The sequence below is a fragment of the Pseudomonas paracarnis genome, from assembly GCF_904063055.1.
Taxonomy (GTDB): domain Bacteria; phylum Pseudomonadota; class Gammaproteobacteria; order Pseudomonadales; family Pseudomonadaceae; genus Aquipseudomonas; species Aquipseudomonas paracarnis.
On the sequence record NZ_CAJFCN010000003.1, the window covers coordinates 342,066 to 572,751 of the forward strand.

Below are 230,686 nucleotides of genomic sequence, written 5' to 3' on the forward strand. Positions count from 1 at the left end.
GCGCGCCGAGGTCGGTGGCGGTGGTCTTGAGCACGGTGGAGATCTGGTCGCCGCTCATGTATTGGAAGCGCTCCATCAGCACCGCTGCGGCGCCTGCCACGTGAGGTGCGGCCATGGAGGTGCCATTTTTGTTGGCCCAGTCGGTGGTGAGGTTGCTCAGGTCGGTACCGTTGATGATCGAACTGTAGATCTTGGTGCCGGGTGCCGACACGCAAAAGCTCGCCGCATAGCCACAACGCGAGGAGAAAGTACTGATCACATACGGATCGGGGCTTGCGGTATTCGGGTTCTGCTGGAGGGCCGCGACGGACAGCCAGTTAGGCGCGATCTCTGGCACAAAATACGCAAGGCCGGAAATCGCATCCGGGTTGTTGAGGTTGTAGTCATTGCCTGCAGCAAAGATGGTCAGCACACCGCTGCGGGCCGCGTCGATGGCGCCTTGGTACGCGCCACCTGCTAGGGTGCCAAGGATCGGCCTGATGGTATTGAACTGCGCCTGGGCTTCGTTGACGGTGAAATTGGGGAACGCCGGATCGCGGCCGCCCTTGGCGTACTGATCACCGATGCCGATGCCCCAGCTGTTGTTGATGATACGCGCGCCACTGGCGACCAGCCCATCCCAGCCGGCCTTGTACACGGCGCCGTCGTTGCCGAGGATGATCCCGTCTTCCGGGCCCGGGTCACCGTTTTCGGCGGTGAGGATTTGTGCGTTGAATGCCACGCCGTGCATCGGCCCGCCATCGCGGTTACCGGCCGCAATGCCGCCGACATGGGTGCCGTGGTTACCCAGCTTGCCGTTGGAGTCCTTGGACGGCGTGCCGTCGTAGCGGAACGCGTCGCCGGCCTTCACTGGGATATACGGGTCGGTGTATTGGCGAATGCCCTCGGTGACAATCGTCACCACCTTGTCGGGGCTGGCAAACTCCGGGTGCTGGGCGTACACCGGCTGGTCGAAGATCCCCAGCTTGACGCCCTTGCCGGTATAGCCAGCCGCATAGGCGGTGTCGGCGTGCACGGCGCCCAGGCCCCAGTCGGCCTTGAACTCATTGCTGCGCCAGCTGGCGGCGTCGCCCAGTTTGCCGGTTTCCACATAGGGTGCAGCCTGGGCGGTCCCCAGGCTTGCCAGGCAACACAGCAACGCGCCGTATGGCACGCAGCTCAGCGCCTTGAGCGGATAGCCCGGGCCTGTGTGGATGGCGGTAGTTAACCCTGACTTGCGTTTTTTCACGGTGACCTTCCTTAGTTTTCTTATTGCACGTGTGTAAATCACTTTCTCCAGAACGCCGCCGCTGATCGTTCCCACGCTCCGCGTGGGAATGCGGCCCCGGACGCTCTGCGTCCCAAAGCGTGACGCGGAGCGTCACAGGAGGCGTTACCACGCGGAGCGTGGGAACGATCAGCGGAGCGTGGGAACGATCAGGTTCGCGGTGTCTTCAGAACTGCCAGTTCAGGCTCAAGCCAACGCCCTGGGTTTTCGCGCGCCCACCCAGCTGGCCGTTGTAATCCAGGTTGACCCGCGTCGACGCATTCAACGCCAGGCTGGCCTGCACGCCCACCAGGGCAGCATCGCGCAGCAATGGCGCACTGCGCACCGCAAATGAAGGCCCGCCGGCGACAAACGCCAGGTGTTCCTCTGACTCCACCGCCGTCAGGCTGTGTTGCCAGCCCAACGAACCGGACAGGTCCAGTTGCTGGTGGTCATTGAGTGCCAGAGTTTTCAGGGCGCGCACACCGAGGGTGCTGAGCACCGCATCACGCCGGTCGCTGCCGCGTTCCAGGGCAGCGGCATCACCTTTTTCGTGGAAGGACTCGCTGTTCAGATGCACATAGGCCAGGTTGGCGAACGGCTCCAGGGCCACCGCTTGCAGGCGGATGCGGTACGCGGCTTCGGTGAAGACCTGCGCCGTGGTCGCGTCCAGCTTGGTTTTTTGCTTGCCGCTGACATCCCCCCATTGCAGGTCGCGCTTCACGTCGCCGCGATGCCAGCTGTAGGCACCGCCGACGCTCAGGCGCCAATCACCCAGCTCGCGCCCGGCGTACGCGCCAAAGTGGTAGCTGTCGATGGACGCCGATGAATGGGTACCGCTGCCCATGTTCAAGGAGCTGTCGCTGTAGCCGGCAACCACACCCACGCGGGTCTGCTCATCCAGCGCGCCGTCCACACCCGCCAACAGGCCGCCGATGGAGGTGGTGGACCCCGCCGTTTCAGTGCGGCTATCAGTCTTGCCCCAGGCGCCCAGTGCTTTGAACCACAGGTTGCTTTCACCGGCCACTGGCACATGGCGCAGGCGCTCGCCCACGGCGTTACGCAGTTGCAGGCTGTCGTTGATCAGCATCGCACCCACAGCCGGGTAGATTTCCCCGGACAGTTGCTGCAAGCCCTGCTGGGCCACGGCAACCGATTGCGACTGCAGCAGGCTTTCATACACCGGGTTGCCGGCGCCCAATTGCTCGGCGGCCACCGCGACGTTGCGCTGGTTGCGGGTCGCGCCGACGCTGGCGAAGCTGGCGTCGTTGCGACCCACGTTCAGTTGCACGGCATTGGCGGCGTAGTCGAGGGTGCCACCGAGGAACAGGTAGTTGGGCAGCACTTGCCCGAACTGGCCCTGAATGCCGCCCGCCGCCTCGAGAATCGAGTACTGCCGGCCGATCAGGCTTTGGGCCTCGCTCTGGCTGAGCAAGGTCGGGCTGTTTTCCAGCGCCAGTGTGACGGTGCCGCCGCCAAGAATCGCCTGGCCACCGGCGACAATGCGGTCACTGCTGGTGGGCGTCAGCTCCACGGCATAGGTCGAGCCGGCGCCGAGGTTTACGTCCCCTGCCACTTGCAAGGTGCCCACGGAATTGCCCGGCGCCACACGGCCGCCGTTGTTTACCGACAACGCGGCGATACGCCCGGAACCGCCGAGGGTGCCGCTGTCATTGACCGTCACTGCCGAAGTCAGCGAGCCATTGACGGCCAACAGTCCGCCGTTGACCAGGGTCGCACCGCGATAGGTGCTGTCGCCGCTGAGCACCAGACTGCCGGCACCGGCCTTGATCAGGCTGCCCTCGTACACACGCTGGGCCGCCGCTTGGTCGCGGGCACTGCCGATGGCGTAATCAGTCTGGTCCTGCTGGCTGGCAGAGGCACCCACGCCGTTTTGCCAACCCTTGTCGATCAGGGTTTGCTGCCAGGCCGTGTGCTCGGCGCGGTCCTCGGCCTGGCGCTGGATGAGCGCCTGGTCGGAGATGCCGTTGCTCCACACATCGCCCTGCCCGGCGGCCAGGTTGACCTCCATGGGCCCGAGCAGTTGCCCAGGACCGTGCATCGCCCGGCCCAGGTCAGGCACGCCCCAGCCGACAATGGCGTTGGGCGCCTGGGTGATCGAGCCGTCGAGCTGCGTGGCGGTGGTCAGCAGCACCTGCAAGGCTTGCTCGTTGGTCATGTAGGGATAACGTTCCATCACCAGCGCCAACGCGCCGGTGGCATGGGGCGCTGACATCGAGGTGCCGGACTTCACCCCATACCCCCCGTCAGGAATGGTGCTGTTGATCAGCGCGCCGGGGGTAGAAATACACCAGTACTTGGCGACGCCGCATTTGTTGTATTTCTGGTTATTGGCCTTATCCAACCCGGACACGGCCAGCCAGTGGCCTTCCAGTTCCGGCTGGAAATACGGCAAGGCCGAGCGCACGCTGGCGTTGGCATAGCCGCTGTTGCCGGCGCTGAACACGTTGATCACACCGGCCTTGGCCACGTCCGCGGCCGCGTCCAGCCAGGTGCCACGGTTGTAATGCTGGGCGTACGCCGCGTGCATATTGTCCAAGGTCTGGTAGCTGACGTCCTTGGGCTGGCTGCCCCAGCTGTTGTTGATGGCGCGCACGCCGGAATCCACCAGTGCGGTGTACACGGTCTTGAAGTATTTGGGGTCTGGCGTGGGGCCGAACAGGAAGCTGTCGTTGGCGTTGGTGTTGCCCACATAGACCTGCGCGTTGTAAGCAACGCCATGCATACCCACGCCGTCGCGGGCGGCGCCCATGGTGCCGGTGACGTGGGTGCCGTGGGAATCATTGTTCGGGTTGAGCGCGCCCGTGGTGCTGAAGGCGCTGCCATCGACATAGGTGCCCGTGGCGGTGACCGGGTGGAAACGGTCTTTGGAAGCTTCCGGGTGATTGGTATCGAACCCTGAGTCCAGCGCACCGATTTTCACGCCTTGGCCGCTGATCCCGGCGGCGTAGGCTTCATCGGCCTTCATGCGGCCCAGTCCCCAGTCGCTCTGGTACTCGGCGGAGCGCCAACTGGCGGGGTTACCCGGTTGGCCGGTCTCGGTGTATTGCGCCTGTGCCGCAACGGACAGCAAGAGCAAGGAACCTGCGGTGAAGGGTTTGAAACGTGGTGAATCGGTGATCATGTGCACACTCCCTTTTATTGTTATTCCCCCTGTAGGAGCGAGCTTGCTCGCGAAGAACTCACTGGCACCGCGTGTAGCCAGGATGTCCACGTCATCGTTGACGTTTTTCGCGAGCAAGCTCGCTCCTACAGTTTTCCATCCGGGCCGAAGGCTTCGTCCACTTTGGCCAAGTCGGTGTCACGCAAGTTGCCCGCGTAGTAGTGCAATTTGGTCCAGGCCATCAAGTAGTCATAACGCGCCTGGGCCAGGTCGCGGCGGGTGCTGTACAGCTGCTGTTCGGCGTTCAAGGCATCGAGGTTGACGCGCTCGCCGCCGAGAATGCTCTGCTTGGTCGACACCACCAGCGCCTCGGCGGATGCCAGCGCTTTCTGATAGGCGCGCAACTTACTCACGCCCGACAGGCACGCACTGAACTGGCGACGCAATTCGATCAGGGTTTCCCGGGTCTTGCCTTCCAACTCGTACTCCGCCTGCTCCATCGCGCGGCTGGCCTGGCGGGTGGAGGCCGAGATACCGCCACCGGCATACAGCGGCATGCTCACTTCGACGCCGATGGTGTTGGTGTCGTAGCGCTGGTTATAGGTGTTGCCGCTGTCGGACTCCTGCTTGCGCGAGGTGGCATACGCGGTGATTCTGGGCAAATGCCCGGCACGGTTGCGTTCCACTTCATAGCGCGCCACTTCCAGGGACTGGCGCTGCGAAGCCAGCACAGGGTTGTTGGTCAGCGCCAACTCATGCCAGGTGTCGTAGTTGGCCGGGGTCAGGGTGAACGCGGCAAAGCTCTGGTTCAGCGGTGCCAGGTCGTTGATGTTGACGCTTTGCACACCGATCAATGCGCCCAACTCCCGGAGCGAGGCGTCCTGCTCATCCAGGGCCTGGATCTCTTCGGCGGTGGCCAACTCGTAGCGCGACTCAGCTTCAAGGATATCGGTGCGGGTGCCCTCGCCTTGCTGGAACAAATGCCGGTTCTGCTGGAACTGTTGTTCGAACGCCTTCTTCTTGGCCCTGGCGATGTCGATCTGGTCCTGGGCAAACAGCGCCTGGGTGTAATAGCTCAACACCCGCACCAGCAACGCCTGGCTCTTGTCGCGAAAGCTTTCATCGGCGAACAGCGCCTGGGCCACGCCCTTGCGGTAGTTGGCATAGGCTTCGTAGTCGAACAACGGCTGTTGCAGGCTGAAGGTCGAGCCATAGCTGTTGTAGTTACGGTCGTCGCGGTAACTACCGCCGCGCCCGTCGGGCAGGTGCGCTTCGGAATTGTTGCGGCCCTTGTTGTAGTTGTAGGACAGCCGCGGCAGCAAGCCGGCACGGCCAATGGTGCGGTTTTCCAGGCCGGCGTCGCGCTCCTTGATGGCGCCGAGGAACACCGGGTCGTTGCGCAGCGCCTGCTCGTACACATCGAAGGGCCCCATCGCGGCCTGGGCACTGCCACACACCAGCAACAGCGAAATGAACACTGGCTTCATGCTCATTCCTCAGTCAACGCAGAGCCGGCGCGGTCCAGCAGCGGCTTGAACAGATAGTTGAGCAGTGAACGCTCGCCGGTGCGCACGAACATCTCGGCGGGCATGCCGGGCTTGATCACCAGGCCGTTGAGTTTTTCCATCGCCGCCTCGCTGACGCTGGTGCGCAGCACGTAGTACGGCGCACCGGTCTTTTCATCGAGCATCTGGTCGGCGGAGATCAGGCTGACTTCGCCCGGCACCCGTGGCGTGCGGCTTTGGTTGAAGGCGGTGAAGAGGATGTCGACAGGCAAGTGTGTGCCGACCTTGTCCACCAAATGCACCGGCAGGTGCCCTTCCACTTCCAGGCGTGTGCCCTGGGGCACGATCTCCAACAGGGTTTCACCGGCACGCACCACGGCGCCTTCGGTGTGCACGCTGAGGTTGACCGCGATGCCATCGGCCGGCGCGTTGATCTCGCTGTGTTGCAGGTTGAAGCCGGCGGAGGTCAGTTGCTGTTCAAGGGTCAGGCTGCGCAGTTGCGCGTCGGCCAATTGGCTGCGCACCTCTTTTTGATATTCCTCGCTGTGCTGCTGCAATTTGAGCCGCGACTCAACAATGCCCTGCTCTATCCGGCCGCTTTCACCGGCGTTTTGCGCCAGGTCCTGCTGCACCTGGGATAACTGGCGCTGGTAGTCCATCAGGCGGTTGCGCGGGATGTAGCCGTTGTCGGCCAAGGGTTGCAGGTTGCTCAGTTGCGCGCGCAGAGATTGGGCCTGGGCGGTCAAGTCACTGCGGGCACGGCGCATACCACTTAGCTGAGAGTTGGCGCCCTCGATGCTGGCGCGGATCCCGGCTTGTTCACGGGCAAACGCGTCGCGACGGCTGCTGAACAGTTGGCGCTGACCTTCTAGCACCAGCATCAAGGCCGGATCGGGGTTGGCACTCAGTTCTGCAGGAAAGGTGATGCTGGAGAGGTTGTCACGCTCGCTCTGCCAGCGCGCCACGCTGGCCCAGGCCATGCGGTACTGGGCTTGCAGCGATTGCACATCGGCCTGGTTCTGGGTCTGGTCGAGACGAAACAGCGGCTGGCCTTGCTTGACCAACTCGCCCTCTTTCACCAGGATGCGGCTGACCACGCCGGGGCTGAAGGTTTGTACCGCCTTGCGCTTGCCAGACACCACCACGGTGCCTTGGACCGGAATGCCTTGGTCCAACGGTGCGAGGCTGGCCCAGAGGAAAAACCCACCGGCACCGACAATGGTCATCACCCAGCCCATTTTTACGAAAAAGCCGGCATCGCGTTCTTTGATTTGAGGTTCAACAGTAAGGCTGCTCATGCGCCTGGATTCCTTCCGGCCTGGTAGTGACGGCTGAAGCTGACACCGGTTTTTTCTTTCGGCGCTTCCTGCTGCCCGGACAACGCCCGCAGCACCTCCTGACTGGGCCCGAACGCTTGCAGTTGGCCTTCGCCGAGCACTAGCAACTTATCGGCCTGGGCCAATGCCGAGGAACGATGGGTGACCAGCACCACGCTGCTGCCCTGGGCTTTCATCTGCATGATGGCGCTGGCCAATGCGGCTTCGCCGACGGTGTCGAGGTTGGAGTTGGGTTCGTCCAGCACGATCAGGCGCGGCCCGCCGTACAGGGCGCGGGCCAGGGCCACGCGTTGTTTCTGGCCGCCGGACAAGCCACCGCCGTTGTCGCCCAGCACGGTGTCGTAGCCTTGGGGCAGGCGCAGGATCAGTTCATGCACGCCGGCCTGTTGCGCGGCCTTGACCACCAGTTCCGGGTCGGCTTCGCGAAAGCGCGCGATGTTGTCGGCGATGCTGCCACTGAACAGCTCGATGTCCTGGGGCAAATAGCCGATATGCGGGCCGAGGTCGTCGCGGTTCCAGCGGTGAATATCCGCGCCGTCCAGGCGTACGGTACCGGCCAGGGTTGGCCACACGCCCACCAGCACGCGAGCCAGGGTGGACTTGCCGGAGCCCGACGCGCCGAGCACGCCTAGCACTTCACCGGCAGCCAGGTTAAAGCTGACCTGATGCAGGGTCGCCATGCGCCGCCCCGGCGGGCCGGCGCTGACCTGCTCGAAACTGACTTGGCCGTTGGGCGCAGGCAAGGCCATGTGCTCGACCTCTGGCGGGAATTCGCGCAGCAGTTCGTCGAGGCGCTGATAGGCCAGCTTGGCCGAACTCCATTGCTTCCACACTGCAATCAGTTGGTCGATGGGGCTGAGTACGCGGCCCATCAAGATGGAGCCTGCGATCATCATCCCGGCGGTCATGTCGCCCTTGATCACCAGGTAGGCGCCCAGGCCCAGCACCAAAGATTGCAGGCACAGGCGCAAGGATTTGCTTAAGGAGGTGATGATCGAACCGGTGTCGCTGGCCTGGTTCTGCAAGCCCAGGAACTGCGAATGCACGCCAAACCAGCGTTGGCGCAGCGCACCGAGCATGCCCATGGCCTGGATGGTTTCGGCGTTGTGCAAATGGCTGGTGGCCAGTTGGGTGGACTGCTGCGAATAACCGCTGGCCTCGCCCAATGGCTTTTTGGTCAGGTATTCGTTAAGGCACGCCAGGCCAATCAACAGCACCGCGCCGGCCGTGGCCAGCACGCCGAGCCACACATTGAACAGGAAAATCACGAACAGGTAGATCGGGAACCAGGGCGCATCGAAAAACGCGAACAGCGCTGGCCCCGTGATGAATTGGCGCAGAGCGGTCAGGTCGCCCAAGGATTGCCCGGCGTGCCCTTGGCCGCGCTGCAGGTTGCGTTCGAACGCGGCTTTGTACACGCGCAAGTTGAAACGTCGCTCCAACTGGCTGCCAATGCGGATCACGATAAAGCTGCGCACCACTTCCAGCAGGCCGATAAACGCAAAGAAGCCCACGACCATCAGCGTCAACATCACCAGGGTGGTTTCATTCTGGGAGGACAACACCCGGTCATACACTTGCAGCATGTAAATCGAGGGCACCAGCATTAATAGGTTAATCAATGCCGTGAAACAGCCAACGCTGATCAAAATACTCTTGTATTCACCCAACGCCCTGAATAAGGGCGCCACCCCATGGGACTTCGCCATATTAATTGTTTTTCCTTGCAGCGAATTACGCAAAAGGGTCACCCCTACCAAGTAGGGTACGGCCGCCTAACAAATCGAGTTATATGCTTATAACTTTTAATTAAAGTTTTCGTTGCAGCCTTACAACTTCGCCCGCTTTAGTGCGGGCTTGATAGTCGCCCTCTTTCTGGCGATTCAAATGGGTGATCCCTGAGCCTTCAGCGTTAAACAGCCAAATACCATCCGGGGTGGGCGACCACGTCAGCGGCTTGTCGCCCAGCCATTGCTCGGCACAGGCGATATCGCCCTCCAGGGCGTTGGCTTGCTCCACTAACTTGAGCGCGCACACCTGATCCTGCTGCTTCAGCTCCCACTGCCCGGCAAGCTGCGCGGAGGTGGGTAATACAAGACTGCTAGCCATTGCGTGGGCTCCTGCCGACACGAACAACACCTGCACAACACAGGCGATCAAATGGGAAAAACGTGGCATATCCAACTCCAGCCTGGAGCGCGGCGCCGAAGCACCGCGCGCTTTACATCAGGCTACGATGTCACTGGCAGCCGCCTGGCCAACGGTGGTGACGAGGAAATCCGCCACGCCGTGCCCGGAGAAGTCCACCGCCAAGGTGCCCAGGTTGGTACCTGAGGCATAGGTCAGTACAGCATCGCCGGCATGCCCGGTAAAGGCGTTGACGAAGGTCACGCCCGCACCCTTGGTGATACCGGACAGGTCGATCTTGTCCGAACCGGAGGTGAAGTCGAAGATCTTGTCCGCAGCCCCTGGCCTGGAGTCGGAACTGGCACCGTACACGAAAGTGTCGCTGCCAGTGCCGCCCCACAGCTGGTCCGCACCGCCGCCGCCGTAGATGAGGTCGTTGCCGGCCCCGCCCTTGATGGTGTTGGCGACTTGGTTACCAATGATCAGGTCGTTGCCCGAACCGCCGAACGCGTTCTCGATGGTGACGCCCTTGGCGATGGATACGTTGCCCACCAGGCCGCCCACATCAGAGAACGAGGTGGCAGTGAGGTTGATCTTCTGGTTCTGGGTAAAACCGGAGAAGTCCAGGGTGTCGTTGCCGCCACCGTCCCATACCGAGAACACCAGCTTGTCGGCATTGGAACTGGCGCTGAGGAAATCACGCCCGGTGTTGGAGTTGAACCCGTAGGTGGTGTCCGTGGCGCGGGTGCTGAGGTTGGCACCGTAGAGCTTCTGGATCGCGGCGATGTCGTCGATCAGCGGGCCGGAAGCGTAAGCCTCGACACCGCCTTTGCTGAAGTTCTGGTTGGTGTTGCTCTCGCTCCAGTAACTCATGAGGCTATAGCCACGCGTGTCCTGTCCATAGGTGGCGTCGTTATAGGTCGGGTTGCCGTTCCCGGCGTTGTAGTCGCCAGGGTGAGCCAGGCCCAGGGTGTGGCCGATTTCGTGGGTCAGGGTCTGCCGGCCATAGTTGTTCAGGTCCGGGGTCTTGTTCGGCGTGTAGCTGTTGTTGGTCAGGTACCACGAGGTGCCATCGTAGCCCGCACCGGTGCCGGGCAGGTAAGCGAAAGCCGCGGCGCCGTCCTGGCCGCTGCTGTAGTTGCCGAAGGTCATGTGGCCGTCACCGCCGGAAGCCTTTTCAGTAAAGGTCACGTTGGCGACATCCGCCCAGGATTGCATGGCCAGTGCGGCCTGTGCTTTCTGCTGGGTGTTGAATTGGCTGAACCCCGAGATGCCATGTTTGTTCATGGTGCTCTGGGTAGCCGAGGTGAGGAAGGTGTAGGTCAGATCGATCTTGCCGTTGCCATCAAAGTCCCGGTACGCAGCACCATCCCGCAGCAGCTGGGTCGCTGCCTGGTCTACGGTGTAGGACGGTTTGCCATTGACCGTGAGGTTGCCGCCACGGTCATACAAATGGCTGAAGCTATCGATTTGCGAGTAAGCAGTGCTGGCTTGCGCGGCAGATACAATAGCTTTGTCTTTTACTTTTGACATAAACGTACTTCCTTGTTTGCAAGTGCATCAGTCTTTGTTCGATAGGAACCTCGCGGGCGAGGATAGTCCTATCACTCACCTCTTTTGAAGGCGTAAGAAAACTGACACAACTTGAAATCTTTCGTCTACATCTATTTCCATCGCACACTTGTGACGCAGGTTCAAGTTGAAGAAGTCGCACGCAGTGTTTATTGGGGGCCGTTGCGTTTGTGTGGCCGAATCGGCGCACACCACTATTTAAATATTAAATACAAGTAAAGCCACTCTAAGTGAGCGGCCCACTTGATTAATGGATCCAATATATTGTCACGGTGTCATTAGCAACATTAAAGAGCCACTATTCGCACTAGTAAAGTGCGCTGTCCCCCATTACCGGGACATACTCCAGCCACACTGTTGCAGGGCTGCCAAGAGGGTTTCGCCAGCCAGGCCCGGCACCTTGACGCCGTCTTGAGTGGTCATGTCTTCACCTGCCAGAATGGCATTGATGATCGCCTCCTCCACCGCCTCTGCCGCCGCGCTGAACAGCGGCGAAATATGGTCGTTGTTGACCATCTGCAACCCGGTGCTGAGCGGCAGGTCCTTGCGCCCATAGTCGGCCGGCGGCAAATCACGGTTACCGGTGGCAAACGCCAGGAACAGGTCGCCGCTGGAATCCTCGGTGCCGCCACCGGTGCGCGCAATGCCAATGGACGCGCGCTGTGCCAGGCGCTGGCATTGGTGCGGCAGCAAGGGGGCGTCCGTGGCGATGATCACCACGATGGAGCCCATGCCGGGAGTGCCACGCTCGGCAAAGGGCGAAGCAATGTCCGTCAAATGACGGCCCACCGGGTAACCATCGACCCGCAGCTCCTGGCGCTTGCCATGGTTGGCCTGCACCAGTACGCCCACGGTCCAGCCGCCCTGCTCCGTTGGCAAGCGCCGTGACGCAGTGCCGATGCCGCCCTTGAACTCGTGGCAAATCATGCCGGTGCCACCGCCTACCGCGCCTTCCTGCACCGGGCCGCTTTCAGCCTGGTCCAGGGCCTGGCGCACATGCTCAGGGCGAACATGCTGGCCCCAGATGTCGTTGAGCAGGCCGTCATAAGTTTCCATGACCACCGGCATGCACCAGTACACCGCCGGGTCCGCCAGACGCTCGCGCTCCAGGGCGATCAGGCTGTCGCGCACCACCCCGATACTGTGGGTGTTGGTAATGGCCATCGGCGTGGTCAGCAGCCCCGCCTCGCTGATCCATTCAAGCCCCGTGGCGTCGCCATTGCCGTTGAGCACGTGATAGCCGGCAAAACACGGTTGATGTCGCGCTTCCCCGGCACGCGGCTGGATCAGCGTAACGCCGGTGCGCACCTGCTTGCCGTCGACCTGTGCCTTGAGCGTGGCATGACCGACGCGAACCCCGGGAACATCGGTGATGGCATTCAATTCGCCGGGCATGCCCAGCCCCAACGTGATGCCCAATTGACGTGCACGCATACCCACTCCTTACAATTTCTGAAACGCCGGACTCAACCGGCCACTGATGCAATACAAAATCACCGACAGGGCCAGCAAGCCGATGATGATCATGATGTCGCGTACCGAGGCCTCCAGGATCAAGGTGACCAGCAGGTAACCGGCACCGAGCACCGCCAGCAATGCCGGCAGCGGCCATAACGGCATGCGATAGGGATGCTCGCGATCACGCAACAGCACCCGGCTCATCAGCGCGCTCAGCGCCACCACCAGGTACACCAGCATGATCAGCAGCACGCTGAATGAGGTCAGGTCGGCCAGGTTAGAACTGAAGCTCAACAGCGCCGAGGGTATCGCCAGGAACAGCGTCGCCAGCCACGGTGAGTCCCAGCGCGGGTGAATACGCGTGAACAGCTTGTTGATGCCAGGCGTCCACAACGCATCGCGGCCGCTGCTGAACACCACCCGGCCAATCTGGATCACGATGGCAACGATGGCGTTGAACACCGACAGGAAGATCCCGGCGCTCACCAACCGCGACAGGGTTTCATTGCCATGGCTGGTCAACAGGTAGCCGATCGGGTCGGGGCTGCTGATCATCTCGCTCAGGGACGGCGCGCCGATCAACAGCGCGGTGATCGGCACCAACTCAATCACCACCACCAACCCCAGGGACCAGAGCACCGCCTTGTGCACGCCCTTGCCGCCGCACTTCATGTCTTCGGCCAGCAACACCGCCGGGCCGTAGCCGTTGAACGAGAACAGGCCGATGCCGACGGCGCCGATCACCAGCGCCCAGGGCGCCAGGTGCAACACGCCGTTTTCGACGATTTGCGGCTGCAGCAACACACTGGCCGGCTGCACCGGATTACCGAAGCCGATCACCACAATCACCAGTAACGCCGCCACTTCCAACAGCAGGCAGGTGCCGGTGATCCAGGCGTTGAGCTTGATATTGAGGATGCCCAGGGCGTAGCTGCATACCACGATCACCAGGGCGACAGTTTGCGCGTCGAATGTCGTGCCCAGAGCGTTATTCAGATAAGTCGCCGCACCGGTCGCCAATACCGGCGGAATAAACAGCAACATCACCAGAACCGTCAGGAAGGTGGCGTAACCGGCCATGCCACCAAACACGCGCTTGGCATACACGTACTCGCCACCGGCGCTGTTATGGGCGCGGCCGAGCTCGGCGTAACAGAAGGCAAACATCAACGCGAGCAACGCCGCCATCACGAATGCCAGGAACACGCCACTGCCCGCCTGCTGGATGGCAAACGGGGCGATCACGAAGACGGAACTGGCCGGCGTTACCGCTGAAACGGTAATGGCCACTACATCGAAGACGCTCAGGGTGGGCTTGAGCACGCCATCGGGCGCGGGGGAAGCACTCATATCGTTATCCTCTGTCGTTGTTTTTGGTGTGAGGCAGAAACGAAACATGATTTTTCCTCGGGATATGCTTCCCGTTGGACAGTGACGACGTTATCGGCTGGCGGGGCTGTCGGCCAATTCCCCTATTGGCGTACTCCCCTTGACGGTGCCCCCCAGAAGCCTAACCCTTGGCCGATCATTTGAGGGTGGGGATGTTGAGATGAACCTGTTCCGGGAAATCGGTATGCACGCGGGGTTGGGCCGCACCCTGTCTCAGATCGGCACCGAGCGGTTCTGGAAGCAATTGGTGCTGTTATTGCACCAATGCTTGCCCTTCGATAATGCTCTGGCGATTTTCTACCCGCTGGATGGCCCGCCCCAGGCCCTGGAAGAGTACGACGCCCAGCCCAGCAGCAAGCCGGCGTCGATGCTGGTGTACCTCAACGGCTTGTACCTGCTCGACCCGTTTTACCAGGCCTGCCGCGAAAACTACGCCAGCGGCGTATACCGCCTGGAGGAAGTGGCGCCGGACCATTTTCGCCAGAGTGAGTACTTCCTCAATTATTTCCATGACAATGTGCTGGAAGACGAAGTGCAATTGATCCTGCAATTGCCTGGCGCCGGCACCCTGTCGTTGTCACTGGGCATGCAACGGCGCTTCAGCTTTGAAGAAACCGGGCTGTTGACCACGCTGTCGGCCTGGGTGTTGCCGCTCATGCAGCAGCATTGGCAGCAAAGCACCGAGCGGGCACCGGCCATGGACAGCCAGATTCGCGATGCCCTGAGTCATTTCGGCAGCGGTGTACTGTCGGACCGCGAACTGGAAATCGCCCGGCTGGTGTTGCGGGGCTTCTCCTCCAAGGCCATGGCCGAACGCCTGAAGATCTCGCCGGACACCGTCAAGGTGCACCGCAGGCATTTGTACGCCAAGCTGGACATTTCGTCGCAACCCGAGTTGTTTTCGTTATTCATTCAGTCGTTGGGGCATGACTTGGAGAACCCATAGGCTTAGTCCGAATGAAAGAAATTAATATGCTGCGGCAAAAGATTTACGCCATCAACTCGTATAGAAAAGTTCGGCCCTTCAGGGTTTACCTTGATAGTCAAAGTGCTCACGCCAAACTCATGAGTCAGTTGCACATCCCCCACTTCCACGGGCGGGCCTGGCTGAATATTAATAGCTGAGATGTTGTGGTCTTTTAATACCCCGGCCACATCGATTTCATCCTCCTTGGGGTTGAAATTCAACAGGGTGTCAGGGTCATCGCTAAGGGAGTCGGTACTTTTTTCATATTTGAATGTGTTTTCACCCTGGCGCCCCACCAGCTGGTCGCCACCGCCACCGCTGATGAGGACCGAGGGCTCGCCACGCCTGGCTTCGAGGCGCTCACGCTGGTCTGTGCCGCGCAAGGTGGGCGGGCTGTTTTCCGGGTGGGTCCACGTGCCGCCAGTGGGAAGGCTTTGTATGGAAGACATATAAGTCACCTGTCAGATCATGAGTGTATGTGAAAGTGTTACGCGTTGCGGATTGAAATCTCTCACGCAGGCAATAACACTTTCCACTCCAAATAATTGACATCACATGTCTTAACTATGACGTGATTATTTATCCCACCCAGTACCGATGACTTATCGGCCTTCCTGGTGGCGCTGTTTTCCTGTTATTTAACGCCCCGTACGAATGGTATTCCAAACCCGAGTACGCACCCGGTCGATGTTCAACGGCATGGCTTGCAGTGCAAATAACTTGCCCATCATTTCCGCGCTGGGATACACCTTGGTATCGGCCTTGATCGCCGGGTCTACCAGGCTGTCGGCCGCCGCGTTGCCGTTAGCGTAATGCACGTAGTTGGTGATACTCGCCATCACGTCGGGGCGCAGCAGGTAGTTCATGAACGCATAGCCGGCTTTCTCATTCGGTGCGTCGACGGGCATGGCGACCATGTCGAACCAGATTGCCGCGCCTTCCTTGGGAACGTTGTAGCCGATATTCACGCCGTTTTTGGCTTCTTTGGCGCGGCTTTCGGCCTGCAGGATGTCGCCGGAGAAACCGACGGCGACACAGATGTCACCATTGGCCAGATCGGCGGTGTATTTCGAGGAATGGAAATACGCCACGTAAGGTCGCACTTTCATCAGCAAGGCCTCGGCCTTCTTGTAGTCTTCGGCTTTTTTGCTGTGGTGCGGCAAGCCCAGGTAATTCAGCGCAGCTGGCAGCAGTTCGGGGCCGTTGTCGAGAATGGCGACGCCGCATTTTTGCAGCTTGGCCATGTTTTCCGGTTTGAAGATCAAGTCCCAGGAATCCACCGGGGCGTTGTCGCCGAGTACCGCCTTGACCTTGTCGATGTTGTAGCCGATACCGGTGCTGCCCCACAGGTACGGGAAACCGTGGGCATTGCCGGGGTCGTTGTCTTCCAGGGCCTTGAGCAGCACGGGGTTGAGATTTTTCCAGTTGGGCAACTGGCTCCTGTCGAGTTTTTTCAGGGCGCCGCCCTGGATCTGTCGCGCCATGAAATGGTTGGAGGGGAACACCACGTCATAGCCCGATTTACCGGTCATCAGCTTGCCGTCGAGGGTTTCGTTGCTGTCGTACACGTCATAGGTGAAACCGATGCCAGTGTCTTTCTGGAAATTCCTGGTGGTGTCCGGCGCGATGTAGTCCGACCAGTTATAGATCTTCACGGTCTCGGCGGCTTGGCTGATAGAGGCCACCAACATCAAGGGCAACAGGGCAATGGCTTTCATGGTTCGATTTCCTGGCGGTTTTAGGGCTGTTTTTATGGCAGGCGATCAAGGATCAAAGCGTTACAGAATCAGGACATAGGTCTTGCGCACGGTTTCCTGGATATCCCAGATACCGGTGCTATTGGCTGGCAACATCAGTGCGTCACCGGCTTGTATGTGCAGGGTTTCCCCATTGTCGGGCGTGAAGGTGCAGCGCCCTTGGATGAAATGGCAAAACTCCTGGGACGTGATCTGCCGACGCCAGCGCCCCGGGGTGCAGGCCCAGATGCCGGTCTCGACGCCATCGTTGCGCTCCACGCTCAAGGTGGAGGCCACGGCGATGGGCGCGCCCAGGGGCACCGCCACCGGTGATGAATCTGGCAGAGGGGTGTTCAGCGTGTCTTTGAATTGGGTAATGCTCATGGTTTTTCCCTGTGGGTGACGAGTCAGTGCATGAAACCTTCCATGAAACCGGCAATGCCGGTCGCCAGCTTGCGGCGCCAGGGCGCAGTGTTGGGGTTGGCCAAGACCTGGTCTTCATGGACAAAACTACGAATGATCGCGTTGTAACCCAGCCAGCGGCACGGCTCCGGCTCCCAGGCCTTGAGTGCTTTGAGGCCGCCTTCGCGAATCACCCAGGGTTGTTGGGTCAGCAAGGTGTCGCGGCCGAGGATCAAATCGGCCAGGGTGCGGCCGCCGAGGTGGGTGGCGCCCACGCCCTCCCCGCCATAGCCGCCGGACAGTGCGATGCCCGTGGCGTGGTCACAGAGCATGTGCGGACGAAAACGGCGCGACATGCCGAGGTTGCCGCCCCAGGAATGGGTAATCCTGGCCTTTTTCAGCTGTGGGAAGAGTTCGCCAAACAGGTAGCGACGCAACTCCACTTCGCTGTCGGTCAGGTCGAAGTTGTGCCGCAACTTGCCGGCAAATTGATAGCCACCACGGGCGCCGAAGACCAGACGATTGTCGGCCGTACGCTGGCCGTAGGTGACCTGTCGGCTGCTCTCGCCAAAGGCCTGACCCTGACTGAGCCCGATGTCTGCCCAGGTGCTGGCCGGCAGCGGTTCGGTGGCGACGATCAAGCTCTGCACCGGTAACTGGTAGCGGCCCAATGGGGGCAAGGTATTGGCGTAACCCTCGACAGCAGGCACCACCCAGGCGGCGCGCACGCTGGCCTTGGCGGTGCGCAGGCCGCCGGACTGCCAATGGGTCACGGGGCTGTTTTCGTAAATGGTCACGCCCAGGTTCTCAACCGCCCGCGCCAGGCCACGCACCAGCTTTGCCGGGTTGATCGTCGCGACGTGGGGGGCATAGATGCCGCCATAAGGCTTGGCAATGCGGACCTGCTCGGCCAATTGCTGCGGGCTGAGCCAGCGGTAGTCGTCTTCGGTGAGGCCCTGGGCGTACAGCTTGTCCAGATAGCGGCGCAGGCTGACTTCCTGCTCGGGGTAGCGTGCGGCGCAATACAAGGCGCCGCCTTTGCGGTAGTCGCAGTCAATGCCTTCGCGGGCCAGCACCTGGGCCACTTCATCAGGGATACCGTGCAGCAGGTCAAACGAAGCGCGCCGGTGCTGAGGGGCAAGCTCAGCCAGCAGTCGGTCTTCCCCCAAGAGGTTGCCCATCAACCAGCCACCATTGCGACCGGATGCGCCAAACCCCGCAGTCTGTGCCTCGATGATCGCGATTTTCAGCTCGGGGGCCTGGCGCTTCAGGTAATAGGCGGTCCACAGGCCGGTGTAGCCGGCGCCGATAATCGCCACATTGACGTCCAGGTCGTGCTCCAGCGATGGACGCGCTAACAGCGGGTCGTCCAACTGGTCCATCCATAAACTGATATTGCGCCATGCCGGCATGCCAGCTTCCCCTACCTCGGTTCGATAGGGCCGATCCTAGAGTGCAGTGTCAGGGGCTGTCTTGCGCGCGTGCACGCAGGGAAATTTGTTTGAGGTACGCCTTGGGCGATTGCCCGGTGTGCTGGCGAAAAGCGCTGTAAAACGCCGAGAGTGAATTGAAACCGGCCGCAAAGGCCAACTCATCAACTTTGACCGGCGCGGTGGCGTGATCCAGCGCGGCCAGTAAATGCTGGAGTCGCGCCTGGTTGACGTAGCGATAGAAGCTCTGCCCCAGCACTTGGTTCAGCAGGTAGGACATCTGGTTGCGACTGTAGCCACAGGCCTTGGCGACCCGCTGCAGATCCAGCTCCGGGTCCAGATACGGCTGCTGACGCTCAAAATATTGTTGCAGGTCATTGGCCATATAACCCAACTGCTGGGGCGACAGGCCCAGGCGGCTGACCGTAGGGCGCAAGGCCTGGGCTGGTTGCTCGTGCACCAGGGACGCATATTCATTCACCCGCCAAATCAACCCGTCGCGCACCGTAATGGCCTCACTGGTACGAAACGACACCAGGCCCTGGCCGCCACGCAAGGTGATGCGGTACTGGATAAACGCCGTATCGCCATCGGCGCGGATGCGGTCAGTGTGTTCAATGGCCTCATCCGCCTCACGGGGCATGCTGGCTTGCAAGTACTCGCGCAACTCGGCATAGCCCACCACACGGTTCTGGAAAAAATCGTGGTACTGGATCTCGGGATGGTAGTAAGCCATCACCCCGTCCAGATCGCGATGACGCCAGCACAGGTGATGGCGCAGCACCAACTGGCCGGTAGCGTGGGAATTCTGACACTCATCGTCTGGGGCGATGTCGGGCATATTGGGCTCTACGACGGGAGAAAATGTTTGAGAGTGCCGAAGTTTACCCGCCCCTTCAATGGTCAAATCGAGCGCCTGACTAATGGCCTTTTGCCTATTCCTCTGTAGGACATGATCTATATCAAAACCAGGCGAAAGAACCGCCGAACGGGCGCAAAAAAGTCACCTTGGCGTTGCGAACGAATGCTATTTTTAAGCCCTAGATGTCATGACCAGCGAAGGTCCTGGCCCCTGCCGCGAGCTAAAGGAAGCGCTCAATGAACAAGGTGGGCAACATGAACAAAGTGACATTTCCCAACGCCTGCCAGCTGATGCGCTGGCATTTTCACCCCATGGGCTTCGAGGGCAGCATGGACGCCCCCGGCAGCATGATCGCCCGCCTGTTCGACCGGGCCAGCGGCGAGACGTTGATCGCTATCGCGGGGATTCCGTGCGCTACGGTGATGAACGCGGCTGATGTGGAGCGCATCATCGAGGCCGTGGAGGATGAATTGGAGAGTTTCGTGCCGCCGGTTTCGTTGCGGGCGTGAGGCGGGGCTAACCGCCCCACTCTGACGGTAACCACGATGCGAAGCGAGTCGCTCTTGATCTGCTTTTGATCTCAGGCGCCCCGTTCCAACTGTGTCGCCTGTCAGGCCGCCTTCGCGAGCAAGCCCGCTCCCACAGTTGGATCGTGGAGTGTCAGGTAGATAGGCGTCGGCTGTCAGGCCGCCATCGCAGGCAAGCCAGCTCCCACATGTTCGATCCCGTGTTGTCAGGTAGAGACGCGTCGGCTGTCGGGCTCTTATCGCAGGTCAGCCAGCCCCCTTCGGCGCACGCTGATCATCAAAAAACACCTTCCTGCCATCCACCCGCTCAGACGCCCTGGGCACATTCACGCCTTGGCCTTCCGGCTTCTCCACATACCAATAGCAATGGCTGACCGCCCGAGTGATCCCCACATAGGCCAGGCGCAACACCTCGTCTCTCTGGGCATTGTCATAAGGCTCACTGTCGCCATCCTTACCCAAGCCCGCCATGCGATAGACCTGATTCTTGTACGGCGAGCTGGTGACATGCTGACAATCGCCCAGCAAAAACACCGCATCCGCCTGCAAGCCCTTGGCACTGTGATAAGTCAGCTGTTTAAGCCTGCGCGCCTGAGGCGCCGAGCTAGAATCCACATTAACTACAGACTGAATATGCTCTTGAATCAATAACTTATCGCTACTTTTTCGATAAAGCATCAGGATGGAATCGCCCCGCTGATAGTGCTCGAGCAACCGCTGCCCCAGTGCCGCGTCGTCACGTTCCAACACCGTGACGGGCACCAATGCCTTGGGCTCGCCACTGGCCTTGGCCTTCTTGCCCGGGATGGCCGGCGCGCTACGGACGATATGTTCGGCAGCGTCGATGATGTGCTGGTGGCTGCGGTAGTTCTCGCCCAGCATCACGCGGGTGGTGCTGGGCGAAACAAACTCCTTGTTGAACTCCATGAAGTACTTGGGCGAGCTGCCGCGCCAGCCATAGATGGATTGCCAGTCATCCCCCACGCACAGCAAGGATGAGCGTTGGGCTGCGCGCCCGACGTGCATGGCCGGCCCACGGCTGCGGATTTCGCGCAGGCTGGCGCGGATCCAGGACACGATCTGCGGCGATACGTCCTGGAATTCATCAATCATCAAGTGCGACATCGGCCGCAACAAGGGATCACTCAGCAGCTTGAGGTTCTCCGGGGTGTTTTCGCCAAACAGCGAGAACATCCGGTTGTAGGTCATGATCGGCGGCGATTGTTCCAGCAGGTGATCTTCCAGCGCCTTCCAGAAAATGCTCAGGGCCTCGAAGAACAGCCGATCCGGGTCGTCCTTGGCAAAACTCATCTGGCCAACCGCCGTGGGGACATCCAGGCCGAGGTTCTCGATAAACCCGGCTGCCATGACAAAACTGTCCAACAGGGGCGCCGAAGCGAGTTCGCCTTTGACCTTGTAATCAAAGCCTGGCCCGGCCGTGGCATCGCCGCCCAAGCTGCTCAAAAGGCGCTTTGAAGATTCGTAATTATCCAGCCATATCAGTGGCTTATTACAGAAAGCTTGAAACAACGTGCGCTTTACTGCCCATTCTGCACGCACCGAGAGTTTCGAATTCGGCCGACTGATCTGCGGGTTTTCACGCCCATCGAACCCCAGTACCACCCAGGCGTCCAGCTCCGGGATGTAGCCGTGGCAATGAAATCGCGCGCCGTTGATTTCAAAGGTCTGACGGCTGGGTTCGATACCTTTGATCGGCCAGGCACCGGCGCGAAACCACAGGTCCTCAATCACATCACAGAGTTCTTCATCGCGCTTGGCGGCCAATTCAGTCACGGCCATACGCTTTTGCACGTCAGGATGATCGCGCTCCAGCTCCTTGAGCTGAAGGCTATGGCGGGCCAAGGGTGCAATCAACTCGCGAAAACGCTGATGGCGGCCATACAAGCGGTGATAACAAGCGTTCATCTGCTGGCGCTGGGCGTCACTGATACGCAGGTCGAAGGCGTTGCTGTCGGCGTCTTCAAAACCACCGCTGAGGTTCTCAAAGGCCTGCAGCCGCTCAAAACCCGGCAGGCTGCGCACCATCGGCAGGATGCGCGAGTGAAAGGTGCGCACCAGCGCCTGGGCTTCCTTGCTGCCAAGGGGTTGGCCCCACAGGTTGAGAATTTCCATGAGTTTGTTGATGAAGTCCTTGCGCGACTCGCGGGTGAACGTCACCACAGTCATCGAACTCAGTTCAAAGCCCAGGTAATGGCTGAGCAGCAGGATGCGCAGCACCAGGGACGTCGACTTGCCGGCGCCGGCACCCGCAATCACTGAGGTCGAGGGGGTGTCGCTGAAGATCATCTTCCATTGCGCCGCGCTTGGCTGCGCATGGGCTGGCAGCAGGCGCGCGACATCGGCCTTCATGCGCTTCTTCACCTCTGCGGTGAGCGGTAATCGCCAATCGTCGAACAGGCTGTCATCTATGCCTGGCGCACGGTGCTCATCGGGGCGAAAGTCACGAATCAGCAGGACTTGTCGGCCCTCCTCGATGCCATCAGCCCTACCCTCACGGTAACCGTACTCAACGCCCGCCTCATGCCCACTGCGAAAGCCGTCGGCCTGGCCATGCAACCAGGAAAACCTGTGCTGCGCACGCAAACGGGTGAGGCCATGGCCGAACAGGCGCGCGGCAAGCCGCTTCAACAACGGCATTTCAGCCAAGGGGCGCAGTTCGGGGGGTAGATCAGGCTGTTGTTGCGACACGCGGACTCCTGCGGTGAGCTTGTTTTGACCAAGCCGTCATGGTCGCCGGAAACGCCGCTCAGTTCCAGCCAAATGCTTTGTTGTCATGCAGTTAGGCGATGAAGTGAAAGTGAACACCGGGGTTAAACATCGAATAAATGAATCATAAACAGGCATTTTTTACGCTTTTTCTCGATCATGCGCTGCTGGATGATAGGTTCATCAACAGGAGGCGATCATGCTTGAACTTCGACCTTTCAACACACTGGGCGGCGCCCACCATGGCTGGCTTGACGCTCATCACCACTTTTCCTTTGCCGAATACCACGACCCCCAGCGCATGCACTGGGGCAACTTGCGGGTATGGAACGACGACATCATCGCCCCCGGCAGCGGCTTTCCCCAGCACCCGCACCGCGACATGGAAATCATCACCTATGTGCGCGAAGGGGCCATCAGCCATGCCGACAACCTGGGTAACAAAGGCCGCACCGAAGCCGGCGACGTGCAAGTAATGAGCGCAGGCACCGGCATTGCCCACAGCGAGTACAACCTGGAGGCTACGCCAACCAAGATCTTTCAGATCTGGATCATTCCCAATGAGGCTGGCTTGCCGCCGTCCTGGGGCGCCAAACCGTTTCCACAGGGCAACCGCGAGGGCTTTGTAACCCTGGCCAGCGGCAAGGCTGGCGACAGTGAAAGCTTGCGAATTCGTGCGGATGCACGCTTGGTGGCAGCTAACCTGAAAGCTGGAGAAAGTGCGGAGTACCGGCTGGACAGTGGCCGCCGGGCGTACCTGGTGCCCGCCACGGGCGTGATTGACGTCAATGGCGTGCAGGCAAAGGCGCGAGATGGTGTGGCGGTTGAGGATGAACAGGTATTGCGGGTAACGGCGATTGAGGACAGCGAAATCGTGCTGGTGGACCTGGCCTGATCTCAACTCTCGTTGCTATCTAATGTGGGAGGCGGCTTGCTCCCTCCCACACTTCTACCGCATGAGTGTCAGTTATTGGCTGATTGCACCATCAACCAACACCTGCGCCTCCTCCACCAGTTGCTTGAGGTGCTCTTCGCCAACGAAACTCTCGGCGTAGATCTTGTAGATGTCCTCAGTGCCCGAGGGCCGTGCGGCAAACCAGCCGTTTTCGGTCATGACTTTCAAGCCGCCAATCGCCTGGTTGTTGCCCGGCGCATGGCTGAGGATCTGCTGAATGGTCTCCCCGGCCAATTGCGTGGACGTGACCTGCTCCGGCGACAGTTTGCCCAGCAGGGCTTTTTGCGCTGGAGTGGCTTTGGCATCCACACGGATAGCGAACGGCTCACCGAGGGCATCGGTCAGGCCGCGGTAGATCTGGCTGGGGTCCTGACCTTTGCGCGAGGTCATTTCCGCGGCCAGCAAGGCCGGGATAAGGCCGTCCTTGTCGGTGCTCCACACGCTGCCGTCCTTGCGCAGGAACGAGGCACCGGCGCTTTCTTCGCCGCCAAACCCCAACGACCCTTCAAACAAGCCATCGGCAAACCATTTGAAGCCCACTGGCACTTCGTACAGGCGACGACCAATACGCGCTGCGACGCGGTCGATCAGGCCGCTGCTCACCACGGTCTTGCCTACGGCTGCATCGGCGCGCCAGTCCGGACGGTTCTGGAACAGGTAGTCGATGGACACCGCCAGGTAGTTGTTGGGCGCCAGTAAACCTCCGGAAGGCGTGACAATGCCGTGGCGGTCGTGGTCCGGGTCGCAGGCGAAGGCAACGTCGAAACGCTCCTTGAGCCCGATCAGACTTTGCATGGCGTAGCTGGAAGACGGGTCCATGCGAATCTGGCCGTCCCAGTCGACGCTCATGAAGCGGAAGGTTGCGTCGACCTCGGTATTCACCACCTCTAGGTTCAAGCGGTAGTGCTCGGCAATCGCCGACCAGTAGCGCACCCCTGCTCCGCCCAGTGGGTCCACGCCCAAGCGCAGGTCGGCGCTGCGGATCGCGTCCATGTCGATCACATTGATCAGGTCGGCCACATAGCTGTTGAGGTAGTCATGGCGATGGGTGGTGTCGGCCTTGAGCGCCTGGGCGTGAGTGATGCGCTTGACCCCGGCCAGCTTGTTGGCGAGCAGTTCGTTGGCCTTGGCTTCGATCCACTTGGTGACATGGGTATCAGCCGGGCCACCGTTAGGCGGGTTGTACTTGTAGCCGCCACTTTGCGGCGGATTGTGGGACGGTGTAATCACAATGCCGTCCGCCAGGCCGCTGGTACGGCCGCGGTTGTAGCAGATGATGGCGTGGGAAATCGCCGGCGTCGGCGTGTACTCATCGCCCTCGGCCAGCATCACATGCACGCCGTTGGCCGCCAGTACTTCCAAGGCGCTGGCACCGGCTGGCGTCGACAATGCATGGGTATCCAGGCCGACAAACAAGGGGCCAGTGATGCCCTGCGCTTCGCGGTACAGGCAGATGGCCTGGCTGATAGCCAGCACATGCCACTCGTTGAAACTCAGTTCAAACGAGCTGCCGCGGTGCCCGGAAGTACCAAAAGCCACGCGCTGAGTGGAGATCGCTGCATCAGGCTGGCCGGTGTAGTAGGCCGTGACCAGTCGCGGGATATCCACCAGCAACTGGGCTGGCGCCGGTTTGCCCGCAAAAGGACTGATAGTCATGCATAAACCTCGAAAAGAAGGATTCGGAAAAAATGACAGTTTACTGGGACTTGGACTACTGCGCGACGGTATCGATCCGACAGCCTGAAGAGAAATTTCGGATAATTGAGGTGAGGATATGCACTCGGCCTGACAGCCTGATTGGCCGTCAGCCCCCTATCGCTGCATCGGTATCTACACAATTTTGGTGCGACGCTGGACCTGTGGCGAGGGAGCTTGCTCCCGTGACGGCCCTGCAGACGGCGCTGATCTAACTGACGCGCCGAGATCTCAATGTGGGAGCTGGCTTGCCTGCGAAGGCGGCCTGACAGTCAACACAGTTGGACCGTGTACATATCCATTCCTGCGGTTAAGGCTACTTAGGGTTCCGCCCTGACGGCGGCTCACTTTTGAAAAGCGCAAAAGTAAGCAAAACGCTCTTGCCCCACCACTCGGCACCTCGCTTAGGCTCGGTGTGCCCGTAATCCGCCAGTGATTTGGGGGGCCGCCGCCACGCGCCATCCATGGCGCGGGGCGGCTAAACCGGCATCCCTGCCGGTTTACCCCCCAAATCCCTGTCGAATTCCGGCCAGCGTGGTTTAACGGGGCGCTTGAGATCAAAAGCAGATCAAGATCAAGAGCGGCTCGCTTCGCATCGTGGTTACCGTTGGCTGCTACAACCTACAAAATTGTGTAGATACCTATGCCTATCGCAGTTCAAGCCAGCTCCCACATTGGATAGTTGTAGGAGCGAGCTTGCTCGCGAAAAACGCACAGGCGCCGCGTCTATTCAGGCAGCGCGCGTTATCGTTGACGTTTTTCGCGAGCAAGCTCGCTCCTACTCAGTCTGCGCCTGCCGTAGTGACTGCGCCAGCGTATCCAGGGCGATGTCCAGGTTGGGATGGCCGCTGAAGGTATGGCTCAAGCGCATATGCTGGTGATGTAAACCACTGAGACTGAAGAGCTCGCCGGGGGCAATCACCACCTGCTGGGCGAGCATGCGCTGGAATACCAGGCGCATGTCCACCGGCGCCATGGACTGCAACCAGAAACTCGCCCCGGCCACGGGCATGCGGTAGTGCACACGCCCTTGCATACGCGCATCCAAGCGGTGACTCATGGCGTGCGCCTGCTCATGGAGGCGCTGGCGCAACGTCTGCAGGTGCTGGTCGAACCGACCGCTTTCGTACAGCCGAGCAATGGCGCGTTGTCGGATAGCGGACAGTCGAAACGAACGCAGTAAGAATTGGCGCTGCAATTCACTGCTCATCTGCCGTGTCAGCAGGTAACCAAAGGGCGCCTCCGGGCCCAACACCTTTTCGAACGAAGAAAACACAATCAGCCGCTCTGGGTTGACCAGGCCGCGCAAGGCCGATCCGGGCGGCGCAAAGCTCAGGTCACCAAAGGTATCGTTCTCCAGCAACCAGCAGCCGTGCTGGTCGAGCAGACGCGCTACGTGCAGCCGCTCGGGCTCGGTCATGGCGTTACCCGAGGGCATGCTGACCACGGACGAGAGCAGCACCAAGTGCACCGGCTCATGGCGCAGCAGGTGCTCAAAAGTGGCCAAATCGGGGCGGCCGTCGGCGCGCCAGGGCCATTCAATGACCCGCACACCAGCGGCCTGTAGCAGGCGCAACACCAGGTAATCGCAGGGAGATTCAACCACCACCACGGTGCCTTTAAGGCCCAGGGCATCAATCAGGATGTCCAGTACACCTTGAAGATCGGCCCCCACATACACCTCATCCGCTTGCCAACAACGGGTGGGCGACGAGGTATAGCGTGCGGCCAAGGCGGCGCGCAACTCCCACACACCACAGGGTTGCGAAGGTTGCAGGTGATGGGGATACCGGCGTACCAGTTGACGTTCCAGCGCCAGCAACGCGCCATCCAGCGACCCCAACAGCGCCGGTTCATCGCCACTGAGCACCACCATCGCCGGGCGCCGGGCGGCCGTGTACAAACGCTCGAGCAAGTCTGTACCCGCCATAAGGGGCGCGTTTGCAGCCACGGGCCAGGCGAAGTAGCCGGACTTGGCCACCGAGTACACTCGTCCTTCCTTTTCCAGCAACGAATAGGCGTACTGAATCGTCGAGATCGACACATTCATGCGCGTCGATAACTGCCGCAGGGAAGGCAGTTTCACTGGCGTTTCCCGGCTGACTTCGTTGATCAGATTGATCATGTAGCGGTACACCGCCTGATAGGCAAAATCTACTTGCCGCTCCCCCCGAAGGTTCATTGTTGATCACCGGCTTTGATTGGCGAATACACGCTGCTAACGCCCCGACACTTGGGCGATGCGCACCTTGGGCCGCGCCAGCGTTTGTTTGCATACCCGCATGCCGCGCCCTCCCAGCAGCGGGCGCTTACGATACAGGTGCTGCAACAGCGGCAGCGGCAGCCCACTGGTATCCACTAGCCACTGGTGCAGGATGTCCGCAGCGGGTTTGCCCTGTAGTGCCTTGTGCAGTTCAGGAAGTGCCACCAGCATGCCGGGATGGCATTGACGCAAGAAGCTCTCCAACCGTTCGCCATGTTGAACGAAGGGCGCAAACAACAGGCACGTCAACTGGCTGTCGTCCAGGCCGGAGAACTCCTGAATGTAGGCGGTGGACAGCAACTGCCCCTCTGGCCCTGACGCTTCTTTGATCAGCGCGACCGGTACTTGCCTGCGGTGCAGGAAGTCTGCCGCACGCCGAACAAACCCCGCGACGCCATGTTCGTAGGACAGCTCACGCAGACACTGGGCCTGCACGCCGTGCAAATGCGCCATGAGCAATGGGTTGGGATAGGCGGGATGGCTGAAATGGAACTCGAACGGGTCCCGTTTGTAGGCGAGGAACCCGGTGAGCAGTGGCGCATGGGCGACATCGGCGTCCTTGAGCAGATCAGCGATGCCGATATAGGCCAAATGACGATGCCCGCCCCGGCCCGGACTTTCGTTGCCGGCATAGTGCTCGCCATAGAGGTCGCGGTAGCACCCCACGCTCCATTCCTCCATGCGTGCAAACCACCCATTGAGCGACGATGGCTTGCCGGGCGCAAATGCAAGGCCGGTCGCCAGCGCATTTTTTTTCAGCCACGCGATGTATTGGCTTTGCTTGCGCACTGAATCACCGCTGACCAGGGCATGCACGCCGCCGTTCCAGGTAGCGACCCGCTGGTAGAAATCGCCCAGGGCCAGGAGCGTGTCATCGCACAGGGCGGCGCGGATATCGCCGGACGTCAGGTGCCCAATCATCAGTTTGTTACGCTGGCTGATTTCCCGAGCGGCACTGGACGCCGGGCGCTGATGGTTGAACGGCAGCACCTCATGGTTTTCCACCATCAACAGCTCTACCCGTGGGTCGTCATGGAAGAACAGCGCTGCGTAGCCCTGATTCAGGCAGTCGAGCGTTGCTTGAGTCATACCCGCATGCCGCAATGTTGCCACCCGTATCTGAAAAGTCTTGGGCGAGCGGCCGGCAATGGTCAGTTGCGCCGCACGCAGCAACGCGAGGGTGTAGCTGCTCACTTCGCCGCCACCGTGGGCGATCAGTACTTTGTAATTGCCCACTTGTTCCATGCCGCCTGCGGCCACCACGATGCGCTGAACGAGCAATTGAAGTGACGTTCGTTCGGCACGCGTAAAGTGCCCGATTAAACGTTGCAGAACTTGCTGGTAAACATAGCTCATGGCTTGTTCATGAATAGTGCTCATCGTTCTACTACCCGAGTTGAAATATCAGTTTCAAGCAACTACCAAACAGCGTTGCTCGACTTATTACATCTGTAGGCTTGTCATCCAGTGCGCAGCACAAGTTTGAGTCAACATTAGCACCTTGCAACAAAAGCGCAGGTGAGAGCATTGAGGGGGCCTATGGCCGCCCCGCCGGAGAATCCAGCGCCTGCGCGGGCTCTAGCGAAATAGCTATTAGCCTTAGGAATGTTCCGACAACGTCCTACACTGTTTTAACTAAGCAATTAGAGAATTGTCCGACAAATATTAATCACCTGCGCACCTTGGGTGCGCGTAAAGCAAAAGGGTATTCGTTTTGCACTTGCCGGGAAAAACAATCCGAGCCTCGTTAGTTCTGAAGGTGCGTGACGCAACTGCCGTGTAATCAATCATGGCTCAATCCTTGAGATGACAATGAAGACTCAATTATCGGCACTCAAATAATGATTAACAGATACAGAACAGCGTCAAAAAGCAGCTCAGATGACGTGCCTGCCCAACTTAAATGACGCCCACACACAAGCGCCGCACTGGATTTCAGGGCGGCGCAAGGCAATAACAGTATTGTTTACGGGGCAGAACGCCCCTGCGGCGGCTCAACCCCGGTGCGGGTTAAGCCCTGTCAAATGGCGCATTTGCCTCATCAGCTCAGGCGCCAGCGTATTCATTTGCGAATACTCCTACAGCTCAAACAGCTTCAACCTGCAACGCCACCCGTTCGCGGCACGGGCATTCGTCCATGTATCGGTGCGCTTCGACGAACTGACTGAATGGAAATACCGTAGTCTTCAGTGGGACAAGCACCCGGTCGGCTGTCAGCTGGTTGATATCGCGCAACGCGCGCTGCAACGCCACGTGATCCTGGATAATGCCCAACTCCGGCTTGCCGGTGAAGTTGCCGATACAGTGCACAAAGAACTGAATGTTCTTCTGGAACGCCGCACAGGCCGGGAATGGCGTCTGGTTGCCACCTTGCAGGCCATACAGCACCAGGCTGCCGCGCGGCGCCAGGACGTCTCCGAGCAGCGACATCTGCGGGCCACCCAGGCCATCAAACACTACGTCGACGCCCCGGTTGTCGGTGAACTTGTTGATCTGCATCAGCAGGTCTTGTTCTTCGGTCACGATGACTTTTTCTGCCCCGAGGGACAGCAGGTATTCACGTTCAGCACTGTCTTTGGTGGCGGCAATCACCCGCACACCCAGGGCCTTGCCCAACTGCACAAACGAAGGGCCGGCACAGTGGCTGGCATCGGTCACCAAAGCGAACTGGCCGGGTTTGACCCGCGCCAGGTCCATGTAGGCAAAGTACGCAATCAGCAGTGGCGTGTAGTGCACGCTCGCTTCAATCGGACTCAAAACATCCGGATAACGGGTCAGGGCCGAACGGGGCAGGACGATCTGCTCGCCATACACCGGGTAATCATTGGGGCTTTCGGCCGGAAAACTGGCCACTTTATCGCCCACCGCCAAGTCATCCACGCCGTCGCCGAGGGCAACCACAACCCCGGCCATCTCATGGCCCAGGCCAGAAGGCAGGCGTGCATGGGAAGACGCCAGGTTCTGGCGCCACAGGATGTCGTACCAACTGATGCCGATCGCGTCGACACGCACCTGCACTTCGCCCGGTGCGGGCTGCGCGGCCGCATGCTCTTCGCATTTGAGCACCTCGGCCGGACCAAACTTGTGAAAACGGATCGTGCGGGACATCGCAAACCTCGTCAAAGTAACCTCTAATGCCATGAACTTTATCTGGGCTTTGGGGGTAAGACCACCGGTCACCATTAATAGTCGACATGCCTGTCATTGATTCCGCGAAGGAGGAACACCCCTCAACTATCGTAGGAAAAATCAATTAGCCGGTGCAGAGTACCAGCCTTTCCCCGTAAGATTCATGCCGGTCATCCCTCTGAATCGAACCTCAGGGGTTGCTACATGACCGCTCACATCAAGTTTGCTGACTCTTCCAGGACACAAGATGAACCGTAACGACCTGCGTCGTGTCGACCTTAACCTCTTGATCGTATTCGAAACCTTGATGCATGAGCGCAGTGTGACCCGCGCCGCCGAGAAATTGTTCCTCGGCCAGCCGGCCATCAGCGCAGCGTTGTCACGCCTGCGCGGGTTGTTCGATGACCCCCTGTTCGTGCGCACCGGGCGCAGCATGGAACCCTCGGCCCGCGCCGTGGAAATCTTCGCCCTGCTCTCCCCGGCCCTGGACTCGATCTCCACCGCCGTCAGCCGCGCCGCCGAATTCGACCCGGCCACCAGCACCGCCGTGTTTCGCATTGGCCTGTCCGACGACGTGGAATTCGCCCTGCTCCCGCAACTGCTCAAACGCCTGCGTTCCGAAGCCCCCGGCATCGTGCTGGTGGTACGCCGCGTCAACTACATCCTGATGCCCAGCCTGCTGGCCTCCGGTGAAATCTCCATTGGCGTCAGCTACACCGCCGACCTGCCCGCCAACGCCAAGCGCAAGGTGCTGCGCCGCAGCCTGCCCAAACTGCTGCGCGCCGACAGCGTACCGGGCTCGCTGAGCCTGGATGACTTCTGCTCACGGCCCCACGCGCTGGTGTCCTTTGCCGGCGACTTGAGCGGGTTTATCGATGAAGAGCTGGAAAAACTCGGCCGCAAGCGCCACGTTGTGCTCGCGGTGCCGCAGTTCAACGGCCTGGGTACGTTGCTGGCGGGTACGGACATTCTGGCCACCGTGCCGGATTATGCGGCGGAAGCGCTGACCTCGGCGGGTGGTTTGCGTGCCGAGGACCCGCCGTTGCCGGTGCGCTCGTTTGAGCTGCATATGGCGTGGCGGGGTTCGCAGGATAATGACCCGGGGGAGCGGTGGTTGAGGTCGCGGATTCAGATGTTTTTCGGGGACCCCGATAGCCTGTAATAGAATTCCACTAAATTCCATAAACCCGTTTTATAACAATAATTTATTGGTTATTTCAGTCCATCGTCGTCTGTCTAAATCCAACGATTGCGCAGTCAGTAGGCAAAGGCTGGGTGTTCGTCTCTCCGGTCTATCCGGGACGTCCCATAAACCCGACCTCTATGCTCAAGTCTTTTCAGCGCATCTGGCCGGAGTACAACATGACGGCCCATGGCTTTCGTGCCCTACAGGACCATTGCACACGAGCATTTGGGTATAGATCCTATCGTGCTTGAACTGTCTTTATCCCACCGAATGCCGGCTGCGCTCGGAGCAGTGTACGCACGGGCTCAATTGCTCTTGACGGTGTACTTGTTTATTACGGGGTTCAAACACGAAAAGAAGAACGGTGGATACCGGCTATACCCACCACCAGCCCCCACACGTCAGGGCAATGACCGCGCCTACTCCCAGCAGCCACCAGAACAGGGTGCGCTTACGCACTTGTGCACCCGCAGGTACGCATTCAGGAGGGCCCTCAGGGAGCGGTTCAATTGGCACAATCACCACGGGCAAGTTGCCTCGGTTGAAGGGCTCTATACCGGCAAGCCCCATGCAGCGAAAGCCAACGTGGAGGGAATCGTAATCAGCAGGTCGAAGCAGGCTCTGACAGCCCGTGAGGGTGAAGAAAAACAAAAGAAGGCAGGCCTGGTTTTAACATGGCGTCCGTGCGTCCTTGCGGTAAAAACAGGCATTATGCCGGCGATTGATCCCATGCCCAATTCGCAGCTCCCCCAGGTCAAAGCGTTTTTGCAGAGCAAAGCGGGCTCCTTTGGCGACCCGATAGCCTCTAAGCGTCGAAAGTCCGGCATGCGTGCGGCGTTATGCCGGTAACCCACGCTTGAATCCAGACCTGCACAGGCCTACCCTGCACGCGTCGAACAATCACCCAACACGTCAAGGAAGACTTCAAATGTGGGATGGCAGCGTTACTTTTGGCGACTCATGGGCCGGTTACATTGGCCGTGCGGATCAAAACACTGCTCACTCCCATGTCGCCATCCAACTGTGCATCGGCGTAGGCCAACCCGCCACCCTGGAGCTGCCGGGAAAGGTGATCCGTGCGGCAGGCGTGATCATCGGTCCCAACGTCGAACACCGTGCCGTGGCCGAAAGTCATCCGGTGGCATTTTTGTATGTCAGCCCGGACACGGCGTTGGGCCGTGCGCTCAATGCGTTGCTGCAAGACGATGGCATCGCCCTGGCCAGTGACGAACTGCTGGAGTGTTTTCGCCGTAGCACGTCCCTGTCGCACTTTGTCGACGCCCTCTCGCGGCTGCTGGCAATTACCCCGCCGATCGACCACAGGCTCTACAAAGCGCTGAATATTTTGCGCCTTGACCGCGACGGCCCTGGTTGCGTCAGTCGCGCAGCCCAAGCGGTGGGGTTGTCCAGCCCGCGCTTGCGCTGCGTCGCCACCCACCAGATGGGTGTTTCCCTCTCCCAATGGATCATCTGGAACAAATTGGAGCGCGCCTCCAAATCCCTCGCCGGTGGGTCGACGTTGTCGGACGCCGCTGCCGACGGCGGCTTCTCCGACCAGGCGCATCTGGCTCGCATGATGCGCCGCATGATTGGCATGACGCCGCGCACCGCCGCCGAGGTTTTGCGTAAGACAAGCGTTTCGTTCAAGACGCGCTGATATCAAAACGCCAATATCAATCGCATCTTATTCGCGACCACGTTAAGCGCTGAGCACCGGCTCCCAGAGCACCTCAGCGCCACCGAAAGTGAATAGAAGAGTGTTCGCCCGGGGCACCTGTGCCTGCGATTCGGCGAAACGCACCATGAATTCTTTCGATGAATCCGCAGGATGCGCCCTACATGTCAGCACAGCAAAAATTAACCGTCCTTCTCACTGGAGGCTCAGGGGTGCTCGGTGAGTCACTGATCGACTGCCTGGCAGAGGACTTTCACTTGGTCTGCCTGGCGCGCAAAAGCCGTATCCGCGATCCCCGAGTGGAAGTGCTCAAGGGTGATATTTGCAGCGCTGACCTGGGCCTGGCCAGCGACGTTTATGCGGCGCTGGTTGAGCGTGTCGACTGGGTGATCCACGCCGCGGCGGTGACGCGCTTGGACGGTGATATCGACCAGATCTTTTCGGTGAACTACCTCGGCACCGAAAACGTCGTGGCCTTTGTGCAGCACGCCAAGGTGCCGCTGTATCACATCAGCACCGCCTTTACTCACCCCTGCGACTATTACGAAGGCGTACAAGCAGAAACGCCTTACGAAGTCGCCAAGCGTCAGGCCGAAACCCTGGTACGCTCGGCCGGCATCGACGTGTCGATCTTTCGTCCGTCCATCATCATCGGCGACGCCAGCACCGGGCATATGCCCAACTTCCAGGGTTTCCATATGACCATGGGGCTGATGATGTCTGGCGTGCTGCCCATCGTGCCCTGCCCGCCTGCTGGCTATGTCGACCTGATCGCCCGTGACGTCGCGGCGCGAGCGATCGCCAACGCGCTGCACCAGCGTTTGATCGGCGACGATTATTTTCTCACCAGCGGCCCGCAGGCCCTGGATCTGACGGGTCTGCTGGACCTGATGTGCCAGTCCATGGACACCCAGAAACGACCCTTCACACGGCCACGCTGCATGGCGCCGGACATTTATGAACGGTTGATCCGCCCGGTATTTCTACCGGCGCTGAGCGGCAATATCCAGGCCGCCCTGACCCGTGCCACCCAGTTGTGCCGCTATGCCTGCCTGCGCACGCCACTGCCCACTTCATTGCCGCAGTTACTCGGCGAGCCGGCATTCAGCCAACGCGATGTCAGCCGTGAGTTGCTGCTCTCGCTCAACCACCTGGCGCCCAAGCTGGGGGCTCTGACGCGCATGCTCAAGCAGCCGGTGACAACGCCCACAGAAGCGAGCGTGGCATGAACCACACTGTTATCGAACCTACTCTCGACGCCGCACAGGTCGACCAATACCTACGCCAGCACGTCAACTCAGGCTACGCACGCCTCGCGTCGCTGATGAACCTGCCAATCGAGCAGTCCAGCCGTGGCGTCTACATCTACGACGAGCAAGGCCGCCAATACCTGGATGCAGGCGGCTATGGCGTGTTTTTCCTCGGGCACGGCCACCCGGTCGTCGTGGAAGCGGTTACTCGGCAACTGCAGCAAAACGCTTTGGCCAGCAAGTTGTTGCTCAACCCACAACAGGCCTTTGCTGCCCACGCTCTGGCGGCACTGTGCCCGGGTGACCTTGACTATGTGTTCTTTTGCAACTCGGGCGCCGAGGCCACCGAAGCCGGCTTGAAACTCGCCCGCCTCAACGGTTGCCGCCGCACGCTGTCGACGCTCGGAGGCTTCCACGGCAAGACCCTCGGCGCCCTTGCGGTCACTGGCCGCGAGAGCTACCGAGAGCCTTTCAGCGGGTTGCTCAGCAACAGCGAGTTCGTGCCGTTTGGCGACAGCGTCGCGCTGGAGCAGCAACTGCGCGCATCGCCGGATAAGGCTTGTGTGATCCTCGAACCGATCCAGGCCGAAGCGGGGGTGATCCTGCCGCCATCCGGCTACCTCAGGCGCGTGCGCCAACTGTGCGATCAATATGGCGCCGTGCTGATTATCGACGAAATCCAGTCTGGCCTGGGTCGCACCGGCTATTGGTGGGGCTGCGATCAGGAACAGGTGGTGCCCGACATCATGCTGGTGGGTAAAAGCCTGTCCGGCGGCTGCGTACCGGTGAGCGCCATGGTGGCCCGCGCCGAGATCTACGCGCCGTTCAATCGCAACCCTACGGTCCATACCTCGACCTTCGGCGCCAACCCGCTGGCCATGGCGGCTGTGCAGGCCACGCTGCAAGTGATGGTGCAAGAAGACCTGGTCACGCGTGCCCGCCTGCTCGGCCAGGACCTGCACGCCCGCTTCAGCGCGCTGTTGCAGCAACAGGACTTGGCCGAACGCGTGCAACTGCGCAGCGCGGGCTTGCTGCTGGGCTTTGAATTCGCCGAGGCCTCAATCGCCGCCAACATGGTCATGGCGCTGATCGAGCAACGCATCATTGTGTGCCACTCGCTCAATGACCACCGGGTGCTAAGGCTCACGCCGTCGCCACTGCTGACGGCCCAGGATTGCAACTGGCTGATCGAAGGCTTCGCCCAGGCGCTGACCACTTCGATGCCATCCCTTTAAATGGAGTTTTCCCCCATGCAAGAAGTCAACGTGCAGGCCCATATCCCCCATGCCTGCGCTGATGAAGTATTTGCGGTGATCAGCGATTTCAGCAACTACGTCGAGCTCTGCGAATCGGTGCGCAATATCAGCATCAACAAGGTCAGCGACCAGGTGTCGTTCACGTCCTGGGAGGTCAACTTCCACAGCGGCATTCTCAAGTGGCAGGAGCGTGACACCTTCAATGCCGACACCCGAGAGATTCATTTCGAGCAGATGGCCGGCGACGTCGATCACTTCTCCGGCACCTGGCACGTCTTGCCGGATGGCAAAGACGCGATCATCACCTTCAAATCACGCTTCGACCTGGGCCTGCCGATGCTCGCGGACATGCTCGACCCTGTGGCTAAACAAGCTATCCGGGACAACATCCACTCGATCATCACCGGCCTGTTTCCGGCGAGCTACTTGAAGGCCTGAACCATGTCACTGTCGTTACTCAATCGCTCACGCGATTTGCTTGAACGCTACGCCCCGGGTTTTGACGAGCGTTTGGCGGCCATTCCGAGTGCCCAGCGCGAAGCGCCACAGAGCGAGGTCATCGCCCTGTTCAAGCAACATGGCCCGGTAGGTCTGCTGGTCAACCGTGAAGCCGGCGGGCTGGGCGCGAACATCCTTGACGCAGTGCATGTGCAGATCGCCCTGGGCGCCCGCTCGCCCTCGCTGGCGGTGGCCAGCACCATGCACCAGTTTTCCGTGGCGAGCCTATTGGCACTCACGCAAAACGGCGGCGGCGCCGAAGGCCTGTTGCTGGCCGCCGTCGCGCAAAACCGCTTGCTGCTGTCTTCGGGGTTTGCCGAGGGCACCTCCGGAGCGGGCATTCTCGACTCGGCCATGCAGGCAGTGCACACCCCAGACGGGGTGTTACTCAGCGGCAGCAAGAAGCCCTGCTGCCTTGGGCAGTCGATGGACTTGCTCACCGCCAGCTATATCCGCCAAACCCCTGGTGGCGAAGAGCTGATGGTCGCATTGATTCCGGCCACTGCAGCGGGCATCAGCCGTAATCCTTTCTGGCAGAACAGCGCCCTGGCCGGCGCAGAAAGCATCGAAGTACGCCTCAACGAAGTGCTGGTGCCCGAGCGCATGGTGTTTTCCGCCGGTTACACGCACCAACTGGGAGACGTGCAAACCGTGGGTTTCATCTGGTTCGAACTGTTGATCTGCGCATCTTATGTGGGTGCCTGCGCCAGCCTGATCGAGTCGGTCACAGACGCCGCTCGCTGGACCGCGCATCACCGCGTGGACCTGGCAGCCGACCTGCAATTGGCGATCAGTGCCCTGGAAGGCGCGGCCCTGGATATCGAGCGTAACCCACAGGACTTGCCTAACGTGTTGGCCCGTCTGCTGCTGGTGCGTTATGGCATCGAGCAACGGCTTGCCCAGCTCTCCGACCAGGCCCACGCCATGTTGGGCGGGATGGCGTTCATCACCAGCAACCTGAGTTCCAACGGACTGATGGCCTGCCGCGGCTTGCAATTTCATCCACCGGCCAGGATCTCGATGGCGACCAACCTTGACACCTACCTGTCCGCATCAACCTTCAGCATGACCGGAGCGCACTCATGAACCTGCTCGGAAAAACCATTGTTATCACCGGTACCGCGCGCGGCCTGGGTTTCGCCGCGGCCAGCAAGCTCAAGCGACTGGGCGCCACCGTGATTGGCCTCGATATCCTCGCACCGCAAGACAGCGGCCTGCTGGACGCGTTTTATCAAGTCGACCTGTGTGACCGCCACGCCGTGGCCAACGTGATCAGCGCTATCAGCACCGATTTCGGCGACATCGACATTCTGGTCAATAACGCCGGCACCCTGACACTGGAACGCGGCGAAACCGGGGTCACCGATGAGGTGACCCGCGCAGTGGACGTCAACCTGTTCGCGCCTTGGCAACTGACTTCGGGGTTCCTGCCGGGGCTACTGCGAAAGCGCGGCAAAGTGGTCAACGTGTCCTCATTGTTCGCGCTGGTGAATGCGCCCTACGTGGCCGCCTATGCTGCGAGCAAACGGGCGCTGAGCGCTTATTCGGATGTGCTGCGCATGCAGTATCGCGGGGAGCTTGACGTGGTCACGGTGTACCCGGGGTTCATCGACACGGCGATCCACTTGCCCGCGCAGCGTGTGGGCCTGTCGGTCAAACGCCTGGTGACCTTCAAGTGGGGTGACAAGACCCTGCTGTCCCTGGAAGAAAAACTGGATGCCGCCGCGAACGGCCTGGTGCGCGCCTGCCAGAAAAATGGCCTGCGCAACCGGGGGCTGACGTTCATGGGCACGCTGGCCATGTACACCGCGCGCAGCGTGCCGAGCGTGGTCGATGCCTTTATCGCCATGCGCCTGCGTACGCTCACGCGTGGCGGTCATCTGGTGCTCAACCCTGAACTGATCGAGTAAGCCCTCGCCAATGGCCAGCCATTTACACCCCAAGCCCCAGGTCCGTCTCGACCGTGCCTTGTTCAAGGCCCGATCGAGGGAATCCTTGCTGATCATCGCCTACACCTTGAGCCTGTACCTGCTGCCACTCGCGCTGTTTGTGTGGGTGGCCAACACAGCCTCCACCCTGTGGACGCTGGTGTGTTTGCCATTGGTGGTATTGGCGGGATATGGGTTATTTCTGCAAGCGATCCTTGGGCATGAAGGCTTCCACTTCAACCTGAGCGCGAACCCCATGCGCAGTTGCTACCTGGGCATTGCTACCAGTTCGCTGCTGCCGGGGTTCTGTGTGACCGGTTACTTCGTCGACCATTGGCAACACCACCGGTACAGCAACAGCGCGAAAGACCCGGACTACCAGCTCTTTTCGCGTTATCACACACTGGCGAGCCGCATCACCCTGTCGCGCTTGATTGCCACCCTGCGTTATCTGCAGACCACCTGGCGCCTGGCGTTCGGGCCATTGGTCAATCCTTCGGCGCTGCCGTTGAGTTCGGCGCAAGTGCAATGGCTGGCCCGCTGCAATATCGCCTGCCAGGTTGTATGGCTCAGCCTGTATGGGCTGGCTATCTGGCTAGTCGACGGCCTGTTGTTGGGGTTTTCCTTGAGCCTGGCGGTGGCGTTCCTGCTGTCGGCGGTCAACGCTTATCAGGAACATGCTTTCGACACAGGCCATCTGTTGCCGCCAGCGCGTTCACGCACTTCGCGTCTCAACACCTGGCTGCACGCGGGCTCGAACTTTCACCTGGAACATCATTTTTACCCCGCGGTGCCTTGCTGGCGACTGCCCAAGGTACACCGTCAACTGCTGGAAGCGGGATGGTACGAAAGCCGGCAATACCTGCTGGAAAAGCACTTTGTGCGCTCCTTCCGGTACGCCACCGGTCGCCATCCTTATCGTACAAACACGGTAAACGACACACACCCTTAATTTCCGATGGATTTTGGGCCTGACCCTTCAGGCCGCAGGAGCACGCATGCCTTTTGATATCGACAGCCACATTGAAACCGAGCGCGAACAGCTGTTCAGTCACCCACTGTTCGGCAGTATCCGCAGCGTAGAAGATGTACGCACCCTGATGGAGTTTCACGTGTTCGCCGTCTGGGACTTCATGACCTTGCTCAAGCGTATCCAGCGCGACCTCACGTGCGTGGAGTTGCCCTGGGTACCGCCGGTCCACATCACCGCCGCGCGCCTGATCAACGAAATCGTGGTGGGTGAAGAGACCGACGAGCACCCCGCGGGCGGTTTTATCAGCCACCTGGACCTGTACCTCGCCGCCATGGATGAAATCGGCGCCGACAGCAGCGTATTCCGCTGCTTCCTGGCCGCCATCCAGGCCAAGGTGCCTCTGGCTAAGGCGCTCAACGACGCGCAGATTCCGACGGCCGCCAAAGTGTTCATGTGCCAGACCCTCGATGTTGCACAACACGGCAGCACCGAAGCGGTCCTGGCGTACTTCTTCTTCGGGCGTGAAGACATTATCCCCGACATGTTTGGTCGCCTGCTGTCGCAATGGTCGGTCAGTGAACGCGATGTACCGATGCTCACGTATTACTTGAAGCGCCACATCGAGATGGATGGTGACGATCACGGCCCGGCGGCCAAACGCATCATCGCCGAAATCGTCACCAGCCCCGCGCAACACCTGCACATGGTCGAGAGTGCGAAAACCGCAATCAACTCACGGATTGACCTGTGGAATGGCGTGCATCAGTTCCTGCTGGACAAGGCTCAGCCGACGGTGAGCCGTCCTGCGCGGGAGGTCCACACCGTTTCTGAGCCTGCTTGACCTCAACGCGCATCGACAGGGAGTACCACATGACCAAAGGCAAGTTGATAAAACTGACGCTGTGCGGCGTCGTGGTCGGCGGGTTGCTGATACTGGGCTGGCAGCGCTGGCAGTATTCCAGCACCTACGTGAGTACCGACAACGCCGAGCTCGACGGGGTGATCATCCCGGTACGAGCCAAGCTTTCGGGCGTGGTGATCAGTGTGCCGGTGGTGGACAACGTCAGGGTACAAAGCGGCGACCTGCTGTTTCAGATCCGCGACAGCGAGTACCGCTATCAGTTGCAGCAGCGCGAAGCACAGTGGCAAGCATTGCTCGCCGCCGCCGGGCGCGCAGGCGTGCCCGGCGCGCTGGACAGTCAGGTGCTCGGCGCGGTGGCCATGCGCGAGGCCGCGCAGGCGGCCCTGGCTCAAGCAAGCGCCAACCTTGAGCAAGCGCGCAACGACTACCAGCGTGCCCGTCGCCTCGGCGCCCAAGGCGTGCTGAGCACCCAGGACCTGGAAGTGGCCAAGGCGCGTTTCGACGCCCTCAGCCACGCCCAGGGAGTGGCGCGCAGCAACGCCCAGGCCGCCGCTCAAAGTACCTTGGCCAACAAAGCCGAACTCAAGGTGCAGGACTATCGGATCGCGGCCGCGCAAGCTGAGCTGGAACAATCCAGGATCCAGCTCAACGACACCCGCCAGACCGCGCCGATGCGCAGCATTGTCTCGAAAAAAGAGGTGGAACCCGGCCAGTTTGTGGTCGCTGGCCAAAAGCTCATGAGCCTGATCGCCACCGACGCACTGTGGATTACCGCCAACTTCAAGGAGACCCAGGTGGGCCGCGTGCGCGTGGGCCAGACTGCCCGCGTCACCGTGGACGCCTTCCCCGGGCACGCCTTCGACGGCGTCGTCGAAAGCCTGGCACCGGCTACCGGAGCCAAGTTCTCATTGCTGCCCCAGGAGAATGCCACGGGCAACTTCACCAAGGTGGTGCAGCGCGTGCAGGTGCGCATCGCGCTCCACGATGTGCCGGATGACTACAAGCCGCTGTTGAGCCCGGGCATGAGCGCGTTTGTCGAAGTGGCCGCACCTGACGACGCCGGCCACACGCTATGAAGTCGCCTTATCTGATTGCGCTGACCGTCACGCTGGTGTCGATGATGGAGCTGCTCGATGTCACCATCGTCAACGTAGCGATTCCCAGCCTGATGGGCACCTACGGGGCGTCGGTGGATGAAATCTCCTGGGTCTCCACCGGTTATGTGGTGGCCAACGTGGTGATTCTGCCGGTCAGTGGCTGGCTGTCGGCGTGGTTCGGCCGGCGGACTTATTACCTGGTCTCTACCGCGCTGTTCGTGCTGGCATCGTTGGGTTGCGCGATGTCTGCCGAACTTTGGCAACTGGTCGCGTTCCGGGTGCTGCAAGGCCTGGCGGGCGGCGGGTTGCTGGGGATTTCCCAGGCAATCATCTACGACGTGTTCCCCAAGGAAAAGGTCAGCAGCGGCATGGCGCTTTACGGCGTGGGCGTGATGATGGGGCCCACCTTGGGTCCGACCGTCGGCGGCTACCTGATCGACACGTTGTCGTGGCATTGGATCTTCCTGATCAACTTGCCGATCGGTGCCGTGGCCTTGTTGTTGTGCTGGCTGTGCATCAACGACTCGCCCAACGAACAAAAACCTTCCAGTGTCGACTACAGCGGCTTTTGTTTGCTGGCGCTGGGCGTGGGCAGCCTGCAGATCCTGCTGGAGCGCGGCGAGCACTGGGACTGGATGGCGTCCAACTGGACCGTGGCCTGCCTGTTGCTCAGCAGCTTCAGCCTGGTGGGTTTCTTCTGGTGGGAGCGGCGTGTGGCCAACCCGATCGTCAACGTCGCGCTGTTCCAGAACCGCGAATTCCTGATGGGGTGCATCTGCGCGTTCTGCGTGGGCTTCGGGCTGTACAGCACGTTGTTCATGGTGCCGCTGTTCTTGCAGACCCTGCTGGCGCAGAGCGCTTACCAGAGCGGGTTGGTGATTTTCCCCGGGGCGGTGGCCAGCGCCATCAGCACCTTGGTGATCGGCAAGCTGTCCCAGGAAAACAAGATCGACGAGCGTGTGTTCGTCACCCTGGGCATTGTCATGTACTGCTATGCGATGTTCCTGCACACCCAGTTCACTCTCGACAGTAACCCCGACTCGCTGTACTGGCCGTTGGTGATCCGCGGCCTGGGGCTGGGCATGATCTTCGTGCCGCTGACCAACCTGGCGATGCGTCGCCTGCCGCTGACATTGATCTCCGGCGCCTCAGGCGTACTCAACCTGATGCGCCAGTTGGGGGGCAGCGTGGGCATCGCCATCGCAGCCACCTTGCTCACACGGTTCTCCTGGGAACGCTATCGCCTGCTCTCCGAGCATGTCACCGAATCGAGCCTGGTGGCCAGTGGTTGGGGAGGTGTGGAAACCGACCCGTTGTTTCTTTCCCTGGGCTTGGCGAGCCATCAACAAGCCCTGGCCCTGATGCCTTACCTGCAAGCGCGCGAACAAGGGCAAATGCTGGCGTTCAGCATGCTGTTCGGCACCTTGGGAGCGGTGATGGCCATCGGGATTCCCATGGTGCTGATGATGCGCAAAAGCCACATCAGTCGATAAATCTTTCAGTGGAGCACACCCCTTGCGTATTCCAGGCCTGCATCTGAACACCACCCCGCTGCTCATGCCGCTGTATTGGCTGGCACTCGCCTGCGCGCCCACTCAGGTGTTGGCAGATGACTTGTACCAGCTGTACCAGAAGGCGTTGACCCACGACATGCAGTTCGCCGCCGCCCAGGCCCAGCAATTGGCCACGGCAGAAAAGGAACCGCAAAGCCGTGCCAACCTGCTACCGGACCTGTCTGTCACCGGCGGCGCGGCCTGGGTCGATGCCGAGGATTCCTCCGACTATCATCGCAATCGCAATAACACCAACGCCTACGCCGTGGTCCTCACACAGCCGCTGCTGCGTTGGCAGAATGTGATCGCACACGACCAAAGCAAACTGTTGATCAGCGCCAGTGAACTGCACACCGAACAGGCGCGCCAAGCGCTGATGCTGCGCGTCGCCCGCGCTTATTTCGACGTACTGCTCAATCAGGAACTGTTGAACACCCGCACGCAACAGCTACAAACCTTGCGCGAGAGCCAGACGCGCAGCCAGCGACTGCTGGCCGACGGCGCCACCACCGCTAATGCGCTCGCCCAGGTGCAGGCCAAGTACGACCAGGCATTCGCCGAACAGGTGGCCGCCCGTGGCGCACTGGACATTGCCAACGAAACGCTCACCCAATTAACTGCCGCACAGGCAGGCCCGTGGTCAGGCAAAGAGCCGCAGTTCAGTGCCCCGGTGCCCGCTGCCATCGATGATTGGGCCACGACCGCGCAACAAGGCAACCTTGCCGTACAGGCGGCGCAGATTGCCCAGCGCCTGGCCGAAATGGACATCGACAAGGAACGGGCCGGCCATTTGCCGACCCTGGATCTGATCGCCGCCCATGGCCGCTTCGCCTCTGTCGGCGGTGATGTCTACGATGTGACGTTGCCGGAAAACCGCTATAACCAGACCGTGGTCGGGGTCAAACTGAGCGTTCCTCTCTACAGCGGTGGCCGCACCAGCAGTCGCGTGCGCGAAGCCCATGCACTGCAAAGCAAGGCGGCGGACGAAGTCGAAGATGCACGTCGCAACGCCGGGCTGAAGGCGCGCCAGGCTTACCTGCAAGTCACCAACGGCATGAGCCAATACCAGGCACTCAAGCAGGCCTTGAACTCTAGCCAGATCAACCTTGCCGCCGTGACCCACGGCTTCGAAGCCGGTTCCCGCATCAACACCGACGTGCTGGATGCCCAACAAAAAGTCACCGATACCCAGCAACGCCTGGCCCAACAACGTTATGCGATCCTGATGGCCCAGTTGCACCTGTTGGCATCCACCGGCAACCTGAGCGACGCGCGCCTGCGGGATATCAGTCATACGCTGAACTGACGCACTGATCAGTAGTACGCTGACATTCGCTCAACGTGAGGGCTGATTTGGATTAAGCTTGGGCATCTCAAAAATGGAACACTGCCCATGTTCGACCTCAACGAACTCTTCCTCTACGCCAAGGTGGTCGAGCACGGCGGGTTTGCGGCGGCGGGTCGAGCGTTGAACCTGCCCAAATCGACCTTGAGCCGCAGGGTCAGCCAGCTTGAAGCCAGGCTGGGGGCACGGCTGATACAGCGTTCGACGCGCCAATTCCAGGTGACCGATATCGGCCATGCCTATTACCGCCATTGCGTGGCGATGATTGCCGAAGCCGAGTCAGCAGAAGATGTGATTGCCTTCAACAAATCAGAGCCGCGGGGCGTGATCCGCTTGAGCTGCACCACCGCATTGCTCAACTACTGGGTGGCGCCGATGCTCGCCCAATTCATGGCGCAATGCGCCAGCGTCGAACTGAACGTGAAGAGCTTCAACCGCAAGGTCGACATCATCAGCGAAGGCTATGACATGGCCTTGAACCTGTGTTTCCCACCGCTGGAAAGCAGTGAGCTGGTCATGAAGGTACTGGCTAAAAGTCCTCAGGTACTGGTGGCGAGCGCGACTTTTTTGCAGGACGCTCCCCTGCCCTCGCTACCGGCTGACCTTGCCGGGCTGGCGACTATCCATTGGGGCAACCCGTTGCTTCAATACCTGTGGGACCTGACCGGGCCGGACGGCGCGACGGCCCAGGTCGCGCACACGCCGCGCCTGGTCAGTGATGACATGTCGACCCTGAAAAATGCAGCACTGGCGGGCGTGGGCATCGCCAACCTGCCCCAAGTCGTCGTGAAAGACGAGTTGGCCGATGGCCGCCTGATTGCCGTATTGCCTGAATGGCAACCCGCTGAAGGCGTGATCACCGCCGTGTTCCCCTCCAGGCGCGGGCTGATGCCGTCGGTGCGGTCCTTGATCGACTTTCTGGGCGATGCGTTCGAGGCGCCGTGATCTTAACTAGCCGCCGTTGCATGAACCAAAGCTAGGCCGGCTACATCATAGACCACACTGTCATATTCAAATGCCAGGTAAAATTGAGCCTGGATGGTATCTTTGTCACCGTCCTTGAATCTTTTTATATTCAATTTCCCACTGTCCGCCTTGATGAGCGACGGTAAAGCAAAAGTAGCATTAACACCTGCCTCATCCCTGCTTACGTCATGCTCGCCATCTTTTATAGGTGGCGGCATCTTGAAGGTGAGCAGCTCAAATCGCCCCGTCTCCTCTTCATTAAGGCTCCCACGAAGAATAAGAACGCCATCGTCCGACTCATAATAGCGGAACTCTAATGCCCTCCAAAATTCCTCTACCATAGGAAAGGGAGGAGCAAACATGAAGTTAAAATAATCAGCGCCGACCTTTGAATTCTTCGCTGCGCCAGAAGACTCGCTGGGTTTAGTGTTATTCATGGCTCAATTCCTTGAACTGATTGATTAATCTACGCTCGGCATTTCGAGAGCCCTCCGGGCATGAATATCAGCCTACGCAAACGCCATTAATCAAACTACTGTCAGACTTCTCAGTTGACATCTGCGCCATGTGATGCGCATTAGCTTCTGGCCGAATCAGCGACACCACTGCCCATCGATACCTACTCGGGCTGCATCCATGCATTCGCTGCAACAGTCTTTTGTCATCAATCACATTGATAGCTCCCTAACAAAAGCCCCATGCTAGAGGGCTGCCTCCGCGCTTATATCATTCCGAATGATAGTTACCTTTGCTTCATTCGATTCGTGACCTAGCACCTCCCCGCGCATGATCCGCCCATCTCAAATACATTGGCGGATGCACCTCATGGAACAGTCACTCAAACTTTTGCGCTTCCCCTTGGCGATCTTGGCCGTGGTGGTGATGAGCGCGTGCGGCAAGTCTCCCGAACAAGCGGCCGCCATGCCCCCAGCCAAGGTCAGCGTGGCCAAGGTGCTGGAACAGCCGGTCAACGAGTGGGACGAGTTCACCGGGCGCCTTGAAGCGCCGGAAACCGTGCAGATACGTCCGCGGGTGTCCGGCCAGATTGACCAAGTCGCTTTTACTGAAGGCGCTTTGGTCAAGAAAGGCGACCTGCTGTTCCAGATCGACCCGCGCCCGTTCCAGGCCGAAGTGCGCCGCCTGGAGGCTCAACTGGCTCAGACCAAAGCCGCCGCCACCCGCAGCGAAAACGAAGCGCAACGTGGCGAACGCCTGCGTCAGAGCAACGCGATCTCCGCTGAACTGGCCGACTCGCGCACCACCGCCGCTCAGGAAGCCCGCGCCGCCATGGCCGGGATCCAGGCGCAGTTGGACCTGGCACGCCTGAACTTGAGCTTTACCCGTGTCACTTCGCCTATCAGTGGCCGCGTCAGCCGTGCCGAAATCACCGCCGGCAACCTGGTGACCGCCGATACCACCGCGCTGACCAGCGTGGTCTCCACCGACAAGGTTTACGCCTACTTCGACGCCGATGAGCGTGTATTCCTCAAGTACACCGAACTGGCCCGTGAAGGCCGGCGTGGCGCCACCACCCCGGTGTATCTGGGCCTGTCCAACGAAACCGGCAACCCGCACCTGGGCCAGATGAACTTCGTCGACAACCAGGTCAACCCGGCCACCGGCACCATCCGTGGCCGCGCGGTGTTCGACAACAGCAAGGGCGAATACACCCCTGGCCTGTATGCGCGTTTGAAGCTGGTCGGCAGCGGTACCTATTCGGCGGTATTGATTAACGACGAAGCCGTCGGTACTGACCTGGGCAAAAAATTCGTGCTGGTGATGGACGGCGACAAGCCGGCTTATCGCGCGGTGGAACTGGGGCCGAAAATCGAAGGCTTGCGCATCGTGCGCAGCGGCCTGACCAAGGATGACACCGTGATCGTCAAGGGCCTGCAACGCGTGCGCCCTGGCTCGCCGGTCGCACCGGAAACCATTCCGATGGCCAGCAAGGAAACCCTCGCCGCCTTGGCCCAACAACGACAAGCGCTTGAAGCCAGCAACCTGGAGCAAGTGGCGCCGGAAAAACCCGCGCCCAAGCTCGCAAGCGTCGCGACTCCACGCGGTTAAGGGATACGACTCAAGATGAATTTTTCCAAGTTCTTCATTTCACGGCCGATCTTCGCAGCGGTGCTGTCGCTGTTGATCCTGATTGCCGGTGCAATCTCGCTGTTCCAACTGCCGATCAGCGAATACCCGGAAGTGGTACCGCCGACCGTGGTGGTGCGCGCCAACTTCCCGGGCGCCAACCCCAAAGTCATCGGTGAAACCGTGGCCGCGCCGTTGGAGCAAGCCATCACTGGCGTTGAGAACATGCTGTACATGTCCTCGCAATCTACCGCCGACGGCAAGCTGACCCTGACCATCACCTTCGCCCTGGGCACCGACCTGGACAACGCGCAGGTGCAGGTGCAAAACCGTGTGACGCGTACCCAGCCCAAGCTGCCGGAGGAAGTGACACGCATCGGTATTACCGTGGACAAGGCCTCTCCCGACCTGACCATGGTGGTGCACTTGACCTCCCCGGATCAGCGTTATGACATGCTGTACCTGTCCAACTACGCGATCCTCAATATCAAGGATGAACTGGCCCGCCTGGGCGGCGTCGGTGACGTGCAGTTGTTCGGCATGGGCGACTACTCCCTGCGCGTCTGGCTGGACCCGAACAAAACCGCTTCGCGCAACCTGACCGCCACCGATGTGGTCACGGCGATCCGCGAGCAGAACCGCCAGGTGGCAGCCGGTGCCCTGGGCGCCCAGCCTGCGCCGAGTGACACCAGCTTCCAGTTGTCGGTCAATACCCAGGGCCGCCTGGTCACTGAAGAAGAGTTCGAGAACATCGTGATTCGCGCCGGCGCCAACGGTGAAATCACGCGCCTCAAGGACATCGCCAGGGTCGAACTGGGCTCCAGCCAATACGCGCTGCGCTCGCTGATCGATAACCAGCCGGCCGTTGCGATTCCGATTTTCCAGCGTCCCGGCTCCAATGCCATCGACATCTCCAACGATGTGCGCAGCAAGATGGCCGAGCTGAAAAAGAGCTTTCCGGCGGGCATGGATTATCGCATCGCCTATGACCCGACCATCTTTGTACGCGGCTCCATCGAAGCGGTGGTGCATACCCTGTTTGAAGCACTGATCCTTGTGGTGCTGGTGGTGATCCTGTTCCTGCAGACCTGGCGCGCCTCGATCATCCCGTTGGTGGCGGTGCCGGTTTCATTGATCGGTACCTTTGCGGTGATGCACCTGTTCGGGTTCTCACTCAATGCCCTGTCATTGTTTGGCCTGGTGCTGGCGATCGGTATTGTGGTGGACGACGCCATCGTGGTGGTGGAAAACGTCGAGCGTAATATCGAGTTGGGGCTTGAGCCGTTCCCGGCGACCGAAAAAGCCATGAGTGAAGTGACCGGCCCCATCATCGCCACGGCGCTGGTGCTGTGTGCGGTGTTCATTCCGGCCGCCTTTATCAGTGGCTTGACCGGGCAGTTCTACAAGCAGTTCGCCTTGACCATCGCGATCTCAACCGTGATCTCGGCGTTCAACTCCCTGACCCTGTCCCCTGCCCTGGCCGCTGTGCTGCTGCGCGGCCACGACGCGCCAAAGGACCGTTTCTCCAAGTTCCTCGACAAGGTCTTCGGGGGCTGGCTGTTCCGTCCCTTCAACCGCTTTTTCGAAAAGGCCAGCCATGGCTATGTAGGCACCGTGCGCCGAGTGATTCGCGGCAGCGGTATCGCCTTGTTCGTCTACGCAGGTTTGATGGTGCTGACGTTCTTCGGGTTTGCCCACACGCCGACCGGTTTCGTACCGGCCCAGGACAAGCAATACCTGGTGGCCTTCGCCCAACTGCCCGACGCCGCAAGCCTGGACCGCACCGAAAACGTGATGAAGCGCATGTCGGAGATCGCCCTGAAACAACCCGGCGTGGAAGCTGCGATTGCCTTCCCGGGCCTGTCGATCAACGGGTTCACCAACAGCCCGAACAGCGGCATCGTGTTCGTGACCTTGAAGCCGTTCGATGAGCGTAAAGACCCGAGCATGTCCGCCGGTGCGATTGCCGGTGCACTGAACGGCCAATACGCCAATATCGAAGAGGCCTACATGGCGATCTTCCCGCCGCCGCCGGTACAAGGCCTGGGCACCATCGGGGGCTTCCGCCTGCAGATCGAAGACCGTGGCAACCTCGGCTATGACGAGCTGTATAAAGAAGTGCAGAACGTGATTGCCAAGAGTCACAGCGTGCCTGAACTGTTCGGCCTGTTCACCAGCTACACGGTGAACGTGCCGCAAGTGGACGCGGCCATCGACCGCGAAAAGGCCAAGACTCACGGCGTGGCGATCAGCGACATCTTCGACACCCTGCAGGTCTACCTGGGTTCGTTGTATGCCAACGACTTCAACCGTTTCGGGCGTACCTATCAGGTCAACGTGCAGGCCGAGCAGCAGTTCCGCCAGGACTCCGACCAGATCGGCCAATTGAAAGTGCGCAATAACAGAGGCGAGATGATCCCGCTGGCGACCTTTATCAAGGTCAGCGACACCTCGGGCCCGGACCGTGTGATGCACTACAACGGCTTCATCACCGCCGAAATCAACGGCAACGCCGCGCCGGGCTACAGCTCTGGCCAGGCCCAGGCCGCGATTGAAAAGCTGCTCAAAGATGAACTGCCCAACGGCATGACCTACGAGTGGACCGACCTGACCTATCAGCAAATCCTCTCGGGCAATACCGCACTGTTCGTATTCCCGCTCTGCGTACTGCTGGCGTTCCTGGTGCTCGCCGCCCAATACGAAAGCTGGAGCCTGCCGCTGGCGGTGATCCTGATCGTACCGATGACACTGCTGTCGGCCATTACCGGGGTGATCATCTCGGGCGGCGACAACAACATCTTCACCCAGATCGGCCTGATCGTACTGGTGGGCCTGGCGTGCAAGAACGCGATTCTGATCGTCGAGTTCGCCAAGGATAAACAGCAGGAAGGCCTCGACCCGCTCGCCGCAGTACTGGAAGCCTGCCGCCTGCGTCTGCGGCCGATCCTGATGACCTCGTTCGCGTTCATCATGGGTGTGGTGCCGTTGGTGCTCTCCAGCGGTGCCGGCGCCGAGATGCGCCATGCCATGGGCGTGGCGGTGTTCTCCGGGATGATCGGTGTGACCTTCTTCGGTCTGTTGCTGACACCAGTGTTCTACGTACTGATCCGTCGCTATGTCGAGCGCAGTGAAGCGCGCAAAGCGGCCAAGGCCTTGAAGCTGGAGACACAGCAATGAGTGTGAAAGTATTCCTGCCGAGCCTGTTGGTGCTGGCGCTCGCCGCCTGTGCCGTAGGCCCGGACTACAAGACCCAGCCACTGGAGGCGGCCAATATCACGGCCGCCGCCGACAGCAAAAGCTACGACCATGCCAAGTACGAAGGCATCTGGTGGCAGCAGTTCGAAGACCCCACGCTCAACCAGCTGGTAACCCAGTCGCTGAGCGGCAACCGTGATTTGCGCGTAGCCTTTGCCCGCCTGCGGGCGGCACGGGCTATCCGTGATGACGCGGCCAACGACATCATGCCGGTGGTCACCTCTCGCGCCAGCAGCGATGTGGGCAAGGGCCAGATTCCCGGGCAGACCACCAAGCGTGTCAACAGCGAGCGCTACGACCTGGGCCTGGACATGGCCTGGGAAGTGGATTTATTCGGGCGCATCCGCCGCAACCTGGAAGCCAGCGACGCCGACCAACAGGTGGCCGAAGCCGACCTGTACCAACTGCAAGTCACCATGATTGCCGAACTGGTGGATGCCTACGGTCAACTGCGTGGAGCGCAACTGCGTGAACGCATTGCCCTGGACAACCTGAAGAACCAGCAGGAATCGCGCACCATCACCGTCAGCCTGCGTGATGCCGGCGTCGGTGATCAGCTCGACGTGGAACGTGCCGACGCGCGCCTGGCAGCAGTTGAAGCCAGCGTGCCGCAACTGCAGGCCGAACAAGTGCGCGAGCGCAACCGCATCGCCACCCTCCTCGGCCAGCGCCCCGACAAACTGAGCGTGGACCTGAGCCCGAAAGACCTGCCAGCGATTGCCAAGGCGCTGCCGATTGGCGACCCGGGGCAACTGCTGCAACGACGCCCGGACATCCTCAGCGCCGAACGCAAACTGGCCGCCGCCACCGCACGTATCGGCGTGGCCAAGGCCGACCTGTTCCCACGGGTGAGCCTCAGCGGTTTCCTCGGGTTCACCGCCGGGCGCGGTTCGCAGATCGGCTCCGCCGCGGCGAATGCCTGGTCCCTGGGCCCGAGCATCACGTGGGCCGCGTTTGACCTGGGCAGCGTGCGTGCGCGTCTGCGTGGCGCGAATGCCGAAGCCGATGGCGCGTTGGCGACCTATGAACAGCAAGTGTTGCTGGCATTGGAAGAGTCCGAGAACGCCTTCAGCGATTACGGCAAGCGCCAGCAACGCCTGGTCTCGCTGATCCGCCAAAGCGAATCCAGCCGCGCCGCCGCCGACCTCGCGGCGATCCGCTATCGCGAAGGCACCGTGGACTTCCTGGTACTGCTCGACGCCCAGCGCGAACGCCTGGCCGCCGAAGACGCCCAGGCCCAGGCCGAAGTGGATCTGTATCGCGGCATCGTGGCGATCTACAAGGCCTTGGGTGGTGGCTGGCAGCCGGATACGGTGGTCGCCAGCAACCGGTGAGGTAAGAGCTCCTTTGGTTGGTCGCATCCAGCCAATTTTTAGCCCTGCGGTCCATTCGGTCGCGGGGCTTTTTTTCGTGTGGGATTTAGCTGGCCTCACCCAGAATCAGGCTACGGTAATGCCCCGGATTCGATCCCACCCACTTACGAAAGGCCTTGTAGAACGAACTCGCATCGGCAAACCCCAGCCGCGTGGCGATCTCGGCAAAACTGATCTGCGGCTCGGCCAACCACACAATCGCCAGTTCCTTGCGCACGCTGTCCTTGAGGCCCTGATAGGTCTGCCCCTCTTCCGCCAAGCGACGGCGTAGTGTGGACGCAGAAATACACAACCTGGCGGCAAGCCCCTCGGTTTCCGGCCAGGTGTCGGGGGGCATCTGCCGCAAGTCGTGCTTGATGCGCGTGGCGAGGCTTTCCGGGTCGCGGTATTTCACCAGGATGTTAGCCGGTGCATGAGCCAGGAAACGTTGGAGCTCCTGCGGGCTGCGCTTGATCGGCAGGTCCAGGCAGTCGGCAGAAAAAATCATGCGGGTGCGTGGCCGATCAAAGCGCAGGTTGTCAGAAAACATCACCTGATAATCGTCACAGAAGTCCGGCTGCGCGCAACGCAACTCGATGGCGAGGATCGGAATGCGCCGCCCTGCCAGCCAGCAGGCGACGCCGTGGACGATCATCCAATAGGTGAAGTAGGTAAACGCACGCTTGGGTTCATGCTCAGGTTCGAGCAGGACGATCTCCGCCAGGCTCTGTTGACGCACCAGCTGGGCTGGCATGTGCTCCAGCATCAACGACAGAAACCCCAGGCCGGTTTCCAGGCCCGCTGCCAGGCTGGGTTGCGCCACGGCGGCGCGACACAGGAACGCCAAGCTGCCGGACTTGAGCTTGCGCGGGTCCATGCCAAAGAACTCATCGTCCCTGCGCCGCGCCAGCAAGCGCCACAGGCGTGCATAGGCCGTGGCCGCCACGCGAGCGTCGGGCTGCTCAAGCAACGCCGGATCAATCCCGACTTTGCTCAATGCCTCAACGGTGGCCGCTCCCGGCGCGCAACTCTGCAACAGCGCTTCGCGCACGAGGTGGATGGAGATGGTGTCTTTTTCCGACATGGGGCGTTGAGCTATCCGGCTGCGGTCTGATTGCCCCGCATCATAAAGGCGGTTGCGCTTCGCCACCACTGTTCAGCCCACGTTCAGCAAAGGTCAATATTTCTTGTTTAGCAATGAGTATCATTATGTTACAACTTAGCTCCCTAACTAGTTGCGCCCGGGTGCCCGATGCTCGTTCCTTTTTTAATCATGCTGCGCGAAGGCATTGAAGCGGCATTGATCGTTGGCATTATCGCCAGTTACCTGCAACAGACCGGGCGTGGCCAGTGGTTGCCTGCAGTGTGGATCGGCGTGTTCCTGGCGGCCGCGCTGGCGCTGCTGGTGGGCGGCGGCCTGGAATTGGTCAGTGCGGAGTTCCCACAAAAGCAGCAGGAATTGTTTGAAGGTGTCGTCGGCCTGGTCGCCGTGGGTATTCTCAGTTCCATGGTGTTCTGGATGCGCAAAGTGGCGCGCTCGATTAAACACTCGCTGCATGAATCTCTCGACCATGCGTTGGCCGGCTCCAGGCACCAGGTGTTTGCCCTGATCGCCATGGTGTTTTTTGCCGTGGCCCGCGAAGGACTGGAGACGGTGTTCTTCCTGTTGGCCGTGTTTCAGCAGAGTGAAGGCCCAGGCGCTCCGATAGGCGCCCTGCTCGGCCTGGTCCTGGCCATTGTCGTCGGCTTGCTGATTTATTCCGGCAGCATGCGCCTGAACCTCGGCGCGTTTTTCCGCTGGACCGGCCTATTCATCCTGGTGGTCGCGGCCGGCATTCTCGCCAACTCGGTGCAGGCCCTGCACGAGGCCGGCGTGTGGAACCACTGGCAGACCGTGCTGTTCGATTTCAGCGCTGCATTACCCATGGACAGCCCGCTCGGCTCGGTACTGGCCGGCATGTTCGGTTACCAGGAGGCGCCGACCGTCAGCACCCTGGGCGCCTATCTGATTTACCTGGTGGTGGCCCTGGTGATGTTCTTCCTGCCCTCGGCCCCTACCCAGCCCGTTGCCAATACCTCTTCCGTTTCCAGCCAGTAAGGACCGTCTCTTGTCCAACCCAACCCCTCAATCGGCCCCGCCATCCCGCGCCTTGCGCTGGGGCGTGGCCGGCTCGGTGGTGGTGATGATCGCCGCCGGTGGCCTGTTCTACTACGCCTCGCAATTGGCCGCGACCAAGCGCCAGACCAACCACAATGAAATCGCGGTCACGATTCACAGTCACGCCTGCGAGCCTAACGCTCTCACCGTGCCGGCCGGGCGCGCAAGCTTTCGTATCATCAACCGCTCCGACCGTGCGGTGGAGTGGGAAATCCTCGACGGCGTGCTGGTGGTCGAAGAACGGGAGAATATTGCCCCGGGCCTGAGCCAGGTGATCAATGCCAACCTGTTGCCCGGTGACTACGCCATTACCTGTGGCCTGTTGAGCAACCCGCGTGGCACCTTGCATGTTACGCCCACTGCAGAGTCTGACGCCCAGGCCAAGGCCAAGCCGTCGATGGTGGCCTTTATTGGCCCGTTGTCGGAGTTTCGCGTGTACCTGAGCGGCCAAGGCGGTGCGCTGGTCAAGGCCGTGACGGCCCTGCAACAGGCCATCGCCGCCGGTGATCTGGCCCAGGCACAGGCACTGTATGTGCCGGCCCGTGAGGCGTATCAGCGCCAGGCGCCGGCGTCCCAGCGCCTGGCCGAATTGGATAACGCGATCAACGCCCGCGCCGATTACTTTGAAAAGCGCGAGCAAGACCCCGCCTTCAGCGGCTTCCATCGCCTGGAATACAGCCTGTTCCAGCAACACAGCCTTGATGGCCTGGCGCCGGTCGCCCAACGCCTGGTTACCGACGTCGCCACGCTCAAGCAACAGTTACTGGCCCAGTCCCTGCCACCAGAGCAACTGGTGAGCATTGTGGTACGCAACCTCGACAGCCTGGCAGACGTTCGCGCGGCGAGCGGTGAAGAGGAACGCTACAGCCACATCGACTTGAACGGCTTTGCCGCCAATCTTGAGGTGGCCCGCAAAGTGGTCGACCTGATGCGCCCGTTACTGGGCAAGTCCGCCGCCGACCTGTTGCCCGCTATCGACAGCGCGCTCAACGCCTTCGACACCGAACTCGAGGGGCTCAAGGTGAATGACCGCTACCCAACCTACGACAAGGTTACAGCCGATCAGCGCAAGCAGATCGCCGATAAGGCCAAGGCACTGGCCGTTGCACTCGATGGAATCGACCCCGCCCTTGGCCTTTCCGGCCTGCAGTGAAGACGACCGCACACATGAGTGATACAGAACAGTTTGACCTCCAACGTCGCCGCGTCCTGTTGGGCATGGCGGCCACCGGCGCTGCGATTGCCGGCAGCAGCCTGAGCTGCCCGGCGATGGCGGCAGCGGCCGAGCAAGTCACCACGGCCCCGCGTAGCGACAAGACCCAGGACCACCAAGCGTTTTTCGGAAAGCACCAAAGCGGCATCGTCACCCCGCGCCCGGCCTGCGGCATGGTCGTGGCGTTCGATGTACTGGCCAGCGACCGCGAAGACCTGGAACGCCTGTTCCGCACCCTCAACGAGCGCATCGCGTTCCTGATGACCGGCGGCACCGTGCCCCAGGTCGACCCGAAATTGCCGCCTACCGATTCCGGCATCCTTGGCCCGGTGGTCACGCCGGATAACCTGACCATTACCGTATCGGTCGGCGAGTCGTTGTTCGACGAACGCTTCGGCCTCGCGGCGGCCAAACCCAAGCGCCTGAGCCGCATGGTCGGTTTTCCCAACGATGCGCTGGAACCGGCGCAGTGCCACGGCGACCTGAGCCTGCAGTTCAGCTCCAATACGCCAGACACCAATATCCACGCGCTGCGCGACATCGTCAAAAACCTGCCCGACCTGCTGCTGGTGCGCTGGAAGCAAGAAGGCAGCGTGCCGCCCCAGGCACCGACCAAACCCGGTGAGCCGGCGCAGAGTGCGCGCAATTTCCTGGGCTTTCGCGATGGCTCGGCCAACCCCAATTCCAACGATGACAAGGCCATGGACCAGATCGTCTGGGTACAGCCCACCAGCGACGAACCGGCCTGGGCCGCCCATGGCAGTTACCAGGCCGTGCGCATCATCCGTAACTTTGTCGAGCGCTGGGATCGCACCCCGCTGCAAGAACAGGAAAGCATCATCGGCCGCGTCAAACCCACCGGCGCGCCCATGGACGGCCAGCATGAAACCCAGGTCCCGGACTACAGCAAGGACCCTGAAGGCAAGTTGACCAAGCTCGATGCCCACATCCGCCTGGCCAACCCACGCACCCCGCAGACCCAGGCCAACCTGATCCTGCGGCGGCCGTTCAACTACTCCAACGGCGTCAACAAAAACGGTCAACTGGACATGGGCTTGTTGTTCATCTGCTACCAGGCTGACCTGGAGAAAGGCTTTATCAGCGTGCAAACCCGGCTCAACGGCGAGCCGCTGGAGGAGTACCTCAAGCCCGTGGGTGGCGGGTATTTTTTCACCTTGCCAGGGGTCACCGGCCCCAAGGATTTCATCGGGCGCACGCTGCTCGCGGCAACGCACTCTCAAAATCCTGCCAAGACCTAAAACACACCAGAGCGGAATGTCTCCCATGAAGAAGTCGTCTATCGCGTTGTTGTTACTCAGCCTTTCGCCACTGGCAAGCTTCGCCGCTACTGCGCCGTTGGACTTGGTGGGCCCGGTGTCGGATTACAAGATCTACGTCACCGAAGAAATCGGCGAACTGGTCACCCAGACCCAGGCGTTCACCGACGCTATCAATAAAGGCGACCTGGCCACGGCCAAGAAACTCTATGCGCCAACCCGCGTGCACTATGAGTCCATTGAGCCGATCGCCGAGCTGTTCAGCGACCTCGACGCGTCCATCGATTCGCGTGTCGACGACCATGAAAAAGGCGTGACGGCCGAAGACTTCACGGGCTTTCACCGGATCGAATACGCGCTGTTCTCGCAGAACTCGACCCAGGGCCTGCAAGCACTGACGGCCAAGCTCAACGCGGACGTGAATGACCTCAAGACCCGCGTCGACGGCCTGACCTTCCCGCCGGAAAAAGTCGTCGGTGGTGCCGCTGCGTTGCTTGAAGAAGTCGCGGCCACCAAGATCTCCGGTGAAGAAGACCGCTACAGCCACACCGACCTGTACGACTTCCAGGGCAACATCGACGGCGCGAAGAAAATCGTTGACCTGTTCCGTGGCCAGATCGGGCAGCAGGACCAGGCCTTCCTGGCAAAAGTCGACAAGAACTTTGCCAGCGTCGACAAGATCCTGGCCAAGTACAAAACCAAGGACGGCGGCTTCGAGACCTATGACAAGGTCAAGGACAACGACCGCAAGGCCCTGGTCGGCCCGGTCAACACCTTGGCCGAAGACCTCTCGACCCTGCGCGGCAAGCTGGGTTTGAACTAACTGCCGCGCACAAAAAAACACCCAGTCCCTGTCGAGGGGCCTGGGTGTTTTTTTGCCGGCACGTTGCTCAGTTAGAGAATGCGGTACAGCAAGCGCTCGATCCGCACCCGGCTGACACGCCGCAGGAACTTGCCGACAGCGGGCGGGTAATCCACCAGCGTCTGCAATTGCTGGTAACCCTGGATACGCGTGGTGTGTTGGAAAATATTCGCAAGCTCGGCGCTTCGCGGCCCTAGCCATTGGCCTTGAGGGTCGTCGATCAGCAAGCCGTTTTCCAGATCGAGGCGAAACGCCCGCGGGTTGAGGTTGTTGCCGGTGAGCAAGGTGTAGCGCTCATCCACCCACATGCCCTTGAGGTGATAGGTGTTATCGCCGTCGCGCCATAGGTGCAGGTTCAACTGGCCGCTGTTGATCATCGGCTGGTGCCGTTTGGCAAAGCGCCGCAGGCTGATCTCGTACAGGTACGGCAACGCCGCAATCACCTTGAAGGGTTCAGTGGGCGGAATATAGAAGTCGTTGGCGGTCTTGTCGCCCACCACGATGTCGATCTTCACACCGCGTGCCAGGGCACGGTTGATCTCGCGGGTTACCGGCAATGGCAGGTTGAAATACGGCGTGCAGATGGTCAGTTGCTGCTGGGCGCTGGCGATGAGTTCGAGGATCACCCGGCTCAACGGGTTGTTCTTGCCGACGCCCAGCAAGGGGCTGACCGACAGATGGCCATTGGGCAACTGCCCGGCTGTGGTGTCGTAGGTCGCATGCTTGAGACGGCTGCGCAGGTCGCCGATGTCGTTGCGCAGGCTGCGAGTGGTGGGCGGGTTTGGCAGGTCCAGGCGATGCACGGCCTTGGACGCCACCAGGCCGTGTTCCACCAGGTGCTGCATCGAATCGGCCAAGGGTTGGCTATGGATCAGGTGATAACGGTCGAAGCGGTATTTGTCGAACTTGTGCAGGTACACATTGTTCAGGCTGGCGCCGCTGTACAGCACGCTGTCATCGATCACGAAACCCTTGAGGTGCAACACGCCGAACAGCTCGCGGGTTTGCACCGGCACGCCGTACACCGGTACTTCGCTGGCGTGGCGCTGGGTCATGGCCTGGTACCAGGCGCTGTTGCCCGGTTGCTTGCCTGCGCCGATCAGCCCGCGCTGGGCGCGCAGCCAATCCACCATCACCACGATGTCCAGTTCGGGCCGTGCGGCCTTGGCGGCGTGTAGCGCGTCGTAGATTTCCTGCCCCGCCTCGTCCTGCTGCAAGTACAAGGCAACGATGTAGATACGCCGCGTGGCCTGGGCGATTTTCTCCAGCAGGCAGCGACGGTAGGCGTCGGCGCTTGGCAGCACCTCAAGGGCCTCGTTGGACAACGGAAAACCGCGCAGCTTGGGCAACAGGGAGCGTTTGAAGAACGACGGCATAGGGCTCGCAATGGTCGAATCCGAAGAGGTTCAAAGCTTACACCATGAGGCTGCTCAGGTCTCGCAACGGGCAATCGAAAAAGACTGTTGACCATGAAGAACGGTCGTTCTACTGTACTCGACATGAACGATATAACCCAGAATGAAACCCGCGACATTATTCTCGACGTCACCGAGAAGTTGATCTATCGCCACGGCATCGCTGCCACCGGTATGGACTTACTGGTAAAAACCGCTGGCGTGTCGAGAAAAAGTATCTATCGCTACTTCGCCAACAAAGATGAGTTGGTGGTGGCCGCCTTGCAACGCCGCGACGAGCGCTGGATGCAATGGCTGCGCAGCGAAGTGGAACGCAGCGACGACAGCGGCGAACGCCTGCTGGGGCTGTTCAGCGCGCTCAAGCGCTGGTTCGGCTCGGCAGACTTTCGCGGTTGCGCCTTTATCAACACCAGTGGTGAAACCGGCGATGCCCAAAACCCGGTGCGCCTGCTGGCCAAGGCCCATAAACGCAAACTGTTCGAGTACGCACTTGAACTGTGCCAAGCACATGGCACCCCCGACCCGGAGCAGCAGGCCGCGCAACTGCTGATCCTGATCGATGGCGCCATTACCGTTGCCCTGGTCATGGGTGATTCAACCGCTGCCGATAATGCGCAATGCATGGCGCGGACCTTACTGCAACTTTGAACCCACAGCCCAGGCAACTTTCGACCCAACCTTTATTGCATTGAGGAGTCGCCCATGTCAGCCCAAGAAGAAGTCCGCCCGCCCCTGCCGCCGTTTACCCGCACCTCTGCCATCGAAAAAGTCCGCCTGGCCGAAGATGGCTGGAACTCCCGCGACCCGCAACGTGTATCCCTGGCCTACACCCTGGACACGAACTGGCGTAACCGCGCCGAATTTGCCCATAACCGCGAAGAAGCCAAGCAGTTCCTGAGCCGTAAATGGGCCAAGGAACTGGATTATCGACTGATCAAGGAATTGTGGGCCTTTACTGATAACCGCATCGCCGTGCGCTATGCCTATGAATGGCACGATGATTCGGGTAACTGGTTTCGCTCGTACGGCAACGAAAACTGGGAGTTCGACGAGAACGGCTTGATGGCCAACCGCTTTGCCTGCATCAACGATATGCCAATCAAGGAGAGCGAGCGCAAGTTCCATTGGCCGCTGGGGCGGCGCCCGGATGCGCATCCCGGCCTGTCAGAGCTGGGGCTATAACCCCGACTCTGCAGACCGAATGAGATCCAATGTGGGAGCTGGCTTGCCTGCGAAAGCGGTCGTGCAGTAACAGATTCAGCGCCTGACACACCGCCTTCACAGGCAAGCCAGCTCCCACACTTGGATCGCGGGGCATCAATTGGATCTGCGTCTGCTGCCAGCCCCCTCCCACACGTTTAGTCCTGATTCAGCCCAACGCGATACAACACACCATCATCCTCATCGGTCAGCACATACAGAAACCCATCCGGCCCCTGTCGCACATCGCGGATCCGCGCTTTCAATTCGCCCAACAAGCGTTCCTCGTGGACCACTTTGTCACCCTCGAACTGCAACCGAATCAGCTCCTGACTCACCAGCGCACCGACAAACAGGTTGTGCTGCCATGCCTTGAACCGGTCGCCGTCATAGAACGCCATGCCACTGACACCCGGCGACTTCTCCCACACATGGTGGGGCGCCACTGTGCCCTCTGCCGTTTTGCCCTTGGCTTCGGGAATCGGCAGCAGGGAATAGTTGATGCCATGGGTTGCCAACGGCCAGCCGTAGTTCTTGCCGCGCTCGATGATATTGACTTCATCACCGCCACGGGGCCCGTGTTCATTTTCCCAGATCGTGCCGCTCCAGGGATTCAAGGCCAGCCCTTGCGGGTTACGCTGCCCATAGGACCAGATCTCGGGACGCACGCCGGGTTGACCGACGAAAGGGTTGTCATCCGGCACGCGCCCATCCGGGTAGATGCGCACCACTTTGCCTTGCAACTTGTCCAAATCCTGGGCCGTGGGGCGGTCGTTGTTCTCTCCAAGAGTCACGAACAGGTAGCCATCACGGTCGAAGGCCAGGCGCGAGCCGAAGTGGTTGCCGGTAGACAGCTTGGGCTCCTGGCGCAGGATCACCTTGAAGTCCTCCAAGCCGCTCAAGTCAGCGGCCAAGCGACCACGCCCTACGGCTGTGCCGGCCTTGCCACCCTCGCCACCGCCTTCGGCGTACGACAGGTACACCAGGCGGTCCTGCTTGAAGTCTGGCGACAGCACCACATCCAGCAACCCGCCCTGCCCTTTGGCCCATACCTGCGGCACGCCCTTCAAGGGCGCAGACAGCTTGCCGTCCGGGCTGACAAACCGCAGGTGCCCAGGTAACTCGGTCACCAAGAAACCTTGCTGGTCCGGCAAAAACGCCAGCGCCCATGGATGGTCCAGGCCCTTGGCGACCGGCGTGGCGGTGATGCTGCCTTGCTCAGTGGGGAACTGTTGGCTATCGACGGCATACGCCGCGCTCAACGGCAGCAACGCGGTGGCGCACAGGGCGGCTAGCAGGGTTTTACGTACAAACATAAGGCGAAATCCTCAGCGGCGATTGCCGTTGGCATCATAGGTGGGCGCTTTGGGTGCGGTGGCCGGGCGGCTGGGGGCCGCCTCCTGCTTGGGGTAGCGGTTGCCGATGCCACCGTTTTCCAGCGTTGGCCGCGGGTTGGCCGGGACTGGCTGGATACTGCGAACAGCCGGTGCATTGGGCTGGGTGCCCTGCATGCTATTGGGGTTGGCCCGGTGAATAGGGCCGTGGTCGCTACGCCCCGGCAGGTTTTGCGCCTGGGCCAATGGCGCAAGGGCCAGGCCCAGCGCCAGTGCTGCGAGATGACGTACACAACGGTTCATGGCCAAACCTCTCTATGCCAAGTACTACGTGCTTTCGATAACACGCTACGCCGCGGGTTCGCGTTGTGACACTAAATAGTTTCTCATCAGGTGTAACACGATCTGTCCGAGCATCTATCCGCCGAAACTTTTGCCCTGCCCTGTGAGTCACCAGCACACAGGCTCTTCGTTGAGGAATCACACCTATGCCACGGGCAATCTGGAAAGGCGCCATCAGTTTCGGCTTGGTTCACATCCCGGTATCGCTGGTCTCGGCGACCTCTTCACAAGGCGTCGACTTTGACTGGCTGGACAAGCGCAGCATGGACCCGGTGGGCTATAAGCGCATCAACAAAACCACCGGCAAGGAAGTCACCAAGGAAAATATCGTCAAGGGCGTGGCCTTTGAAAAAGGACGCTACGTGGTGCTCAGCGAAGACGAAATTCGCTCGGCCCACCCCAAGTCCACCCAGACCATCGAAATCATCGCCTTCGTCGCCAGCGACCAGATCCCCCTGCAAAACATCGACACGCCCTACTTCCTCGCTCCGGATAAACGCGGCGGCAAGGTCTATGCACTGCTGCGCGAAGCGCTGAAAAAAACCGGCAAGGTGGCCCTGGCCAATGTGGTACTGCACACCAAGCAACACCTGGCCGCGTTGATGCCGCTGGAATCGGCTCTGGTGCTGGTCATGCTGCGCTGGCCCGCTGAAGTGCGCAGCCTGGATGAGTTGGAACTGGGCAGCGATGTGACAAAGCCGACCCTGGCCAAAGGTGAATTGGACATGGCCAAGCGCCTGGTGGAAGACATGAGCGCCGATTGGCAGCCCGATGAATACCGTGACAGCTTCCAGGACAAGATCAGGGCGCTGGTGGCGAAGAAGGCCAAGGCCGGCAAGATCGAAGATGTGGAAACGGTCGAAGGCGGCGAAGAGCGAAAATCCGCGGATGTCATCGACCTGACCGAACTGCTCAAACGCAGTCTGGCGGGTAAACCTGCGGCGAAAAAAAGCACCGCGAAAAAGTCCAATAACAAGGCCTCTTGAGCCTGCCATTGACGGGAGAATGACATGGCAAAGCCCCTGAGTGAGTACAATCGCAAGCGCGATTTCAAGATCACCGCCGAACCCGCCGGCAGCTCACCCGCCAGCAAACGCAACGTCTCGGCCCTCAGCTTCGTGATTCAAAAGCACGATGCGCGCAACCTGCACTACGACTTTCGGCTGGAACTCGATGGCGTGCTGCTGAGCTGGGCGGTGCCCAAGGGCCCAAGCCTGGACCCGAGCCAAAAACGCCTGGCGGTGCATGTTGAAGATCACCCACTGAGCTATGGCAGTTTCGAGGGCAGCATTCCCGCCGGCCAATACGGTGCGGGGGATGTGATCGTATGGGACCGAGGCATTTGGCAGCCCCACGATGACCCGCGCAAAGCCTACGCGGCGGGCAAGCTCAAATTCACCCTGGTCGGTGAAAAACTCTCCGGTGACTGGGCGCTGGTACGCACCCGGCTCAAGGGCAGCGGCGACAAGGAGCAATGGCTGTTGATCAAGGAAAACGATCAGCAGGCGCGCCCGGCCTCTGAGTTCGATATCGTCCAGGCCGAGCCCGCCAGCGTGCTCAGCGATGCGGTGGTGGGTAAGCCAAAGGCCAAGGCCAAACCCAAGGCCGCGCCAAAAGCCAAAACGCCCAAGCGCATCGCTGCCCTGCCGGATGAGTTTGCCCCCCAATTGGCAACCTTGGTGGACCGGGCGCCCGAAGGTGATTGGCGCTACGAGATCAAGTTCGACGGCTACCGCATCATGGCGCGCATTCGCGACGGCGAAGTGCGCCTGTTCACCCGTAACGGCCACGACTGGACCGAACGCCTGCCACGTCAGTGCAAAGCCTTGCAAGCCCTCAAGCTCAAGGACAGTTGGCTGGATGGCGAAGTGGTCAGCCTCAATGGCGACGGGCTGCCGGATTTCCAGGCGCTGCAAAACGCGTTCGATATCGGCCGCAGCCTGGACATTGTCTATTACCTGTTCGACGCACCGTTTTTGAACGGCCGCGACCAGCGTGAAGACCCGGTCGAAGAGCGTCGGGCTGCGCTTAAATCTGCGCTGTCCGCCAGCCGAAGCAAACTGCTGCGCTTCTCCGAAGCCTTTGCCGCCAGCCAGCGCGATATTTTCGAGAGCGCCTGTGACCTGGCGCTAGAAGGCGTGATCGGCAAGCGCGCCGGCAGCCCCTACGTGTCGCGGCGCAGTGCCGACTGGATCAAGCTCAAATGCCGCCTGCGCCAAGAGTTCGTGATTGTCGGCTACACCCGCCCCCAAGGTTCGCGCAGCGGCTTTGGGGCGCTGCTGTTGGCGGTCAACGATGACACCGGCCTGGTATATGCCGGGCGCGTGGGCACGGGCTTTGACCAGGCGGCGCTGAAAAGTATCTATGCCAAGCTCACCCCGCTTGAGCGCAAGGACTCGCCCCTGCAAAAACCATTGACCAGTGCCCAGGCCCGTGGCGTGCATTGGGTTGAGCCGAGCCTGGTCGGCGAGGTGCAATTTGCCGAATGGACCCGCGAAGGCGTGGTGCGCCAAGCCGCGTTTGTGGGCCTGCGCACCGACAAGCCAGCCTCGCAGATCATTCATGAACAGCCGCGCGCGGCCAAGTCGGTCAAGGCACCCGAAACGTCGAAAGCCGGTAAAGCGCAGGCAACGGTGAAGAGCGTGAAAATCACTCACCCCGAGCGCATTATCGACAAGCACAGCGGCACGCAAAAACAGCAACTGGCGCAGTTCTACACCGATATCAGCGAATGGATCCTGCCCTTCCTGCGCGCACGTGCCGTGTCATTGCTGCGGGCGCCGGAAGGGATCGAAGGTGAGCAGTTCTTCCAGAAGCACTCAGAGCGTATGGCCATCCCCCACATCAAGCAATTGGACCAGGCGCTGGACCCAGGCCATGCGCGCCTGATGGAAATAGACAGCGTGGAGGCCCTGGTCGGCGCGGTGCAAATGGGTACCGTCGAATTTCACACCTGGGGCGCCACTGCAGACAAGATTGAAACGCCTGACCTGTTTGTTCTCGATCTCGACCCGGACCCGGCCCTGCCCTGGAAAGCCATGCTGGAAGCGGCCCAACTGACCCTGTCGGTACTCGATGAGCTGGGCTTGCAAGCTTTCGTCAAAACCAGCGGCGGCAAGGGCCTGCACTTGATCGTGCCGTTGGCCCGGCGCGACGGCTGGGACACCGTGAAGGCGTTCGCCAAAGCCATTGCGCAATTCATGACCCGGCAACTGCCCGAACGCTTTACCGCCACCAGTGGCCCCAAGAACCGCGTCGGCAAGATATTTATCGATTACCTGCGCAACGCCCGTGGCGCCAGTACCGTAGCGGCGTATTCCGTGCGGGCCCGCCCGGGCCTGCCAGTGTCGGTGCCGGTGAGTCGAGAGGAGTTGAAAGGATTACGCGGCGCCCAACAGTGGACAGTGGCGAACCTGCATCAGCGGCTGCAAACGTTGAAGGATGACCCCTGGGCGGGGTATGCCAATCGACAGAAGATCAGCAAAAAGATGTGGGACAAGCTGGGCGCGCAACCCCCTGGGTGATCCGCGCCTTGAGCCAGGTCAGATAAGAATGAAGATCAGCGCCAGACCGGCAAAGATCGCCCACTTTTCCAGGTAGTAGCGCGTGCGATTGCGCTTCTTGAGCTCTTTGCCACGCAGGCGAATCTTGTACAGACGGGTAAAGGCACGGTTGAGGCCGCCGGTCTTGTCACCCTCATCGTTGGGCGAACCTGCGGCCGCCATCACATTGCGGCTGAACCAGCGGTTGAACGCAGCTGCCCAGCGGTACTTCATCGGCCGTTCGATATCACAGAACAGAATGATGCGGTTCTGTTGGGTGGTGTTTTCCGCGTAGTGAATGTAGGTCTCGTCGAACATCACCGGCTCGCCATCGCGCCAGTAATAGCTTTCGCCATCCACATTGATGTAGCAACCTGGATCGTTAGGGGTATCCAGCCCCAGGTGATAGCGGTACGAGCCCGCATACGGGTCACGGTGACGTACCAGCTTGGAGCCCGGTGGCAGCTCGGCGAACATCGCCGCCTTGATCGAGCCGATGCTTTGCACCAGCTCGGTGGTGCGTGGGCACAGCTTCATCGCCGAGGGGTGACTGTCGCCGTACCACTTGAGGTAGAACCGCTTCCAGCCGGTCTTGAAAAACGAGTTGAACCCTACGTCGTTGTATTGCTCCGAGCGTTTGATCTCACCCGCCCGCATCAGATTCTGGCCTTCTTCGCGGATCTCTTCCCAGTGCTCCTGCAATGGGCTCAGGTCTGGAAAGTCGCTGGGCGAGAGGTAGGGACGGCTGGGCTGCTTGGAGAACAGGTACAGGAAACAGTTGATCGGCGCCAGGAACGTCGAGTGATCGCTAAGCTGGCGACCCAGCTTGTGTCGCACCCGACCGCGCAGGTGTACATACGCAATGGAAGCAACGTAGAGAGCAACAATGATGAGTTTCAAGGGATTCGTCACACGTCAGGGAGAGAACAGGCTGCTCCTGCGGGCCCACAACGGCCGAGGATGGATAAGCAGCACCTGAAATCACAATTCACATACAGGCGACACGGCCGGCGGATAACCGCCTGAGTGCGACCATTGGCAGTTATTTAGCCACACTTTGTAACCAAAGGTTAACTAAGAATTGTGAAAAGCTGTCTACTGAGTGTGCTGGGGGTAGGAGCAGGCAGGCCCTTGAGCCTGCCTGTTTGAGGGCGTTTGAAGGGTTACAGCGGCGAGTCGTTACCCTCGCGGCGATCCCCTAATGCCGTATAGGGCACGGCCTGAGTGCGGCTGCGAACGAAGTAGCGGATCAGCGCAATCATCAGGCCCAGCAACAGTCCGCCAACAAGGCTCAACGCGATAACCAGCGGCTTTTTCGGCTTGATCGGCGACAGAGGTTCCTGGGCTCGACGGTCAATCGTCACCAGCTTGAGGTTGCTCATATCGATATTCAAACCACGCAACCTGGCGACTTCAGCGCGAAGCGGCTCGACGTCCTGCAAGAAGATGTCTTCATTGCCACGCTTGCGCAGCACCTCAACCTCGCGGTTGCTTTCCAGCAGTTGCAGCTCTTTGCCGATCTCGGCAATGCGCGGGTTGGTGAAATCGTCGCTGGTACGCTGCTGCAATGCAGCGCGTTCGGCTTCCAACGCCTCGGTCCCCATGAAATACAGCGGGATCTTCTGGTTGTTCACCTCGGTCCGCATGACCTGGCTCGAACCCGTGCGGGTGGAGTCGGCCATTGAGGACGGCGTTGTCGGTGTACGAATGCCCATGGACTTGGCAATGCTGATGGCTTCGGCCAACTCGGCGAGGCGGTTGGTGCGTTCCATCTTCATCTGCAGGCGCAGGGCGCTGAGTTCATCCTGCAGTTGGGCACGCTTGAGCCGGTCCGCTTCCAGCAGCTTGGCGATTTTCGATTCTTTATCGGTATCGTAGTTGGCGCGGGCGGCGTCGATCTTGCCCTTGAGCTCGCTCAAGCGGTTATTGACGATCACCTTGAGGTCAGCACCCACTTGCTGACGCTCGGCGGCAATGGCGTAGTCCACAAAACCGTTGAGGATCGCAACACCATCGACGTCGGTCGGGTATTGCAGTTCCAGACGGATATAGCTGCTCAACGAATCGGATTTCTTGGGGTCAGGCAAAATCAGATTGACCGAATTGCGGTTGAACGCCTCAAAGCTCTGCTCAAGGGTTTGCCCCGGTTTCTTGAACGCCTTGAACAACTCCTCATGATCCTTGAAGAACCCCAGGCGTGCATCATAAGAGTCCAACTGCGCGCCCACTTTGAGCAGCGCATCGGCAGGCGGCAACTTATACACTTCCGAACGGTTCAAGGCGTCTAGCTCGTTGATTGCAGCAGGCCGCAACACACTGCTGACTTCATAGGTCTTGGGTGCCAGGAAGGCATAACCTGCGCCTAATACCCCGGCCAGAAGCGTACACCCGATCACCAGCTTTTTTTGTCGCCAGATGGCGTGAAACAATTCAAATAAATCAATTTCATCAGACGCTGCGGAAGGCGGAAGCGGGGAAGTACGATTCAAAATAAGAACACCTTAAAATAATACTAAAAGGCCATCATTCTCAGAAGTCTAAAAGACTTCAAAAATCAGGGACAACGCCCTGGATACGGCAGACCAATGGCGATGTGACCACTCAGTCCCCTGAAATATCCCACAAACTTAGGGATTATTTCGGTTTCATTTCGGTGAGTAAGCCAAATGACACAGCCATGTCAGACTGATCTGGTTGCAAGCGTAGTCAATACAACATGAAAAAGCTGTCAAATAGCTGTCTTATAAAGAAAAAAATTTCGCCTACAGGCGGAACAGTGTCAGCCTCAATACAATTGAACATTTTTTTGAACAGCAATAAGGAGTTTGCATGTCACCCCTTTCCGCTTCGGACTTTCGCGCACTGCAAGGCACTTGGGAACAAACAGCCCTTGAAGACAGTGGCGTGCTTAACCCCGTGGATGCCCACAGCGCGCCGGGAGCAACGACGACAATTGCGGGGGATCGCTTCGAAGTGACCACGGTCAGTGGCGAAGTATTATTGGCAGGACGCTTCGTACTGGACGCCAGTACCACGCCCAAAAGCATTACCTGGACGGACGACATGGGCGATGATGCAGGCAAGCAACTCCCCGCCAGTTACCGGCTCGACGGCGATGATTTTGTGTTTATCGCAGCGGATGAGGGCATGCCCAGGCCCACTGTATTCAGCACTGGCCCAGGGCAAACCATGCGCACCTTCGTGCGGCGCTCTTGATCAAATGTGGGAGCTGGCTTGCCTGCGATAGCGGTGGGTCAGTCAACTAATCTGTCACTGATACACCGCTATCGCAGGCAAGCCAGCTCCCACAGGTTTGAACGCGGGGCGTCAGGCAGACAGGCGGTGGCTGGCAGGCCGTTAGGGGAGCAAGCTCCCTCGCCACAGGTGGACACATAAGCCGTGATTATCCGATTTGATCACGGCATTTTCACAAGGACTTCACTTTTCGACCTATAAGGTCAGGCCTACCTACTCCAGTGAATCACTTGGCCCGCCCTCTCCTCGCGGGCCTTTTTTTTGCGTGCGCAAACCTTGATCAGCCATCACGCCTGATCGCTGTCATGGTAAAGCACAGGGGCAGTTGCGCGGCCTGATGCTCATATTGATCGTAGAGTTCTTCCCGGTTTGAATGCGGGTATTCCTGCAAATGAGCGATCTGCAACCGCGCTGCGATAGCCCCGCTGACTACATTGCCCAGGGTATGTACATACCAATAGGAGGTCGGCCCGGGCCGCTCATCCTTCCCTTCATAGACAATTGCCTCCTGCAGCACAAAGGGTTCACGCTGGAAGTAAGAACTGGCAGGCAGCATAGGGTTGGCCCCACAGGGGTCAAACATCTCAAGAAAGGGATGGGTTTCGTACATGACCAACGTACCGCCGGGCTTCAGCACACTGGCAACCTGGCGCATGAACAACGCCACATCCGGCATCCAGCCCAGCACACCGATGGTCACCAGGGCAATATCGAACCGTGCCTGCAAACGCTCGGGCAAATGGTGGATATCGGTCTCAATGAACTCAGGGCTGTGTGGCGAGGCCTCAGCCAACTCCCGCGCCTGTTCAAGAAACGCCCGGGATTGATCAACCCCCACCACCGAACGGGCGCCCAAGCCATACAACGAAAGGCTTTCGCGCCCGTTGTTGCAGCACAATTGCACCACGTCCTTGCCCACCACGCCTACCTCTTGCAGCAAGGTGGTGATGGTCGGGTCCAGGCAGGAAAAATCAGGCTCGGCTACCGAGTCCAGCAGTGCCGCCCAGGTCGCGGTGTCTTTATGCAACCCGGCGGATTCGTCCCAGGCATTTCTATTGCTGGCGATCGCCTCTTGCGCTGAGGGCATGTCCATTGCTTCTCCAGAAATTCATTCCAGTGGGCTTCGGAAAGTAAATTAAATGCGCGCAGGAGGAAACCCTGGCCCACCGCGAAACTTATCACCCAGCCCACCGGTCATTAACCCAACGCGTGTTCAGCCCCTGAACGCCGCTCTTGAAGGTCGCATCGTGGCCCGTCATTCAGACCTGCGCATCGCTTTATCCCTGGACAGCCTGAACTTCTTTCTCGCCGATGTGCGCGACGGTCTCGGACCGTACCTGGCGATCTACCTGCTGGCCGTGCATCAATGGGAGCCGGCCAGCATTGGCGTGGTCATGACCCTCGCAGGCATCGCTGCCTTGCTGACCCAAGGCCCCGCGGGTGCGTTGATCGACCGCACTCGCAGCAAACGTGCGGTGGTCGCCCTGGCCGCGCTGTTGGTGACGGGCAGTTGCCTGATGCTGCCCTTCGTCAGTTCATTTGGCTGGGTGGCGCTGACCCAAGCTGCCAGCGCCGTAGCTGCCTCTGTCTTTGCCCCGGCAATTTCCGCCATTTCGCTGGGAATCACCGGGCCGCGTGCCTTCACCCGGCGTACCGGGCGCAACGAGACTTTCAACCATGCCGGCAATGCCGTGGCCGCATTGCTGGCCGGCGGGCTGGCCTACCTGTTCGGGCCGGTGGTGGTGTTCTACCTGATGGCGTTCATGGCCGTCGCCAGTGTCATTGCGGTCAGTTGCGTGCCGGCCAAGGCGATTGACCATGAGGTCGCCCGTGGTTTCGATCCGGCCCATCACACCGACCACGAACAGCCCTCGGGGCTTAACGCGCTGCTCACCAACCAACCGCTGCTACTGTTCGCCATCTGCTGCGCACTGTTTCACCTGGCCAACGCCGCGATGCTGCCGTTGGTCAGTCAGAAACTGGCGCAGATCAATCTGCAGATGGCTACCCCGCTGACTTCAGCCTGCATTGTCGCCGCACAGTTGGTGATGGTGCCGATGGCCTGGCTGGTCGGGCTCAAGGCCGATGTCTGGGGACGCAAGCCGCTGTTGCTTGTAGGTTTCCTGATACTGCCGTTGCGTGGCGTGCTCTATACCTTATCCAGCGACCCCTACTGGCTGGTGGCGGTGCAGATGCTCGACGGTATCGGTGCCGGCATTTTCGGCGCCCTGTTCCCGGTGATCGTCAAAGACCTGACCCAAGGCACCGGGCGCTTCAACGTCAGCCTGGGCGCCCTCTCCACCGTATTTGGCCTCGGCGCGGCGCTCAGTAGCAGCCTGGCCGGTTTCGTGGTGCAGCAGGCTGGCTACAACGCGGCGTTCCTGACGTTGGCGGCAGTTGCAGCCGCTGCCTTGATGCTGTTGTGGCTGGCGATGCCGGAGACCTTGGCAAAACCATCCTTCGCTCGCCATACAACTGTCGCCTGACATATGCGACAATGCGCGCCAAATTCCAACACACATTCCAAATTTTGTGTTCAGCGACCGGGTTTCGCGCCTTGATGTCGCTGTTGACGCATGCCTGAAGGCACCTGCCGTCACGCTCGCAACCCATTGATAGGTAAAGTAATTGATCTCCACAGCTAACATCACCATGCAGTTCGGCGCCAAGCCGCTCTTCGAGAACGTCTCGGTCAAGTTCGGCGCCGGCAACCGCTATGGTTTGATCGGTGCCAACGGTTGCGGCAAGTCGACCTTCATGAAAATCCTCGGTGGCGACCTCGACCCGTCCGGCGGGCAGGTCATGCTCGAGCCGAATGTGCGCCTGGGTAAACTGCGCCAGGACCAGTTCGCCTACGAAGAATTCACCGTGCTCGACACCGTGATCATGGGCCACGAGGAGCTGTGGAAGGTCAAGGCCGAGCGCGACCGCATCTACTCGCTGCCGGAAATGAGCGAAGAAGATGGCATGGCCGTGGCCGAGCTGGAAACCGAGTTCGCCGAGATGGACGGCTACACCGCCGAATCCCGCGCCGGCGAGCTGCTGCTGGGCCTGGGTATTCCCCTGGAACAGCATTTCGGCCCGATGAGCGAAGTGTCCCCCGGCTGGAAGCTGCGCGTACTGCTGGCCCAGGCGCTGTTCTCCGACCCGGAAGTGCTGTTGCTCGACGAACCGACCAACCACTTGGACATCAACACTATCCGCTGGCTGGAAAACATCCTGACCCAGCGCTCCAGCCTGATGATCATCATCTCTCACGACCGTCACTTCCTGAACAGCGTGTGCACCCACATGGCTGACCTGGACTACGGCGAGCTGCGCCTGTTCCCGGGCAACTACGACGAGTACATGACCGTGGCGACCCAGTCCCGCGAGCAATTGCTGTCGGACAACGCCAAGAAGAAAGCGCAGATTTCCGAACTGCAATCCTTCGTCAGCCGCTTCTCGGCCAACGCCTCGAAAGCCAAGCAGGCGACCTCCCGTGCCAAGGCGATCGACAAGATCCAGCTGGCCGAAGTCAAGCCGTCGAGCCGTGTGAGCCCGTTCATCCGTTTCGAGCAGAACAAAAAGCTGCACCGCCAGGCGGTCATGGTCGAAAAAATGGCCAAAGGTTTCGACGGCAAGCCGTTGTTCAAGGACTTCAGCTTCCAGGTTGAAGCGGGCGAGCGCGTGGCGATCATCGGCCCCAACGGTATCGGTAAGACCACCCTGCTGCGCACCCTGGTCAACGAACTGACCCCGGACGCCGGTAGCATCAAGTGGACCGACGCCGCCGAGCTGGGCTACTACGCCCAGGACCACGCCCACGACTTCGAAGACGACGTGAGCCTGTTCGACTGGATGGGCCAATGGACCCAAGGCGAGCAAATGATTCGCGGCACCCTGGGCCGCATGTTGTTCTCCAACGACGAGATCCAGAAGTCGGTCAAAGTGATCTCCGGTGGTGAACAAGGTCGCATGCTGTTCGGCAAGCTGATCCTGCAAAAGCCGAACGTGTTGATCATGGACGAACCGACCAACCACCTGGACATGGAATCCATCGAAGCGCTGAACCTGGCGCTGGAGAACTACCCGGGCACGCTGATCTTCGTCAGCCACGACCGTGAGTTCGTATCGTCCCTGGCCACCCGCATTATCGAGTTGAGCCCTAGCGGCGTGATCGACTTCAGCGGCACCTATGACGACTACCTGCGTAGCCAGGGTGTGGTGTTCTAAGAGCAGCACTGAGCTGCAAGCTACAAGCTGCAAAAAAAGCCCTGTCCCTGTGACAGGGCTTTTTGCATCCGCACTGTGCCGGGCGCTGATTTTATGGGCCATGCATAACCAGTGTGGGAGCTGGCTTGCCCGCGATAGCGGTGGTTCAGTTAAAGATGCAGTGACTGACAGGCAGCCTTCGCGGGCAAGCCCGCTCCCACAGGGAATCGGTGCCAGGCGCTGATTTTATAGGCAATACATAACCCGTGTGGGAGCTGGCTTGCCTGCGATAGCGGTAGTTCAGCTACAGATTCAGTGACTGACACACCACCTTCGCGGGCAAGCGCGCTCCCCCAGGGGCCTCTGTAGGCGTCCCCTCGCTCCTACTGTCGTGCAGGATATGCCATGATGCTTCACCGCCCGCCAGCGATTGAGTATTCATGCCTGCCGCCCCCTCCTCCCTGTCGATCACCCTGCAGATCGTTTCCATCGTGTTCTACACCTTCATAGCCTTTATCTGCATCGGCCTGCCGATAGCGGTGATTCCAGGCTATGTGCACGAGCAACTGGGCTTCAGCGCCGTGGTGGCCGGGGTGACCATCGGTTCGCAGTACCTCGCCACGCTGCTCAGCCGCCCGATGGCCGGGCGAATGTCGGATAACGTCGGCACCAAACGCGCGATCGTGCTGGGCCTGGCCGGTATTCTGATCAGCGGTGTGCTGACCTTAATCGCCACGCTGCTGGACAGCCTGCCGAGCTTGAGCCTGGGTATTCTGATCGCCGGTCGCCTGTTGCTCGGCGTGGCCCAGGGCCTGATTGGCGTGGGGACCATCAGTTGGTGCATGGGCGCAGTGGGCGCCGAACACACCGCACGCTCGATTTCCTGGAATGGCATCGCCTCCTATGGCGCCATTGCCATTGGTGCGCCACTTGGCGTGGTGATGGTGGCTGATTATGGCTACGCCAGCCTCGGCCTTGCCCTGGCGGTGCTGGCGGCGTTGGGCCTGGTGCTGATCCGCAATAAACCCTCGGTGCCGGTGGTACGCGGCGAACGGCTGCCGTTCTGGGCTGTGTTTGGACGTATCGCGCCGTTCGGCGCCAGCCTGTGCCTGGCCTCGATTGGCTACGGCACGCTGACGACCTTTATCACCCTGTATTACCTGAATCGTGGCTGGGCCGGTGCGGCGTATTGCCTGACGGTATTTGGTGTGTGCTTTATTCTCTCGCGCCTGGTGTTTATCTCAGCCATCAGCCGGTTTGGCGGGTTCACCGCCGCCATCGCCTGCATGCTCATTGAAACCCTGGGCCTGACGCTGTTGTGGCTGGCACCGTCTACCGGCGTGGCCTTGATCGGCGCCGGGTTGACCGGTTTTGGTTTATCGCTGGTTTACCCGGCGCTCGGCGTGGAAGCTATCAAGCAAGTGCCGGACAGCAGCCGCGGCGCGGGGCTGAGTGCGTATGCGGTGTTTTTCGACCTGGCCCTGGCGATCGCCGGGCCGTTGATGGGCGCCGTGGCGTTGAATCTTGGCTACGGCTGGATATTCTTCTGCGCCGCGTTGCTGTCGGTCAGCGCGCTCGCCCTGACCGTACTGCTCAGGCGCCGCGCCTATTGATCAGCGGTCTGCAAGCCGGCGCGCGTGGCCTCGCCCAGGGTATGGCTGAAAAAACGCCCGGCCTCGGAGACCAGATCGCGGTGGATGCCTTCGCGATCGACACCATCGGCATCCGTGCAAATGGCGGGCATGCTTGCCAGTTGGTCACTGTCACACGGCGCCATGAAAACAAAGTGCCCGGCCCCGGCCAACAGTTTGAAATCCGGTGGCTGCGGCAGCTTGCGCGCCAGGGCGGCGGCGTTCTTGTCCACTGCCACCAACTGGTCGCCATCGCCACTGTAGAGCAGCACCGGCACATGCACATCCGCCAGAGTGTGGCGGCCGAACATCAAGCTCAGCGGCGCCATCAGCATCAAAGCATGGATACGCGGGTCAGCCTGGGGTTGCAAGTCGTCGCGATCGACCACCAACTCGCCCTTGGTGGTGCACGCGTCGCGGTCTTCGGGGCGCTCTTGGCAGTAGCGGCGCAGGCGTTCGAAATCCGGCTTGGCGCCCGCCAGGATCAATGCCGTTTCGCCACCGGCTGAATAACCGATGACGCCGATCTGATCGATATCCACAAAGGGCGACAGCATCGGCTCGGCCAAGGCGGCGGTGATCGCCTGGGAGATCTGGATCGGCCGCCCATACAAATTGCTCACGGTGCCCAGGCGGCTGTGGTCCTTGTAGTTGTCACCGGGATGCAGCACCGCCACCACCACAAACCCCTTGCGCGCCAAGGCGGTGGCCAGGTCATGCAGGGCCAGCGGCGTGCCGGTATTGCCGTGGGACAACATCAGCATCGGGAAACGCCCGATCGCCACCTTGGCATCTTCGCTGGCCGCCACATGGTAGGCGCCCAGCGCGGTAGTGCGCTCGGCATCGGTAGAGGGATAGAAGGCGATGGCTTTCATCGGCTGCGCATCCAGCGGGTCGAGAAAACTCATGCGATGAAACCCCACACTCCAATGGGGGTGCGGTGCCGGTGCGGCGTGCACTGAAACCACGCCGCCCAACAGCGAAAGAACCAAAACAGCACAAAGACGCATCATGGGGATGTCCACCTTTGCTGCACAAGAACCGGCCTGTCGAAGAAAAAGTCCAGGGTATCGAATGGATGTCTGCATAACCTGGGCCACAACGAAAAAACTCCGTACTCCGCTCGCGTTCAGGCGATCAGAATACAGAGTTTAGGCGCTCGGTTTCAGAATGAAACCGAGGACAGGGCACATTTACATAAGCCTTACGCAGCGGCGAACAGTTGCTCGTTGATGCGCACGTTGGCGTCGCTCATGGCTTTGCTGCGCACTTCGTCACCGTAGGCCAGGCCTTCAGCGCGCACGATCTCGATGTCGGTGATGCCCAGGAAACCGAACAGCAGCTTCAAGTAGCCTTCGTGGGCAGCGCCCGAGGCCTGGTCGGCATGCAGGCCACCGGCGGTGGAAACAATAATGACTTTCTTGTTGCCGCACAGGCCTTCAGGGCCGGCTTCGGTGTAGCGGAAGGTCTGGCCGGCTACCGCGATGCGGTCGATCCAGGCTTTCAACTGGGTGGGGATGGTGAAATTGTACATCGGCGCACCGACGACCACGGCATCGGCGGCGAGGAACTCAGCCAGGGACGATGCACTCAGTTCAGCCTCGTGCTTTTGCGCCGCATCACGCAGTTCAGCGGCAGTGCCCAAGGCGCCCAGGGTCGCGCCGGAGAAATGGTTGATGCCTTCGCTGGCGAGGTCGCGGTAGGTCACTTCCACACCCGGCTGGGCGGCTTGCCATGCCTTGACCACACCGGCGCTGAGCTGACGGGAGGCCGAGTTGTCGCCGAGGATGCTGGAATCGATGTGCAACAGTTTCATGATGGATCTCCGAGGTGGGATCGACAGTGGCGATCAGATGGTGGTGATGCTACGCATGAAACCAATGGTCGATAAGCCGCCTGAAATGCGATAGTTTGTCCCACTGACAGGACAATAGGCCCACCATGCAAGACCTCAACGACCTCTACTATTTCGCCAAAGTCGTCGAAGCCGGCGGTTTTGCTGCGGCTGGCCGGCTACTCGGGATTCCCAAATCCAGGCTGTCGCGGCGCATTGCCGAGCTGGAAGACCGCCTGGGTGCACGCCTGCTGCAACGCACCACCCGGCAACTGACGCTCACCGCCGTGGGCGAGCGCTACTTGCGCCACTGCCAAGCCATGCTGTTGGAGGCGGAAATGGCCGACGAGGCCGTGGCCAGCATGTCCAGCGAGCCGCGTGGGCGGCTGCGAGTCAGTTGCCCGGTGGGGCTGGCCCAGCAGATTCTGCCAGAGCTGGTAGCCGGTTTTCTGGCCGCGCACCCGTTGGTGCAGTTGGACATGACCCTGGTGAATCGCCGCGTCGACCTGGTAGCCGAAGGCATTGATGTAGCGCTGCGCGTACGCGAACTGGGCGACGAAGACCCGTTACTGGTCACCAAACGCCTGCGCCAGGCGCATACCGTGCTGGTGGCCAGCCCCGTTTTCATGCGTGAGCGGCGGGTCGAAACCCTGGAAGACCTCAAGCAGTTGCCAATCCTTGGCGCACTCGAGGCGGACCGAATGGTGCACCAACGCATCATCGACCCTCAGGGCAACATGCACGAGCTAGTGATGGAGGCGCGCCTGGGCATCGAAGACTTTATCGTGCGCAAGGCCAGCGCAATGATGGGCGTGGGCTTTACGGTGCTGCCAATGATGTACTGCGAAGAAGAACTGGCCAGCGGCCGCCTGGTGCAACTGCTGCCGCAATGGTCATTACCAGGCGGCTGGCTGCAAGCGGTCTACCCGCACCGGCGCGGCGTGCTGCCGGCCATCCGGGCCTGGATCGACTACCTGGAAGAAGGCTTCAAAGGCTGTGGAGATCGGCTGTTATGAGCATGACGGAAGAACAAGTCGCACGTTTTTGCCTGAGCCTGCCAGGCGCACGGGAAGACTATAAATGGGGCGGCGTGCGGGTGTTCTCGGTTGCTGGCAACAAGATGTTCGCCTTGCAGAACCTGCGCGGTGAGTCGCTGGCCTTCAAGGTCGACAAAGAACTGTTCCTGGGTCACGTCGACCGCCCGGGCATTCACCCGGCGCCTTACCTGGCGAGGGCGCAGTGGGTCATCATGAACACGCCCTATCCTTTGGGCGCAGAGGAACTGCGTGGCTTGTTGCAGCGCTCCCACCAGTTGGTGGTGAGCAAGCTGCCCAAGCGCACACAGATTGGCTTGTGGCTAGAGGATTGACAGCAAGGTGCCGCCAAGAAACAGCTGGTCCAGCCAGAACACCTGGTGCAACAGCACAATCACCCAGAACAGCACCTGGTAAGACACCTTGCGCGTCTTGTGCCGGAACACCTGCTGGGCAATCAACGCCCCCGGCCAACCGCCCGCCAGCTCCACCGCATGCAGGATGTTTTCCGGGGTGCGCCAGCCTTCGGTCTGCGCCTTGCGCTTGTCGCTCCAATAAAGAAAGAACGCCACCACACTGACCACGCCGTAGGCCATCAACGGAATCGCCGTTTCGCCGCGATACCACAGCAAGGCCGAGCCCAGCAGCGGCGCGGCACACAGCAGTACAAAGATCAGCGCCTTCAGGCGTGGGTGCTGGATAGTCATGGCTTGACCGCAGTCCAGTCGATCCAGCCGAACTGCCAGGTCGCCAGGATGACCAGGCCAAAGGCAATCCGGTACCAGGCAAACACCGCGTAGCTGTGGCTGGCGATGAATTTGAGCAAGCCCTTGACCGCAATCATCGCGAAGATGAACGAGGTGACAAAACCAATGGCGAACACTGGAAAATCCGCCGGCTGGAACAGATCGCGGTACTTGTAACCCGAGTACACCGCCGCCCCAACCATGGTCGGCATGGCCAGGAAGAATGAAAATTCGGTGGCCGTCTTGCGCGACAGGCCGAACAACAGGCCGCCGATGATCGTTGCACCGGAGCGCGAAGTGCCCGGGATCATCGCCAGGCACTGGGCCAGGCCGACCTTGAGGGCGTCTTTCCAGGTGATGTCGTCGACGGTTTCAGCCCGCACTGCATGTTGGCGGCGCTCGGCCCACAACATGATCACGCCACCCACTACCAGGGCAGTCGCTACAGTGATCGGGTTAAACAGGTAGTGCTTGATCAGGTCGGCAAAAATCACCCCCAATACCACCGCCGGCAACACGGCGATGATCAGGTTGACGGTAAAGCGCCGGGCCTTGGGCTGGGTCGGCAGGCCGATGACCACGTCAAAGATCTTGCGCCGAAACTCCCAGACTACCGCCAGGATCGCGCCCAGCTGGATGATGATGTTGAAGGCTTCGAAACGCTCGCCGCCAAAATTGATCAGGTCGGCGACGATGATCTGGTGGCCAGTGCTGGAGATCGGCAAGAACTCCGTAAGCCCCTCGACGATGCCGAGAATCAATGCCTGTATGGCGGTCCAAAAATCCATGCTGTCTCCAAAGGTCATGCGCGTGGCATGCCTCTTAGTCTTTTTTAAGTTCACTGACGACGAGCGCACACAAGCGCCCGCAGTTGATTCTCAACGCCGGTCTGCAAAAATTCCGTGAAAAATCAGGCAGTACTCAGGTTTTTCGATTCCGGGCCGAAAGCCTATCAGACACGCCGGAAATCTCGAAGCAGCACCACAATTATAAAGAGCAGGGAGTGACAGGACGATGAACAGTTTGCGCAGCATGTCGATCAGCCGCCGCCTTTGGCTGATCCTGATAGTCGCCGTGTTGATGCTGCTGGCCTTGGGGCTGTTAATGCTCAACCAGATCCACGGCGACCTCTACCAGGCCAAGCGCCAGCAAACCCAGCACGTGGTGCAGACCGCCAGTGGCGTACTCAGCTATTACCAGAGCCTGGAAAAAACCGGCGTACTGACCCGCGACGCCGCGCAACAACAGGCCCTGAGCGCGGTGCGCGGGCTGCGTTATGACCACGATGACTACTTCTGGATCAACGACCTCACCCCCGTGATGATCATGCACGCGGCCAACCCCAAGCTCGACGGCCAGAACCTCTCGGCGATTCGCGACCCGGATGGTTTCGCCGTGTTCAACGAATTCGTGAGCCTGGCCAAAGCCAAGGGCGCCGGCATCGTCAACTACCGCTGGCCGAAGCCCGGCGCCGAAGCGCCGGTAGAGAAAACCTCGTACATCCAACTGTTCGAACCCTGGGGCTGGATTATCGGCTCCGGGGTCTACGTGGACGATGTGCAGGCCGAATTCAGGGGCCAGGTGTGGAAAGCCTCGGCCATTGGCCTGGGCATTGCGCTGATGATGGCCGTGCTGGTGGTGCTGATTGCCCGCAGCATCGTGCAGCCGTTGCAGGCCGCGGTGAATGCCATGGGCAATATTGCCAGTGGCGAAAGTGACCTGACCCACAGCCTCGATACCCACGGCCGTGACGAATTGACGCAACTGGCCCAGCACTTCAATAGCTTCACCGCCAAGCTGCGCCAGGTGGTCGGCCAGTTGCAGGTGTGCGCGAACGCGCTGGGCCAGTCGTCCAGCGAGCTGGGCCACAACGCCAGCCAGGCCCACGACCGCAGCCAGCAGCAGTCCCAGCAGATGGAACTGGTGGCCACCGCCATCAACGAAGTCACCTACGGCGTGCAGGACGTGGCCAAGAATGCCGAGCACGCCGCCAGCGAAATGCGCGATGCACAGGCCCAGGCACAGCAGGGCCAGGTCAATATCGACGGCAGCTTGCAGCAGATCGACCAGCTCTCCACCACTATCAGCCAGGCCGTGGAGGTGATCCGCACGCTCTCCAGCGAGAGCACGCAGATCGGCGGGGTACTGGAGGTGATCCGCTCCATCGCCGACCAGACCAACCTGCTCGCCCTCAACGCCGCCATCGAAGCCGCCCGTGCGGGCGAGCAAGGCCGCGGGTTTGCGGTGGTCGCCGATGAGGTGCGCCTGCTGGCCCAGCGCACGCAGAAATCCACCGCCGAGATCCAGGTGATGATCGAGCGCCTGCAAGGCCACTCCGAAGCGGCGGTCAAGGTCATCAGCGACAGCCACAGCGCCTCGCAACTGACCATTGAACAAGCCGGCCAGGCGGGCGCAAGCCTCACCGCCATCGGCCAGGCGCTGCACAACCTCAACGGCCTGAACGCCTCGATTGCCAGCGCCACCCTGCAACAGGCCCACGTGGTGGAAGACATCAACCAGAACGTCACCCAAGCGGCCGGGCTGTCCCACAGCACCGCGCTGGCAGCGGAGCAATCGAGCGTGGCGAGTGCACAGTTGCGTGGCTTGAGTGAACAGCTTGATGGGCTTTTGCGTCAGTTCAAGGTTTGACATCCCTCAGCGGTGGGAGGGCTGCCCTCTCCCACCGTCTAGCGGCCTCACATCCCCAGCCACTGCGGCAGCGCGAGGGAAATGAACGGCAGGTAGGTGACCATGATCAGGAACACCAACAGAATCATCAGCCAAGGCATCGCGGCGCGAATGGTCTGCCCTAGAGTCAGCCCCGTCACCGCCGAGGTCACGAACAGGTTCAGCCCCACCGGCGGGTGCACCAGGCCGATTTCCATGTTCACCACCATCACAATCCCCAGATGAATCGGGTCAATCCCGAGCTTCATCGCAATCGGGAAAAAGATCGGCGCCAGGATCAGCACAATGGCCGAAGGCTCCATAAAGCTGCCGGCAATCAGCAGCACCACGTTGACCATGATCAAAAAGCCAATCGGCGTCAGCCCTTCCGAGATTACCCACGCGGTAATTTGCTGGGGGATCTGTTCGGTGGTCAGCACGTGGGCAAACAGCATGGCGTTGGCGATGATGAACATCAGCATGATCGACAAGCGCCCCGACTCCAGCAGCACCTTGGGGCAGTCGCGCAGCTTCATGTCCTTGTAGACGAACAGCGCGACGAATGCTGAATACACGGCTGCCACTGCCGCCGCTTCGGTCGGGGTGAACATGCCGCTGTAAATGCCGCCGAGGATAATCACCAGCAGCAACAGCCCCCAGAACGCTCGGCGTGCACAACTCAGCCACTCACGGAATGTCGCCCGGGGTTGCGCCGGCAGCTTCTTGATGCGGGCGACGATGTAGATCGCGACCATCAACATCAGGCCCAGCAGCAAGCCCGGAATCACCCCGGCCATGAACAATTTGCCTACTGAGGTTTCGGTCGCCGCCGAATACACCACCATCACGATCGACGGCGGAATCAGAATGCCCAAGGTCCCGGCGTTGCAGATGATGCCCGCCCCAAACTCCTTGGGGTAACCGGAACGCACCATGCCCGCCACGGCAATCGAGCCCACCGCTGCCACCGTGGCCGGTGATGAGCCGGACAGTGCCGCAAACAGCATGCACGCCAGCACCGCCGCAATCGCCAGGCCACCGCGGATATGCCCGACACAGGCGTTGGCAAAGTCGATCAGCCGCTGGGCCACGCCGCCGGTGGTCATGAAGGCGCCGGATAACAGGAAAAACGGAATCGCCAGAAAGGTATAGGCGTCGCTGGTTTCAAACAGTTTGATCGCCAGGGAACTCACAGAGTCCTGGCTGAACATCAGGATCGACACCGCACCGGACAACCCCAGGGCAATCGCAATTGGCACGCCCAGAAACATGAACACGAACAACAGGAGAAACAGACAGAGCACGGCCATCAGTGACGCTCCTCATGGCTGCCGGCCAACTTGCTGGCCTCGCCGGCCTCGTCGGCCAGGCCCAACCCGACCTGGCGGTGGGTAAAGATGCGGTAGAAAATTTCCAGGTAGCGGATCAAGACCAAGGCAAAGCCAATGGGCACGATCACCACGATGTCGCCGACATCGATGCCGAACTGGTCGAGGTCTTCGGCGCCGATATGCGCGGTCATCACCGCACTCACCCACTTGTAGCTGGCCACCATGAACAGCCCGGCATAGGCCAGGCAGCACAGGCAGGCGAGCATGCCGAGCAGGCGTTGCACCGGGCGCCGGGTCAGCCGCACCAGCGCGTCCACGCCCAGGTGGCCAGCGGTGCGCACCCCGTAGGAAATGCCGAAGAAAATCAACCAGCCGAACATGGCCTTGGTCAGCGCCACACTCCAGGTCATCTCTTGGGCCCAGGCCATGGTGCCGTCGCCCAGGGCATTGAAGAAGGCGCTGCTCCAGGCCCATTTGTCGGCCAGGGCAAAAAACAGGGTGTAGACGTTGTTGAGCATGACGTAGACGAATGTCACCAGGGTCATGGCGGCCAGCAGGAAAGCAATGAAGCCTTCCTCCAGGTGCTCCCAGACGCGCCTTAGCGTTTGCATGGCAAAACCTCACGAGGCAGAGATAGGTAAAAACCAGGTCAACCTGTAGATCGTTCCCACGCTCCGCGTGGTAATGCCGCCCCGGACGTTCCACGTCCTGTATCACGCCGTGCGTAAGGCGACGCGGAGCGTCACGGGATGCATTACCACGCGGAGCGTGGGAACGATCAGTCGCGGGCAAGCCCGCTCCCACAGAGGTTTACTGGTTGGAAGCGTCCGCCGCCTTGATCAGGTCAGCCCCAATCTCGCCTTCGAACCTCTGCCACACCGGGCGCATGGCTTCGCGCCACAGCGCACGTTGCTCGGGGGTTAGTTCGATGATTTCGCTGGTCTTGGCGTCGACGATCTTCTGCTTGGCCGACTGGTTTAGCGCTTCGGCCTGCTTGTTCACCTCCACGGTGACCTCGGCCATGATCTGTTCCAGGGTGCTGCGCACATCCGGCGCCAGGCCATTCCAGAACTTCGCGTTGGTGATCACCATGTAGTCGATCAGGCCATGGTTGGACTCGGTGAAGTACTTCTGCACTTCATTGACCTTCTGGCTTTCATAGTTCGACCAGGTATTCTCGGTGCCATTCACGGTACCGGTCTGCAGGCCCTGGTAAACCTCGGCAAAGCTCATCTTGCGCGGGTTGGCGCGGATCGCCTTGAACTGTTCTTCGAGCACACTGGAAGCCTGCACGCGGAACTTCAGGCCACGGGCGTCCTTGGGTTCATGCAGGGCCTTGTTGGCGGAGAGTTGCTTGAGGCCGTTGTGCCAATAGGCCAGGCCGAGGATGTTCTTATCCTGCATCGAGGTCAGCAGTTGCTTGCCCTGAGCGGCCTGGAAACGGTCGACGGCGGCCAGGTCGTTGAACAGGAACGGCAGGTCGTAGATCTGCACTTGCTTGGTGTAGTGCTCGAATTTGGCCAGGGACGGCGCCAGCATTTGCACGTCACCCAACAGCAATGCTTCCATTTCCTTGCCATCGCCAAACAGCGACGAGTTCGGGTACACCTCAACCTTGACCTTGCCGGGCAGGCGCTCTTCAGCAAGTTTTTTGAACAGCAGCGCGCCCTGGCCTTTGGGGGTGTTTTCGGCGACCACGTGGGCGAACTTGATCACAATCGGGTCTGCCGCCTGGGCCAGGCCAGCGGTAAACAAGGTGGCGGCGCACAGCAGCGCCCGGGAAAGCTTGAGCATGGGAATCACCTTCTTATTGTTGTGTTTAAGGCAAGGTGCCTGATGTAACGCGTGTCGTGAATTTCGAATTTTAGATACCTGCGTTCGGCCTGGCCGAACGCGCCCAGTGTGGGAGCTGGCTTGCCTGCGATAGCGGGGTGTCAGGCAACACAGACATTGACTGTTCTGCCGCTATCGCAGGCAAGCCAGCTCCCACACTTCGTTCCCGGTTTTGTCAGTTACAGTTGCGCGGCCAGCAGCCGTTGCGCGCGCAGCAGTACCGGCGCATCCACCATCTGCCCATCAATCTGATAAGCCCCTGCCCCATCAGCACCCGCCTCCACCACCCGCCTGGCCCAGGCCAGCTCTTCAGCGCTCGGCGCCAGCGCGGCATGGATCACCGCGACTTGCTTGGGGTGAATGCACAATGCCCCGGCAAAGCCCATTTCATAAGCGTGCCGGATCGAGCGGTGCAGGCCTTCGGGGTCGTCGATGGCCGGGTGCACGCCGTCCAGCGGCGCCGCCAGGCCCGCCGCGCGCGAATGCACGATCAGCGCCAGGCGCGCCTGATCGAGGGCCAATTCGGCCGCGCGGGAGTGACTGCTCAGGTTCAGGTCCAGCGCCAGGTCCAAGCCACCGAACGACAGGCGCTCTACCTGGGGCGCCTGGGCAATCTGCGCCAGTGCCAGCAAACCGCGTGCGCTTTCGATAATCGGCCAGATAGCCTTGCCGGTAGCGGCCACCACAGCCACCTGGGCCGCGCTTTCGACCTTGGGCAGCAATACCCCGGCGACATTTGCATGGGCCTTGCAGAAGGCCACGTCCTCAAAATGTTCGGCATGTTGCGGCGCGTTGATGCGCACCCACACCTGGGCCTCGGGATGGGCGCACAGGAATGCCCCCAGATTATCCCGGGCCTGACGCTTGAGCGGTTCTTCCACCGCGTCTTCAAAATCCACAATCACTGCGTCGGCGCCGCTGGCCAGGGCCTTGGCAAACCGCTCCGGGCGGCTGCCCGGTACAAACAGCGCAGAACGTACTAAAGGCTTTGGCATCACTTGATTCCTGATTAGATAACGCCGCGCTCGCGCAGGCTGTTAATGGCCTCAACGGAGTAACCCAGCTGATCGAGGATGCCTTGGCTGTGTTGCCCCAGCGCTGGCACGCCGTCCATGCGCGGGGTAAACGCGGCGTTACGGGCCGGTGGCAGCAGCGACGGCAACGGCCCCGCCGGGCTGTCGACGTCGCGCCAGCTGTCGCGGGCCTTGAGTTGCGGGTGGTCCCACACGCCTTGCATATCGTTGACCCGGGCGCTGGCAATTTGCGCGTCTTCCAGGCGCTGGATCACCGCCTCGACGTCCAGTTGGGCAAAGCGCTCCACGATGATCTGGCGCAGCACCTCGCGGTTGGCCGAGCGCTTGAAATTGGCGCTGAAGCGTTCGTCCATGGCCAGCGCCGGGGTGAGCAGCACTTTGTCACAGAACGCCGCCCATTCGCGCTCGTTCTGCAAGCCGAGCATCACGGTGCCGCCGCCCCCGGTGGGAAACGGCCCGTAGGGGTAAATCGTCGAATGCGCGGCACCCGCACGCGGTGGCGGCGCCGCGCCGTCGAAGGCGTAATACATCGGGTAGCCCATCCACTCCACCAGGCTTTCGAGCATGCTTACATCGATGCGGCTGCCCTGGCCGGTTTTGCCGCGCAGCAGCAGCGCCGACAGAATGCCGCTGTAGGCGTACATGCCGGCGGAGATATCCGCGATGGAGCAACCGGCCTTGGCCATCTGTTCTTCTTCTGGGCCTCCGGTCACCGAGAGGAAGCCGCCCTCGCTCTGGATCAGCAGGTCGTAGGCTTTCTTTTTCTCGTAGGGCCCGCCTTCGCCATAGCCGGAAATATCGCAGACGATCAGGCGTGGAAAACGTACGTGCAGCGCCTCGAACGATAAGCCCATGCGCGCCGCCGCGCCGGGGGCAAGGTTCTGCACCAGCACATCGGCATCGGCCAGCAGCGCATCCAGAATGGCGCCCGCCTCGTCCTGCTTAAGGTCCAGGGTCAGGCTTTCCTTGGAGCGGTTGGTCCAGACGAAATGTGACGCCAGGCCACGCACCCGCTCGTCATAGCCACGGGCGAAATCGCCGGTGCCGGGGCGCTCTACCTTGATGACCCGGGCACCGAGGTCGGCCAGTTGGCGCGTACAGAACGGCGCGGCAATCGCGTGTTCCAGGCTGACGACGGTGATGCCGTCCAGCGGTCGTTGTTCAGTCATGACAAATCCCTCAAAGCCAATGGGCCATGGACGCGGTAGTTCGCAGGTTCCACACCTGCTCGATCAGGCGGTTGGCCTGGGCCGGGGTGCGGGCGCCACTGAAGTCGGCCAGGCGCTGGAACTTGTCCGCCAGCTCGGCACGGCTCAGGGTGTTGCCCGGGTCGCCCTTGGGTTCATCAATGGCACCGTGCAGCGTGCGGCCATCGGTGGTGGTGACGGTAACGCGGCCCAGCCAGCGTTGCGGGTAGGCGTTGTCGACTTCGGGGTCCAGGCTCATGCAGACCTTGTCGCGAAACGCCGCGACCGCAGGATCGGTCAACGCCAGCTCATGGAATTCAGGCAAACCGGCTTTGCCATGCACAGCGATCAGCCCAAGCACCGTGCCCATGGAAAATTTGGCCTGGTGCACGGTGGTCGGCACCGTCACTCGGCCGAGTACGTCAATGGCGCCTTGGTGCACGTGGGTTTGCACCTGGGAGATCTGCGCAGCGCTCAGGCCTTCACGCTGCATCACGTCCAGCAGCGCATCGGCAGCAGGATGGGTGTGGCGACAGGAGGCGTGGAATTTGAACGAGGTTTCCACCAGCGCCCAACGGCTGCCCAGCTCGGAAGACAATTTGCCCGGTTGGGCATCACTGGACATCCCGGCCGCCAAACCTTTGTCACCTTCAAGGATATTGCGCGCGCCGGTCAGCCCATCGGCCGTAAGGTAAGCCGCCAGCAAGCCGTCCGCCGCCGCCTTGGCCGTGTGCAGTTGCTTGGAGTCGGCGGCATCGCGCAGAAACTCCCACAGCCCGGCAGCCTGGGTGCCGGCGCTGCCGAGCAGGTTGATGAATTGTTCTTCGTTGAAGTCGAGCAACTTGCCCACCGCGACCGCCGCCGCCAGGGTGCCGACCGTGGCCGTGGTGTGGAAGATGCGGTAGTGGGAGCGGCCCATGAACTCACCGATGCGAATCCCCGCCTCATAGCCGGCTACAGAAGCCAGCAACAGCTCACGACCAGACTTGCCGAGGTCCTGGGCAGCCGCCAATGCAGCGGGAAACACCACGGTGGCCGGGTGCAGCACGGAGCTGTTGTGCAGGTCATCCTGCTCTACCAGATGTGAGGAAGCGGCGTTGACCAGTGCGGCAAAATACGCGCTGGTGCCGGTGCCGTTGACGATCACCTGGGCCGGGCCGCTGCTCGGGCCCATCTTCTGCGCGTAGCGTTCAAACAGGGGGATCGGGTGCGCGCCTTGGCTGGCCAAGGCGGATGCGAGCCAATCCAGGTACAGTTCTTCGGTGCGCGCCAGCACGGGCTCGGGCAATTGTGAGTACGTCAGCTCGGCCAGGAATCGGCACAGGGCTTGGGTAGGGCTCATGCTCAGGCCCTCAGAAGCTGCGTGGCAGTTCGAGCAAATGCTCGGCCACGTAGGACAGGATCAGGTTGGTGGAGATCGGCGCCACCTGGTACAGGCGGGTCTCGCGGAATTTGCGCTCCACGTCGTACTCGCAGGCAAAGCCGAAGCCGCCGTGGGTTTGCAGGCAGGCATTGGCCGCTTCCCAGGACGCCTTGGCCGCCAGGTACTTGGCCATGTTGGCACTGGCCCCGGCGTTCTTGCCGCTGTCGTATTCCTCGCAGGCACGCCAGCGCATCAGGTCGGCCGCTTCGATCTCGATATGCGCCTCGGCAATCGGGAACTGCACGCCCTGGTTTTGCCCGATGGGCCGGCCAAACACCACACGGTCGCGGGCATAGGCGCTGGCCTTTTCGATGAACCAGCGGCCGTCACCGATGCACTCGGCGGCAATCAGCGTGCGCTCGGCATTCAGGCCATCAAGGATGTATTTGAAGCCCTTGCCCTCCTCGCCAATCAGGCTGTCCAGGGGCAGCTCCAGGTTGTCGAAGAACAGCTCGTTGGTCTCATGGTTGACCATATTGGCGATGGGCTGCACGGTCAGGCCGTTGCCGATGGCCTGGCGCAGGTCCACCAGGAAGATCGACATGCCTTCGGATTTTTTCTTTACGTCGGCCAAGGGCGTGGTGCGTGCCAGCAGAATCATCAGGTCGGAATGCTGTACCCGTGAGATCCAGACTTTCTGGCCGTTGATCACGTACTTGTCGCCGCGCTTGATCGCCGTGGTCTTGATCTTGGTGGTGTCGGTGCCGGTAGTGGGTTCGGTGACGGCCATCGACTGCAAGCGCAATTCACCGCTGGCCAGCTTGGGCAGGTAGTAGCGTTTTTGCGCCTCGCTGCCATGACGCAGCAGGGTGAACATGTTGTACATCTGGCCGTGCACGGTGCCCGAGTTGCCGCCGCAGCGGTTGACTTCCTCAAGGATCACCGAGGCTTCGGCCAGGCCCAGGCCGGAACCGCCGTATTCCTCGGGGATCATTGCCGACAGCCAGCCAGCATCGGTCAGGGCCTTGACGAAGGCTTCGGGGAAGCCTTTTTCTTCATCGATCTTGCGCCAGTAAGCGGCATCGAACTCGGCGCACAAGGCGCGCACGCCGTCGCGGATCGCATTGAGTTCTTCGTTGTCATGGGCATTCATCTACGGCTCTCCGCCTGTTGTTATCGGGTTATTCGAAATGCACCTGGGCGGTCTGTGCCAGGCCTTCAGTGTTGCCAGCCCACAGTTCTGCGACGCCGGTGGCGGTGATGCGCCCGCCGACCTGAAAAGGCTGTGGCGCAATCAGTGGGCGCACGCCGCGATAGGCAAAGCGGCGCAAGGTCGCCTCAGGGTGCGCTCGGCAGAACGCACGCAGGTTCAAGGTGGCGATCAGCGGGCCATGCACCACCAGGCCGGCATAGCCTTCGGTGCCGGTGACATAGGGGTAGTCGTAGTGGATGCGGTGGCCGTTGAACGTGACGGCGCTGTAGCGGAACAACAGGGTCGGCGTCGGCTCGACGGCCTCTGTCCATTCGCCCCGGGCCAGCGCGTCGCCGCTGCCAGGCTTGGGTGGCGTGGGTTCGCGGTAGACGATGTCCTGCTCCTCGCGGATGGCCAGGCGCCCTTCCTGGGAGTAGTCATGACGCACGGTGACAAATAGCAGTGAGCCGGTGCGCCCGGTCTTTTCTTCGACCTGGGTGATGGTCGACACGCGCGTAGCCGCCTCGCCAGCCCGCAGTGGGTGCAGAAATTCAAGACGCCCACCGGCCCACATGCGATTGCGGTTATCGGCCGGCGGCAGAAACCCGCCGCGTGCCGGGTGGCCGTCGCTGCCCAACGCCACCTCCGGCAGCGGGTCCTGGAAAAAGCACCATTGCCACAACGCAGGCACAGCATCGCCGTCGGCAGGCACCTCTTCACCTAATGTGGCGGCGATGCGCTTGAGCAGGTTATGGCTCAGGTGGTCGTAGGCGGTCTCACTTCGGCCGATCCAATCAGTGGCGCTCATCGGGTGCAGGTCCTCAGGCAGTGGGTGTCTGCCGAGGATCATGCAAGGGCCAGCCCGTTCTGAGAATTTGCATTTCAATAAACCAGCGTTCGGTTATGCTGAACGCCAATTTAATTGGAAAACACCGTACATCCCTGTGGGAGCGGGCTTGCTCGCGAAAGCGCAGTGTCAGTCACTGAATACATTGCCTGATACACCGCTTTCGCGAGCAAGCCCGCTCCCACATTTGGGTCTTCATTGTGATGAGGTTTGGTGTTTATACCGGGAGCCTTGCATGCACTTCGATCTCGCCGACCTGCGCCTGTTTATCCATATCGCCGAATCCCCCAGCCTCACTCAGGGTGCCAAGCGCGCCTTCCTGTCGCCGGCTGCCGCCAGTGCGCGGATCAAGGCCCTGGAAGGACAGCTCGACACGCGCCTGTTGTACCGCGACAGCCGGGGCGTGGAAATCACTCCGGCAGGCGAGCGCCTGTTACACCATGCGCGGTTGATCATGCGCCAGGTGGATTACCTCAAAAGCGAGTTCACCCAATACGGCGTGGATTCGGCCGGGCATATTCGTATCTTCGCCAACACCACGGCGGTCACCGAGTTTTTGCCGGAAGTCCTGGCAGGCTTTCTGTCACAGCGCCCGGGCGTCACCGTCGACCTGCAGGAACGCCTGTCACGAGACATCGTGCGCGGGGTGCTCGATGGCACCAGTGACATGGGTATCATCGCCGGCCCCGTGGAAGCCTCCGGCCTGCAAGTGTTGCATTTCAGCACCGATGAACTGGTGCTGATGGTGCCCGTCGGGCATGCCTTGGCCGAACTGCCTTCGGTCACCCTCGAGCAGACCCTGGCGTATCAGCATATCGGCCTGCATGAAGGCAGCACGCTGTTGAGTTTCCTGCGTGAACACGTCGAGCGTCTGGGCAAGCAATTGTCGCTGCGTATCCAGGTCTCGAGCTTCGAGGCGATCTGCCGGATGGTCGAGGCCGGCGTGGGCATTGGCATCATTCCAGAGTCCGCCGCCCTGCGTCACAGCCGCACCATGCAGCTGGTGACGGTGAAACTGGACGAGCCCTGGGCGATTCGCGAGCGCAGCATCCTGGTACGCGAGCTGGAAGCGCTGCCGGGGACCATACGCGCCCTGATCGCCACGTTGATGCCTGCCCCCCTGGGCAAATCCTGATGTTTTTATAAGCGGCCGTTAACAGTCTTTGACAGTTTCCCGACAAAGCACTCAAAGATTCTCAGCACCCGCCGCCCTAGCATTCCAGCATCCAAATCATCATTCGGGTGCTCTTGATGTTTCGCAGACTGCGCGGTATTCCGCTATTGGGTTGCCTGTTGGGCAGTATCGGTTGCCACTCGCAACCGCCTGCCCCGCCGCCGATTCAAAAAGGTGATTACGGCGCAATCATCCGCTACCTGCAGACCCGCATTCCCCAGGAGATGGCGCGGGACAATGTGGCGGGATTGTCGATTGCCCTGGTCAATGGCCAGGAGCTGATCTGGGCCCGCGGCTTTGGCCTGGCTGACAAAGACCTGGGGGTGCCGGTCACGCCCAATACCGCGTTTCGCGCCGGTGGCATCTCCAAGCTGCTGACCGCCACGGCGGCGCTGCAACTGGTGGAGCAGCAACACCTGGCGCTGGATGCGCCGATCCAGCAGACCCTGCGTGAGTTCTACGTACGCTCCCGCTTTCACAGCGACCAGGCCGAGGCGGATCGAGCGATCACCTTGCGGCGCTTGCTCAGCCATCAATCCGGCTTGCCCAGCGAGCACCTGCGCGACCTGCGCAGCACCTATGCCATGGGGCAGATGCCGATGCGTGTGTCGGGTGTGTGGCTGAGCAGCCTGCCGGGTTCCCAGGTGGCGTATTCCAACCTTGGCTATGCCTTGGTGGGCGCCGCCATTGAGCGCAGCGGCGGCAAAAGCTTCGAAGCCCAGTTACAAAGCAGCCTGCTCACACCCTTGCGAATGAACCAGTCCAGTTTCCTGGGTACCGGTGCGCAAATGAGCTATCGCGCCCACGGCTACGAGGATGGCAAGGCCAGCACCGACCCCCAGGTGCGTGACCTCGCCGCCGGTGGCCTGTGGACCAGCCCCAAAGACCTCAGCCGCTACGTGCGCATGCTGTTTGCCAAGGGCACCTACAAGGGCCGTCAGATCCTCGGCAGCGCTTCTATCGATGCCATGTTTACCCAGCAAAACACCGGCAACGCCTTGGATTTCGACTGCCAGATGGGCTTGGGCTGGTTCTTGGCGCCCTGTGGTGACGAGCCCATCGGCCCCGGTGTGCGCACCTACCAGCACAGCGGTGGCGGCGACGACTTCGTGGCCCAGTTGACCCTGCTGCCGGATCAGCAACTGGCCGTGGTCATCATGGCCAACGACAGCAACGCCGAAGACATGGTGGTGTCGCTGACCACCGACAGCCTGCGCCTGATGCTCCAGGCTCAGACCGGCAAGCCCGTATGCGCCGACGACTGCCAGGCCCCCAGCCACGGCCTCAAGCTGCGCCATGTACCGGCGGCGGTGGATCGCAAGCGCCTGGCCGGCTTCTACGCGACCGCCTGGGGCGTGTTCCGCATCAGGGATGAGCATGCCCGTTTGAGCGGTGAACTGGCCGGCTACGATTTCCAGCTATTGCGTGATGAGCAAGGCTGGCTGCGGGCGCAGAAAAAGATACTGGGGTTCTGGCGCAAGGACCTCGGCGATTTGGGCCGCGTGCAGCTGGATGTGCTCACGGTACAAGGCCGCCAAATGCTCACCGCCCGCAGCCACGGCCAACGCATTGCCATCGGCGAGCGCATCGAGCCGCCGCCCTTGTCCGCCGCGTGGGCCAACACGGTCGGCACCTACCAGGTGCTCAGCAGCCATGAACCCGACGCGCCATTGAGTGGCATCAGCGTGCGCCAGGAGGACGGTTTCCTGGTGATTCGCGGCCAATTAAACGGCGAGCCGCTGACCGACTACATCCTGCTGCCCATCGACAACGCCCATGCGGTGCTGGCCGGCAACGGCTACGGCCTGGGCGATACCGTCAGCCGCCAGGTCAACGGCCTGAGTGCTTCGGGCTACTCGTTCAAACGCACCCATTCACCCCACACACCCTTGAACCTCTAACCAGGAAAACATCCTGATGCACTCAAAAAACCTGTGCCTGTCATTGACCTCACTGTGCCTGCTCGCCGCCGCCGATACGGCGCTTGCCGAAGACTGGCAATACAGCCTCAAGGCCGGCATGGCCAACGCACCCCGCTACAGTGGCAGCGACGAACGTATGACGGCGCCTGTGCTCGGCGGCAAAATCATCAGCCCCTGGGGCGTCTTCCTCGACACTGATACGGGCTTGGGCTGGGGTTACGAAGGTGATGCCCTGAGCTTCAGCGCATACGTTGGCGCAAGCGATTCGCGCAAGGATAAAAATGAAAGCATGCATGCCGGCTCCAAACGCCTCAAAGGCATGGGCGAGATCAAGTCACGTCCGCAATTGGGGGTAAGTACCGCCTACAACCTCGGCGGTGTGATCATCGGCGCCACCCTGGAACATGCGCTTGAAGAAGATAAACACAAGGAAACCGGCAAGGCTTTTACCCACCTGGAGTTGAGCCTGGGTACCCATCTCTATGAAGGCCGCTACGGCTCCGTCGATGCCGCCATCAACAGCCACTTCGGTGACCGCAACTACCTGCAAACCTGGTACGGCGTGACTGCCGACCAGGCCACCCGCAGCCGCTTCAAGGAATACAAGGCAAGTGCCGGCAATATCAGCAATGGCATGAACCTCTCATGGAGCGTGCCGATCAACGAACACACGCAGTTCTCGACCTTGCTCGATGTGCAATACCTGGCGAATGAAGCAGGCAAGAGCCCGATTGTGGAGCAGCGGCTGCAGGCGTCGGTGTTGGGGGAGCTGCAGTACACCTTCTGATCTGACTTGCCCTCTGTAGGAGCGAGCTTGCTCGCGAAAAACTCGCAGGCGCCGCGTTTATCCAGAAAACACGCGTTATCGTTGAGGTTCTTCGCGAGCAAGCTCGCTCCTACAGGATGGCATGGGGGCAAGCCGCCTTACTCTGCATAGGCCCACGTCATTCGAAACGACGCCCCGCCCCACTCCGAATCCTGCACTTCCACCTGCCCGCCATGCCACTGGCTGACACGCTTGACCAGCGCCAGGCCCAGGCCAAATCCGCCTGTGCGGCGGTCGCGGCTGGCGTCAAGGCGCAGGAAGGGTTCGAATATCTTGGTGCGACCCTCCAGCGGTACCCCCGGCCCATCGTCGTTGACCCGCACTTCGTAACCGCTGCCAAACTTGACCAGCGACACTTCCACGCGACGATCGGCATAACGAATCGCGTTGCGCAGCAGGTTGATCACGGCCCGCGCCATAAAGCGTGGCTCGATCTGGATAACGTCCACCTCGCAGGTGCGCAACGACAACTGCACCCCTTCTGCTTCGGCCTCCAGGGCCACGCTGCCGATCACACTGTCGAGCCAACTGTGGGCCTCGATTTGCTCGCGGGTGACCTGGGTAGCGCCTGGCTCAAGGCTGGCATAGGTCAACAGCTCGGAGACCATTTCTTCCAGTTCACCGAGGTCGGCGTACATGTCGTTGATCAACGCTCGGCTTTGCCGTGGGTCACTCTGCTGCCTGAGCTGGTCCAGCTCGAATGACAGCCGCGCAATCGGCGTGCGCAATTCGTGGGAGACCGCGTTGGTGAGTTCGCGCTGGTTGGCGATCAAACCTTCGATGCGCTCGGCCATCTGGTTGAAGTGCCCGGCCAGTGAACGCACGGTGGAGCGACTCGGCAGCAAGATGCGCGAGCCCAGGTCATTGTCACCGAAACGTTGCGCTGCCAGGCGGATGTGCTCCAGGTCGCGCCAGTGTGGACGCACCCAGAAATACAGGACGATGGCCAGGCTCACGCCCAGGAAGCCATAGGCCCACAGGTATAACCACTTGGGTTCTTCCGGCAATCTGATTTCGAGCAGTTGCGGGCCGTCGTCGATAGGCGCGAGAAATTTCATGAAGTCTTCGCGCACCACCACCTGGTCAGCCGCCAGGAGTTTCTGTTCCCGTTCGCTCAAATCCTGGGTGTCGCGCTGCACCAATTTGAGCCGCAAGCCGTAATGCGGTTGCAGCTCGTCCAGGCGTGCCTGGCGTGCCTCTGCCTGCACGGGGCGCAGTTGCTCCACCAGGGCCCAGGCCGGGCCGCGCAGGGCTTCACGGTTATAGGTTTCGTTGGACTCGGGCATGTAGGCGTCCAGGCCGTAGTTGACCAACCAGATCGACCCGGCCAGACCGAGCGCGAGAATCAGATAGAGGCGCAGATACAAGCGCAGCATCTACACCTCCCACGCGAACGGATTGAACAGGTAGCCCTTGCCCCAGATGGTCTTGATGCACACCGGCTCGCGGGGGTTGTCATTGAGCTTGCCGCGCAGTTTGCTGATGTACACGTCTACGCTGCGGTTCAGGCCGTCAAAAGCGATGCCGCGCATGCGGTTGAGGATGTCGTCGCGAGAGAGAATCTTGCCCGCGCTGCTGGCCAGCAACCACAGCAACTCGAATTCCATGGTGGTGAGGTCAATGGTCTCGCCGCCCAGGCGGACCACCCGGCAACTGCGATCAATCGACAAGCGGCCAAATTCCAGGGCACCGCGCACGGTGGGCTCGGGCACTTGACGGCGCTGCAGCGCACGCAGGCGCGCCAACAACACCGGCGGTTTGATCGGCTTGATCACGTAGTCGTCAGCACCGGACTCAAGGCCAAGGATATGGTCCAGGTCATCTTCCTTGGCGGTGAGGATCACGATGGGCGTGTCCGACACGTTGCGAATCTCGCGGCAGACATGCAGCCCGCTCTGACCCGGCAGCATCAGATCGAGCACGACGATCTTCGGCTTGAAATCCAGGAACGCCGCCAAGGCTTCATCACCCCGGTACACCACCCGTACCTCGAAACCATGCTGCGACAGAAAATGCGAGACCAGCCCTGCCAGCTTTTCATCGTCCTCAACGAGCAAGACCTTGCCCAGACCCAGGTTTTCCATAAGTTCTCAGTGTGGATGCGCGGATTGAAATGGGGCCATTATAGGTGGCAAGCTGGCCGACAGATGTGGCTGACCAGTCCACAGCGACGAAGCTTCATGCTTTTAAGAGTTTTTAACAAATAGCCTGCACTTTTTAACGCCATTGACAGGGAGTTCTATGCGCAAGGATTACCTGGCGTTCTTCATTTCGCTGTTCCTTTCACGGCTGGCCGACCAGGTTTTGCTGTTTATCGTGCCCCTGATCGTATTCCAGACCACTCAAAGCGTGTCGTGGGCGGGGCTGGCGTTTTTTGTCGAGTCACTGCCGCGCTACCTGGCTTTTCCGGTGTGCGGGGCATTGTGCGACAGGTTTTCACCGGTGCGTATCCTGCATATCAGCCAGGTGTATCGGGCCGTGGCCTGCGTGGTGGCGATGGCGCTGTATGGGCTGTTCGACGGTATCCATTGGCTGGTCATGCTGTCCGCGGTATGCGGCGTGTTGACCACCCAGGGCATCATGGCGCGGGAAGTGGTGATGCCGCATATCTTCGAGCATTACACCTACGCCAAGACCTTGTCCTATTCGCAGATCGCCGACCAGAGCGGGCTGGTGCTCGGGCCATTGGTGGCGGCGCTGATGCTGGAAGTCTGGGCGTGGCCTTGGGTGGTGCTGGGGGTCGCCGTGCTGTTTGTGCTGGCGGACCTGGCGATGCTGATCTGGCAGCGCCACACCACGGTGGACCTGCACATCCATGAACAACAGCCGGGTAACTGGCTGCAACCCCTGCGCACCGCTTTTGGCCACATCCTCAACCGGGTGGAGTTGAAACGCATCATCGTCCTGGCGGTCGGTGTGAACCTGATGGTCGGCGTGACGCTGGCCACCTCGGCTGCCATGGTCACCGGCCACTACGCAGCGGGCAAAGACACCTATGCCCTGCTGCAAGCCGCCGGGGCGCTGGTGACCATCGCGATTCTGTTCTACCTGGCGCATTCATCACTGAAGCTGAAGGTACTGGGCGGGTTGTCGTACTCGATGATCACCGTCGGCGCGCTGATCACAGCGCTCAGCCCCGGCGTGTGGGCCTACGCGGTGGGGTTCCTGCTGCTGACCGGCTTTGACAAGATGTTCAACGTGTACCTGCGCAGCACCCGACAACGGGTGATTCCGGTGCAGGACTTCGGCAAGACAGTCGGCGTGATGACCTTGCTCAACAACCTGGCCCAGCCCTTGGCGGGCTTGATGATTGCCGTGCTGGCAGCACCCTTGGGCACGCCAACGGTGATCCTGCTGCTGGCGGGGATCACCGCGTTGATCGGTGTGGCCGTGGCCTCAGGCTGGCACGCCACTGTGAAAGCGGAACTCGACGTCGGGTGATTCGATCAGGTCCTGCTCGGTGGCTCGCACCCGGTCGATCACCTGGGCGATGTCCTTGGCGTCGCCGTACTGGTAAGCCAGCTTCAAGTAACCCTGGAAGTGCCGCGCCTCGCTTTTGAGCAAGCCGAAGTAGAACTTGCCGAGTTCTTCGTCCAAATGCGGCACCAGCGCTTCGAAACGCTCGCAACTGCGTGCTTCGATAAAGGCGCCCACCACCAGGGTGTCTACCAGCTTGACCGGCTCATGGCTGCGCACCACCTTGCGCAAACCCGAGGCATAACGGCCGGCGTGCAGTTGACGCAGTTCGACCTTGCGCTTTTTCATCAGGCGCATGACCTGCTCGTGGTGCACCAACTCTTCGCGGGCCAGGCGCGACATCATGTTGATCAGGTCAACGTGGCCGTAGTACTTGGCCATCAGGCTCAAGGCGGTGCTGGCGGCTTTGAATTCGCAGTTCTTGTGGTCGATCAGCAGGGTTTCCTGATCGGCCAACGCGGCCTGGACCCAGGCATCGGGGGTGCGGCAGCCGAGGAATTCATGGATTTCGGGCAGGTTCATCGGGCTCACGGGCAAAGGATCACAAAAGGGCGCCGATTATACCGACCCCGTCGCAGACCACCAGCCACCGGCCTTGATGTGTATCAACATGACGGCTGCCGGCCAGCAACTATAGTTATCCAACGCCCGCCCTTTTGGAGATCCCGACCATGCAAGCCATCCGCAGCATCCTGGTGGTCATCGAGCCCGAGCATTCGGAAAGCCTGGCCCTCAAGCGTGCCAAGCTGATTGCCAAAGTGACCGACGCGCACCTGCACTTGCTGGTCTGTGACAAGAAGCACGAGCATTCGGCGCTGCTGAGCCTGCTCAAGGAGGGCTTGAAAGAAGACGGCTACAGCGTCACCACCGAGCAGGCCTGGAACGACAGCCTGCATGAAACCATCATCGATGTGCAGCAAGCCGAAGGCTGTGGCCTGGTGATCAAACAGCACTTCCCCGACAACCCTCTGAAAAAAGCCCTGCTGACCCCGGCGGACTGGAAGTTGCTGCGCTATTGCCCGACGCCGGTGTTGCTGGTCAAGACCGCCACCCCTTGGGCAGGCGGCGTGATCCTGGCGGCCATCGATGTGGGCAACGCCGACGGCGAACACCGCTCGCTGCATAATTCGATCATCGACCATGGCTTTGATATCGCCAGCCTCGCCAAAGCGCAGTTGCATGTGATCAGTGCTCACCCCTCGCCCATGCTGTCGGCGGCAGACCCGACCTTTCAGCTCAAGGAAACCATCGAGGCGCGCTATCGCGAGCAATGCAAGGCCTTCCAGGCCGAGTTCGACGTGGACGACAGGCACCTGCATATCGAGGAAGGCCCGGCCGATGTGCTGATCCCCCATATTGCCCATCGCTTGCAGGCGGCGGTGACCATTATCGGCACGGTGGCACGCACGGGGATTTCCGGCGCGTTGATCGGCAATACGGCGGAGGTGGTGCTGGATGCGGTGCAAAGCGATGTGCTGGTGCTTAAACCGCAGACGCTCATGGACCATCTGCAAGAGCTGGCGACCAAGCCCTGACACCGACCTTCAGGCAATGTGGATCAAATGTGGGAGCTGGCTTGCCTGCGATTGCGGTGGGTCAGCTGGCGCATTTGCTCCTGATACACCGCTATCGCAGGCAAGCCAGCTCCCACATTGACCTCGCCAGTCAATTAACCCAGCGCATCTTTCAAGAACCCAGGCGCGATATAGCGCTGGTAATGCGCCTCGGACAAGATAAAGAACTCGCGATCAATGGCATCGCGCAGTTCAGGCAGCGCCCAGTCGCGAAACTCCGGCAACAGCACCATGCCGTACGCCTCCAGGTTATTGATCACCCGGGCCCCACGGGCGATCAACTGGTAGGCCCAACAATACTCGGACTGGTGTGGCACAAAGCGAATCTTGCGTTGCTCCAACTGCCCGCGCAGTGTCTTGGGGTCGAAAACCTCCACTTTGCCGGCCATGACCTGCACCAACAGCTGCTCAAGCCTGAGCCAGACCGCACGCTTTTCTTCTTCGTTATAGCCGTTCCACTGGATCACTTCATGGTGAAAGCGCTTGCATCCACGGCACACGAGATCGCCGTAGACCGTAGAGCACAGGCCGACGCAGGGAGTCTTGATGGTTTGGTTGGGCATGGGCAGCAACACGCAAATCAGCGAAACAGTGCGCCATGTTAGCCCTTTGTCTAAGGTTGATCACCCAGCAAACTTGAGTAGGCAACTTACCTTTAGATTTTTTTTGCCGTAGAATCACCCGGCCTTGTAAGGCGCCAATAATCCGCTGGAAGCTGTTTTCAAAGCGTCACGAGCACAGTCGTTCCTTCAGAACGGTGTTGGCGCAGGTTCGACCCGGTAGGTCAGAGCCCGCGCCAACCCTCATCAGCTCCGTTCTGCAGGCGTAAAACTTTGAAAGCAGCTTCTGTAAGGAATGCCGGCAGCGCTGGCTTTGCGGCCCAAAAAGCCCCCGAGCGCATGCGTGCCGTTCATTTCTGGATGAGCGTCCCGTGGGACCACTGATGAGGGTAATAACTGTGCTTGAAGCCTACCGCAAACATATCGAAGAGCGTGCCGCACTGGGTATCGTTCCCCAGCCGCTTAACGCCGAACAAACCGCAGGCCTGGTCGAGCTGCTGAAAAATCCTCCGGCTGGCGAAGAAGAATTCCTCGTTGACCTGATCACCAACCGCATTCCACCAGGCGTTGACGAAGCCGCTTACGTCAAGGCCGGTTTCCTGTCTGCCCTGGCCAAGGGCGAAGCCACTTCCCCCCTGATCGACAAGAAACGCGCTGTTGAACTGCTCGGCACCATGCAAGGCGGCTACAACATCGTGACGTTGGTCGAGCTGCTGGACGACGCCGAACTGGCACCCGTCGCGGCCGCCCAACTCAAGCACACCCTGCTGATGTTCGATGCGTTCCACGACGTCGCCGAAAAAGCCCGCAACGGCAACGAGCACGCCAAAGGCGTGATCCAGTCCTGGGCTGACGGCGAGTGGTTCCGCAACCGCCCTACCCTGGCCGACAAGATCAGCCTGCGCGTCTTCAAGGTCACCGGCGAAACCAACACCGACGACCTGTCGCCTGCGCCTGATGCCTGGTCCCGCCCTGACATCCCGCTGCACGCCCTGGCCATGCTGAAAATGGCGCGTGAAGGCATCGTGCCGGACGAGCAAGGCAAGACCGGCCCGATGAAGCAGATCGAAGAGATGCGCGGCCAAGGCTTCCCGATCGCCTACGTCGGTGACGTGGTCGGTACCGGTTCGTCGCGTAAATCGGCAACCAACTCGGTGCTGTGGTTCTTCGGTGACGACGTGCCTTACGTGCCGAACAAGCGTGCTGGCGGTTTCTGCTTCGGCAGCAAGATCGCTCCGATCTTCTACAACACCATGGAAGATGCCGGCGCACTGCCAATCGAATTCGACGTCACCAACATGAACATGGGCGACGTGATCGACCTGTACCCGCATGCTGGCAAAGTCTGCAAGCACGGCACCGACGAAGTCCTGACCACCTTCGAAATGAAGACCCCGGTGCTGTTGGACGAAGTTCGCGCTGGCGGTCGTATCCCGCTGATCATCGGTCGCGGCCTGACCGACAAGGCTCGCGCTGAGCTGGGCCTTGGCCCGACCGACCTGTTCAAGCTGCCTGAAGCGCCTGTCGACACCGGCAAAGGCTTCACCCTGGCGCAGAAAATGGTCGGCAAGGCCTGTGGCCTGCCAGAAGGCAAAGGCGTTCGTCCAGGCACCTACTGCGAGCCGAAGATGACCACCGTGGGGTCCCAGGACACCACCGGCCCAATGACCCGTGATGAACTCAAAGACCTGGCGTGCCTGGGCTTCTCGACCGACCTGGTGATGCAGTCCTTCTGCCACACCGCGGCTTACCCGAAGCCGATCGACGTGACCACCCACCACACCCTGCCTGACTTCATCATGACCCGTGGCGGTGTATCGCTGCGTCCAGGCGACGGCATCATCCACAGCTGGCTGAACCGCATGCTGCTGCCGGACACCGTCGGTACCGGTGGCGACTCCCACACCCGTTTCCCGATGGGCATCTCGTTCCCGGCCGGTTCTGGCCTGGTCGCGTTCGCCGCAGCCACTGGCGTAATGCCACTGGACATGCCGGAATCGATTCTGGTGCGCTTCAAAGGCAAGATGAAACCTGGCATCACCCTGCGTGACCTGGTGCATGCCATTCCTTACTACGCGATCCAGGCTGGCCTGCTGACCGTAGAGAAGAAAGGCAAGAAGAACGCCTTCTCTGGCCGCATCCTGGAAATCGAAGGCCTGAACGACCTGACGCTGGAACAGGCTTTCGAGCTGTCCGACGCCTCGGCTGAACGTTCGGCTGCCGGTTGCACCATCAAGCTGTCCAAAGAGTCCGTCACCGAGTACCTGAACTCCAACATCACCCTGCTGCGCTGGATGATCGGCGAAGGCTACGGCGATGCACGCACCCTGGAACGTCGCGCCCAAGCGATGGAAGCCTGGGTTGCCAACCCGGAGTTGATGGAAGCCGATGCCGACGCCGAATATGCCGAAATCATCGAAATCGATCTGTCGGAAATCAACGAGCCGATCCTCTGCGCGCCAAACGACCCGGACGACGCCCGTCTGCTGTCCAGCGTCGCTGGCGAGAAGATCGACGAAGTGTTCATCGGTTCGTGCATGACCAACATCGGTCACTTCCGCGCTGCCGGTAAGCTGCTGGAGCAGGTCAAGGGCCAGTTGCCGACTCGTCTGTGGCTGTCGCCGCCGACCAAGATGGACGCTCACCAACTGACCGAAGAAGGCTACTACGGCATCTACGGCAAGGCTGGCGCACGTATGGAAATGCCAGGCTGCTCGCTGTGCATGGGCAACCAGGCACGCGTTGAGCCGAACTCCACCGTCGTGTCGACCTCGACCCGTAACTTCCCGAACCGCCTGGGTGATGGTGCAAACGTCTACCTGGCATCGGCTGAGCTGGCTGCCGTGGCCTCTACCCTGGGCCGCCTGCCAACCGTCGAAGAGTACATGGGCTACGCAGCGAAACTGGACACCATGGCCAGTGACGTCTACCGCTACCTGAACTTCGACCAGATCGCTGAGTTCCGCAAGATCGCAGCAAGCGCCAACATCCCGGTGATTCAAGCCTAACGGTGTGTTGATGTGAAAGGCGCCGCGTATCGCAAGGTACGCGGCGTTTTTTTGCGTGCGCCAAAAGGGTAACGGATGTCAATCCAGGCTCCCGCTCCCCCTTAAAGAGTTGTATCAGACTGAAAAGTACTGGCCGCCGACAGCCTTTGCACGACGACCTACCAGATCAGGTAGTTGTCCCTCTACGCCTTGAAGGCTAAAACTCTCTACACCCTGACGCCTGTATCACGGAACCCACCAGCTCTGGATGTACTTCGCGCTGTAAGCCGTACCCCTTAATAAAAAAAACAAACCCTGCCCTCGACACCCAAGCCCGGTGCCAGGGGCGCTCTCGCCTGTTTTTTGTGCTGACTGGAGGTGTGTTATGTCGCGTAGCCAATATGTGATCAAGAAAATCTTCAAGCATTATTCGGTGTCGGTGGAACACATCGGCGATGCGCCTGATAGAAAGAACGTCCTGTTGGTCAACGGCGCCATGGCGACGACGTCGGCCTTTGCCCGTACCAGTAAATGCCTGGCCGAACACTTCAACGTGGTGCTGTTTGACTTGCCGTTCGCTGGAAACTCCCGCGCTCACAACCCTGACCGGTGCTTGGTGACCAAGGACGACGAAGTCCAGATCCTGCTGGCATTGATCGAGCGCTTCAACATTCACCACTTGGTTTCCGTGTCCTGGGGTGGCCTGTCCACCCTGCTGGCACTTGCCAAAAATCCAGACAGCGTTGAAAGCTCAGTGGTGATGTCGTTTGCGCCTGGCCTCAACGCGCCGATGCTCGATTACGTCAGCGGGGCGCAGGCACTCATGGCCCGGGATGACAACGCAGGGATCGGCCATTTGCTCAACCAGACGCTGGGCAAGCATCTCCCGGCTCGACTCAAGACCGCCAATCAACAGCATATGGCGCAGTTGATCAACGCCGAGCAGCATCAAGCGCGCTTCCATATCGAACAGGCACTCAAGCTCAATGAAGGGGCCTACTTGCCGCAACTCTCGAACATTGACAGTCATGTGCACTTCCTGAATGGCGCCTGGGACGAATACACCAGCGCCATGGACGTGCAGTCCTTCAAGCAGTACATCCGCGATTGCAGCTTCTCCATTGCCCAGAGCAGCGGACATTTTCTAGACCTGGAGTCCAAGGCCGCGGCCAACGGCGTGCACCGCGCGTTGCTCGGGCATTTGCTGAGGGCATGCGACGCCGAGCCAGGGGCGTTTTGCGAGCAGTCGGCTCAACGAGCGCGGCTGAGCTTTGCCTAAATACTCTTCAACAAGGATGTAGATGATGCGAGTAATCATGGTTGCCATCGGCTCGGCCGGTGACGTTTTTCCCTTTATCGGCCTGGGGGCTGCCCTGACTGTGCGCGGTCATCAGGTCACCTTGTGCAGCATGCCGACGTTTCAGCGCGCCATTGAGGCGCAGGGGCTGAACTTCGTGCCGTTATGCGATGAGGCGACCTACAGCGCCGCCATGGGCGATCCCCTATTGTGGGACCCGAAGACCTCATTCGCCGTATTGTGGCAAGCCATCGCCGGCCTGCTGGAACCCGTCTACGACTATGTAACCACTCACAATACCGACGATACGGTGGTTGTCGGCTCACTATGGGCCTTGGGTGCACGTATCGCCCATGAAAAATACGGCATCCCTTATCTGTCCGTCCAAGTGTCGCCATCCACGTTGCTTTCTGCACATTTGCCGCCCGTGCACCCCACCTTCAATGTGTCGCGGCGCTTGCCATTGACTCTGCGCAAGCTGCTCTGGCGCGGGATCGAATACCTGAGCCTGGACCGTACCTGTGCTCCCCAAATCAACGCACTACGCCACAAACATGGGCTACCAGGCGTGGTGAAGAACATCTTCAGTCAATGGATGCATGCGCCCCAAGGGGTGATATGCCTGTTCCCCGAATGGTTCGCCCCCGCACAGAAAGACTGGCCACAGCCTTTGCACATGGCCGGTTTCCCTCTGTTCGACGGTGGCGCCCCTGGGCTCGATGAGCCCACACGAGCCTTTCTGGTTGCCGGAGCGCCCCCTATTGTCTTCACTCAAGGCTCCACTGAGCACTTTGACCAGCAGTTTTATCGTTTCGCCCTGGCAGCGCTGCACAGGGTCGGTGCCCGCGGCATTTTTCTGAGCGGTGATCGACCGCTCTTCACGGACCTGCCGCCCACCGTGATACAGCGCCCGTTTTTGCCGATGAGTTCGCTGTTGCCCCACGCGGCCGGTCTGGTCCACCCCGGCGGCATTGGCGCCATGAGCCAGGCGCTGGCGGCCGGCATTGCGCAGATTGTGCTGCCTATCGCTCATGACCAGTTCGATAACGCCGAACGCCTGGTGCGCATGGGATGCGGCATACGCCTTGCCCTACCGTTAAACAAACAGGACCTGGACGATGCGATCACAACGCTCTTGCACGACAGCCGGCTGCAAACGGCCTGTCGTCGAGCGAGCAGCCTGATGCCCTGCGACGCTGCCTCTTGTGAAACAGCGGTCAACGCCATTGAGCAGTGCCACGCGCGGCATTCAATGCCTCGCCTGCGCCAGGCCTCATAAACCACGAACGTCCAAGTGTAAGCACCGTGCCAGAGCGGTCGGGAAGCCTCGGCAAAGTTTGACAGAAATAGCTTGTGGGCTAGATTGCCAAGAATGCAGTAATCGAGGCGACTGTCCATGGAGAAGGAAAACGACCTCATTCGTTGGTGGGATTGCTTACGCATCGAGATGTGCAAGCAACAGGATGAGACTCAAGTGTTAGCGCTTCTGGAGCGTGAAGTGTTGCAACTGGGGTTCGAGTACTACGCCTATGGCGTACGTCACCTGACCCCTTTTACACGCCCCAGAACCGAGATATGCGGGTCCTACCCCGCAAGCTGGCTGGCACATTACGAGAAGCAAAACTACGCGGCTGTCGATCCGTCAATCCTTAGTGGCTTGCGCTCTACCGAGATGGTGGTATGGAACGACGCACTGTTTGATAACAGCCGCACGCTGTGGCAGGAAGCTCGGGACTGGGGCTTGTGCATCGGCGCCACACTGCCGATTCGAAGCCACGACCGTTCACTGCGGGTACTGTCCGTGGCTCGGCGCCAAGACATTATTTCGCAGGCTGAAAACAACGAGATTCAAGTGCGCCTGCGCTGCATCCTTGAACGGGTGACACTGCGCCTGACAGACCTGGGTGATAGCGAACACGCCCACCAATCGGTCTGCCTGAGCCGGCGTGAGCGGGAGATCCTGCAGTGGACCGCCGACGGCAAGAGTTCAGGAGAAATCGCGCTGATCCTCACTATTTCCGTCAACACCGTAAACTTTCACCTCAAAGCCATTCAGAAGAAATTCGGGGCTGGCAACAAAACACTGGCGGCAGCCTACGCCGCTGCACAGGGCCTTATCTAGGGCCCGACAATTGCGATAAGGACGTCCAATGATCAGCATCATCACCCGTCGTCACCATGAACTGTCTGCAACGCTTGAGGACGACCTGGGCCGCTACCGACACGAAGTTTTCATCCAGCAATTGGGCTGGCAACTGGATTCCACGCACGCCCGGCCCCAACGCGAATTCGACCAGTTCGACCACGCGGATGCTCGTCATATCCTCGCCCTGGATGCCGAGCACCAAGTCTGCGGTTGCGCGCGGCTCTTGCCGACCACGCAACCTTATCTGCTGGCGCAAGTGTTCGGTTTTCTGTGCGACCAGCCAACCCCGCGAAGCAGCGACACCTGGGAGGTGTCGCGTTTTGCCGCGCGCGCCCTGGAGGAAGGCACCTTACCGATGCGCGTCTGGTGGAACAGCCTGAACCATGCCTGGAGCCAGGGCGCCAATCGGGTAGTGGCGGTGACCACACCCGCGCTGGAACGTTATTTTCTCAGGCATGGCGTGCAGTTGAGCCGCCTCGGTTCTCCGCAACGCGTGAATAAAGACCATGTGGTAGCGCTGAGTTTTCCGGCCTGGCAGAAAAACGGCCAAATCGCGTTACACGCAGAGTCGGCCGTTGCCTAGCGATGGGTGATCCCCACCTGTGCTTAAAGCCGGGGCATCGGCTGCGAACGCCTCAGGGAATCAGCGAGTAAATCAGTGAGGAAATGGCCACCAGACCGACCAGCGTCACGAACACATTCGAGGCCTGCCCCCGGTACTTGGCCATGGCCGGGACCTTGCGGATCGCGTACATCGGCATCAGGAACAGTATCGACGCGATGATCGGCCCGCCCAGGGTCTCGATCATGCCAAGGATGCTCGGGTTAAGCGTGGCGACGATCCAGCACACCACCAACATGAAGGCGGCGGTCATGCGGTCCAGGGTCTTGGGTGCCGGGCGGCGGCCAGTCTTGACCACCAGGCCCTTGAGGCCCTCGCTGGCGCCGATGTAGTGGCCCAGGAACGACTTGGCAATCGCCACGAACGCAATCAACGGTGCGGCAAAGGCAATCGTCGGGTTATCGAAGTGGTTGGCCAGGTACGACAGGATCGACAGGTTCTGCGCTTTCGCTTCGGCCAACTGCGCGGGCGACAGGGTCAGCACGCAACTGAACACGAAGAACAGCACCATCGCCACCATCAGCAAGTGCGCGCGGGACAGGATCTGCGAGCTGCGCTCGTCGGCGTGTGCGCCGTACTGGCGCTTCTGGTCCACCGCGAAGGCCGAGATGATCGGTGAATGGTTGAACGAGAACACCATCACCGGAATCGCCAGCCACAGCGTGTTGAGCAGCGCCGAGGGTGCCGGCACTTCGCTGGCGGTGCTGAGAATGCCGCCATTCCAGTGCGGTACCAGGTACACCGCCAGGAACAGCAAGGCCACAATAAACGGGTACACCATCAAGCTCATGGCCTTGACGATCACTTGCTCACCGCAACGCACCACGGCCAGCAGACCCAAGATCAACACAAACGCCAGGATGGCCCGGGGCGGCGGCAGGATATGCAGCTGGTGCTCCATGAAGCTGCTGACGGTATTGGTCAGCGCCACGCTGTAGATCAGCAGGATCGGGAAGATCGCAAAGAAGTACAGCAAGGTGATCAGTGCACCGGCCTTGATACCGAAATGCTCTTCAACCACATCGGTAATGTCGGAACCTTCACGGCCGGACAGCACGAAACGGGTCAGCCCACGGTGGGCAAAGAACGTCATCGGGAAGGCCAGCAACGCCAGGATCACCAGCGGCCAGAAGCCCCCCAGGCCCGCGTTGATAGGCAGGAACAAAGTACCGGCGCCAATGGCGGTACCGAATAGCCCGAGCATCCAGGTAGTGTCCTGGCGGCTCCAGCTTGTGAGCGTTGCAGGTGTCGTTGCATAGCGTTCGTCGACGCTATTGGCCTGATCATTCATCCGGTGGGATCTCCGCATTCACACGGCCAGCACGAGTCAGAAAAACCTGACAGGCAGCGCCCTGGCCGAAACAAGGGCCGGATTGTCCGGGATTCTCTTGGAGAAGCAAAGACTTAGCTGAGGAATGGTTAGGCGGAGCAGCTGGTCAAGTGGCCGCCCCCGTGAAGGTTTTGGATGGCTGAAACGTCGTACAAACATTACGTCTAAGTTTTAATAGGCCACCTATTGCGAGAAGAGTCCGACAACAAGTTCAGAAGCAGCCCGCTTCAAAAGCATATTCTTAGTCATACAACCCCTCAACTGTTACAGGACCATACATAGCTATTGAGCACGCGCAAATTCACACACTAATATCTTCGCGCACTGACCGACAAAGACGATAACAACACTTAACCAACCAGTAAGGAGTTTGATAATGCGAAGGCTCACCCTTGCTTTTACCGGCCTGTTTTTCGCGGGTTTATTAGGCGCGCCGTCAAGTTACGCGAAACCGGTTGAGGCTGATGTTCGTGCCCTGGCCTCTTCGCCTCAATGGCTGACCACCAAGGTGTATATAGAGGGCGAGCCAGAAAACGACGTCAAGGCCAAATACCCCGGCGTGGTCGGAATCTCAATGTGGGACCCGCAACGCAATCGTTACGAATTTTTCTACACCGATACAGGGCGCTCGAAACACCCTGATGGCGGGGGCGGTTATTTCCTGGTCACTGGCGACAAGCAGACCCACATCCTGGTGCCCGACCTTGGCCCGCATCGCACCATCGTCAGAAGGCTGGAAAAATTGGACAACACCGAATTCACCTATTCTCGTGAAGTCCCTCGCGACATGGTAGCGACCAACCCTCCCGTTAGAATCTATGTGGTACATGCGCCTTACACGGGACCAATAAAGACTCAGATGTCAAACTAGTTAAACACCCCATTTATATCCAGCCATAAAAAACCAATAACAAACGAGGCACTTGTGATGAATCCATACGCTTCATTCAGATATCTACTCATGCCTGCACTGCTGGTAGCCGTACTGTTGCCCAGCGCAACCACGGTACAGGCCAACACGACACTGCCCACCAAAAGCATCGCCGCCACGTCCGATAACACCGTCATGTTGACCGTGTTTCTTAAACACGATCAATCACGCCCGCTGGGCGAATTGAAAGCCCAACTGGCCAAGCAGGAATTTCACAAGGCCTTCCCGCCGGAAGGTGTCGAAGTCGTCAGTTGGAATATCACCATGGGCATCGGGCAAGTCATCGTGCTGCGTTTACCGGCGTCTCGCCTGGCTCAAGTCAACCTGGCCATCGAGAACACGGCGTGGGGTGTCTACAAGACGGAATTCTTCCCGACCTACGATTTCATGCCGATTGCACAAAGAGAGCGGGCCCAGGCACGGCAACCGGGGACTACTCAGTAGCTGGCGCGACAGAGAAGGAGCCTGGGTGCGCGGGTTTGGGTTGCGCAGCCAGGTTTGACGTATCCGGAAATCTTGCAGGAGGTCAGCGCAATAACGGGTAGGTTCGGCGCATACTCATGCTCTCAAACCCTTCAGGAAGAGCCTTGCGATGCCCACCACTGTTCTGGTCCTGGTTGAAACCATCAACGAATACCTGCAAATCATCGAGAGCAACGACTTTCATGTGATCCTGGCGCCGACGCCTACTGAACGCGCCCAAGCAATCAAGACCCATGGGGGGCAGATTCAGGCCGTGCTGACCCGCGGGCCGCTTGGGCTGTATGCCGAAGAGATCGCCGCGTTGCCATTACTGGAGATCATCTGCGTGATTGGCGCCGGCTACGAACATGTGGACCTGCAAGCGGCAAGCAACCGCGGGATAGTGGTGACTAACGGTGCCGGCGTGAACGCACCCTCGGTGGCTGATCACGCCATGGCGTTGCTGTTGTCACTGGTGCGCGGGATTCCTCAGACCGACGCCGCTGTTCGCCGCAGCGAGTGGCCGAAGGTCATGCGCCCTTCCCTGGCCGGCAAACAACTGGGCATTCTCGGGCTGGGGGCCGTGGGCATGGAAATCGCCAAGCGCGCCGCCCTCGGGTTTGGCATGGAAGTGAGCTATCACAACCGCCAACCTCGCGATGACGTGGATTACACCTACTGCTCAACGGCCGTCGAACTGGCGCGCACTTCGGACTTCCTGATCCTGGCCACGCCCGGTGGGGCCGGCACTCGCCATCTGATCGATAAACATGCGCTGGATGCGTTGGGGCCCAATGGCTATCTGGTGAACATCGGCCGCGGCAGCGTAGTGGTGACCGCCGACCTGGTCGCCGCGCTGGAGCAGCGCCGCATCGGCGGCGCCGCGCTGGACGTGTTTGACGATGAGCCTGCAGTGCCCGATGCCCTCAAGCGCCTGAGCAATACCGTGCTGACGTCCCACGTGGCCGGCCTGTCCCCGGAAGCGGCCCATGACACGGTGCAGCGCGTCGCTGATAACCTGGTGGAATACTTTGCCGGCCGCCCCGTGCTTACACCGGTGGCCTTGCCAGCGCCTGCAAAATGACCGATCAGGCACGCTGATCACCCTTCAACACGCTAACCTATTAAGCCGCCCCGGCCTTGTCGCTGGGCGGCTGTGCGCATTAGATTAGGAAATAGTCCAAGGCCTTTAGAATAAGCAGAAGGGATAAGCATGGCGCTGAACGACCAATCGACCCAGATTCGCCCAGGCGAAGAACTTGATGCCAGCCTGATCGATCCCTACCTCAAAGCTCATATTCCGGGCCTGAGCGGTACCGTCAAAATCAGCCAGTTCCCTGGTGGCGCGTCGAACCTGACTTACCTGCTGGAATACCCCGACCAGGAATTTGTTCTGCGTCGCCCGCCGTTTGGTCACAAAGCCAAGTCTGCCCACGACATGGGCCGCGAATACCGCATTCTCAACCAGCTCAAAGATGGCTTTCCGTACTGCCCCAAGGCTTATGTGCACTGCACCGATGAATCGGTGATCGGCGCCGAGTTCTATGTGATGGAGCGCGTCAACGGCATCATCCTGCGCTCCGACCTGCCGGCTGAGCTGGGCCTGGACGCCACCCGCACCGAGGCCTTGTGCAAGAGCTTTATCGACAAATTCGTCGAACTGCACCAGGTCGACTACCACGCCTGCGGCCTGGCCGACCTGGGCAAGCCCGAAGGCTACGTGGCGCGGCAGATTCGCGGCTGGGGCGAACGCTATGAAAAAGCCCTGACGCCCGATGCGCCAAAATGGGAGGCGGTACGCGCCTGGCTCAACGACAAGATGCCTGCCGATCACTCCACCTCCAGCATCGTGCACAACGACTACCGCTTTGACAACGTGATCCTCGACCCGCACAACCCGATGCAGATCATCGGTGTGCTGGACTGGGAGCTGACCACCCTGGGCGACCCGTTGATGGACCTGGGCAACACCCTCGCCTACTGGATCGAGGCCGCGGACCCGGCGCCGGTGCAACTGATGCGCCGCCAGCCGAGCAACGCCCCCGGTATGCTCACCCGCCGCCAGTTTGTCGACTACTACGCCGAGCGCTCCGGCATCAAGATCGACAATTTCGATTTCTATTACACCTACGGCCTGTTCCGCCTGGCCGGGATTGTGCAGCAGATCTACTACCGCTTCTTCCATGGCCAGACCCAGGACAAACGCTTCGCGCAGTTCATCCACATGAACAAACTGCTGGAGCAGATGAGCCTGAATGTCATCGGCAAATCAGCGCTCTGAGTGCAACTACAAGGAACCCTCATGTCCAAGACCAACCTGTTCGACCTCGATGGCAAGATTGCGTTTGTTTCCGGCGCCAGCCGTGGCATCGGTGAAGCCATCGCCAAGTTGCTGGCCCAGCAAGGCGCCCATGTGATTGTCTCCAGCCGTAAGCTGGAGGGTTGCCAGCACGTGGCCGATGCGATCATCGCCGAGGGCGGCAAAGCCACGGCCATTGCCTGCCATATTGGTGAAATGGAACAGATCACCCAGGTGTTCGCCGGCATTCGTGAACAGTTCGGCCGCCTGGATATCCTGGTCAACAACGCCGCCACCAACCCGCAGTTCTGTAATGTACTGGACACCGACCTGGGCGCATTCCAGAAGACCGTTGACGTGAATATCCGTGGTTACTTCTTCATGTCGGTGGAAGCCGGCAAGCTGATGCGCGAGAACGGCGGCGGCAGCATCATCAACGTGGCCTCGATCAACGGCATCTCGCCGGGCGTGTTCCAGGGCATCTACTCGGTAACCAAGGCCGCCGTGATCAACATGACCAAGGTGTTTGCCAAGGAATGTGCGGCCTTTGGAATCCGTTGCAACGCGCTGCTGCCGGGCCTGACCGATACCAAGTTTGCCTCGGCGCTGGTCAAGAATGATTCCATCCTGAAAATGGCCCTGGCCCAGATCCCGCTCAAGCGCGTGGCCGACCCCAGCGAAATGGCTGGCGCGGTGCTGTACCTGGCCAGTGATGCGTCGAGCTATACCACTGGGGTTTCGCTGAATGTGGACGGTGGTTTCTTGTCCTGACGCCCCAGGCGCCATCGGTGGCAGACGGGGCTGAGCCGTCTGCCATCAGACTCAGACTCGCACGCCGCTCATATCGATCTTGAATAGCACCAGTTTGCCGTCTGGCAGGGTCGCGCCAATCACCTTGAACAGCCGCTGACGGTCCAGCGCATCCGCTACCTGTTGCCTGGCCCCTGGATCACTGCGGTCCAACTTCTTCAACACGCGTCTAACCCAGCCATCCTCCATCTGGAAATGCTCATAGACCCTCTGCATGCTGACATTGCGCGGTTTGGCATGCTTGACCTCAAGCACGTAGACATCGCCCGCGGGCCCTTTGAACACCAGATCGAAACCGTTTTGACCGCCACCGTAGGTTCCACCAGGGATGATTTGATAGCCATCATTGACCAGTAGTGCGCGGTACATCTTCTCATTGGCAAGCCCACGGCCCTTTGCATCCTGAATACTCAGCGTCTTCCAATGATCAAACAACGCTATTTCATCCGCGCGCCTTTGCCGATGGGGATAATGAAACTGGTCGTTGGCGGCCACTGCGTCGACATTGAACGAGCCCTCACGGCGTACCGCAACGGTGGCCATGCCTTGAAACGGATCAAACTGCACAATGCCCATGGGTAGAGCGAGGCCGTCGGCCTTGGCCTGTATCCCCTGTAACAGCCGACCATAGGGATAACCATGGGTCCAGATGTGCGTATCAATCTTGCGATTTTGCAGGTGCGCGGGTGCATTGCGGATAGCCGGGTTATCGAATGCAATCATCTGCCGCGCATACTGGCGCATGTAGCAGTACGTTTGCCTGTCCTGCGTCGACATCACGCCCTGGCTCATATCACTGGTAACAGTGGTGTAGCCCAGAACCTTGCGGGCCGCGCGAATGATGGCGCCGATGCTGCCCAAGCGCATCTCGGGCACCCACGAAGCACGGCTGCCACCGGTATCCAGGTAAACACCCGGCGCATGGCTGTGTGCATTGGGAATCATCTGGTATTTATTTCTCGTGCTATCAAGATCGACGCGAACCACTACGCCCCCCACCTCCAGATAGCTGGCGATTGAGTCACCAGAGATCTGAATGATGCCGTCTTCGGTGATGGCCCCGCTTTGCTGCCACACCCCACGCGCGTCAGGTACGTAAAGTTTGTTATCGCCCGCTTTGAAGGACGCCAACGAGAACCGGGCATCGCCGTAGTAGCTCTGCCCGGCCATGACGTACTGTCTTTTCCCCTGGATAGCCGGCCCCGTCGTTGCGCCCCCACCTCGTGCATCGTAAAGCTGCAGATCCAACCGTGGATCCCGCGGCACGGGGGCGGCCATCGGCATCGACACCGGTGCACTGGCATGAGCCGCCGTCGTCACGCCGGTCCAGGTCCAAGTGCCCCCCACTCTGCTGACAGCAGATGGGCTGGCCGCCAGTTGATGAGCCAAGCGCGGGTGATAAGTGCCGCTGGCCGGGTGATAGTCCACTTGCACTGTCTGCCCGGTATCCAGATCAATGTAACTGCGGCCGGCAGCCTGACGAACACCCTCGGCATTTGCGGGCCCAAGCGCATCGCCCGTTACCCACACTGCCTGCGGCGGCAGCGGCCCAGGCAGATCCAGCGCACTTATGTGCGCGACCCCAAGCGCGTCGCCGTGCCCGGTGCGCTGCACGCCTTGACTCACAGGTTGAAGGGAAGGAACCAGACGGCCATAGTCCCTGACCATGACGGTGTCGGCACCCAAGCCGATACGTGAGGGTGATACATGCGCGGTCCTGGGTGATTGAGGTTTTTGCTGCATAAAAAATCCCTTTTCAATGATCTATCAAACTGAATCGGCACCGATAAACCGCAGTTGCGCAGACGTCACAGTGCGCTGGGGATCAGCGTCCGCTCCCCAGCAATCGCGACCTGCATCGTAATGAATACCTGACACCGTACCGTCCTCCAGCTCAAGGCCGACGATACGCAACTGACGCACCATCACGGTCGTCCACTGGCGAGAACGGCGCAGCGCACCCAGTACCTCATCGATGCTCGAATAACGGCAAGCATCCAGTTGCACGAGGCAGATCGCGCCCAGGTCCTGGCGAATGTCGTACTGCTCGCCCTGCAGGGTGTGTACGCTGACCTGTTCCAGCGGTATCGAAGGGTCTGTCACGGGAGGCAGCAACACTGTCACGCTGCCAATGGTCAACGTGTCGTTGATCAGGGCGATATGCGCCCGCTCAATCAACTCGCCAAGACCGGCGGTATTGATCCGCCAGAACGACGCGTCCGCCGTTTTGGCCAACGCCCCCGGCGTGGACAGGGCAATCGTTGAGCCTGCGCTGGGCACGACCTCGTAGGTCGATGAGCGCCCCATCAGCGCATAAGGCCTCTGGTAATGGGGCGGTACAGGAATAACGACTTTCTGTTGCACCGATTGCAACCAGATGCCCTTGGCGCTGTGCGGTCGAAAAAACCCGTGCACGCCGGGCTTTTCTATCAAGGCAGAGCTGCCGTCGAAGGTCTTGAACCCGGGCGAGGCACGGTCTTGGATATAGGATTGCTGGGCCGCCTGCACGCGGTATGAGACGCCGTCATTCATGACCAGCACGAATCGGCAGTCCAGCGTCAAAGCCACCGCGATGATGTTTGAGGTCACGTTGGTGCGCGCCGAAGAACGATCGCTGGCATAGTGGGCGAGGACCAATTGGCTGCCGTCGATGAACCTGATGGTCAATCTCACGTCGCTGTAGGTCAGCGAATCGAAGTGTCCCCTCCTGCGCAGGGTCACGCGGTAATGGGCCAAGGCCTGGAGAATCTCCCGCGACGAATAGTCCACGTACAGCACGCACGCGGTGGTGTCGCCCTTGAGGCGAACATCGAGCACCTTTGCACCTGGCCCGCGTTCGACGAACCCACGCGTAGAACGCCCATGGGGCACCACGAACGTGCCAGCGCCCAACACCTTGTCCAGGCTGACGTCCTGGCCGCCCGCTCTCACGGCAACGGTGACGTTAGTGTCCTCGCTGCCCATCAACACCGGTTCAAGGATCGGCTCAAGCGTATAGCCGTCCTCCGTGAGAAACAGCAGGTTGTGCTTGTTCAAGCGGCGCTGCTCATCACTGGACGTATAGAGCTGCTCAAGCTTGATGACTTGCTCCGGCAGTTCGCCGTCCACGCCCCTCCACGCCACGATGACCAGCGCACAGCCCTGGATACGCCAACTGCTGATAGACGCCAACGGCCAGCGCATCTCAATCACAGAGCCCTCGGCCCAGTCCTGCTCATGCAATGTCACCGCGCCAGGGTTGCTGGCAATCACATAACGATCCTTGCCCGCCCCACCGTCCACCCAGGCGCCAGCGCCCAGCACAATCACTGTATCGTTGCCCTCTGCGGCTTCAATCCGATCGTTGTGACCGGCGGCGACCAGGGTATTGGCCTGTGCTGAACCCTTGAGATGGTTGGCAAGCCCGGTTGGGGTGTAGATATTTTCTATCGAGTCCAGGCTGATCGAAGGATAAGGCGGCGACTTGTCGATATCCTTGCGCCGCACCACAGTGCCCGCCTGCAGGTCGATGGCATAACCTGCCGTCCCGTCCTCATAAATTGTCGAGTTGGCCAGGTAAAGCGTATCGCTGCCCTCCTCGCCACGCAGCTCGCTGGCCGGGCTATTCGCATCGGTTTCGTCCAGTATGGCCGTCGGCATGTCATACCTGAACAGGTCGTTCTTGGCGCCCCCGGTGAGCTGCTTGTGGCCTTCACCGAAGCGGAAAATGTTCGGGTTGCCAGTCGAACCTTTGACCTTGTCATTACCTCCCCCCAGTTGCCAGAGCACAGCCGCATCCACGGCAGTACTGTCAAACACCGCACCCGGCAGACGGTCAACCGGGGTATTGGACGCATCGACTTCATCATCTTGGTCAATCACCGTGGGCTCTGTGGTATCGATGTACGGATCTTCACCCTCGGCCTCGTTCCAGCGGCGCTTCCAATGGCGGACTGGCCTCAACCGCACCTCAAACCCGCCATTGACCACCGCCTGCACGGTGCCTTTGAGCGCGCCTTTAAGCCAGGCATCGGCCTGCTCCTCCAGTTGCTGCGCATACTGTTGTTCCATCCGGGCCACGACGTACCGATCGCGTATGGCCCTCTCCTGCTCCTTGCCTTGAAAGGCCAACCAGCCCGCGTGCAGGCGCTCGAAGATACTCAGTTCGATGTAATCATCAATGTCATCCACCTGACGAACCGCAGCATAGAGTTGCGTGCCAAAGATCAGTACGGCAGCGGCGGCAATGCCCAGCGGGCCGGCCACGCTGAACCCGGCCAACGCAGCGGCACTCAGGGCCACAGCCACGCTGGCGCTCACAATACTGAAGCCGGCATTGACGTAATGGTCCATGGCTTCCTTGCCGGTACTCTTCGCTGCCTTGGCGAACGACTCCTTGGCATTGAGATAATCAAAGGGCAACGTCAGCACCAACGCAAACAGGCTGGCCCCCCGTCGCAGGGCCTGGCCAAGGCAACTGGTGCTGAAACCTGCAAATACCTTGCGACCGTTTTCCAGCAGCCGTCTGCCGAGTTTTTCCAGCGCCAGCTCCAGTGCAGCCCCTGTGAGGTTGGCCAATAACTCAGCGCCGGTGACCACCGACCTATTGATGTCGCCAGTTTTGATCGCCTCGGCCAAGGCGCTGATTGCGCTGTAATACCCGTAAGCTGCAAGCCCCGCGCCCATGACCGCCAGGCTTCGGCTTTTCTTCGGCTCGACCCAGCGAGGCATTCCCTCCAACTGCGCCGCTTGGTTGAGATTGGTTTTCTGTACTGAACGCAACAGGTTATCGAGCTTGCCGACTGCACCAGGATGTTCGTCTCCCGGCTTCGCCAACAGCAGAGGTGGTGCCTGTAGCGAACGCAATGCCGCGAACTCGAATAACAGCGCGGCACTGTTGTCACTGACCGAGTCATTCCTGCGCAGACACCGATGCAGTCTGGATGCCGAGAATCGGATCGCATCAAGCAGCGTCTGGTCTGCTTCGCGTACCGCCAGGTGATGGGCCTTTACCGGTTTTCCCGCCATGTAGGCCCCCATGGCGGCAAGGTCTCTACGCTGCACAGTCAGCTCGCCCACAACCAATGGCCCCAGGCTCTGATCCAGGGCAAGCAATGCTGCTTGCCTTTTTTTCGCAGGTGTTTCGATTGTCGCCATGCGTCCGCCTCCCTATGCCACGACGTAAACAGGGATAGTGGCGGCCAACAGGACCCAGGCAACGGTAGATGCTTATGCGTACCGGCAATTGACGCACAGATAGTTTGAGCCCATAGCGCAAGCGAGTAATCTTGGCGCGGAGTGAAGCCTTGGGATGAAACATGGAACTGCACGTGGTAATCAATGGCCGCAAGGACCTGGCCGAACAGCTCTACCAGCAGTTGCGCGAAGCCATCGCCACCGGGCGGCTGTCGGCAGGCGCACAGCTGCCCCCCAGCCGACTGCTCGCCGAACAACTGGGCATCTCGCGCAAGACCGTGTCGGACACCTACGCCACCTTGACCTACGAGGGCCTGCTGATTGGCAAGATCGGCCGCGGTACTTTCGTCAATGCCTGGGCGCCACAGCCCGACCGCGTGCAAACCGCCACCGACCTGGCGTGTGCCGCCAACCTGGGCAAATGGGCGGCACTGCCCTCACCCATGGGCCACCCCGCCCGCGAGGAGATCCTGCGCTACGAATTTATCGGTGGCGCGACGACACGCCACCAATTCCCACAGGATGAATGGCGGCGTTGCACCCAGGATGCGTTGCGTCGCATCGCCCAGAACAGTGGTTTTTACAGCCAGCCAGAAGGCGTGCCCGCCCTGCGCGATGCCATCGCCGGGCATATCGCGTTTTCCCGCGGGGTCAAATGCAGCGCCCGCGATATCGTAGTCACCAACGGCGCACAGCAGGCGCTGGACCTGCTTGCCCGCGTGGTGCTTGAACCCGGCAGCCTGGTCGCGATGGAAGACCCCGGCTATAGCCCCGCACGCCAATTGTTCGTCGCGATGGGCGCCCGCGTCGCCAGTGTTGCCGTCGACGAACAGGGCCTGCAGGTCGACCAGATCCCGGATGGCACGCGCCTGATCTATGTGACGCCGTCCCACCAGTTCCCCCTCGGCATGCCCATGAGCCAGGCGCGGCGCGAGGCCCTGCTGGACCGCGCCATTGCGCTCGGCGCGATCATCATCGAAGACGATTACGACAGCGAATTCCGCTACGAAGGCCGCCCCACCGACTCCCTGCAAAGCATGGATACCCGAGGCGTGGTCACCTACGTCGGCACCTTTTCCAAAACCCTGTCGCCGGAGTTGCGCCTGGGCTACGCGGTGCTGCCGCCGGCCATTTATGGTGCGGTGCTCAAGGCCAAGCAATTGACCGACCAGCACAGCGCTACCTTGCCGCAGTGGGCACTGGCCAAGTTCATCAGCGAAGGCTACCTGCTCAAGCATATTCGCCGCTGTCACGGGGTCTATGCGGGGCGTTGCGAACGCATCCTGCAGCGTCTGGCGGGCGATCTGTCGCCGTGGTTCGAGGCAGTACCGACGGTGGCGGGCTTTCACCTGGCGGCCCTGTGCAAGGTGCCGGTGAATATTCCATTGCTGATGGAACGGGCGCGCCAGGTTGAGGTGGGTTTATATCCCTTGGACGTGTTTTTTCACGACAAACCGGTGCGCTCGGGGCTGATTCTGGGGTTCGGCGCCATCGAGACCCTGGACATCGACCCGGCGCTGGACAAGGTGCGGGATATTCTGCTGCAGATTGGCTAGGCAGTTTTCCGGCGCATTGGTCATTGGTGGCAAGCCGTCGGCGGCGTAGGGTGAAGCGGTCTTTCACCCGATGGAACCCTCATCATGAAACGCTTATTCGCTGCCACCCTGATGCTCGCCTCCCTCAGTGCATTTGCCCACGACCCGGTCTACAACAAGGAAACGCTCAAGGTGCTGCAAGAGCACGCCTTGACCAACGTGCCGGGCAAGAAAACCATCATGCTCACCGTGGACTACGCCCCCGGCCAGGCCACCGTGCCCCACAGCCACACCGGCACCGCCGTGGCTTATGTGCTCGAAGGCGAGATCACCTCGCGGGTCAATGATGAAAAGGCGATCACCTACAAAGCCGGGCAATCGTTCTACGAACCGGCCGGCTCGCGGCATTTTGAGTCAAGCAATGCCAGCCAGACCCAACCGGCCAAGCTGCTGGTGGTGATGGTGCTGGATGACAAGGCTGAGGTACTCACCCCGCTTCCCAAATAATCAGCAACACCACAAAACCCATGTGGGAGCTGGCTTGCCTGCGATAGCGGTGGACCCGCCAGCTCATCTTTTACTGGCCCACCGTTATCGCAGGCAAGCCAGCTCCCACAGTTTTAACCGTATCTGGTCAGGGACGTTTGAACAGGTTGCGCTGGTGTTCAATGCGCGGCCGGCACTCGCAACCCTCCAAGTGATCATTGACCATCCCCATCGCCTGCATCAACGCATACATCGTGGTCGGGCCGACGAAGGTCCAGCCGCGTTTCTTCAGGGCCTTGGACAAGCGCACCGAAGCCGCTGAGGTCGGATTGGCCGTCCAGTAAGCCATGTCCACCACTGCCGGCCGCTCTTGCGCGCCGGGTTCGAACGCCCACAGCCAGCGCGCCAGCGAACCGGTCTCCTCCACCAGCTCACAGGCCCGGCGTGCGTTGTTGATGGCCGAGATGATTTTCGCCCGATTGCGCACGATGCCCGGCTCGCTCATCAATCGCTCGATGTCCGTCTCGCCGTACTGCGCCACCCGGCGAAAATCAAAACCCTCGAACGCCTGCCGAAAGTTTTCGCGCTTGCGCAGGATGGTGATCCACGCCATCCCCGCCTGAAACCCCTCCAGGCAGATCTTCTCGTACAACGCGATGTCATCCGCCACCGGCACACCCCACTCATGGTCGTGGTAATGCAGGTACGCAGGCGCTGCAGTGCGCCAGGCGCAATACATGCGCCCTGCTTCGTCGGTTGTCAGCCCTGATTGATCCATCCATCACCTCGTATGCCCAAGGCGATGATACGCAAAAAAAATTAATCCCCGCCAACCGCTCAAGCATCGTACTTACCGACCAACTGGTCAGACCGGGACCTGCCAACCGCCAAATATTTACTTGTGATTTGAAAAAACCCCAGCGTAGACTGGCCCCGCACTGGACTTACCGGTAAGACCACAACAATTAAGCCCTGGAACCACCAGGGCACCGAATAGAGATCCCTCCCATGCTCAGATGGTGCTCGCGTTCGATTTTCCTGCAAGTCGTGATTGGCCTGATACTCGGCATCGTCTGCGGCCTGGCCCTTCCCGAATTCTCCTCGCAACTCAAACCTTTGGGTGACGGCTTTATCAAGCTGATCAAAATGCTGATCGGCCTGATCGTGTTCTGCGTAGTGGTCAGCGGTATTTCCGGCGCGGGCGACTTGAAGAAGGTCGGACGCATCGGCCTCAAGTCGGTGATCTATTTTGAGATGCTGACCACCGTCGCCCTGGTGCTCGGCCTGATCATGGCCTTCAGCACCGGCATCGGCAGCGGCGCCAATATTCACCTGGAGCAACTCTCTTCCGCCGGTTTGAATGAACTGGCGGACAAGGGCCAGCACATCCGCGGCACCAGCCAGTTTCTGATGGAGTTGATCCCCAACTCGGTAGTCGGCGCCTTTGCCGATAATAACGTGCTGCAAGTGCTGTTGTTTTCGGTGCTGTTCGGCAGCGCGCTGAACCTGGTGGGCGAAGCGGCCAGCGGGATTTCGCGACTGATCAACGAATTGAGCCATGTGATCTTCCGCATCATGGGCATGATCGTGCGCCTGGCGCCAATTGGCGTATTCGGTGCCATCGCGTTCACCACCAGCACCTATGGCCTCGATTCACTGCAACACCTGGGCAGTCTGGTGGGGCTTTTCTACCTGACCTGTTTTGCCTTCGTGGCGGTGATCCTCGGGCTGGTGATGCGCCTGTCGGGCCTGCGCATGTTGCCGCTGCTCAAGTACCTGCGCGAAGAACTGCTGATCGTGATGGGCACCGCGTCGTCCGACGCGGTGTTGCCGCAGATCATGCGTAAACTGGAACACCTGGGCATCGGCAGCTCCACCGTGGGCCTGGTGATTCCCACCGGCTATTCGTTCAACCTCGACGGTTTTTCCATCTACCTGACCCTGGCTATCGTGTTTATCGCCAACGCCACCGGCACACCGCTGTCGATGACCGACTTGCTGACCATCCTCCTGGTATCGTTGATCACCTCCAAGGGCGCCCACGGCATTCCAGGCTCGGCATTGGTGATTCTGGCGGCAACGCTCACAGCGATTCCGGCGATTCCGGTGGTCGGCCTGGTGTTGGTGCTGGCCGTGGACTGGTTCATGGGCATCGGCCGTGCGCTGACCAACCTGATCGGCAACTGCGTGGCCACCGTGGCGATTGCACGCTGGGAAAAAGACATTGATATCCAGCGCGCCAACAAGGTGCTCGACGGCCAGCAAGGCTATGCCTTCCAGGCCAAGAAGCCGGTACTGCCGGCGCATCAGGAGTTCTAGGACAACACCCATCCAATGTGGGAGCTGGCTTGCCTGCGATAGCGGTGGGTCAGCGTCAACTGTAGTGCCTGACACTCAGTCATCGCAGGCAAGCCAGCTCCCACTTTGGACCTTCGCCAGACTGAATACTGTATGAGCAACATCAAGGAGCCTTCGACGTGATCAGCACTTCAACCGTCGTCAATTCAGTGGTAGAAAAACTGCGCGCCGCCTTGGCGCGAGGCCAGTGGCGCCGCGGTGAAATGCTGCCCGGTCAACGCGAACTGGCCGAACAGCTAGGTATCAGCCGCCCGAGCCTGCGCGAAGCGGTAATCGTGCTGGAGACCCTCGGCCTGGTGCGCTCCATGCCGGGCAAAGGCGTGGTCGTGCTGGAAACCAGCGTCAGCGAGCCGCAATCGAGCGACGCCGTGGCCGATGCCAGCCTCGAGGACATCCTGCAACTGCGCTACACCCTCGAACCCTTCATCGTCGGCCTGGTGGCCCAGTCCATCAGCAGCAAGGAAATCGGCCAACTGCGCCTGACCCTGATGGACATGCGCGAGGCCCTCGATGCCGGCGATGCCGAAGCCGGCATGAACGCCTATATCGACTTCCATGAAGAATTGTTCGCCCTGACCTCCAACCCGATCTTCCAGAACGTGGTGCAGCAAACCAGCACCGCGCTCAAACAAAGCGCCCAGGTACTGCGCAACTCGCCTGAACACCTGGCCGAACGCCTGCAGGAGAACGAGGCCGTGGTACGCGCCATCCGCAACAAGAACAGCGCCCTGGCCAGTGCCGAAATGCGTCGGCACATCCTGCAGGAAGGCCTGCGCATGGGCATTCGCTTGAATATCCCGGACGACCATCTGGGCAGTTGATTTTCGGAGACCGGCCATGAACGCTCACGCCCTGCAACGCGACTCCACCCTCACGTCCCTACGCTGGACGCCCGAAAAAAAGCCCTCGGTGGACGATATCTACCCACGCTTGTTCGACGCCATTCTTGAGCAACGCATTGCGCCCGCCAGCCGCTTCACCGAAGAAGGCCTGGGCGAACTCTTTGGCGTGAGCCGCAGCGTGATTCGCCGAGTGCTCGCCAAGCTGTCCCATCAGCAAGTGGTCATCCTGCGCCCCAACCAGCGCGCCCAGGTCGCCGCGCCGGATGCCCAGCACACACGGCAGATTCTGGAAGCACGGCGTCTCACCGAAATGACCGTGGTGCAACTGGCCTGCGCCCAAGCCACAGCGATGCAGATTCGCCAACTGCGCGAGCTGATTGCACAGGAGCGCGACGCCATTGAGCGTGACCAACGGGGGCCGGCGATCCGGTTTTCGGGAGAGTTTCATCTGCAACTGGCGCACATGGCAGGCAATGCGCCGTTGGCGCAGTTTCTCAACAGCCTGGTGCCGTTGACGTCGTTGATCATTGCGCAATTTGAAGTAAAAGCCTGCACGTATTGCGCGTGGCAGGAGCATGTGGCGATTGTGGATGCCGTGGAACAGCGCGACGCTCACAAGGCCGTCGCCCTGATGACCCAGCACCTGGATCACCTGGAAACCCGACTACTCAAACACCACTGACGCCAAGTGAATGAAGTTAAAACTGTGGGAGCTAGATTGCCTGCTCCCACATTGATCGCATTCCAGATCAAACAAAAAGCCCCCGCATCTCACGATACGGGGGCCTTTGGTTTAGCGAGGCATCAAGCCGGTTGCAACACCGACTGGCCACTCAACGCCAGGTCCAGCAACTCACGGTTGGCCACCGCGTACATGGCGTAGTCCGTGCCCACTGCGGCACGAATTTCCACCATCATGGCACGCCAGCGATCCGCCATGTCCTGATGCTGCTCAAGCCACAGGGCCACGCGGGCTTCCATGTCTTGTGGCGCATCGTCCATTTGCAGGACCGAAATGGTGATCGCCCGTTGCTGCCAGTCCACGTCGTCGCGGAAGGCTTCGCGGGCCTGGGCTTGCCAGTTGTTGGCCACTGGCAGATCGCTGATCTGCTGCAGGTACCAAGGCAGGTCCAGGGCGCTGCCGACGGCGAAGTAGGCCTTGGCCACTTCGGCGGCGTCATGCCCGGTCACGTCGGCGGCTTCGATGATCGGCAGCAAGGTGTACAGGTGGGTAGTGCCTGCAACCATGCGCGCCAACAACTCTGGTACGCCGGCCTGGGTATAGGCCTGGTAGCGGTTCTGCCAGCCTTCGCGGGTCGGGCCTTCCAGCAGTTCGTCGAGCTTGAGGCCCAGCGCCGCCAGGTGCGGACCGAAGTGCGCGGTGTCGCGCCCGGCGTCTTGCTCGTTGCGACGGCTGCGCAAGAACCAGCGCGTAGCACGACGGCCCAGGCGCATCAGTTCATCCATGAGCTCCAGTTGCACGTCAGCGGAAACCTGGTGGTCCAGGGCTTCAATCTGACGGAACCAGTGCGGGAGATGGAAGATGTCCCGCACGATCACATACGCGCCCGCCACGTTCGCTGGGCTCATACCGGTCGACTCTTTGAGTCGCTGCACGAAGGTGATGCCCATGTGGTTGACCAGGTCGTTGGCGATCTGGGTGCTGACGATCTCGCGCTTCAGACGATGGCGACGCATGGCTTCGCCGAACTTGGCCACCAGGCTCGGTGGGAACGCGGTCTCCATGTCACGGGTCAGGTACTCGTCATCCGGTACCAGCGACTTGAGCAGTGCTTCCTTGAGGTCGATCTTGCTGTACGAGATCAGTACCGACAGTTCCGGGCGGGTCAGGCCCTTGCCGGCAGAGGCGCGTTCAGTAAGCTGTTCCTCGGTCGGCAGGTACTCGATGGCACGGTCCAGCTTGCCACGGCCTTCCAGGTCGCTCATCAGGCGCTTGTACTCGGCAGCACGCTCGTAAGCCTTGCGCGCAGCCAGGGACAGGGCCTGGGTCTGCTTGTAGTTGTTGCCCAACACCAGGTTGCCAACTTCGTCGGTCATGCTCGCCAGCAACTGGTTGCGCTGCTTGTCGGTCATGTCACCGGCCTGCACCACTTCGTTGAGCAGGATCTTGATGTTCACTTCGTGGTCGGAGCAATCCACGCCACCGGCGTTGTCGATGAAGTCGGTGTTGGAACCGCCGCCATTGAGGCCGAATTCCACACGGCCCAGTTGGGTCATGCCCAGGTTGCCGCCCTCGCCCACCACCTTGCAGCGCAGTTCGTTGCCGTTCACGCGCAGCGCGTCGTTGGCCTTGTCGCCCACGTCGGCATGGCTTTCGGTGCTGGCCTTGACGTAGGTACCGATACCGCCGTTCCACAACAGGTCCACCGGCGCCTTGAGCAAGGCGTTGAGCAGTTCGGTCGGGGTCAGCTTATCGGCCTGGATGTCGAAGCGTTCTTTCATCTGTGGCGAGATGGCAATGCTTTTCGCGCTGCGCGAGAAGATACCGCCACCTTCGGACATGATGCTGGTGTCGTAGTCGGTCCAGGCCGAACGCGGCAGCTCGAACAAACGCTTGCGCTCGACGAAGCTGGTGGCCGGGTTCGGGTTCGGGTCGACGAAGATATGCAGGTGGTTGAAGGCTGCGACCAGTTGCAGTTTGTCCGACATCAACAAGCCGTTACCGAACACGTCACCGGCCATATCGCCGACGCCTACCACAGTGATGCTGTCTTCCTGCACGTTGATGCCGCGCTCACGGAAGTGACGCTGTACACCTACCCATGCGCCCTTGGCGGTGATGCCCATTTTCTTGTGGTCGTAACCAGCCGAACCACCGGAGGCGAACGCATCGCCCAGCCAGAAGCCATAGTCGATGGCAATGCCGTTGGCGATGTCGGAGAAGGTCGCAGTGCCCTTGTCCGCCGCCACCACCAGGTACGGGTCATCGTCGTCATGACGCACGACGTTGGCCGGCGGCACCAGGGCGCCGTCTTTCAGGTTGTCGGTGATGTCCAACAGGCCGGAGATGAAGATGCGGTAGCAGGCGATGCCTTCGGCCGCGATCTCGTCCCGGCTGCCGCCCAATGGCAGGCGACGCGGCAGGAAGCCGCCCTTGGCGCCCACCGGCACGATTACCGAGTTCTTCACTTGCTGGGCTTTTACCAGGCCAAGCACTTCGGTGCGGAAGTCTTCTTCACGGTCAGACCAGCGCAGGCCGCCACGAGCGACGTTGCCGAAGCGCAGGTGCACGCCCTCGACCCGTGGCGAGTACACGAAGATTTCAAACTTCGGCACTGGCTTGGGCAGCTCGGGGATGGCACGCGGGTCGAACTTGAAGCTGAAGTACGACTTGTTCTGGCCGTTGGCATCGGTCTGGTAGAAGTTGGTGCGCAGGGTGGCCTTGATCAGGTCCAGGTAGCGACGCAGGATGCGGTCTTCGTTGAGCACCTGAACGTCGTCCAGAGCCGTGAGAATCGCTTGTTCCAGGCGTTGCTGCTTGTCTTCCAGGTCGTCGGCAGTGAGCTTGCGCGCCAGGTAGAAGCGGGTCTTGAACAGCCGGGTCAACTCGCGGGCGATGTCGGTGTGGTTGTTCAGGGTGCTGGCGATGTAACCCAGGTCGAAGCCCAGGCGAATCTGCTTCAGGTAACGGGCATAGGCACGCAGCAGCGCCACGTCGCGCCATGGCAGGCCGGCGGTGAGGACCAGGCGGTTGAACGCATCGTTCTCGGCATCGCCATGCACGATGTGCACGAACGCATCCTGCAGGGTGTCGTTGAGCTGTTGGATATCCAGGTTCACGCCTTCGGCGGCGATGAACGCAAAGTCATGGATCCAGAACTCACGGCCATTGGCATGGCGCAGGCGATACGGAAACTCACCCAGCACGCGCAGGCCGAGGTTTTCCAGGATCGGCAGTACGTCGGACAGCGCCAGCGGGGTGTCAGCGTGGTAGAGCTTGCAATGCAGCTCACGCTGACCGGAGACCTGGCCCAGCGGCTGATAGAAGCTCATCACCAGCGGGTTGGCTTCGGTCAGGCTGTTGAGGTGCTGCATGTCGACCACAGCCGAATGCGCAGCGAAACGCTCGCGGTAGCCGGCCGGGAAGCCCTTAGGGAAGTCCGCCAGCACGTTGGTGCCCTGGGCTTCGCCGAAGCTTTCCACGACCAGACTGGCGTAGTCGTCCTGCCAGCTGCGGCAGGCCTGCACCACTTCTTTTTCCAGTTGCAGCGGGTCGATGTCCAGGCGGTTCTTCGGGTCAACTCGCAGAATCAGTTGCACACGGGCAAGGACGGACTCGGAGAAGAAGGTCCAGAACTCGCAGTCCGAGGCCTTCAGACGGTCCATCAGCACTTGCTGGATCTTCTGGCGCACTTCGGTGGAGTAGATGTCGCGTGGCACGTACGCCAGGCAGTAGCAGAAACGACCGTAGGGGTCTTTGCGCAGGAACACGCGGATCTTGTTGCGCTCCTGGATCTGCACGATGGACATCACGGTGTTGAACAGCTCGTCGACTGGAGTCTGGAACAGGTCGTCACGGGGCAATACTTCCACCACCTGGGCAAGCTCTTTACCCAGGTGCGCCTTGGCCTGGAAGCCCGAACGACGTTCGATTTCCGCGACCTTGCGGCGGATGTAAGGGATCACCCGCACGCTTTCGCCGTACACCGAGGAGGTGTACAGGCCCATGAAACGGTGTTCCTTGATGACCTTGCCGTCGGCGCTGATCTCACGGATCGACACGTAGTCCGGGTAAGCCGGACGGTGCACGCGGCTTGGGTGGGCGGCCTTGGCGAACGACAGTACGGTCGGCTCGCGCAGGTAGGCCACGGCGTAGTCTTCGATGCGCAGGTCTTCGGCGGTGAGGCCGGCGCGCAGCAGCTTGGTCAGACCGAGGAAGGAGCTGGCGTCATATTCGATATGACCGCCGTCCGCCTCGTCACGTACCACGAACTCTTCGTAGCCCAGGAAGGTGAAGTGGTTGCCCACCAGCCATTCGAGGAAGTTCTTGATCTCGGCTTTTTCTTCGCCGTCGATGGCGAACGCGCTGGCGTCGATACCGGCGAGCAGGTCCTGAACCTTGGCTTTCATCGGTTCGAAATCGGCCACGGCTACGCGCACTTCGCCCAGTACCTGCTCAAGCTCTTTGCTCAGCACGTTCAGTTCGGCGGCGTTGGCGCAGCGGTCGATCTCCAGGTACATCAGCGATTCTTGCAGGATGCCGTCGCCCTGGGTGCCCTTGGGCAGGATTTCCAGCAGCTCGCCCTTGTTGCCACGACGCACGCTGAGCACGGTGGTTTGCAAGGTATGGATGCTGTAGCCACGGCGATTCAGCTCGGTGCGTACCGAGTCGACCAGAAAGGGCAGGTCATGGTGCAGCACTTCGACCGCAGTATGCGTCGATTGCCAGCCATGACGCTCATAATCGGGGTTGTAGACCCGCACTTGCGGTTGGGTGTGATCAAAGCGCTCAAGCAGGCGCCAGGCAGACAGGGTGCAACCGGCCAGGTCGGAAAGGCGACGCTGGGTCAGTTCGTCCAGAGAAATGATGCCGAAGAATTGCTCAGCGAACAGCGCCACTTGTGGCAGTGCCTGTTCGCTGATGTGCTGCGCCAGTGCCGCTTGCAGTTGGTGCTGGAAGTCGGCCTTGCTGGCTGCGGTGAAGAACGCCATCTGTGGTACTCCGCTTGGGCTTGTTATTGATGAAAGCGTCGCGTGTTATCCCCTTGCGGGGAGACCGTCAGCTCTGTTCGCTGGTGTGCTGACAAGCACCATAAACGAATCAGGGTGACAGGTGGGTGAAGCTGGACAGGACAGTCAGGTCACATACAACTTCCATACGGCATGCCGTTGGCCAGATGACGATACGACGGGCAGGTCAGGCGCCTGGCACAGGGCACATCCGTTGCGCAGCTTAACGAGTGTAGGAAGAACGCTGCTTGCGACGCTGCGACATATTCGGTCATCGGTAAGCAGGGTGTCGGTTGCAACTTGGGCAACCTCGGATTTTCGGTAGAAAATCTTGCTACTTTGCACACCATCAGTACCAGAAATGACCGATCCGGCCCGTCAGGTCATGCACAAGTTCCGACACAGGATGAAGCACAAAATTCGCCGCAGTGGCACAATTGCCCTCCCCAACACAGGATTGCCCCATGCTGCAGCTGAAAACCGACGCCCTGATGGCCACTCCGTGCGACGACGAAGAAGACAACATGGCCATGCTTTGCTGTCACGGCAAGAACGGCGAAATGTTCATGCTCACCCGTTACCCGGATGAAGATGAAGTGGAGCTGACCTGGGATTACGAGCCTTCGACCCTCGATGGGCTGAAAGTGACGTTGGGCGACACCACCTTATTGATCGAACTGGCGGCCGGCGATGCAGATGCCTTGGGCGGCAAGGACCAGTTGGAGATCACCCACAGCACCGCTGCGGCAGACATGGCCGAAGTGCAGGAAACGCTGCAGAACATCCTCACAGGCACCGGCACGTTCATTCGGATCTGAATGCACCGAAGACCCCATGTGGGAGCTGGCTTGCCTGCAATGCAGGCGGTGGGGTCTTTCAGCCAGACCGAGTTGAGGCCATCGCAGGCAAGCCAGCTCCCACAGTGACCGTGCTTTACCAGCCCAGACGCTTGCTATCCCATGGGTTTTGCTAAAAATACCCATCAAGCCGTTAGTCTCCGCACCCCGCGATGCATTAAAGTAAACGCCCCAGGCCCGGTGTTCTGTCACAACACCCAGGCTCATCTTTCCAGGAACCGTCATCGATGGAACATCGTGAAGCGCTGCTTGCGCTGCGAACCTTTCTTTCTACGCAGATTCTCGGCCAGGAAAAACTCATCGATCGCCTGCTGATCGCCCTGCTCGCCGACGGCCATATGCTGGTCGAAGGCGCACCGGGGCTGGCCAAGACCAAGGCGATCAAGGAGTTGGCCGAAGGGATCGAAGCGCAGTTCCATCGTATTCAGTTCACCCCCGACCTGCTGCCCGCCGACATCACCGGCACTGAGATCTATCGCCCGGAAACCGGCAGTTTCGTATTCCAGCAGGGGCCGATCTTCCACAATCTGGTACTGGCCGACGAAATCAACCGTGCCCCGGCCAAGGTCCAGTCGGCCTTGCTTGAAGCGATGGCTGAGCGTCAGGTCAGCGTAGGCCGCAGCACCTATGAGCTGTCGCCGCTGTTTTTGGTGATGGCCACGCAGAACCCCATCGAACAGGAAGGCACCTACCCGCTGCCCGAAGCGCAGCTCGACCGGTTCCTGATGCACGTCAAGATCGGCTTCCCGGACGCCGCCGTCGAGCGCCGCATCCTGCAGCAAGCCCGCGGCGAAGCACTCAATGGCGAAACCAAGCCCGAGCGCCGGGTCAGTCAGCAGGCCATCTTTGCTGCGCGTAAGGAAATCCTCGGCCTGTACATGGCCGATGCCGTGGAGGAATACCTGGTGCAACTGGTGATGGCCACGCGCACCCCTGCCAAGTTCGACACAGAAATGGCCGAGTGGATCGCCTATGGCGCCAGCCCCCGTGGTTCCATCGCCCTGGACCGTTGTGCCCGAGCCCATGCCTGGTTGGCCGGTCGCGATTTTGTCAGCCCGGAAGATATCCAGGCGGTGCTGTTCGACGTGCTGCGTCACCGCATCATCCTGTCGTTCGAGGCCGAAGCCGCCGGTGTCGACCAGGACCGCGTGGTGCAACGCATTCTCGACGTCGTTGCCGTCGCTTGAAGTCGATGAACGCAAGCGATGGTATCCGCGTAACCCTCAGTGAATTGATTGAGATGCGCCACCGCGTGCGTGAAGTGCAGTTGTTCTCCACGCCTGGCCAGCGTAGCCCGCTGGTGGGCCTGCATCACTCCAAGCTGCGCGGGCGTGGCGTCGATTTCGACCAGGTGCGCGTGTACCAGGCCGGCGACGACGTGCGCACCATCGACTGGCGCGTGACGGCGCGTACCCAGGAGCCGCACACCAAGCTGTTCCACGAAGAGCGCGAACGGCCGATTTTCATCATGGTCGAGCAAAGTTGCCGGCTGTTTTTCGGCTCGGGGCAAATGTTCAAGTCGGTGCTCGCCGCCCAGGCCGCCAGCCTGATCGGCTGGGCCGCCCTGGGCCATAACGACCGGGTGGGCGGGCTGGTGTTCGGCGACAATGAGCACTACGAGATCAAGCCACGGCGCAGCAAGCAAAGCCTATTGCAACTGCTTAACCGGCTGGTGCGGGTCAACCAGAGCCTGGATACCGAGCGTCAGCCGGAAGCGGATGCCCTGGGCATGGCCTTGCGCCGTGGCCGCGAGGTACTGCGCCCGGGCAGCCTGGTGGTGGTGATCTGTGATGAACGCGCCCTCACCGAAGGCGCCGAGCAACAGCTGAGCCTGCTGGCGCGCCATTGCGACCTGCTGTTGTTGCCAATCTCCGACCCGTTGGACCACGCCCTGCCCGCCGCCGGGCTGCTGCGTTTCGCACAAAGAGGTGCGCAACTGGAACTGGACACACTGAACATCGACCTGCGCCAGGCCTACAAGGCCCAAGCCGAAGCGCGTATCGCCCGCTGGGAACTGCTCGCGCAGAAACTGCGGCTGTTGTTGATGCCCTTGAGCACCCAGAGTGAAATGGTCGAGCAACTGCGCGAATACCTCAACCCGCAACGCCCGGTTAAAAAACCATGAGCAGCCTGGACCAACTGCAACCGCTGATTGCCCCGCCCGCCATTGGCTTCTGGCCACCTGCGCCGGGCTGGTGGCTGTTGCTGCTGGTGATCCCACTGCTCGGTTGGGGCTTGTGGTGGCTGCGTCGTTTCCTGCCGGCCCGCCGCCCCGTGGCCCGTGCCGAACAACCGCTGGACCCGTTGCGTATCGCCGCCCTGGCCGAATTGGCGTTGATGCCCAAGCCCTACGACGGAGCGCCAGCGGGCGCCTGGTTGCAGCAACTCAACGGCCTGCTCAAGCGCCTTTGCCGTAACGACTACCCTTATAGCCAGAGCCACACCCTCAACGGGCGCAAATGGCTGGCCTTCCTGGATAACCGCTGCCCCGCCGCCGGCCTGACGCGCTGGATGGTGTTGGTGGAAGGCGCCTACAAGCCCGAATGCAAGCTCGACGACAAAGCCATCGCCGGTCTCACCCAAGCCGTCGACACCTGGATTCGCAAACATGTTTGAGTTCGCCTGGCCGTGGATCTTCGCCCTGTTGCCACTGCCCTGGATCATGCGCCTGGTGCTGCCCGTGGCCGACAGCGGCGAACCGGCGCTCAAAGTCAGTTACCTCAGTGACCTGGAAGGCTTGGCCCGGCGTCGTGCCCGGGTCAACCTGCCCGGCTGGCGCCAGCAAGCCCCATTCGTGGTGCTGTGGCTGCTGCTGTTGACCGCCGCCGCCCGCCCGCAATGGCTGGGCGAACCCTTGCCGATTGCTGCCAGCGGCCGGGATTTGCTGGTGGCGGTGGATGTCTCCGGCTCCATGGATTTTCCCGACATGCATTGGCAGGACGAGGACGTCAGCCGCCTGGCCCTGGTCAAGCACCTGCTGGGAGACTTTCTGGAGGAGCGTGAAGGTGACCGCGTGGGCCTGATCCTGTTCGGCAGCCAAGCCTACCTGCAAGCGCCCCTGACCTTTGACCGCCGCACCGTGCGCACCTGGCTGGATGAAGCGCGCATCGGCATTGCCGGCAAGAACACCGCCATCGGCGACGCCATCGGCCTGGCCCTCAAGCGTCTGCGCCAACGCCCGGCGCAAAGCCGCGTGCTGATCCTGGTCACCGACGGCGCCAACAACGCCGGGCAGATCGACCCGTTGACCGCCGCGCGCCTGGCGGCCGAGGAAGGCGTAAAAATCTACCCCATCGGCATCGGTGCCGACCCCGAGCAAACCGGCTCCCTGGGCATCCTTGGCGTAAACCCGAGCCTGGACCTCGACGAACCGGCGCTCAAGGCACTGGCCGAGGCCACCGGCGGCCAGTATTTCCGCGCCCGGGACGGCGAGGAACTGCTAAAGATCAAGGACACCCTCGACACCCTTGAACCCGTGGAGCAACAACCCACCCAGGCCCGCCCGGCTCAGGCGCTATACAGCGGCCCATTGGCCTTGGCGTTGGTGTTGAGCCTGTTGCTGGTGATCCAGGAACGCTGGCCGAACAACGCTTTGCAACGAGCCTTCAATAGGCTATCGAGCAGGGGCATCTTTTTGCAGCAACACCCTGAATGGCGCCAGCGCCTACAGCGCCTGCGCTTGCGGAGGCGTCGATGATCGCGCTGTGGCCGCACTGGTTGCGCCCCTGGTGGCTATTGCTGCTGCCCCTGCTTGGCTGGTTGCTGTGGCAGCTATGGCATCGGCAAAAGCGCGCCGGGCGCTGGCAGATGATCCTGCCGCCGGCGTTCCATGCCGAGTTGCTCAGTGGTGGCAATGGCCGCGAGAGTAGATCGCCATGGGTGGTGCTCGGCATCGCCTGGCTGTTGGCCGTGCTCGCGTTGCTGGGCCCCAGTTGGCAACGGGTTGAACAGGCCAGCCAGAAACCTTCCGACCCCCTGGTGGTGCTGCTGGAACTGACCCCGGAAATGCTCGCCACCGACAGCCCGCCCAACCGCCTGGAACAGGCGCGGCGCAAGCTGTATGACTTGCTGCAAGCACGCACCGATGCTCAAACAGCCATCATCGTGTATGCCGGCAGCGCCCATACCTTGGTGCCGCTGTCCGATGACCTGGCTACCAGCCGCAACCTGTTGGAAGCCCTGCGCCCATCGATCATGCCCGAGCCCGGCCATCGTGCCGATCTGGGCGTGGAAAAAGCCCTGGGCCTGCTCAAGCAAGGCGGTCTCGGCCAGGGGCGCCTGCTGCTGATCGGTTCCTCACTGTCCAAACAAGAGCGCCAAGGCATCCGCCTGCAACTGCAAAGTGCCCAGGCTCCAACGTTGTCGATCCTCGGCATCGGCAGTCGCGAAGGCACGCCGGTGACGCAGGAGAGCGGCGAATTCCTCAAGGACGACCAGGGCGCGATCCTGGTGCCGCGTCTCGACAGCCCGACCCTCAAGGCGTTCGCCAGCGAAATGGGCGGCCGCTACCGTGCGGCACGCCTGGATGACAAGGACCTGCGCCAACTCGGCATGCTCGACAGCGCCCAGGCCCTGCGCGACGACGGCCAACGGCTGCGCCTGGACAGCTGGGCCGACCAGGGTTACTGGCTGCTCTTGCCGTTGTTGCTGCTGGCCGCGTGCGCCGGGCGTCGCGGCTGGCTGTTCTGCCTGCCCTTGTTGTTGATGGGCGCGCCGCAACCCAGCTACGCCTTTGGGCTGCAGGACCTGTGGCTGCGCCCCGACCAACAAGGCCAGTACCTGCTCAAGCACAAACGCCCGGCCGAAGCCGCCGAACACTTCCAGGACCCGCAATGGCAAGGCGTGGCGCTGTATGAAGCCGGCAATTACGCCGAGGCCATCAAGCGGTTTGCCCAAGGCAGCGACGCCTATTCTCACTACAACCGCGGCAATGCCCTGGCCAAGGCCGGTGAACTTGAAGCGGCCATTGATGCGTATGAACAAGCCCTGGAAGCCCAGCCCGATTTGCAGCCCGCGCTGAAAAACAAGGCCCTGGTTGAAGCGCTGATGCAGGAGCAAGCGCAGCCCGAGCCGGACCCGCCCGCAAAAAACGCAGATGACGAAACCGCCCAACCCGGCCAAACTGCGCAACCGGGCACCAGCGCGCAAACGGCCCAGGGCGGCGAGCAATCGTCCCACGGCCAGGGCGAAGCCGGCACGGGTGAGACCCAGGCCAACGCCCCGCCACAGGCCGGTGGCAATGAAGTGCCAGGCAGCGAACTGGGTGACGAGCAAACCACCACGCCGCCACTGCGCCCTGCCGACACGCGCCTGGAAGGCGAGCGCCGCCAAGCGCTGGAGCAATGGTTGCAGGAAATCCCGGACAACCCCGGCGAGCTGTTGCGCCGCAAATTCTGGTACGAACAGCAACAACATCAGGACACCACTCGATGAGCCGCCGCACTACCCTTTTGCTCCTGCTCGCGTTGTCGGCAGGCCACGCCCAGGCGGCGGACCTGGTCGCCAGCGTAGACCGCAGCCGCCTCAACTCCGGGGAAACGGTGGAGCTGACGGTACAATCCAGTGATGTAACCCAGTTTGGCAAACCGGACCTGTCGCCCCTGGACGCGCAGTTCGAAGTCAGCGGCACCCGCCAGATCAACCAACTCACCACGCTGGACGGCGACAACCACGCCACCACCCGCTGGATCATCACCCTGTTGCCCAAGGTAAACGGCAACGTGGTGATCCCGCCGCTGCAGGTGGGCGCACTCAAGACCCAGCCGATCACCCTGCAAGTGGTGGAAAGCGCCAGCCAGAACACCAGCGCCGAACTGGCCCCGGTGTTCATCGAAGCCAGCCTCGACCAGACCAGCGTGTACGTGCAGGCCCAGGCCCTGTTGACCGTGCGCGTCTACCACTCGGTGTCGCTGTATGACGACAGCAGCCTCACGCCCTTGCAGATACCGGATGCACGTGTCGAACAACTGGGCGAATCACGCACCTATGAAAAGGTCATCAACAGCATTCGCCATGGCGTGATCGAAACCCGCTACGCCCTCTACCCGCAACACAGCGGCGCTGTGGTGATTCCGGCGCAGACCTTCAGCGCTACCCTGGTGGAATCGCGACCGCCCCAGGAAAACACCCTGCAGGGCACCAAGCCGGGCAAGATGATTCACGTTAGCTCAGCGCCCCTGCCCTTGACGGTCAAACCCAAACCGGACGCCTACCCCGCCGACACCCCCTGGTTGCCCGCGCGCAGCCTGACCTTGAGCGAAGGCTGGAACCCCACGCCGGACCACGTGCAAGTCGGCGACTCTCTGACCCGCAGCCTTACCGTGGAGGTCGAAGGCCTGTCCAGCGCACAACTGCCGGCGCTGCCCGGCACCGAGGTCAACGGCCTGCGCCGCTACCCCGACCAACCAGTGATGGCTAACCGTACCAGCGACCGCGGCCTGACCGGCAGCCGTGAAGACCGCGAAGCCCTGGTGCCGACCCGCGCCGGCGAACTGGAACTGCCCGCCGTGGAAGTGGTGTGGTGGAACACTCACGAAGATCATCTGGAACGCACCAGCCTGCCGGCGCGCACCGTGCACGTGGCGGTGAACCCCAGCCTGGTGGTGGACACACCGGCGACACCGACGATCATCACCGCCCCCGACGATGACCGCCTGTGGCTGTGGCAACTGAGCACACTGATACTGGCCTGCACCACCCTGCTGGGCTTTGGCCTGTGGTGGCGCGCACGCCGGCAACCGGCGGTACAACGCGCCGCGCAAACCGGTCCCAGCCCACGCACCCTGCTCGACGACCTCAAGCGCGCCACCCAGGCCAACGACCCCCACGCCACCCGCCAGGCCCTCGACGCCTGGGCGCGGCAACAACCCGAAACCCTGGCCGACATGGCCGCACGGTTTGTGCCGCTGTCAGATGCCCTGGATGGCCTGAATGGCGCGCTGTACAGCGAAAGCGGTCAATACTGGTTGGGTGATGACCTGTGGCGAGCGATCAAAGCCATCCCCGTGGCCGAACGCGAGCAAGACCCGGCCACCGACACCACCAGCTTGCCGCCGCTCTACCCCAAGTAACCCCCGAGCCTGCTCGTTCCCACGCTCTGCGTGGGAATGCCGCCCCGGACGCTCCGCGTCCTGGTTTTACGCCCTGTGCAACGGTGACGCAGAGCGTCACGGGATGCATTACCACGCAGAGCGTGGGAACGATCAATGGCGAGCGATCAAGGCAATCCCCGTTGCCGAACGCGAACAAGACCCGACCACTGGTACCACCAGTTTGCCGCCGCTCTACCCCAAGTAACCCCCGAGCCTGCTCGTTCCCACGCTCTGCGTGGGAATGCCGCCCCGGACGCTCCGCGTCCTGGTTTTACGCCCTGTGCAACGGTGACGCAGAGCGTCACGGGATGCATTACCACGCAGAGCGTGGGAACGATCAATGGCGAGCGATCAAGGCAATCCCCGTTGCCGAACGCGAACAAGACCCGACCACTGATACCACCAGTTTGCCGCCGCTCTACCCCAAGTAACCCCCGAGCCTGCTCGTTCCCACGCTCTGCGTGGGAATGCCGCCCCGGACGCTCCGCGTCCTGGTTTTACGCCCTGTGCAACGGTGACGCAGAGCGTCACGGGATGCATTACCACGCAGAGCGTGGGAACGATCAATGGCGAGCGATCAAGGCAATCCCCGTGGCCGAACGCGAACAAGACCCGACCACTGATACCACCAGTTTGCTGCCGCTCTACCCCAAGTAACCCAGCCTCAACCAACACCACAAAACCCCTGTGGGAGCTAGCTTGCCTGCGATGGCGTTGTAACAGGCGGCAGATGTGCTGGCTGATACTCCGCCATCGCAGGCAAGCCAGCTCCCACAGTTGATCTGCATCGCCTGCTCGGACGCCTGCTTGCACTCAGTGATTACGACGCGGCACCTTCCATTCCCGATGGGGGAACTTGTACAGATAGTTCAGGTTATCCATATCGAACCGGCCATCCTCCTTGCCGGGGCCACCGAAGAAGCTGATGCCGATATCCAGCTTGCGTAGCAATTTTGGCCGTGTGAGTAGCTCCTTGGCCGCATGGTGGGCCTCGGGTGAGAACGTCCTGTCGGTGGCGATCAGGCCGGCGGCTTCTTTCAACTCATTGAAGTTCACATAGCTGTCTGTCGCCCCTGCGGCGAATTCGCGGAAGTGATCGCGGATCAACCCTATTAGTTGCCGGTCACTCACGCTTGCGTACGGGCGCAGGTCCGGGGCGCTGGCCTGGGTTTGAGTGCTTCGTGCCTGACGATGGTTAGCTTGGGTTGAGCGACTTTCAGCATCCAGTTGCTCTGGTAGAGCGGTGAAAGCGCTAGTGGAAGGTGGGTTTACTGAAAAAGACATGGTGGGCCTCTGATTCATTCAGGGGTTGATTGAGAAATCCACGTTGTGCGTGGTCGCCACTCGCCCTGTGGTTCCACTTCGTTCGTCACGCCCGCTCGACATGCATTGTTAAAGGCCAGCAATCCATATCCCTTTAATTTGCAGGACGTTTCCTAGACAATCCTTTGGCCTTGCGCCTGCTCATTTCGCTGGCTAGCCTTCGCTTCGTCGCTGCAAATCAGCGATCGGGAGTGAGATCCCGTTATCAGCAGGCGCACTGCGCTACAACCGTCAATGGCGGCTGTGTGCGGGCAGACTTCGGTCTGGCCGGGTCCTGTTTTCCGGTATCTCACCCCGCACATAGCTGCCACCTTTTGACGTGTGAGATCGGCAAAAGAATGGCTCCCAATCCAAGCAGGAGCTTTATCCATGAACAAACTTATCCCCGACCCACCCTTTCCGATTTTCGTCGCCCACGAAGACCTGAGTTTCGAAGACGCTATCGCCAGCATCTCCTCGCTACTCCGTTGCGCCGCCACCACCGCCACCGAAACCGCCGAGGGCCTCAAAGGCACCCGGCGCGACATGGCCTGTTCCACCGCTCACCTGATCGACATGGCCCGCACCCTCGCCGACCGTGCGCTGGATTGCCTGCAACCCAACCCCACTAACACCCCATAACCCCTGTGGGAGGGGGCTTGCCCCCGATGGCGGTGGTTCAGTGCCAGGGATGCTGGCTGACCCAGCGCCATCGAGGGCAAGTCCTCTCCCACATTTGACCTGCGTCGCCTGGAGCAGCAGGTACGCAGAACAGGTAAACTCCCCTCCTTTTCATCTTCTCCACGGAGTTCGCCTTGCGTCTGTTTCATACCTCCGACTGGCACTTGGGCCAAAACCTCCACGGCCAGGAACGCGACTTCGAACACGCCTGTTTCCTTGAGTGGCTGCTGGGCCAACTCAAGGCACAGCGCCCGGACGTGCTGTTGATCGCCGGCGATATCTTCGACACGGTCAACCCGCCGCTCAAGGCCCAGGAGCGCTTGTATGACTTCATCATCAGCGCCCACGAACAACAGCCGACACTGACCATTGTGATGATTGCCGGCAACCATGACTCCGGTTCGCGCATTGAGCTGCCTGCGCCTCTGATGCGCCGCTTGCGCACCCATGCCCTGGGCCGAGTGCTGTGGCTGGATGACGGGCAACTGGATGCCGACCGCCTGCTGATCCCGCTGCCCAATGCCAAAGGCAAGATCGCCGCCTGGTGCCTGGCGCTGCCCTTCCTGCGCCCGGCGGAAGTCACCGGCGCACAGCTGGGCGATGATTACCTGCGCGGCATCGGCCAAGTGCATGAATGGCTGATCGCGGCCGCCAATGCCAAGCGCAACAAAGGCCAGGCGTTGATAGCCATCAGCCATGCGCACATGGCCGGTGGGTCGGTATCCGAAGACTCCGAACGCAGCCTGATCATCGGCAATGCCGAGGCGCTGCCCGCCACACTGTTCGACCGAAGCGTGGCATATGTGGCCCTCGGCCATTTGCACAAGCCGCAAAAGGTCAATGGCGAGGAGCGCATTCGCTACAGCGGCTCGCCAATCCCCCTGTCGTTCTCCGAAATCGGCTACAAGCACCAGATTCTCGACGTGACGTTCCAGGGCGAACGGCTGGTGGGCTGTGAACCGATCCTGATTCCCCGCTCCGTCAACCTGCAACGCCTGGAAGCTGCGCCCCTGGCCGATATTCTCAAGCAACTGGGTGAACTGCCCGACATCGACCTGCTCGCCGAAACCCAGCGCCACCCTTGGTTGGAAGTGCGCGTGCGCCTCGACGAGCCGCAACCGGACCTGCGCCAGCAGATCGAAACCGCGTTGCAAGGCAAGGCCGTGCGCCTGGTGCGGATCGCCGCCGACTATGCCGGCACACGCGGCAGCGCAGAGGCAGACGATGCGCAACTGATCGAACTCGACCAGCTCACGCCCCAGGAGTTGTTCAGCCGCGCCTGGCAGGACAGCTACGGCAGTGACGTGGATGAACAGACCTTGAAGGACTTCGCCGTGCTGCTCCAGGAAGTGCAACAGGAGGGCGAACAGCCATGAAGATCCTCGCCATCCGCTTGAAAAACCTCGCCTCCCTGGCGGGCCCGTTCGAAATCGACTTTACCGCCGAGCCCCTGGCCAGTGCTGGCCTGTTCGCCATCACCGGGCCGACTGGCGCGGGGAAAAGCACCCTGCTCGATGCGTTGTGCCTGGCGCTGTTTGGCGCGGTACCGCGCCTGGGTGATACCGGCCAGGCCAAAATGCCGGATGCCGACACGGACATTTCCATCGGCGACCCGCGCACCCTGATTCGCCGCGGCACTGGCGGCGGCTATGCCGAGGTGGATTTTGTCGGTGTCAGTGGCCGTCGCTACCGCGCCCGCTGGGAAGCCAACCGCGCCCGCGACAAGGCCAGCGGCAAGTTACAGAACAGCCGGCAAAGCCTGATCGACCTGGACAGCGACCAACTGCTGGCCAGCCAGAAAACCGAATACAAGACCCAGCTGGAATTGGCCCTGGGCCTGAACTTCGAACAGTTCACCCGTGCGGTGCTGCTGGCGCAAAGCGAGTTCAGCGCCTTCCTCAAGGCCAATGACAATGAGCGCAGCGAACTGCTGGAAAAGCTCACCGACACCGCGCTCTACACCCAGCTCGGCCGCCGTGCGTTCGACAAGGCCAAAGAGGCCAAGGACGCCCACAAACAGCTACAGGACCAAGCCACCGGCGTGGTGCCCCTGGCCCCCGAAGCCCGCGCCGAGCTGGATCAACAGTTGGCCCAAGCCCAGCAGCAGCTCAAGAGCCAGCAAGCCCAGCTCAAGCAGCTGGAGTTGCAGCACACCTGGCTCAAGGAGCTGCGTGAATGGCAGGAGCGCCATCAGCATGCTGTGGAGCAACTGCAACGCGACGAGCAGACCTGGGCCGACCAAGGTCAGCAACGCCAGGACCTGAGCCTTCTGGAGCAGTTAGCACCGCAACGCCATCACTTCCTGCGCCAGGCAGAACTCGCCACCTTGCTGACGCCCCTGGCGGCACAGATTGCCCAGCACCTCGAGCAACAAACCGCCCTGCACACCCGCCAGGAACAGGCGCAACACCAGCAAGTGGCCGCCCAGGCAGCACTGGCCGAGGCCCTGAAACACCAGGCCGACGCCGCGCCCCTGCTGCGCCAGGCCATCGAAGAGCAAAACACCCTCGCCCACGTGAGCCGCGAACTGGCCAAGCGCAACGAGGAAAAACACCAGCACGAAAGCGCCTGCACCGAAGGCCAGGCCCTGCTCGACGGTTTGCAACACACGCAGGCCCAAGGCACCGAGCGCCTGCAACGCCTAGCCACCGAGCTTGAGCACAGCGCCGCCCTCGCGCCGCTGAGCGATGCCTGGAACGCCTACCGTGACCGCCTGCAACAGTTGGTGTTGATCGGCAATCGCCTCAACCAAGGCCAGGCCGAGCTGGGGCAGCTCGAACAGCGCGCCAGCGCCGCCATTGAACAGTTCACCCAACAGCGCGAAGCCCTGGATTTGCTCTACCACGAGGCCGGTGCCGAACCGCACGCGGTGGCCGAACAAATCCAGTTACTGGCCAGCCTGCTGCAAGACAATCGCAAGCAACAGCGCGCCTTCGAAGACCTGGCCCGCTTGTGGGACAGCCAGCAACAGTTGGATCAACAGGCCTCTGCGCTCACGCAAAGGCTCGCCGAGGCCGCGCAAAAACGCGAACAACTGAACCAGACCGGCCTGCAAACCAAGGCCGAACTCACCGTTGCCGAACAAACCCTGACGGTGACCAAGCAACTGCTTGAGCGCCAACGCCTGGCCCGCAGTGCCAGCGTCGAGGAATTACGCGAGCAGTTGCAGGATGACCAACCCTGCCCGGTGTGCGGTAGCCACGAACACCCCTATCACCAGCCCGAGGCTCTGCTACAGAGCCTGGGTCGCCATGATGAAAGTGAAGAGGCGGCTGCGCAGAAAGCCGTCGACAGCCTCAAGGAACAACTTACCGAACTGCGCGGTGAAGTGGGCGGCCTGATCGCTCAGCAAAAAGAGTTCCTGCAACAACAGGAACAGTTGGCCATGCAGCAGCAGAGTTTGGCACCGAGCCTGCAAGCCCACCCACTGTCGGCCTCGCTGCTCGCCCAGGACGCCGCCAAGCGCAGCCCTTGGCTGGCCCAGCAATTGGCCCAATTGACCCAAAGCATCAGCCAGGACGAACAACGCCAAGGCGCCCTGCTCAACCTGCAACAGAACGCCGGGCGCTTGCAGCAACAATTGCAAGCGGCCCAGGACGCCAGCCAGCAAGCCCGGCAATTGCTGGTGGACCAACAACGGCAACTGGCCGGCGACCGCGAACGCCTGGAGGCGGAACTCAGCGCCTTCGCCAGCCTGTTGCCCAGCGAAACGCTGGAAGGCTTGCGCAGCGCGCCTGCGGCGACCTTCATGCAGCTCGACCAGCAGGTCAGCCAGCGCCTTGAGCAGTTGGGCCATCAACGCGATGAGCAGGCCGAGCAGCAGGAGCGCCAACAGGCCATCGAGAAACAACACACTCACCAACAGCATCGTCAGCAGCAACTCGACGCCTTGAATCTGCAAGTCGCCGAGCTGGCCGACCAGCAACACGCCGTCCAGGAAAAACTCCGCGCCTTGCTAGGGGACCACCCCAGCGCCGAGCAGTGGCAACAGCAGCTGGAGCAAGCCGTCACGCAGTCGCGCCAAAGCGAGACGGACGCCAACCAGGAACTGCACGCCGTGCACACGGCCCAGGTACAGCTGGCCGCCGACCTCAAGGCCCAACAGCACCACCAGCAGGCATTGGAGGCGGAGCAGCAAGCCCTTGCGACACGCATCGGCGAATGGCGCGCCCTGCACCCAGACCTGGATGATCAGGGCCTGGCACGCCTGTTGGCCCTTGATGAAGCCCAGGTCGCGCAGTTGCGCCAGCACCTGCACAGCAGCGAAAAGGCCGTCGAGCAAGCCAAGGTTCTGCTGCACGAGCGCGAACAGCGCCTGGCCGAACACCAGGCCCTGCACAATGGCAACCTGGAGGCCGAGCAGTTGGCCGCCACCCTGGCAACGCTTGAGCAACAATTGCTCGAGGGTGAGAAACACTGCGCCGAACTGCGCGCACGCCAGTCCGAAGACCAGCGCCGCCAGAATGCCAACCAGGCCCTGGCCGAACAGATTGCCAAGGCTTACGAGCAGTGGCAGCGCTGGGCACGCCTGAATGCGCTGATCGGCTCGGCCACCGGCGACACCTTCCGCAAGATCGCCCAGGCCTACAACCTCGACTTGCTGGTGCACCATGCCAACGTGCAACTGCGCCAACTGGTGCGCCGCTACCGGCTTAAACGCGGCGGCAGCATGCTGGGGCTGCTGGTGATGGACACAGAGATGGGCGATGAACTGCGCTCGGTGCATTCCCTGTCCGGTGGCGAAACCTTCCTGGTGTCGTTGGCACTGGCGTTGGGGCTGGCCTCGATGGCGTCGAGCACCTTGAAGATCGAGTCGCTGTTTATCGACGAAGGTTTTGGCAGCCTTGATCCGGAGTCCTTGCAATTGGCGATGGACGCTCTGGATGGTTTGCAGGCCCAGGGTCGCAAGGTGGCGGTGATCTCCCACGTACAGGAAATGCATGAACGCATCCCGGTGCAGATCCAGGTAAAGCGCCAGGGCAATGGCCTGAGCACGTTGGAGGTCAAATGAGCGAAGCGCTGCTTTATTCGTTCCGGCGCTGCCCCTATGCAATGCGCGCGCGACTGGCGCTGCGTTATTCCGGCGTTGCGGTGAGCATCGTCGAAGTCAGCCTGAAAGCCAAGCCGGCCGAGATGCTCGCGCTGTCGCCCAAGGGCACGGTGCCGGTGTTGAGCGTCGAAGGGCGAGTGATCGAAGAAAGCCTGGAGATCATGCAGTGGGCGCTGGCCCAGCACGACCCCGAAAACTGGCGGCTACAGGGCGATCCGGCGGTGTATGCGCTGATTGAAGAAAATGACCAGGTGTTCAAACATCATTTGAATCGATACAAGTACGCCGAGCGCTACCCGGAGCAACCGATGGAACACTATCGGGCCGAGGGCGAGGTGTTCTTGCGCAAGCTGGAAGATTTGCTGGCAGACCGTGAGTATCTACTCGCCGATCACCTGAGCTTGGCAGATGCAGCGCTGGCGCCGTTTGTGCGCCAGTTTGCCCATGTGAATCGGGAGTGGTTTGCGGGCACGCCCTATCGGCGTTTGCAGGCCTGGTTACAGCGGTTTCTGGATTCACCGTTGTTTATAGCAGTGATGGCAAAACCCTGAGGCCATTCCAATGTGGGAGCTGGCTTGCCTGCTCCCACATTGGACCGTGGCTCAGTGCTGGGTCTTGTGATCCAGCGCCGCATAGAAATTGGCGCTCTGTTGCAGGTATTTCTGGGTATAGGCCGTGACATTGGATTTTTTGCCGGTGACTTCCACGCTGGCGGCGGCAGGCAATGCCACGGTGGCGGAAACAGCAGAAGCAGCAATGATCGAGAAGAGATTGAAATTCATGGCGGTAACCCTTGTGTGCGTTTGGTTGGGTGGCCTGGGAAGGCCTTGGAACCCAACTTACGCCCGAGGGTTGAACCTTAGAAATGCTTTGAAACAGTAGCCGTTATCACTGCGATTAATACAAAGGCTCAGGCCCCGCAGTGCGGGGCCTGTGGCTTATTGACGCACCAGGAACTTGAGGTCACTGGGGGCATCAATCGGCAATTTCTGCACGGTTTTACCCAGCAGGCCGGTCTTGGGGTCGCGCTCGACGACGACAATTTCATTGCTTTTCTGGTTGGCGATCAGCAGGAATTTGCCGCTAGGGTCGAGGCTGAACTCACGCGGATGGTCGCCTTCGACAGAGCGGCGCTGGATTTCCTTGAGGTGCGCGGTGGCCGGGTCGATGCTGAACACCAGCATCTGATTGGCCGTGCCACGGTTGCTCACGTACAGGAATTTGCCGTCGTTTGACGCATGCAACGCCGCACCGGCTTTGTCGGACACCGGTTGGCCGGCGGCATAGTCGAGCAACTGGGTTTGCGTCAGCTTGCCGTCGTTGTAATCGAACACGGCTACCTGGGCGCTCATCTCAGTGGTCAGCCAGGCGTGCTTGCCGTCCGCGCTGAACAGCAAGTGACGCGGGCCGCTGCCCGGTGGCAACTGCACCGACGCCGGGTCGGCCGCCGTCAGTGGCAGCTCATGATTGGCCTTGGGGTCGTAGCGGTAGGCAAACACCTTGTCCGCCCCCAGGTCCTGCACAAATACATACTTGCCGTCCGGCGACGACACTACCGAATGCACATGATTGGACGCCTGGCGCTCCGGGTTCACACGGCTGGCCGGGTGCCCGCTCAACTGCACCGGTGCCGACAGCTTGCCGCTGGCATCCACCGGCAGGATCGCGAGGCTGCCACCCGGGTCTTCCACCACCGAGTAGTTGGCGACGAACAGGTAGCGCCCATCGGCGGCCACACTGGAATGGGTCGGCTCATTGCCCAGGCTCTGCACCTGGTTGATCAGGGTCAACTGGTGGTTCTGGGGGTCGATGCTATAGCTGCTGACACGCCCCACCGGGTCTTCCTGGCCGGGGCCGTTTTCATTGACCACAAACAACTGCTTCTGGTCTTTGGAAATCGTCAGCCAGGAAGGGTTGGCGGTTTTCGCCGCCAGCACCGGCTTGCCGCTGAACTGCCCGGTGCTACTGTCGAATTGCAGGCGGTAGATCCCTTCACTGGTGCCGGCCGTATAGCTGCCGACCAACAGTTCATGGATATCGGCCGGTGCGGCCTGCACCGACATCGCACCGACACTGCCTGCCATCAGCAGGGGCCAGAATTTACGCATCATCTGCTTCGTCCTCGTCGTTATTGTTGTCGCCCTGGATGGCGCTCAAGCAGACCAGACGGTGTTCACCGTCGTCGTTGATCAGCAACCAGCTTTGCAAGCTCTCGTCAAAGGTAGCCGCCTCCAACTGTTCTGGACTGAAGGTCCAGCGCTTGAGTTCCCGGCCATCCATGCTTTGGATCTGCAGTTGCTGATCAAGCTCGAAGTCAAAGGCGTGCAGCCCATTGATGATCAGCATATCGCTGGTAGCAAGGACGCGAGTCAGGGTGTCGGCAGTCATGGCAGTCAATCATTTTGGGGAAAGCCGCAATGATAGCCCAGGCTGTAGCCTAGAGGTTGAACACCGCACCCATGTGGGAGCGATGTGTGGGAGCCGGGCTTGCCCGCGATGCAGATGCCGAGGTGTATCAGTGACACCGCGGCGATGCTATCGCAGGCAAGCCCGCTCCCACACAAGCCCGATCTCGCCATTTGGGAGCAGGATCAGTGCGCGAACAACGAGTTGCCCTTCTGCCCTGCCAGCTTCTCAGGCTTGATCAGGAATCGCGCCAGCGCCGGCAACAGCCACAGCGCGCCGAACATGTTCCACAGCAACATGAAGGTCAACATCAACCCCATGTCGGCCTGGAACTTGATGGCCGAGAAGATCCAGGTGCACACGCCGATGGCCAGGCACAGGCCGGTAAACAGCACGGCCTTGCCGGTGGATTTCAGCGTCTGGTAGTACGCCTCTTGTAGCGGCAGGCCGGCGCGCAGGAAGCTTTCCAGGCGGCTGTAGATGTAGATGCCGTAGTCCACGCCAATCCCCACACCCAGGGCCACCACCGGCAAGGTCGCGACCTTGACGCCAATGCCCATGAACGCCATCAGTGCGTTGCCCAGTACCGAGGTCAGCACCAGCGGCAACACGATGCACAGGGTCGCCGCCCAGGAGCGGAAGGTGATCATGCACATGGTCGCCACGCACAGGTACACCAGGATCAGGATGATCAGCTCCGACTCCTTGATCACCTCGTTGGTGGCCGCTTCGATCCCGGCATTACCCGCTGCGAGGATGAATTCCAGGCCGTCCTTGTTGTTTTCCTTCGCGAAGTCCTGCACCGCATGCACGGCACGGTCGAGGGTTTCGGCCTTGTGGTCGTTGAGGAACACCAACACTGGCGCCAGGGAGCAATTGTTGTTGTACAAGCCATCGGCACGGGCGATGGAGTTGTTCAGCACATCCGGGTTGCGCGATAGGGTTTCCCATTTCAGGTTGCCCTCGTTCATGCCCTTGATCATTTGCTTGGACACGGTCACCAACGAGATCGCCGACTGCACGCCCTCGGTGTTCTGCATCTTCCACATCAACTGGTCGATGGGCGCCATGGCTTCATAGCGCGAGCAGCCTTCGGCCTTGGTCTTGACCATCACCACCAGCACGTCGGAGCTGGTGGAGTAATTGTTGATGATGAAGTTGTTGTCCTTGTTGTAGCGCGAATCCGGGCGCAATTCCGGTGCGCCTTGGTCCAGGTCGCCGATCTTCAGGTTCTGGCTGTACCAGAGGCCACCACCAAAGGCGATCAAGGCGAGGAACACCGACACCGGCGCGACTTTCGGGCTGGCAAATTTGGACAGTAGGCGCCAGAAGCTGTGTTCGCGGTTCGCGTCTTTCTTGCTCTTGGCGATGGCACGCTTGCTGATGCCCACGTAGGAAATCGCGACCGGCAGCAGGATCAGGTTGGTGAACACGATCACCGCCACGCCGATGGACGCGCCAATAGCCAGTTCGCGGATCACGCCGATGTCGATGATCAGCAGCGTGATGAAGCCCACCGCATCCGCCAGAATGGCGATCATCCCCGGCAGGAACAGTTGCCGGAAGGTGCGCCGCGCAGCGGTCAGGGCGTTGTCTGCCTCGCTGGATTGCAGGGCAATGCCGTTGATCTTTTGCACGCCATGGGAAATGCCAATGGCGAAGATCAGGAACGGCACCAGCATTGAATACGGGTCCAGTCCGAAACCGAAGAAGTGCATCAGCCCGAGTTGCCAGACCACCGCCACCAATGTCGTGCTCAACACCGCGATGGTGCTGCGCAGGCAGTTGGTGAACCACAGCAGCAGAATCAGGGTGATGACGAACGCAACGCCGAAGAACAGCACCACCATCACCAGGCCATCGATCAGGTCGCCGACCTTTTTGGCAAAGCCGACAATATGAATCTTGACGTTGGGGTTCTGGGTTTCGAACTTGTCGCGGATCTTGTCTTCCAGTTCATGGGAGAACTTGCGGTAGTCCAGGGCCAGCAACTTGCCCTGGTCCTGCGGGTCCGGGTAGGACTCCAACAGCGGGATATCAACGATGCTCGACTTGAAGTCATTGGCCACCAGCCGCCCGACCTGGCCGGACTTGAGCACGTTATTGCGCAACTGGTCGAGGCTCTGCGGCGAACCGTTGTAGCTCTGCGGGATCACTTCCCCGCCGGCAAACCCTTCTTCGGTCACCTCGGTCCAGCGCACGCTGGGGCTCCACAGCGACTTGAGGCCCGAGCGGTCCACACCAGAGATGTAGAACACCTCGTCGTGGATCTGGCGCAGGGTCTCCATGTACTCCTTAGTGAAGATGTCGCCGTCCTTGGCCTCTACCGAAATACGCACGGTGTTGCCCAGGTTGGCTAGGTCGTTGCGGTGCTCCATCATCTTTTCAATGAAGGGGTGCTTGAGGGGGATCATCTTTTCAAAGCTGGTGGACGGGCGAATCAAGGTCGCCTGCCAGAACAGGAAGAGGCTCACCAGCAGGCAGATGACGATCACCGCCGGGCGATTGTTGAAGATCAGACGCTCAAGAAAGGTCGCTTTATCGTTGTGATGACTGCTCATTGGATCCCCGCCTTCTTATTATTTTGAGAGCTCTGCGCCGGCCGATGTGGCAACCCGCACGCCACCCTGCCCCGCGAGGACCAAATTGCCATTGCCTGCTGCCGTGACCGCTGAGAGTGAAATGCGGTCCGGGCGATTGAACACACTGAAGGTCTGGCCGTCGTCATGGCTGACCACCACGCTGCCGCCGTTGCCGACCACAACAATGGAACCGTCCTCCAGCAAGGTCGCCCCCGACAGGCCAAACTCCAACGCGCCACGCGCCGCGTTCAACTGGACCTGCTCCCAGGTGCTGCCGAAATCGGTGGAGCGGTAGAGGTTGCCGCGCAGCCCATACGCCAGCAGGGTTTGCGGCTGTGCGGTGCTGATCACGCCAAACAGCGAACCCTCGTAGGGGCCTTCGAGTTTTTCCCAGGTCTGGCCGTCGTCGCTTGAGCGAAACATGCTGCCTTGCTCACCGACAATAAACAGGCCGGCGCCCTTGATCTGGGCGATGGCGTTGAGGTGGTACTGGTCTTCGTTGTCGAGACGCTCGCTGACATCGTTCCAGGTTTTGCCGCCGTCGGTGGTTTCGATCAGCGCACCGTAGGCGCCCACGGCCAGGCCGTGGTTGGCGTCGTTGAACCACACATCGAGCAACGGTGCTTCGCGCTTGAGGTCTTGATATTGCTGGGTCCACGTGGCGCCGCCATCGGTACTGGCAAGAATCTGCGCATCATGGCCGACGGCCCAGCCGTGCTGGTCATCGACGAAAAACACCGCCGTGAGCAGTTGCCGAGTGGGCACTTTGGCTTGGGTCCAGGTGTTGCCCTGGTCATCGGAATAGAGGATATGCCCACGATCACCGACCGCCACCAGGCGCTTGCCTGCGTGAACCACGTCGATCATCAAGCCTTTGACGGCCCTGGGGGATTCAATTGCAAAGACTGCGGCGGCGGGGGTATCGCTGGCAGCCAGAACCGGCAGCGACAATGCGCTGCCAGCAAGCAGCGAGAGCGCTGTGGCCAGCAACGCAACCCTGCGTGCGGCGCGTGGGCGGCAAACAACCCAACCCATGACAGGCTCACTCATAGACCTTTCTCCCATTTATTATTGTTAGGTCGTCTTCTGTTCCAGGACCTTGAAACCTGCAATCTAGAGCGCCTGGAGGAAGCAGGGGCCATCCTATCGGGCTTTGGAATCGTCTGACAATCGGCGCTACGTTATCTTTTGTTAACTGGCGGCGTTTGGCCATGTGCTGAATATAGCTACATCAGCTGAAATGATGGCCCCACGTGATCGTTCCCACGTTCCGCGTGGGAATGCATCCCCTGACGCTCTGCGTCCTCTCCGCGCAAACAGCGGGGCGCAGAGCGCCCCGGGCGGCATTCCCACGCGGAGCGTGGGAACGATCAGGAGAAATGAATTTTTATTCCATCTATTGAATTTGGTGAATTTTTATTCCATTAATGGCGTTCCTGAAAACAATAATCCAAAGGACCACGACGATGCGTGAACTCGGAATCGGCTTGATCGGCACAGGCTTCATGGGCCGCGCCCACGCGCTGGCGTTCAACAACGCTCGGGCGGTATTTGAACTGCCCGTGCAGCTCAAGCTGGCCGCCCTGGCCGATGCCGACACCGAACGCGCCCAGCGTTGCGCCAGCGCCTGGGGGTTTGCCCAGGCCCATGGCGACTGGCAAGCGTTGATCAATGACCCCAAGGTCGATGTCGTGGCTATCACCACCCCCAACCACTTGCATTACCCCATGGCCATGGCCGCGATTGCGGCGGGTAAAGCGGTGTATTGCGAGAAACCCCTGGCCGTCAGCCTTGAACAAGCCGACGCCATGCGCCGCGCCGCCCATACCGCCGGAGTGGTAACGCGGGTGGGTTACAACTACCAGCACAACCCGATGATCGTGTTGGCGCGGCAGATGATCGCCCAAGGCGAACTGGGCCAACTCATCAGCTTCCAGGGTGAGTTCAGCGAAGACTTCATGGCCGACCCGGCCTCCCCTTGGTCGTGGCGCTGCGAAGTGGAGCATGCTGGCGGCGCCCTGGCTGACCTGGGCAGCCATTTGCTGTCGATGGCCCGCTATCTGGTGGGCGAGGTCACTCATGTCTGTGCCGACACCCAGACCGTGCACGGCCAGCGCCCCGCCACCGCCGGCAGCCCAACCTCAAAAGCCATTGCCGTGGATGACCAGGTGCATGCCCTGTTGCGCTTCGCCAACGGCGCCCGTGGCACGGTGAGCAGCAGTTGGCTCAAGCACGGCTACAAAAACCATCTGAGTTTCGAGATCAGCGGCACCCAAGGCACGCTGGCGTTTGACCAGGAACGCTTGAATGAACTGCGCCTGTACCGCATCGGCCAGGACGGCTTCCAGCGCGTTCTGGCTGGCCCTGCCCTGCCCGGCTATGCGGCATTCAGCCCGGCGGCGGGGCACCAGTTGGGTTACAACGAATTGAAGACGTTGGAAGTGCACGAGTTGATCATGGCGCTGGCCGGCCAAGGGGCCCAGGGGACGGACTTTGAGGCGGCCTGGGAGGTGGAGCGGTTGGCGACGGCGATTCGAGTGGCCGCCCTTGAGGAACGCTGGGTGAAAGTGGGCACGGTTTAAACAGTGGGAGCGGGCTTGCTCGCGAATACGCTGTGTCAGTCGGCACATTCAGTGCCTGAACCGCCGCTTTCGCGAGCAAGCCCGCTCCCACATTTGGTCATCTGAACCATTCAATCAGCGCAAGGCCCGGCGCAGCACTTTGCCCACCGTGGTCTTGGGCAATTCCATGGTGCGGAACTCCACATATTTAGGCAGCTTGTACCCCGTCAGGTACTCTCGGCAGTGCGCAAGAATCTGCTCCTGTGTCAGGCTCGGGTCCTTGCGCACGACGATGATCTTGACTTTCTCCCCGGTCACCGCATCTTCCACACCAATGGCGGCCACTTCGGCGACCCCAGGGTGCATGGCCACCACGTCCTCGATTTCATTGGGGTACACGTTGAAGCCCGAGACCAGGATCATGTCCTTCTTGCGGTCCACCAGGCGGATATACCCGCGTGCGTCCATCACGCCGATATCCCCGGTAGACAGCCAGCCCTCGGCATCCAGCACCTCGGCGGTTTCCTTCGGCCGTTGCCAGTAGCCCTGCATCACTTGCGGGCCACGTACTTGCAACTCGCCTTGCTCGCCGATATCCGCCAGTTCGCCGTCTTCGCGCAAGAAGCGCACCCAGGTCGAGGGCAATGGAACGCCAATGCTGCCGGTGAATTCCATCTCGCGCATGCGGGAAATATCAATAGGGCTGATGCTCACCACGGGCGAGCATTCGGTCAGCCCGTAGCCTTCGATGATCGGCAGCCCGGTCACCTCTTTCCAGCGCTTGGCCACGGCGGTGTGGGTGGCCATGCCGCCAGCAATCACCAGGCGCAGGTCGGAAAAGTCCCGTGCACAGAACTCCTTGTTTTCCAGCAAGCCATTGAACAGCGTGTTCACCCCGGCGATGCCATTGAAGCGTTCCTTGCGCAGGATCATCTGCACGCGCTTCACGTCCCGAGGGTTGGCGATGAGGATATTGCGCCCGCCCAGGCACATGAACATCAGGCAGTTCACCGTCAGGGAGAAGATGTGGTACAGCGGCAGCAAGGTCACGTTGGTTTCCTGCTTGTGCAGGTTTAACTGATCACCGACCCAGGCCTTGGCTTGCAGCAGGTTGGCGATGATATTGCGGTGGCTGAGCATCACGCCCTTGGCATCACCGGTGGTGCCGCCGGTGTATTGCAGGAAGGCCAGTTCATCGCGGTGCAGGCTGACCGGTAAATGGTGCATGGCCCTGCCCTGTTTGAGCACTTGGTTGAAACGCAGCGAGCCGGGCAGCCTGAAGGCTGGTACCTGCTTCTGCACGCTGCGCAGGATGAAGTTCATTGCCGCGCCCTTGAAGGTGCCCAGCAAGTCACCGATCGCCGCGACCACCACACGCTTGACGCTGCTGCCAACCATGGCTTTTTCCAGGGTATGCGCGAAATTTTCGAAGATCACCACGGTTTCGGCACCACTGTCCTTGAGCAGGTGCTTGAGCTCGTGGGCGGTATACAACGGGTTGACGTTGACCACCACCGCCCCGGCCAGGATCGTGCCCAGCAGGCAGATCGGGTACTGCAAGCAGTTGGGCATCATCAGGGCCACGCGATCGCCCTTCTTCACGCCCTGGTCCTGCAGCCAGGCGGCAAAGGCAATGCCCTGGGTGCGCCAATCGGCATAGGTCATTTCAGTACCGATGCTGACGTAGGCCACCCGCTCACGGAATTTTTCCAGGTGCTCAAGGAACACTTCGCGCAACGAGGGGTAGTCCTCGATCCCGGCCTCTATATCCGCCGGCACGCCAGGCAGGTATGTGTTCAACCAGATGCGTTCGGTGTGTTCCAGGCTGATCGCGTTCATCGCAGTGTCCTTATTGTTGTTTTTGATAGCGCTACTTTTCGACGATGGCGGTGATGCCCAACCCACCCGCCGCGCAGATCGAGATCAGGCCGCGACCGCCACCGCGTTCATGGATAGCCTTGGCCAGCGCCGCCAGCTGCCGGCCACCGGTGGCCGCAAAGGGATGGCCGCAACCCAGTGAGCCGCCGTTGACGTTCATCTTGGCCCGGTCGATGGCGCCCAGGGGGGCGTCAAGGCCGAGTCGCTCGCGGCAATACTGCGGGTCTTCCCAGGCCTTGAGCGTGCACAGCACCTGGGCGGCGAACGCTTCGTGGATCTCGAAGAAATCGAAGTCGGCAAACCTCAAGCCTTCCCGAGCAAGCATGCGTGGCACGGCGTAAGCCGGCGCCATCAGCAGGCCCTCGGTGCCGTCGACAAAATTCACCGCAGCCGTTTCGCCCGTGCGCAAGTAGGCCAACACCGGCCAGCCATGGGCGGCGGCCCATTCTTCACTGGCCAGCAGCACCACCGAGGCGCCATCGGTCAGGGGCGTGGAGTTGCCGGCGGTGAGCGTGCCGTTCTGGCGGTCGAAGGCCGGCGACAAGCCGGCGAGCTTTTCCAGGCTGATATCGGCACGCAGGTTGTTGTCACGGGCCAAGCCGCGGTGGGGGCTGATCAGGTCGTCGAAGAAGCCGCGTTGATAGGCCGCATCCAGGCGCTGGTGGCTGGTGAGGGTCAGCTCGTCCTGGGCCAGGCGCTTGATCTGCCAGCGCTTGGCCATTTCTTCGCAGTGCTCGCCCATGGACAGCCCGGTGCGCGGCTCGCCATTGCGCGGCAGCAATGGTTTGAACAGCATCGATGGGCGCACTTTCATCAAGGCCTTGAGCTTGTCGCCCAGGCTTTTGGCGCGATTGGCCGCGAGCAAGGTATGGCGCAAGGATTCGTTGATGCCAATGGGCGCGTCGGAGGTGGTGTCGGCACCACCGGCAACGCCCACTTCGATCTGGCCGAGGGCGATTTTATTCGCCACCAGCAGCGCAGCTTCAAGCCCTGTGCCACAGGCTTGTTGCACATCATAGGCAGGGGTTTGCGCAGACAACGTGGTGGACAACAGCGCCTCGCGGGCCAGGTTGAAATCCCGCGAGTGCTTGATCACCGCTCCGGCAGCAAACTCACCCAGGCGTTGGCCGTGCAGGTTGTAGCGCTCCACCAATCCTTGCAGGGCGGCGACCAGCAGGTCCTGGTTACTGTCGTGGGCATACACCGTGTTGGAGCGCGCAAATGGAATACGGTTGCCGCCGATAATCGCCACGCGGCGGGTCGGGGCCGGGGTAAAACTGTAGTCACTCATTGCTGACTCTCTTTCCAAATGAATAGCCCGCGCATATGGGGCTTGTCCCCGACAAAATTGCGCACTTCGAACTCGCGCCGTGGCCCGCTCGCCGGGTGGCGCCACAGGGCGACCTGGCCGGGCAGGAAGATCGGCAATTTGAAGTCGCAATGTGCCTCGGCCTGGTCCAGGCCACCGGGCGGCTGTTGCGCTGCCAATGCGCGGCCCAGGGTCCACATGCCATGGGCGATGGCGCGACGAAAGCCGAAGAGCCTGGCACCGATGACCGACGTGTGAATGGGATTGAAATCCCCCGAGACCTTGGCAAAGCGTCGCCCCAGGTCGGCGGGCAGTACCCAGCGCTGGGTGCGTAACAGGCCGTCTTCCTGTAGTGGCAGAGGGTCATTCCAGGGTTCACCCACCGGATTGCTGACGTCACGGCGCAAATACAGGCTATCGCTTTCCCACACCAGGGTTTCCTGGCTGTAGGCACGGGTAGCAATGCTCAACGCCTGCCCTTTGAGATGGGCCACCCAGCGCTCGCAATACACCTCCAGGCGCAACGCCTGGCCCTCGTGCAAGCGCTGGTGCTGACGAATACGATTGGCCAGGTGCACCATGCCACTGGCCGGGTAGGGAAAGCTTGGCCGAGTCAGCAGCATGAGGTGCAGTGGGAACGCCAGCACATGGGGATAGGACAATGGCACGCCCTGCTCGCGACGAAAACCACACGCCCGTGAGTAAGCGGCGATACCGGCCGACGAAAGCTCCACCGCGCTGCGCACCAGGCGTGCGGTGGGCAATGGCGGCGCACCGTCGGGCTTGGGTTTGCGCAAGGCGCGCAGGCCGTCGAGCAACAACTGCGTGCGCGACGGCGGTGGGTCGATGATCTGTGTCACGTAGTCCATCGGTCAGGCTCCCAACAGGCTTTGGCCGCACACCCGCACCACCTGGCCAGTGACGCCGCCCGACGCCGGATGCGCCAGCCAGGCGATGGTCTCGGCCACGTCGATGGGTTGCCCGCCCTGGGACAACGAATTCATGCGCCGCCCCGCTTCGCGGATCATCAGCGGGATCTTCGCGGTCATCTGGGTCTCGATAAAGCCGGGTGCCACCGCGTTCACCGTGACCTGCCGGGCTGCCGCACGCGGCGCCAGGCCCTGTACCAGGCCGATCACCCCGGCCTTGGACGTGGCGTAGTTGCTCTGCCCCAGGTTGCCGGCGATACCGGAAATCGACGACACGCACACAATGCGCCCACCAGGGTTCAAACCCTGACTGTCGAGCAAAGCCTCACTGAGCTGCCACGGCGCTTCGAGATTGACCGCCAGGACACTGCGCCAGGCGGCCTCGGTCATTTTGGCGATGGTCTTGTCGCGGGTGATGCCGGCGTTGTGCACCACCACATCAAAGGCGCCGTATTGGCTGACGTGGGTTTGCAACAGTGAGGCGGTGTCGGCGGCGGTGATATCCAGGGGCAACGCCGAACCGCTCACGCTGGTCGCCGCCTGCTGCAAGGCTTCCTGGGCCTGGGGCACGTCCACACACACCACATGGGCACCGTCGCGCGCCAGCACCTGGGCAATCGCCAGGCCGATGCCACGGGAGGCGCCGGTGACCAGGGCACGTTTGCCGGCAAAGGGTTTGTCCCAGTTGATGGCGGCGTGGTCATCGACCGGTTTTTCCAGGCGCACCACCTGCCCCGAGACATAGGCGGAGCGGCGCGACAGGAAAAACCCCAGGCTGCTGTCCAGCGCGTCTTCCTCGCCCGGCGCCACGTACAGCAGTTGCACGGTAATCGCGCGGCGCAGTTCCTTGGCCAGCGACCGCACCAAGCCTTCAAGGGCGCGTTGGGCGATGGCCTGGGGCAAGTCGTCGCAATGCTCGGGTGCCGTGCCGAGTACCACCACCCGGCCATGCTGGCCGAGGCGCTTGGCGTTGCTGTGAAAGAACAGGTAGAGCTCATCCAGCTGCTGCAGGTCGGTCACGCCGCTGGCGTCGAACACCGCGCCTTGCACCTTGACCGTGGACGGTGCCTTGAGCGTCGCCGGGCTCGCGGCGACGGTGTCGGTGGCGCTGAACACGCGCTGCACCGAGGCCACCAGCCGCCCTGCCCCGGCGATGATCACAGGATTAGCCAGGCCGGCCTGGCCGCTGCGATGCCGTTGCAGGGGCAAGGGTTGCGGCAAGCCGACCGCCTGGGCCAGACGCCGGCCCCAGGGGGAATTGACGAACGAAAGGTAGCTGTCACTCATAGAGGGTTCCACTCACAACACAATGGCTGTCTTGTAAACCCGATCGAATGGGGGAGCTGGCTTGCCTGCGATGCCGACGACTCGGTGTATCAGTCAAACCGAGGTGATGCCATCGCAGGCAAGCCAGCTCCCACAGGTGGACCGGGTTTCTCTTAATTGACCGGAGCGCTGCGCCGTTTGGCCACCGGCTCGAGCGCCTGCTTACGCTGCTGCAGGGCCTCCAGCAAACCAAAGTCCTGGGGAAAGTCGTCCACCTGGATACCGTGGTCGGCGTATTCCACATAGCGCGCCAGCAAGGCGTCTTCGTCGTCGCTGATCAAATCCAGCGCCCGCGCCTTCACGCGCCAGTCGGTGAAGGCCGTGGCAGAGATCGGCAGCGGACCGAGCAAACCTTGCTTGATGGCGGGCTTGAGCCGCGCCTCGATCAGCTCCACTTGGGGCAGCAAACGGAAACCCAATTCGCCGTAGGCCAGCTTGTCGACTTCCGGACGGGGAATGTAGGAGTTGGCCAGCAAACGGTCGCGGGTTTCGCCAGGGGTCTGCACCACCTCCGCCACCTGCGCCAACAGGCGATCCGACGGTTTGCGCTGCGGGATGCCAAACGGAAAACTCAACGCACGCACCACTGCTGCTGCGGGCTTTGAAGGGTAGTTGTCGAGCACTTCGGCCAAGGCTTCGTGGGCGCGCAACAAGGCGTCCTGGGCCGCCCAGTGCACCAGCGGCAAGTCCGCCTGGGGCCTGCCGTCATCCTCGAAGCGCTTGAGCACGCAAGACAGGATGTACAACTGCGACAAAATATCCCCCAGGCGCCCGGTAATACTTTCCTTGCGCTTGAGGGCACCGCCCAGCACGCCCATGGAAATATCCGAGATCAGCGCCAGCACCACCGACAGCCGATTGGCCTGGCGGTAGTAGGCAGCCAGCGCCGAGTCGGTCTTGGCCGGGGCCGCAATCAGGCGTCCGCCGGTCAGGGCATGCACCGCTGCGCGTACGGTGTTGGCCACGACAAAACTCACATGGCCAAACATTGCGCTGTCGAAGTCTTCCAGGGCCTTGCGCCGGTCGGGGTTGTGCGCCGCTTCCATCTCGCGGAACACGTAGGGATGGCAACGAATCAAGCCCTGGCCAAAGATGATCAGGCAGCGGGTCATGATGTTCGCACCCTCCACCGTAATGGCGATGGGGCTTTGCTGGTAGGCACGGGCGAGGAAGTTATTGGGGCCCATGCAGATGCCTTTGCCGGCGACGATGTCCATGCCGTCGTTGACGATGATGCGCGCCCGCTCGGTGACGTGGTACTTGGCAATGGCCGAGATCACCGACGGTTTCTCGCCGGCGTCCAGGGATGCCACCGACACCTTGCGCACCGCATCACAGGCATACAGATGCCCGGCCATGCGCGCCAGCGGCGCCTGTACACCTTCGAACTTGCCGATGGGCAGGCCGAATTGCTTGCGCATCGCCGCATAGGCTGTGGTACCGCGCACCGCCACTTTACCCAGGCCGACGTTGGCCGATGGCAGGGAAATCGCCCGGCCTGCCGCCAGGCATTCCATCAACATGCGCCAGCCGTTGCCGATTTGTTCGCGACCACCGATCACCCACTCCAAGGGAATGAACACATCCTTGCCGGTAGTAGGACCGTTCTGGAAAACCGCATTCAACGGCCAGTGACGCCGGCCGCTGTTTACCCCTGGGTGGGAGGTGGGGATCAACGCACAGGTAATGCCCAGGGAACCAGGCGCGCCAAGCAAGCCCTGCGGGTCTTCGGCGCGGAACGCCAGGCCCAGCACCGTGGCAATCGGGCCGAGGGTGATGTAGCGCTTGTCCCAGGTCACTTTGAAACCCAGTACTTCCTCGCCCTCATGCATGCCTTTGCAGACGATGCCCAGGTCAGGGATCGCGCCGGCATCGGAGCCGGCATACGGGCTGGTCAGGGCGAAACACGGAATATCGTCACCGCGTGCCAGGCGCGGCAGGTAGTAGTTGCGCTGAGCGTCGGTGCCGTAATGCAGCAGCAGCTCGGCCGGGCCCAGGGAGTTGGGCACCATCACCGAAATGGCTGCCGCCGAGCAACGTGTCGACAGCTTCATCACCACCTGGGAATGGGCGTAGTGGGAGAAGCCTTTGCCGCCGTACTGCTTGGGAATGATCATGCCGAGGAACCCGGCCTCCTTGGTGTACTGCCAGCCCTCGGGGGACATGTCCTGCCAGACTTGCGTGGTTTCCCAGTCGTTGGCGATGTCGCACAGGGTTTCGACTTCGTTGTCGAGGAAAGCTTGCTCCTCGGCGCTCAGGCTGGCCGGCGCGGCTTGCAGCAGGCGCTGCCAGTCGGGTTTGCCGCTGAACAGCTCGGCATCCCACCACACCGTGCCGGACTCGATGGCCGCACGCTCGGTATCGGACATCGCCGGCATGATTGTACGAAACAGGCCCAAGGCCTTGGTAGTCAGCAGCTTGCGGCGCAGGGGTTTGATTGCCAGCACCAAGGCGGGCACCACCACCAATACCGCCGCCAGGGTAATGCCCGGCACGGCCACCGCGTTGAACAGATAACCCGCCGCTAACCAGACCAGGCCAGCGCCCAGCCAGAGGGTGGCGGCGGCTTGTCGATACGCCAGGGCAATCGCGGCGGCGAGACCCACCAATAACCAGATAAGCATGGGGATACCTCTACTTGATTCAGGGCGTAAAACCACACTACAAACTTCAAATCATAAATTCAAATAATGTTTTGAAATTTTTATTTAGTATGTTGACGAAAAAAAATCAGGCTGAACGACTCAGCCTTGTGGAATAAGGAACCAGAACAGCCTAAACAGCCCCTGCAGGGTCTCCAGGTGCACTGGGAACCCTGCTCGACAACTGCTCCACGTGCCCTTTAGAACTTGTAGGTAGCCGACAGACTGACCACATCACCTGAAGATTCGGCTTTGCCGTCCAGTTGGGCGGCTCCGAGACGATCAACGTTCTTGGTCTTCAGATTGACCTTCTGGACGAATTGGTGCGAATACGCGGCATCCACTGACAGACCAGGCACAGCCTTGATGTCATAACCGGCACCAAACGCCAAGAAATAGCGGTCGCCGTCGGGGATCCGGGGGTCACGCGTGGAGTTACGGGTAGGTGTCTGGTCGTAAGCTACACCGGCACGCAGGGTAAGTTCGTCAGTGGCTTTATAGTCGCCACCGATCGAGGTCATCCAGGCGTTCTTGTAGTTGTACGGGATGGCAACAATAGTCGAGCCTTGCGACTTGAGTGTCAGGTCTTTGAACGAAGACCATTCAGTCCACTGGGCGCTGACACCTAATGTCCAGCGATCATTGAACTGGTGGACCCAGTCAATCGCCGCAGTAGCCGGAATATCCAACTGAGTGCTGGCATGCGCCCCGTCCGGGAAAAGCTTCAGCCCCGGATACGCCATTTCAACCAATGTTTCGCCGTTCGGTCCAATAGGATTGGTCATCGCGTTGCGACCGATAGCATCCGTATAGACATTGTATTTGCCGGTCATCTTGTTTTTGATTTTGGCGTGATAGTTCAAGCCCAGTGTGTCTTGCGCCGTCGGCTTCCATACCACACCGCCAAACCAACCGACCGAGATATTATCGACTTTCACACGCATCAACGAATGCCCTACACCGGTCGGAAAGCCGGTCCCGCCGAGTCCGGGAGAGACGTCCGCCGCTGCCAGCAAGTCGACGTTCTGGCTGACAAATCCCTGGCTGCGTTGGACGATGGCGCCACCGCCGACCGAAAACTGGTCATTGACCTTGAACGACAGTGAGCCTGTCAGGCCAACGGTCTCAATTTTGGTGTCGACTGCAAAATCCCGCAGTTTGGAGTCTTCGTTCCAAGTTGTTCTCATGCCCTGGGGGACCACCTGGCTCAAGCCAAACGCAAAGCGGTCGCCGATGGGGATCACCAGGAAACCGGTTGGCAGCCACGCGGTAAAGCCACCTTGCCCCCCGTTATTGTTATTGAGCGTCGGATCGCCCATGCTGCCCTGATCATCCAATACCGGCGTATTGGTCACAGGATTACCGTTGTGGTCAAAAGCCTGACCCGAATATTTGATCTTGACCCGGGCATAATCGACAGTCTGCTGCGCGATAGTTGAATCGATGAACGCCATGGCCGCCGGGTTGTTGTACGCGGCACTGGGGTCGTTCTTGAACAATGAACCGCCGCCAAACGCGCGGCCCCAGCCAGGCGCACCGTAGGTTGGCGTGGAGAAGCCGCCCGCCTGCACATGTCCCGTGGTCATCAAACCTCCCAACAGCGCCAACCCCAGTAACGTGTGAGCGTGTTGTTTCTTATTATTCATGCGCTGCTCCTTATTATTATTTCGCCCGGCCCCTGCCGGTGGGTCGTGTGGCCGCAGGCACACCGTAAGTACCCTGCCCAACCGATGCCTCGCATGAGGCATCGGCCTTTCACGGGTGATCAGCCCTCTGGAGTCACATGCTTACGGGTTAACCGTCAGCGTCGGGGCAACAACATTCAGCGATACGACGGTGCAGTTGCCGGTCAGCGACTGATTGGTGGCCGAAAGTGTTTTGGTACCAGGAGTCCACGCCACGGCAATGGTGGTAGGGCCGCAGTTAGTGGCCGGAATCGAGGAGATTTTGTAGCCTACGTTGGTCACGGTGCCGGTGGTGCCCGTCGCTGCGGTAAGAACCCAAGGCAGGTTAGTCAGCGTGGGCAGTGCGCACAGGCCGCCGCCGGTCAAGGACGCACCGTTGATAGAAGCCACGCCACCGCTAACGTTGCCGGTAAAGGTAATGCCGCAAGTCACTGCCGCACCGAAGGATGAGGGCGACTTCACCACGATGGTACCGGCATTAGTCGAGAACGGACCGTCTGGAGAAACGGACGCCGCGCTCGCCATGGAGGCGGCACCAAAGCACAGAGCAAACGAAGTTGCACAAACGAGGGTTTTCAAGCTTTTCATTGTTTTTCCTCACATGTTATGGCGATTCATTTCGCCAGGGGTAATGGCCATGATCGAGAGGTCACGGTGAAACTGCAGAACTTCCCTTTCCAGCCAAATTTCAATGCATTTACCGCTACAACTGTCGGAACGTGTTATTCGACAACTTTGAAGTTGGGCGGCATCTTGATCGACACCGTCTTGATCTTGCAGTCTTCGCCAATCGCAACATCGGCGGCTTCCAACTTGCCGGTGGCGTTATCCCAAGTACCGTCGGCCGTCGACGGCCCACACTTGCCACCCAGGCCAAAGGCATGCACGTCCACGCTGATCTTCGACATGGAGCCGCTTTTTGTATCTTTGGCGATTAACACCCAAGGCAAGTTGATGGCTTCGACACGGCTGCACTTGAGGCCACCGTCGAACTCGACTTTGTCGACATTCACCGATGAACCATCGGCTGCAACCTTGCCGGCTACCTTGATGGTGCAGTCGGCACTGATGAGCTTGCCTTTGGAAAAGCTGATAGGTCCTTGGGCAGTGAAGGCACTGCCAGCAGGTTCGATACGCGCAGCCTGAGCCTGGTGGTAAGCAATCAAACCCATGGCCGCCAACAGGATGTGGGCGGTGAACTTGGCAGAACTTTGCATGGTGTACGTCCTTCCCTTGAAATTATTGTTGTAGGGTCAAACCAGGTTCTTGCACTCAAAACGCCGGGCGACAAGGACCTGCGCGATACACAGATCCCGAGTACACCCTGAAGGCTTACTTCATCTCAAAACGGCTTGGCACTACCGCTGTACTTCTCCAGATACTTCAAACGCTTTGACGGCTGAAGATTGGTCAGGTTGATATCGCCGGCATAGTGATTCAGTACACGATGGTCCATGCGACGCCGCCACAAGTACGGCACATAAGCCCAGACAATCATGCTGGCGTAGCCATAGGGAAGTTGCGGTGACTCATCAAAATGACGCAGCGACTGATAACTGCGCGTGGGGTTGGCATGGTGATCGGAGTGCCGTTGCAACTGGAACAGAAAGATATTGGTGACAATCCGATTACTGTTCCACGAGTGACGCGGCGAGCAGCGTTCATAACGACCATTGGGCAACTTCTGACGCTTGAGGCCGTAATGCTCGACATAGTTCACCACTTCCAGCAACGAGAACCCGTAGATGCCCTGGATAATCAGGAACGGAATTACCGCCGCCCCCAGCCAGGCAATCATTGCGCCCCACAACACCACGCTATACATCCAGGCGCTGAGCACCGCGTTCTTCCAGTGCAGGGCCGGCAGGCCGAGTTTGCGCAGGCGTTCGCGCTCCAGGTTCCAGGCCGACACAGCGCTGAACCACACCGAACGCGGCAGGAATGCCCAGAAACTTTCACCCAGGCGCGAGCTGGCCGGGTCTTCCGGCGTGGCGACCCGCACGTGATGGCCACGGTTATGTTCGGTGTAAAAGTGGCCATAGAAGGTCGGCGCCAGGGTGACCTTGGCCAGGAACACTTCCAAGGGCTTGGGTTTGTGCCCCAGCTCATGGGCGGTGTTGATGGCAATGCCGGTGGCGGCCCCGGTGGACATGGCCATGCCCACATACGTCAACCAGCTGACTGCACCGTGAAGTTCAGTGCGTGCGGTGATGAACGCGGCGGTCCTGGCCAGCCAGTTCGAGGGTTCCAGGGTGGCCGTGGCCCGCAACAGGCCGCCGTTGATGATCCAGTCGATACCGCCCGCAGCGAGCCAACCGGTGATCACCACCGAGGCAATCACAAACAGCACGCCGGTGTAGACGATCCAGCGGTAGTAGCGTTGGGATTCAAGGTGGCTGACCGCAGATTCGGGCGGGTTGCTGACGTCTTCGCCGAGCAGGCCGTCAATCAGCGGGATCAAGCCGAAGATCACCAGCACGCCCACCCACCACAGTTGTTGCACGCCTGTGGTGATGGCAAGGGCGCCGGAGAGCAAGGGCGTCGCCAGCGGCATAATGCCCAGCCACCACAGGTGGCGTTTGCCGTCGGCCCACACGGTCGCAGCTGCCAGAGTCTGGTTCATGGCAGCCTCCGCACACATTCGGTAGGCAATGCGGCAGCGGTGCGCTGACTGCTGCGAGAAATCATGCATGCGATAAAAGGCGTTTTTTTCATTATTTTATTCGCTCTTAGGCATTTCAAAAATAATTTCAAATTACACATTGAAATAATTTTTTTAAATAAATAGCGCGGAATCGTTAGGTCGTCAACTAGTTTCTCCAGCCCTTTTTTCCGTGACCGAGCAGTCTCTTTTCAGCCGTTTGGTCAGGTGTTCAGGGGCAGGCGTCAACGCCAGGCGCCGCAGTCAGGTGGCACTGTTACTGGCTCGCCAGGGCGACAGGTGGGTTTAACGGCCGGACGCTCTCGCCGGGTCGAGCCCGCTTGGCCACCTGCTCCACCAGCGCCGCCACGCGCTCGGTGGCGGTGATCGGCAACATATGCCCACGGCCTTCGATCACTTGCATTTTCAGCCCTGGCACCTTGCTGGCCAAGGCCTGGCCGTGTTTCTGGAAGTCGAGCACCTTGTCCTGCGCGCCGTAGATCAGGCCGATGGGCAGGGTCAATCGGGAGTAGCGCTTGACCATCTCCGGCAGGTGGTCGTTGACCCGGTTGATCTCGGTGGACGCCGCGTAGAAATTGTCGGGTCGCATGCCCAGCAAACCGCCGCCACGGGTGGCGAAGTCCGGCGGCGCAGGATCGGGGGCAAATACGCCCTTCACCACCGAGTCTTTGGTCAGCAGCCCGATGGGCAAGGTCAAGGTGTGCGCCACCCAGCGCCGCAGCCAGGCCGGGCGCACGGCCAGAGACAGGAACACCAGCGGCAGCATGCGTTGGGGGTGAGTCAAGGGCGCAACCAGCACCAACCCGGACACCGCATGAGGATGGTCGAGGGCCAGCGCCAGGGCAATCGCGCCGCCCAGGGAGTGCCCCAGTATCAGCGGTTTGCCCAGATCCAGCGCCTTGATGAAGGCCGCGATTTGTCGCGCCTGGGCCGGCAAGTCTGCCGGCGTGCCGCTGTGCCGGGTGGAATAGCCTGAGCCCGGCCGGTCGAGGCTGATGACCCGAAAATGCTCACGCAACTGGCCGGACAAGGCATAGGTCAGGTTGCGACTGCTGCCCATCAGCCCGTGAATCATCACCAGCGGCGGGCCCTTGCCCTCTTCGACATAATGAAAGCGCTCGCCATCCACCTCGACGAAACGCCCGTTGATCGGCACGGTCGCTTCAATGCGCCGCGTCATCCAGGCACTCAAGCCCCATAACGCAGCACTGGCGCCCGCCAGCACACCCGCAGCGACAACCCATTCGACAGCCATAGCTCGGTCCTCTGCTTCCCTGCTGCTGGCGACCCGACCGGAATTGATCTGGCCCCAGCCATCGTCCACACCCTGGACCTAGACTTCATGCATACCACGTTCGTCCGTCGGACAAATCGCTCATGCGTAACAAGGCCCTAGCGTAGGCGAATTTTTCAGGTAGATTATTTAAAATCTTTTTTAAAATAAATAATTCAATTTTCCTTTGCAATGGTGTTCTATCTAAAAGACAAAACAAAAACAGGAGCACATCCGATGCCCAAGCGCTTTATTGATGAGGCAGCCCTATGAATGCCCCCAGTGACTCAATCGACATCGCCATCATTGGCTCCGGGTTCGCGGGCCTGTGCATGGCGATCAAACTCAAGGAAGCCGGGCTCACCGACTTCTTTATCGCCGAACAGGCCCAGACCCTCGGCGGTACATGGCGCGACAACCACTACCCAGGTTGCGCCTGCGACGTGCAGTCCCATGTGTATTCGTTTTCCTTTGCGCCCAACCCGAACTGGACGCGACAGTTCGCGGCGCAACCCGAGATACGCGCCTATCTGGAAGACTGCGCCAGGCGCTTCAAGCTGACGCCCTACCTGCGCTTTGGCATGGGCCTGCAACGGGCGCTGTTTGATGAACAACAGCAGCGCTGGCAACTGACCTTCACTAACGGCCGCCACGTCAGCGCACGGGTGCTGGTGTCGGGAATGGGGGGCTTGTCGCGCCCGGCAATGCCAGATATCCCAGGGCTGGACAGTTTCAAGGGCAAGCGCTTCCACTCCCAGCAGTGGGATCACGAGTACTCCTTGAAGGGCAAGCGCGTGGCGGTAATCGGCACCGGTGCCAGCGCCATCCAGTTCGTGCCGCAGATCGCCCCGCAGGTGGCGCACCTGGACCTGTTCCAGCGCACACCGCCGTGGATCATGCCCAAGCCTGATCGGCCGATTTCCGCTGCCGAGCGCTGGTTGTTCAAGCATGTACCGCTCACCCAGAAGCTGGTGCGTGCTGCGCTTTACTGGGCACTGGAAGGCCGCGTGGTGGGCTTTGCCCTGCATCCACGCCTGATGAAAATGGTGCAGAAAATCGCCCTGCGTCACCTGCGCAAACAGGTGGCCCGCCCTTCCCTGCGCAAAACCCTGACGCCGGACTACACCATCGGCTGCAAGCGCGTGCTGATTTCCAACGATTACTACCCGGCACTCTCGCGCAGCAATGTCGAGGTGGTCACCGACAACGTGCTGCGCATCGAAGCCGACGGCGTGATCACCGCCGACGGTATCAAGCACCCCGCCGATTGCCTGATCTTCGGCACGGGTTTCCAGGCCAGCGACCCGTTGCCCCGTGGCTGCATCATCGGCCGTGACGGCATCGACCTGATGGATGCCTGGCGCGATGGCGCCCATGCCTACAAAGGCACCACCGTGCCGGGCTACCCGAACCTGTTTCTGATCGTGGGCCCCAACACCGGCCTGGGGCATAACTCGATGATCCTGATGATCGAGGCTCAGGTCGCGTACATTCTCGACGCCCTGAAACACATGCAGCGCCAGCGCCTTACCACGGTAGAGGTCAAACCCGCCGTGGAGCACGCCTACAACCAGCAGTTGCAGGACAAGCTCAAGCGCACCATCTGGAACACCGGCGGCTGCCAGAGCTGGTACCTCGACCCGCGCACCGGCAAGAACACCACGCTGTGGCCCGGCTCGACCTGGCGCTTCAAGCAGGTCACCCGGCATTTTGCCCTCAAAGACTACAGCGTCAGCCAGGCGCCGGCGCCCGCCCTGCCGCGAGCGGTTGCAACGCCCCACTCCACCACAGAAGGCAGCCTGTCATGAAGTCATTCAACGGCCGCGTTGCGGCGATCACCGGCGCGGCTTCCGGCATGGGCCGCTCATTGGCCCTGGCCCTGGCGCGGGAAGGGTGTCACTTGGCGCTGGCAGACAAAAACAGCCAGGGCCTGGAACAGACCCTGGCGCTGATCCGCACCTCGACCTTGTCGCCCGTCACTGTCACCACCCAAGTGCTGGACGTGTCCGACCGCCAGGCCATGCACGATTGGGCAGCACGCTGCGTGGCCGAGCACGGCAAGGTCAACCTGGTCTTCAATAATGCCGGGGTGGCGCTGTCGAGCACCGTCGAAGGCGTGGATTACGCCGACCTGGAATGGATCGTCGGCATCAACTTCTGGGGAGTGGTGCATGGCACCAAGGCATTCCTGCCGTACCTCAAGGCCAGCGGCGACGGGCATATCATCAATACGTCCAGCGTGTTCGGCCTGTTCGCCCAGCCCGGCATGAGCGGCTACAACGCCACCAAGTTCGCCGTGCGCGGTTTCACCGAAGCCTTGCGCCAGGAACTCGACCTGCAACGCTGCGGCGTCTCGGCCACCTGTGTACACCCCGGTGGCATTCGTACCGACATCTGCCGCAGCAGCCGCATCGACGCGAACATGACCGGCTTTCTCATCCACAGCGAGCAACAAGCCCGCGCCGATTTCGAAAAACTCTTCATCACCGACGCCGACCAGGCCGCCAAAGTGATCCTGCAAGGCGTACGCAAAAACACGCGTCGCGTGCTGATTGGCCGCGATGCCTATTTCCTCGACCTGCTCGCCCGTTGCCTGCCGGCGGCCTATCAGGCCCTGGTGGTGTTTGCCAGCAAGCGCATGGCGCCCAAGCCGCGCACGCCGGTGTTTGAAACCAACGACGAGCCTCGACTCTGAACAGGAGCACGCACCATGTTGCCGATCCGTCGCGATATCCGTTTTGCCTTGCCTGCCGAGCGCATCAAGAACTGGCACGAACAAGGGCCTGTGGTCAGCCATTTCTTCAATGCCCTGTCGCTGCTGTTTCCCCAGGGCGAGCTGTTCTTCATGGACAGCGTGCGCCACTACCGTGGGCAGATCGACGATGCCGAACTGAAAAAAGAGATCCAGGGGTTTATCGGCCAGGAGGCCATGCACAGCCGTGAACACGTGGCGTATAACGACTTGCTGCAAGCGGCCGGTCTGCCGGCGCACTCCCTCGACCGACGCCTGAAGTTCTTCCTCGACCTGCAGAAAAAACACCTGCCGGCGTCGTTCAACCTGGCGGTGACCATCGCCCTGGAACACTACACCGCCATGCTCGCGGAAATCCTGCTGAGCGACCCGTCGCGTTTTGGCGACTCACTCAAGGGTTACCAGCAGATGTGGTACTGGCACGCCCTGGAAGAAACCGAACACAAAGCCGTGGCGTTCGATGTGTGGAACAGGGTGATCAAGCCAGGGCCTGCACGTTACCTGCTGCGCACCGGCACCATGCTGACCACCAGCGTGCTGTTCTGGGTGGTGGTGCTGGATTTTCACGTGCGCCTGTTGATTGCCGACCGCACTTCGGGCGGCACGCTGAAGGGGTTATGGCGCATGGTTAAATTCTTGTATGGGCCCAAAGGCGTGTTTCCACGGATGTTCCGGCCGTGGCTGCATTACTTCAAGCCGGGCTTTCATCCCTGGGATCATGACAACCGGGCGCGGTTGGCGGGCATTGACCGGTTGGTCGAAGAGATAGAGCGCACGCGCCGCAGCTACGACGCTTATCAAACTGACGCCTCCTGACCTAAATGCGGGAGCGGGCTTGCTCGCGAAAGCGGTGGGTCAGTCATACTGATGTCGACTGACACGCCGCCTTCGCGAGCAAGCCCGCTCCCACAGGGGGATCGCGTTAAGGCAGTGAGGGTTACGCCAGGCTCTTGCTGACCACCTCAAACACATCGCTGGACAGTTCACCTGCGCCCAGGATGCGCTCCAGCTCCGCCTTCATCAGCGCCTGCCGGGCGCTGTCGTATTTACGCCAGCGTGTCAGCGGCGCCAGTTGGCGCGAGGCGATCTGCGGGTTCAAGGTATTGAGCTGGATTACCAGGTCGGCCAGGAAGCGATAGCCCGAGCCATCCGCCGCATGGAAGTTGATCAGGTTCTGCCCGGCAAATGCGCCCACCAGTGCGCGCACCTTGTTGGGGTTCTTGATGGTGAACGCCGGGTGCTCCATCAACGCCTTGACCCGCGCCAGCCCGCCCGGCAAGGTGCTGCCGGCCTGTACGCTGAACCATTGGTCCATGACCAGCGGGTTGTCCTTGAAATTTTCGGCAAACACCGCCAAGGCCTGGGCTTTCTCTGCTTCGAACGGCGAGTTCACCAACACCGCCAACGCCGTCAGGCGTTCGGTCATGTTATCGCTGGTGTCGAACTGATCCAGGGTGGCCGCCAACACTTCTGGCTTGCCGCTGAGCATCAGGTACGACAGCGCGATGTTCTGCAGCGCACGCCGGGCGAAGTGCTCGGCTTCTGCCACGTAAGGCGTTTGCTTGGACAGCTCGCGGTTGGCCTGGTAGCGCAGCCACAAGCCTTCGAACAGGTTGTCGGCCAGTTGCTTGCGGGCAAACTCGCGGGCAGCGTGGATAGCGTCCACATCCGCCACCTCGCTGATTTCCGTGAGGTAGGCTTCGCTCGGCAACGAGAGCATTTCGGCGACCATGGCCTGGTCCAGGCTTTCATCACTCAACACCGTGCGCAGCGCGTCGATCAAGCGTTGATCAAGCTTCAGCGGCTGGCCCGCCTGATGCTGGCCGATCAGCTCCTGCAACACCTGCACGGCCAACTGCTGGCCGGCATCCCAGCGGTTGAAACCGTCGCTGTCGTGCTGCATCAGGAACATCAGTTGATCGCGGCTGTAGGGGAAGCTGAGCTTCACCGGCGCCGAGAAACCACGCAGCAACGAAGGCAAGGGTTTTTCAGCGATGTCGACGAAGGTAAAGGTCTGTTCCGCTTCGGTTACCGAAATTACCCGCGAAGTGTCGCCCGCCGTCGCTTCACCGGCCAGGCGCAAGGCAATGCCGGCGCCCTGCCCGTCCAGCAAGCCCAGCGCCACCGGGATCACGAAGGGCAACTTCTCGACCTTATCCGGAGTGGGTGGGCAGCTCTGGCGGAAGGTCAGGCTGTAGGTCTTGGCCGCCGCATCGTAGGCTTCGCTCACCGCCAGGCGCGGGGTACCGGCCTGGCTGTACCAGCGCTTGAACTGGCTGAGGTCGGCGCCATTGGCGTCCTCCATGGCTTTGATGAAGTCGTCGCAGGTCACGGCCTGGCCGTCATGGCGTTCGAAATACAGGTCGCTGCCTTTGCGAAAGCCCTCGGCACCGAGCAAGGTGTGGATCATGCCGACCACTTCCGAGCCCTTTTCATACACGGTCAGGGTGTAGAAGTTGGAGATCTCGATAAAGCTGTCCGGGCGCACGGCGTGGGCCATGGGGCCGGCATCTTCAGCGAACTGGTGGGTACGCAGGTACGCCACGTCCTGGATGCGTTTGACCGTGGCCGAGTTCATGTCGGCAGAGAAGCCCGAGTCACGGAACACGGTGAAGCCTTCCTTGAGCGACAGTTGGAACCAGTCGCGGCAGGTCACGCGGTTGCCCGACCAGTTATGGAAGTATTCGTGGGCGACGATGGCTTCGACGCGCTGGTGAGCGGCGTCTGTAGCGGTTTCGGCGCGGGCCAGCACGGCGCTGGAGTTGAAGATGTTAAGGCCCTTGTTCTCCATGGCGCCCATGTTGAAGTCGTTGACCGCGACGATCATGAAGATGTCCAGGTCGTACTCGCGGCCGTAGGTCTCTTCGTCCCAGCGCATGGATTTTTTCAGGCTGGTCATGGCGTGCTGGCACTTGTCGATATTTTCCGGCTCGACGTAGATGCGTAGCGCGACTTCGCGGTTGGTCATGGTGGTGAAGCTGTCTTCAACGCACCACAGGTCACCGGCCACCAAGGCAAACAGGTAGGCCGGTTTCTTGAACGGGTCTTCCCAGGTCGCCCAGTGCCGGCCGTCTTCACCGGGGCCGCTGGCGATCGGGTTGCCGTTGGACAACAGCACCGGGTAGCTGTGCTGCTCGGCGATCACCGTGGTGGTGAACACGCTCATCACGTCCGGGCGGTCGAGGTAATAGGTGATCTTGCGGAAACCTTCGGCCTCGCACTGGGTGCAGAACATACCGCTGGATTTGTACAAGCCTTCCAGGGCGGTGTTGGTTTCTGGGTGGATCTTGACGGTGGTGTCGAGGGTGAAGGTCTCACTCTTGGGCTGCACGGTCAGGTGGCTGTCGGTCAGCTGGTAGTCAGCGTCCGTCAACGGCTGGTCGGCCAGGTTGACACTCAACAGCTCAAGTTGCTGGCCATCGAGCACCAATGGCGGCAAACCGGCGCCGCGCTCGGGGTTGCGGCGCATCACCAGCTGCGCGTGGACCAGGCTGTGGTCCTCGAACAACTCGAAGGTCAGGTGCGTCTCGTCGATCAGGTAGTCCGGCGCCTGATAGTCCTTAAGGTAAATCATCTTCGGTTGTTCGGTGCGCATGCTGGGAATCCTTCTACTGATGCACGGCGAGCTGATAGGCCGTGTATTTACGAATGTTGATGACGCCGGTGTCGAAGATCAGGTATTGGCCCTTGATCCCCAGCAGCGTGCCTTCGGCAATCGGGTTCTTGTCCAGGTTGAAGCTGACGATCTTGGTCGGATACTGCTCGACCGGGTAGCGGATTTCAATCGGCTCGATGTCGGCAATGGTTTGGATGGCTTGCAGGCCAAAGCGTTCCTGCAAACCCAGCAAGCCCTCGGCGCAAGAGGCGAACAGCTCATCACGCACCTGCTTGAGGTCCACCGCTTGCGCGTCGCCCTTGAGCAAGGCGCGCCAGTTGGTCTTGTCGGCCACCTGGCTGCGGAACAGGTCTTCGACGAAGCCCGATTGCTGGCGTGTCGCCACGCGCATGATCGGCAGCGCCTGGCTGGCGCCCTGGTCCAGCCAACGGGTGGGCAACTGCGTAGCACGCGTAATGCCGACCTTGATGCCCGACGAGTTGGCCAGGTACACCACGTGGTCGGTCATGCAGAATGTCTCGCCCCAGCCCGGATCGCGGCAGGTACCGGCGTCGTAATGGCAACGCTCGGGGCTCATGATGCACAGGTCACACTGGGCCAGCTTGGTCATGCAGGGGTAGCAGTAGCCCTGGCTGAAGCTGGTCTTGGTCTTGCGCCCGCAATGGCTGCAATGAATCGCGCCCAGGTATTCCAGGCGGATATGGGTACCGATCAGCGGATTGACCGGCACCTCGGTGCTTCCTAAGCGAAAGGCGTATTGAACGGTCGGCTCACCGAGCTGCGCCGACATTTTGCTGACTGCACCGCGACCAATTTCAATCAATGGATCGCATCCGACTTGAACAGGATATTCGGTACTGGCGCGGATTTGGACGCGCACTCCTGCGGGCCCATATAGCCGGTGCGCTGCTCTTCGGGCAGGTTCTGGATCTCCCAGGCGATCATCGCTTGCAACGACAATTCGCGCTGCTCGGCGGTGAGCTTGCGGCCATCGGACCATTTGCCGATCTCTACCGCGAGCTTGAGGCTCTCGTAGATGTCCGGGGTGATGTTTTCGATCATTTCAGCAAAAGAGGACATAAGGCTCTTCCTTATCAAAGAGACGCTTTGCGACGGTTGTACAAACCGCCGAGCAAACCCGTCAAGCAACCGATGACCAACCCGCCCACATGGGCCGCGTTGGCGATTTCGCCGAAACCGATCATCGAGACCAGCCCCGACAGGCAGAGCAACAACCACACCAGCATCATCACCAGCACCCCACGGGGCAGGCGATAGGCCGGGTTGGGCGACAATAATTGAAAGATCCAGCAGTGCCCGAGCAGGCCGTACAACACGCCAGACAAGCCGCCAAACAAGCCGGGGCCACCGTAGGCGTATTGCACGTAGTTGGAGACCAGGCTGAACAACAGAGTCAGGCCCAGCAGGTTAATGCTGCCCTGGCGCGCTTCAATGCGCCGACCCAGCTCCCAGTACCACATGCCGTTCATCGCCAGATGCAGGATGCCGAAGTGGATCAGCATCGGCGTGACCAGGCGCCACCACTGCCCCGAGGCCAGGGTGTCAGCCAACGGCGTGAACTGGATGTACTCGCCCAGCACCCGGAACGGCAGGAAGGTCAGCCAGGCCATGGTTTGCAGGTTTTCACCCAGCAACGTCACGGCCGCGACGATGAGGCTGGCCAGCAAAACCAGCGCGGTGACCGGGCTATGGCGCACTTGCTGGACAAAGCCCGGCCGCGCAACCGGCGCCTGCTCGGGAATATCCAGTTGCTGGTCCGGGTCGCCAGCGGGGAAACGTTGATACAGCACGCGCACGTCGTCGCTGATGGCCTCGGGCACCCACAGCACCTGTTCACCGGCCTCCTCGCTGACGCGGTGCGGCACCTGCATGCGGTGCAGCAACTTGACGAAGCCCCCCAGGTCGACGCTCAGGGGCAAGCGCAATACAGCTACGGTACTCATGGAATGGCCTCTGGTCGCTCAACGTCGACCCATACGAATTTACGCGGATCCAGCTGGGTTTCCTGGTCCAGTCGATACGCCACCAGCTTGCCGTACAGCACCGCGCTGTAGTCCAGGCAGGCCAGGTTCGGGCGGATCGGCGCGGGTTTGCCGCTGCGCCAGTAATGGCCGACGAACAACAACGGTTCATCGACGCCATAGCGCAGCAAAGAATTCTTTTGTGTGGACGACAACGGCGTGCGTGCCACCGGCTCCGGCAAGGCGTCGGGCTGGAACACGATGTCACCGTAGGTCTTGGGGTCGTCTTCCCAGAACTTGGTGCGAAAGAACGAACGCGTCAGGCCATCGCCACCGGTCAGGGTGAGCCCATCGGGCAGGCGCATATCGGTGCCGCGCAACAGGCGATCGAATGCATTGCAGGCGAAACTGCCCGGTACGGCGGCGGCTTGCAGGAAGTGCGGGTCGATGCAGCCATCCGGGAAGGTGGCGCGCAGCGGCTGGATAAAACTGTCGTCCCAGCACGCGTGCACTACGCGAAAACGCCCGGCATCGACAAACAGCGGCATGTCGTAGAACCAGCCGAGGAAGTCGTGCCAGTCGGCCGGGTGGTGTTCGAACTGGGTCAGGGTCTCTTGGATCAAGCGGGCGTGGCGCGGGTTGTGCTCACGCACGAACTGCTTGCCACTGCCCGGCGGTGCCGGCGTGGTCCAGCCCAGCGCATTGAACTCGTGGTTACCCATGATGCACAGCGCCTGGCCGGCCTCGGTCATATCGTGGACGATATGCAGCGCCTCACGGATGCGTGGGCCACGGTCGATGATATCGCCCAGGAACACCGCCATGCGTGACGGATGGCGCCAAGTGCCGCCCTGCTTGTGGTAACCCAATTGGTCGAGCAAGTGCTCAAGGGTATGAGCGCAACCGTGCACGTCACCAATCAGGTCGTAGCTACGCGCGGGATCGAGCATCAGTCGCCTCCACCTCCCAAGCGGCTGCCCCAGCCCAACTTGGTGCGGCACACTTCGTAGTAGTTGTGATCCAGCGGGTGGATCAAGCGCAACTTCTGTGCCTTCTTGCTCACGGTGATGGTGTCACCGGGGGCGCAGGTGAAATGGTTCTGCCCGTCGCAGGAGACTTGCGGGTAGATTTGCATGTCTTTGGACACCACGATTTTCAGCTCACTGTTGCCATCGACCACAATTGGCCGACTGGACAACATATGGGGGTACATCGGCACGATCACAATGGCATCGAGCTTGGGGTGCATGATCGGGCCGCCGGCCGACAGCGCGTAGGCGGTGGAACCTGTGGGCGTGGCGACGATCAGGCCGTCGGCCTTCTGGCTGCAGACGAACTGGCCGTCGATATACAGCTCGAACTCGATCATGCGCGTGGATTTGCCGGGGTGCAGCACCACGTCGTTAAGGGCATCGCCCTGGCCGATCGCCTCGCCATGGCGGCGCACTTCGGCCTGCAGCAGGAAGCGGTTCTCCACCAGGTAATGGCCGTCGAGCACCTTGGCCACTTCGACTTCCAGCTCATCGGGGCGGATGTCGGTGAGGAACCCCAGGCTGCCGCGGTTGATCCCCAGCACCGGCACGTTATGCCGCGCCAGCGCCCGGGCAGCGCCGAGCAGGCTGCCATCGCCACCGACCACGATGACCATGTCGCACACCTCGCCGAGCATCTTGCGCGACGAGGTTTGCAGGCCGTGGCCAGGGAGGATTTCAGCGATGGTGTCTTCGAGGATCACATGCAGGTGGCGCTCGAGCAGAAACTTCTTCAGCCGGCGGACGGTGTCCAACACCTGGGTACTGCCCAGGCGACCGATAATGCCGATATTGCGAAATTGCTCCATGGGGCTCCTGCGGGATCTGGGGTGAGGCAAAAAGAGCGATTATGGGCGAAAGGCCGTCTCAGGCAAAATCCTTTGTCGCCGCCACGCCTTGATGACAATGGTTCTCAGGCACCTTCTGCGCGCTGAAAAGGCTATGCTCGGACCATGACGCCATTCCCCGACTTGCACACCCTGCCCCGCCAACTGCGCCACCCCGAGGTGCGCGACCTGGCGTGGGTGATGCTCGCACCACCGATGCTGGCGCAGACGCCTTGGCCGCAGCGCCATCCGCTGGCGGGCAGTGACTGGGTGCAAGCCCCTCACCAACTCGAAGCCTGGCTGCGCCAGCTGGACCAGGACAGCAGCGCGTTGCAGCAGTGGTTGAGCCTGGCACGTACCCGGCGCCTGGGCCTGTACTACGAGCGCTTGTGGCAATTTGCGGTGCAGCAGGCGCCGGGTGTGGAGTTGCTGGCCGCCAACCTGCCGATCCGCCGTGCCGGGCACACGCTGGGCGAGTTGGACATGCTGCTGCGCGACCGCGATGGGGTGCACCACCTGGAACTGGCGATCAAACTCTACCTGGGCCCGCAGGACGGCAACGGCCAGGACGCTACGCAATGGCTGGGGCCTGGCTGCCATGATCGGCTGGACCGCAAGCTGGCACACCTGGCCGAGCATCAATTGCCAATCTCTGCGCGGGCAGAAAGCCGCGGGGCCTTGGCGGCGCTGGATATCCAAGCGTTCGATGCGCACTTGTGGCTCGGCGGCTATCTGCTCTACCCCTGGCCCGGCGCGGCGCTCTCCCCCCTCGGCGCTCACCCGCAGCACCTGCGTGGGCGCTGGTTGCATCAGCGCGACTGGACAGACTTTGTCAGCACCCGCCCAGAGGGCCGTTGGCAACCCCTGCCCCGCCATGCCTGGCTGGCGCCCGCGCATTACCCGGCCGATGAAGTGTGGAGTGAAGTGCAGATGAAAGGCTGGCTGGCAGACCTGGACCCGATGGCCCCGGCGCAGTTGCTGGTGCGCATGGTGCCGAACGGTGAGGAGTGGGAAGAAGCAGAGCGGTTGTTTCTGGTGGCCGATCTTTGGCCGAATGTACCGGGGACAGGCTGATAGGTGTGCGGTGTAATTGAGGGCCTCATCGCAGGCAAGCCAGCTCCCACATGGAACCGGCGGCGCCGCCACAATGTGGGAGCTGGCTTGCCTGCGATGGCGATAGCCCAGGCGCTACAGCTTATCGATGTGCTGATACTCCAACTGAAGCCACACCGTTTGACGCGCCGCCTATCCCTGTGGGAGCTGGCTTGCCTGCGATGGCGATAGCCCAGGCGCTACAGCTTATCGATGTGCTGATAATCCAACTGAAGCCACACTGTTTGACGCGCCGCCTATCCCTGTGGGAGCTGGCTTGCCTGCGATGGCGATAGCCCAGGCGCTACAACTTATCGATGTGCTGATACTCCAACTGCAATCCGACCGCCAATTCCTCAGCACGCCCCAACCTGATAGGCCCACGTTCGATGTCAATCAGCATGCCTGGACACTCCAACCGCGGCAGCGCGCCCGTCGCCTTGAGCCGCCCATCGGTCACCACCAGCAGCTTCTGTTGCTCGGCCCGATAGCGCTTGCGCCGTGCCGCCAACCAATGCCCCGCCTCCGTCAGCGCAGCCAGCAACGGCGTCCCGCCGCCTGCTCCCAACTGCCCCAACCAATCGGCCAAGCCTTTCGCCGCCTTCAAGCCTTGCACCTGCCACTTCGGCGATTGCCCGCTGGCCGTCAATAACGCCATGCGCGCCCGTTGCCGATAAGCATCGTCAAACAGCTGAGCCAACAACCCCTTGGCATCGGTCAACGCCCGATGGCGCCGCGTGGACGCCGAGGCATCGACAATCACCAACCACAGTTCAGGAGCCGACCGGCTACGCAGGTGGAACAGCAGGTCCTCATGGCATTGCGGCCGCCCACCCAGCAACGTGCCCGGCCAATTGATCGCCCCGCGCTGTGCGCTGCGGGCCTTGCCCTGCCGGCCAGTGTTCAATCGCCCCGCCTGGGGCCAGGCATCCGCCCCCGTGTCAGCTCGGGGGCGGATGCCTAGGGCTTTTTTGGCCAGGTGGGTACATCGCGGCGGGTGCCCGTGGGCAAGGCGGGTGCGGGCATATCGCCCCACTGGCCTTGGCCGGGCGAGGTGTCGGAGGGTGACGATGACGGCCCGTCATTCGGCGGGGGCGGCGCGCCTGCAGGCGCTTGCTGCTGACGTCGATGGCGCAAGGCGAACTCCGCCACCGCGTCGATATCGTCCTGCTCGATAGCGACGGCGCCACGCCACGCCGCATGGGCACGGGCGCCACGCAACCAGACCAGGTCGGCACGCAGGCCGTCGACCCCTGCGGCAAAGCAGCGCTCGGTGATGTGGGCCAACGCCTGGTCATCCAGGGCGATACTGTCTAGCCGTGCCCGCGCCAGGGTGCAGCGTTCGCGCAAGGCAGCTTGCGCTGGCGCCCACTGCGCGCAGAACGCCGCCGGGTCAGTGTCGAAATCCAGGCGACGCCGAATGATCTGCCCGCGCTCGGGGGGCAAGGTTTGCCCGCTCAAGGCCACGTTGAAACCGAAGCGGTCGAGCAACTGCGGGCGCAGCTCGCCCTCCTCCGGGTTCATGGTGCCGATCAGTACAAAGCGCGCCGCATGGCGATGGGAAATCCCGTCGCGTTCGATCAGGTTGGTGCCGCTGGCGGCTACGTCCAGCAGCAGGTCCACCAAGTGGTCGGCCAGCAGGTTGACTTCATCCACGTACAACACCCCGCCGTCGGCCTTGGCCAACACGCCGGGGGAGAATTGCGCGCGGCCTTCGCCCAGCGCGGCATCCAGGTCCAGGGTGCCGACCAGGCGCTCTTCGGTCGCGCCCAGGGGCAAAGTGACAAACTGCCCGCTGGCCAGCAGGTCTGCCAGCCCGCGGGCCAGAGTCGACTTGGCCATGCCCCGTGGCCCTTCGATCAGCACGCCGCCGATCTTCGGGTCGATGGCCGCCAGGCACAGCGCGAGCTTCAAGTCATCGGCGCCGACCACGGCGGACAGCGGAAAATGGGGAGTATCAGTCATAGTCAACTCTTAATAGCTCGTTCCAACGCTCCCGCGTGGGAACGCTTCGCTGGACGCTCGGCGTCCGTTCTTGTGACGCAGAGCGTCACGGGCTGCATTCCCACGCGGAGCGTGGGAACGATCACTCAGCTGTCTTCTTCTATGTCCAGCAACAGGTTTTCCAAGGCTTCGCGGTACGCCCCCGGTGCCTGCCACAAGCCACGTTGCTGGGCTTCGAGCATGCGCTCGGTCATGTCGCGCAGGGCATCGGGGTTGTGCTGTTGCACAAAGGCACGGGTATCAGGGTCCAGCAGGTAGGCATCGGCGAGCAAGGCGTATTGGTGATCGTCAATCAGCGCGGTGGTAGCGTCGAAGGCGAACAGGTTGTCCACGGTCGCGGCCATTTCAAACGCGCCTTTATAGCCATGGCGCTTCACGCCCTCGATCCACTTGGGGTTGGCCGCGCGGGAACGGATCACCCGGTTGAGCTCTTCCTTCAAGGTGCGGATTTTCGGCACGTCCGGCTGGCTGTGGTCGCCATGGTAGCTGGCGGCCTTTTCGCCGCTCAGGGTTTCCACGGCGGCCAGCATGCCGCCCTGGAATTGGTAGTAGTCGTTGGAGTCGAGCAAGTCGTGCTCGCGATTGTCCTGGTTCTGCAACACCGCCTGCACCTGGCTCAACCGCTGGGCAAATTGCTCGCGGGCCGCAGTGCCTTCGTCAGCCCCCCCGTAAGCGTAGCCACCCCAGTTCAGGTAGACCTCGGCCAAGTCCTCGCGGCTCTGCCACAAGCGCCCGTCAATCGCGCCCTGCACGCCCGCGCCATAGGCACCCGGTTTGGCGCCGAAAATGCGCCAGCCGGCTTGCTTGGCCGCGGCACCTTCATCCAGGCCCGCCTCAAGCAATGCTTGGCGTTCACTGCGCACTTTGGCGGCCAGCGGGTTCATGTCGTCGGGTTCATCCAGGGCCGCCACCGCCTGCACCGCCGCATCGAACAGGCGGATCAGGTTGGCAAACGCATCGCGGAAGAACCCGGACACGCGCAGGGTCACGTCCACGCGCGGACGGTCCAATAAGCTGATCGGCAGGATCTCGAAATCGTCCACCCGCTGGCTGCCGGTGGCCCATACCGGGCGCACGCCCATCAGCGCCATGGCTTGGGCGATATCGTCCCCGCCAGTGCGCATGGTGGCAGTGCCCCATACCGACAGGCCGAGCTGACGCAGGTGGTCACCGTGGTCTTGCAGGTGCCGCTCAAGAATCAGGTTGGCCGACTGGAATCCGAGACGCCAGGCCGTGGTGGTTGGCAGGTTGCGTACGTCCACGGTAAAGAAGTTACGCCCCGTAGGCAGCACATCCAGCCGACCGCGACTCGGCGCACCGCTGGGCCCCGCCGGGACAAAACGCCCACTCAAGGCATCGAGCAAGCCACGCATCTCTGCGGGGCCGCAGGCATCCAGGCGTGGCGCGACGACGATGCGCAGGCCTTCGATCACCGCCTTCACCTCCTGCCAGCCGGGCTCTTCCAACTGTTCGATGGGGCCTTCCAGTGCCTGCTCGATCAAGCGCGCCGCGTACAACTCCAGACGTTCACGGGTATCCCCGGCCGTACGCCACAGCTGATCGTCAATCTTCTGCAACACCAACGGGCGCCGCCCCGTCCAGGGCTCGGCCAGTGCGCAATCGAGCGGATCAAACCCCAGGTCGAATGCCTTGGCCAACACTCGCAGCAGGCTCGACTGCGGGCCCCGACCATCGCCACGGGGAATGCGCAACAGCGCCAGCAAGGTGTCGATACGCAAGCGGCCCTCGGGCGACTCGCCAAAGATATGCAGGCCATCGCGGATCTGCGATTCCTTCAAGTCGCACAGGTAGGTATCCAGGCGCGGCAGCCACACCGCCGCGTCCGCCTCACTGCCCAGTTCAAGCTCCTGGTCGATACGGGTTTCGCGCACCAGTTTGAGGATGTCTTTTTGCAGCTCCAGCGCACGGCGCGGGTCAAGCAATTGCGCCTCGTAATATTCGTCGGCCAATAACTCAAGGTCACGCAACGGGCCGTAGGTTTCGGCGCGGGTCAGCGGTGGCATCAGGTGGTCGATGATCACCGCCTGGGTGCGCCGCTTGGCCTGGGCGCCCTCACCCGGGTCGTTGACGATAAACGGGTAGATATTCGGCAGCGGCCCCAGCAATGCATCCGGCCAGCAGTGCTCCGACAGGCCCACGCCTTTGCCGGGCAGCCACTCCAGGTTGCCGTGCTTGCCCACATGGATCACGCCGTGGGCGCCGTAGGTATGGCGTAGCCAGAAATAGAACGCCAGGTAGCCATGGGGCGGCACCAGGTCCGGGTCGTGGTACACCGCGCTGGCGTCTACCTGGTAACCCCGGGCCGGCTGGATGCCGACAAAGGTCAGGCCCAGGCGCAGGCCGGCGACCATCAAGCGGCCATCGCGGCACATCGGATCGTTTTGCGGCGCGCCCCAACGCTCCAGCACGGCCTGGCGATTGGAGGCCGGCAAACGATCAAACATCGCCTGGTATTCCACAACGCTCAGGCTTTGATGGCAGGGGCGCAGGTCGAGGCTGTCGAGATCGTTGGTGGCGCCGCCGAGCAGTTCATGGATCAGCGCGGTGCCGCTGTCGGGCAGCCGCTCCGCCACCGGGTAGCCCTCGGCTTGCAAGGCGCGCAGGATATTCAGCGCTGCCGCAGGGGTGTCCAGGCCTACGCCGTTGCCGATGCGACCGTCGCGGGTCGGGTAGTTGGCGAGGATCAACGCAATCCGTTTCTCGGCATTGGGCACCCGCGCCAACTCGACCCAACGGCGTGCCAGCTCAGCGACAAAATCCATGCGTTCGGGCGCTGCGCGGTAGCACACCACGTCCGACTGGCTGCGCTCGCTGCGCCAGGCCAGGTCCTTGAAACTGATCGGCCGGCTGATGATGCGCCCGTCCAACTCCGGCAAGGCAATGTGCATCGCCAGGTCGCGGGGCCCCAGGCCTTGTTCGCTGGCCTGCCAGCCGGGCTGGTTGTCCTGGGCGCAGATCGCCTGGATCACCGGGATATTGCGGCGAAACGGGCGCAAATGCGGCGCTTCCGGGCTCGATTGGGCAAAGCCGGTGGTGTTCAGAATTACCGCGGCTTGCACGTCATCCAGCAGGTCCTCGACCACCGTGAGGCAGCCGGGTTCTTTCAAACTGGCCACCGCGACAGGCAAGGGGTTGAGGCCCGCCGCCTGTAAGCGCTGGCAGAACACATCAATAAAACCGGTATTGGCCGCCTGTAAATGGGAGCGGTAGAACAGCACCGCAGCCACCGGCCAATCAGCGTGCCAATCGGCCTGCCAGTCATTGAGGCGGGCATTGGCGTTGTGCGGGTGATAGATCGCCGTGCGCGGCAGCGCTTGCGGCTCGGCCCAGGCATAGTCGCGTCCCAGGTGGGCACTGGCCAGGCAGTGGTAAAAATCCAGGGCATTGCCCAGGCCACCTTGGCGCAGGAAGTGCCACAGGCGCTCGCGGTGTTCGGCCGCAACGGTGCTCAGGCCGCTGAGTTCCGGGTCTGGGCGGTCGTCACCCGGCACCAGGATCAGGGTGACGCCGCGTTCGGCCAACTCCACCAGGCGCTCGATGCCGTAGCGCCAATACCCGATGCCGCCGTGCAATGACAGCAGGATGACCTTGGCGTGGCGCAATACCTCGTCGACGTACAGGTCGACCGAGGCATGGTTCTGCACCTGCATTGGGTTGGCCAGGCGCAGGCTGGGGTAATCCTCGGGCAATTGCTGGGCGGCTTCGGCGAGCAGCGCCAGGCTGGAATCGCCGCTGCACAGGATCACCAGTTCAGCGGGGGTCTGGCCAAGGTCGGCAATATTGTCGTCCGCGACGAAACCACCGGGTTGGGTCCTGAGCAGGTGCATGGTTAAACGCTGAGGGCAGCGCGCAATTGCGCTTCGAGGCCGGCGGCGTCCAGTTCCTGGCCGATCAGCACCAGGCGCGTGGTGCGTGCTTCGTCAGCGCCCCAGGCACGGTCGAAGTGCTTGTCAAAGCGCGTGCCCACGCCCTGGATCAGCAGGCGCATCGGTTTGTTGGGGATCGCGGCGAACCCTTTCACACGCAGGATGCCGTGCTGCACCACCAATTGGGTCAGGGCGTCGAGCAGCAGCGCCTCATCGGCTTGGGGCAAGTCGATGGAGATGGAGTCGAAGGCATCGTGATCGTGGTCGTCTTCACCTTCGTGGTGATGGTCGTGATGGCTGTGACGCCCGTCGATATGTTCCTCGGAACCGGCGCCCAGGCCGATCAGCACGTCCAGAGGCAGGCGACCGCTGCTGGCTTCGATGATCTTCACCGCGGCCGGCAGTTCTTCGGCGACCTCCAGGCGCACGCGGGCCAGGTCTTCGGCGCTGATCAGGTCGCTTTTGTTGAGGATCACCAGGTCGGCGCTGGCCAGTTGGTCGGCGAACAACTCATGCAACGGCGACTCGTGGTCCAGGTTCGGGTCAAGTTTGCGCTGGGCGTCGACCTGGTCCGGGAAGGCGGCAAAGGTACCGGCGGCCACGGCCGGGCTGTCGACCACGGTGATCACCGCGTCAACGGTGCAGGCGCTGCGGATTTCCGGCCACTGGAAGGCTTGCACCAACGGCTTGGGCAGGGCCAGGCCCGAGGTTTCGATGAGGATATGGTCCAGGTCACCGCGACGGGCGACCAATTCGCGCATCACCGGGAAGAACTCTTCCTGCACGGTGCAGCACAGGCAACCGTTGGCCAGCTCGTAGACGCGGCCGTTGGCTTCTTCTTCGGTGCAACCGATAGAACACTGCTTGAGGATTTCACCGTCGATGCCCAACTCGCCGAACTCGTTGACGATCACCGCAATGCGACGGCCCTGGGCGTTGTCGAGCATATGGCGCAACAGCGTGGTTTTGCCCGAGCCAAGGAAGCCGGTAACGATGGTGACGGGAAGTTTGGCCAGTGTTTTCATCGGATGCCCTTTGGGGCGGGCATACGGGACGACAGGCCCTGCGGCGGCGCGCAGCAGCGGATTTCGTCACCGGATCACCCCGCCCGGTTGAATTGGAAAATCAGTCGCGAGGCAGGTCTCCTGGCTTGGGGTGTGCAGGTCTTGCGACCAACGCTGACTGCGCCTTCCCGCCCTATCGGCAGTGGCGTGGCAGTCAACTGAACCCTTCACAGTTGCGGGGGCAGCCGCGGCTTGAACCGCGTTCCCTTCTTAGCTTCGGCCTGGGCCGAAGAACCTCGAGGGTGCAAGGCTACGCAGTGCACGGCAGGCGGTCAATGCTCAAGCACCTACCGGCAAGTCGGTCCAGGCAGCGGCCAACTAGGCGTAGCGCTGCCTGCCAGGATTGGCGGTGATGATGTCGGGCACATTGATCGGGCCGTAAGCCTTGAGGAAAAAATCAAATCGGCCATTCCCTGTGAGGTCGATGGCCAGCCTAGACAGGTTAGTCGTACGGTTGTAATCCAGAATCGCTTCACCTGGTTTGCCCGTCAGCCGCCTGACGAACCTCAGGGCATCAACCCCCGCGTTGCCCAGCAGGTTCGACAGATCGATTCTGTCCACACCCGTGACAAAATCCATAATCTGATCGGGATATTCCGGCGTGGAGTCGCTGGCATTGTCGTAAGCGAAGGTGTCAGCGCCCCCCGCACCTCGGAGTCGATCCGCACCCGCCCCACCTTTAAGCACGTTGTTTGCTTGGTTACCAATGATCGAGTCATGCCCGGAGCCGCCGATTGCATTCTCCAGCGTAACCCCCTTGGCAATGGAAACATTCCCCACCAGGCCGCCAACATCCGAAAAGGACTCCGCCCGCAAATTGATAGTCTGGTTTTGGTGATACTCGGAAAAGTCCAACGTATCGACACCACCACCGTCCCATACACAAAACAAGGCCGTATCGTGACGCGAGTTCAACTCCAGATAGTCTCGTCCCGCATTGGAGTTGAAGCCATAGGTGGTATCTGAATTGCGCGTCGTGTTATTGGCACCATAAACCCGCTGCGCAGCGGCGATATCATCCATCATCGGCGCCGACGGTAACTTTCCATTGAAGTGTTTACCCGCTTCAGGTGCATCGAAGTAGCTCATCACGCTGTAAGCCCGCGTATCCTGAGCATATAAGGCGTGATCGCGGTAATTGGGATTACCAAAATTATAGGTGCCTGGGTGTAACAGGCCCAGGTTGTGCCCAATTTCATGGGTCAGGGTCATTCGCCCATGGTTGTGCAAGGCTGGATTAGTATTGGTGCCAAATCGGGGATTGATCAGCACTTTACCTTCCTGGCCCGGATACTGGCCGAAGGCGACCTCGTAGTCCGTGCTATTGGAGAACGCTAGAAGCCCCTCGGGGCGACGACTGCCTTCCTGGAATGAAACATTCGCGACATCCTCCCACGATTGCATCGAGCGCCGGGCCTGCTCTTTCTGGGTCGCATTGAACGCCGTGTGCCCTCTTGCGTGCTTGTTGAATGAATAGGAGATCTGCGTGATGCCGTCGCGATTGGCGTCAAACCAACGATGGCCGGTTCGAGTGATTTGACGCGCGGCCTGATCAACCGTGAAAGAGGGTTTATCAACGTTCGATTCAGAGGGGTCGTTGGGCCTGAGGGTCGCATCGGCCACCGCTGATTGCTGATCGCCAGCAAGCGGCGCATGAAAACTTTGCAGCGTATTGGAAAGTCGCATAAAGCCCACCGTTAATTTCAATGTTGCGCGGGGAGATAAACCGGGTTTCCTTCTGAGTTATCGAAAAAAGCGCAGGCGTTCCCAAACACTTCATACATCGCGTGTCTGCCTATTGCGTCTGCAAATACTTCATCGCCATGTACTTCGTAGGTGTCCTCATCCAATTGACGCTGACCTGCACACCATGCTCTCCTACACACCTTGTTTCGGGTGCCCTTCACAGGGTGAAACGGGAAACCGGTGCGTCAAATCCAATGACAAGTCCGGTGCTGCCCCCGCAACGGTAAGCGAGCGAAGCGTCATGGCCACTGTGCTTTTGCATGGGAAGGCGATGCTTTCAGGAGGACTCTTTGATGAGCCGCCCCTCGCAAGCCCGGAGACCGGCCCGAAAAATTCAGATAACAAACCCGCGGTGGGCGGGCGCTGTTCGAACCCTGCGTGCCTGGCGCGTGGGGTTTTCATGCGCTCGTTTCACCCTGACACCTGAAAGGGACGCGCCATGTCGATCATCAGCAGCACTTCGCACACCGCCACTAGCACCGCCACCCTCAGCCAACGCCTGACCGCCGCCATCGGTGCGTCGATCCTTGGCGCGTGCCTGGTGTATTTCGCCGGGTTCTCGCATATCGAGGCAGTGCACAACGCCGCCCACGATACCCGCCACAGCGCCGCGTTCCCGTGCCATTGAGAGCTGCCGACATGATCAAGCGTATTGCGCAAACCGCAGGTTTCACTGGGCTATTGGCTGCCTTGCTGCTGACCCTGCTGCAAAGTTTCTGGGTGGCACCGCTGATTCTGCAGGCGGAAAGCTTTGAAAAAGCCCCGCCAGCCTCCGAAATGGTGCATGAGCACGCCGCTGGCGCTGCAGCCCACAGCCACGATGCCCAAGCCTGGGAGCCGGAAGATGGCTGGCAGCGGGTGTTGTCCACCACTGGAGGCAACCTGGTGGTGGCCGTAGGCTTTGCACTGATGCTCGCCGGCCTCTACACGCTGCGTGCGCCGACCCGCACCGCGCAAGGCCTGCTCTGGGGCCTGGCCGGCTACGCGACCTTTGTACTGGCACCCACCCTGGGCCTGCCACCGGAACTGCCGGGCACTGCGGCGGCGGACCTGACACTGCGCCAGACCTGGTGGATCGGCACCGCAGCCTCCACCGCCGCCGGCCTGGCGCTGATCGTGTTCGGCCGCAACTGGCTGTTGAAAGGCCTTGGGCTGGCGATTCTTGCCGTGCCCCACGTCATCGGCGCGCCGCAACCTGAGGTACATTCGATGCTGGCCCCGGAGGCGCTCGAAGCGCAGTTCAAGATCGCCTCGCAATTGACCAACGTCGCTTTCTGGCTGGCCTTGGGCCTGATCAGCGCCTGGTTGTTCCGCCGCAACCGCGACGACCAATACTCGGCATGATCCTGGTTGTCGGCTTGGGCTGCCAGCGGGGCTGTGAGGTTCACAGCCTGCTGGCGTTGCTCGACAGCGCCCTGGTCGAGGCCGGCATTGATCGCTCACGCGTGACCGCGCTGGCAAGCATTGACCACAAACGCGATGAACCTGGGCTGCTGGCACTGGCCCAGCGATTGAACCTGCCCTTGCAGTGCTTCAGCGCCGAGCACCTGGCGGGCTATGAACATCGGCTGAGCCATCGCTCAGCGCTGGCTTTTGCCCACACCGGCTGTTACGGCGTGGCCGAAAGCGCCGCCCTGGCCCTCGCCGAACAGCTGTCCGACAGCCCTGCCCGCCTGCTGATCACCCGTCAAAAAAGCGCGCAGGCCACCTTTGCGTTAGCCTGCGCGGGTTAAAAACCCGATAATTTCCGCTCTTGAGCATGAGCCGTGTTCATGCTCGCCCGTTTTTCAACAGGATTTCTCCATGACCGTCTACTTTATCGGCGCCGGCCCCGGTGACCCGGAATTGATCACCGTCAAGGGCCAGCGGCTGATCCGCAGTTGCCCGGTGATCATCTACGCCGGCTCGCTGGTGCCCGCCGCCGTGCTGGAAGGTCATCAGGCGCTCCAGGTGGTCAACAGCGCCGAACTGCACCTGGAGCAGATTATCGAGCTGATCAAGACGGCCCATGCCCAAGGCCAGGACGTGGCGCGGGTGCACTCCGGTGATCCCAGCCTGTATGGGGCGATTGGTGAACAAATACGCCATTTGCGTGAGCTGGGCATCCCTTTCCAGATCATTCCAGGAGTCACGGCGGTCGCCGCGTGCGCGGCCCTGCTGGAGACCGAACTGACCCTGCCGGACATCGCCCAAAGCGTGATCCTGACCCGTTACGCCGATAAAACCCGCATGCCTCCCGGTGAAGACTTCGACAGCCTGGCGCGACATGGCACCACGATGGCGATTCATCTGGGGGTCAATCATCTGGAGAAAATCGTTGCCGAGCTGCTGCCGCATTACGGTTCGGACTGCCCGATTGCCGTGGTACACCGTGCCACCTGGCCGGATCAGGATTGGGTGGTCGGTACGCTGAGTGACATTGCCGAGAAAGTTGCGGCGAAGGGGTTTCGGCGAACAGCGTTGATTGTGGTGGGCCGGGTGTTGTCCAGTGACAGTTTCAGCGAGTCGTCGCTGTACCGCGCAGGGCATGCGCACCTCTATCGCCCCTGAAGCCAGCTCCCAAACTTGATCTGCTTTATCAGATATATTTTGCAACTCTATGAATTTAAATAATAAAAAACGGCGCTCACGAGGCGCCGTCTTTTATGTTCGCAGTGAACACCTTACTCAGTAGTAGGCGTTTTCTTTCTGCGTGTGGTCAGTCACGTCACGTACACCCTTGAGTTCAGGAATACGTTCCAGCAGCGTACGCTCGATGCCCTCACGCAAGGTCACGTCCGCCTGGCCGCAGCCCTGGCAGCCGCCGCCGAACTTCAGTACGGCGATACCGTCATCCACCACGTCGATCAGGCTCACCTGGCCGCCATGGCTGGCCAGCCCCGGGTTGATCTCGGTTTGCAGGTAGTAGTTGATACGCTCATTGACCGGGCTGTCGGCGTTGACGTTCGGCACCTTGGCGTTGGGGGCCTTGATGGTCAACTGGCCGCCCATACGGTCGGTGGCGTAGTCGACCACGGCGTCGTCCAGGAAGGCTTCGCTGAAGGCATCGATGTACGCGGTGAAGCTTTTGAGCCCCAGGGCGGTGTCTTCAGGCTTCTCTTCGCCGGGCTTGCAGTAGGCAATGCAAGTCTCGGCATACTGGGTGCCGGGCTGGGTGATAAAGACGCGGATGCCGATACCCGGGGTGTTCTGCTTGGACAGCAGGTCAGCCAGGTAATCGTGGGCGGCGTCGGTAATGGTTATGGCAGTCATGGAAACTCCTCACAGGCTTGCCCGCAGTTTACGCCAAATTATTACGCAGGTACAAAGTCCGAGTATTTTTGTCGGGAAAGACCTGTTCCTGTTGGCCTGACGCATCGTGACACCTGGCCATTTCTGCGAAAACCTGTGCCTACCTATATAGCCCCCCCCCGCAAACCCCGGCTCAATAGAGTGAATCCTCTTCGACTACGGATTGTGAGGATTGAATGAATAACGCATTGCAGAGCTTCTATTTCAAGGGCTTGCCGGAACAGCAAGTGCATTTGGACCATCTGATTGATTTCGTGACGACACAAGGCTCGCTGACGGCATCCGCCGCCGAGGTGTACTACTGCCCCCCGCACAACAGCGAACTGCATCGCGAGTGCAAGGAAGCCTTTCGAGTCTTGGCAAAGCTGGAAGCCGATGAAGACTTTCAGCGCTTCCTGCGGGAAAAGCCCGAACCGGATGATTCCATTATCGGCCGGGACTTCCTTTACGACCTGCTCTCCACCTTGTTCAGCAGCACGCGCTCACCGATACCCGACCCTGCCGAAACGTTCAGCATTGCCGACCATTCGGTCATCCTGCGCCATATGCCCACCTATTGGTACATCGACGCCGACGTGTTGCTGGATATCAACCGGCGTGTGGGTAACGGCCTCAAAAGCGACGGTTCGGTGCGGTTTGATCTGGTGCTCAAGTATTACTCGATCATCCCGGCACAGCCCAAAACCCGCGAGCAGTGGAAAGCGGTTCTCGCTGTCTTGCAGGAACATCACACCCTGAAAAAACTCGGACACGAAGGCAACCTCAGCGATTTGCAGCACTTGCTGGATGCGCCTGCCGACCAGAAAATCAAGGAGATTATCCGCCAGATCGAAACACAAACCCGTCAATCGCTGTTCCGTCATGTATTGCCCGAAACATTCACCGCCTCACAACAGGACATGCTCACCACCACCCCCACCGTGCTGCTCGATCAATTGCTCAATAGCCCCGATAACCTGGCACTGGGCGAACGGATTGCCAAGGCCTTGGACTGGTATGGCAGCCAGAAGGACGAAATCTGCCCAGACCCGGTACGGGTGAAATTACTGTGGCGCGCGTTGTGGCTGACGATCATTCCCAGCACCGACTCGCTGATCGACAACGAATTGAAACTATTCATCGCGCCTGGCGCGTCTTATTCGTCGGTCCGCCAATCCTTGATCAGCCGCTATGAACATAGCTTGTCGATCAGCGCTGACGCGGCACAATTGGCGGTGTGCGTCCTCAAGGCCAATGTTGCCAGCGAAGTCTGGGTGGCCGATATTCCCGATGACCTCCCCTACGCTGCCACCAGTACCTGGGTCAATTTCAGAAGCGGCTTTCTGCTGGCCGAAACGATTGCACCGGGTTCATCGCGCCACATGAGTTTCGAACAATTGCTCAACCAGGCGGCGGAACACTTTCGCGCCAGCGGCGATGACATTAAACAACAGGCACTGGTCGCAGCGGCCAAGTTGGGCCCCACCGTGCAATGGGCACAGGCCAACGGCCTGATCGCCAGCCGATCGTCGGGCCACTCACGGGATGAGCTCACCCAGGCCGTCACCGCCCTGGAGCAGCATGAATATGAGATGTTCAACGCAATTCAGAACCTCAAACTCAAACTGCCCAGCCGTTGGCGCTTTGTCTCGGACATGGAGTACGACAAAGCCTTTCGCGACGCCCTTGAGATGCCGAGAAACGCCTACAAGACCTTAATCCAGTCACTGCTTGCGCACCTGGGCAATGCGACCCTGGATGTGGATCAGGACGAGATCACCGTGTATTCATTAAGAGAAGCCCTGGACAAGGTGCCCATCGAATATGAAACCAAAGCCAAGACCGATGCCGTTCGTTACCGGACAGGTTTTATCCTACGCATCGCCAAGCCCCGCTCGCCCCTCCATGCCATCTACATCGAGGTATTCCCCTTCGCCGGCCTGCTGCGTCGACGCAAAGACCTGCAAAGCCTACCGCTAAACGGCAAAGTGGTAGAGCTACGCGACGCCATGAGCTGGGATAAGTACAGGCTGGCCACCGAAGTACCGTTTGATCGAGAGGCTTACCGCGAGAACAAAGCGCCCAGACCAGGCAAAAAAGCTGAGTTGATCGTTGAACAAGTCGGCGAGACACTGCCTGGCATCGACGCAGGGCCGCGCATCCCATCGTTCGCGCCCAACACGCTGTATGCGCCGCGCAGTGAAACCCTGGCAAGCATGATTGCCCGCGAGCTGTTTTTCTGCGATGAGCAAGCCCTCCTGGAAAAAACCCGCAAAGACACGCGGGAGGTAGACATTCCCGCTGAGGTACTCGAAGACTTGGCGTTCTGGGGCAAGATTTTTATCCCGTTTTGGGGCGGTATCGACGACATCGCCTCCGGTGATCCCCAGCGCATCAAGTCAGGCGTCGCCGGCCTGTTCATTGACATCGTAGCTTTCGCGTTGCCGGTAGGGCGGTATGTGGCCGGCTCCACCCGCCTGCTCATCCACGCAGGCAAGACCGGGCTGCGCCTGGCGCTGCCTAAGCTCGCGAAACTGACCGGGAAGCTGGTAATTGCCACGCTCCACGAACTCAACCCCCTGGCCGCCCTGCCCAGCCTGCTCAGGCTCGCGCGCTTTGGTTTGCTCAAGCTGGGACATAAATTGATGCGCCAGGCAAAACGGGGTATTGCCCAGCTGCGCGATGGGACGATCGCCGCAAGGCACATACGCTCGGTTGACCCTGACAGCTGGAAGCCGCTGCAGGCGGGCGATCAACTGTTTACCGTGGACGGCTTCGCCAATGTCCCGATGCGCAACGTCGGCAGCCTCGAGGCGCCGGATTATCGCTTGATCGATACCGCCTCCAATAAAGCCTTCGGGCCGCGCTTTAGAGAGCCGATCACGGTCATCAGCAACAGCAGCCCGTTGATTCGTCAGTACGCGGTTGACCCGGAGTTGATCAGAGGCCTCAAGCCCGACGCACACGGTATCTTCTCCCGAGCGGACTACAACCAGAAGTTCATCTGTAATGTTGATGACAAGGGCAAAATCGCGGTGTACCAGGTCCGCGACAATTCCTATGGGTTCATTCAGGAGGCCGCCGCGGGCGCCGACACCAGCTTTTCTATCGTACTGGTCAATCCGAGGAGCAATCGCGATTTGTCGATCACGCTGTCGTCGGTGGAGCCTGGTCATTGGTATTCAGGCCCGATCAAGCTCGCGGGCGGCGCGCCGGATGCGCCAAGCGTGGTAACGCCCTCAGTGCTGTTGAAATGGACCGAGGCCAGTGAAGACGCCCTGAAAAAAACCATGGACAACTTCGTCAGCACTTACAACCTGGACCCCAGCGCCTTTCGGCAGTTCGTCAACAGCCGCAACACCCTGACACCCCGAGGGCGAAAGATGCTGGACCGTGCAGGGACCGCCCGCACCTGCGTCACTTACGAGCATATGGAGCACTGGAGCAAGGCGTCCCAGCGCGAGCGCAACAGCCTCACCCTTGAAGGCTTCGCCGCCGACCATAACCTGGACCCGGTGGCCTTTGCCGAGCATGTAAACATTGATGGCACCTATCGAGCGGCAGGCAAAGTACTCGCCAAATACGCCAGAGGTGAACAATTCGACGACCTGAAACCCGAACACCTGCAAGAGTGGAACAAGCACTACAACGCCACCAACTCAAGGGTGTCCATGCACGCATTTGTCGAGCAGAACAACCTCAACCCGGTTATCTGGAGTGACTACGTCAATGACAATGGCAGCATGACCCGCGCCGGTAGAGAAAGGTGGCTGTTCGGACAACGAAGCCCGGTGGACGAGCCCGTGGCCAGGAAGCGGCCTGCGCCCCCCACGGCAGGTAGCTCAAAACGTCCGCGGCTGGACGATGACGCCACACCCACGCGGCGCCGATCCACTTCAATCACGGCGTCTTTTGATCATAAAATCAACAATAATGCGCCAATTCTGCAAGACCCCAACGACGTCAGGCGCAGCTTGACCCTTGAACTTGAAGGTCCGTTGCAAAAAATAGAGATCACCGACGCCAACCAGTTTTTTGACGAGTTCACCGGCCTGCAATACGTCGAAGTCAAAGAGGCTGCAACCAAGAGTATCCGTGAATGGATCGCCAAGGAAGGCAATCATCATCGCCGGCTTGATCGCCTTTTGGAGGTCAAGAAACTGCAGGAGGGCCCAGAGCGTGGCCTGTCGGTCGTAGCCAGAACCGATATAAAACGCTTCGATGTCCTTGGGCCGTATACCGGCAAGCTGCACCTTGATCAAGCCTCGATCAATACCGAGATACTGGAAAAAGGTGAAGCGGCCGTCGGCACGTATTTATTCCAGACCCACACTCATGGCGCGACTATCAGCGGCCACGGTAACAGCAGTACGCTAAGCCTGATCAATGCGGTCAAGGTGCCCAACCTGCCCGACGCTGGCATCGAAAATGTCGGCGCCGTGTATGTCGGCAAATACATGGTGTTCATAGTCGCTTGGCGGGATATCCCTGCCGGGACCGAGCTGCTGATGGACTATGGGAAAGCCTACTGGAAGTACGTGAGGCCCTGAGCCGCCAAACGGCAGTGCTAATGCTTTTGCCAGATGGGTAACGCATCATCAATGCCAAACCAATGTTTGAGCCTGCGATGCGCAGCCTTCTACAACACCTGGTAACTGGCCCATGCGCCCAGCGCAATGACAGCGATGCACACCGGTATCATTGCGTAGGGGTCTATTGCCCTGTGCTCGATGGCCCAGCGCCCAGCGCATAGCACCAGTACGTGAAGCAGATACACCGAGTAGGAGCAGTCTCCCAGCAGTTTTATCAAGCGCGAACCATGGAAGTAAGGCTCCAGCGCCACACAACTGATCACCAGCACGGCGCTGGGCACTCCCCATTCCAACGCGCGCGGGGCATCCACGCCATGGTAGATCGCCGCCAATGCCGCGACGACGCCCAGCAACGCCAGCCACGGCCTGGACCGGCACAGACCGCGGCGGTAGAGCATGCCAATCGCCACGCCCATGAGAAACTCCAGGACAATGTCATTACGGTAAAACCCGTCGGCCAAGTCAAAGGCGGGGCCAATGACGTAGCACAGCAGATACAACAGCGCCGCCACCACCCACAGCCGACAGGCTTCACGCACCAGCAGCGCAACAGCGAACAGGCAGTAGAACAGCATCTCGAAATTCAACGTCCAGCCCACATCCAGCAGTGGATACACGCCGTAGCCCGCCGGGTTTTGCGCGGGGATAAAGAGCATCGACAGGAGCACATGACCCAGTTCTAGCTGAACGTCTGGAAACATCCAGGGCATGGCCGTGACCAGCACAGCCAAAAGCACGGTATAGAACCAGTACGCCGGAGCAATCCTGGCCACGCGCATCAGCATGAAGCGCCAGGGTGTCAGCGCTTTATCGGCGCTCGCGAGGAAAATCACCAAGCCGCTGATGACGAAGAATACGTCCACCCCGGCGCCGCCCTTTTCGACCAACAGGTCCTCAAAGGCGTTGTGGGCCTCGAAGTTGAAAAACAGCTGCATGACGTGGTGACCCACCACTACCCATGCAGCCAACGCGCGCAACAACTGCACTGAAATCAGCATCGGCATACCCTTTCCAATATGTAGGTAAATATCCGACTGCTTCAGCCCCGCATGCAGAAATGACCGGATCAATGCACTTCGTTATAGGTTCTCATAGCGGTTCATGTCCAATACGCCCTCTTCCACCGGCGTGGTTTCGTGAATGTACCGCGACAAGTCATGGAAGTACTGCCAGAACAGCGGGTGACTGCGACGCACACCCCAGCGGTCGACGATTTTCTCGAAGCTCTTGGCGTCCTTGGCCTGCTCCATCTGCGCGACAAACTCAGGCACTTGCCGGGCCGGGATATTGAACATGAAGTTCGGGTAGCTGCTGAGCACGCCTGGGTAGATCGTCACCGTGTCCAGCCCCGGCTGATAGCGATACGCCTCTCCCAGCAGGAACGCCACGTTACTGTGGGCACGGTTGCGCAGCAGGCTGTAGACCTCGCGCTTGCCGCTGGCGGTTTCGATGCGCAGCATCGTGGCTTCGGGCAATTGCTCGATCACCTTGAGCCCTGCCGCCGGCCGCGAGGTCAGGCGGCTCAGGGCTTGCTCGGCATCCTGCAAGGCCGGGTCAATGCCGTCGCGGGAGCAGAACGCGCCGCTGCAGCGGTTGATCGGGTCGGGGCTGGCGTTCAAATGGCCGTAGCGGGTCAGCAACTGGTTGGCGAAGTCACGCTTGGGGTCCTTCTCGCTCAGGTGCAAACCACTGGCCTTGTCATCGTCAATCGCTTCGTAGTCCAGCCACAGCTTGAGCTTGCCGCTGTTCTGGTACCAATCGTCCATGAAGTCTTCACGGGTGTCGGCGGGCATCAGGCGCAGGAAGTTCTGCTCGGCGCCGTTACGGATCAGGTCGAAATACAGGCGGGTCTGGGCCTGGTGCGAGACGTTGCCAAACACATCGAAATTCACCGCCAGCTGGTAATAGGTGCGTTCCAGCAGTGGGTAGTCGAACAGCCACATCGTCTGCGGAACCTCGCCAATCAGGCCCTTGGTCACCGAGGCGCTGTCGAAATGGCGGAAAATGCTCAACAAGGCGTTGTCATTGCCCGCCCACAATGTCGACCAGCTCGGCGCCGGCAGGTCTGCATAGTTGTCACGGCGCAAGGCTTCGTATTGGTTGCGCTTGTCACGATAGGCCAGCCACAGGCTCAGCACACTGCCCACGTCGTCATTCTGCCCGGGCATGGCCAGCAACGGCGTGGCCTGGCCGCGATAACGCGCATCGGTGATGTACAGATCGTGGTCGGGGTCCTGGAACAGCGTCCAGAAGTTATCGCGGATCACGTCCGTGGCGATCTGCCCACGGCACACCGGCCCGCGAATGAAGGTACGCACGAAGTACTCAGCGTTATCGAGCATGAATTGGTAGCGCGCTTTAGCCGGGATGGCTTCGAATGTCGCGAACGGATTGGCCCGGCTGCCGGGGCCATAGCCTGGCAAGGCCGTGACCTGCCAGTCGCCGGCGTAGAACAACGCCTTGATCCGCGCCATCTTCGCCGCGCTGAAGGGGTAAGTGATGTGAGTTTTATGCACGATCACACCCTGCACCGGCCACAGGCGGTAGTACACCTGGGTGCCTGGGTCGTCGTTGGGGCGACGTGTGGCGATCAAGTCAATCGGCTGGCCACTGGGCGTACGCGAACGCACCCACTGGAAGTAATGCCCCGGCTCGCCGTTCTCGAAATAGATATGCGCCAGGAACAAATGCTCGAACAGCCAGCGCGCCACCAGGCTATCCCGGGCGCCCGGCTGGTTGAACAGGTTTTCCCACTGTTGCACTTGCAACGCTTCCCTGGCACTCGGCGCCAGGCCCTGCTCGTCAATCGGCGCGCCGGAGGCCAGCCAGCGTTGCAAAGTCTGGTATTGCTGATCGGTCAGGCCGGTGACCGCCAGCGGCATACCTTCCTTGGGGTGAGCGCCGGCATAGGCACTGAACTCGCCGGGCGTTGCGCACATATTTTCGCGGTTGAGCCCCAGCACAATGTTGTCGGGCAGCTTGGCATTGGGCGCCAGCGGCGCGTTGTGCCCCAGCTCCAGCATGCGCGCCATCAGCGCAGCCTGGCTGCCCTGGGCGTCCAGCACCGAATAGAAGCCCTTTTGCTGCCACGCCTGCTTCCCGAATGCGTCATAAAACAACCGCGTAGTTGGCGTGGCCTGGCCGCGCTCGCCGTCATACACCGGCATTTTGCTTGCACCGCGCGCGGCGCCCTCGGCACTGCCCAGGTTGAGCTGGCAGGCGGAGTCGTAGCAGGCGTGGCAGGCCACGCATTTCTCGGTGAAGATCGGTTGGATATCGCGGGTGTAGGAGATCGCCGAAGCGGGACCTTCTGCCTGCGCAGTACTGGCTATCAAGGCCAGGACGGCGCTGACGATCAAACGAAGTGACATGTATCGGGTCCCGATTCAAGGCGTGCGGTCTGTGAAATGGCGGTGATTCTACCGGGCCATGACCGCCAGCAACATGAGCGATATTCATGCACAACCCGGACATGCTCCAAATCGGCACAGGTTTGCTATGATTCACGCCCTCCGTAATGCCTGACCAGAGTAGTCCCATGCCCGATCGTAGCGCTCGCCTGCAAGCCCTTCACCAAGCCCTCAAGGAACGCATCCTGATCCTTGATGGTGGCATGGGCACGATGATCCAGAGCTATAAGCTCGAGGAGCAGGACTACCGTGGCAAACGCTTCGCCGATTGGCCAAGCGACGTCAAGGGCAACAACGACCTGCTGGTGCTGACCCGCCCGGACGTGATCGGCGGCATTGAAAAAGCCTACCTGGACGCCGGCGCCGACATCCTTGAAACAAACACCTTCAACGCCACGCGAATCTCCATGGCCGATTACGGCATGGAAGAACTGGCCTATGAACTGAACGTGGAAGGCGCACGCCTGGCGCGCAAGGTGGCCGACGCCAAAACCCACGAGAACCCGGCCAAACCGCGTTTTGTCGCCGGTGTACTGGGCCCGACCAGCCGTACCTGCTCGCTGTCGCCAGACGTCAACAACCCCGGCTACCGCAACGTGACCTTCGATGAGCTGGTGGAAAACTACACCGAAGCCACCAAGGGCCTGATCGAAGGCGGCGCCGACCTGATCCTGATCGAAACCATCTTCGACACCCTTAACGCCAAGGCCGCGATCTTCGCCGTGCAAGGGGTGTTCGAGGAACTGGGCGTGGAACTGCCGATCATGATCTCCGGCACCATCACCGACGCCTCCGGCCGAACCCTGTCGGGCCAGACCACCGAAGCGTTCTGGAACTCCGTGGCACACGCCAAGCCGATCTCGGTCGGTTTGAACTGCGCCCTCGGCGCCAGCGAGCTGCGCCCCTACCTGGAGGAGTTGTCGAACAAGGCCAACACCCACGTTTCGGCGCACCCTAATGCTGGCCTACCCAACGAATTCGGCGAGTACGACGAGCTGCCATCGCAAACGGCCAAGGTCATCGAAGAGTTCGCCCAGAGCGGCTTTCTCAACATCGTCGGCGGCTGCTGCGGTACCACACCGGGCCATATTGAAGCCATCGCCAAGGCCGTGGCTGGCTACGCGCCGCGCCCGATCCCGGACATTCCCAAGGCCTGCCGCCTATCAGGCCTGGAGCCGTTCACCATTGATCGCCGTTCGCTGTTCGTCAACGTCGGCGAACGTACCAACATCACAGGCTCAGCCAAGTTCGCCCGCCTGATCCGCGAAGACAACTACACCGAAGCCCTGGAAGTCGCCCTGCAGCAGGTGGAAGCCGGCGCCCAGGTGATCGATATCAACATGGACGAGGGCATGCTGGATTCGAAGAAGGCCATGGTGACCTTCCTCAATCTGATCGCCGGTGAGCCAGACATCTCCCGCGTACCGATCATGATCGACTCTTCCAAGTGGGAAGTGATCGAAGCCGGGCTCAAGTGCATCCAGGGCAAGGGCATCGTCAACTCCATCAGCATGAAGGAAGGCGTAGAGCAGTTCATTCACCACGCCAAGCTGTGCAAGCGCTACGGCGCGGCGGTGGTGGTGATGGCGTTCGACGAAGCCGGCCAGGCTGACACCGAAGCGCGCAAGAAAGAAATCTGCAAACGCTCCTACGACATCCTGGTCAATGATGTCGGTTTCCCGCCGGAAGACATCATCTTCGACCCGAACATCTTCGCGGTCGCCACCGGTATCGAAGAGCACAACAACTATGCCGTCGATTTCATCAACGCCTGTGCCTATATCCGTGATGAGTTGCCCTACGCGCTGACCTCCGGTGGCGTGTCCAACGTGTCGTTCTCGTTCCGGGGCAACAACCCGGTGCGCGAAGCGATCCACTCGGTGTTCCTGCTGCATGCGATCCGTGCGGGCCTGACCATGGGTATCGTCAACGCCGGCCAGTTGGAGATCTACGACCAGATCCCCGCCGAGCTGCGTGACGCCGTCGAAGACGTGGTACTCAACCGTACGCCGGACGGCACCGACGCCCTGCTGGCGATTGCCGACAAGTACAAGGGCGACGGCAGCGTCAAGGAAGCCGAGACCGAGGAATGGCGTGGCTGGGAGGTCAACAAACGTCTGGAACACGCGCTGGTCAAGGGCATCACCACGCACATTGTCGAAGACACCGAAGAATCGCGCCTGTCGTTTGCGCGCCCGATCGAAGTGATCGAAGGCCCGCTGATGTCCGGCATGAACATCGTCGGCGACCTGTTCGGCGCCGGTAAGATGTTCCTGCCCCAAGTGGTGAAATCCGCCCGGGTGATGAAGCAGGCGGTGGCCCACTTGATCCCGTTCATCGAGCTGGAAAAAGGCGACAAGCCTGAAGCCAAGGGCAAGATCCTGATGGCCACGGTCAAGGGCGACGTGCATGACATCGGCAAGAACATTGTCGGCGTGGTGCTGGGTTGCAACGGCTATGACATCGTCGACCTGGGGGTGATGGTACCGGCGGAGAAGATCCTGCAGGTGGCCAAGGAGCAGAAGTGCGACATCATCGGTCTATCCGGCCTGATCACCCCGTCTCTGGATGAAATGGTGCATGTGGCCCGCGAGATGCAGCGCCAGGATTTCCACCTGCCGCTGATGATCGGGGGCGCCACCACCTCCAAGGCGCACACGGCGGTGAAGATCGAGCCCAAGTACAGCAACGACGCGGTGATCTACGTCACCGACGCCTCCCGCGCCGTGGGCGTGGCCACCCAGTTGCTGTCCAAGGAGTTGAAGGCCGGCTTCGTCGAAAAGACCCGTCTGGAATACATCGACGTACGTGAGCGCACCTCCAACCGTAGTGCACGCACCGAGCGCCTGAGCTACCCGGCGGCCATCGCCAAGAAGCCGCAGTTCGACTGGAGCAGCTACACCCCGGTCAAACCGACCTTTACCGGCGCCAAGGTGCTGGACAATATCGACCTCAACGTCCTCGCCGAATACATCGACTGGACGCCGTTCTTCATCTCCTGGGACCTGGCCGGCAAGTTCCCGCGCATCCTCACCGATGAAGTGGTGGGTGAAGCGGCAACCGCGCTGTATGCCGATGCCCAGGAAATGCTCAAGAAGTTGATCGACGAAAAACTCATCAGCGCCCGTGCGGTGTTCGGTTTCTGGCCGACCAACCAGGTGCAGGACGATGATCTGGAAGTGTACGGTGACGACGGCCAGCCCATCGCCAAACTGCATCACTTGCGCCAGCAAATCATCAAGACCGACGGCAAGCCGAACTTTTCCCTGGCCGACTTCGTCGCGCCCAAGGACAGCGGCGTGACCGACTATATCGGTGGTTTCATCACCACCGCCGGCATCGGTGCCGAAGAAGTGGCCAAGGCTTACCAGGACGCCGGCGATGACTACAACTCGATCATGGTCAAGGCCCTCGCCGACCGTCTCGCCGAAGCCTGCGCCGAATGGCTGCACCAGCAAGTGCGTAAAGAGCACTGGGGTTATGCCAAGGACGAGCAACTGGACAACGAAGCACTGATCAAGGAGCAGTACAGCGGCATACGCCCTGCCCCCGGCTACCCGGCGTGCCCGGACCACACAGAAAAGGCCCAGCTGTTTCAACTACTGGACCCAGAGGCGCGTGAAATGCACGCCGGGCGCAGCGGCGTATTCCTGACCGAGCACTACGCGATGTTCCCGGCGGCGGCGGTCAGTGGCTGGTACTTTGCCCACCCACAGGCGCAGTATTTTGCGGTGGGCAAAGTCGACAAGGATCAGGTGACCAGCTACACCGCACGCAAAGGCCAGGACCTGAGCGTCACAGAGCGCTGGCTGGCGCCGAACCTGGGTTACGACAACTGAAGGCCTGCCCGGCTCGTTACCGCCGTGTCGACGGCCCCGGTTGCGGCGATGCCGGACCGGGTCGTGGCGCTACGGTGACAGTTGCCTGTAATGCCTGCACCTCCTTAACAATTGTCGGGACAGCCCCAGCAAACGCTGGCCCTTGATCAGCCGTCGCATACCGGTACGCCTGGGTATCGTGCAGTGGTTCGAGCAGATGGAAAAACCGCTCATGCCCCGGCTCATCGGCCAGTTGTTGCCATAACTGCCGCCTGGGGACGGCCAGGTCCTGCGGTGGTCGCTGTACTTGTCGCCAATGGCAAAATACACACAGCCTGTCAGCCTGATTTTCATCAGGCTCATTCCCGCACATAACCTGAAGTCGCTGCCGGTTGCTTGTCAACGAAGCGCTGGGTGGGTAGATCAGACATTCGGTCATTCCTGTGATTGGGAATGACAGAACATCACCCTCCAGACGCTGCTCGGTGGTGAATATATACGGTGCAGGGTCGTTAGCACCCCAACTGATAGGCTCGCGGTAATCACCTACCGCACCCGCAATGACCAAATGCGATTTCCTGTGCCGGACCGATTCCCGGTCAGCTGGGCCGGCAGCTCAGAACAACCGGTTTTACACAGGAAACGGATTTCGTCATGCCCGAACCCATTACCCCCGCGTCAACCCTGGCCTTTCGCCAATTACCCGCCCAGGCCGTACATGCGCGTTTCGCCACCCGCCCAGCCTTGTATTCAGTGCTGTTGAACGCCCTGCGCGAGCGTATTCTGGAACGCTACCCGTCGTTGAAGCTGGACTGGCAGACGGTCAAACTGGCAAGCCCTCAGCCATCCGGCGGTTACGCCTATCCTGCATTGATGGAAGTGGCTATCGCCCATGTGCTGAACCCGCGGACGCTTGACCTGCACTCCGTGCGCGAGCGTCCCTACTTCCTCACCCAGACGCCACCCGAAGTGATCAAGCCCGAGGGCCTGCCGGGTCTCGACATGCAAGTCATCGCACAGATCATCGACGAGCTGCCAGCCTCGCTTTATCTGTACATGCAGCATGAACTGGCCGACTACTGGAGCCAGGTTGACGAGCATGGCAACAGTCGCTGGCAGTGGCTCAGCGAGTTCCTCAACGGTCGGATGACCGCCGCGGCGGCGGGTCCTTCAACCCTGACCGACACGCAGCGTGACATGTTGGCGGTGGTCGCCGCCTGGCCGGCACAACGTGAGCGCCTGCCCCGCTCCTCACCGGCCACCTATGTGTATTTCATAGAAACCACGCTCGCCGACGCCGGCGAAACCGTGCGCGTACTCACCCCAGATCTGCTGCTGGTACGTGAAAAACAGCTGCTGCTGTACAGCGTGGCCGGCAAGATCGACGCGTTCGACTCACTGGCGGCGTTCAGCCAGGCCTGGGGCGCGAAGATGCAGGAGCAGTTCCGATGCGACAGCCTGACCTGGCGGCGCAACGAGCCGGTCGCCAATGTGTTTGAGCAACAGGCGGGGCTGATCCTCAATACACACCTGGAAGACCTGGAGACCCTGTCTTTCCAGGGTCAAGACGAAAAAACCCTTGAGCAGCACCTGGAGAAGATCACCGATCCGGCACGCTGTTTCACCGACGTCCCGATCGCCGCCGCCGAACGGCTCGATGCCGTGAGCCAGCGACTGCCGGCATGGCTCGCACAAGCCAGCAGCGCTGATCGATTTGCCTACCACCGCCATCTGCAGGACATGGCGCAGGTGCTGCAAAAAAACCAGGGCCGCGCGTTCAACGAAGGCGTTGAAAACATCCACACGTTCAGCCGGGCCGCGCTACGCAAGCAGATGCAGGCTGATCACGGCGACGTCGACCCTGATACCGTGCTGTTGGATTTCACCGTGGCCGCCGGTTATCCAGGGGGAGCCGGAATTGTCGAGCATGTGCGCATGTCGCTGACGGAACTGGCTCTGAAGAACCTCGCTGGCAAGCCCTCTGGCACGCTGAAGCTATCCTCCAGCACGACAACACCGTTGCCAGGCTGGTTGAACGAAGATTACCTGTTGGGCAGCAGCGGCCTGATCCGGCGCGTTGATATTGGCACTACCTACCCTGACGCTCTCAAAGAGCTGTTGTTATCCGACACCGCCGATGCCCAGCGCAGGGAGTCGCTGTTTACTCGTGAACTCAAGGTTCATCTGCCGATGCAGGCACTGGAATACAAGATCCGCCAGCAACACGGCATGACCGTCACCGGTTATCGGTACGTCAAGGCGCTGATGGCGCAAATGCCTGCCGACAGGATCGTTGACGGCCAGGAGATCGTCTTGCGCCCGCTGGCCCTGTGCCGCAAGACCGGGGCTGCGCCGGATCAAGCCAGCAATATTTTCATCATCGAGCCACGCGATATCAGTGCGGGCCCACATTTGCTGTATCGACCTTTGTATGCCGACGCCCTGCATCAATACCCCAGCCGCCAGGCGCTGTTGCAGGCCATTGCCCAGCCAGGCGAGTTGCAAAACAGCGTGCTGGACTGGTTATCGGAGAAAGCCCGCCCCATCTATGCCCACGGCGGTATCAAGGAACCGCACATCATTCGTTTCCTGCCCGGCGATGAATACAGCCTGGCCGAGAAACCCGCCCCGGCGACCCTGGCGGTTGATGAGGGTGCCGGTGAATGGCTGCAATCGCAGGTCAACGGCCAACTGCTTAATCATCTGTTCGGCAGTACAGCGCGGGCGCTGGTCGATTTGGCGGACCGTGAATCAGTCTCCAACACCGAAAGCCGCTGGGCCGTCTTGATGGAAGGTGCGTGGTTGCTGTTCAACACCTTGTTGCTGCCGCTGGTACGCGGCCCAGCCATGTTGGCGGGCTGGTTCCTGGTGCTGGTCGCCAGCCTGGAGCAGGATCTGGCGGGGTTGGACAGCACGGACCCGATTACGCGTGAATCGGCATTGATCGATCTGCTGCTCAATACCGCCATGGTGTTGCTGCATGGCGCATCCGCGTCTGGCACGCCGTTACTGGAAGCTGATACAGAGGCCCGTGGTTTGCGACTGGCAGCCTGGCGCCGTGCGCCGGGCATGCCGGAACCGGAACAACTGCCAGCGATACGCGAGGGCGTGGTGTCGCTGCCCGGTGAGCCGCCGGCGACGGGTGATACGGTGCTGGACTTCAGCCGGTCCCTGGCCAGCCCTCAAGCCAGTGAACGGCTCAGAGCGATGCTCGATATTCAGGTGCCCTGGCCCTCGTCACTGCCGGCCCCGCAAGCGAGCGGTGCACTCAAGGGCCTCTACCGCATTGACGGCGTCTGGCACGCCAGCCTTGGCGGGCTGCTGTTCCAAGTCAGCGTGACACCGGGGTTCGGCGAGGTCTACCTGGTGCACCCCAAACATCCTCAACATCCAGGCTTCAGGCTGATAAGCGACGGCCAAGGACATTGGCGCCTTGACCGCCACGCGAGGCTCAACGGCGGCATGCCCCGTGACCGATTGAGTACCTGGCAAAAGGAACGTGCCGAACGCCTGCGGACTCTGAATTCAGAGCTCACTGCGCTCAACGCCACGATGTTTTCCTTGATGGGTGCCTCTTTTACCTCTGAAAGAGCCCTGACGATCGCCCGTACCAATCTGGTCGAACAGAGTAAGAACCTGCGCAAGGATTGGTTGCTGCTGGCCAGTTCCAAGAGCATTCCGAAACTGCACGCCGAAGTGGTCAAGCGTCATGAGCAACGCCGCATTGCAACCGCACAGGCCAGGATCCAGTGGGATATTGCCCTGGACAACCAGCGCCGACACGGGCTACCCGTTGTCGAACTGATGAAAAAAATCCAGGCCAAGGCCAACGAGCTGATGAGCCTGGATAGGACTGACCCGGCCCACGAGCGCGCGCGGGACAGGGCCATCAAAACCCTTTACAGCTTCTGGGGCGGGCTTTATGAGTCTCTCTCCCAACGAATGTCAGACACCCTTGAGACCGAGCGCGGCGAAAGTTATGACGAGCTGAATGCGCGTACTAAGCAGGAGTTGCCCAATGACATCACCGACGCCTACGACGACTACATCAACCTGCAGAAACGCCAGGTCCAGGCGCTCGAACACATGATCGAGCCCGCAGAAAAAATCGAGACGCTGCTCAAGGAAGCTACCCCGGCAACACGTCAGTTTTTACTGCAAGACAGACCCACCGATCAAAACATCCACTCAGTGATCATCAAGCAACATGCGCTGCTGGTGTTTATCGACTTGGTATTAAACCGTGCGCACGGCTCAAGGGAGCTGGCGGAGTATCCTTTCGTCAGTGAACTGACCGACCCACGCACGGCAACCAGCCTGTCGGCGCATACGGAAATGATGACGACCAGCGGCTACTCGACCCTAGAGCAGATCGATGTACTCAAGAGTGTCCTGGAGCGCTATGAGCAATTGGAAAACGCCGTCAACTCATTGACTGAAATGGGTTCAGGGTTTATTCGCGAAGAATACCGCGAGCCCTTCCTGCAACATCTGGCCCAAGCCCGCACCAGCCTTGAAACCCAACTGGCCCATTCGATTCTGGTCGAGGAGGGTTTTGCCCCTGTCACGCCCCCCGACAGCGCCACGCGACTCAAAGCCTCGAGTCGCAGAGTCATCACCACCCGCGACAGGAGGACCCTGGTAGGAGACTTGCGTGTCGGCCAGCCGGATGCGCCAGGCAATTTCGTCGATATCAAAGACCCGCTGACCGGCAAGACGCTCGCCACCTACCTTGAACACGCCAGTGAGGGGTTCTGGAATGTCGTAGAGCCAGCCCGCGCCGCACCGCCTGCTGAGGTGGCGCTTAAGCGCCCACTGAGGGCAATAGAGGCACAGGCACAAACGGTCAAAGACGAGCGCGCGGGAATTGATCGCAGTATTCATTTTCAACAACGCAAACTCAACGACCCCAGCCGACTGGAAAGCCTGGCCCCCCATGAATGGGATGTCATGCTGACGCAACATGCGCAAAAATTCACAACCCTGGCTGAAGAACTCAAGCGCGACCATGCCACAGACGCCCGTGCCACCGAGCTGATCGACCGTTACCAGGAAGAGGCCGCCGCCGCCACCCGGCAAGCACGCGAGGCATGCAGCCTCGGTTACAAGTTGCAGCGCCCCAGGGCAGCCCATGTGGCCTATTTATGGCGACACGGTTTTGTCGACATCAACCTGGTCCGCAGCCGTGTCCCGTTAAAAGCGGGGGACTACCTGACCGAGTATGCGATACGCGATAAAAGCAAAATCAGGGAAGGCAAACAAGGTGAGGACGCCGTGCTGTGGTACGCCCACTTCCACTACGCGACGGCCGACAAGCCGCCTGCCAGCCCTGACTTCGGGCATCTGAAAACCAAAGCTGAACGGCTGTATACCCGCAAGGACCTGATTGAGCGGGCACGTGCCGACAACCGGGCCGTGGTCAACCTGGAGAAAGCCGAGATCAAGCCGCCGCTGGACCAACAGCTATTCCTGGGTCTGGAGGTGCTCAGCCCAAGATAAGCCGTAACCGATTGTCTATGCTCTGTACGATGACCCCGTTGACGAGGGCTGTATGGACGACCCAATCGATAACAAGCCGCCGACCTTCTGGCAGATGCTGCACAGCGTGATGGCGGCGGCTTTTGGTGTGCAAAGCGGCAAGAACCGCGCCCGCGATTTTACCCACGGCAAGCCTAGCCACTTTGTAATGCTGGGCATCCTGTTTACGGTGGTGTTTGCCTTGACCTTATTTGGCATCGTCAAATTGGTGCTGCACCTGGCCGGGGTTTAACGCAGCAGTAGTTGCAAGCTGAACGGGTAACGGTAGGACGGGGGCTTGCCCACCGCCGACAGTGCGCGAAATTCCACCGACCGCATGGGCCCCATCAGGCGCCGTGCCTGGGCAACATCGATCAATTGGAACAAGGCCTCTTGGCGGTTGCGACCGCCAAGGGCGCCGATATCGACACCCTTGGCCTCATCATGGATCAACACCATTGCCCAGCCGCCCAGGGTGAAGTGCCCCGCCACCAGCGTACTCAGCCGCCCGTCCAGGCGTGCTGCAAGGATCTGCGGCGAACTGTTGACCGCACTGAACAACACATCCTTGCCCGGTACCCGACCGCTGTCTTGCAGGGCCTGCATGGCGCCCAATGCCATCTCATCATTGGCCGACCACACCAGGGCCGATTGTGGATAGCGCTTGAGCATCTGCGTGGCTTGTTCGTAGGCGCGCAGGCGGTTCCATTCACCGTAGACCAACTGGCGCAGGCGCACTTGCGGATGTTCGGCCAGGGCGCGGCGCAGGCCCTGTTCACGCAACTGCGCCGCCGGTGTGGTCTTGGCACCGGAAAATGCCAGCAGGTCCAGCGTTGCGCCAGAAGCGATCGGCCCGTGTTGGCGCAACAAGTCGGTCAACATCAGGTAGCCGGCCTGCTCGTCGTCCGCGACCATGCTGCCGATCAACCGGGTGTCTTGGTAGGCGTCCAAGAGCTGCGTCTGGTCGGGCGTCAGGGCGTTGTTGACGATCAGTAATTTCACCCCGCTGCCCTGGGCCATGCGCATGATTTGCGGGGCAACGTATTGCTCATTCACCAGCACCAGGTAATCAGGTCGTTCAGTGCCCAGCAATGCCTCTCGCGCATGGGCCAGGGTGACTTGGTTGTCACGCTCGGAATAGCGCACACGCAAATCCAGGCCGAGGTCCTTGGCGCCGGCCTGCATGAATTGCGCATAACTGACCCAGAAGGTTTCCGAAGACCGGCCAGGGTTGAGAAACACCACCGACGCAGCCTGGGCGATTGCCCCGTACGCCGACCCCAGCAACCACACACACGCCATCAGAACCTTCAACATGGTTGTCTGAACCTTGAACATAGAGCGCCATGATAGTGGCAATTAGATATTCAATCGAGGTTCAATCAACCCGCTGCTTTACTGGTGGCTAACCCAGAACACGGCGGTTCCCACCACCAGGATGATCAAAAATAAAATGGCCCAGGCATCCACGGTACTGTCGGGTTTACGGGCTTTGGTGGAATTGCTCATCGCATCGCCTCTTGTCGGTTTTATAGGTGACTGCACTAAGACTCGATCACAGTAAAGACCAGAGTTTTCCCTATGACAAATGTGGGTATGGCGATAACGGTTCTCATTAGTCAGTTTGGTTATTTACATATACCCAAACATCACTTTTGCGCATATACGCAAACTGGTATCGTGCGCCGGCTCCGTTGGGAGTGCGCGGCCGTGCGCGCAGATTTGCCGAGAACAGGACCTATATGTACGTATACGACGAATACGATCAGCGCATCATCGAGGACCGCGTCAAGCAGTTCCGTGATCAGACCCGACGCTACTTAGCAGGTGAACTGAGCGAAGAAGAGTTCCGCCCTCTGCGCCTGCAAAATGGCCTTTATGTGCAGCGCTTTGCGCCGATGCTGAGGGTGGCCGTGCCCTATGGCCAACTGACGTCGCGCCAGACGCGAATGATGGCCAAGATCGCCCGCGACTTCGACAAAGGCTACGCCCACATCAGCACCCGCCAGAACGTGCAGTTCAACTGGCCGGCCCTGGAAGATGTGCCGGACATCCTGGCTGAACTGGCTACCGTGCAGATGCACGCCATTCAGACCAGCGGTAACTGCCTGCGCAACGTGACCACCGACCAATTTGCCGGCGTCGCTGCCGACGAGTTGATCGACCCGCGGCCGTGGTGTGAAATCGTGCGTCAGTGGACCACCTTCCACCCCGAATTCGCCTACCTGCCGCGCAAGTTCAAGATCGCCATCAATGGCTCGACCTCGGACCGTGCCGCCATCGAAGTGCACGACATCGGCCTGGAGCCTGTGTACAACGCCGCCGGCGAGCTGGGTTTTCGCGTATTGGTCGGCGGTGGCCTGGGCCGTACCCCGGTGGTCGGCGCCTTTATCAACGAGTTCCTGCCGTGGCAGGACCTGCTGAGCTACCTCGACGCCATCCTGCGGGTTTACAACCGCTATGGCCGTCGCGACAACAAGTACAAGGCCCGGATCAAGATCCTGGTCAAGGCGTTGACCCCTGAGGTGTTTGCCCAGAAAGTCGATGCCGAAATGGAACACCTGCGCGGCGGCCAGACCACCCTGACCGAAGCCGAAGTGCACCGCGTCGCCAAGCACTTCGTCGACCCGGAGTACCAGGCCCTGAGCAATCAGGACGCCGAGCTGACCGCACTCGACCAGCAACACCCAGGTTTCGCCCGCTGGCGCACGCGCAATACCCTGGCGCACAAGAAGCCCGGCTACGTGGCAGTGACCCTGTCGCTCAAGCCCACCGGTGTTGCCCCTGGCGATATCACCGACAAGCAGCTGGATGCCGTCGCCGACCTGGCCGAGCGCTACAGCTTTGGCCAACTGCGCACCTCCCACGAGCAGAACATCATTCTTGCGGACGTTGAACAAAGCCAATTGTTCACCCTGTGGGGCGAACTGCGCGAAGGCGGCTTTGCTACGCCGAACATCGGCCTGCTGACCGATATCATCTGCTGCCCGGGCGGCGACTTCTGCTCCCTGGCCAACGCCAAGTCGATCCCGATTGCCGAGTCGATCCAACGCCGTTTCGACGACCTGGATTACCTGTTCGACATCGGCGAGCTGGACCTGAACATCTCCGGTTGCATGAACGCCTGTGGTCACCACCACGTCGGCCACATCGGCATCCTGGGCGTGGACAAGAAAGGCGAAGAATTCTACCAAGTGTCCCTGGGTGGCAGCGCCAGCCGCGATGCGAGCCTGGGCAAGATCCTCGGCCCATCCTTCGCCCAGGAAGCCATGCCAGAGGTGATCGGCAAGCTGATCGACGTTTATATCGAACAGCGTACCGAAGATGAGCGCTTCATCGACACCTACCAGCGCATCGGCATCGACCTGTTCAAGGAGCGTGTCTATGCAGCGAATCATTAAGAACAACGCAGTCGTCGACGAAACCTGGCACCTGCTGCCCAAGGACGCGAGCTTCGACGGCATCTCCAACTGCGACGACCTGATCGTGCCGCTGGCACTGTGGCGCGAGCACGGCCATGCCCTCAAGGCCCGCGATGGCGGCCTGGGCGTGTGGCTGGACGCCGATGAAGAAGCCGAAGAAATCGGTGATGACGTGCAGCATTTTCAGGTCATCGCCCTTAACTTCCCGGCCTTCACCGACGGGCGCAACTACTCCAATGCCCGCCTGCTGCGTGACCGTTATGGCTACAAGGGTGAACTGCGGGCCATTGGCGACGTGCTGCGTGACCAACTGTTCTACCTGCACCGCTGCGGGTTCGATGCCTTCGCCTTGCGCGCGGACAAAGACCCGTACGAAGCGCTGGAAAGCCTCAAGGATTTCTCGGTGACCTATCAAGCGGCCACCGATGAACCTTTGCCGCTGTTCCGCCGCCGCTGACACTCTGCAGGAGCGAGGGGAACGCCTCGCTCCTGCCGTTCCATCGCCCGTCAATCCTGTGTGATCGACTCCCGCTTGACATTAAAGTTAACTTTAAGCTTAGCCTGAGACCTCCCCTGCTCAGGAGTTAACCCATGTCACCGTTCGAATCGCTGCAACTGCCTAACGGCCAAGTCATCGCCAACCGCATCGGCAAGGCCGCGATGGAAGAGAACATGGCGGACCTGCATCAGGCACCGTCCAAAGCCTTGAAGCAGCTGTACAAGACCTGGGCCGACGGCGAACCCGGCCTGCTGCTGACCGGTAACGTGATGGTCGACCGCCGCGCCATGACCGGCCCTGGCGGTGTCGCGCTAGAAAACGAGCAACACCTGGCCAGTTTTCGTGAATGGGCCGACGTAGCCCGGGCCAAAGGTGTGCACTTCTGGGTACAGCTCAGCCATCCGGGCCGCCAGACCATGGCCAACCTCGGTCAACAAGCGTTGGCCCCCTCGGCTATTGCGCTGGATGTGGGCAGTTTTTCCAAGATGTTCGCCAAACCCAAGGCCATGACCGAAGACGACATCCAGGACGTCATCAAGCGCTTCGCCACCAGCGCCCGCCTGGCCGAGCAAGCCGGGTTCACCGGCGTACAGATCCACGGCGCCCATGGCTATTTGTTGAGTCAGTTCCTCTCGCCCTTGAGCAACCACCGTACCGACCGCTGGGGCGGCCCCTTGGAAAACCGCGCACGCCTGTTGCTGGAGGTCGTCCGTGCCGTACGTGCCAGCGTCAGCCCTTCATTTTGTGTGTCGGTAAAGCTCAATTCCGCAGACTTCCAGCGCGGCGGCTTCGATGAGACCGATGCGCGCGCAGTAGTGGAGATGCTCAATACACTGCCGATCGATTTGCTTGAGTTGTCCGGCGGCAGCTATGAAGCGCCGGCCATGCAAGGTGAGGCGCGGGACGGCCGCACCTTGGCCCGTGAAGCCTACTTTTTGGATTTCGCCACACAAATGGCGAGCATCGCCACCATGCCACTGATGGTGACCGGAGGTATTCGCCGCTTGCCGGTGGTCCAGCAAGTATTGGACAGCGGCATCGCCATGGCCGGCATCGCCACCGCCCTGACCCTGGAGCCGCAACTGATCAAACAGTGGCGTGAAGGTCGCGACCTCAACCCACAACTGCGGCCCATGGAATGGAAGCGCAAACCCCTGGCCGCCCTCGCCACCCTCGCCGTGGTGCGCGACCAGATGCGCCGTCTGAGCCGCGGCCGCCTGCCCAACCCCAACGTTGCGCCCTGGCTGGCACTGGCGTGTGACCAGTGGTTTATCGCGCGGCGTACGCGGCAATACCGCGCAAGCATGACGCAATCTTCACATTAAAGGCGGAGCATTCGCCGTGATTGAACTGTCCCCTACTGATCAGCAGTTTTTCAACCTCACTGACGATTGGAGTTCCTCATGGCGAAAATCAACCTGGCCCAGCAGTTGGCGTCCACCCTGGAACAAGCGGGTATCAAGCGTATCTGGGGGCTCACCGGCGACAGCCTCAATGGCCTGACCGACGCCCTGCGCAGCATGGACAGCATCGAGTGGATGCATGTGCGCCACGAGGAGGTCGCCGCCTTCGCTGCCGGTGCCGAAGCGGCGGCCACCGGCGAGTTGACGGTGTGCGCCGGCAGTTGCGGGCCGGGCAACCTGCATTTGATCAATGGTTTATTCGATTGCCATCGCAACCATGTGCCGGTGCTGGCGATTGCCGCGCAAATTCCATCTTCGGAGGTTGGCCTGAATTATTTTCAGGAAACCCATCCCCAGGAACTGTTCAAGGAATGCAGCCACTTTATCGAGCTGGTGAGCAACCCCGAGCAGATGCCTCAGGTGCTGCACCGTGCCATGCGTTCGGCGATCCTCAACCGAGGCGTGGCGGTGGTGGTGATTCCGGGAGATGTATCGCTGCTGGAGGTGGAAGATAAGCTCAAGCCGTGGCCGGCCTTGCACGCACCGCGCACCCTGCCGGTTGAGCAGGACTTGCAGCGCCTCACCGACATGCTCCAGAGCAGCGAGAAAGTCACTCTGCTGTGTGGCAGCGGCTGTGCCGGTGCCCACGATCAAGTGGTGGCGCTGGCCGACGCCCTCGGCGCGCCGGTGGTGCACGCACTGAGGGGCAAGGAGCATGTGGAGTGGGATAACCCGTTCGACGTCGGCATGACCGGCCTGATCGGTTTCAGCTCCGGCTACCACGCCATGCTCGATTGCGACACCTTGGTCATGCTCGGCACCGACTTCCCTTATCGCCAGTTCTACCCGACCGACGCCAGGATCATCCAGGTGGACCGCAACCCCCAAGCCCTGGGGCGTCGTGCGACCCTGGATCTGGGCATCGCCGCCGACGTCAGTGAAACCATCGCCGCGCTGTTGCCGCGCCTGACCCGCAAGACCGATCGCAGCTTCCTCGAGACCTCCCTCAAGCACTACGAAAAGGCCCGCCAAGGCCTGGATGACCTGGCGCAACCGTCCAAGGCCGGCCGGCCAATCCATCCCCAGTATGTGGCGCGCTTGCTCAGCGAACTGGCCGATGATGATGCGATCTTTACCGCCGATGTCGGCTCACCCACCGTGTGGGCAGCGCGTTATCTGAAGATGAACGGCAAGCGCCGGCTGATCGGCTCGTTCAACCATGGCTCGATGGCCAACGCCATGCCTCAGGCTATCGGCGCCCAGGCGGCGTTCCCTGGACGGCAGGTGATCTCGATGTCTGGGGACGGTGGTTTCACCATGTTGATGGGGGACTTCATTTCCCTGGCGCAACTGCAATTGCCGGTCAAACTCGTGGTGTTCAACAATTCGTCCCTGGGCTTCGTCGCCATGGAGATGAAGGCTGCGGGTTACCTGGACACCGGCACCGAGCTGAAAAACCCGGACTTCGCGGCCATGTCCAATGCCATGGGCATTTTGGGCATACGTGTGGAGCAATCCGAAGACCTGGAGCCGGCACTGCGCCGAGCCCTGGCCCACGATGGCCCGGTGTTGGTGGATGTGGTGACCGCGACACAGGAACTGGTGATGCCGCCGAGCATCAAGCTGGAACAGGCCAAGGGGTTCAGCCTGTACATGCTCAAGGCGGTGATGAGCGGGCGTGGCGATGAGGTTATCGAACTGGCACGCACCAACTGGTTGCGATAACCCCATTGTGGGAGCGGGCTTGCTCGCGAAGGCGGTGTATCAGCCGATGATGTCTCTGCTGAACCACCGCCTTCGCGAGCAAGCCCGCTCCCACATTTGAGCGCATTGCCAAATCAATCCTTCTGTTTTTCTACCCACTTACCGTAGGCATCGATGAATGCCTGCAGGAACGGCTTGGTCTTTTCCGACACCTTCCCCGCCTCATCGAACACACTGCCTGCCCCGCCCAGATAGGCTTCCGGCTGTTGCATGCACCACACATCCAGGAACACCAGGGACTGGCGCAAATGGTGGTTGGCGCCAAAACCGCCAATGGCACCCGGCGACACGCTGATGATCGCCCCGGGCTTGCCACTCCAGGCGCTTTGCCCGTATGGGCGCGAGCCCACGTCAATGGCATTTTTCAAGGCCGCCGGCACGGAGCGGTTGTATTCGGGGGTGACGAACAGCACCGCGTCGGATGAACTCACTTGTTTGCGGAAAGTACTGTAGGCTGCGGGCGGTGTTGCACCGTCGATGTCCTCGTTGTAGAGCGGCAAGTCGCCGATTTCAACAATGTTCAACTTGAGATTGGCGGGGGCCAGTTCGGCCAGGGCCAGGGCGACCTTGCGGTTGATCGACTCTTTTCTCAAGCTGCCCACCAGGACGGCAATCGTGTAGACCTTGCTCATTGAGGTTTCCCGACTTCTGAATAAAGGAGCTTGTAGTTATAGAGGCTTCGCGACGCGTTCACCAGAGGGTTGTGCGGATTCCCTCGACGTTTTCCTTGCAAGCACTTGCGTAGGAAGCGTCTGAAAATATCAGCGAATAGTATTTTTTTCTTATAGGTAAACTACCCCGCTCCCTGACGGTCTACAGAACCGCAAATCGAGTGTTTATCTCCAGAGGTTCTAAACAGATGGCTGCAGTACTTGTTGGACAGTTTCATGCCAGAGACGCGGAAGGCCGCGTGTATTCGGTGCATGAGTTTCAGGAATCCAACCCGGCGCAAGGCGACCTGGCCGGATCGACGCCCACCACGACCTACAAGCTGGCCATTGGCGACCGTGTAGAAAAGCTGGAAGGTGATGAATTCAAACTGATCCAGTCGGGCACCATTCTCGTGCGCGAGTCCGAAACCACTCTGGCATCGTAAGCGCTTGCCTTGTTCACCTGCTCAGTCCTGGGGGCTGGGCTGGGGAAGCTCATGGGCGGCGGATCTGCGTCATCTCTATGCCCTGTTCGTCTTGCTTGAGCGTCACCAGCACCTGGCCGTGCTCCCCTTGCACGGTAAACATCGAGCGCTTGTAACCTGCTGCGTTGTACGCGGGGTAAGCCTCCACCTCCCTGATCAAGCTGATCCCCACGACTGCGCCCACCTGCTCGCCCACCTGTTGCTGGGAGCGAATAAAGGCTTCCAGTGCGAGATTGTCCGGCGTCGGTTCATCCTGATGATTGAAGAAGTAAGCCGCCAGGCCTCCCACGGTCACCAGGACCACGAGTTGCTTGGCCGTTACCCCGAAGAAAGTCGAGGGTAGAGGCATATGAGACCAGACCTGTTTTTTATTTTAAGTACCGGCAAACCGGCAGGGGTCGTTGCTGATCAGACCCGCCATTCTAATGGGGTCCTGGCTGAGCGCCATAGGCCGGGACGACCCCGGCAGTCTTTTTTGCGCACGAAGGCCTGCGCCATTGAATCCCCTGCGCACTGCACATAGACTCCGGCCATGCGTTTACGTCATATCGAAGTGATTCAGGCCATCTTGCAGACCGGCCACCTCGGCACCGCCGCCGAGTGGTTGCAACTCCCCGTGGGCGATGTAGACGCCACCCTCAAGGATGCCGAGCAGCAACTGGGCTTCATGCTGTTCGCCAGCGTGCGCGGGCGCTTGCAGGCCACGCGGGAAACCCTGGAGTTGCAGGCACAAATCACAACTCTGTATGAAGCCCTGGAGCCGTTGCAACGCCTTGCCAGCCGCTTGAAACACCATCATGCTCCGCCCCTGCGCGCCCTCTGCACACCGCCGTTGGCCAACCAACTGTTGCCGCAGAGCATTGCCGCGCTGCGTCGACGCTTCCAGGACATGCCGTGCAACCTGTCGAGCCGGCCAGTTGGCCAGATCATCAACAGCCTGCTGTTGCATGAAGCCGATGTGGGCCTGAGCCTGCATGACCCAGAACACCCCCATATCCAGAGCACGGTGCTGGGCCAAGGCAAATTGCAGTTGCTGGCCCCCCATGGCTGGCTCAAGCCCAAGCAAAAATACATTGCGCTGCAGGAGTTGGCCGGCCAGTCGTTGATCGGCCTTGAAGGCCATGATCCGCTCAGCCGTTTGCTGGACGCCAAGCTGCATGCCCTACGGCCGGTGCCCGTGGTGCAGACGCGCGTACAAACCTACCCGATGATGCGCGGCCTGGTGGAAGCCGGAGAAGGCCTGGCGATTGTCGACCCGTTCACCGCCTTGGGTGCACGCGAGTCCGGGCTTGATGCGTGCCCGGTTTCACCACCGATAGTGGTCAGCCTGTATGCGTTGACCTTGAAAGACGCTGCGCCCTCCCCGGCATTGAATGCGCTGCTGGAGATCGTCATCCAGAAAGCCGAAAGCCTGCTTGGCAACGACACCAAGCCCCTGTAGGAGGTCAGACCGCCTCCACTTGCGCCTTGAACAACCGATACCAGAAAATCGCGACCTCGCGGGTTTGCGGGTCAATCCCGCGATAACGCAGTTGATCGATGCCGCCCATTACATAGCCACAACGCTCATACAGGCGACAGGCGCCGAGGTTGTTGTTCTGGGTCTCAAGCATCATGCCCGGCAGGTTCTTCTTGCGAGCCCAGAACTGCGCCACGTCCAACAACGACTTGGCCACGCCATGTCGACGCGCCGGTAACGCCACAGCCAACTCGTCAACATGGGCGAAACCGTTCCAGTTGGTGCTGACCACGATATGCCCCACTGCGCGGTCATCCAGGTACGCCATGAAGATCGAGCTGTCGGCGGCATCACGAAAACTGGCGAATTCTTCCGGGTCGATGCCATAGCACTTGCGGTACGGCAGCACTTTTTCCACCGGCCATTGGTCGACGCGCTGGCCCATTTGCGGCACCCCATAGGCGCTGACTTCAAAGCTGAAATCGTTGCCCCACACATAGGCGTCAAAACCTTCGTCGGCGACTCGTACACTGAGCCCTGGATACTTCGGGTTCATCACAGCTTGCATAAACTTCCTTAACCCTTGATGCAATCGACGGTGTAACGACGGCCACTGCCGTCATCTTCGTGTTGCAGCCCATGCACATCCGCGACAAAACCGGGGAAACTGCTATCGAACGTGCGGGCAAATGCCAGGTAATCGATGATTGAACGGGTTGACTCGGTGAAGCGTTCGCCGGGCATGATCAGTGGTATGCCCGGCGGGTATGGCACCAGCATCACGGCGGCGATGCGTCCGGCCAAGGCATCGATGCAGACCGCCTCCACCTCGCCCCTGACCAGTTGGTCGTAGGCATCGGCGGGTTTCATCGCGATTTGCGGTAATACCGTATACATACGTTTGAGGTGCCTGGCCGTGGCATTGCTACGGTAACAGCTGTGCAACTGGTCGCAAAGGTCGCGCAGCCCCAGGCCTTGATAACGCGCCGGGCCTTGGGCATACACCGACGGCAAGCAACTGGCCAGGCTGACATTGGCATCGTAGCTACGCTTGAACTCCAGCAACTCAGTGAGCAAGGTGCTCCATTTGCCTTTGGTAATGCCCATGGAAAACAGCACGAGGAACGAATACAGCCCAGTCTTCTCCACTACCAGACCGCGCTCCCAGAGGAACTTGCTGACCACTGCGGCGGGAATCCCGCAATCGCTCAAGGCCCCTCCGGCGTTGAGGCCAGGCATCACCAGCGTGACTTTGATCGGGTCCAGCAATACGTAGTCTTCGACCACGTCGCTAAAGCCATGCCATTCATCCCCAGGGTGCAACAGCCAATCCGCCGTGGCGACCCGGTCGATGCCCGCGACCGAGGGTGGCTGCCAGATGGAGAACCACCAGTCTTGGGCCGCTATATGCTGGCGCAAGTTGGCCAGGGCACGACGAAAACTCAAGGCCTCGTCGAACATTTCCTGAAGCAGCGAGCGTCCGGCCGGACCCTCCATCATTGCCGAGGCCACATCCAGCGACGCGATGATGCTGTATTGCGGCGAGGTGGAGATATGCATCATGAAGGCTTCATTGAAGCGGTCACGGTCCAGTTGCCGTGCGCCGCCGTCCTGCACGTGGATCATCGACGCCTGGCTGAATGCCGCCAGCAACTTATGCGTACTGTGGGTGGTGAACACCAAGGGGCTGTCCGGCGTGCGCGAGGTGCCCATGCCATAGCGCCCGGCGAAGAACTCGTGAAAGGCAGCATAGGCATACCAGGCCTCATCAAAGTGCAGCACCTCGACACTGTTGCCCAGTTGCTGCTTGATCAGTTCAGCGTTGTAACACAGGCCGTCATAGGTGGAGTTGGTCACCACCGCCAATTTCACTTTCGGTGGTCGCCCACGGGTCAAGGGGCTGGCGTTGATCTTGGCGCGGATCGACTCTGGGCTGAATTCGCTCAGGGGGATAGGGCCGATGATCCCGAGCTCGTTGCGCTCCGGGCACAGGTACAGCGGGATCGCGCCGGTCATGATGATCGAATGCAACACCGACTTGTGGCAATTGCGGTCCACCAGCACCAGGTCATCGCGCCCCACCATGGAATGCCAGACGATCTTGTTGGCGGTGGACGTGCCGTTGATCACGAAGAACGTATGGTCGGCGCCAAAGTTGCGCGCGGCGCGGGCCTCGGCTTCGGCCAAAGGCCCGGTGTGATCGAGCAGCGAGCCCAGTTCGGGCACCGACACCGACAAGTCAGAGCGCAGGGTGTTTTCCCCAAAGAACTGATGAAAGGCCTGCCCCACCGGGCTTTTGCGATAGGCCACGCCACCGCCATGACCGGGGGTGTGCCAGGAATAATTGGAGTCGGCGGTGTGTTGCACCAGCGCCTTGAAGAACGGCGGCAACAGGCCATCCAGGTACGTGCGTGCGGCGCGGGCGACTTGGCGCGCCAGAAACGGCACGGTGTCTTCGAACAGATAAAGGATGCCGCGCAGTTGGTTGAGCTCGCTCATGGCATCGGCGGGCGCGTTTTCCAGCGTGACTTGCTCGCCCAGCGCAAAGATCGGCAGGTTGGGTGCGCGCAGGCGCGCCAAGCGAATCAACTCCACCATGTTCTGCAACAGATGGGTGTTTTCCCCGGCGCCTTCGGCGGCAATCAGCATGCAGGCCAGGCCGTGATGGGTAGCGGCCACTAGCCGCCCCTCGGCGTAGTCCACCGCAGAAAAAATACTGAAGCCCTCCTGTTCCAACTCCCTGGCGATGCCTCGAACCCGGTCACCGGCAACGGTGTCGGCCTTGATGTCACGGTGCACGATCAGAACGGGGAACTTCAGGTCCTTGTACATGAGCACTCTTACTCCGGAGGCTTTGCACAAAGGGTAGAAGCTGGAAGCAGATGTGGCGAATGAAGATTTCACAGGTGGTCGAGAGGTATCTACATAAGTCGCGAGGGAGCTTGCTCCCGTGACGGCCCGCCTGCCGGGCCATACCTGCCTCACACCCGCGATCAAACTGTGGGAGCTGGCTTGCTCGCGAATGCGGCCTGCCAGCCGACACTTATCTACCTGAGGCTCCGCAATCCAAATGTGGGTGGGCTGGGCCGGCATTCCGGCTTTTCCAAAGTGACCCGCTGTCAGAGCGGAACGCTAAGTGGCCGTCACCGCAGGAATGGAGATGTACCCAATCCAACCGTGTTGACTGTCAGGCCGCATTCGCGAGCAAGCCCGCTCCCACAATTTGATCGCGGGGCGTCAGGTCGATAGGCGTTGGCTGGCAGGCCGCTATCGCAGGCAAGCCAGCTCCCACAGTTTGATCGCGCAGCGTCAGGTAGATAGGTATTGGCTGGCAGGCCGCCACGGGAGCAAGCTCCCTCGCCACAGATGCAACTGTGTAAGTACCCATGGCTGCAAGCCTGCTCCTACATGAGCGGTTATTGCTGAGTGAGTTGAGTCCACAACGCCGGCGCACCGGCTGCCTTGGCGATCGCTTCCAAGCGTGCCGCATGCTCGGCCAGGTCCTGCTCGCTGGCACGGATGATCGGCGTCGGTTTGCGATCAGCTGGCAAGCGGCGGATTTCCGAAGGGCGGTTGCCCGAGCCTTCCGCCGAACCGCTGCCATCGGACGCATTACCGGCCAGGGACAGGCTGGTCTGCCCGCCGGTCATGGTCAGATAAACGTCGGCCAGGATCTCGGAGTCGAGCAAGGCGCCGTGGAGTTCACGGCCGGAGTTGTCGACGCCATAGCGCTTGCACAAGGCATCGAGGCTGTTGCGTTGGCCCGGGTGACGCTCGCGGGCCATCATCAAGGTATCGAGGATCGTACAGTGCTGGGAGATGTCCGCACGGTCGGTCTGCCCCATCAGGGCAAATTCGTTATTGATGAAGCCGATGTCGAACGCCGCGTTATGGATGATCAACTGGGCGCCATTAATGAATTCGAAGAACTCATCGGCCACTTCGGCGAAGCGCGGCTTGCCCTTGAGGAATTCGTCGGTGATGCCGTGGACGCCAATCGCGCCCTCATCACTGTCGCGGTCCGGTTGCAGGTAGACGTGGAAGTGGCGGCCGGTCAGGCGGCGCCCCATCAGTTCGACACAGCCGATTTCGATGATCCGGTGACCATCGGTCACCGGCATGCCGGTGGTTTCGGTATCGAGTACAACAGATCGGATGGCCATCAGGGTTCAGCTCTCAACGGTTCGGTACAGTTCAAGGGGCGGGATATTAGCACGCTCTGTAAACGAAGCGCCCATGGCACCCAACCACCGGTGGACACCCAACAGTTATTTACAAGATTTCGCAAACTTGCTGCGGATTGCTACGCCCCTCATCGCTAACCTGCGCGCCTCCTCCAGATACGGAATTCCCTGACTCATGTTCAACCTGAAATGGCTGTTCATCCCCTGCCTGTTCAGCGCTGCCGGTGCGCAAGCCACCAGTTTCGTGATGACCACTGACGCCTTGGTGAGCCTGTCGATGAGTGCCACGGGCGGCACCAGCAGCAGCTTCAAGGACGACAAGATTGTGCTGGCGGCCAAGGCCGATGCCGCCTCGTTTGTCGCAAGCGAAGGTGCAATACGCGGTGCTCAACTAGAGTCAGCCTTGCGGCATATTCGCCAGACGAGAGTGGACCTGCGATACACGGACGAACAACTCGCCCGTGCGATCCTGGCTCTGTAAGCGACAACAATCACGGGATGTTTGTGATCAGGCCAACGTCTGCCTGCCTGAAGCTCAATGCCGTGCGGGTAGATTCGCCACACGCGATGGCGGCGGTGAAGCAGCGGCTCGAGCGGCCGCTGCGGTGTCGCTGACTCAGCTCTGCTTGTAGCCGCGCACTTCATCCACGCCACGGTTGGCCAACTGGTCGGCGCGCTCGTTGCCAGGGTGGCCAATGTGCCCGCGTACCCATTTCCACGTGATGTCGTGACGGTTGCACTGTTCATCGAGCAATTGCCACAGGTCGGCGTTCTTGACCGGCTCCTTGGCCGCTGTCTTCCAGCCACGTTTTTTCCAGTTGACCATCCACTCGTTGATGCCCTTCATCACGTACTGCGAGTCGGTCACCAGGAGTACGTTGCAGCGCCGCTTGAGTTCTTCGAGGCCGCGAATCGCGCCCATCAGTTCCATGCGGTTATTGGTGGTATTGGCTTCGCCGCCCCACAATTCCTTCTCCACGCCCTTGCACACCAGCAAGGCGCCCCAGCCGCCCGGGCCGGGGTTGCCCTTGCAGGCGCCATCGGTGAAGAGTTCTACGCTATCGGTCATCGGTTATTCGGCCTGAAATCAAAAAGAGGTTTTACGGTTCGCGTTGTTCGCGGTTGACCTTGGCCAACGGCATCGGCACGAGCTTGCCGATCGGCTCGCGGCGCACTTGTTGCACCGGTCGCAGCCCGACCACGATCTTGCGTGCAACCAGCAAATAGAAGCCACCACCCGACAGCTGCCAGGCCCCTGCGCGGCGTTCCCAACCGGCCAGGCGGCCCTGCCACTTGGCCGTCGCAAGCGGCGGACGATAGCACCCGAAGCGGCGTTTCTCCAGCGCGAAGCCCAGCAGGTTGAGCCAGTCGCCCACCCGTGATGGCGCGATGCAACGCGCCTGACGCAGTCCGTCATGGGCGAACACACGGCGCAGGCCCCAACTGCTCCAGGGGTTGATGCCGACAATCAGCAAATGGCCACCAGGGCGCACGCTGCTCGCCGCTTCGCGCAACAAACCGTGGGGCGACAGGCAGAAATCCAGGCCGTGCTGCAACACCACTACATCGGCGGCGTGTTCGCTCAAGGGCCAGGCCTGTTCCTCGCAGACGATCTCCACGCCCGGCAACGGTGCACCCAGGCGCACATTGCGTTGCACCTGCGGTGCCGAGGGCGGCGTGTCGGCCGACGGCCCGTAATGCACCAGGTAGCCCCCAAAGAACCGGCCCAGCTCGTCTTCGAGCATGCGCCGCTCTTCTTCCAGCAAAAACTGCCCAATCGGCCCGGACAACCATTCGCGGGCGGCGCTGATCAGGGCCAGCCACTCAGGATCGGCCTGGGCGAACGCTTTATCAGTCATTGCATTCTCCAACTCGCCTAGACGTTCTAAGATGCACCAATGTGTTCAGCTTGGCGAATCGAAGAATGATACAGATCAGTGCCCTACCCGCCTTCACCGACAACTACATCTGGTTGTTACAAGACCCCACGACCCGGCGCTGCGCCGTGGTCGACCCCGGCGATGCCGCGCCAGTACTGGCCTGGCTCAAGCAGAATGCCGAGTGGCGCCTCAGCGACATTCTGGTCACCCATCATCACCATGATCATGTGGGCGGTGTGGAGCAACTGAAAACTGTCACCGGCGCCACGGTCTACGGCCCGGCCAACGAAAAGATCCCGGCGCGGGATGTGGCCTTGCAGGATAACGACCGTATCAGCGTGCTGGGCTGGGACTTCGACGTGTACGCCGTGCCTGGCCACACCCTCGGCCACATCGCCTTTTACCACCAGGGCGTATTGCTGTGTGGCGATACCTTGTTCGCCGCGGGTTGCGGTCGCCTGTTCGAAGGCACACCCGAACAGATGTACAACTCTCTGGAACGCCTGGCCGCCCTGCCCGCCGATACGCAGGTGTACTGCACTCACGAATACACGCAAAGTAACTTGAAATTTGCCCAGGCCGTGGAACCGCACAACGCCGACATCGCCGAACGGGTGGAAAATGTCGCCCAACTTCGCGCCCGTGGCCAGATGACGCTGCCATCCAACCTGGCCCTGGAAAAACGTACTAACCCTTTTCTGCGCACCTCTGAAACATCCGTTAAACAAAAAGCGGACGAACGGAACGGCCGCGACAACCGCTCTGGGGCCGAGGTGTTTGCTAGCTTGAGGGCTTGGAAAGATAAGTTCTAACCAGATGCAATCTGATACGTAATTTCTGAATGGTTGACCGGAACCAAAGCGCTTTCTAGAATCGCCCGACATTTTTGCCCGGAACTTACTTCCAGCCAATGTCGTCATCTATTCGTAAATCCATTTCTTCAGACGCATTGACCCGCCTGGCTCAAGCCGTGGCGGTGGCCGTTTCCGCGACTCTGGCGGGCTGCCAATCGACCAATTACGCTGCACAATCCACCGTGCAACCCAAACCGAATCTTGCTGCCAAGATCAAGCAAAAACCTATCTGGCTATCAGAGAAGCCCAGCCCCGAAGTACCCCAGGACGTCTGGGAACGCATGCGTCGGGGCTTTCAATTGCAGGACGGTGTCGGCGTCAACCCGCGCATCGAGCAACAGCGCCTGTGGTTCGCCAGTAACCCCTCCTTTCTGGAGAATGCCGGCGAACGCGGCAGCCTCTACATTCATTACATCGTCGAACGCCTTGAAGAACGCAACATGCCCCTGGAACTGGCGCTGCTGCCAGTGATTGAAAGTGCCTACAACCCAATGGCCTATTCGCGCAGCGATGCGGTCGGCTTGTGGCAGTTCATTCCCTCCACCGGGCGCTACTTCAACCTGCGCCAGACCCGCGCCTACGATGGCCGCCGCGACATCACCGCCTCCACCACCGCCGCCCTGGACTATCTGACGCGTCTGCATGACATGTTCAACGGCGACTGGCTGCTGGCCCTGGCGGCCTATAACGCCGGCGAAGGCACGGTCAGCCGGGCAATCGAGCGCAACGAAAAGCTCGGCCTGCCCACTGACTACTGGAACCTGCCCCTGCCTCAGGAAACCAAGGACTATGTGCCCAAATTCCTGGCCTTGTCCCAGGTGGTACTGGCGCCCGAGGCCTATGGCGTCAACCTGAACCCGATTGCCAACACACCGTACTTCGAAGTGGTTGAAGTCAAGCAAAGCATGGACCTGTCACGGGTTGCCGCGCTGGCCGAGATCGACGAAGACGAACTGTTCCAGCTCAACCCGGCCTTGAAACAACGCACCACTCTGGATGGCCCCCAGCATCTGCTGGTACCAACCTCCAAGGCCCAACTGCTGACCAGCACCCTTTCGACGATGAAGCCGGAAGAATTGCTGAGCATGCGCCCCAAGAAGCCGGTGTTCGACGAAGTCGAGACCAAGGCGGTTGCCGGGCGTACCCGCAGCTACAAGGTACGCAGTGGCGATAACCTCACGCTGATCGCCAAGGCCAACAAGGTTGACGTGCATGACCTGCAGCGCTGGAACAAGCTCAACGGCCAGGCGCTCAAGGTCGGCCAGACCCTGGTGATGCAGGACACGCGTAAAGTCGCGGCGAAAAAACCGGTGCAGTACAAGGTCAAGAAAGGTGACTCGCTGTACATGGTGGCCAAGCGCTTCAACGTTGAGATGCAACACCTCAAGCGTTGGAACCCGCGCACCGGCCAGGCATTGAAGCCAGGGCAGATGCTGGTGGTTTCCGGGCCGCGCTAATACCTCGGGGAGAGCTGGCTTGTGTGGGAGCTGGCTTGCCTGCGATGCAGGCACCTCGGTCTATCAGTCAGACCGCAGTGATGCTATCGCAGGCAAGCCAGCTCCCACATTTGACCTTCACACCGTCCAATAGCTCGCAGTGCGCAACATGGCCTTCCCGACAGCCTTTTTCCAACCGGAACAAGCTGTTACTGTACCGATCATAAAGCCCAAGCCGCCTGGATCGGATCTCTGACTTGAAGCGTCCCCTCCTTCTACTAATAAGCCTGGCCTTGAGCTTTGCGGCGAACGCGACGATCACCGAGAGCCACGGTTATGCGCAGTTCGGCACACTCAAGTACCCGGCCAAATTCACCCATTACGATTGGGTAAACCCTGCAGCGCCCAAAGGCGGGACGCTGCGGGTGATGGCATTTGGCACCTTCGATACGCTCAACCCCTACACCTTCAAGGGTTCAAGCCCGGTTTCCACCGCCAACTTCCTGCAGTACGGCGTCAACGAGCTCAATGAACCCTTGATGGTGGGCACCGGGCAATACGCGCCGTCGGGCGATGAACCCACCTCCAGTTATGGCCTGATTGCCCAGTCGGTGGAATACAGCGAGGACCGCAGTTGGGTGGTGTTCAACCTGCGCCCCGAAGCACGCTTTCACGACGGCAAGCCGATCACCGCCGATGACGTGGCGTTCTCCTATCGCACCCTACTGACCGAAGGCCACCCGCAGTACCGCACCAATCTGCAAGAAGTGGCACGGGTCGATATCCTCAACCCCCACCGTATCCGCTTTGTGTTCAAGCGCGCCGGCAACCCCTTGCTGATCCTGCGCCTGGGCGAGTTGCCGGTGCTGCCCCAGCACTATTGGAAAAACCGTGATTTCAAGGCCACCACCTTCGAGCCGCCCCTGGGCAGTGGGCCTTATCGCATCACCAAGGTTGCGCCTGGGCGGCAACTGGTGTTTGAACGGGTCAAGGATTACTGGGGCAAAGACCTGCCGGTCAACCAGGGTTTCTATAACTACGACAAGGTTGAAGTGGAATTCTATCGCGACAGCGACGTGGCCTTTGAAGCCTTCAAGGCCGGTGAATTCGATATTTATATCGAGCATCAGGCCAAGAACTGGGCCACCGGTTACAACTTCCCGGCGGTCAACCGCGGCGATGTGATCAAGGCGCAGATCGCCCATCAGATCCCCACCCAGAGCCAGGGCCTGTTCATGAATACCCGGCGACCGGCGTTCAGCCAGGCCAAGGTGCGTGAAGCCCTGGGGTTGATGTTCGATTTTGAATGGACCAACCGCACGCTGTTCAGCAGCGCCTACAAGCGTTCGGTGAGCTATTACCCCAACAGTGAATTCTCGGCCACCGGTCTGCCCGTGGGCCATGAGTGGTTGATGCTCTCGCCCTACCGCGACCAACTGCCGGCCGCGCTGTTTACCCAACCGTTCAGCCTGCCGCACACCGATGGCCGTGGCATTCCCCGCGAAACCCTGCGCCAGGCCCTGGCCCTGCTCAGCGAGGCCGGCTGGAAACTGTCGGGGCAGCGCCTGCTGGACAAGGGCGGGCAACCGCTGCGCCTGGAAATCCTGTTGGTCAACCCGAACCTTGAGCGCATCCTGCAACCTTATGTCGAAAATCTGACCCGCATCGGCATCGACGCCCGCTTGCGCACCGTTGACCGCGCACAGTACAAACAGCGCCTCGATCAATTCGATTTCGACATGATTCTGATGACTCTCAACCAGACCTTGAGCCCCGGTCTTGAGCAGTGGCAGTACTTCCACTCCAGCCAGGCCGCAATCAAGGGCAGCAAGAATTACGCCGGTATCGCCAACCCGGTGGTCGACCACCTGCTGGACCAACTGCTGGCGGCGCAGACCCGCGACGAACAACTGGCTGCCGGCCGCGCCCTGGACCGGGTGCTGCTGTGGCAGCACTACAGCATTCCCAACTGGTACCTCAACTATCATCGCCTGGCGTACCGCAACCGGTTCGCCTTCGTCACCACGCCGCCCTACAGCCTGGGCCTGAGCGCGTGGTGGCTGAAAGCTTCGGAGAAAGCCCAATGATGTCCTTGCGTACTACCCTGCTCGCCAGCCTGTTGCTGTGCACCGCGGCGCACGCCGCGCCGCAACATGCGCTGACCCTCTACAACGAGCCCCCCAAGTACCCCGCCGACTTCAAGCATTTTGACTACGTAAACCCCGACGCCCCCAAGGGCGGGACCTTCCGCGAATCGGCCATGGGCGGCTTCGACAGCCTCAACCCCTATATCAGCAAGGGCGTGCCGGCAGACAACCTGCCGCTGATCTACGACACCTTGGCCATGCAAAGCCTGGACGAACCCATCACCGAATACGGCCTGGTGGCTGGCAAAATCGAAAAAGCCCCGGACAACAGCTGGGTGCGCTTCTACCTGCGCCCCGAAGCGCGCTTCCATGATGGCCACCCGATCCGCGCTGAAGACGTGGTGTTCACCTTCCAGACCCTGATCAAGGAAGGCAACCCGCTGTACCGCAACTACTACGCCGACGTCGATGAAGTCGTGGCTGAAGACCCGTTGCGCGTGCTGTTCAAGTTCAAGCGCACCAACAACCGCGAATTGCCGCTGATCCTGGGGCAGTTGCCAGTGCTGCCTAAACACTGGTGGGCGACCCGGGATTTTTCCAAGGGCAATCTGGAAGTCCCCTTGGGCAGCGGGCCTTACCAAGTGGCGGAGGTCAAGCCAGGCCGTATGATTCGCTACGAGCGGGTCAAGGATTATTGGGCCAAGGACCTGCCGGTCAATAAGGGTTTCTACAACTTCGATACCCGCATCACCGATTACTACCGCGACAGCACCGTCTCCCTGGAAGCCTTGAAGGCCGGGCAGTTCGACTACTGGTTGGAGTTCAGCGCCAAGAACTGGGCCAATGCCTACAATATTCCAGCGGTGAAAGAAGGCCGTTTGATCAAGGAAGAAATCCCCAACGGCAACCCCACCGGCATGCAGGGCTTCGTGTTCAACATGCGCAAGCCGATGTTCCAGGACGTGCGGGTGCGCAAGGCCATCAGCCTGTTGCTGGATTTCGAATGGAGCAACAAACAGCTGTTCAACGGTGCCTACACCCGTACCCGCAGCTATTTCGAAAACTCGGAAATGGCCGCCACCGGCCTACCCGGTCCGGACGAGCTGGCGATTCTCGAGCCGCTGCGCGACAAGATCCCTGGCGAAGTCTTCACCCAGGCATTCGAACCGTCCCACACCGACGGCAGCGGCATGATTCGCACCCAACAGCGCGAGGCCTACCAACTGCTGCAAGAAGCGGGCTGGAAGATCGTTGACGACAAAATGGTCGACAATACCGGCAAACCGGTGACCATCGAGTTCCTGCTGGCCCAGACCGAGTTCGAGCGCATCCTGCTGCCGTTCAAGCGCAACCTGGCGGACCTGGGCATCGACCTGGTGATTCGTCGGGTGGACGTCTCGCAGTTCGTCAACCGCCTGCGCTCCCGCGACTTCGACATGCTGGTGGGCAGCTTCCCGCAATCCACCTCGCCGGGTAACGAGCAGCGCGAGTTCTGGAAATCCTCCAGCGCCGACAAGCCCGGCAGCCGCAACTACATGGGCCTCAAGGACCCCGCCGTCGACCAGTTGGTGGAAGAGTTGATCGACGCCGGTTCGCGGCAAAGCCTGATCGCCCACGCCAGGGCGCTGGATCGCGTGCTGCAGTTCGGCTACTACGTGATTCCCAACTGGCACATCAAGACCTTCCGCGTGGCGTACTGGGACCACCTGGGCCACCCCAAGGTCTCGCCACGCTACGACGTCGGCACCGCCACCTGGTGGGCTAAACCCGACGTCAAACCGGCGGTATCCCTCGACACCACGCAGAACGCCGATGCGGCGAGCGGAGGCGATTGAATGCTGGCCTATATTGTTCGCCGCCTGTTGCTGATCATCCCCACGCTGTTCGGGATCTTGCTGATCAACTTCGTCATCATCCAGGCCGCTCCCGGCGGCCCGGTGGAGCAAATGATCGCCAAACTCGAAGGCTTCGACGGCGCCACCAGCCGCATTGCTGGCGGCGGGGCCGAAGTTGCGGTGGCCGGTTCCAGCTACCGTGGCGCCCAGGGCCTGGACCCGGCGCTGATCAAGGAAATCGAAAAGATGTACGGCTTCGACAAATCGGCGCCGGAACGCTTGTGGATCATGGTCAAGAACTACGCCCAGCTGGACTTCGGTGACAGCTTTTTCCGGGACGCCAAGGTCATCGACCTGATCAAGGAGAAGATGCCGGTGTCCATTTCCCTCGGGTTGTGGAGCACCCTGATCATGTACCTGGTGTCCATCCCCCTGGGGATCGCCAAGGCCACGCGCCACGGCAGCCATTTCGATGTGTGGACCAGCTCGGCGATCATCGTCGGCTACGCGATACCGGCATTCCTGTTTGCGATTCTGCTGATCGTGGTGTTTGCCGGTGGTAGTTATTTCGACTGGTTCCCCTTGCGCGGGCTCACCTCCAACAACTTCGAGGAGTTGAGCTGGGGCGCCAAGATCCTCGATTACTTCTGGCACCTGGCGCTGCCCGTCACTGCCCTGGTGATCGGCAACTTCGCGACCATGACCCTGCTGACCAAGAACAGCTTTCTCGACGAAATCAACAAGCAGTACGTGGTCACCGCCAAAGCCAAGGGCCTGACCAATCGCCGAGTGCTGTATGGCCACGTGTTCCGCAACGCCATGCTGCTGGTGATCGCCGGTTTCCCTTCGGCCTTCATTGGCATCTTCTTTACCGGCTCGTTGCTGGTGGAGGTGATCTTCTCCCTCGACGGCCTGGGCCTGATGAGCTTTGAAGCGGCGATCAACCGTGACTACCCAGTGGTGTTCGGCACGCTGTTTATCTTCACCCTGCTGGGGCTGATCGTGAAACTGATCGGCGACCTCACCTACACCCTGGTCGATCCGCGAATCGACTTTGCCAGCCGGGAGCATTGAGATGAACCTGTCCCCCCTCAATCGCCGCCGGTTCGAGCGGTTCAAGGCCAACAAACGTGGCTGGTGGTCGCTGTGGCTGTTTCTGGTGCTGTTCGTGCTGAGCCTGGGCGCCGAGTTGATCGCCAACGACAAGCCCCTGGCGGTGCACTTCGACGGCGGCTGGTACTTCCCGGCGCTCAAGCGCTACCCGGAGACTACCTTCGGCGGTGAATTCCCGCTGGAAGCCAACTACAAGAGCCCGTATATCCAGGAACTGCTCAAGGCCAAGGACGCCTGGACCTTGTGGGCGCCGATTCCGTTCAGCTACCAGAGCATCAATTACGACCTGAAAGTCCCGGCCCCGGCGCCGCCGTCCTCGGTCAACCTGCTGGGCACCGATGACCAGGGGCGCGATGTGCTCGCGCGGGTGATCTACGGCTTTCGTGTATCGGTGCTCTTCGCCCTGACCCTGACCATACTCAGCTCGATCATCGGCGTGATTGCCGGCGCCTTGCAGGGCTTTTATGGCGGCTGGGTCGACCTGGCCGGGCAACGTTTCCTGGAGATCTGGTCCGGCTTGCCGGTGCTCTACCTGCTGATCATCCTGGCCAGCTTCGTGCAACCCAACTTCTGGTGGCTGCTGGGGATCATGCTGCTGTTTTCCTGGATGAGCCTGGTGGATGTGGTGCGCGCCGAGTTCCTGCGCGGGCGCAACCTGGAGTACGTGCGCGCGGCGCGGGCGCTGGGCATGCAGAACGGCGCGATCATGTTTCGTCACATCCTGCCCAATGCGATGGTCTCGACCATGACCTTCCTGCCCTTCATCCTCACCGGCGCCATTGGCACCCTCACCGCCCTGGACTTTCTCGGCTTCGGGCTGCCGGCAGGTTCGCCGTCGCTGGGTGAGCTGGTGGCCCAGGGCAAGTCCAACCTGCAAGCGCCGTGGCTGGGCATGAGTGCCTTTGCGGTGCTGGCGATCATGTTGAGCCTGCTGGTGTTTATCGGCGAGTCCGCTCGCGATGCGTTCGACCCGAGGAAATGAGATGAATCCGGACAATCTGATCGAAATCCGCGACCTCAGTGTCGAATTCGTCACCGGCGAGCACCACCACCGGGTGGTCAACCACGTCAGCTTCGACATCAAGCGCGGCGAAACCCTGGCGCTGGTGGGTGAAAGCGGTTCGGGCAAATCGGTCACCGCCCATTCGATCCTGCGCCTGCTGCCCTACCCGTTGGCCAGGCATCCGTCGGGCACTATCGAGTATTCAGGGCAAGACCTGCTGACGCTTAAAGAGAAGACCCTGCGTCATATACGCGGCAATCGGATTGCGATGATCTTCCAGGAGCCGATGACCTCGTTGAACCCGCTGCACTCCATCGAAAAACAGATCAACGAGGTGCTCGGCCTGCACAAGGGCCTGACCGGCAAGGTCGCCACCCAGCGCACGTTGGAATTGCTGGAGCTGGTGGGTATCCCCGAACCGCACAAACGCCTCAAGGCCCTGCCCCATGAGCTGTCCGGCGGCCAGCGCCAGCGGGTGATGATCGCCATGGCCCTGGCCAACGAGCCGGAGTTGTTGATTGCCGACGAGCCGACCACGGCGCTGGATGTCACCGTGCAGTTGAAGATCCTGGAATTGCTCAAGGAGCTGCAGGCGCGGCTGGGCATGGCCCTGCTGCTGATCAGCCACGACCTCAACCTGGTACGGCGCATCGCCCATCGTGTGTGTGTGATGCAGCAAGGTTGCATCGTTGAACAGGCCGATTGCGAGACACTGTTCCAGTCGCCCCAGCATCCCTACACCCAGGAATTGCTCGCGGCGGAGCCCAGTGGTGGGCCAGCCAACAATGATGTCGGCCCTCCGCTGCTGGAAGTGGACGACCTGAAAGTCTGGTTTCCGATCAAGAAAGGCTTTTTGCGCAATACCGTCGATTACGTCAAGGCTGTGGACGGCATCAACTTCAGCCTGCCCCAGGGCCAAACCCTGGGCATCGTTGGCGAAAGTGGCTCGGGCAAGTCCACCTTGGGCCTGGCAATTTTGCGCCTGATCGGCAGCCAGGGCGGGATTCGCTTCGAAGGCCAGCAACTGGACCGCCTCAGCCAACAGCAGGTGCGCCCGTTGCGCCGGGAAATGCAGGTGGTGTTCCAGGACCCGTTCGGCAGCCTGAGCCCGCGCATGTGCGTCAGCGAGATCGTTGGCGAAGGCCTGCGTATCCACAAGATGGGCACGCCCGCCGAACAGGAAGCGGCGATTATCGCGGCGCTCAAGGAAGTGGGCCTGGACCCCGAATCCCGGCATCGCTACCCCCATGAATTTTCCGGCGGCCAGCGCCAACGCATCGCTATCGCCCGAGCGCTGGTGCTCAAGCCGCGCCTGATCCTGCTGGACGAACCCACCTCGGCCCTGGACCGCACGGTACAGCGCCAGGTGGTAGAGTTGCTGCGCGGTTTGCAGGCCAAGTACAACCTGACCTACCTGTTTATCAGCCATGACCTGGCAGTGGTGAAGGCGCTGAGTCACCAGTTGATGGTGGTCAAGCAAGGCCAGGTGGTGGAGCAAGGCGATGCCCAGGCTATTTTTGCTGACCCGCAACATGCCTATACCCGGCAGTTGCTCAAGGCGGCTTTTTTGGTGCCGGCCTGACGGCACGCGGGTGCAAATGCAGGAGAAATAACGCCATGTCGCTCAGCCCAATCGCCCGTCCCGCAGACACGCCGCGCTTCTGGCGCGACGAACGCCTGCCGTTCATCGAAGCGCGCACCATCGCCGACGGGCGCAAGGTCACCTACACCCGGCACGCCCATGAGCATTTTTCCATCGGTGCGATCACCACCGGCTGCAGCTATTACCACTATGGCGCGCGCACCTTCGAAATCAGCGCCGGCACCGTGGTGCTGATGAACCCAGGCGATGTGCATGCGTGCAACCCCATCCATGACCAGCCCTGGTCCTACCACATGCTGTACCTGGACACGCCCTGGCTGACCGACCTGCAATACCAGCTGGGGTTCAGTACCGACCAGGGCTACCGGCCATTCGACACGCCCCATACCCGCGACACCACGCTGTACCACGGCTTGCTCGACCTGTACCGCACGCTAGTG

The 230,686-nt window shown here is 60.8% G+C and carries 181 protein-coding genes, 2 pseudogenes and 2 riboswitches (2 of these 185 only partly in view); of the genes and pseudogenes, 97 read left to right on the forward strand and 86 right to left on the reverse strand.

Going from position 1 to position 230,686, the window contains the following annotated elements; genetic code table 11:
• The 9 genes from JMV15_RS08760 to JMV15_RS08800 form a co-directional block, all read right to left on the reverse strand.
• Positions 1 to 1,228, reverse strand: the 5' portion of a protein-coding gene (locus JMV15_RS08760; protein WP_038450072.1) for an autotransporter outer membrane beta-barrel domain-containing protein. The gene continues 1,880 nt to the left of window position 1, outside the view; only the first 1,228 of its 3,108 coding nucleotides appear in the window; it begins with the start codon at positions 1,226 to 1,228; its stop codon lies off the left edge, out of view.
• A gap of 205 nt (positions 1,229 to 1,433) precedes the next feature.
• A complete protein-coding gene (gene eprS, locus JMV15_RS08765; protein ID WP_038450070.1) occupies positions 1,434 to 4,391 on the reverse strand; it encodes an autotransporter serine peptidase EprS in 2,958 nt (985 codons plus the stop codon).
• A 125-nt stretch (positions 4,392 to 4,516) separates the two neighbouring features.
• On the reverse strand, positions 4,517 to 5,857 hold the full coding sequence (locus JMV15_RS08770) for a TolC family outer membrane protein (RefSeq protein ID WP_003191155.1): 1,341 nt from the start codon (positions 5,855 to 5,857) through the stop codon (positions 4,517 to 4,519).
• Positions 5,858 to 5,859: 2 nt separating this feature from the next.
• Complete coding sequence (locus JMV15_RS08775) at positions 5,860 to 7,173, reverse strand: HlyD family type I secretion periplasmic adaptor subunit (protein ID WP_014718407.1); 1,314 nt, start codon at positions 7,171 to 7,173, stop codon at positions 5,860 to 5,862.
• Positions 7,170 to 8,921, reverse strand: coding sequence for a type I secretion system permease/ATPase (locus JMV15_RS08780; protein ID WP_014718406.1), 1,752 nt, complete (start codon positions 8,919 to 8,921; stop codon positions 7,170 to 7,172). Before JMV15_RS08780 ends, JMV15_RS08775 begins: the two co-directional genes overlap by 4 nt.
• A 100-nt stretch (positions 8,922 to 9,021) precedes the next feature.
• A complete protein-coding gene (locus JMV15_RS08785; RefSeq protein WP_014718405.1) occupies positions 9,022 to 9,390 on the reverse strand; it encodes an AprI/Inh family metalloprotease inhibitor in 369 nt (122 codons plus the stop codon).
• A 48-nt stretch (positions 9,391 to 9,438) separates the two neighbouring features.
• Positions 9,439 to 10,872 carry a serralysin family metalloprotease gene (locus tag JMV15_RS08790; RefSeq protein WP_014718404.1) on the reverse strand — a complete coding sequence of 478 codons (1,434 nt, stop codon included), beginning with the start codon at positions 10,870 to 10,872 and terminating at the stop codon, positions 9,439 to 9,441.
• A gap of 369 nt (positions 10,873 to 11,241) precedes the next feature.
• The gene (locus JMV15_RS08795) at positions 11,242 to 12,345 is read right to left on the reverse strand and encodes a DmpA family aminopeptidase (protein ID WP_038450067.1); all 1,104 of its coding nucleotides are present in this window, start codon (positions 12,343 to 12,345) and stop codon (positions 11,242 to 11,244) included.
• A 9-nt stretch (positions 12,346 to 12,354) separates the two neighbouring features.
• Positions 12,355 to 13,719 (reverse strand): APC family permease, encoded by a 1,365-nt coding sequence (locus JMV15_RS08800; RefSeq protein ID WP_014718402.1) that lies wholly within the window; start codon positions 13,717 to 13,719, stop codon positions 12,355 to 12,357.
• Positions 13,720 to 13,918: 199 nt separating this feature from the next.
• Here JMV15_RS08800 and JMV15_RS08805 point away from each other — a divergent pair, with 199 nt between their 5' ends.
• Complete coding sequence (locus tag JMV15_RS08805; RefSeq protein ID WP_014718401.1) at positions 13,919 to 14,704, forward strand: helix-turn-helix transcriptional regulator; 786 nt, start codon at positions 13,919 to 13,921, stop codon at positions 14,702 to 14,704.
• Between the two features lie 2 nt (positions 14,705 to 14,706).
• Here JMV15_RS08805 and JMV15_RS08810 read toward each other — a convergent pair whose 3' ends face one another.
• The 5 genes from JMV15_RS08810 to JMV15_RS08830 all read right to left on the reverse strand — a co-directional run bounded on the left by JMV15_RS08810 (position 14,707) and on the right by JMV15_RS08830 (position 19,134).
• The gene (locus tag JMV15_RS08810; protein ID WP_038450064.1) at positions 14,707 to 15,174 is read right to left on the reverse strand and encodes a M10 family metallopeptidase C-terminal domain-containing protein; all 468 of its coding nucleotides are present in this window, start codon (positions 15,172 to 15,174) and stop codon (positions 14,707 to 14,709) included.
• Positions 15,175 to 15,363: 189 nt separating this feature from the next.
• Positions 15,364 to 16,443 carry a polyamine ABC transporter substrate-binding protein gene (locus JMV15_RS08815; protein ID WP_019820091.1) on the reverse strand — a complete coding sequence of 360 codons (1,080 nt, stop codon included), beginning with the start codon at positions 16,441 to 16,443 and terminating at the stop codon, positions 15,364 to 15,366.
• Positions 16,444 to 16,503: 60 nt separating this feature from the next.
• Positions 16,504 to 16,845 (reverse strand): cupin domain-containing protein, encoded by a 342-nt coding sequence (locus tag JMV15_RS08820; RefSeq protein WP_032903416.1) that lies wholly within the window; start codon positions 16,843 to 16,845, stop codon positions 16,504 to 16,506.
• 23 nt (positions 16,846 to 16,868) lie between these two features.
• Positions 16,869 to 18,275 (reverse strand): NAD(P)/FAD-dependent oxidoreductase, encoded by a 1,407-nt coding sequence (locus JMV15_RS08825; protein ID WP_038450061.1) that lies wholly within the window; start codon positions 18,273 to 18,275, stop codon positions 16,869 to 16,871.
• A gap of 49 nt (positions 18,276 to 18,324) precedes the next feature.
• A complete protein-coding gene (locus tag JMV15_RS08830) occupies positions 18,325 to 19,134 on the reverse strand; it encodes a helix-turn-helix transcriptional regulator (RefSeq protein WP_014718396.1) in 810 nt (269 codons plus the stop codon).
• 257 nt (positions 19,135 to 19,391) lie between these two features.
• On the opposite strand from JMV15_RS08830, the gene JMV15_RS08835 reads away from it, so the two are divergent.
• Positions 19,392 to 19,664 (forward strand): DUF1652 domain-containing protein, encoded by a 273-nt coding sequence (locus JMV15_RS08835; protein WP_014718395.1) that lies wholly within the window; start codon positions 19,392 to 19,394, stop codon positions 19,662 to 19,664.
• Positions 19,665 to 19,928: 264 nt separating this feature from the next.
• Here JMV15_RS08835 and JMV15_RS08840 read toward each other — a convergent pair whose 3' ends face one another.
• A complete protein-coding gene (locus JMV15_RS08840) occupies positions 19,929 to 22,391 on the reverse strand; it encodes a UvrD-helicase domain-containing protein (RefSeq protein WP_038450059.1) in 2,463 nt (820 codons plus the stop codon).
• A gap of 217 nt (positions 22,392 to 22,608) precedes the next feature.
• On the opposite strand from JMV15_RS08840, the gene JMV15_RS08845 reads away from it, so the two are divergent.
• Positions 22,609 to 23,304 (forward strand): pirin family protein, encoded by a 696-nt coding sequence (locus tag JMV15_RS08845; protein WP_014718393.1) that lies wholly within the window; start codon positions 22,609 to 22,611, stop codon positions 23,302 to 23,304.
• Positions 23,305 to 23,376: 72 nt separating this feature from the next.
• Here JMV15_RS08845 and pgm read toward each other — a convergent pair whose 3' ends face one another.
• From pgm to JMV15_RS08865, 4 genes are all read right to left on the reverse strand, one after another.
• Positions 23,377 to 25,020: a phosphoglucomutase (alpha-D-glucose-1,6-bisphosphate-dependent) gene (gene pgm, locus JMV15_RS08850; protein ID WP_014718392.1), complete on the reverse strand. Its 1,644-nt coding sequence runs from the start codon at positions 25,018 to 25,020 to the stop codon at positions 23,377 to 23,379.
• 817 nt (positions 25,021 to 25,837) lie between these two features.
• Positions 25,838 to 27,241 (reverse strand): aminotransferase-like domain-containing protein, encoded by a 1,404-nt coding sequence (locus JMV15_RS08855; protein WP_038450055.1) that lies wholly within the window; start codon positions 27,239 to 27,241, stop codon positions 25,838 to 25,840.
• 36 nt (positions 27,242 to 27,277) lie between these two features.
• Positions 27,278 to 28,702: a hypothetical protein gene (locus tag JMV15_RS08860; RefSeq protein WP_172832665.1), complete on the reverse strand. Its 1,425-nt coding sequence runs from the start codon at positions 28,700 to 28,702 to the stop codon at positions 27,278 to 27,280.
• A 705-nt stretch (positions 28,703 to 29,407) separates the two neighbouring features.
• Positions 29,408 to 30,430, reverse strand: a complete 1,023-nt coding sequence (locus tag JMV15_RS08865; RefSeq protein WP_014718390.1) for a zinc-dependent alcohol dehydrogenase family protein — start codon at positions 30,428 to 30,430, stop codon at positions 29,408 to 29,410.
• Between the two features lie 268 nt (positions 30,431 to 30,698).
• Here JMV15_RS08865 and JMV15_RS08870 point away from each other — a divergent pair, with 268 nt between their 5' ends.
• The 14 genes and pseudogenes from JMV15_RS08870 (at position 30,699) to JMV15_RS08930 (ending at position 45,019) form a co-directional block, all read left to right on the forward strand.
• Positions 30,699 to 31,613 (forward strand): LysR family transcriptional regulator, encoded by a 915-nt coding sequence (locus JMV15_RS08870; RefSeq protein ID WP_032903409.1) that lies wholly within the window; start codon positions 30,699 to 30,701, stop codon positions 31,611 to 31,613.
• A 101-nt stretch (positions 31,614 to 31,714) separates the two neighbouring features.
• Positions 31,715 to 31,952: pseudogene (locus JMV15_RS28295) on the forward strand (integrase); the annotation flags it as partial.
• Between the two features lie 613 nt (positions 31,953 to 32,565).
• Entirely contained in the window at positions 32,566 to 33,294 is a 729-nt protein-coding gene (locus JMV15_RS08875) for an AraC family transcriptional regulator (RefSeq protein ID WP_019820103.1), read from the forward strand.
• 182 nt (positions 33,295 to 33,476) lie between these two features.
• Positions 33,477 to 34,541, forward strand: a complete 1,065-nt coding sequence (locus tag JMV15_RS08880) for an SDR family oxidoreductase (protein ID WP_074059141.1) — start codon at positions 33,477 to 33,479, stop codon at positions 34,539 to 34,541.
• Complete coding sequence (locus JMV15_RS08885) at positions 34,538 to 35,797, forward strand: aspartate aminotransferase family protein (RefSeq protein ID WP_019820106.1); 1,260 nt, start codon at positions 34,538 to 34,540, stop codon at positions 35,795 to 35,797. Before JMV15_RS08880 ends, JMV15_RS08885 begins: the two co-directional genes overlap by 4 nt.
• Before the next feature lie 15 nt (positions 35,798 to 35,812).
• Positions 35,813 to 36,256, forward strand: a complete 444-nt coding sequence (locus JMV15_RS08890) for a type II toxin-antitoxin system RatA family toxin (RefSeq protein ID WP_019820107.1) — start codon at positions 35,813 to 35,815, stop codon at positions 36,254 to 36,256.
• 3 nt (positions 36,257 to 36,259) lie between these two features.
• Positions 36,260 to 37,402 (forward strand): acyl-CoA dehydrogenase family protein, encoded by a 1,143-nt coding sequence (locus JMV15_RS08895; protein WP_014718384.1) that lies wholly within the window; start codon positions 36,260 to 36,262, stop codon positions 37,400 to 37,402.
• On the forward strand, positions 37,399 to 38,226 hold the full coding sequence (locus JMV15_RS08900; RefSeq protein WP_014718383.1) for an SDR family NAD(P)-dependent oxidoreductase: 828 nt from the start codon (positions 37,399 to 37,401) through the stop codon (positions 38,224 to 38,226). Before JMV15_RS08895 ends, JMV15_RS08900 begins: the two co-directional genes overlap by 4 nt.
• 10 nt (positions 38,227 to 38,236) lie before the next feature.
• Positions 38,237 to 39,196, forward strand: coding sequence for a fatty acid desaturase family protein (locus tag JMV15_RS08905; RefSeq protein WP_014718382.1), 960 nt, complete (start codon positions 38,237 to 38,239; stop codon positions 39,194 to 39,196).
• Between the two features lie 46 nt (positions 39,197 to 39,242).
• Positions 39,243 to 40,058 (forward strand): DUF3050 domain-containing protein, encoded by an 816-nt coding sequence (locus tag JMV15_RS08910; protein ID WP_103451302.1) that lies wholly within the window; start codon positions 39,243 to 39,245, stop codon positions 40,056 to 40,058.
• A gap of 29 nt (positions 40,059 to 40,087) precedes the next feature.
• Positions 40,088 to 41,155, forward strand: a complete 1,068-nt coding sequence (locus JMV15_RS08915) for an HlyD family secretion protein (protein ID WP_014718380.1) — start codon at positions 40,088 to 40,090, stop codon at positions 41,153 to 41,155.
• Positions 41,152 to 42,669: a DHA2 family efflux MFS transporter permease subunit gene (locus JMV15_RS08920; protein WP_060766467.1), complete on the forward strand. Its 1,518-nt coding sequence runs from the start codon at positions 41,152 to 41,154 to the stop codon at positions 42,667 to 42,669. Before JMV15_RS08915 ends, JMV15_RS08920 begins: the two co-directional genes overlap by 4 nt.
• A gap of 22 nt (positions 42,670 to 42,691) precedes the next feature.
• Entirely contained in the window at positions 42,692 to 44,035 is a 1,344-nt protein-coding gene (locus JMV15_RS08925) for a TolC family outer membrane protein (RefSeq protein ID WP_014718378.1), read from the forward strand.
• Positions 44,036 to 44,122: 87 nt separating this feature from the next.
• Positions 44,123 to 45,019, forward strand: a complete 897-nt coding sequence (locus tag JMV15_RS08930) for a LysR substrate-binding domain-containing protein (protein WP_019820111.1) — start codon at positions 44,123 to 44,125, stop codon at positions 45,017 to 45,019.
• Between the two features lie 2 nt (positions 45,020 to 45,021).
• Here the strand turns inward: JMV15_RS08930 and JMV15_RS08935 are convergent, their stop codons facing one another.
• Entirely contained in the window at positions 45,022 to 45,477 is a 456-nt protein-coding gene (locus JMV15_RS08935; RefSeq protein WP_019820112.1) for a hypothetical protein, read from the reverse strand.
• Positions 45,478 to 45,865: 388 nt separating this feature from the next.
• Here JMV15_RS08935 and mexE point away from each other — a divergent pair, with 388 nt between their 5' ends.
• Genes mexE through JMV15_RS08950 form a run of 3 tightly spaced genes read left to right on the forward strand, consistent with a single transcriptional unit; the run spans position 45,866 to position 51,714 of the window.
• A complete protein-coding gene (gene mexE, locus JMV15_RS08940; protein ID WP_019820113.1) occupies positions 45,866 to 47,107 on the forward strand; it encodes a multidrug efflux RND transporter periplasmic adaptor subunit MexE in 1,242 nt (413 codons plus the stop codon).
• A gap of 15 nt (positions 47,108 to 47,122) precedes the next feature.
• Positions 47,123 to 50,302: an efflux RND transporter permease subunit gene (locus JMV15_RS08945; RefSeq protein ID WP_003191086.1), complete on the forward strand. Its 3,180-nt coding sequence runs from the start codon at positions 47,123 to 47,125 to the stop codon at positions 50,300 to 50,302.
• Complete coding sequence (locus JMV15_RS08950) at positions 50,299 to 51,714, forward strand: efflux transporter outer membrane subunit (RefSeq protein WP_014718375.1); 1,416 nt, start codon at positions 50,299 to 50,301, stop codon at positions 51,712 to 51,714. The genes JMV15_RS08945 and JMV15_RS08950 overlap by 4 nt, the downstream gene beginning before the upstream one ends.
• An 85-nt stretch (positions 51,715 to 51,799) precedes the next feature.
• On the opposite strand, the gene JMV15_RS08955 is transcribed toward JMV15_RS08950, so the two are convergent.
• The gene (locus tag JMV15_RS08955) at positions 51,800 to 52,816 is read right to left on the reverse strand and encodes an AraC family transcriptional regulator (RefSeq protein ID WP_014718374.1); all 1,017 of its coding nucleotides are present in this window, start codon (positions 52,814 to 52,816) and stop codon (positions 51,800 to 51,802) included.
• A gap of 168 nt (positions 52,817 to 52,984) precedes the next feature.
• Here JMV15_RS08955 and efeU point away from each other — a divergent pair, with 168 nt between their 5' ends.
• From efeU to efeO (JMV15_RS08975), 4 genes are read left to right on the forward strand one after another with little or no spacing between them, the layout of a single operon-like run.
• Positions 52,985 to 53,830 (forward strand): iron uptake transporter permease EfeU, encoded by an 846-nt coding sequence (efeU, locus tag JMV15_RS08960; protein WP_201491352.1) that lies wholly within the window; start codon positions 52,985 to 52,987, stop codon positions 53,828 to 53,830.
• A 10-nt stretch (positions 53,831 to 53,840) separates the two neighbouring features.
• Entirely contained in the window at positions 53,841 to 55,043 is a 1,203-nt protein-coding gene (efeO, locus tag JMV15_RS08965) for an iron uptake system protein EfeO (protein WP_201491353.1), read from the forward strand.
• A gap of 14 nt (positions 55,044 to 55,057) precedes the next feature.
• Positions 55,058 to 56,362 (forward strand): iron uptake transporter deferrochelatase/peroxidase subunit, encoded by a 1,305-nt coding sequence (efeB, locus tag JMV15_RS08970; protein ID WP_201491354.1) that lies wholly within the window; start codon positions 55,058 to 55,060, stop codon positions 56,360 to 56,362.
• A gap of 25 nt (positions 56,363 to 56,387) precedes the next feature.
• The gene (gene efeO, locus JMV15_RS08975) at positions 56,388 to 57,203 is read left to right on the forward strand and encodes an iron uptake system protein EfeO (protein ID WP_014718370.1); all 816 of its coding nucleotides are present in this window, start codon (positions 56,388 to 56,390) and stop codon (positions 57,201 to 57,203) included.
• Between the two features lie 71 nt (positions 57,204 to 57,274).
• Here the strand turns inward: efeO (JMV15_RS08975) and pssA are convergent, their stop codons facing one another.
• Positions 57,275 to 58,618 carry a CDP-diacylglycerol--serine O-phosphatidyltransferase gene (gene pssA, locus JMV15_RS08980; RefSeq protein ID WP_060766465.1) on the reverse strand — a complete coding sequence of 448 codons (1,344 nt, stop codon included), beginning with the start codon at positions 58,616 to 58,618 and terminating at the stop codon, positions 57,275 to 57,277.
• Positions 58,619 to 58,741: 123 nt separating this feature from the next.
• Here pssA and JMV15_RS08985 point away from each other — a divergent pair, with 123 nt between their 5' ends.
• Together JMV15_RS08985 and JMV15_RS08990 are read left to right on the forward strand one after the other, a co-directional pair.
• Complete coding sequence (locus JMV15_RS08985) at positions 58,742 to 59,305, forward strand: TetR/AcrR family transcriptional regulator (RefSeq protein WP_014718368.1); 564 nt, start codon at positions 58,742 to 58,744, stop codon at positions 59,303 to 59,305.
• Positions 59,306 to 59,359: 54 nt separating this feature from the next.
• Entirely contained in the window at positions 59,360 to 59,839 is a 480-nt protein-coding gene (locus JMV15_RS08990; RefSeq protein ID WP_038450036.1) for a nuclear transport factor 2 family protein, read from the forward strand.
• Between the two features lie 176 nt (positions 59,840 to 60,015).
• On the opposite strand, the gene JMV15_RS08995 is transcribed toward JMV15_RS08990, so the two are convergent.
• Both JMV15_RS08995 and JMV15_RS09000 read right to left on the reverse strand, forming a co-directional pair.
• On the reverse strand, positions 60,016 to 61,173 hold the full coding sequence (locus tag JMV15_RS08995; RefSeq protein ID WP_014718366.1) for a PQQ-dependent sugar dehydrogenase: 1,158 nt from the start codon (positions 61,171 to 61,173) through the stop codon (positions 60,016 to 60,018).
• Positions 61,174 to 61,185: 12 nt separating this feature from the next.
• On the reverse strand, positions 61,186 to 61,494 hold the full coding sequence (locus tag JMV15_RS09000; RefSeq protein ID WP_014718365.1) for a hypothetical protein: 309 nt from the start codon (positions 61,492 to 61,494) through the stop codon (positions 61,186 to 61,188).
• 185 nt (positions 61,495 to 61,679) lie between these two features.
• Between JMV15_RS09000 and ku the strand changes: the two genes are divergently transcribed.
• Together ku and ligD are read left to right on the forward strand one after the other, a co-directional pair.
• Positions 61,680 to 62,519, forward strand: a complete 840-nt coding sequence (ku, locus tag JMV15_RS09005) for a non-homologous end joining protein Ku (protein ID WP_014718364.1) — start codon at positions 61,680 to 61,682, stop codon at positions 62,517 to 62,519.
• Between the two features lie 24 nt (positions 62,520 to 62,543).
• On the forward strand, positions 62,544 to 65,057 hold the full coding sequence (gene ligD, locus JMV15_RS09010) for a DNA ligase D (protein ID WP_038450033.1): 2,514 nt from the start codon (positions 62,544 to 62,546) through the stop codon (positions 65,055 to 65,057).
• Positions 65,058 to 65,075: 18 nt separating this feature from the next.
• Here ligD and lpxO read toward each other — a convergent pair whose 3' ends face one another.
• Positions 65,076 to 65,975 (reverse strand): lipid A hydroxylase LpxO, encoded by a 900-nt coding sequence (gene lpxO, locus JMV15_RS09015; protein ID WP_014718362.1) that lies wholly within the window; start codon positions 65,973 to 65,975, stop codon positions 65,076 to 65,078.
• A 263-nt stretch (positions 65,976 to 66,238) separates the two neighbouring features.
• The gene (locus JMV15_RS09020) at positions 66,239 to 67,564 is read right to left on the reverse strand and encodes a Wzz/FepE/Etk N-terminal domain-containing protein (RefSeq protein ID WP_014718361.1); all 1,326 of its coding nucleotides are present in this window, start codon (positions 67,562 to 67,564) and stop codon (positions 66,239 to 66,241) included.
• A gap of 340 nt (positions 67,565 to 67,904) precedes the next feature.
• On the opposite strand from JMV15_RS09020, the gene JMV15_RS09025 reads away from it, so the two are divergent.
• Complete coding sequence (locus JMV15_RS09025) at positions 67,905 to 68,291, forward strand: TIGR03067 domain-containing protein (RefSeq protein ID WP_019820134.1); 387 nt, start codon at positions 67,905 to 67,907, stop codon at positions 68,289 to 68,291.
• A 319-nt stretch (positions 68,292 to 68,610) separates the two neighbouring features.
• Here JMV15_RS09025 and JMV15_RS09030 read toward each other — a convergent pair whose 3' ends face one another.
• Entirely contained in the window at positions 68,611 to 69,423 is an 813-nt protein-coding gene (locus JMV15_RS09030; RefSeq protein WP_014718359.1) for a class I SAM-dependent methyltransferase, read from the reverse strand.
• Positions 69,424 to 69,577: 154 nt separating this feature from the next.
• On the opposite strand from JMV15_RS09030, the gene JMV15_RS09035 reads away from it, so the two are divergent.
• The 3 genes from JMV15_RS09035 to JMV15_RS09045 all read left to right on the forward strand — a co-directional run bounded on the left by JMV15_RS09035 (position 69,578) and on the right by JMV15_RS09045 (position 74,137).
• Positions 69,578 to 70,816, forward strand: a complete 1,239-nt coding sequence (locus JMV15_RS09035; RefSeq protein WP_038450030.1) for an MFS transporter — start codon at positions 69,578 to 69,580, stop codon at positions 70,814 to 70,816.
• Positions 70,817 to 70,958: 142 nt separating this feature from the next.
• Positions 70,959 to 72,545, forward strand: a complete 1,587-nt coding sequence (locus JMV15_RS09040) for an ABC-F family ATPase (RefSeq protein WP_003191057.1) — start codon at positions 70,959 to 70,961, stop codon at positions 72,543 to 72,545.
• A 419-nt stretch (positions 72,546 to 72,964) separates the two neighbouring features.
• Positions 72,965 to 74,137 (forward strand): MFS transporter, encoded by a 1,173-nt coding sequence (locus JMV15_RS09045; RefSeq protein ID WP_038450028.1) that lies wholly within the window; start codon positions 72,965 to 72,967, stop codon positions 74,135 to 74,137.
• Here the strand turns inward: JMV15_RS09045 and JMV15_RS09050 are convergent.
• Together JMV15_RS09050 and JMV15_RS09055 are read right to left on the reverse strand one after the other, a co-directional pair.
• Positions 74,131 to 75,168: an alpha/beta hydrolase family protein gene (locus tag JMV15_RS09050; protein ID WP_032902166.1), complete on the reverse strand. Its 1,038-nt coding sequence runs from the start codon at positions 75,166 to 75,168 to the stop codon at positions 74,131 to 74,133. The two genes, JMV15_RS09045 and JMV15_RS09050, sit on opposite strands and share 7 nt — an antisense overlap.
• Before the next feature lie 191 nt (positions 75,169 to 75,359).
• The gene (locus tag JMV15_RS09055; RefSeq protein ID WP_003191051.1) at positions 75,360 to 75,971 is read right to left on the reverse strand and encodes an FMN-dependent NADH-azoreductase; all 612 of its coding nucleotides are present in this window, start codon (positions 75,969 to 75,971) and stop codon (positions 75,360 to 75,362) included.
• Between the two features lie 125 nt (positions 75,972 to 76,096).
• Here JMV15_RS09055 and JMV15_RS09060 point away from each other — a divergent pair, with 125 nt between their 5' ends.
• Both JMV15_RS09060 and JMV15_RS09065 read left to right on the forward strand, forming a co-directional pair.
• Positions 76,097 to 77,005 (forward strand): LysR substrate-binding domain-containing protein, encoded by a 909-nt coding sequence (locus JMV15_RS09060; protein ID WP_014718355.1) that lies wholly within the window; start codon positions 76,097 to 76,099, stop codon positions 77,003 to 77,005.
• On the forward strand, positions 77,002 to 77,358 hold the full coding sequence (locus JMV15_RS09065; RefSeq protein WP_014718354.1) for an MmcQ/YjbR family DNA-binding protein: 357 nt from the start codon (positions 77,002 to 77,004) through the stop codon (positions 77,356 to 77,358). The genes JMV15_RS09060 and JMV15_RS09065 overlap by 4 nt, the downstream gene beginning before the upstream one ends.
• Here the strand turns inward: JMV15_RS09065 and JMV15_RS09070 are convergent.
• Both JMV15_RS09070 and JMV15_RS09075 read right to left on the reverse strand, forming a co-directional pair.
• Entirely contained in the window at positions 77,347 to 77,730 is a 384-nt protein-coding gene (locus JMV15_RS09070; RefSeq protein ID WP_014718353.1) for a DUF1294 domain-containing protein, read from the reverse strand. The genes JMV15_RS09065 and JMV15_RS09070 overlap by 12 nt on opposite strands.
• A complete protein-coding gene (locus JMV15_RS09075) occupies positions 77,727 to 78,557 on the reverse strand; it encodes an undecaprenyl-diphosphate phosphatase (RefSeq protein ID WP_014718352.1) in 831 nt (276 codons plus the stop codon). The genes JMV15_RS09070 and JMV15_RS09075 overlap by 4 nt, the downstream gene beginning before the upstream one ends.
• 226 nt (positions 78,558 to 78,783) lie before the next feature.
• Between JMV15_RS09075 and JMV15_RS09080 the strand changes: the two genes are divergently transcribed.
• A complete protein-coding gene (locus tag JMV15_RS09080; protein WP_019820153.1) occupies positions 78,784 to 80,418 on the forward strand; it encodes a methyl-accepting chemotaxis protein in 1,635 nt (544 codons plus the stop codon).
• Positions 80,419 to 80,465: 47 nt separating this feature from the next.
• On the opposite strand, the gene dctM is transcribed toward JMV15_RS09080, so the two are convergent.
• The 8 genes from dctM to JMV15_RS09120 all read right to left on the reverse strand — a co-directional run bounded on the left by dctM (position 80,466) and on the right by JMV15_RS09120 (position 89,184).
• Positions 80,466 to 81,746: a C4-dicarboxylate TRAP transporter large permease protein DctM gene (gene dctM, locus JMV15_RS09085; RefSeq protein WP_014718351.1), complete on the reverse strand. Its 1,281-nt coding sequence runs from the start codon at positions 81,744 to 81,746 to the stop codon at positions 80,466 to 80,468.
• On the reverse strand, positions 81,746 to 82,378 hold the full coding sequence (locus JMV15_RS09090; protein WP_019820154.1) for a TRAP transporter small permease: 633 nt from the start codon (positions 82,376 to 82,378) through the stop codon (positions 81,746 to 81,748). Before JMV15_RS09090 ends, dctM begins: the two co-directional genes overlap by 1 nt.
• A gap of 199 nt (positions 82,379 to 82,577) precedes the next feature.
• Positions 82,578 to 83,561 carry a TRAP transporter substrate-binding protein gene (locus tag JMV15_RS09095; RefSeq protein WP_038450026.1) on the reverse strand — a complete coding sequence of 328 codons (984 nt, stop codon included), beginning with the start codon at positions 83,559 to 83,561 and terminating at the stop codon, positions 82,578 to 82,580.
• 218 nt (positions 83,562 to 83,779) lie between these two features.
• Positions 83,780 to 84,595: an HpcH/HpaI aldolase/citrate lyase family protein gene (locus JMV15_RS09100; protein ID WP_014718348.1), complete on the reverse strand. Its 816-nt coding sequence runs from the start codon at positions 84,593 to 84,595 to the stop codon at positions 83,780 to 83,782.
• Between the two features lie 14 nt (positions 84,596 to 84,609).
• Positions 84,610 to 85,803 (reverse strand): CaiB/BaiF CoA transferase family protein, encoded by a 1,194-nt coding sequence (locus JMV15_RS09105; RefSeq protein WP_032902158.1) that lies wholly within the window; start codon positions 85,801 to 85,803, stop codon positions 84,610 to 84,612.
• Positions 85,804 to 85,813: 10 nt separating this feature from the next.
• A complete protein-coding gene (locus JMV15_RS09110) occupies positions 85,814 to 87,163 on the reverse strand; it encodes an MmgE/PrpD family protein (protein ID WP_038450024.1) in 1,350 nt (449 codons plus the stop codon).
• Positions 87,164 to 87,173: 10 nt separating this feature from the next.
• Positions 87,174 to 88,337 carry an acyl-CoA dehydrogenase family protein gene (locus JMV15_RS09115; RefSeq protein ID WP_038450022.1) on the reverse strand — a complete coding sequence of 388 codons (1,164 nt, stop codon included), beginning with the start codon at positions 88,335 to 88,337 and terminating at the stop codon, positions 87,174 to 87,176.
• Between the two features lie 28 nt (positions 88,338 to 88,365).
• Complete coding sequence (locus JMV15_RS09120; protein ID WP_019820163.1) at positions 88,366 to 89,184, reverse strand: FAS1-like dehydratase domain-containing protein; 819 nt, start codon at positions 89,182 to 89,184, stop codon at positions 88,366 to 88,368.
• 274 nt (positions 89,185 to 89,458) lie between these two features.
• Here JMV15_RS09120 and JMV15_RS09125 point away from each other — a divergent pair, with 274 nt between their 5' ends.
• The 3 genes from JMV15_RS09125 to JMV15_RS09135 all read left to right on the forward strand — a co-directional run bounded on the left by JMV15_RS09125 (position 89,459) and on the right by JMV15_RS09135 (position 93,106).
• Positions 89,459 to 90,358, forward strand: coding sequence for a LysR family transcriptional regulator (locus tag JMV15_RS09125; protein ID WP_014718343.1), 900 nt, complete (start codon positions 89,459 to 89,461; stop codon positions 90,356 to 90,358).
• A 116-nt stretch (positions 90,359 to 90,474) separates the two neighbouring features.
• Complete coding sequence (locus tag JMV15_RS09130) at positions 90,475 to 92,298, forward strand: serine hydrolase domain-containing protein (RefSeq protein WP_038450020.1); 1,824 nt, start codon at positions 90,475 to 90,477, stop codon at positions 92,296 to 92,298.
• Between the two features lie 16 nt (positions 92,299 to 92,314).
• On the forward strand, positions 92,315 to 93,106 hold the full coding sequence (locus JMV15_RS09135) for a MipA/OmpV family protein (protein WP_032902151.1): 792 nt from the start codon (positions 92,315 to 92,317) through the stop codon (positions 93,104 to 93,106).
• A gap of 137 nt (positions 93,107 to 93,243) precedes the next feature.
• Here JMV15_RS09135 and JMV15_RS09140 read toward each other — a convergent pair whose 3' ends face one another.
• Both JMV15_RS09140 and JMV15_RS09145 read right to left on the reverse strand, forming a co-directional pair.
• Positions 93,244 to 94,521, reverse strand: coding sequence for an ATP-binding protein (locus JMV15_RS09140; RefSeq protein WP_014718340.1), 1,278 nt, complete (start codon positions 94,519 to 94,521; stop codon positions 93,244 to 93,246).
• Positions 94,522 to 95,229 (reverse strand): response regulator, encoded by a 708-nt coding sequence (locus JMV15_RS09145; RefSeq protein ID WP_014718339.1) that lies wholly within the window; start codon positions 95,227 to 95,229, stop codon positions 94,522 to 94,524.
• Between the two features lie 157 nt (positions 95,230 to 95,386).
• Between JMV15_RS09145 and JMV15_RS09150 the strand changes: the two genes are divergently transcribed.
• Positions 95,387 to 96,586 carry an MFS transporter gene (locus JMV15_RS09150; RefSeq protein WP_019820166.1) on the forward strand — a complete coding sequence of 400 codons (1,200 nt, stop codon included), beginning with the start codon at positions 95,387 to 95,389 and terminating at the stop codon, positions 96,584 to 96,586.
• On the opposite strand, the gene miaE is transcribed toward JMV15_RS09150, so the two are convergent.
• Positions 96,542 to 97,144, reverse strand: coding sequence for a tRNA-(ms[2]io[6]A)-hydroxylase (miaE, locus tag JMV15_RS09155; protein WP_014718337.1), 603 nt, complete (start codon positions 97,142 to 97,144; stop codon positions 96,542 to 96,544). The two genes, JMV15_RS09150 and miaE, sit on opposite strands and share 45 nt — an antisense overlap.
• Before the next feature lie 149 nt (positions 97,145 to 97,293).
• Here miaE and JMV15_RS09160 point away from each other — a divergent pair, with 149 nt between their 5' ends.
• Entirely contained in the window at positions 97,294 to 98,157 is an 864-nt protein-coding gene (locus tag JMV15_RS09160) for a universal stress protein (RefSeq protein ID WP_014718336.1), read from the forward strand.
• 134 nt (positions 98,158 to 98,291) lie between these two features.
• Here JMV15_RS09160 and JMV15_RS09165 read toward each other — a convergent pair whose 3' ends face one another.
• Positions 98,292 to 98,759, reverse strand: coding sequence for a DUF1289 domain-containing protein (locus JMV15_RS09165; protein WP_003190830.1), 468 nt, complete (start codon positions 98,757 to 98,759; stop codon positions 98,292 to 98,294).
• 395 nt (positions 98,760 to 99,154) lie between these two features.
• Here JMV15_RS09165 and acnB point away from each other — a divergent pair, with 395 nt between their 5' ends.
• The 5 genes from acnB (at position 99,155) to JMV15_RS09190 (ending at position 105,769) form a co-directional block, all read left to right on the forward strand.
• Entirely contained in the window at positions 99,155 to 101,764 is a 2,610-nt protein-coding gene (acnB, locus tag JMV15_RS09170; RefSeq protein WP_003190828.1) for a bifunctional aconitate hydratase 2/2-methylisocitrate dehydratase, read from the forward strand.
• Between the two features lie 364 nt (positions 101,765 to 102,128).
• Entirely contained in the window at positions 102,129 to 103,022 is an 894-nt protein-coding gene (locus tag JMV15_RS09175) for an alpha/beta fold hydrolase (RefSeq protein ID WP_019820175.1), read from the forward strand.
• A gap of 25 nt (positions 103,023 to 103,047) precedes the next feature.
• The gene (locus tag JMV15_RS09180) at positions 103,048 to 104,319 is read left to right on the forward strand and encodes a glycosyltransferase (RefSeq protein WP_019820177.1); all 1,272 of its coding nucleotides are present in this window, start codon (positions 103,048 to 103,050) and stop codon (positions 104,317 to 104,319) included.
• Positions 104,320 to 104,436: 117 nt separating this feature from the next.
• A complete protein-coding gene (locus JMV15_RS09185) occupies positions 104,437 to 105,162 on the forward strand; it encodes an autoinducer binding domain-containing protein (protein WP_019820179.1) in 726 nt (241 codons plus the stop codon).
• A gap of 28 nt (positions 105,163 to 105,190) precedes the next feature.
• Complete coding sequence (locus JMV15_RS09190) at positions 105,191 to 105,769, forward strand: acyl-homoserine-lactone synthase (protein WP_014718330.1); 579 nt, start codon at positions 105,191 to 105,193, stop codon at positions 105,767 to 105,769.
• A 52-nt stretch (positions 105,770 to 105,821) separates the two neighbouring features.
• Here JMV15_RS09190 and JMV15_RS09195 read toward each other — a convergent pair whose 3' ends face one another.
• On the reverse strand, positions 105,822 to 107,099 hold the full coding sequence (locus JMV15_RS09195) for a serine/threonine transporter (protein WP_014718329.1): 1,278 nt from the start codon (positions 107,097 to 107,099) through the stop codon (positions 105,822 to 105,824).
• A 415-nt stretch (positions 107,100 to 107,514) separates the two neighbouring features.
• Here JMV15_RS09195 and JMV15_RS09200 point away from each other — a divergent pair, with 415 nt between their 5' ends.
• From JMV15_RS09200 to JMV15_RS09220, 5 genes are all read left to right on the forward strand, one after another.
• Positions 107,515 to 108,009 (forward strand): DUF4822 domain-containing protein, encoded by a 495-nt coding sequence (locus JMV15_RS09200; RefSeq protein ID WP_019820181.1) that lies wholly within the window; start codon positions 107,515 to 107,517, stop codon positions 108,007 to 108,009.
• Positions 108,010 to 108,099: 90 nt separating this feature from the next.
• On the forward strand, positions 108,100 to 108,513 hold the full coding sequence (locus JMV15_RS09205; protein WP_019820183.1) for a hypothetical protein: 414 nt from the start codon (positions 108,100 to 108,102) through the stop codon (positions 108,511 to 108,513).
• 148 nt (positions 108,514 to 108,661) lie between these two features.
• Positions 108,662 to 109,615 carry a 2-hydroxyacid dehydrogenase gene (locus JMV15_RS09210; protein ID WP_014718326.1) on the forward strand — a complete coding sequence of 318 codons (954 nt, stop codon included), beginning with the start codon at positions 108,662 to 108,664 and terminating at the stop codon, positions 109,613 to 109,615.
• A 129-nt stretch (positions 109,616 to 109,744) separates the two neighbouring features.
• Positions 109,745 to 110,812: a phosphotransferase family protein gene (locus JMV15_RS09215; RefSeq protein WP_019820185.1), complete on the forward strand. Its 1,068-nt coding sequence runs from the start codon at positions 109,745 to 109,747 to the stop codon at positions 110,810 to 110,812.
• Positions 110,813 to 110,833: 21 nt separating this feature from the next.
• A complete protein-coding gene (locus JMV15_RS09220) occupies positions 110,834 to 111,601 on the forward strand; it encodes an SDR family oxidoreductase (protein ID WP_014718324.1) in 768 nt (255 codons plus the stop codon).
• Positions 111,602 to 111,652: 51 nt separating this feature from the next.
• Here the strand turns inward: JMV15_RS09220 and JMV15_RS09225 are convergent, their stop codons facing one another.
• Positions 111,653 to 113,383, reverse strand: a complete 1,731-nt coding sequence (locus JMV15_RS09225; protein ID WP_172832666.1) for a hypothetical protein — start codon at positions 113,381 to 113,383, stop codon at positions 111,653 to 111,655.
• Between the two features lie 24 nt (positions 113,384 to 113,407).
• Entirely contained in the window at positions 113,408 to 116,776 is a 3,369-nt protein-coding gene (locus JMV15_RS09230) for a calcium-binding protein (RefSeq protein ID WP_019820191.1), read from the reverse strand.
• Positions 116,777 to 116,937: 161 nt separating this feature from the next.
• Between JMV15_RS09230 and pdxR the strand changes: the two genes are divergently transcribed.
• Both pdxR and JMV15_RS09240 read left to right on the forward strand, forming a co-directional pair.
• Positions 116,938 to 118,371, forward strand: coding sequence for a MocR-like pyridoxine biosynthesis transcription factor PdxR (gene pdxR, locus JMV15_RS09235; RefSeq protein WP_201491355.1), 1,434 nt, complete (start codon positions 116,938 to 116,940; stop codon positions 118,369 to 118,371).
• Between the two features lie 84 nt (positions 118,372 to 118,455).
• A complete protein-coding gene (locus JMV15_RS09240) occupies positions 118,456 to 118,857 on the forward strand; it encodes a cupin domain-containing protein (protein WP_019820196.1) in 402 nt (133 codons plus the stop codon).
• 127 nt (positions 118,858 to 118,984) lie between these two features.
• On the opposite strand, the gene JMV15_RS09245 is transcribed toward JMV15_RS09240, so the two are convergent.
• Positions 118,985 to 119,614 carry a DNA-3-methyladenine glycosylase I gene (locus JMV15_RS09245; protein WP_019820197.1) on the reverse strand — a complete coding sequence of 210 codons (630 nt, stop codon included), beginning with the start codon at positions 119,612 to 119,614 and terminating at the stop codon, positions 118,985 to 118,987.
• Between the two features lie 215 nt (positions 119,615 to 119,829).
• On the opposite strand from JMV15_RS09245, the gene JMV15_RS09250 reads away from it, so the two are divergent.
• From JMV15_RS09250 to JMV15_RS09260, 3 genes are all read left to right on the forward strand, one after another.
• Positions 119,830 to 121,155, forward strand: a complete 1,326-nt coding sequence (locus JMV15_RS09250) for a C4-dicarboxylate transporter DctA (RefSeq protein ID WP_172832684.1) — start codon at positions 119,830 to 119,832, stop codon at positions 121,153 to 121,155.
• 158 nt (positions 121,156 to 121,313) lie between these two features.
• Entirely contained in the window at positions 121,314 to 122,015 is a 702-nt protein-coding gene (locus JMV15_RS09255) for a FadR/GntR family transcriptional regulator (protein WP_014718317.1), read from the forward strand.
• A gap of 16 nt (positions 122,016 to 122,031) precedes the next feature.
• Entirely contained in the window at positions 122,032 to 122,718 is a 687-nt protein-coding gene (locus JMV15_RS09260) for a GntR family transcriptional regulator (RefSeq protein WP_019820198.1), read from the forward strand.
• Between the two features lie 122 nt (positions 122,719 to 122,840).
• Here the strand turns inward: JMV15_RS09260 and JMV15_RS09265 are convergent, their stop codons facing one another.
• Positions 122,841 to 127,709, reverse strand: a complete 4,869-nt coding sequence (locus JMV15_RS09265) for an NAD-glutamate dehydrogenase (RefSeq protein WP_019820199.1) — start codon at positions 127,707 to 127,709, stop codon at positions 122,841 to 122,843.
• Positions 127,710 to 128,191: 482 nt separating this feature from the next.
• Between JMV15_RS09265 and JMV15_RS09270 the strand changes: the two genes are divergently transcribed.
• The 10 genes from JMV15_RS09270 to JMV15_RS28585 all read left to right on the forward strand — a co-directional run bounded on the left by JMV15_RS09270 (position 128,192) and on the right by JMV15_RS28585 (position 136,332).
• The gene (locus tag JMV15_RS09270; protein WP_003190803.1) at positions 128,192 to 128,545 is read left to right on the forward strand and encodes a hypothetical protein; all 354 of its coding nucleotides are present in this window, start codon (positions 128,192 to 128,194) and stop codon (positions 128,543 to 128,545) included.
• Positions 128,546 to 128,811: 266 nt separating this feature from the next.
• A complete protein-coding gene (locus JMV15_RS09275; RefSeq protein ID WP_014718314.1) occupies positions 128,812 to 129,771 on the forward strand; it encodes an AAA family ATPase in 960 nt (319 codons plus the stop codon).
• Between the two features lie 5 nt (positions 129,772 to 129,776).
• Positions 129,777 to 130,709, forward strand: a complete 933-nt coding sequence (locus tag JMV15_RS09280; RefSeq protein WP_014718313.1) for a DUF58 domain-containing protein — start codon at positions 129,777 to 129,779, stop codon at positions 130,707 to 130,709.
• On the forward strand, positions 130,706 to 131,200 hold the full coding sequence (locus tag JMV15_RS09285) for a DUF4381 domain-containing protein (RefSeq protein ID WP_003190798.1): 495 nt from the start codon (positions 130,706 to 130,708) through the stop codon (positions 131,198 to 131,200). The genes JMV15_RS09280 and JMV15_RS09285 overlap by 4 nt, the downstream gene beginning before the upstream one ends.
• Positions 131,193 to 132,281 (forward strand): vWA domain-containing protein, encoded by a 1,089-nt coding sequence (locus JMV15_RS09290; RefSeq protein ID WP_019820200.1) that lies wholly within the window; start codon positions 131,193 to 131,195, stop codon positions 132,279 to 132,281. Before JMV15_RS09285 ends, JMV15_RS09290 begins: the two co-directional genes overlap by 8 nt.
• Positions 132,278 to 134,017 (forward strand): tetratricopeptide repeat protein, encoded by a 1,740-nt coding sequence (locus JMV15_RS09295; RefSeq protein WP_038450011.1) that lies wholly within the window; start codon positions 132,278 to 132,280, stop codon positions 134,015 to 134,017. Before JMV15_RS09290 ends, JMV15_RS09295 begins: the two co-directional genes overlap by 4 nt.
• On the forward strand, positions 134,014 to 135,654 hold the full coding sequence (locus JMV15_RS09300) for a BatD family protein (RefSeq protein WP_038450009.1): 1,641 nt from the start codon (positions 134,014 to 134,016) through the stop codon (positions 135,652 to 135,654). Before JMV15_RS09295 ends, JMV15_RS09300 begins: the two co-directional genes overlap by 4 nt.
• A 103-nt stretch (positions 135,655 to 135,757) precedes the next feature.
• Positions 135,758 to 135,880 (forward strand): hypothetical protein, encoded by a 123-nt coding sequence (locus JMV15_RS28575; protein ID WP_268968796.1) that lies wholly within the window; start codon positions 135,758 to 135,760, stop codon positions 135,878 to 135,880.
• Between the two features lie 103 nt (positions 135,881 to 135,983).
• Entirely contained in the window at positions 135,984 to 136,106 is a 123-nt protein-coding gene (locus JMV15_RS28580) for a hypothetical protein (RefSeq protein ID WP_020301527.1), read from the forward strand.
• Between the two features lie 103 nt (positions 136,107 to 136,209).
• The gene (locus JMV15_RS28585) at positions 136,210 to 136,332 is read left to right on the forward strand and encodes a hypothetical protein (RefSeq protein WP_256200700.1); all 123 of its coding nucleotides are present in this window, start codon (positions 136,210 to 136,212) and stop codon (positions 136,330 to 136,332) included.
• 156 nt (positions 136,333 to 136,488) lie between these two features.
• Here the strand turns inward: JMV15_RS28585 and JMV15_RS09305 are convergent, their stop codons facing one another.
• Positions 136,489 to 136,959, reverse strand: coding sequence for a hypothetical protein (locus tag JMV15_RS09305; protein ID WP_172832667.1), 471 nt, complete (start codon positions 136,957 to 136,959; stop codon positions 136,489 to 136,491).
• Between the two features lie 408 nt (positions 136,960 to 137,367).
• On the opposite strand from JMV15_RS09305, the gene JMV15_RS09310 reads away from it, so the two are divergent.
• The 4 genes from JMV15_RS09310 to JMV15_RS09325 all read left to right on the forward strand — a co-directional run bounded on the left by JMV15_RS09310 (position 137,368) and on the right by JMV15_RS09325 (position 143,259).
• Positions 137,368 to 137,619: a DUF6124 family protein gene (locus tag JMV15_RS09310; protein WP_014718308.1), complete on the forward strand. Its 252-nt coding sequence runs from the start codon at positions 137,368 to 137,370 to the stop codon at positions 137,617 to 137,619.
• A gap of 173 nt (positions 137,620 to 137,792) precedes the next feature.
• Positions 137,793 to 139,034, forward strand: coding sequence for an exonuclease SbcCD subunit D C-terminal domain-containing protein (locus JMV15_RS09315; RefSeq protein ID WP_014718307.1), 1,242 nt, complete (start codon positions 137,793 to 137,795; stop codon positions 139,032 to 139,034).
• Positions 139,031 to 142,669 (forward strand): AAA family ATPase, encoded by a 3,639-nt coding sequence (locus tag JMV15_RS09320; protein ID WP_019820204.1) that lies wholly within the window; start codon positions 139,031 to 139,033, stop codon positions 142,667 to 142,669. Before JMV15_RS09315 ends, JMV15_RS09320 begins: the two co-directional genes overlap by 4 nt.
• On the forward strand, positions 142,666 to 143,259 hold the full coding sequence (locus JMV15_RS09325) for a glutathione S-transferase (protein WP_019820206.1): 594 nt from the start codon (positions 142,666 to 142,668) through the stop codon (positions 143,257 to 143,259). Before JMV15_RS09320 ends, JMV15_RS09325 begins: the two co-directional genes overlap by 4 nt.
• Before the next feature lie 51 nt (positions 143,260 to 143,310).
• Here the strand turns inward: JMV15_RS09325 and JMV15_RS09330 are convergent, their stop codons facing one another.
• The 5 genes from JMV15_RS09330 to JMV15_RS09350 all read right to left on the reverse strand — a co-directional run bounded on the left by JMV15_RS09330 (position 143,311) and on the right by JMV15_RS09350 (position 148,731).
• The gene (locus JMV15_RS09330; protein WP_003190784.1) at positions 143,311 to 143,490 is read right to left on the reverse strand and encodes a hypothetical protein; all 180 of its coding nucleotides are present in this window, start codon (positions 143,488 to 143,490) and stop codon (positions 143,311 to 143,313) included.
• A gap of 156 nt (positions 143,491 to 143,646) precedes the next feature.
• Positions 143,647 to 144,819: a lactonase family protein gene (locus JMV15_RS09335; protein WP_019820208.1), complete on the reverse strand. Its 1,173-nt coding sequence runs from the start codon at positions 144,817 to 144,819 to the stop codon at positions 143,647 to 143,649.
• The gene (locus JMV15_RS09340) at positions 144,809 to 145,096 is read right to left on the reverse strand and encodes a DUF5629 family protein (protein WP_014718303.1); all 288 of its coding nucleotides are present in this window, start codon (positions 145,094 to 145,096) and stop codon (positions 144,809 to 144,811) included. The genes JMV15_RS09335 and JMV15_RS09340 overlap by 11 nt, the downstream gene beginning before the upstream one ends.
• Before the next feature lie 203 nt (positions 145,097 to 145,299).
• Entirely contained in the window at positions 145,300 to 147,675 is a 2,376-nt protein-coding gene (locus JMV15_RS09345) for an efflux RND transporter permease subunit (protein WP_019820209.1), read from the reverse strand.
• Between the two features lie 18 nt (positions 147,676 to 147,693).
• Positions 147,694 to 148,731, reverse strand: coding sequence for a WD40/YVTN/BNR-like repeat-containing protein (locus JMV15_RS09350; RefSeq protein ID WP_019820210.1), 1,038 nt, complete (start codon positions 148,729 to 148,731; stop codon positions 147,694 to 147,696).
• A 431-nt stretch (positions 148,732 to 149,162) separates the two neighbouring features.
• Here JMV15_RS09350 and JMV15_RS09355 point away from each other — a divergent pair, with 431 nt between their 5' ends.
• On the forward strand, positions 149,163 to 150,278 hold the full coding sequence (locus JMV15_RS09355) for a Gfo/Idh/MocA family protein (RefSeq protein WP_069868436.1): 1,116 nt from the start codon (positions 149,163 to 149,165) through the stop codon (positions 150,276 to 150,278).
• Positions 150,279 to 150,392: 114 nt separating this feature from the next.
• On the opposite strand, the gene JMV15_RS09360 is transcribed toward JMV15_RS09355, so the two are convergent.
• The 10 genes from JMV15_RS09360 to JMV15_RS09405 form a co-directional block, all read right to left on the reverse strand.
• Complete coding sequence (locus tag JMV15_RS09360) at positions 150,393 to 152,096, reverse strand: AMP-binding protein (RefSeq protein ID WP_014718299.1); 1,704 nt, start codon at positions 152,094 to 152,096, stop codon at positions 150,393 to 150,395.
• Between the two features lie 31 nt (positions 152,097 to 152,127).
• Entirely contained in the window at positions 152,128 to 153,426 is a 1,299-nt protein-coding gene (locus JMV15_RS09365; protein WP_019820212.1) for an acetyl-CoA C-acetyltransferase, read from the reverse strand.
• Positions 153,423 to 154,313, reverse strand: coding sequence for a MaoC/PaaZ C-terminal domain-containing protein (locus JMV15_RS09370; protein WP_058410555.1), 891 nt, complete (start codon positions 154,311 to 154,313; stop codon positions 153,423 to 153,425). The genes JMV15_RS09365 and JMV15_RS09370 overlap by 4 nt, the downstream gene beginning before the upstream one ends.
• A 3-nt stretch (positions 154,314 to 154,316) precedes the next feature.
• Positions 154,317 to 155,660 carry a 3-oxoacyl-ACP reductase gene (locus JMV15_RS09375; protein WP_069868434.1) on the reverse strand — a complete coding sequence of 448 codons (1,344 nt, stop codon included), beginning with the start codon at positions 155,658 to 155,660 and terminating at the stop codon, positions 154,317 to 154,319.
• Between the two features lie 152 nt (positions 155,661 to 155,812).
• Entirely contained in the window at positions 155,813 to 158,323 is a 2,511-nt protein-coding gene (locus JMV15_RS09380; protein ID WP_020301538.1) for an acyl-CoA dehydrogenase, read from the reverse strand.
• A gap of 218 nt (positions 158,324 to 158,541) precedes the next feature.
• Positions 158,542 to 159,987, reverse strand: coding sequence for an outer membrane protein transport protein (locus JMV15_RS09385; protein WP_014718294.1), 1,446 nt, complete (start codon positions 159,985 to 159,987; stop codon positions 158,542 to 158,544).
• A 141-nt stretch (positions 159,988 to 160,128) separates the two neighbouring features.
• Positions 160,129 to 160,614: an alkane oxidation protein activator PraB gene (gene praB / locus JMV15_RS09390; protein ID WP_014718293.1), complete on the reverse strand. Its 486-nt coding sequence runs from the start codon at positions 160,612 to 160,614 to the stop codon at positions 160,129 to 160,131.
• 134 nt (positions 160,615 to 160,748) lie between these two features.
• Positions 160,749 to 161,243 carry an alkane oxidation protein activator PraA gene (gene praA, locus JMV15_RS09395; RefSeq protein ID WP_014718292.1) on the reverse strand — a complete coding sequence of 165 codons (495 nt, stop codon included), beginning with the start codon at positions 161,241 to 161,243 and terminating at the stop codon, positions 160,749 to 160,751.
• 125 nt (positions 161,244 to 161,368) lie between these two features.
• Positions 161,369 to 162,649, reverse strand: a complete 1,281-nt coding sequence (locus JMV15_RS09400; protein WP_014718291.1) for an alkane 1-monooxygenase — start codon at positions 162,647 to 162,649, stop codon at positions 161,369 to 161,371.
• Between the two features lie 295 nt (positions 162,650 to 162,944).
• Positions 162,945 to 163,943 (reverse strand): alpha/beta fold hydrolase, encoded by a 999-nt coding sequence (locus JMV15_RS09405; protein WP_014718290.1) that lies wholly within the window; start codon positions 163,941 to 163,943, stop codon positions 162,945 to 162,947.
• Positions 163,944 to 164,230: 287 nt separating this feature from the next.
• Here JMV15_RS09405 and JMV15_RS09410 point away from each other — a divergent pair, with 287 nt between their 5' ends.
• From JMV15_RS09410 to JMV15_RS09420, 3 genes are read left to right on the forward strand one after another with little or no spacing between them, the layout of a single operon-like run.
• Positions 164,231 to 165,769: a flavin-containing monooxygenase gene (locus JMV15_RS09410; protein WP_069868432.1), complete on the forward strand. Its 1,539-nt coding sequence runs from the start codon at positions 164,231 to 164,233 to the stop codon at positions 165,767 to 165,769.
• Complete coding sequence (locus JMV15_RS09415; RefSeq protein ID WP_069868430.1) at positions 165,766 to 166,656, forward strand: SDR family NAD(P)-dependent oxidoreductase; 891 nt, start codon at positions 165,766 to 165,768, stop codon at positions 166,654 to 166,656. The genes JMV15_RS09410 and JMV15_RS09415 overlap by 4 nt, the downstream gene beginning before the upstream one ends.
• Positions 166,657 to 166,671: 15 nt before the next feature.
• On the forward strand, positions 166,672 to 167,529 hold the full coding sequence (locus JMV15_RS09420) for a metal-dependent hydrolase (RefSeq protein ID WP_069868428.1): 858 nt from the start codon (positions 166,672 to 166,674) through the stop codon (positions 167,527 to 167,529).
• Positions 167,530 to 167,650: 121 nt separating this feature from the next.
• Here the strand turns inward: JMV15_RS09420 and pepN are convergent, their stop codons facing one another.
• From pepN to JMV15_RS09450, 6 genes are read right to left on the reverse strand one after another with little or no spacing between them, the layout of a single operon-like run.
• Positions 167,651 to 170,308: an aminopeptidase N gene (gene pepN, locus JMV15_RS09425; RefSeq protein ID WP_058410561.1), complete on the reverse strand. Its 2,658-nt coding sequence runs from the start codon at positions 170,306 to 170,308 to the stop codon at positions 167,651 to 167,653.
• A 13-nt stretch (positions 170,309 to 170,321) separates the two neighbouring features.
• Complete coding sequence (locus tag JMV15_RS09430) at positions 170,322 to 171,152, reverse strand: DUF2797 domain-containing protein (RefSeq protein ID WP_014718285.1); 831 nt, start codon at positions 171,150 to 171,152, stop codon at positions 170,322 to 170,324.
• Positions 171,149 to 171,409, reverse strand: a complete 261-nt coding sequence (locus JMV15_RS09435) for a YeaC family protein (protein WP_003190750.1) — start codon at positions 171,407 to 171,409, stop codon at positions 171,149 to 171,151. Before JMV15_RS09435 ends, JMV15_RS09430 begins: the two co-directional genes overlap by 4 nt.
• Positions 171,410 to 171,423: 14 nt before the next feature.
• A complete protein-coding gene (locus JMV15_RS09440) occupies positions 171,424 to 172,293 on the reverse strand; it encodes a rhomboid family intramembrane serine protease (protein ID WP_069868426.1) in 870 nt (289 codons plus the stop codon).
• A complete protein-coding gene (locus tag JMV15_RS09445) occupies positions 172,290 to 173,264 on the reverse strand; it encodes a metallophosphoesterase (protein ID WP_162471688.1) in 975 nt (324 codons plus the stop codon). The genes JMV15_RS09440 and JMV15_RS09445 overlap by 4 nt, the downstream gene beginning before the upstream one ends.
• Positions 173,261 to 174,151 (reverse strand): NAD(+) kinase, encoded by an 891-nt coding sequence (locus tag JMV15_RS09450; protein ID WP_003217892.1) that lies wholly within the window; start codon positions 174,149 to 174,151, stop codon positions 173,261 to 173,263. Before JMV15_RS09450 ends, JMV15_RS09445 begins: the two co-directional genes overlap by 4 nt.
• 144 nt (positions 174,152 to 174,295) lie before the next feature.
• Between JMV15_RS09450 and JMV15_RS09455 the strand changes: the two genes are divergently transcribed.
• Positions 174,296 to 175,243, forward strand: coding sequence for a DUF1853 family protein (locus tag JMV15_RS09455; protein ID WP_014718282.1), 948 nt, complete (start codon positions 174,296 to 174,298; stop codon positions 175,241 to 175,243).
• A gap of 322 nt (positions 175,244 to 175,565) precedes the next feature.
• Here JMV15_RS09455 and JMV15_RS09460 read toward each other — a convergent pair whose 3' ends face one another.
• From JMV15_RS09460 to JMV15_RS09480, 5 genes are all read right to left on the reverse strand, one after another.
• A complete protein-coding gene (locus JMV15_RS09460; protein ID WP_058410565.1) occupies positions 175,566 to 176,168 on the reverse strand; it encodes a vWA domain-containing protein in 603 nt (200 codons plus the stop codon).
• Between the two features lie 53 nt (positions 176,169 to 176,221).
• The gene (locus JMV15_RS09465; protein WP_201491356.1) at positions 176,222 to 177,226 is read right to left on the reverse strand and encodes an ATP-binding protein; all 1,005 of its coding nucleotides are present in this window, start codon (positions 177,224 to 177,226) and stop codon (positions 176,222 to 176,224) included.
• A 125-nt stretch (positions 177,227 to 177,351) separates the two neighbouring features.
• Positions 177,352 to 181,113 (reverse strand): cobaltochelatase subunit CobN, encoded by a 3,762-nt coding sequence (gene cobN / locus JMV15_RS09470; RefSeq protein ID WP_106111584.1) that lies wholly within the window; start codon positions 181,111 to 181,113, stop codon positions 177,352 to 177,354.
• A gap of 2 nt (positions 181,114 to 181,115) precedes the next feature.
• Positions 181,116 to 182,177 (reverse strand): cobalamin biosynthesis protein CobW, encoded by a 1,062-nt coding sequence (cobW, locus tag JMV15_RS09475; RefSeq protein WP_014718278.1) that lies wholly within the window; start codon positions 182,175 to 182,177, stop codon positions 181,116 to 181,118.
• 93 nt (positions 182,178 to 182,270) lie between these two features.
• Positions 182,271 to 182,470, reverse strand: a riboswitch (cobalamin riboswitch).
• A gap of 64 nt (positions 182,471 to 182,534) precedes the next feature.
• Positions 182,535 to 183,902, reverse strand: a complete 1,368-nt coding sequence (locus JMV15_RS09480) for a M10 family metallopeptidase C-terminal domain-containing protein (RefSeq protein WP_137270555.1) — start codon at positions 183,900 to 183,902, stop codon at positions 182,535 to 182,537.
• Positions 183,903 to 184,093: 191 nt separating this feature from the next.
• Positions 184,094 to 184,305: riboswitch (cobalamin riboswitch) on the forward strand.
• Positions 184,306 to 184,401: 96 nt separating this feature from the next.
• On the opposite strand from JMV15_RS09480, the gene JMV15_RS09485 reads away from it, so the two are divergent.
• From JMV15_RS09485 to cobM, 4 genes are all read left to right on the forward strand, one after another.
• On the forward strand, positions 184,402 to 184,590 hold the full coding sequence (locus JMV15_RS09485) for a CbtB domain-containing protein (RefSeq protein ID WP_003190735.1): 189 nt from the start codon (positions 184,402 to 184,404) through the stop codon (positions 184,588 to 184,590).
• An 11-nt stretch (positions 184,591 to 184,601) separates the two neighbouring features.
• Complete coding sequence (locus JMV15_RS09490) at positions 184,602 to 185,306, forward strand: CbtA family protein (RefSeq protein ID WP_019820249.1); 705 nt, start codon at positions 184,602 to 184,604, stop codon at positions 185,304 to 185,306.
• Positions 185,303 to 185,695, forward strand: a complete 393-nt coding sequence (locus JMV15_RS09495) for a cobalamin biosynthesis protein (protein ID WP_020301553.1) — start codon at positions 185,303 to 185,305, stop codon at positions 185,693 to 185,695. Before JMV15_RS09490 ends, JMV15_RS09495 begins: the two co-directional genes overlap by 4 nt.
• A gap of 70 nt (positions 185,696 to 185,765) precedes the next feature.
• On the forward strand, positions 185,766 to 186,512 hold the full coding sequence (cobM, locus tag JMV15_RS09500) for a precorrin-4 C(11)-methyltransferase (RefSeq protein ID WP_069868419.1): 747 nt from the start codon (positions 185,766 to 185,768) through the stop codon (positions 186,510 to 186,512).
• Positions 186,513 to 186,629: 117 nt separating this feature from the next.
• Here cobM and nfuA read toward each other — a convergent pair whose 3' ends face one another.
• A complete protein-coding gene (nfuA, locus tag JMV15_RS09505) occupies positions 186,630 to 187,214 on the reverse strand; it encodes a Fe-S biogenesis protein NfuA (RefSeq protein ID WP_003190728.1) in 585 nt (194 codons plus the stop codon).
• Between the two features lie 215 nt (positions 187,215 to 187,429).
• On the opposite strand from nfuA, the gene JMV15_RS09510 reads away from it, so the two are divergent.
• The gene (locus JMV15_RS09510) at positions 187,430 to 191,782 is read left to right on the forward strand and encodes an SET domain-containing protein-lysine N-methyltransferase (protein ID WP_201491357.1); all 4,353 of its coding nucleotides are present in this window, start codon (positions 187,430 to 187,432) and stop codon (positions 191,780 to 191,782) included.
• A 92-nt stretch (positions 191,783 to 191,874) separates the two neighbouring features.
• Here JMV15_RS09510 and JMV15_RS09515 read toward each other — a convergent pair.
• Both JMV15_RS09515 and JMV15_RS09520 read right to left on the reverse strand, forming a co-directional pair.
• Positions 191,875 to 192,822, reverse strand: a pseudogene (locus tag JMV15_RS09515) (acyltransferase family protein); the annotation flags it as partial.
• An 81-nt stretch (positions 192,823 to 192,903) separates the two neighbouring features.
• Positions 192,904 to 195,195 carry a fatty acid cis/trans isomerase gene (locus JMV15_RS09520; protein ID WP_038449972.1) on the reverse strand — a complete coding sequence of 764 codons (2,292 nt, stop codon included), beginning with the start codon at positions 195,193 to 195,195 and terminating at the stop codon, positions 192,904 to 192,906.
• 167 nt (positions 195,196 to 195,362) lie between these two features.
• Between JMV15_RS09520 and metH the strand changes: the two genes are divergently transcribed.
• The 3 genes from metH (at position 195,363) to JMV15_RS09535 (ending at position 204,822) form a co-directional block, all read left to right on the forward strand.
• On the forward strand, positions 195,363 to 199,073 hold the full coding sequence (gene metH / locus JMV15_RS09525) for a methionine synthase (RefSeq protein ID WP_038449970.1): 3,711 nt from the start codon (positions 195,363 to 195,365) through the stop codon (positions 199,071 to 199,073).
• Positions 199,074 to 199,706: 633 nt separating this feature from the next.
• Positions 199,707 to 204,551: a dermonecrotic toxin domain-containing protein gene (locus JMV15_RS09530; protein WP_038449968.1), complete on the forward strand. Its 4,845-nt coding sequence runs from the start codon at positions 199,707 to 199,709 to the stop codon at positions 204,549 to 204,551.
• A gap of 52 nt (positions 204,552 to 204,603) precedes the next feature.
• Positions 204,604 to 204,822 carry a DUF2970 domain-containing protein gene (locus JMV15_RS09535; RefSeq protein WP_019820265.1) on the forward strand — a complete coding sequence of 73 codons (219 nt, stop codon included), beginning with the start codon at positions 204,604 to 204,606 and terminating at the stop codon, positions 204,820 to 204,822.
• On the opposite strand, the gene JMV15_RS09540 is transcribed toward JMV15_RS09535, so the two are convergent.
• Positions 204,819 to 205,886 (reverse strand): ABC transporter substrate-binding protein, encoded by a 1,068-nt coding sequence (locus JMV15_RS09540; RefSeq protein WP_038452135.1) that lies wholly within the window; start codon positions 205,884 to 205,886, stop codon positions 204,819 to 204,821. The genes JMV15_RS09535 and JMV15_RS09540 overlap by 4 nt on opposite strands.
• 425 nt (positions 205,887 to 206,311) lie before the next feature.
• Here JMV15_RS09540 and JMV15_RS09545 point away from each other — a divergent pair, with 425 nt between their 5' ends.
• The 4 genes from JMV15_RS09545 to poxB all read left to right on the forward strand — a co-directional run bounded on the left by JMV15_RS09545 (position 206,312) and on the right by poxB (position 211,618).
• Complete coding sequence (locus JMV15_RS09545) at positions 206,312 to 207,970, forward strand: nitrite/sulfite reductase (protein ID WP_014718267.1); 1,659 nt, start codon at positions 206,312 to 206,314, stop codon at positions 207,968 to 207,970.
• Complete coding sequence (locus JMV15_RS09550; RefSeq protein ID WP_003190711.1) at positions 207,954 to 208,448, forward strand: DUF934 domain-containing protein; 495 nt, start codon at positions 207,954 to 207,956, stop codon at positions 208,446 to 208,448. Before JMV15_RS09545 ends, JMV15_RS09550 begins: the two co-directional genes overlap by 17 nt.
• Before the next feature lie 134 nt (positions 208,449 to 208,582).
• Positions 208,583 to 209,815, forward strand: coding sequence for an NADH:flavin oxidoreductase/NADH oxidase family protein (locus tag JMV15_RS09555; RefSeq protein WP_038449965.1), 1,233 nt, complete (start codon positions 208,583 to 208,585; stop codon positions 209,813 to 209,815).
• Between the two features lie 78 nt (positions 209,816 to 209,893).
• Positions 209,894 to 211,618, forward strand: a complete 1,725-nt coding sequence (gene poxB, locus JMV15_RS09560) for a ubiquinone-dependent pyruvate dehydrogenase (protein WP_032903540.1) — start codon at positions 209,894 to 209,896, stop codon at positions 211,616 to 211,618.
• A 113-nt stretch (positions 211,619 to 211,731) separates the two neighbouring features.
• On the opposite strand, the gene JMV15_RS09565 is transcribed toward poxB, so the two are convergent.
• Positions 211,732 to 212,289: an NADPH-dependent FMN reductase gene (locus tag JMV15_RS09565; RefSeq protein ID WP_020301562.1), complete on the reverse strand. Its 558-nt coding sequence runs from the start codon at positions 212,287 to 212,289 to the stop codon at positions 211,732 to 211,734.
• A gap of 227 nt (positions 212,290 to 212,516) precedes the next feature.
• Between JMV15_RS09565 and JMV15_RS09570 the strand changes: the two genes are divergently transcribed.
• Positions 212,517 to 212,753: a hypothetical protein gene (locus tag JMV15_RS09570; RefSeq protein ID WP_032874044.1), complete on the forward strand. Its 237-nt coding sequence runs from the start codon at positions 212,517 to 212,519 to the stop codon at positions 212,751 to 212,753.
• A gap of 49 nt (positions 212,754 to 212,802) precedes the next feature.
• On the opposite strand, the gene JMV15_RS09575 is transcribed toward JMV15_RS09570, so the two are convergent.
• A complete protein-coding gene (locus JMV15_RS09575; RefSeq protein WP_020301563.1) occupies positions 212,803 to 213,141 on the reverse strand; it encodes a hypothetical protein in 339 nt (112 codons plus the stop codon).
• 183 nt (positions 213,142 to 213,324) lie between these two features.
• Here JMV15_RS09575 and JMV15_RS09580 point away from each other — a divergent pair, with 183 nt between their 5' ends.
• Positions 213,325 to 214,233 carry a LysR substrate-binding domain-containing protein gene (locus JMV15_RS09580; protein ID WP_038449962.1) on the forward strand — a complete coding sequence of 303 codons (909 nt, stop codon included), beginning with the start codon at positions 213,325 to 213,327 and terminating at the stop codon, positions 214,231 to 214,233.
• A 4-nt stretch (positions 214,234 to 214,237) separates the two neighbouring features.
• Here JMV15_RS09580 and JMV15_RS09585 read toward each other — a convergent pair whose 3' ends face one another.
• The 3 genes from JMV15_RS09585 to dnaQ all read right to left on the reverse strand — a co-directional run bounded on the left by JMV15_RS09585 (position 214,238) and on the right by dnaQ (position 218,408).
• Positions 214,238 to 214,807, reverse strand: coding sequence for a GNAT family N-acetyltransferase (locus tag JMV15_RS09585; RefSeq protein ID WP_032903567.1), 570 nt, complete (start codon positions 214,805 to 214,807; stop codon positions 214,238 to 214,240).
• A 20-nt stretch (positions 214,808 to 214,827) separates the two neighbouring features.
• Positions 214,828 to 217,083, reverse strand: coding sequence for an Orn/Lys/Arg family decarboxylase (locus JMV15_RS09590; RefSeq protein WP_038449961.1), 2,256 nt, complete (start codon positions 217,081 to 217,083; stop codon positions 214,828 to 214,830).
• 584 nt (positions 217,084 to 217,667) lie between these two features.
• Complete coding sequence (gene dnaQ / locus JMV15_RS09595) at positions 217,668 to 218,408, reverse strand: DNA polymerase III subunit epsilon (protein WP_164692278.1); 741 nt, start codon at positions 218,406 to 218,408, stop codon at positions 217,668 to 217,670.
• A 202-nt stretch (positions 218,409 to 218,610) separates the two neighbouring features.
• On the opposite strand from dnaQ, the gene JMV15_RS09600 reads away from it, so the two are divergent.
• Positions 218,611 to 218,916, forward strand: coding sequence for a DUF2388 domain-containing protein (locus JMV15_RS09600; protein ID WP_014718258.1), 306 nt, complete (start codon positions 218,611 to 218,613; stop codon positions 218,914 to 218,916).
• A gap of 135 nt (positions 218,917 to 219,051) precedes the next feature.
• Here the strand turns inward: JMV15_RS09600 and rnhA are convergent, their stop codons facing one another.
• Complete coding sequence (gene rnhA / locus JMV15_RS09605) at positions 219,052 to 219,504, reverse strand: ribonuclease HI (protein ID WP_003173571.1); 453 nt, start codon at positions 219,502 to 219,504, stop codon at positions 219,052 to 219,054.
• A gap of 31 nt (positions 219,505 to 219,535) precedes the next feature.
• Positions 219,536 to 220,294 carry a class I SAM-dependent methyltransferase gene (locus tag JMV15_RS09610; RefSeq protein ID WP_003190694.1) on the reverse strand — a complete coding sequence of 253 codons (759 nt, stop codon included), beginning with the start codon at positions 220,292 to 220,294 and terminating at the stop codon, positions 219,536 to 219,538.
• A 65-nt stretch (positions 220,295 to 220,359) separates the two neighbouring features.
• Between JMV15_RS09610 and gloB the strand changes: the two genes are divergently transcribed.
• The 8 genes from gloB to JMV15_RS09650 all read left to right on the forward strand — a co-directional run.
• Positions 220,360 to 221,127 (forward strand): hydroxyacylglutathione hydrolase, encoded by a 768-nt coding sequence (gloB, locus tag JMV15_RS09615; protein ID WP_038449958.1) that lies wholly within the window; start codon positions 220,360 to 220,362, stop codon positions 221,125 to 221,127.
• 98 nt (positions 221,128 to 221,225) lie between these two features.
• Positions 221,226 to 222,626 carry a transglycosylase SLT domain-containing protein gene (locus tag JMV15_RS09620; protein WP_020301567.1) on the forward strand — a complete coding sequence of 467 codons (1,401 nt, stop codon included), beginning with the start codon at positions 221,226 to 221,228 and terminating at the stop codon, positions 222,624 to 222,626.
• Positions 222,627 to 222,862: 236 nt separating this feature from the next.
• Positions 222,863 to 224,692: an extracellular solute-binding protein gene (locus tag JMV15_RS09625; RefSeq protein WP_014718255.1), complete on the forward strand. Its 1,830-nt coding sequence runs from the start codon at positions 222,863 to 222,865 to the stop codon at positions 224,690 to 224,692.
• Positions 224,689 to 226,527: an extracellular solute-binding protein gene (locus JMV15_RS09630; protein ID WP_014718254.1), complete on the forward strand. Its 1,839-nt coding sequence runs from the start codon at positions 224,689 to 224,691 to the stop codon at positions 226,525 to 226,527. Before JMV15_RS09625 ends, JMV15_RS09630 begins: the two co-directional genes overlap by 4 nt.
• Positions 226,528 to 227,601 (forward strand): microcin C ABC transporter permease YejB, encoded by a 1,074-nt coding sequence (locus tag JMV15_RS09635; protein WP_014718253.1) that lies wholly within the window; start codon positions 226,528 to 226,530, stop codon positions 227,599 to 227,601.
• Position 227,602: 1 nt separating this feature from the next.
• A complete protein-coding gene (locus JMV15_RS09640) occupies positions 227,603 to 228,622 on the forward strand; it encodes an ABC transporter permease (RefSeq protein ID WP_003190688.1) in 1,020 nt (339 codons plus the stop codon).
• Between the two features lies 1 nt (position 228,623).
• Entirely contained in the window at positions 228,624 to 230,225 is a 1,602-nt protein-coding gene (locus JMV15_RS09645) for an ABC transporter ATP-binding protein (RefSeq protein ID WP_014718252.1), read from the forward strand.
• A 35-nt stretch (positions 230,226 to 230,260) separates the two neighbouring features.
• On the forward strand, positions 230,261 to 230,686 hold the beginning of the coding sequence (locus tag JMV15_RS09650; protein WP_014718251.1) for an AraC family transcriptional regulator. It continues 468 nt past the right edge of the window; the window shows 426 of its 894 coding nt (coding positions 1-426); the start codon lies at positions 230,261 to 230,263; the stop codon falls past the right edge of the window.

What these genes read in the sequence shown, in the direction of transcription:
- poxB (WP_032903540.1), top strand. Translation starts at nt 209,894, where the DNA reads ATGGCGAAAATCAACCTGGCCCAGCAGTTGGCGTCCACCCTGGAACAA.
- JMV15_RS08890 (WP_019820107.1), top strand. Translation starts at nt 35,813, where the DNA reads ATGCAAGAAGTCAACGTGCAGGCCCATATCCCCCATGCCTGCGCTGAT.
- JMV15_RS09550 (WP_003190711.1), top strand. Translation starts at nt 207,954, where the DNA reads ATGCAGCGAATCATTAAGAACAACGCAGTCGTCGACGAAACCTGGCAC.
- JMV15_RS08995 (WP_014718366.1), bottom strand. Translation starts at nt 61,173, where the DNA reads ATGTTTGTACGTAAAACCCTGCTAGCCGCCCTGTGCGCCACCGCGTTG.
- JMV15_RS09410 (WP_069868432.1), top strand. Translation starts at nt 164,231, where the DNA reads ATGAATGCCCCCAGTGACTCAATCGACATCGCCATCATTGGCTCCGGG.
- praB (WP_014718293.1), bottom strand. Translation starts at nt 160,614, where the DNA reads ATGAAAAGCTTGAAAACCCTCGTTTGTGCAACTTCGTTTGCTCTGTGC.
- JMV15_RS08780 (WP_014718406.1), bottom strand. Translation starts at nt 8,921, where the DNA reads ATGGCGAAGTCCCATGGGGTGGCGCCCTTATTCAGGGCGTTGGGTGAA.
- JMV15_RS08845 (WP_014718393.1), top strand. Translation starts at nt 22,609, where the DNA reads ATGCTTGAACTTCGACCTTTCAACACACTGGGCGGCGCCCACCATGGC.
- pdxR (WP_201491355.1), top strand. Translation starts at nt 116,938, where the DNA reads ATGGAACTGCACGTGGTAATCAATGGCCGCAAGGACCTGGCCGAACAG.
- JMV15_RS08825 (WP_038450061.1), bottom strand. Translation starts at nt 18,275, where the DNA reads ATGCCGGCATGGCGCAATATCAGTTTATGGATGGACCAGTTGGACGAC.
- JMV15_RS09310 (WP_014718308.1), top strand. Translation starts at nt 137,368, where the DNA reads ATGAACAAACTTATCCCCGACCCACCCTTTCCGATTTTCGTCGCCCAC.
- JMV15_RS09280 (WP_014718313.1), top strand. Translation starts at nt 129,777, where the DNA reads ATGAACGCAAGCGATGGTATCCGCGTAACCCTCAGTGAATTGATTGAG.
- JMV15_RS09075 (WP_014718352.1), bottom strand. Translation starts at nt 78,557, where the DNA reads ATGGATTTTTGGACCGCCATACAGGCATTGATTCTCGGCATCGTCGAG.
- JMV15_RS08955 (WP_014718374.1), bottom strand. Translation starts at nt 52,816, where the DNA reads ATGTCGGAAAAAGACACCATCTCCATCCACCTCGTGCGCGAAGCGCTG.
- cobW (WP_014718278.1), bottom strand. Translation starts at nt 182,177, where the DNA reads ATGAAAACACTGGCCAAACTTCCCGTCACCATCGTTACCGGCTTCCTT.
- pssA (WP_060766465.1), bottom strand. Translation starts at nt 58,618, where the DNA reads ATGCCGTCGTTCTTCAAACGCTCCCTGTTGCCCAAGCTGCGCGGTTTT.
- JMV15_RS08785 (WP_014718405.1), bottom strand. Translation starts at nt 9,390, where the DNA reads ATGCCACGTTTTTCCCATTTGATCGCCTGTGTTGTGCAGGTGTTGTTC.
- JMV15_RS09480 (WP_137270555.1), bottom strand. Translation starts at nt 183,902, where the DNA reads ATGCGACTTTCCAATACGCTGCAAAGTTTTCATGCGCCGCTTGCTGGC.
- JMV15_RS09305 (WP_172832667.1), bottom strand. Translation starts at nt 136,959, where the DNA reads ATGTCTTTTTCAGTAAACCCACCTTCCACTAGCGCTTTCACCGCTCTA.
- JMV15_RS08905 (WP_014718382.1), top strand. Translation starts at nt 38,237, where the DNA reads ATGGCCAGCCATTTACACCCCAAGCCCCAGGTCCGTCTCGACCGTGCC.
- JMV15_RS09050 (WP_032902166.1), bottom strand. Translation starts at nt 75,168, where the DNA reads ATGATGCGTCTTTGTGCTGTTTTGGTTCTTTCGCTGTTGGGCGGCGTG.
- JMV15_RS09350 (WP_019820210.1), bottom strand. Translation starts at nt 148,731, where the DNA reads ATGGGTTGGGTTGTTTGCCGCCCACGCGCCGCACGCAGGGTTGCGTTG.
- JMV15_RS09030 (WP_014718359.1), bottom strand. Translation starts at nt 69,423, where the DNA reads ATGGACATGCCCTCAGCGCAAGAGGCGATCGCCAGCAATAGAAATGCC.
- JMV15_RS08990 (WP_038450036.1), top strand. Translation starts at nt 59,360, where the DNA reads ATGTCAGCCCAAGAAGAAGTCCGCCCGCCCCTGCCGCCGTTTACCCGC.
- JMV15_RS28580 (WP_020301527.1), top strand. Translation starts at nt 135,984, where the DNA reads ATGCATTACCACGCAGAGCGTGGGAACGATCAATGGCGAGCGATCAAG.
- JMV15_RS09600 (WP_014718258.1), top strand. Translation starts at nt 218,611, where the DNA reads ATGTTCAACCTGAAATGGCTGTTCATCCCCTGCCTGTTCAGCGCTGCC.
- JMV15_RS09205 (WP_019820183.1), top strand. Translation starts at nt 108,100, where the DNA reads ATGCCTGCACTGCTGGTAGCCGTACTGTTGCCCAGCGCAACCACGGTA.
- JMV15_RS09570 (WP_032874044.1), top strand. Translation starts at nt 212,517, where the DNA reads ATGGCTGCAGTACTTGTTGGACAGTTTCATGCCAGAGACGCGGAAGGC.
- JMV15_RS09080 (WP_019820153.1), top strand. Translation starts at nt 78,784, where the DNA reads ATGAACAGTTTGCGCAGCATGTCGATCAGCCGCCGCCTTTGGCTGATC.
- JMV15_RS09540 (WP_038452135.1), bottom strand. Translation starts at nt 205,886, where the DNA reads ATGTTGAAGGTTCTGATGGCGTGTGTGTGGTTGCTGGGGTCGGCGTAC.
- JMV15_RS08910 (WP_103451302.1), top strand. Translation starts at nt 39,243, where the DNA reads ATGCCTTTTGATATCGACAGCCACATTGAAACCGAGCGCGAACAGCTG.
- JMV15_RS09195 (WP_014718329.1), bottom strand. Translation starts at nt 107,099, where the DNA reads ATGAATGATCAGGCCAATAGCGTCGACGAACGCTATGCAACGACACCT.
- JMV15_RS09290 (WP_019820200.1), top strand. Translation starts at nt 131,193, where the DNA reads ATGTTTGAGTTCGCCTGGCCGTGGATCTTCGCCCTGTTGCCACTGCCC.
- JMV15_RS09200 (WP_019820181.1), top strand. Translation starts at nt 107,515, where the DNA reads ATGCGAAGGCTCACCCTTGCTTTTACCGGCCTGTTTTTCGCGGGTTTA.
- JMV15_RS09165 (WP_003190830.1), bottom strand. Translation starts at nt 98,759, where the DNA reads ATGCCCAACCAAACCATCAAGACTCCCTGCGTCGGCCTGTGCTCTACG.
- JMV15_RS09320 (WP_019820204.1), top strand. Translation starts at nt 139,031, where the DNA reads ATGAAGATCCTCGCCATCCGCTTGAAAAACCTCGCCTCCCTGGCGGGC.
- JMV15_RS09270 (WP_003190803.1), top strand. Translation starts at nt 128,192, where the DNA reads ATGCTGCAGCTGAAAACCGACGCCCTGATGGCCACTCCGTGCGACGAC.
- JMV15_RS09620 (WP_020301567.1), top strand. Translation starts at nt 221,226, where the DNA reads ATGTCGTCATCTATTCGTAAATCCATTTCTTCAGACGCATTGACCCGC.
- JMV15_RS09580 (WP_038449962.1), top strand. Translation starts at nt 213,325, where the DNA reads ATGCGTTTACGTCATATCGAAGTGATTCAGGCCATCTTGCAGACCGGC.
- JMV15_RS28575 (WP_268968796.1), top strand. Translation starts at nt 135,758, where the DNA reads ATGCATTACCACGCAGAGCGTGGGAACGATCAATGGCGAGCGATCAAG.
- JMV15_RS09530 (WP_038449968.1), top strand. Translation starts at nt 199,707, where the DNA reads ATGCCCGAACCCATTACCCCCGCGTCAACCCTGGCCTTTCGCCAATTA.
- JMV15_RS09160 (WP_014718336.1), top strand. Translation starts at nt 97,294, where the DNA reads ATGCAAGCCATCCGCAGCATCCTGGTGGTCATCGAGCCCGAGCATTCG.
- JMV15_RS08895 (WP_014718384.1), top strand. Translation starts at nt 36,260, where the DNA reads ATGTCACTGTCGTTACTCAATCGCTCACGCGATTTGCTTGAACGCTAC.
- JMV15_RS08865 (WP_014718390.1), bottom strand. Translation starts at nt 30,430, where the DNA reads ATGTCCCGCACGATCCGTTTTCACAAGTTTGGTCCGGCCGAGGTGCTC.
- JMV15_RS09465 (WP_201491356.1), bottom strand. Translation starts at nt 177,226, where the DNA reads ATGACTGATACTCCCCATTTTCCGCTGTCCGCCGTGGTCGGCGCCGAT.
- JMV15_RS09370 (WP_058410555.1), bottom strand. Translation starts at nt 154,313, where the DNA reads ATGGACTACGTGACACAGATCATCGACCCACCGCCGTCGCGCACGCAG.
- JMV15_RS09245 (WP_019820197.1), bottom strand. Translation starts at nt 119,614, where the DNA reads ATGGATCAATCAGGGCTGACAACCGACGAAGCAGGGCGCATGTATTGC.
- JMV15_RS09415 (WP_069868430.1), top strand. Translation starts at nt 165,766, where the DNA reads ATGAAGTCATTCAACGGCCGCGTTGCGGCGATCACCGGCGCGGCTTCC.
- JMV15_RS09355 (WP_069868436.1), top strand. Translation starts at nt 149,163, where the DNA reads ATGCGTGAACTCGGAATCGGCTTGATCGGCACAGGCTTCATGGGCCGC.
- JMV15_RS09125 (WP_014718343.1), top strand. Translation starts at nt 89,459, where the DNA reads ATGCACTTCGATCTCGCCGACCTGCGCCTGTTTATCCATATCGCCGAA.
- JMV15_RS09325 (WP_019820206.1), top strand. Translation starts at nt 142,666, where the DNA reads ATGAGCGAAGCGCTGCTTTATTCGTTCCGGCGCTGCCCCTATGCAATG.
- JMV15_RS09090 (WP_019820154.1), bottom strand. Translation starts at nt 82,378, where the DNA reads ATGCAAACGCTAAGGCGCGTCTGGGAGCACCTGGAGGAAGGCTTCATT.
- JMV15_RS08985 (WP_014718368.1), top strand. Translation starts at nt 58,742, where the DNA reads ATGAACGATATAACCCAGAATGAAACCCGCGACATTATTCTCGACGTC.
- JMV15_RS09405 (WP_014718290.1), bottom strand. Translation starts at nt 163,943, where the DNA reads ATGGCTGTCGAATGGGTTGTCGCTGCGGGTGTGCTGGCGGGCGCCAGT.
- JMV15_RS09150 (WP_019820166.1), top strand. Translation starts at nt 95,387, where the DNA reads ATGCGCAAGGATTACCTGGCGTTCTTCATTTCGCTGTTCCTTTCACGG.
- JMV15_RS09450 (WP_003217892.1), bottom strand. Translation starts at nt 174,151, where the DNA reads ATGGAGCAATTTCGCAATATCGGCATTATCGGTCGCCTGGGCAGTACC.
- JMV15_RS08790 (WP_014718404.1), bottom strand. Translation starts at nt 10,872, where the DNA reads ATGTCAAAAGTAAAAGACAAAGCTATTGTATCTGCCGCGCAAGCCAGC.
- ligD (WP_038450033.1), top strand. Translation starts at nt 62,544, where the DNA reads ATGGCAAAGCCCCTGAGTGAGTACAATCGCAAGCGCGATTTCAAGATC.
- JMV15_RS09295 (WP_038450011.1), top strand. Translation starts at nt 132,278, where the DNA reads ATGATCGCGCTGTGGCCGCACTGGTTGCGCCCCTGGTGGCTATTGCTG.
- JMV15_RS09070 (WP_014718353.1), bottom strand. Translation starts at nt 77,730, where the DNA reads ATGACTATCCAGCACCCACGCCTGAAGGCGCTGATCTTTGTACTGCTG.
- JMV15_RS09230 (WP_019820191.1), bottom strand. Translation starts at nt 116,776, where the DNA reads ATGGCGACAATCGAAACACCTGCGAAAAAAAGGCAAGCAGCATTGCTT.
- JMV15_RS09135 (WP_032902151.1), top strand. Translation starts at nt 92,315, where the DNA reads ATGCACTCAAAAAACCTGTGCCTGTCATTGACCTCACTGTGCCTGCTC.
- JMV15_RS09065 (WP_014718354.1), top strand. Translation starts at nt 77,002, where the DNA reads ATGAGCATGACGGAAGAACAAGTCGCACGTTTTTGCCTGAGCCTGCCA.
- JMV15_RS09555 (WP_038449965.1), top strand. Translation starts at nt 208,583, where the DNA reads ATGTCACCGTTCGAATCGCTGCAACTGCCTAACGGCCAAGTCATCGCC.
- JMV15_RS08800 (WP_014718402.1), bottom strand. Translation starts at nt 13,719, where the DNA reads ATGAGTGCTTCCCCCGCGCCCGATGGCGTGCTCAAGCCCACCCTGAGC.
- pgm (WP_014718392.1), bottom strand. Translation starts at nt 25,020, where the DNA reads ATGACTATCAGTCCTTTTGCGGGCAAACCGGCGCCAGCCCAGTTGCTG.
- JMV15_RS09485 (WP_003190735.1), top strand. Translation starts at nt 184,402, where the DNA reads ATGTCGATCATCAGCAGCACTTCGCACACCGCCACTAGCACCGCCACC.
- JMV15_RS09340 (WP_014718303.1), bottom strand. Translation starts at nt 145,096, where the DNA reads ATGACTGCCGACACCCTGACTCGCGTCCTTGCTACCAGCGATATGCTG.
- JMV15_RS09225 (WP_172832666.1), bottom strand. Translation starts at nt 113,383, where the DNA reads ATGCAGCAAAAACCTCAATCACCCAGGACCGCGCATGTATCACCCTCA.
- JMV15_RS09215 (WP_019820185.1), top strand. Translation starts at nt 109,745, where the DNA reads ATGGCGCTGAACGACCAATCGACCCAGATTCGCCCAGGCGAAGAACTT.
- JMV15_RS09520 (WP_038449972.1), bottom strand. Translation starts at nt 195,195, where the DNA reads ATGTCACTTCGTTTGATCGTCAGCGCCGTCCTGGCCTTGATAGCCAGT.
- JMV15_RS09145 (WP_014718339.1), bottom strand. Translation starts at nt 95,229, where the DNA reads ATGGAAAACCTGGGTCTGGGCAAGGTCTTGCTCGTTGAGGACGATGAA.
- JMV15_RS09585 (WP_032903567.1), bottom strand. Translation starts at nt 214,807, where the DNA reads ATGAACCCGAAGTATCCAGGGCTCAGTGTACGAGTCGCCGACGAAGGT.
- JMV15_RS08870 (WP_032903409.1), top strand. Translation starts at nt 30,699, where the DNA reads ATGAACCGTAACGACCTGCGTCGTGTCGACCTTAACCTCTTGATCGTA.
- JMV15_RS09115 (WP_038450022.1), bottom strand. Translation starts at nt 88,337, where the DNA reads ATGAATGCCCATGACAACGAAGAACTCAATGCGATCCGCGACGGCGTG.
- JMV15_RS09055 (WP_003191051.1), bottom strand. Translation starts at nt 75,971, where the DNA reads ATGAAACTGTTGCACATCGATTCCAGCATCCTCGGCGACAACTCGGCC.
- pepN (WP_058410561.1), bottom strand. Translation starts at nt 170,308, where the DNA reads ATGCGCACCGAACAACCGAAGATGATTTACCTTAAGGACTATCAGGCG.
- JMV15_RS09535 (WP_019820265.1), top strand. Translation starts at nt 204,604, where the DNA reads ATGGACGACCCAATCGATAACAAGCCGCCGACCTTCTGGCAGATGCTG.
- JMV15_RS09420 (WP_069868428.1), top strand. Translation starts at nt 166,672, where the DNA reads ATGTTGCCGATCCGTCGCGATATCCGTTTTGCCTTGCCTGCCGAGCGC.
- JMV15_RS09105 (WP_032902158.1), bottom strand. Translation starts at nt 85,803, where the DNA reads ATGACTGAACAACGACCGCTGGACGGCATCACCGTCGTCAGCCTGGAA.
- JMV15_RS09645 (WP_014718252.1), top strand. Translation starts at nt 228,624, where the DNA reads ATGAATCCGGACAATCTGATCGAAATCCGCGACCTCAGTGTCGAATTC.
- JMV15_RS09345 (WP_019820209.1), bottom strand. Translation starts at nt 147,675, where the DNA reads ATGAGCAGTCATCACAACGATAAAGCGACCTTTCTTGAGCGTCTGATC.
- JMV15_RS09495 (WP_020301553.1), top strand. Translation starts at nt 185,303, where the DNA reads ATGATCCTGGTTGTCGGCTTGGGCTGCCAGCGGGGCTGTGAGGTTCAC.
- JMV15_RS08835 (WP_014718395.1), top strand. Translation starts at nt 19,392, where the DNA reads ATGAACAAGGTGGGCAACATGAACAAAGTGACATTTCCCAACGCCTGC.
- JMV15_RS08875 (WP_019820103.1), top strand. Translation starts at nt 32,566, where the DNA reads ATGTGGGATGGCAGCGTTACTTTTGGCGACTCATGGGCCGGTTACATT.
- efeU (WP_201491352.1), top strand. Translation starts at nt 52,985, where the DNA reads ATGCTCGTTCCTTTTTTAATCATGCTGCGCGAAGGCATTGAAGCGGCA.
- JMV15_RS08885 (WP_019820106.1), top strand. Translation starts at nt 34,538, where the DNA reads ATGAACCACACTGTTATCGAACCTACTCTCGACGCCGCACAGGTCGAC.
- JMV15_RS09565 (WP_020301562.1), bottom strand. Translation starts at nt 212,289, where the DNA reads ATGAGCAAGGTCTACACGATTGCCGTCCTGGTGGGCAGCTTGAGAAAA.
- JMV15_RS08930 (WP_019820111.1), top strand. Translation starts at nt 44,123, where the DNA reads ATGTTCGACCTCAACGAACTCTTCCTCTACGCCAAGGTGGTCGAGCAC.
- JMV15_RS09210 (WP_014718326.1), top strand. Translation starts at nt 108,662, where the DNA reads ATGCCCACCACTGTTCTGGTCCTGGTTGAAACCATCAACGAATACCTG.
- JMV15_RS08830 (WP_014718396.1), bottom strand. Translation starts at nt 19,134, where the DNA reads ATGCCCGACATCGCCCCAGACGATGAGTGTCAGAATTCCCACGCTACC.
- JMV15_RS09335 (WP_019820208.1), bottom strand. Translation starts at nt 144,819, where the DNA reads ATGATGCGTAAATTCTGGCCCCTGCTGATGGCAGGCAGTGTCGGTGCG.
- JMV15_RS28585 (WP_256200700.1), top strand. Translation starts at nt 136,210, where the DNA reads ATGCATTACCACGCAGAGCGTGGGAACGATCAATGGCGAGCGATCAAG.
- JMV15_RS08915 (WP_014718380.1), top strand. Translation starts at nt 40,088, where the DNA reads ATGACCAAAGGCAAGTTGATAAAACTGACGCTGTGCGGCGTCGTGGTC.
- JMV15_RS09130 (WP_038450020.1), top strand. Translation starts at nt 90,475, where the DNA reads ATGTTTCGCAGACTGCGCGGTATTCCGCTATTGGGTTGCCTGTTGGGC.
- JMV15_RS09240 (WP_019820196.1), top strand. Translation starts at nt 118,456, where the DNA reads ATGAAACGCTTATTCGCTGCCACCCTGATGCTCGCCTCCCTCAGTGCA.
- JMV15_RS09095 (WP_038450026.1), bottom strand. Translation starts at nt 83,561, where the DNA reads ATGCTCAAGCTTTCCCGGGCGCTGCTGTGCGCCGCCACCTTGTTTACC.
- JMV15_RS09455 (WP_014718282.1), top strand. Translation starts at nt 174,296, where the DNA reads ATGACGCCATTCCCCGACTTGCACACCCTGCCCCGCCAACTGCGCCAC.
- JMV15_RS08935 (WP_019820112.1), bottom strand. Translation starts at nt 45,477, where the DNA reads ATGAATAACACTAAACCCAGCGAGTCTTCTGGCGCAGCGAAGAATTCA.
- JMV15_RS09375 (WP_069868434.1), bottom strand. Translation starts at nt 155,660, where the DNA reads ATGAGTGACAGCTACCTTTCGTTCGTCAATTCCCCCTGGGGCCGGCGT.
- JMV15_RS09440 (WP_069868426.1), bottom strand. Translation starts at nt 172,293, where the DNA reads ATGAGTACCGTAGCTGTATTGCGCTTGCCCCTGAGCGTCGACCTGGGG.
- nfuA (WP_003190728.1), bottom strand. Translation starts at nt 187,214, where the DNA reads ATGACTGCCATAACCATTACCGACGCCGCCCACGATTACCTGGCTGAC.
- JMV15_RS08950 (WP_014718375.1), top strand. Translation starts at nt 50,299, where the DNA reads ATGAGTGTGAAAGTATTCCTGCCGAGCCTGTTGGTGCTGGCGCTCGCC.
- JMV15_RS09180 (WP_019820177.1), top strand. Translation starts at nt 103,048, where the DNA reads ATGCGAGTAATCATGGTTGCCATCGGCTCGGCCGGTGACGTTTTTCCC.
- JMV15_RS09510 (WP_201491357.1), top strand. Translation starts at nt 187,430, where the DNA reads ATGAATAACGCATTGCAGAGCTTCTATTTCAAGGGCTTGCCGGAACAG.
- JMV15_RS08815 (WP_019820091.1), bottom strand. Translation starts at nt 16,443, where the DNA reads ATGAAAGCCATTGCCCTGTTGCCCTTGATGTTGGTGGCCTCTATCAGC.
- JMV15_RS09545 (WP_014718267.1), top strand. Translation starts at nt 206,312, where the DNA reads ATGTACGTATACGACGAATACGATCAGCGCATCATCGAGGACCGCGTC.
- JMV15_RS09575 (WP_020301563.1), bottom strand. Translation starts at nt 213,141, where the DNA reads ATGCCTCTACCCTCGACTTTCTTCGGGGTAACGGCCAAGCAACTCGTG.
- JMV15_RS09120 (WP_019820163.1), bottom strand. Translation starts at nt 89,184, where the DNA reads ATGAGCGCCACTGATTGGATCGGCCGAAGTGAGACCGCCTACGACCAC.
- JMV15_RS09640 (WP_003190688.1), top strand. Translation starts at nt 227,603, where the DNA reads ATGAACCTGTCCCCCCTCAATCGCCGCCGGTTCGAGCGGTTCAAGGCC.
- JMV15_RS09260 (WP_019820198.1), top strand. Translation starts at nt 122,032, where the DNA reads ATGAACGCTCACGCCCTGCAACGCGACTCCACCCTCACGTCCCTACGC.
- eprS (WP_038450070.1), bottom strand. Translation starts at nt 4,391, where the DNA reads ATGATCACCGATTCACCACGTTTCAAACCCTTCACCGCAGGTTCCTTG.
- JMV15_RS08855 (WP_038450055.1), bottom strand. Translation starts at nt 27,241, where the DNA reads ATGAACCTTCGGGGGGAGCGGCAAGTAGATTTTGCCTATCAGGCGGTG.
- JMV15_RS09265 (WP_019820199.1), bottom strand. Translation starts at nt 127,709, where the DNA reads ATGGCGTTCTTCACCGCAGCCAGCAAGGCCGACTTCCAGCACCAACTG.
- JMV15_RS09630 (WP_014718254.1), top strand. Translation starts at nt 224,689, where the DNA reads ATGATGTCCTTGCGTACTACCCTGCTCGCCAGCCTGTTGCTGTGCACC.
- JMV15_RS09110 (WP_038450024.1), bottom strand. Translation starts at nt 87,163, where the DNA reads ATGAGCCCTACCCAAGCCCTGTGCCGATTCCTGGCCGAGCTGACGTAC.
- ku (WP_014718364.1), top strand. Translation starts at nt 61,680, where the DNA reads ATGCCACGGGCAATCTGGAAAGGCGCCATCAGTTTCGGCTTGGTTCAC.
- JMV15_RS09400 (WP_014718291.1), bottom strand. Translation starts at nt 162,649, where the DNA reads ATGAACCAGACTCTGGCAGCTGCGACCGTGTGGGCCGACGGCAAACGC.
- JMV15_RS09275 (WP_014718314.1), top strand. Translation starts at nt 128,812, where the DNA reads ATGGAACATCGTGAAGCGCTGCTTGCGCTGCGAACCTTTCTTTCTACG.
- JMV15_RS09635 (WP_014718253.1), top strand. Translation starts at nt 226,528, where the DNA reads ATGCTGGCCTATATTGTTCGCCGCCTGTTGCTGATCATCCCCACGCTG.
- JMV15_RS09300 (WP_038450009.1), top strand. Translation starts at nt 134,014, where the DNA reads ATGAGCCGCCGCACTACCCTTTTGCTCCTGCTCGCGTTGTCGGCAGGC.
- JMV15_RS08775 (WP_014718407.1), bottom strand. Translation starts at nt 7,173, where the DNA reads ATGAGCAGCCTTACTGTTGAACCTCAAATCAAAGAACGCGATGCCGGC.
- JMV15_RS09190 (WP_014718330.1), top strand. Translation starts at nt 105,191, where the DNA reads ATGATCAGCATCATCACCCGTCGTCACCATGAACTGTCTGCAACGCTT.
- JMV15_RS09360 (WP_014718299.1), bottom strand. Translation starts at nt 152,096, where the DNA reads ATGAACGCGATCAGCCTGGAACACACCGAACGCATCTGGTTGAACACA.
- JMV15_RS08810 (WP_038450064.1), bottom strand. Translation starts at nt 15,174, where the DNA reads ATGTCTTCCATACAAAGCCTTCCCACTGGCGGCACGTGGACCCACCCG.
- praA (WP_014718292.1), bottom strand. Translation starts at nt 161,243, where the DNA reads ATGCAAAGTTCTGCCAAGTTCACCGCCCACATCCTGTTGGCGGCCATG.
- miaE (WP_014718337.1), bottom strand. Translation starts at nt 97,144, where the DNA reads ATGAACCTGCCCGAAATCCATGAATTCCTCGGCTGCCGCACCCCCGAT.
- JMV15_RS09365 (WP_019820212.1), bottom strand. Translation starts at nt 153,426, where the DNA reads ATGAGTGACTACAGTTTTACCCCGGCCCCGACCCGCCGCGTGGCGATT.
- JMV15_RS08945 (WP_003191086.1), top strand. Translation starts at nt 47,123, where the DNA reads ATGAATTTTTCCAAGTTCTTCATTTCACGGCCGATCTTCGCAGCGGTG.
- mexE (WP_019820113.1), top strand. Translation starts at nt 45,866, where the DNA reads ATGGAACAGTCACTCAAACTTTTGCGCTTCCCCTTGGCGATCTTGGCC.
- JMV15_RS09590 (WP_038449961.1), bottom strand. Translation starts at nt 217,083, where the DNA reads ATGTACAAGGACCTGAAGTTCCCCGTTCTGATCGTGCACCGTGACATC.
- JMV15_RS09220 (WP_014718324.1), top strand. Translation starts at nt 110,834, where the DNA reads ATGTCCAAGACCAACCTGTTCGACCTCGATGGCAAGATTGCGTTTGTT.
- JMV15_RS09140 (WP_014718340.1), bottom strand. Translation starts at nt 94,521, where the DNA reads ATGCTGCGCTTGTATCTGCGCCTCTATCTGATTCTCGCGCTCGGTCTG.
- JMV15_RS08920 (WP_060766467.1), top strand. Translation starts at nt 41,152, where the DNA reads ATGAAGTCGCCTTATCTGATTGCGCTGACCGTCACGCTGGTGTCGATG.
- gloB (WP_038449958.1), top strand. Translation starts at nt 220,360, where the DNA reads ATGATACAGATCAGTGCCCTACCCGCCTTCACCGACAACTACATCTGG.
- JMV15_RS09385 (WP_014718294.1), bottom strand. Translation starts at nt 159,987, where the DNA reads ATGAATAATAAGAAACAACACGCTCACACGTTACTGGGGTTGGCGCTG.
- JMV15_RS09045 (WP_038450028.1), top strand. Translation starts at nt 72,965, where the DNA reads ATGCCTGCCGCCCCCTCCTCCCTGTCGATCACCCTGCAGATCGTTTCC.
- metH (WP_038449970.1), top strand. Translation starts at nt 195,363, where the DNA reads ATGCCCGATCGTAGCGCTCGCCTGCAAGCCCTTCACCAAGCCCTCAAG.
- JMV15_RS09380 (WP_020301538.1), bottom strand. Translation starts at nt 158,323, where the DNA reads ATGCTTATCTGGTTATTGGTGGGTCTCGCCGCCGCGATTGCCCTGGCG.
- JMV15_RS08860 (WP_172832665.1), bottom strand. Translation starts at nt 28,702, where the DNA reads ATGAGCACTATTCATGAACAAGCCATGAGCTATGTTTACCAGCAAGTT.
- JMV15_RS09185 (WP_019820179.1), top strand. Translation starts at nt 104,437, where the DNA reads ATGGAGAAGGAAAACGACCTCATTCGTTGGTGGGATTGCTTACGCATC.
- efeO (WP_014718370.1), top strand. Translation starts at nt 56,388, where the DNA reads ATGAAGAAGTCGTCTATCGCGTTGTTGTTACTCAGCCTTTCGCCACTG.
- efeB (WP_201491354.1), top strand. Translation starts at nt 55,058, where the DNA reads ATGAGTGATACAGAACAGTTTGACCTCCAACGTCGCCGCGTCCTGTTG.
- JMV15_RS08900 (WP_014718383.1), top strand. Translation starts at nt 37,399, where the DNA reads ATGAACCTGCTCGGAAAAACCATTGTTATCACCGGTACCGCGCGCGGC.
- JMV15_RS09025 (WP_019820134.1), top strand. Translation starts at nt 67,905, where the DNA reads ATGTCACCCCTTTCCGCTTCGGACTTTCGCGCACTGCAAGGCACTTGG.
- dctM (WP_014718351.1), bottom strand. Translation starts at nt 81,746, where the DNA reads ATGGCCGTGCTCTGTCTGTTTCTCCTGTTGTTCGTGTTCATGTTTCTG.
- JMV15_RS09330 (WP_003190784.1), bottom strand. Translation starts at nt 143,490, where the DNA reads ATGAATTTCAATCTCTTCTCGATCATTGCTGCTTCTGCTGTTTCCGCC.
- JMV15_RS09490 (WP_019820249.1), top strand. Translation starts at nt 184,602, where the DNA reads ATGATCAAGCGTATTGCGCAAACCGCAGGTTTCACTGGGCTATTGGCT.
- JMV15_RS09100 (WP_014718348.1), bottom strand. Translation starts at nt 84,595, where the DNA reads ATGCCAAAGCCTTTAGTACGTTCTGCGCTGTTTGTACCGGGCAGCCGC.
- rnhA (WP_003173571.1), bottom strand. Translation starts at nt 219,504, where the DNA reads ATGACCGATAGCGTAGAACTCTTCACCGATGGCGCCTGCAAGGGCAAC.
- JMV15_RS08795 (WP_038450067.1), bottom strand. Translation starts at nt 12,345, where the DNA reads ATGCGTGCACGTCAATTGGGCATCACGTTGGGGCTGGGCATGCCCGGC.
- JMV15_RS08820 (WP_032903416.1), bottom strand. Translation starts at nt 16,845, where the DNA reads ATGAGCATTACCCAATTCAAAGACACGCTGAACACCCCTCTGCCAGAT.
- cobN (WP_106111584.1), bottom strand. Translation starts at nt 181,113, where the DNA reads ATGCACCTGCTCAGGACCCAACCCGGTGGTTTCGTCGCGGACGACAAT.
- JMV15_RS09285 (WP_003190798.1), top strand. Translation starts at nt 130,706, where the DNA reads ATGAGCAGCCTGGACCAACTGCAACCGCTGATTGCCCCGCCCGCCATT.
- JMV15_RS09060 (WP_014718355.1), top strand. Translation starts at nt 76,097, where the DNA reads ATGCAAGACCTCAACGACCTCTACTATTTCGCCAAAGTCGTCGAAGCC.
- JMV15_RS08805 (WP_014718401.1), top strand. Translation starts at nt 13,919, where the DNA reads ATGAACCTGTTCCGGGAAATCGGTATGCACGCGGGGTTGGGCCGCACC.
- JMV15_RS08880 (WP_074059141.1), top strand. Translation starts at nt 33,477, where the DNA reads ATGTCAGCACAGCAAAAATTAACCGTCCTTCTCACTGGAGGCTCAGGG.
- JMV15_RS09435 (WP_003190750.1), bottom strand. Translation starts at nt 171,409, where the DNA reads ATGTCCTCTTTTGCTGAAATGATCGAAAACATCACCCCGGACATCTAC.
- JMV15_RS09000 (WP_014718365.1), bottom strand. Translation starts at nt 61,494, where the DNA reads ATGAACCGTTGTGTACGTCATCTCGCAGCACTGGCGCTGGGCCTGGCC.
- cobM (WP_069868419.1), top strand. Translation starts at nt 185,766, where the DNA reads ATGACCGTCTACTTTATCGGCGCCGGCCCCGGTGACCCGGAATTGATC.
- JMV15_RS09175 (WP_019820175.1), top strand. Translation starts at nt 102,129, where the DNA reads ATGTCGCGTAGCCAATATGTGATCAAGAAAATCTTCAAGCATTATTCG.
- JMV15_RS08770 (WP_003191155.1), bottom strand. Translation starts at nt 5,857, where the DNA reads ATGAAGCCAGTGTTCATTTCGCTGTTGCTGGTGTGTGGCAGTGCCCAG.
- JMV15_RS09610 (WP_003190694.1), bottom strand. Translation starts at nt 220,294, where the DNA reads ATGACTGATAAAGCGTTCGCCCAGGCCGATCCTGAGTGGCTGGCCCTG.